The sequence below is a fragment of the Ditibartonella apis genome (genome assembly GCF_001952075.1).
In the GTDB taxonomy this organism is placed as follows: Bacteria; Pseudomonadota; Alphaproteobacteria; order Rhizobiales; family Rhizobiaceae; genus Bartonella; species Bartonella apis.
On the sequence record NZ_LXYU01000001.1, the window covers coordinates 115,344 to 346,029 of the forward strand.

General features: G+C 45.9%; 177 protein-coding genes, 1 tRNA gene, 1 other RNA gene and 5 pseudogenes (2 of these 184 only partly in view). 84 read left to right on the forward strand and 100 right to left on the reverse strand.

The genetic code is table 11. The features are described from left to right. Window positions 1-140, forward strand: partial view of a prephenate dehydratase gene (locus tag PEB0122_RS00520; protein ID WP_075915219.1) — the 3' portion only. Its footprint begins 721 nt before the window's first position; 140 of the gene's 861 nt are visible here — the last part of the coding sequence; its start codon lies beyond the left edge, outside the window; its stop codon occupies window positions 138-140. Between the two features lie 505 nt (window positions 141-645). Here the strand turns inward: PEB0122_RS00520 and nudC are convergent. Both nudC and PEB0122_RS00530 read right to left on the reverse strand, forming a co-directional pair. Then, window positions 646-1,560, reverse strand: a complete 915-nt coding sequence (nudC, locus tag PEB0122_RS00525) for an NAD(+) diphosphatase (RefSeq protein ID WP_075915220.1) — start codon at window positions 1,558-1,560, stop codon at window positions 646-648. Window positions 1,561-1,578: 18 nt separating this feature from the next. Beyond that, on the reverse strand, window positions 1,579-2,004 hold the full coding sequence (locus PEB0122_RS00530) for an HIT domain-containing protein (protein WP_075869752.1): 426 nt from the start codon (window positions 2,002-2,004) through the stop codon (window positions 1,579-1,581). 53 nt (window positions 2,005-2,057) lie between these two features. Here PEB0122_RS00530 and ffs point away from each other — a divergent pair. From ffs to PEB0122_RS00560, 6 genes are all read left to right on the forward strand, one after another. Continuing rightward, window positions 2,058-2,155: signal recognition particle sRNA small type (ffs, locus tag PEB0122_RS00535), an RNA gene on the forward strand. 190 nt (window positions 2,156-2,345) lie between these two features. Next, complete coding sequence (locus PEB0122_RS00540; protein WP_075915221.1) at window positions 2,346-4,325, forward strand: DNA polymerase III subunit gamma/tau; 1,980 nt, start codon at window positions 2,346-2,348, stop codon at window positions 4,323-4,325. A 5-nt stretch (window positions 4,326-4,330) separates the two neighbouring features. After that, window positions 4,331-4,654: a YbaB/EbfC family nucleoid-associated protein gene (locus PEB0122_RS00545; protein ID WP_075913571.1), complete on the forward strand. Its 324-nt coding sequence runs from the start codon at window positions 4,331-4,333 to the stop codon at window positions 4,652-4,654. A gap of 463 nt (window positions 4,655-5,117) precedes the next feature. Further along, the gene (recR, locus tag PEB0122_RS00550; protein ID WP_075915222.1) at window positions 5,118-5,723 is read left to right on the forward strand and encodes a recombination mediator RecR; all 606 of its coding nucleotides are present in this window, start codon (window positions 5,118-5,120) and stop codon (window positions 5,721-5,723) included. A 3-nt stretch (window positions 5,724-5,726) separates the two neighbouring features. Next, window positions 5,727-6,971 carry a lytic murein transglycosylase gene (locus PEB0122_RS00555; protein WP_075915223.1) on the forward strand — a complete coding sequence of 415 codons (1,245 nt, stop codon included), beginning with the start codon at window positions 5,727-5,729 and terminating at the stop codon, window positions 6,969-6,971. Then, on the forward strand, window positions 6,972-7,949 hold the full coding sequence (locus tag PEB0122_RS00560; protein ID WP_075869747.1) for a cation diffusion facilitator family transporter: 978 nt from the start codon (window positions 6,972-6,974) through the stop codon (window positions 7,947-7,949). A gap of 320 nt (window positions 7,950-8,269) precedes the next feature. Here PEB0122_RS00560 and irrA read toward each other — a convergent pair whose 3' ends face one another. Next, window positions 8,270-8,695 carry an iron response transcriptional regulator IrrA gene (gene irrA, locus PEB0122_RS00565; protein ID WP_075913574.1) on the reverse strand — a complete coding sequence of 142 codons (426 nt, stop codon included), beginning with the start codon at window positions 8,693-8,695 and terminating at the stop codon, window positions 8,270-8,272. Between the two features lie 283 nt (window positions 8,696-8,978). Here irrA and fabA point away from each other — a divergent pair, with 283 nt between their 5' ends. From fabA to fabI, 3 genes are all read left to right on the forward strand, one after another. Next, window positions 8,979-9,485, forward strand: coding sequence for a 3-hydroxyacyl-[acyl-carrier-protein] dehydratase FabA (gene fabA, locus PEB0122_RS00570; protein WP_075869745.1), 507 nt, complete (start codon window positions 8,979-8,981; stop codon window positions 9,483-9,485). Between the two features lie 64 nt (window positions 9,486-9,549). Next, complete coding sequence (fabB, locus tag PEB0122_RS00575) at window positions 9,550-10,770, forward strand: beta-ketoacyl-ACP synthase I (RefSeq protein WP_075869744.1); 1,221 nt, start codon at window positions 9,550-9,552, stop codon at window positions 10,768-10,770. 47 nt (window positions 10,771-10,817) lie between these two features. Next, window positions 10,818-11,636, forward strand: a complete 819-nt coding sequence (gene fabI, locus PEB0122_RS00580) for an enoyl-ACP reductase FabI (RefSeq protein ID WP_075869743.1) — start codon at window positions 10,818-10,820, stop codon at window positions 11,634-11,636. A gap of 526 nt (window positions 11,637-12,162) precedes the next feature. Here the strand turns inward: fabI and PEB0122_RS00590 are convergent. The 3 genes and pseudogenes from PEB0122_RS00590 to rpsO form a co-directional block, all read right to left on the reverse strand. Then, entirely contained in the window at window positions 12,163-13,164 is a 1,002-nt protein-coding gene (locus PEB0122_RS00590; RefSeq protein ID WP_075915224.1) for a class I SAM-dependent methyltransferase, read from the reverse strand. A 537-nt stretch (window positions 13,165-13,701) separates the two neighbouring features. Beyond that, window positions 13,702-15,837: pseudogene (pnp, locus tag PEB0122_RS00595) on the reverse strand (polyribonucleotide nucleotidyltransferase); the annotation flags it as partial. Between the two features lie 210 nt (window positions 15,838-16,047). After that, window positions 16,048-16,317, reverse strand: coding sequence for a 30S ribosomal protein S15 (gene rpsO / locus PEB0122_RS00600; protein ID WP_075869739.1), 270 nt, complete (start codon window positions 16,315-16,317; stop codon window positions 16,048-16,050). 526 nt (window positions 16,318-16,843) lie between these two features. Here rpsO and PEB0122_RS00605 point away from each other — a divergent pair. Further along, the gene (locus PEB0122_RS00605) at window positions 16,844-18,475 is read left to right on the forward strand and encodes an MFS transporter (protein WP_075869738.1); all 1,632 of its coding nucleotides are present in this window, start codon (window positions 16,844-16,846) and stop codon (window positions 18,473-18,475) included. Window positions 18,476-19,046: 571 nt separating this feature from the next. On the opposite strand, the gene truB is transcribed toward PEB0122_RS00605, so the two are convergent. The 16 genes and pseudogenes from truB to tsaB form a co-directional block, all read right to left on the reverse strand. Beyond that, window positions 19,047-20,009: a tRNA pseudouridine(55) synthase TruB gene (gene truB, locus PEB0122_RS00610; protein ID WP_075869737.1), complete on the reverse strand. Its 963-nt coding sequence runs from the start codon at window positions 20,007-20,009 to the stop codon at window positions 19,047-19,049. Between the two features lie 6 nt (window positions 20,010-20,015). Beyond that, complete coding sequence (gene rbfA / locus PEB0122_RS00615) at window positions 20,016-20,414, reverse strand: 30S ribosome-binding factor RbfA (RefSeq protein ID WP_075869736.1); 399 nt, start codon at window positions 20,412-20,414, stop codon at window positions 20,016-20,018. A 186-nt stretch (window positions 20,415-20,600) separates the two neighbouring features. Further along, window positions 20,601-23,234, reverse strand: a complete 2,634-nt coding sequence (infB, locus tag PEB0122_RS00620; RefSeq protein ID WP_075869735.1) for a translation initiation factor IF-2 — start codon at window positions 23,232-23,234, stop codon at window positions 20,601-20,603. Continuing rightward, window positions 23,231-23,864, reverse strand: a pseudogene (locus tag PEB0122_RS00625) (RNA-binding protein). The gene infB and the pseudogene PEB0122_RS00625 overlap by 4 nt, the downstream one beginning before the upstream one ends. A gap of 17 nt (window positions 23,865-23,881) precedes the next feature. Then, window positions 23,882-25,534, reverse strand: coding sequence for a transcription termination factor NusA (gene nusA, locus PEB0122_RS00630; protein WP_075913582.1), 1,653 nt, complete (start codon window positions 25,532-25,534; stop codon window positions 23,882-23,884). A gap of 42 nt (window positions 25,535-25,576) precedes the next feature. Then, entirely contained in the window at window positions 25,577-26,269 is a 693-nt protein-coding gene (gene rimP / locus PEB0122_RS00635; RefSeq protein WP_083650190.1) for a ribosome maturation factor RimP, read from the reverse strand. A gap of 196 nt (window positions 26,270-26,465) precedes the next feature. Continuing rightward, the gene (gene trmB, locus PEB0122_RS00640; protein WP_075915225.1) at window positions 26,466-27,185 is read right to left on the reverse strand and encodes a tRNA (guanine(46)-N(7))-methyltransferase TrmB; all 720 of its coding nucleotides are present in this window, start codon (window positions 27,183-27,185) and stop codon (window positions 26,466-26,468) included. Continuing rightward, on the reverse strand, window positions 27,185-28,453 hold the full coding sequence (gene metK / locus PEB0122_RS00645) for a methionine adenosyltransferase (protein WP_075915635.1): 1,269 nt from the start codon (window positions 28,451-28,453) through the stop codon (window positions 27,185-27,187). Before metK ends, trmB begins: the two co-directional genes overlap by 1 nt. A 321-nt stretch (window positions 28,454-28,774) precedes the next feature. Then, window positions 28,775-29,188, reverse strand: a complete 414-nt coding sequence (locus PEB0122_RS00655) for a helix-turn-helix domain-containing protein (RefSeq protein ID WP_075915227.1) — start codon at window positions 29,186-29,188, stop codon at window positions 28,775-28,777. A gap of 133 nt (window positions 29,189-29,321) precedes the next feature. Beyond that, window positions 29,322-30,932 carry an apolipoprotein N-acyltransferase gene (gene lnt / locus PEB0122_RS00660; RefSeq protein WP_075915637.1) on the reverse strand — a complete coding sequence of 537 codons (1,611 nt, stop codon included), beginning with the start codon at window positions 30,930-30,932 and terminating at the stop codon, window positions 29,322-29,324. Between the two features lie 93 nt (window positions 30,933-31,025). Continuing rightward, window positions 31,026-32,036: a hemolysin family protein gene (locus tag PEB0122_RS00665; RefSeq protein WP_075869731.1), complete on the reverse strand. Its 1,011-nt coding sequence runs from the start codon at window positions 32,034-32,036 to the stop codon at window positions 31,026-31,028. A 116-nt stretch (window positions 32,037-32,152) separates the two neighbouring features. After that, complete coding sequence (gene ybeY, locus PEB0122_RS00670) at window positions 32,153-32,626, reverse strand: rRNA maturation RNase YbeY (protein ID WP_075915228.1); 474 nt, start codon at window positions 32,624-32,626, stop codon at window positions 32,153-32,155. Further along, complete coding sequence (locus tag PEB0122_RS00675) at window positions 32,623-33,645, reverse strand: PhoH family protein (protein ID WP_075915640.1); 1,023 nt, start codon at window positions 33,643-33,645, stop codon at window positions 32,623-32,625. The genes ybeY and PEB0122_RS00675 overlap by 4 nt, the downstream gene beginning before the upstream one ends. Before the next feature lie 215 nt (window positions 33,646-33,860). Continuing rightward, window positions 33,861-35,225 (reverse strand): tRNA (N6-isopentenyl adenosine(37)-C2)-methylthiotransferase MiaB, encoded by a 1,365-nt coding sequence (gene miaB, locus PEB0122_RS00680; RefSeq protein ID WP_075915229.1) that lies wholly within the window; start codon window positions 35,223-35,225, stop codon window positions 33,861-33,863. Window positions 35,226-35,256: 31 nt separating this feature from the next. Further along, window positions 35,257-35,748, reverse strand: coding sequence for a ribosomal protein S18-alanine N-acetyltransferase (gene rimI, locus PEB0122_RS00685; protein ID WP_075915230.1), 492 nt, complete (start codon window positions 35,746-35,748; stop codon window positions 35,257-35,259). Further along, complete coding sequence (tsaB, locus tag PEB0122_RS00690) at window positions 35,745-36,413, reverse strand: tRNA (adenosine(37)-N6)-threonylcarbamoyltransferase complex dimerization subunit type 1 TsaB (protein ID WP_075915231.1); 669 nt, start codon at window positions 36,411-36,413, stop codon at window positions 35,745-35,747. The genes rimI and tsaB overlap by 4 nt, the downstream gene beginning before the upstream one ends. Window positions 36,414-37,327: 914 nt before the next feature. On the opposite strand from tsaB, the gene dps reads away from it, so the two are divergent. Next, window positions 37,328-37,816 carry a DNA starvation/stationary phase protection protein Dps gene (gene dps, locus PEB0122_RS00695; RefSeq protein WP_075869726.1) on the forward strand — a complete coding sequence of 163 codons (489 nt, stop codon included), beginning with the start codon at window positions 37,328-37,330 and terminating at the stop codon, window positions 37,814-37,816. Window positions 37,817-39,478: 1,662 nt separating this feature from the next. Here the strand turns inward: dps and cyoD are convergent. The 10 genes from cyoD to acnA all read right to left on the reverse strand — a co-directional run bounded on the left by cyoD (window position 39,479) and on the right by acnA (window position 52,629). Further along, the gene (gene cyoD, locus PEB0122_RS00700) at window positions 39,479-39,913 is read right to left on the reverse strand and encodes a cytochrome o ubiquinol oxidase subunit IV (RefSeq protein WP_083639763.1); all 435 of its coding nucleotides are present in this window, start codon (window positions 39,911-39,913) and stop codon (window positions 39,479-39,481) included. Further along, a complete protein-coding gene (locus PEB0122_RS00705) occupies window positions 39,913-40,602 on the reverse strand; it encodes a cytochrome (ubi)quinol oxidase subunit III (RefSeq protein ID WP_075869725.1) in 690 nt (229 codons plus the stop codon). The genes cyoD and PEB0122_RS00705 overlap by 1 nt, the downstream gene beginning before the upstream one ends. Continuing rightward, complete coding sequence (cyoB, locus tag PEB0122_RS00710) at window positions 40,599-42,617, reverse strand: cytochrome o ubiquinol oxidase subunit I (RefSeq protein ID WP_075915232.1); 2,019 nt, start codon at window positions 42,615-42,617, stop codon at window positions 40,599-40,601. Before cyoB ends, PEB0122_RS00705 begins: the two co-directional genes overlap by 4 nt. A gap of 79 nt (window positions 42,618-42,696) precedes the next feature. After that, complete coding sequence (gene cyoA / locus PEB0122_RS00715) at window positions 42,697-43,677, reverse strand: ubiquinol oxidase subunit II (RefSeq protein WP_075869723.1); 981 nt, start codon at window positions 43,675-43,677, stop codon at window positions 42,697-42,699. 270 nt (window positions 43,678-43,947) lie between these two features. After that, a complete protein-coding gene (gene aroQ, locus PEB0122_RS00720) occupies window positions 43,948-44,385 on the reverse strand; it encodes a type II 3-dehydroquinate dehydratase (RefSeq protein ID WP_075915642.1) in 438 nt (145 codons plus the stop codon). 67 nt (window positions 44,386-44,452) lie between these two features. Further along, window positions 44,453-45,736 carry a DNA replication/repair protein RecF gene (locus tag PEB0122_RS00725; protein WP_075915233.1) on the reverse strand — a complete coding sequence of 428 codons (1,284 nt, stop codon included), beginning with the start codon at window positions 45,734-45,736 and terminating at the stop codon, window positions 44,453-44,455. Between the two features lie 7 nt (window positions 45,737-45,743). Next, a complete protein-coding gene (gene dnaN, locus PEB0122_RS00730; protein WP_075869721.1) occupies window positions 45,744-46,862 on the reverse strand; it encodes a DNA polymerase III subunit beta in 1,119 nt (372 codons plus the stop codon). A gap of 198 nt (window positions 46,863-47,060) precedes the next feature. Then, a complete protein-coding gene (gene dnaA / locus PEB0122_RS00735; RefSeq protein WP_371809434.1) occupies window positions 47,061-48,521 on the reverse strand; it encodes a chromosomal replication initiator protein DnaA in 1,461 nt (486 codons plus the stop codon). Between the two features lie 953 nt (window positions 48,522-49,474). Further along, window positions 49,475-49,741 carry a 30S ribosomal protein S20 gene (gene rpsT, locus PEB0122_RS00740; protein ID WP_075869719.1) on the reverse strand — a complete coding sequence of 89 codons (267 nt, stop codon included), beginning with the start codon at window positions 49,739-49,741 and terminating at the stop codon, window positions 49,475-49,477. Between the two features lie 194 nt (window positions 49,742-49,935). Beyond that, window positions 49,936-52,629, reverse strand: a complete 2,694-nt coding sequence (acnA, locus tag PEB0122_RS00745; RefSeq protein WP_075869718.1) for an aconitate hydratase AcnA — start codon at window positions 52,627-52,629, stop codon at window positions 49,936-49,938. 298 nt (window positions 52,630-52,927) lie between these two features. Here acnA and ccmA point away from each other — a divergent pair, with 298 nt between their 5' ends. The 5 genes from ccmA to PEB0122_RS00770 all read left to right on the forward strand — a co-directional run bounded on the left by ccmA (window position 52,928) and on the right by PEB0122_RS00770 (window position 55,916). Then, a complete protein-coding gene (gene ccmA / locus PEB0122_RS00750) occupies window positions 52,928-53,551 on the forward strand; it encodes a heme ABC exporter ATP-binding protein CcmA (RefSeq protein WP_075913599.1) in 624 nt (207 codons plus the stop codon). Next, on the forward strand, window positions 53,551-54,216 hold the full coding sequence (gene ccmB / locus PEB0122_RS00755; RefSeq protein WP_075869716.1) for a heme exporter protein CcmB: 666 nt from the start codon (window positions 53,551-53,553) through the stop codon (window positions 54,214-54,216). Before ccmA ends, ccmB begins: the two co-directional genes overlap by 1 nt. Window positions 54,217-54,307: 91 nt before the next feature. Next, window positions 54,308-55,078, forward strand: coding sequence for a heme ABC transporter permease (locus PEB0122_RS00760; RefSeq protein ID WP_075869715.1), 771 nt, complete (start codon window positions 54,308-54,310; stop codon window positions 55,076-55,078). Then, window positions 55,075-55,290 (forward strand): heme exporter protein CcmD, encoded by a 216-nt coding sequence (ccmD, locus tag PEB0122_RS00765; protein WP_075869714.1) that lies wholly within the window; start codon window positions 55,075-55,077, stop codon window positions 55,288-55,290. The genes PEB0122_RS00760 and ccmD overlap by 4 nt, the downstream gene beginning before the upstream one ends. Before the next feature lie 5 nt (window positions 55,291-55,295). Next, complete coding sequence (locus PEB0122_RS00770) at window positions 55,296-55,916, forward strand: DsbE family thiol:disulfide interchange protein (protein WP_075915235.1); 621 nt, start codon at window positions 55,296-55,298, stop codon at window positions 55,914-55,916. Between the two features lie 263 nt (window positions 55,917-56,179). Here the strand turns inward: PEB0122_RS00770 and PEB0122_RS00775 are convergent, their stop codons facing one another. After that, window positions 56,180-57,655, reverse strand: coding sequence for a RimK family protein (locus tag PEB0122_RS00775; protein WP_075869712.1), 1,476 nt, complete (start codon window positions 57,653-57,655; stop codon window positions 56,180-56,182). Between the two features lie 6 nt (window positions 57,656-57,661). Continuing rightward, window positions 57,662-58,762 (reverse strand): GNAT family N-acetyltransferase/peptidase C39 family protein, encoded by a 1,101-nt coding sequence (locus tag PEB0122_RS00780; RefSeq protein ID WP_075915236.1) that lies wholly within the window; start codon window positions 58,760-58,762, stop codon window positions 57,662-57,664. Between the two features lie 345 nt (window positions 58,763-59,107). Here PEB0122_RS00780 and PEB0122_RS00785 point away from each other — a divergent pair, with 345 nt between their 5' ends. Continuing rightward, window positions 59,108-59,719 carry a transglutaminase-like cysteine peptidase gene (locus PEB0122_RS00785; RefSeq protein WP_075915237.1) on the forward strand — a complete coding sequence of 204 codons (612 nt, stop codon included), beginning with the start codon at window positions 59,108-59,110 and terminating at the stop codon, window positions 59,717-59,719. Window positions 59,720-60,164: 445 nt separating this feature from the next. Here PEB0122_RS00785 and PEB0122_RS00790 read toward each other — a convergent pair whose 3' ends face one another. Together PEB0122_RS00790 and PEB0122_RS00795 are read right to left on the reverse strand one after the other, a co-directional pair. Next, window positions 60,165-61,271, reverse strand: coding sequence for a PLP-dependent cysteine synthase family protein (locus tag PEB0122_RS00790; protein WP_075915238.1), 1,107 nt, complete (start codon window positions 61,269-61,271; stop codon window positions 60,165-60,167). A 156-nt stretch (window positions 61,272-61,427) separates the two neighbouring features. Further along, entirely contained in the window at window positions 61,428-61,991 is a 564-nt protein-coding gene (locus tag PEB0122_RS00795; protein WP_075913949.1) for a GcrA family cell cycle regulator, read from the reverse strand. 573 nt (window positions 61,992-62,564) lie between these two features. Here PEB0122_RS00795 and PEB0122_RS00805 point away from each other — a divergent pair. The 5 genes from PEB0122_RS00805 (at window position 62,565) to PEB0122_RS00825 (ending at window position 69,812) form a co-directional block, all read left to right on the forward strand. Then, complete coding sequence (locus tag PEB0122_RS00805; protein ID WP_075913604.1) at window positions 62,565-63,764, forward strand: aspartate aminotransferase family protein; 1,200 nt, start codon at window positions 62,565-62,567, stop codon at window positions 63,762-63,764. Window positions 63,765-63,774: 10 nt separating this feature from the next. Continuing rightward, window positions 63,775-64,698, forward strand: coding sequence for an ornithine carbamoyltransferase (gene argF, locus PEB0122_RS00810; RefSeq protein ID WP_075915644.1), 924 nt, complete (start codon window positions 63,775-63,777; stop codon window positions 64,696-64,698). A 199-nt stretch (window positions 64,699-64,897) separates the two neighbouring features. After that, complete coding sequence (locus PEB0122_RS00815) at window positions 64,898-65,923, forward strand: Hsp33 family molecular chaperone (RefSeq protein WP_075915239.1); 1,026 nt, start codon at window positions 64,898-64,900, stop codon at window positions 65,921-65,923. A gap of 744 nt (window positions 65,924-66,667) precedes the next feature. Beyond that, window positions 66,668-68,740, forward strand: coding sequence for a transglycosylase domain-containing protein (locus tag PEB0122_RS00820; RefSeq protein WP_075915240.1), 2,073 nt, complete (start codon window positions 66,668-66,670; stop codon window positions 68,738-68,740). Window positions 68,741-68,846: 106 nt separating this feature from the next. After that, window positions 68,847-69,812 (forward strand): DUF1402 family protein, encoded by a 966-nt coding sequence (locus PEB0122_RS00825; RefSeq protein ID WP_075915241.1) that lies wholly within the window; start codon window positions 68,847-68,849, stop codon window positions 69,810-69,812. A gap of 472 nt (window positions 69,813-70,284) precedes the next feature. Here the strand turns inward: PEB0122_RS00825 and PEB0122_RS00830 are convergent, their stop codons facing one another. Next, window positions 70,285-70,842 (reverse strand): Smr/MutS family protein, encoded by a 558-nt coding sequence (locus PEB0122_RS00830; RefSeq protein WP_075869951.1) that lies wholly within the window; start codon window positions 70,840-70,842, stop codon window positions 70,285-70,287. A gap of 69 nt (window positions 70,843-70,911) precedes the next feature. Further along, the gene (locus tag PEB0122_RS00835) at window positions 70,912-71,601 is read right to left on the reverse strand and encodes a Tim44/TimA family putative adaptor protein (RefSeq protein ID WP_075869703.1); all 690 of its coding nucleotides are present in this window, start codon (window positions 71,599-71,601) and stop codon (window positions 70,912-70,914) included. A 185-nt stretch (window positions 71,602-71,786) separates the two neighbouring features. Between PEB0122_RS00835 and PEB0122_RS00840 the strand changes: the two genes are divergently transcribed. Beyond that, on the forward strand, window positions 71,787-72,308 hold the full coding sequence (locus PEB0122_RS00840) for an FxsA family protein (RefSeq protein WP_075869702.1): 522 nt from the start codon (window positions 71,787-71,789) through the stop codon (window positions 72,306-72,308). Window positions 72,309-72,433: 125 nt separating this feature from the next. Continuing rightward, a complete protein-coding gene (gene secB, locus PEB0122_RS00845) occupies window positions 72,434-72,913 on the forward strand; it encodes a protein-export chaperone SecB (protein WP_075869701.1) in 480 nt (159 codons plus the stop codon). A 671-nt stretch (window positions 72,914-73,584) separates the two neighbouring features. Here the strand turns inward: secB and rpsA are convergent. The 3 genes from rpsA to aroA all read right to left on the reverse strand — a co-directional run bounded on the left by rpsA (window position 73,585) and on the right by aroA (window position 77,407). Next, on the reverse strand, window positions 73,585-75,285 hold the full coding sequence (gene rpsA / locus PEB0122_RS00850) for a 30S ribosomal protein S1 (protein ID WP_075869700.1): 1,701 nt from the start codon (window positions 75,283-75,285) through the stop codon (window positions 73,585-73,587). A 149-nt stretch (window positions 75,286-75,434) separates the two neighbouring features. Continuing rightward, a complete protein-coding gene (gene cmk, locus PEB0122_RS00855) occupies window positions 75,435-76,082 on the reverse strand; it encodes a (d)CMP kinase (RefSeq protein ID WP_075869699.1) in 648 nt (215 codons plus the stop codon). Further along, a complete protein-coding gene (gene aroA, locus PEB0122_RS00860) occupies window positions 76,079-77,407 on the reverse strand; it encodes a 3-phosphoshikimate 1-carboxyvinyltransferase (protein WP_075869698.1) in 1,329 nt (442 codons plus the stop codon). The genes cmk and aroA overlap by 4 nt, the downstream gene beginning before the upstream one ends. 302 nt (window positions 77,408-77,709) lie before the next feature. Here aroA and PEB0122_RS00865 point away from each other — a divergent pair, with 302 nt between their 5' ends. The 6 genes from PEB0122_RS00865 to PEB0122_RS00890 all read left to right on the forward strand — a co-directional run bounded on the left by PEB0122_RS00865 (window position 77,710) and on the right by PEB0122_RS00890 (window position 84,299). Beyond that, entirely contained in the window at window positions 77,710-78,111 is a 402-nt protein-coding gene (locus PEB0122_RS00865; RefSeq protein WP_075869697.1) for a TIGR02300 family protein, read from the forward strand. A 139-nt stretch (window positions 78,112-78,250) separates the two neighbouring features. Beyond that, a tRNA-Ala gene (locus PEB0122_RS00870) sits at window positions 78,251-78,326 on the forward strand. Window positions 78,327-78,782: 456 nt separating this feature from the next. Next, window positions 78,783-79,418 carry a 5,6-dimethylbenzimidazole synthase gene (gene bluB / locus PEB0122_RS00875; protein WP_075915242.1) on the forward strand — a complete coding sequence of 212 codons (636 nt, stop codon included), beginning with the start codon at window positions 78,783-78,785 and terminating at the stop codon, window positions 79,416-79,418. A 143-nt stretch (window positions 79,419-79,561) separates the two neighbouring features. Continuing rightward, entirely contained in the window at window positions 79,562-81,400 is a 1,839-nt protein-coding gene (gene ilvD, locus PEB0122_RS00880) for a dihydroxy-acid dehydratase (protein WP_075915243.1), read from the forward strand. Window positions 81,401-81,549: 149 nt separating this feature from the next. Beyond that, the gene (locus PEB0122_RS00885; protein ID WP_075915244.1) at window positions 81,550-83,124 is read left to right on the forward strand and encodes an AMP-binding protein; all 1,575 of its coding nucleotides are present in this window, start codon (window positions 81,550-81,552) and stop codon (window positions 83,122-83,124) included. Window positions 83,125-83,126: 2 nt separating this feature from the next. Then, window positions 83,127-84,299, forward strand: a complete 1,173-nt coding sequence (locus PEB0122_RS00890; RefSeq protein WP_075915245.1) for a thiolase family protein — start codon at window positions 83,127-83,129, stop codon at window positions 84,297-84,299. A 303-nt stretch (window positions 84,300-84,602) separates the two neighbouring features. Here PEB0122_RS00890 and mutS read toward each other — a convergent pair. Continuing rightward, a pseudogene (mutS, locus tag PEB0122_RS00895) lies at window positions 84,603-87,272 on the reverse strand (DNA mismatch repair protein MutS); the annotation flags it as partial. Window positions 87,273-87,645: 373 nt separating this feature from the next. Here mutS and PEB0122_RS00900 point away from each other — a divergent pair. The 3 genes from PEB0122_RS00900 to pncB all read left to right on the forward strand — a co-directional run bounded on the left by PEB0122_RS00900 (window position 87,646) and on the right by pncB (window position 100,299). Then, window positions 87,646-89,940, forward strand: a complete 2,295-nt coding sequence (locus PEB0122_RS00900; protein ID WP_075915649.1) for an NADP-dependent malic enzyme — start codon at window positions 87,646-87,648, stop codon at window positions 89,938-89,940. A gap of 342 nt (window positions 89,941-90,282) precedes the next feature. Next, window positions 90,283-98,877, forward strand: a complete 8,595-nt coding sequence (locus tag PEB0122_RS00905; RefSeq protein ID WP_075915246.1) for a glycoside hydrolase family 94 protein — start codon at window positions 90,283-90,285, stop codon at window positions 98,875-98,877. Between the two features lie 117 nt (window positions 98,878-98,994). Further along, window positions 98,995-100,299, forward strand: coding sequence for a nicotinate phosphoribosyltransferase (pncB, locus tag PEB0122_RS00910; protein WP_075869693.1), 1,305 nt, complete (start codon window positions 98,995-98,997; stop codon window positions 100,297-100,299). A 1,190-nt stretch (window positions 100,300-101,489) separates the two neighbouring features. Here pncB and gyrB read toward each other — a convergent pair. Together gyrB and PEB0122_RS00925 are read right to left on the reverse strand one after the other, a co-directional pair. Next, entirely contained in the window at window positions 101,490-103,919 is a 2,430-nt protein-coding gene (gene gyrB / locus PEB0122_RS00915) for a DNA topoisomerase (ATP-hydrolyzing) subunit B (protein ID WP_075915247.1), read from the reverse strand. A gap of 657 nt (window positions 103,920-104,576) precedes the next feature. Continuing rightward, entirely contained in the window at window positions 104,577-104,921 is a 345-nt protein-coding gene (locus PEB0122_RS00925; protein WP_075915249.1) for a RidA family protein, read from the reverse strand. 120 nt (window positions 104,922-105,041) lie between these two features. Between PEB0122_RS00925 and hrpB the strand changes: the two genes are divergently transcribed. The 3 genes from hrpB to PEB0122_RS00940 all read left to right on the forward strand — a co-directional run bounded on the left by hrpB (window position 105,042) and on the right by PEB0122_RS00940 (window position 109,589). Then, window positions 105,042-107,537, forward strand: coding sequence for an ATP-dependent helicase HrpB (hrpB, locus tag PEB0122_RS00930; protein WP_075915250.1), 2,496 nt, complete (start codon window positions 105,042-105,044; stop codon window positions 107,535-107,537). Between the two features lie 116 nt (window positions 107,538-107,653). Further along, complete coding sequence (locus PEB0122_RS00935; protein WP_075869946.1) at window positions 107,654-108,955, forward strand: ActS/PrrB/RegB family redox-sensitive histidine kinase; 1,302 nt, start codon at window positions 107,654-107,656, stop codon at window positions 108,953-108,955. A gap of 73 nt (window positions 108,956-109,028) precedes the next feature. Further along, complete coding sequence (locus PEB0122_RS00940; RefSeq protein ID WP_075869687.1) at window positions 109,029-109,589, forward strand: ActR/PrrA/RegA family redox response regulator transcription factor; 561 nt, start codon at window positions 109,029-109,031, stop codon at window positions 109,587-109,589. A gap of 193 nt (window positions 109,590-109,782) precedes the next feature. Here the strand turns inward: PEB0122_RS00940 and PEB0122_RS00945 are convergent, their stop codons facing one another. Together PEB0122_RS00945 and PEB0122_RS00950 are read right to left on the reverse strand one after the other, a co-directional pair. After that, entirely contained in the window at window positions 109,783-110,286 is a 504-nt protein-coding gene (locus PEB0122_RS00945) for an MmcB family DNA repair protein (protein WP_075869686.1), read from the reverse strand. A 204-nt stretch (window positions 110,287-110,490) separates the two neighbouring features. Then, window positions 110,491-111,210, reverse strand: coding sequence for an arylesterase (locus tag PEB0122_RS00950; RefSeq protein ID WP_083650162.1), 720 nt, complete (start codon window positions 111,208-111,210; stop codon window positions 110,491-110,493). Window positions 111,211-111,283: 73 nt separating this feature from the next. On the opposite strand from PEB0122_RS00950, the gene PEB0122_RS00955 reads away from it, so the two are divergent. From PEB0122_RS00955 to PEB0122_RS00965, 3 genes are all read left to right on the forward strand, one after another. Beyond that, complete coding sequence (locus PEB0122_RS00955) at window positions 111,284-111,973, forward strand: ABC transporter ATP-binding protein (RefSeq protein WP_075869685.1); 690 nt, start codon at window positions 111,284-111,286, stop codon at window positions 111,971-111,973. Then, entirely contained in the window at window positions 111,970-114,528 is a 2,559-nt protein-coding gene (locus PEB0122_RS00960; RefSeq protein ID WP_075915251.1) for an ABC transporter permease, read from the forward strand. Before PEB0122_RS00955 ends, PEB0122_RS00960 begins: the two co-directional genes overlap by 4 nt. A 165-nt stretch (window positions 114,529-114,693) precedes the next feature. After that, window positions 114,694-115,464, forward strand: a complete 771-nt coding sequence (locus PEB0122_RS00965) for a Bax inhibitor-1/YccA family protein (RefSeq protein ID WP_075869683.1) — start codon at window positions 114,694-114,696, stop codon at window positions 115,462-115,464. Window positions 115,465-115,645: 181 nt separating this feature from the next. Here the strand turns inward: PEB0122_RS00965 and PEB0122_RS00970 are convergent. Then, a pseudogene (locus tag PEB0122_RS00970) lies at window positions 115,646-115,936 on the reverse strand (DUF2794 domain-containing protein); the annotation flags it as partial. Window positions 115,937-116,229: 293 nt separating this feature from the next. Between PEB0122_RS00970 and PEB0122_RS00975 the strand changes: the two are divergent. Then, a complete protein-coding gene (locus PEB0122_RS00975) occupies window positions 116,230-117,117 on the forward strand; it encodes an endonuclease/exonuclease/phosphatase family protein (RefSeq protein WP_075915252.1) in 888 nt (295 codons plus the stop codon). Window positions 117,118-117,328: 211 nt separating this feature from the next. Here PEB0122_RS00975 and PEB0122_RS00980 read toward each other — a convergent pair whose 3' ends face one another. Continuing rightward, complete coding sequence (locus tag PEB0122_RS00980; RefSeq protein ID WP_075915253.1) at window positions 117,329-118,789, reverse strand: phospholipase D-like domain-containing protein; 1,461 nt, start codon at window positions 118,787-118,789, stop codon at window positions 117,329-117,331. 190 nt (window positions 118,790-118,979) lie between these two features. Here PEB0122_RS00980 and PEB0122_RS00985 point away from each other — a divergent pair, with 190 nt between their 5' ends. Then, window positions 118,980-119,552, forward strand: a complete 573-nt coding sequence (locus PEB0122_RS00985; RefSeq protein WP_178391766.1) for an HdeD family acid-resistance protein — start codon at window positions 118,980-118,982, stop codon at window positions 119,550-119,552. Window positions 119,553-119,603: 51 nt separating this feature from the next. On the opposite strand, the pseudogene PEB0122_RS00990 reads toward PEB0122_RS00985, so the two are convergent. Continuing rightward, window positions 119,604-119,879: pseudogene (locus PEB0122_RS00990) on the reverse strand (septal ring lytic transglycosylase RlpA family protein); the annotation flags it as partial. Window positions 119,880-120,167: 288 nt separating this feature from the next. Here PEB0122_RS00990 and PEB0122_RS00995 point away from each other — a divergent pair. Then, complete coding sequence (locus tag PEB0122_RS00995; protein WP_075869679.1) at window positions 120,168-120,551, forward strand: YbaN family protein; 384 nt, start codon at window positions 120,168-120,170, stop codon at window positions 120,549-120,551. A gap of 264 nt (window positions 120,552-120,815) precedes the next feature. On the opposite strand, the gene PEB0122_RS01000 is transcribed toward PEB0122_RS00995, so the two are convergent. The 6 genes from PEB0122_RS01000 to PEB0122_RS01025 form a co-directional block, all read right to left on the reverse strand. Next, complete coding sequence (locus PEB0122_RS01000; protein ID WP_075869677.1) at window positions 120,816-121,436, reverse strand: L,D-transpeptidase; 621 nt, start codon at window positions 121,434-121,436, stop codon at window positions 120,816-120,818. Between the two features lie 964 nt (window positions 121,437-122,400). Beyond that, window positions 122,401-123,174, reverse strand: a complete 774-nt coding sequence (locus PEB0122_RS01005) for a glycosyltransferase family 25 protein (RefSeq protein ID WP_075915254.1) — start codon at window positions 123,172-123,174, stop codon at window positions 122,401-122,403. A 60-nt stretch (window positions 123,175-123,234) separates the two neighbouring features. Beyond that, on the reverse strand, window positions 123,235-124,143 hold the full coding sequence (locus PEB0122_RS01010) for a metal ABC transporter permease (protein ID WP_075915255.1): 909 nt from the start codon (window positions 124,141-124,143) through the stop codon (window positions 123,235-123,237). Beyond that, the gene (locus PEB0122_RS01015) at window positions 124,140-124,991 is read right to left on the reverse strand and encodes a metal ABC transporter permease (protein WP_075915256.1); all 852 of its coding nucleotides are present in this window, start codon (window positions 124,989-124,991) and stop codon (window positions 124,140-124,142) included. Before PEB0122_RS01015 ends, PEB0122_RS01010 begins: the two co-directional genes overlap by 4 nt. Then, the gene (locus PEB0122_RS01020) at window positions 124,988-125,821 is read right to left on the reverse strand and encodes a manganese/iron ABC transporter ATP-binding protein (protein WP_075869673.1); all 834 of its coding nucleotides are present in this window, start codon (window positions 125,819-125,821) and stop codon (window positions 124,988-124,990) included. The genes PEB0122_RS01015 and PEB0122_RS01020 overlap by 4 nt, the downstream gene beginning before the upstream one ends. Continuing rightward, on the reverse strand, window positions 125,818-126,672 hold the full coding sequence (locus PEB0122_RS01025; protein WP_225867786.1) for a metal ABC transporter substrate-binding protein: 855 nt from the start codon (window positions 126,670-126,672) through the stop codon (window positions 125,818-125,820). The genes PEB0122_RS01020 and PEB0122_RS01025 overlap by 4 nt, the downstream gene beginning before the upstream one ends. A gap of 226 nt (window positions 126,673-126,898) precedes the next feature. Between PEB0122_RS01025 and PEB0122_RS01030 the strand changes: the two genes are divergently transcribed. Beyond that, window positions 126,899-127,405, forward strand: coding sequence for a Fur family transcriptional regulator (locus PEB0122_RS01030; RefSeq protein ID WP_083639759.1), 507 nt, complete (start codon window positions 126,899-126,901; stop codon window positions 127,403-127,405). Here PEB0122_RS01030 and PEB0122_RS01035 read toward each other — a convergent pair whose 3' ends face one another. Beyond that, the gene (locus tag PEB0122_RS01035) at window positions 127,406-127,678 is read right to left on the reverse strand and encodes a PepSY domain-containing protein (RefSeq protein ID WP_075869671.1); all 273 of its coding nucleotides are present in this window, start codon (window positions 127,676-127,678) and stop codon (window positions 127,406-127,408) included. A gap of 646 nt (window positions 127,679-128,324) precedes the next feature. After that, window positions 128,325-128,951 (reverse strand): uracil phosphoribosyltransferase, encoded by a 627-nt coding sequence (gene upp, locus PEB0122_RS01040; RefSeq protein WP_075869670.1) that lies wholly within the window; start codon window positions 128,949-128,951, stop codon window positions 128,325-128,327. Window positions 128,952-129,112: 161 nt separating this feature from the next. Here upp and ubiE point away from each other — a divergent pair, with 161 nt between their 5' ends. Together ubiE and ubiB are read left to right on the forward strand one after the other, a co-directional pair. Further along, window positions 129,113-129,895: a bifunctional demethylmenaquinone methyltransferase/2-methoxy-6-polyprenyl-1,4-benzoquinol methylase UbiE gene (gene ubiE, locus PEB0122_RS01045; RefSeq protein ID WP_075915258.1), complete on the forward strand. Its 783-nt coding sequence runs from the start codon at window positions 129,113-129,115 to the stop codon at window positions 129,893-129,895. Then, window positions 129,896-131,476 carry a 2-polyprenylphenol 6-hydroxylase gene (gene ubiB / locus PEB0122_RS01050; RefSeq protein WP_075869668.1) on the forward strand — a complete coding sequence of 527 codons (1,581 nt, stop codon included), beginning with the start codon at window positions 129,896-129,898 and terminating at the stop codon, window positions 131,474-131,476. A gap of 250 nt (window positions 131,477-131,726) precedes the next feature. Here ubiB and PEB0122_RS01055 read toward each other — a convergent pair whose 3' ends face one another. Next, window positions 131,727-132,980 (reverse strand): trypsin-like peptidase domain-containing protein, encoded by a 1,254-nt coding sequence (locus PEB0122_RS01055; protein WP_075869942.1) that lies wholly within the window; start codon window positions 132,978-132,980, stop codon window positions 131,727-131,729. A gap of 281 nt (window positions 132,981-133,261) precedes the next feature. Between PEB0122_RS01055 and coaBC the strand changes: the two genes are divergently transcribed. Together coaBC and PEB0122_RS01065 are read left to right on the forward strand one after the other, a co-directional pair. Further along, window positions 133,262-134,638 (forward strand): bifunctional phosphopantothenoylcysteine decarboxylase/phosphopantothenate--cysteine ligase CoaBC, encoded by a 1,377-nt coding sequence (gene coaBC, locus PEB0122_RS01060; protein ID WP_075915259.1) that lies wholly within the window; start codon window positions 133,262-133,264, stop codon window positions 134,636-134,638. Window positions 134,639-134,800: 162 nt separating this feature from the next. Beyond that, on the forward strand, window positions 134,801-136,105 hold the full coding sequence (locus PEB0122_RS01065) for a serine hydrolase domain-containing protein (RefSeq protein ID WP_075869666.1): 1,305 nt from the start codon (window positions 134,801-134,803) through the stop codon (window positions 136,103-136,105). A gap of 251 nt (window positions 136,106-136,356) precedes the next feature. On the opposite strand, the gene PEB0122_RS01070 is transcribed toward PEB0122_RS01065, so the two are convergent. Further along, on the reverse strand, window positions 136,357-137,361 hold the full coding sequence (locus PEB0122_RS01070) for an adenosine kinase (RefSeq protein WP_075869665.1): 1,005 nt from the start codon (window positions 137,359-137,361) through the stop codon (window positions 136,357-136,359). 112 nt (window positions 137,362-137,473) lie between these two features. On the opposite strand from PEB0122_RS01070, the gene PEB0122_RS01075 reads away from it, so the two are divergent. The 8 genes from PEB0122_RS01075 (at window position 137,474) to PEB0122_RS01110 (ending at window position 145,114) form a co-directional block, all read left to right on the forward strand. Further along, window positions 137,474-138,187 carry a sulfate transporter family protein gene (locus tag PEB0122_RS01075; protein ID WP_075869664.1) on the forward strand — a complete coding sequence of 238 codons (714 nt, stop codon included), beginning with the start codon at window positions 137,474-137,476 and terminating at the stop codon, window positions 138,185-138,187. 59 nt (window positions 138,188-138,246) lie between these two features. Further along, on the forward strand, window positions 138,247-138,897 hold the full coding sequence (locus PEB0122_RS01080) for a phosphoribosylanthranilate isomerase (protein WP_075913642.1): 651 nt from the start codon (window positions 138,247-138,249) through the stop codon (window positions 138,895-138,897). 64 nt (window positions 138,898-138,961) lie between these two features. Next, window positions 138,962-140,128: a tryptophan synthase subunit beta gene (gene trpB / locus PEB0122_RS01085; RefSeq protein WP_083639792.1), complete on the forward strand. Its 1,167-nt coding sequence runs from the start codon at window positions 138,962-138,964 to the stop codon at window positions 140,126-140,128. 16 nt (window positions 140,129-140,144) lie between these two features. Then, window positions 140,145-140,975: a tryptophan synthase subunit alpha gene (gene trpA / locus PEB0122_RS01090; protein ID WP_075915260.1), complete on the forward strand. Its 831-nt coding sequence runs from the start codon at window positions 140,145-140,147 to the stop codon at window positions 140,973-140,975. Between the two features lie 38 nt (window positions 140,976-141,013). Further along, window positions 141,014-141,910, forward strand: a complete 897-nt coding sequence (gene accD, locus PEB0122_RS01095) for an acetyl-CoA carboxylase, carboxyltransferase subunit beta (RefSeq protein WP_075915261.1) — start codon at window positions 141,014-141,016, stop codon at window positions 141,908-141,910. A 6-nt stretch (window positions 141,911-141,916) separates the two neighbouring features. Continuing rightward, window positions 141,917-143,236, forward strand: coding sequence for a bifunctional folylpolyglutamate synthase/dihydrofolate synthase (locus tag PEB0122_RS01100; RefSeq protein ID WP_075915262.1), 1,320 nt, complete (start codon window positions 141,917-141,919; stop codon window positions 143,234-143,236). 115 nt (window positions 143,237-143,351) lie between these two features. Next, complete coding sequence (locus PEB0122_RS01105; protein ID WP_075915263.1) at window positions 143,352-144,371, forward strand: complex I NDUFA9 subunit family protein; 1,020 nt, start codon at window positions 143,352-143,354, stop codon at window positions 144,369-144,371. Window positions 144,372-144,832: 461 nt separating this feature from the next. Then, a complete protein-coding gene (locus tag PEB0122_RS01110) occupies window positions 144,833-145,114 on the forward strand; it encodes a hypothetical protein (protein WP_075869658.1) in 282 nt (93 codons plus the stop codon). Window positions 145,115-145,219: 105 nt separating this feature from the next. Here the strand turns inward: PEB0122_RS01110 and glpK are convergent, their stop codons facing one another. The 10 genes from glpK to nth all read right to left on the reverse strand — a co-directional run bounded on the left by glpK (window position 145,220) and on the right by nth (window position 157,194). After that, a complete protein-coding gene (glpK, locus tag PEB0122_RS01115) occupies window positions 145,220-146,728 on the reverse strand; it encodes a glycerol kinase GlpK (protein ID WP_075869657.1) in 1,509 nt (502 codons plus the stop codon). Between the two features lie 32 nt (window positions 146,729-146,760). Continuing rightward, window positions 146,761-147,522, reverse strand: coding sequence for an MIP/aquaporin family protein (locus PEB0122_RS01120; protein ID WP_075869656.1), 762 nt, complete (start codon window positions 147,520-147,522; stop codon window positions 146,761-146,763). Window positions 147,523-147,578: 56 nt separating this feature from the next. Next, a complete protein-coding gene (gene glpD / locus PEB0122_RS01125; RefSeq protein ID WP_075869655.1) occupies window positions 147,579-149,081 on the reverse strand; it encodes a glycerol-3-phosphate dehydrogenase in 1,503 nt (500 codons plus the stop codon). Between the two features lie 853 nt (window positions 149,082-149,934). Continuing rightward, on the reverse strand, window positions 149,935-152,349 hold the full coding sequence (gene pheT, locus PEB0122_RS01135; protein ID WP_075915265.1) for a phenylalanine--tRNA ligase subunit beta: 2,415 nt from the start codon (window positions 152,347-152,349) through the stop codon (window positions 149,935-149,937). Window positions 152,350-152,391: 42 nt separating this feature from the next. Beyond that, window positions 152,392-153,477: a phenylalanine--tRNA ligase subunit alpha gene (gene pheS, locus PEB0122_RS01140; RefSeq protein ID WP_075915266.1), complete on the reverse strand. Its 1,086-nt coding sequence runs from the start codon at window positions 153,475-153,477 to the stop codon at window positions 152,392-152,394. A 15-nt stretch (window positions 153,478-153,492) separates the two neighbouring features. Further along, complete coding sequence (locus tag PEB0122_RS01145) at window positions 153,493-154,314, reverse strand: BUD32 family EKC/KEOPS complex subunit (protein WP_083650163.1); 822 nt, start codon at window positions 154,312-154,314, stop codon at window positions 153,493-153,495. 85 nt (window positions 154,315-154,399) lie between these two features. After that, entirely contained in the window at window positions 154,400-154,801 is a 402-nt protein-coding gene (gene rplT, locus PEB0122_RS01150) for a 50S ribosomal protein L20 (protein ID WP_075869652.1), read from the reverse strand. A 26-nt stretch (window positions 154,802-154,827) separates the two neighbouring features. Next, complete coding sequence (rpmI, locus tag PEB0122_RS01155) at window positions 154,828-155,031, reverse strand: 50S ribosomal protein L35 (RefSeq protein WP_075869939.1); 204 nt, start codon at window positions 155,029-155,031, stop codon at window positions 154,828-154,830. Between the two features lie 137 nt (window positions 155,032-155,168). Further along, window positions 155,169-156,221 carry a bifunctional transcriptional activator/DNA repair enzyme AdaA gene (locus tag PEB0122_RS01160; protein WP_075915267.1) on the reverse strand — a complete coding sequence of 351 codons (1,053 nt, stop codon included), beginning with the start codon at window positions 156,219-156,221 and terminating at the stop codon, window positions 155,169-155,171. A gap of 232 nt (window positions 156,222-156,453) precedes the next feature. Beyond that, window positions 156,454-157,194: an endonuclease III gene (gene nth / locus PEB0122_RS01165; RefSeq protein WP_075915268.1), complete on the reverse strand. Its 741-nt coding sequence runs from the start codon at window positions 157,192-157,194 to the stop codon at window positions 156,454-156,456. Between the two features lie 115 nt (window positions 157,195-157,309). Here nth and PEB0122_RS01170 point away from each other — a divergent pair, with 115 nt between their 5' ends. From PEB0122_RS01170 to PEB0122_RS01200, 6 genes are all read left to right on the forward strand, one after another. Then, window positions 157,310-157,738 (forward strand): Hsp20 family protein, encoded by a 429-nt coding sequence (locus tag PEB0122_RS01170; protein WP_075869649.1) that lies wholly within the window; start codon window positions 157,310-157,312, stop codon window positions 157,736-157,738. A 17-nt stretch (window positions 157,739-157,755) separates the two neighbouring features. Then, window positions 157,756-158,004: a BQ00720 family protein gene (locus PEB0122_RS01175; protein ID WP_075869938.1), complete on the forward strand. Its 249-nt coding sequence runs from the start codon at window positions 157,756-157,758 to the stop codon at window positions 158,002-158,004. Between the two features lie 861 nt (window positions 158,005-158,865). Next, a complete protein-coding gene (locus PEB0122_RS01185) occupies window positions 158,866-159,252 on the forward strand; it encodes a hypothetical protein (RefSeq protein WP_075869647.1) in 387 nt (128 codons plus the stop codon). 34 nt (window positions 159,253-159,286) lie between these two features. Beyond that, window positions 159,287-159,772: a hypothetical protein gene (locus PEB0122_RS01190; protein WP_075869646.1), complete on the forward strand. Its 486-nt coding sequence runs from the start codon at window positions 159,287-159,289 to the stop codon at window positions 159,770-159,772. Between the two features lie 248 nt (window positions 159,773-160,020). Further along, on the forward strand, window positions 160,021-161,376 hold the full coding sequence (locus PEB0122_RS01195) for a hypothetical protein (protein ID WP_075915270.1): 1,356 nt from the start codon (window positions 160,021-160,023) through the stop codon (window positions 161,374-161,376). A 329-nt stretch (window positions 161,377-161,705) separates the two neighbouring features. Beyond that, entirely contained in the window at window positions 161,706-163,103 is a 1,398-nt protein-coding gene (locus tag PEB0122_RS01200; protein ID WP_075915271.1) for a hypothetical protein, read from the forward strand. A gap of 16 nt (window positions 163,104-163,119) precedes the next feature. On the opposite strand, the gene PEB0122_RS01205 is transcribed toward PEB0122_RS01200, so the two are convergent. From PEB0122_RS01205 to PEB0122_RS01220, 4 genes are all read right to left on the reverse strand, one after another. Then, window positions 163,120-163,488: a hypothetical protein gene (locus PEB0122_RS01205; protein ID WP_075915272.1), complete on the reverse strand. Its 369-nt coding sequence runs from the start codon at window positions 163,486-163,488 to the stop codon at window positions 163,120-163,122. Window positions 163,489-163,709: 221 nt separating this feature from the next. Further along, the gene (locus PEB0122_RS01210; protein ID WP_075915273.1) at window positions 163,710-164,303 is read right to left on the reverse strand and encodes a DUF992 domain-containing protein; all 594 of its coding nucleotides are present in this window, start codon (window positions 164,301-164,303) and stop codon (window positions 163,710-163,712) included. Between the two features lie 246 nt (window positions 164,304-164,549). Continuing rightward, window positions 164,550-165,134, reverse strand: a complete 585-nt coding sequence (locus PEB0122_RS01215; protein WP_075915274.1) for a hypothetical protein — start codon at window positions 165,132-165,134, stop codon at window positions 164,550-164,552. A 181-nt stretch (window positions 165,135-165,315) separates the two neighbouring features. Beyond that, a complete protein-coding gene (locus PEB0122_RS01220) occupies window positions 165,316-166,236 on the reverse strand; it encodes a DMT family transporter (RefSeq protein ID WP_075915275.1) in 921 nt (306 codons plus the stop codon). Window positions 166,237-166,703: 467 nt separating this feature from the next. Here PEB0122_RS01220 and PEB0122_RS01225 point away from each other — a divergent pair, with 467 nt between their 5' ends. Beyond that, complete coding sequence (locus PEB0122_RS01225; RefSeq protein WP_075915276.1) at window positions 166,704-167,321, forward strand: hypothetical protein; 618 nt, start codon at window positions 166,704-166,706, stop codon at window positions 167,319-167,321. A gap of 125 nt (window positions 167,322-167,446) precedes the next feature. Here PEB0122_RS01225 and PEB0122_RS01230 read toward each other — a convergent pair whose 3' ends face one another. Continuing rightward, window positions 167,447-168,034, reverse strand: a complete 588-nt coding sequence (locus PEB0122_RS01230; RefSeq protein WP_075915277.1) for a transglycosylase SLT domain-containing protein — start codon at window positions 168,032-168,034, stop codon at window positions 167,447-167,449. Window positions 168,035-168,218: 184 nt separating this feature from the next. Here PEB0122_RS01230 and PEB0122_RS01235 point away from each other — a divergent pair, with 184 nt between their 5' ends. After that, a complete protein-coding gene (locus PEB0122_RS01235; RefSeq protein ID WP_075915278.1) occupies window positions 168,219-170,708 on the forward strand; it encodes an autotransporter outer membrane beta-barrel domain-containing protein in 2,490 nt (829 codons plus the stop codon). 226 nt (window positions 170,709-170,934) lie between these two features. Here PEB0122_RS01235 and PEB0122_RS01240 read toward each other — a convergent pair whose 3' ends face one another. Further along, complete coding sequence (locus tag PEB0122_RS01240) at window positions 170,935-172,125, reverse strand: DNA recombination protein RmuC (RefSeq protein WP_075915279.1); 1,191 nt, start codon at window positions 172,123-172,125, stop codon at window positions 170,935-170,937. Window positions 172,126-172,226: 101 nt separating this feature from the next. On the opposite strand from PEB0122_RS01240, the gene def reads away from it, so the two are divergent. The 5 genes from def to PEB0122_RS01270 all read left to right on the forward strand — a co-directional run bounded on the left by def (window position 172,227) and on the right by PEB0122_RS01270 (window position 176,607). Beyond that, on the forward strand, window positions 172,227-172,757 hold the full coding sequence (gene def / locus PEB0122_RS01245; RefSeq protein WP_075869635.1) for a peptide deformylase: 531 nt from the start codon (window positions 172,227-172,229) through the stop codon (window positions 172,755-172,757). Continuing rightward, a complete protein-coding gene (gene fmt / locus PEB0122_RS01250; protein WP_075915280.1) occupies window positions 172,757-173,686 on the forward strand; it encodes a methionyl-tRNA formyltransferase in 930 nt (309 codons plus the stop codon). The genes def and fmt overlap by 1 nt, the downstream gene beginning before the upstream one ends. 1 nt (window position 173,687) lies before the next feature. Next, window positions 173,688-174,431: a tRNA pseudouridine(38-40) synthase TruA gene (truA, locus tag PEB0122_RS01255; protein ID WP_075869633.1), complete on the forward strand. Its 744-nt coding sequence runs from the start codon at window positions 173,688-173,690 to the stop codon at window positions 174,429-174,431. Window positions 174,432-174,726: 295 nt separating this feature from the next. After that, window positions 174,727-175,659 (forward strand): polyphosphate kinase 2, encoded by a 933-nt coding sequence (gene ppk2 / locus PEB0122_RS01265; RefSeq protein WP_075869937.1) that lies wholly within the window; start codon window positions 174,727-174,729, stop codon window positions 175,657-175,659. A gap of 87 nt (window positions 175,660-175,746) precedes the next feature. Next, window positions 175,747-176,607 (forward strand): transporter substrate-binding domain-containing protein, encoded by an 861-nt coding sequence (locus tag PEB0122_RS01270; RefSeq protein ID WP_143238777.1) that lies wholly within the window; start codon window positions 175,747-175,749, stop codon window positions 176,605-176,607. Between the two features lie 44 nt (window positions 176,608-176,651). Here PEB0122_RS01270 and PEB0122_RS01275 read toward each other — a convergent pair whose 3' ends face one another. From PEB0122_RS01275 to PEB0122_RS01305, 7 genes are all read right to left on the reverse strand, one after another. Continuing rightward, complete coding sequence (locus PEB0122_RS01275) at window positions 176,652-177,674, reverse strand: NADP-dependent oxidoreductase (protein ID WP_075915656.1); 1,023 nt, start codon at window positions 177,672-177,674, stop codon at window positions 176,652-176,654. Between the two features lie 99 nt (window positions 177,675-177,773). Further along, a complete protein-coding gene (locus PEB0122_RS01280; protein ID WP_075869631.1) occupies window positions 177,774-178,397 on the reverse strand; it encodes a trimeric intracellular cation channel family protein in 624 nt (207 codons plus the stop codon). 522 nt (window positions 178,398-178,919) lie between these two features. After that, the gene (locus PEB0122_RS01285; protein ID WP_075913666.1) at window positions 178,920-179,198 is read right to left on the reverse strand and encodes an HPr family phosphocarrier protein; all 279 of its coding nucleotides are present in this window, start codon (window positions 179,196-179,198) and stop codon (window positions 178,920-178,922) included. A 21-nt stretch (window positions 179,199-179,219) separates the two neighbouring features. After that, window positions 179,220-179,627, reverse strand: a complete 408-nt coding sequence (locus PEB0122_RS01290; protein WP_075869629.1) for a PTS sugar transporter subunit IIA — start codon at window positions 179,625-179,627, stop codon at window positions 179,220-179,222. Window positions 179,628-179,758: 131 nt separating this feature from the next. Continuing rightward, window positions 179,759-180,250, reverse strand: a complete 492-nt coding sequence (locus PEB0122_RS01295; protein WP_075915283.1) for an HPr kinase/phosphorylase — start codon at window positions 180,248-180,250, stop codon at window positions 179,759-179,761. A 29-nt stretch (window positions 180,251-180,279) separates the two neighbouring features. Next, on the reverse strand, window positions 180,280-182,067 hold the full coding sequence (locus PEB0122_RS01300) for a sensor histidine kinase (protein WP_075915658.1): 1,788 nt from the start codon (window positions 182,065-182,067) through the stop codon (window positions 180,280-180,282). A gap of 160 nt (window positions 182,068-182,227) precedes the next feature. Further along, window positions 182,228-182,950, reverse strand: coding sequence for a response regulator transcription factor (locus PEB0122_RS01305; RefSeq protein WP_075869626.1), 723 nt, complete (start codon window positions 182,948-182,950; stop codon window positions 182,228-182,230). Between the two features lie 370 nt (window positions 182,951-183,320). On the opposite strand from PEB0122_RS01305, the gene PEB0122_RS01310 reads away from it, so the two are divergent. The 4 genes from PEB0122_RS01310 (at window position 183,321) to PEB0122_RS01325 (ending at window position 186,994) form a co-directional block, all read left to right on the forward strand. Further along, on the forward strand, window positions 183,321-184,916 hold the full coding sequence (locus PEB0122_RS01310) for a phosphoenolpyruvate carboxykinase (RefSeq protein ID WP_075915284.1): 1,596 nt from the start codon (window positions 183,321-183,323) through the stop codon (window positions 184,914-184,916). Window positions 184,917-184,996: 80 nt separating this feature from the next. Next, on the forward strand, window positions 184,997-185,434 hold the full coding sequence (arfB, locus tag PEB0122_RS01315) for an alternative ribosome rescue aminoacyl-tRNA hydrolase ArfB (protein ID WP_075915285.1): 438 nt from the start codon (window positions 184,997-184,999) through the stop codon (window positions 185,432-185,434). Window positions 185,435-185,553: 119 nt separating this feature from the next. Continuing rightward, window positions 185,554-186,075, forward strand: coding sequence for a peptidoglycan-binding protein LysM (gene lysM / locus PEB0122_RS01320; protein WP_075915286.1), 522 nt, complete (start codon window positions 185,554-185,556; stop codon window positions 186,073-186,075). A gap of 307 nt (window positions 186,076-186,382) precedes the next feature. Continuing rightward, entirely contained in the window at window positions 186,383-186,994 is a 612-nt protein-coding gene (locus PEB0122_RS01325; protein ID WP_075915287.1) for an alpha-ketoglutarate-dependent dioxygenase AlkB, read from the forward strand. Window positions 186,995-187,207: 213 nt separating this feature from the next. On the opposite strand, the gene PEB0122_RS01330 is transcribed toward PEB0122_RS01325, so the two are convergent. The 3 genes from PEB0122_RS01330 to PEB0122_RS01340 form a co-directional block, all read right to left on the reverse strand. Next, a complete protein-coding gene (locus tag PEB0122_RS01330) occupies window positions 187,208-187,750 on the reverse strand; it encodes a copper chaperone PCu(A)C (protein ID WP_075869621.1) in 543 nt (180 codons plus the stop codon). Between the two features lie 117 nt (window positions 187,751-187,867). Next, entirely contained in the window at window positions 187,868-188,230 is a 363-nt protein-coding gene (locus PEB0122_RS01335; RefSeq protein ID WP_143238778.1) for a hypothetical protein, read from the reverse strand. A gap of 43 nt (window positions 188,231-188,273) precedes the next feature. Continuing rightward, a complete protein-coding gene (locus tag PEB0122_RS01340; protein ID WP_075869935.1) occupies window positions 188,274-188,510 on the reverse strand; it encodes an Lrp/AsnC ligand binding domain-containing protein in 237 nt (78 codons plus the stop codon). 446 nt (window positions 188,511-188,956) lie between these two features. Here PEB0122_RS01340 and PEB0122_RS01345 point away from each other — a divergent pair, with 446 nt between their 5' ends. Further along, the gene (locus PEB0122_RS01345) at window positions 188,957-189,544 is read left to right on the forward strand and encodes a hypothetical protein (protein WP_075869619.1); all 588 of its coding nucleotides are present in this window, start codon (window positions 188,957-188,959) and stop codon (window positions 189,542-189,544) included. Between the two features lie 106 nt (window positions 189,545-189,650). On the opposite strand, the gene PEB0122_RS01350 is transcribed toward PEB0122_RS01345, so the two are convergent. Next, the gene (locus PEB0122_RS01350; RefSeq protein ID WP_075915660.1) at window positions 189,651-190,091 is read right to left on the reverse strand and encodes a tellurite resistance TerB family protein; all 441 of its coding nucleotides are present in this window, start codon (window positions 190,089-190,091) and stop codon (window positions 189,651-189,653) included. Between the two features lie 132 nt (window positions 190,092-190,223). Between PEB0122_RS01350 and PEB0122_RS01355 the strand changes: the two genes are divergently transcribed. Together PEB0122_RS01355 and PEB0122_RS01360 are read left to right on the forward strand one after the other, a co-directional pair. After that, window positions 190,224-191,888 (forward strand): lysine--tRNA ligase, encoded by a 1,665-nt coding sequence (locus tag PEB0122_RS01355; protein ID WP_075915289.1) that lies wholly within the window; start codon window positions 190,224-190,226, stop codon window positions 191,886-191,888. A 246-nt stretch (window positions 191,889-192,134) separates the two neighbouring features. Beyond that, window positions 192,135-193,709, forward strand: a complete 1,575-nt coding sequence (locus PEB0122_RS01360; protein ID WP_075915290.1) for a peptide chain release factor 3 — start codon at window positions 192,135-192,137, stop codon at window positions 193,707-193,709. 217 nt (window positions 193,710-193,926) lie between these two features. On the opposite strand, the gene PEB0122_RS01365 is transcribed toward PEB0122_RS01360, so the two are convergent. The 8 genes from PEB0122_RS01365 to ahcY all read right to left on the reverse strand — a co-directional run bounded on the left by PEB0122_RS01365 (window position 193,927) and on the right by ahcY (window position 208,077). Beyond that, entirely contained in the window at window positions 193,927-194,223 is a 297-nt protein-coding gene (locus tag PEB0122_RS01365; protein ID WP_075913680.1) for a helix-turn-helix domain-containing protein, read from the reverse strand. 667 nt (window positions 194,224-194,890) lie between these two features. After that, a complete protein-coding gene (gene trxA, locus PEB0122_RS01370; RefSeq protein WP_075869615.1) occupies window positions 194,891-195,214 on the reverse strand; it encodes a thioredoxin in 324 nt (107 codons plus the stop codon). Window positions 195,215-195,293: 79 nt separating this feature from the next. Then, window positions 195,294-198,776, reverse strand: a complete 3,483-nt coding sequence (gene addA / locus PEB0122_RS01375; RefSeq protein ID WP_075915292.1) for a double-strand break repair helicase AddA — start codon at window positions 198,774-198,776, stop codon at window positions 195,294-195,296. After that, complete coding sequence (gene addB / locus PEB0122_RS01380; protein ID WP_075915293.1) at window positions 198,773-201,859, reverse strand: double-strand break repair protein AddB; 3,087 nt, start codon at window positions 201,857-201,859, stop codon at window positions 198,773-198,775. Before addB ends, addA begins: the two co-directional genes overlap by 4 nt. Beyond that, window positions 201,856-202,575 (reverse strand): nucleotidyltransferase family protein, encoded by a 720-nt coding sequence (locus tag PEB0122_RS01385; RefSeq protein ID WP_075915294.1) that lies wholly within the window; start codon window positions 202,573-202,575, stop codon window positions 201,856-201,858. The genes addB and PEB0122_RS01385 overlap by 4 nt, the downstream gene beginning before the upstream one ends. A gap of 4 nt (window positions 202,576-202,579) precedes the next feature. Beyond that, window positions 202,580-204,067, reverse strand: a complete 1,488-nt coding sequence (gene tsaE / locus PEB0122_RS01390) for a tRNA (adenosine(37)-N6)-threonylcarbamoyltransferase complex ATPase subunit type 1 TsaE (protein ID WP_075915295.1) — start codon at window positions 204,065-204,067, stop codon at window positions 202,580-202,582. Then, window positions 204,064-206,529, reverse strand: a complete 2,466-nt coding sequence (locus tag PEB0122_RS01395; RefSeq protein WP_075915662.1) for a sensor histidine kinase — start codon at window positions 206,527-206,529, stop codon at window positions 204,064-204,066. The genes tsaE and PEB0122_RS01395 overlap by 4 nt, the downstream gene beginning before the upstream one ends. Before the next feature lie 150 nt (window positions 206,530-206,679). Beyond that, window positions 206,680-208,077: an adenosylhomocysteinase gene (gene ahcY / locus PEB0122_RS01400; RefSeq protein WP_075915296.1), complete on the reverse strand. Its 1,398-nt coding sequence runs from the start codon at window positions 208,075-208,077 to the stop codon at window positions 206,680-206,682. Between the two features lie 314 nt (window positions 208,078-208,391). Between ahcY and rfbA the strand changes: the two genes are divergently transcribed. Genes rfbA through PEB0122_RS01435 form a run of 7 tightly spaced genes read left to right on the forward strand, consistent with a single transcriptional unit; the run spans window position 208,392 to window position 215,249 of the window. Then, window positions 208,392-209,273 (forward strand): glucose-1-phosphate thymidylyltransferase RfbA, encoded by an 882-nt coding sequence (gene rfbA / locus PEB0122_RS01405; RefSeq protein WP_075915297.1) that lies wholly within the window; start codon window positions 208,392-208,394, stop codon window positions 209,271-209,273. Beyond that, window positions 209,266-209,838, forward strand: coding sequence for a dTDP-4-dehydrorhamnose 3,5-epimerase (gene rfbC / locus PEB0122_RS01410; protein WP_075915298.1), 573 nt, complete (start codon window positions 209,266-209,268; stop codon window positions 209,836-209,838). The genes rfbA and rfbC overlap by 8 nt, the downstream gene beginning before the upstream one ends. Continuing rightward, window positions 209,835-210,869 carry a dTDP-glucose 4,6-dehydratase gene (gene rfbB / locus PEB0122_RS01415; protein WP_075915299.1) on the forward strand — a complete coding sequence of 345 codons (1,035 nt, stop codon included), beginning with the start codon at window positions 209,835-209,837 and terminating at the stop codon, window positions 210,867-210,869. The genes rfbC and rfbB overlap by 4 nt, the downstream gene beginning before the upstream one ends. Before the next feature lie 13 nt (window positions 210,870-210,882). After that, window positions 210,883-211,749 carry a dTDP-4-dehydrorhamnose reductase gene (rfbD, locus tag PEB0122_RS01420; RefSeq protein ID WP_075915300.1) on the forward strand — a complete coding sequence of 289 codons (867 nt, stop codon included), beginning with the start codon at window positions 210,883-210,885 and terminating at the stop codon, window positions 211,747-211,749. Window positions 211,750-211,799: 50 nt separating this feature from the next. Next, on the forward strand, window positions 211,800-212,735 hold the full coding sequence (locus PEB0122_RS01425) for an FkbM family methyltransferase (protein WP_075915301.1): 936 nt from the start codon (window positions 211,800-211,802) through the stop codon (window positions 212,733-212,735). Window positions 212,736-212,737: 2 nt separating this feature from the next. Beyond that, complete coding sequence (locus tag PEB0122_RS01430; protein ID WP_075915302.1) at window positions 212,738-214,063, forward strand: glycosyltransferase family protein; 1,326 nt, start codon at window positions 212,738-212,740, stop codon at window positions 214,061-214,063. 16 nt (window positions 214,064-214,079) lie between these two features. Next, window positions 214,080-215,249 carry a glycosyltransferase gene (locus PEB0122_RS01435; RefSeq protein WP_075915303.1) on the forward strand — a complete coding sequence of 390 codons (1,170 nt, stop codon included), beginning with the start codon at window positions 214,080-214,082 and terminating at the stop codon, window positions 215,247-215,249. Between the two features lie 18 nt (window positions 215,250-215,267). Here the strand turns inward: PEB0122_RS01435 and thpR are convergent, their stop codons facing one another. The 3 genes from thpR to PEB0122_RS01450 all read right to left on the reverse strand — a co-directional run bounded on the left by thpR (window position 215,268) and on the right by PEB0122_RS01450 (window position 222,547). After that, window positions 215,268-215,807: an RNA 2',3'-cyclic phosphodiesterase gene (gene thpR / locus PEB0122_RS01440; RefSeq protein WP_075915664.1), complete on the reverse strand. Its 540-nt coding sequence runs from the start codon at window positions 215,805-215,807 to the stop codon at window positions 215,268-215,270. 78 nt (window positions 215,808-215,885) lie between these two features. After that, window positions 215,886-220,580: a translocation/assembly module TamB domain-containing protein gene (locus PEB0122_RS01445; protein WP_075915304.1), complete on the reverse strand. Its 4,695-nt coding sequence runs from the start codon at window positions 220,578-220,580 to the stop codon at window positions 215,886-215,888. Beyond that, the gene (locus PEB0122_RS01450; protein WP_225867774.1) at window positions 220,580-222,547 is read right to left on the reverse strand and encodes an autotransporter assembly complex protein TamA; all 1,968 of its coding nucleotides are present in this window, start codon (window positions 222,545-222,547) and stop codon (window positions 220,580-220,582) included. The genes PEB0122_RS01445 and PEB0122_RS01450 overlap by 1 nt, the downstream gene beginning before the upstream one ends. A 340-nt stretch (window positions 222,548-222,887) precedes the next feature. On the opposite strand from PEB0122_RS01450, the gene PEB0122_RS01455 reads away from it, so the two are divergent. Beyond that, entirely contained in the window at window positions 222,888-224,420 is a 1,533-nt protein-coding gene (locus tag PEB0122_RS01455) for a YifB family Mg chelatase-like AAA ATPase (RefSeq protein ID WP_075915305.1), read from the forward strand. A gap of 654 nt (window positions 224,421-225,074) precedes the next feature. On the opposite strand, the gene PEB0122_RS01465 is transcribed toward PEB0122_RS01455, so the two are convergent. The 3 genes from PEB0122_RS01465 to PEB0122_RS01475 all read right to left on the reverse strand — a co-directional run. Next, window positions 225,075-228,275 carry an error-prone DNA polymerase gene (locus tag PEB0122_RS01465; protein ID WP_075915307.1) on the reverse strand — a complete coding sequence of 1,067 codons (3,201 nt, stop codon included), beginning with the start codon at window positions 228,273-228,275 and terminating at the stop codon, window positions 225,075-225,077. Between the two features lie 156 nt (window positions 228,276-228,431). Then, window positions 228,432-230,030 carry a Y-family DNA polymerase gene (locus PEB0122_RS01470; RefSeq protein WP_143238779.1) on the reverse strand — a complete coding sequence of 533 codons (1,599 nt, stop codon included), beginning with the start codon at window positions 230,028-230,030 and terminating at the stop codon, window positions 228,432-228,434. Further along, window positions 229,918-230,686, reverse strand: partial view of an ImuA family protein gene (locus tag PEB0122_RS01475; protein ID WP_075915308.1) — the 3' portion only. It continues 53 nt past the right edge of the window; 769 of the gene's 822 nt are visible here — the last part of the coding sequence; its start codon lies off the right edge, out of view; it ends in the stop codon at window positions 229,918-229,920. The genes PEB0122_RS01470 and PEB0122_RS01475 overlap by 113 nt, the downstream gene beginning before the upstream one ends.

Consider the following 230,686-nt stretch of genomic DNA (forward strand, 5'->3'; position numbering starts at 1 on the left):
TTTTTGCCGATATTGAAGGCCATCCCGATCAGCCGATGGTGCGCCTTGCTTTGGAAGAACTGGGCTTTTTCTCGACCAAGGTCAGAATAGTCGGTGTCTATCCGGCAAGTCCCGCCCGCGAAACGAAAATATATGGTTGAGGTTTAACGGCTCATCTAAAACCCAATAACAATAACCGGAATTTACGGAAAGCTGTCGAATGCTATATGTGCGCTTCGCGCATGAGTTTTGCGTAAGAGTAATTATGTTATTTTAAAAACCGATAATCGTTTCAACCAATCGGGATAAAAATTCCAGCCGTAATCATTATGGTTATCGGTTATCACGGCTATCAAATGGTCACCCGTGCACGCGATTAACAAGCAAGTTTTCCGTATTTCAGGTTTCACCCGCATTCTTGGCTTGGGCCGAGATCCACTTCTTCTGCAATCGACGATCGATGATGGATAAAAAAAGCTCTATCCCGAATGATATTATGCGTTGATTATCAGAAAAACATTCCATGTCACGCCATTCTTGAACGAAAGAAGCTGACCGGCTTTAAACAAAAAACCATAGGCAGATAGTTTGCTAAGGCCATTCATTAGTCTACAGTCTGGTACGTTTTCACAAATTGGGAAAACGCACCGGCATTAAAACGATATCCTAATCGACAAATTTCTTTTCGAGCCACTGCCTGATCAAAAAATTGGCTATTGCTGCACGAGGAGGCAAATGCAGGCCCTGTTCATGGCGACCGGCCATCATCAGCGCTACTTCCTGACGGCTAAACCAGCGCCCGTCTTCCATCTCGTCATGACCGATCGTAATTTTGTCGTCGAGCGCTTCGGCATGACAACCGAGCATTAATGAATGCGGAAAAGGCCAAGGTTGGGAAGCGATATAAACCACCTTGCCAACCGGTATTCCCATTTCCTCTCGTGTTTCCCGACGCACTGCCATTTCCAATGTCTCGCCCTGTTCTACGAAACCGGCAAGGCAGGAATAACGTCCCTTTTCAAAACTCGGTGTGCGAGCAAGCAGGCATTTATCCTCAAAATGGACGAGCATGATAGCTGCCGGATCTGTTCTCGGAAAATGTTCGGTCCCGCAAGCGGTACAGATGCGCTTTGCTCCACCTGCCGCAATCCGGCTCGGTTTGCCGCAGCGCGAACAAAAGCGGTTATTTTTGTGCCACATGAGCAATGAATAGGCTTGCGCCAGGACGCCCGATTGGGTCTGGCTGAAAAGTGCGCGGCTATAAGCTTCTCTTAGCCCCACCTGATTGAATGGTGAAGGAGGCTGACCGGCAAATTCTTCAACCGGCAAAGCAATAACCGGATTTTCGTCTTCCCAGCCAAGCAGGCAGGCTTCTTCCCATTGCGGCCTGAAGAGTTCCAGCGATTTTTCATCAAGATAGAGATCGGCAATCCCGTTAACATTGCGATAGACGATTGAAAAACCGTTGAGCATAATAAAATGCGCATGATGGTTTTTCTGCTCGGCAACGATGGTATCCGTGCGCTTTTCAAGCTGCCGGTTGATAGGGTTTCCGATAAATGCAATTGCAGAAGATGTCATATTCAATCCAGCTTTAATTCAATCGAGCCTCAGTTGCAGCTTACGAATAAGCTTATGAGCCGCTTCATCGCCATAAGGTACAGGTTCTCCGTATCCCCAGACCGTTTTTGGCCAATTTGCGTCGCCTTCGTTACGCGCAATAATGTGCACATGGAGTTGTCTCACGATATTTCCGATAGCGGCTGTGTTGACTTTATCGCATCCGGTGATGGCTTCAAGTGCTACGGCAACCTCGTTCATTTCGGCAACAAGGACCTGTTCATCATCAACGGAAAGATGATGTATTTCTTCCGCTCCGGCAATGCGAGGCACAACAATGAGCCACGGCCAGCGTGAATCATTCATGAGTCGGACATCGGATAAGGCAAGCTCGACAATGAAAAAACTGTCTTTTTCCAAACGTGGATCAAGTTTGAATGGCTGTTGCAATGTATTTATCTCCATGTTTTTCGTTTCACGACTTGCTTTTTTGTCCTAAATTAGCGATATGAACGCCGGGAGGTTGGTGGTGGACGAGCCACTCGCCAACCGGGTCAGGTCCGGAAGGAAGCAGCCCTAACGAGCTTCGGCACGGGTCACAGTGCCAGCCTCCCACTCATTATACCAATCAAATCTTATTCAGGTCACGTCTTGTTTATTGGAAAATTCGGGCAGTGGTATTTTGAAAAATTGCCTGAACGGTCGAAAATCGCCACCTGAAATCCTATATTTCACACAACCGGTTGACGCAGACGTCGCCAAAGTTCACATTCAGGAAAATTACATTTCGGAAACTGGAAGAACACATGGAAAGCACTGAGGCAGAGACAGGCTATCGCGTCCTCGCCCGAAAATATCGGCCACAAAATTTTTCCGACCTTATCGGTCAGGAGCCGATGGTGCGCACACTCACAAACGCATTCGATAGTGGACGGATACCGCAAGCGTGGATGTTGACGGGCGTTCGTGGCGTAGGAAAAACGACAACGGCCCGCATTCTTGCGCGTGCACTCAATTACAAGACCGATACAATCGATAAACCGACAATCCATATGGACAAACTTGGCGAGCACTGCAAAGCCATTATGGAAGGTCGACACGTCGACGTTATCGAAATGGATGCGGCTTCCCATACCGGTATTGACGACATAAGAGAAATCATCGAACAAGTACGCTATCGTCCGGTTGCCGCACGTTTCAAAGTTTACATTATCGACGAAGTTCACATGCTTTCGACACAGGCTTTCAATGGTCTGCTAAAAACGCTGGAAGAACCACCTCCGCATGTAAAATTTATTTTTGCCACAACAGAAATTCGAAAAGTTCCGGTGACTGTCCTGTCGCGTTGCCAACGTTATAATTTGCGGCGGGTTGATTCGAATGTTCTGGCGGCACATTTAAGAAAAATCTCCGATCTTGAAAAAATTGAAGCGGAAGATAGCGCCCTTGCCATGATAGCTCGCGCCGGAGAAGGTTCGGTTCGCGATGCGCTTTCGATTCTTGATCAGGCCATTGCCCATGGTGGTGGCAAGGTCGATGCCGAATCTGTCCGCACTATGTTGGGGCTTGCCGATCGCACCCGCATTATCGACCTTTTTGAAATGATTATGAAAGGCGATGTTGCCGGCGCTTTGAAAGAATTTCGCGATCAATATGACGGTGGCGCCGACCCGCTTGTCATTTTGAACGAGCTTGCCGATTTCAACCATCTTGTTACGAGACTGCGGTTTACCCCCGAAATTGCCGATGATATTTCTCTTGTCGAAGAAGAGCGGGAACGCGGGCTTGATTTTTCCAAAAAACTATCCGTGCGCGTTCTCTCGAGCACTTGGCAAATGCTTCTCAAAGGCACACAAGAGGTCGATTCGGCTGCAAGCCCGATTGACGCTGCAGAAATGCTTCTGATCAGGCTCACACATGCTGCCGACTTGCCGACGCTTGACGAGGCGCTGAAAACCCTTGGCGAGGGAAAGCCTGCAATTAAACTTCCACAAAGTTCCGATACAGAAAAAGCCGCGGATGATTCAAACGGTCCGAGTGCCAATTCCCGAAAAAACATTGCTGAACAAAAATCTGCGCAAAAAAATGCGTTGACGGATAATCCGGCAAGTAGTGGCAATAGTTTTTCGACGGGAAGTCATGAGACTGCCCGTGCAGAGGTTGACAACAGCACTCGCAACAACGCCTCGGCGGAACATAAGAATTTTCAGACCTCTTCCCCGCAAAAAGCACCAACCATGCAATTGGTGAGCACATCTTCTGCCGCGTTGGAGCCGGACGAACAGGTTTTGCAAGACCCAGCAAAAAATAACGAAACAGCCGAAAAGAACAGCGAACCGGAAGTAAACAGGGTTATCCTTCATTCCTTGCAGGATGTTGTCGATCTTGCCGACAAACATAATGACATGCAATTCAAACTTCTGGTCAAGGAATTTGTGCGTCCGGTTTCATTCCGCCAAGGCCGTATCGAATTTGAACCTGCCGAAGGAATGCCGCGCTTTTTTGCCCATGACATAGCCAAAATGCTCCGCGAATGGACAGGCGAACGCTGGACGGTGACTGTCGTCAACGAAGGCGGCGGATTGACTTTGCGTGAAGAGGACGAAAAGGCCCATCAGGCACTGCTTTCGGATGCCGAAGCCGACCCCGATATTGCCAAGATTTTAAAATATTTTCCCGGTTCAAAAATTGTCGATGTACGTGTCAACAGATCCGACGATGGTCTTGATTTGATGGACAACGGCGATATGACGGGTGAAGACGACGAAAACGATCAAGGAGAATAAACCCCATGCGTGACATGATGGGCATGATGAAAAAAGCCAAAGAAATGCAGGCAAAAATGCAAGCCATGCAGGATGAAATGGCAAATATTCAGGAAACAGGAACGTCAGGTGGTGGCTTGGTCAGCGTAACTTTGACCGGTCAGGGAACCGTTTCTGCAATCAAAATTGACCCTTCACTGGTAAAACCCGATGAAGTTGAAATTCTTGAAGACTTGATTATGGCTGCCCATAACGAAGCCAAAGCGAAAATTGAAAACGCAATGGCTGAAAAAACTAAAGAAATTACTGCCGGTCTACCGATCCCTCCCGGTTTCAAACTGCCATTCTGATATGAATTCCCATCAATTGTTACCCTTAAAAAAGAGGGATAATGGATGAAAAATAAAAGATATTACAAAAGCTTCGCTGTGTGAGGGCACAACGGCTTTTGTTTGTCTTGAATAACAATTACCAATAGCCAGCCTATTGAAGTTAGCGCGAAAGTTCAATTCTTTCTTCAAAACCGGATGTAACTTAAATCTTGCGGCGTGATAGGTGAATGTTTCGATCTTGCCGAAAATGCTTTTTTCTTTTGCAAAAAATAGTTATTGAGGCAGAAAATTACGCTGTCGGAAGATAAAGAAAAACACTGTAAAGAAGAATTGCTTGAAGCAATCAGTTTAATTAAACATTCTTTGTTTTGAATGATCTGCTCCAATCTACCGGTCAGGAATATGCCCCTCTTATCCGCTTCAGTGAACAACTGGCATTTTCCGGAAGTTTACATATATATATTTTTAAAAGAGTTTATCCATGTCAAAGCATCTTGCGGGTCCAGAAATAGAAAAACTTATCCAACTTCTTGCACGTGTTCCCGGCCTTGGGCCACGTTCGGCAAGACGGGCTGCTCTTTTCCTGATCAAGAAAAAAGAAGCTTTATTGAAGCCGCTAGGCCTTGCCATGCAGGATGCTGCCGAAAAAATACGCATCTGTTCGGTCTGCGGTAATGTGGATACATCCGACCCGTGTTCAGTTTGCACCGACCCGAGGCGGGATCAATCCACGATCATTGTTGTCGAAGATGTCTCCGATCTGTGGGCGCTGGAACGGGCGGGCACCATGCAGGTCAAATATCATGTTCTGGGCGGACACCTTTCACCTCTTGATGGCATCGGACCGGATGATCTCAACATAGCAAGCCTTGTCAACCGCGTGGCTGAAGGCAATGTCAAGGAAGTAATTCTCGCGGTCAATGCGACGATTGAAGGCCAGACAACGGCCCATTATCTTACTGACCAACTTCATTCCTATCCTGTAAAAATTACCCGTCTGGCACATGGCGTTCCTGTAGGCGGAGAACTTGATTATCTTGACGACGGCACTTTGGCTGCGGCGTTACGAGCAAGGACGAGTCTTTGAAGAATGTTGAAAACGTTCGGTTTTTTTACAGCATTTATCGTTCTGTTTGCCGCTTTGGTGGCAAATGCCCCGGCTATCGATCGGGACGCGATCAATGGGCAATTTAACAATTGGCTTAACAAGGATTTTTATAACGACGCTCTCAAATCGGGAATTTCGGCAGGAACATTTTCGGAAGCCCTTTCCACAGTCACACCCAATCTCGCATTACCCGACCTTGTGATTCCAGGAGAAAAACCGAAAGCGCAAAAACGCCAGAATCAGGCCGAATTCAGCGCACCGGCCAATTATTTTTCGGCAAAAACACTTGCCCATCTTATTAGCGATGGCAAAACACAATTATCCCAAAACCGCGGAGCCTTAAAAAAAATAGAAAAACAATATGGCGTTCCGGCCTCGATTGCACTTGCCATATGGGGACGGGAAACCAATTATGGTAATGTCAAAATTCCCTATAATGCTTTTGAAGTTCTCGCGACCAAAGCGTTTATGAGCACACGAAAAGACATGTTCAAAACCGAGCTTATTGCTGCATTGTCCATTGTACAGGGCCATTACATGGATGCGGCTTCCATGAAAAGTTCGTGGGCTGGGGCTTTAGGTCAACCGCAATTCATGCCAACGTCCTATTTGAAATATGCTGTCGATTTTGATGGTGATGGCCATCGCAATATCTGGACGTCAACACCGGATACTCTCGCATCTATTGCAAACTACCTCAAGCTTAACGGTTACAAGGCGAATGCCGGCTGGGGCTATGAAGTCAAAGTTCCCGAAACTGTCGGCTGTTTTCTGGAAGGGCCCGATCAAGGCAAAATGTTAAGTGAATGGCAAATGCTTGGCGTGTTACCGCAATCTGATAAAAATGTCCCCGCGCTTGATAAAAGCCGTCCACTTTATCTCCTTATGCCTGAGGGGCGTCTGGGACCAGCCTTTCTTGTAACCGACAATTTCTATGTGTTGAAATCCTATAATATGAGTGACCTTTATGCGCTTTTTATCGCCACGGTCTCGGACGGAATTGAAGGGAAAGATGGCTTTATCGAGCCGTGGCAAAAAATCGACGAGCTTTACCAGTCGGACGTTTTGAACTTGCAAACAAAATTGCAATCCCAAGGATATGATATCGGCAAAGCTGATGGGTTTGCGGGCTTCAAAACCCGCCGTTCCATTGGCTTATGGCAGCAAAAACACGGACAGAAACCGACCTGTTTTCCGAGTCGTTCTTTAATTGTGGACATTCGCTAAATGGCATCACATTCCGGTTCCAAAACAGTCATCTATGCGGCACTCGCAGGTAATCTTCTCATTGCGCTTACCAAATTCGTTGCCGCTTCTTTCACCGGTTCGTCGGCAATGTTGTCAGAAGGTGTGCATTCGATTGTAGACACCGGCAACGAATTATTATTACTGCATGGTTTGAGACGTGCATCCATTCCCCCCGATCGGGTCCATCCATTCGGTCATGGACGGGAGCTTTATTTCTGGAGTTTTATCGTTGCCTTGCTGGTCTTTGCGCTCGGCGCCGGCGTATCGTTTTTTGAAGGAGTTTTACACGTTCTAAACCCTGCGGAAATTCATAATGTGACTGTCAACTACATTGTACTGGGTCTATCAGTATTCTTTGAAGGAACGTCATGGCTTTTGGCTTTGAGACATTTTCGCCGCACTAAAGGTAAACTCGGCTATCTGGCGGCTGTTCACCGTTCCAAAGATCCAACCGTTTTTTCCATTCTTTTCGAGGATAGTGCCGCACTTTTGGGAATTGCGATTGCTTTAAGCGGCATTACCGCCTCGATTCTTACCGGCAATTTTATTTTTGATGGTATCGCTTCGCTCGGAATTTCCGTCATCCTTGCCGTCACTGCAATCTTTCTTGCAAGGGAATGTAAAGGACTACTTCTCGGCGAGGCCGCCCTTCCCGAAGTGCAAAAGGCAATTTTCAACATTGTTTCTGCCGATCCAGATGTGCAGAAAGTCAACGGAATTATCACCCAACAGATGGGTCCCAATCAGGTGGTTGTCAATGTCAGCCTCGAATTCGAGGACAAACTGACAGCCCCGAAGATAGAAGAATGTGTTCTGCGTATTGAAAGAAATCTCGCTGCGGCAAGACCGGAAGTCGTCGGATTTTTCGTAAAACCGCAGACGGCCGGAATCTGGGCAAGACGACGGGAAAAAATTGAAGCAAATCACGAAGACAATAATGATAGTGATGAAGAGTAGAAAATAGTCGGGCAGTTTCTAAAAACTACCGATTTTGCCGTTTTTAATTCAACAAAATAAAATTTTAAAAATATACTGTTATTTCGGTAACATAATAACCTTCATGTCTTCGACATACTCAACTATGAAGCCGAACAAGATACAGGTATTCGGTAAAATAGTGAAAAACGCTGTTTTCCGTTTTTAACAGAACCGGCTATGCTTTATGCTGCAAGTGCTGCATAAATTTGCTTACAGCACAACAAAAGTTCCGGTTCATGCCACCGGAATTCTGTTCATAAATATGGTGTAAAAAGATAGTCCGTATTTTACTGTCGGACTTAATCTTTCGGGCGCAATCTTACGATGAGATCGACGTGCGAAATTTCCATGCCTTCCGGCGGTTCGGGCAAATTGCCGACAATCGGCTTTCCTTCAGGACCAGAAGGGATATCGACAATTTCATTTTCGCCTTCAAGAAAAAAATGATGGTGGTCGGATATATTGGTGTCAAACCAGGTTTTCGAACCTTCGACGGCAATAATCCTCAAAAGTCCGGCATCGGTGAATTGGTGCAAAGTATTATAGACGGTTGCAAGTGAGACTGGTACCGACGCTTTGACCGCTTCGTCATGCAATTCTTCGGCGGCAATATGGCGGTTACCTTTGGAAAACAACAAATCCGCCAAGGCCAAGCGTTGTCGTGTCGGCCGCAAACCCTTTTCACGTAAGCGTTTTTCCAATTCCACAAGCGAATGATAAATCACTATTTTCCCCGTGTTATCTGGTAATGCCCACCATCTTTACCACAGCTTGTATATATTGAAAAGCATTTGCAATCAAGTATACTTGATTGTTATCATCATCTTTAAATAAATGGTTTTTCAACTTATACGCGCGTTTTGTCGCAAATTTCAAAAATAAAATGGATGAAGAAGGTGTTTTGTCATCAAAAACTGTCGAAAAACGGTTCCAACATTGTTGAATATGCTCTAAGAGTATGTCGTAAAAAGCGCTAAGAGTTAAAAAGTGCTGACGGATGGAGTAACAATGGCTGAACAAAAGTCTAGCTACACGTATGAAGAGCTTTTAAGCTGCGCACGCGGCGAAATGTTCGGAAAAGGCAACGCACAATTGCCGGCTCCACCAATGTTGATGTTCAACCGTATTACAAAAATCAGCGAAAATGGCGGTGAACACGACAAAGGTTTGATTCGTGCCGAATTCGATATCAATCCGGATCTATGGTTTTTTGCCTGTCATTTTATTGGCGATCCGGTCATGCCTGGCTGTTTGGGGCTTGATGCCTTGTGGCAACTTACAGGTTTTTTCCTCGGTTGGTTGGGGGAACCCGGTAAGGGACGCGCTATCTCGACGGGGGAAGTAAAATTTTCCGGAATGGTTACCCCGAAAACAAAACTTGTCGAATATGGAATTGATTTCAAGCGTGTCATGCGTGGCCGGCTTGTGCTCGGTATTGCCGATGGTTTTGTCAAAGCCGATGGTGAAATAATTTATAAGGCTGCCGATTTGCGCGTAGCCTTATTCAAGGAATAGCAAGCATTCTTTCAGATAAACAAAGGTTGCAAGCTTTTGTTTACGGAAACCCAAGGAGACACTGATGCGTCGAGTAGTTGTAACCGGTATGGGAATTGTCTCATCAATCGGGAATAACCCTGAAGCAGTCCTTAACAGTTTGCGCGAAGCGAAATCCGGTATCAGTTTTTCGCAGGAATACGCAGATCTGGGGTTCCGCAGTCAGGTTTACGGCATGCCGCATATCGACATTGAAGCATTGGTTGATCGTCGTGCTATGCGTTTTCACGGGCGGGGAACTGCCTGGAACCATATTGCAATGGATCAGGCAATTGCCGATGCAGGCTTGTCATCCGAGGAAGTTTCAAATCCGAAAACCGGTATCATTATGGGCTCTGGCGGGCCTTCAACACGGACAATCGTCGACTCGGCCGATATTGCACGCCAAAAGGGGCCCAAACGCGTTGGTCCCTTCGCAGTGCCGAAAGCTATGAGCTCGACTGCTTCGGCAACATTGGCCACCTTTTTCAAGATAAAAGGCGTCAATTATTCGATTTCCTCCGCCTGTGCGACATCCAATCATTGTATCGGCAATGCTTACGAACTGATCCAGTTCGGCAAGCAGGATCGCGTTTTTGCCGGTGGTTGCGAGGATCTTGATTGGACGCTGTCGGTCCTCTTTGACGCTATGGGCGCCATGTCGAGTAAACGCAATGCAACCCCCGAGAGTGCTTCACGTGCTTATGATGTCGGTCGTGACGGCTTTGTCATCGCCGGAGGTGCCGGCGTTCTGGTGCTTGAAGAGCTGGAAGTTGCCAAAGCACGTGGTGCAAAAATATATGCCGAGATCGTCGGATATGGCGCTACATCCGATGGCTTTGATATGGTAGCTCCATCAGGTGAAGGGGCAGAGCGCTGCATGCGCATGGCTTTATCAACAGTCAAAAATAAAATTGATTATATCAATCCACATGCCACATCGACTCCCGTCGGTGATCCGCCCGAAATAGAAGCCATCCGCAAGGTCTTTGGTTCGGGTGATTCATGTCCGCCAATTTCGGCAACGAAATCGCTGACCGGCCATTCACTCGGAGCTGCCGGCGTGCAGGAAGCAATTTATTCCCTTCTTATGATGAAAAATAATTTCATCTGTGAAAGTGCTCATATTGATGAGCTTGATCCGGCGTTTGCGGATATGCCGATTGTACGCAAACGTCTTGATAACCAAAAACTGAACACAGTCCTGTCAAATACTTTCGGCTTTGGCGGAACCAATGCAACGCTGGTTTTCCAGCGTTACGAATAAACCGGACACTTTCGTTGAGAGAGTGCCACAGGCTTACGGAGAATATGATGGAAGGTTTGATGAAGGGCAAGCGCGGCCTCATAATGGGCGTCGCGAACGACCATTCAATCGCCTGGGGAATAGCATGTCAGCTCGCACAAGCGGGGGCTGAACTGGCTTTTACCTATCAAGGAGATGCATTTGGAAAGCGTGTCCGCCCCTTGGCAGAAAAACTCGGATCCAAGCTTCTGCTTGAATGCGATGTCGAAAATATCGATTCAGTCGATGCTGTTTTCGATCGACTGGAAAAAGAATGGGGTACACTCGACTTTGTCGTCCATGCGATCGGTTTTTCGGACAAATCGCAGCTCAAAGGACGCTATGTCGATGTAACAACACGTGAAAACTTCAGCCGGACAATGGTTATTTCGGCTTTTTCCTTCACTGAAATTGCCCAACGTGCAGGAAGACTGATGCCTAACGGCGGTGCATTGTTGACCTTGACTTATGGTGCGTCACAGCATGTCGTGCCAAATTACAATGTCATGGGCGTTGCAAAAGCTGCACTTGAATCGATGGTGCGTTATCTGGCAGCCGATTTCGGGCCACAGAATATTCGCGTCAATGCAATTTCTGCGGGTCCTGTTCGCACGCTCGCCGGTAATGGTATCGGTGCGGCACGAGCTATCTTCTCCTATCAGAAACGCAATGCACCTTTGCGGCGCACAGTCGATATCGAGGAAATCGGAAAATCGGCTCTTTATCTTCTCTCTGATCTTGCTTCCGGCGTTACCGGTGACATTCATTATGTCGATTGCGGCTATAATATTATGTCTACGCCGATATTGGAAGAACTCAAAGAGAGTGAAGAATCACGCGGCGAGTAATTTTCGCCGCGTTCTATTTTCGGGATTGGTGGCATATGCTTTGAACACGTTTATTGCTCTACTGATGCTCTTCCTTTCAATTCGCCATTCTTAACAGGCTTTCAGCCCCGGCAACTCCGCTTCTAAAAATTATTCCCGTATCGTGAATAAACCGGCCTTCACACCAACCGACGGGCGAGCATTGTCATTGTTATGCCGACATTGATTGCTGCATTTACCCTCGTGCTCAGACATCCGTTTATAAAAGTACAGCCTCGGGCGCTAAAGTCGGTCGGAACGCTATTGGCAATTGTATTTGTTGTCAGAGCAATTGGTGAATTCCGTTTGGTCGGATTTTTCAAATCTCTCACTGTTAGCGAATTGGCGTTTTAAAATTCGTGTTTTATTCACTATTTTGTCTTTTGATCGGTTGGATTTTCTTTTTCCTGACTTGGCGCTAAATAGCCAGTCACGACAACTCCGACGAGCGTTCGGTCAATTAGGGATGTATTTTTTTACTCTTCCCTGCGTGCCTTCCTTTAAAACGTTATTTACGCGCTTCAATCACTTTAAATCCGTTCTGCTCTTCCAGAACCAAAACTTTTCGGAAACATTTTTGCAAAGTCGCTTCATAGGGCAATTGCCGATTGGCCACCATGAGAAAACACCCTCCCGGTTTTAACCGTCGAGCAGCAGTTTCGATGAATTTTTGTCCGAGCGAGACATCTGCCGCGCGTCCGTCATGAAATGGCGGATTTGACAAAATTGTATCATAAATTCTTTCAATCGGCTCGCGTGTAATATCCTGCCACAGATAATCAATCGTTATTCGATTAGAGAGCCTGCCCAGATGCATTTTTGCAGCAGCAAGGGAATTGTAGTCGGCCTCATAAAGATCAAGCTCGCCGAGCTTTTTAGCCTCCTTTATCGCTTCATAGGAAAGATAGCCCCAGCCGGCACCAAAATCGGCCGTCTTGCCGAAGACAACTCTATCCATATATTTGACCAACATTTGCGAACCTTGGTCAATGCGTCCATTCGAAAACATGCCTGCTTGTGTTGTAAAACCGTCATCAAATGACTGTGGACGTTCAATGAGCGTTTCCAGCAATTTTTCATCAAGCTCTTCAGGCACAGTCAACCAGAAAACAATTCCATGCGCTTTTGAAAGCTTTTGTTCTACCGGAACAATGACATTAACCCATTTCATAAAAGATGAAGCGCCGGAAGATTTATCCCCGCTTACCACAATTGTGCCACCGGCTTTCACCACGCGCAAAAGCGTAAGAAAACGGTTCTGGTTAAATTTTTTATGCTTGTTAAGTTCTAGCAAACCACCAGAAAATATCTTCTTTTCATCAGACATTTCGGGCAAACATTTGAAACCGGCTTCCTGAAAATTCAAAAAATCTGCCCGCCAAGGCTGGATAATTTCGATTGATTTGACCCACTCTTTTTCCGGTTTTTCTGTCAAACCGAAAGCACACCAGAAATTATCCGGTTGCGGGAGTCCGATAACACCCTGACGAAAAGGCAAGAAAACCGACATTTCAAGCTCGCTTTTTTAAATTCGCTTTTTAAGAAAGCCACATATTTCTCCTTTATCGTCCTACTGAAAAAGGTGCAATTTTAAAATCGTAACTAGGGTGACTACACACTATCCATTCGAGAAAATGTGCAGGAATTTTCGCTTATCCTTGATAGGCGAATTCTGTCACTCGCATTGCCAGTCGTTTCGTAGTTTTGCACTTTTTAAAAATGCTTTACCTGCAAATTTTACGAAACAGCCTAAAGATTAATCTGTCTCGTGCATTGCGGAAGAGGCTCAATTCAAGAGAGATATGGGGTTAGAATTGTCAAACAAAAAGCCGCTCATAAAAGCGGCTTTCCGATTTTTCAGAATTCTGAATTCCAAAGACTACTCTTTGTCTTTATCAGCATTCTTCTTGCGACGATGTTTCTTTTCGGGCTTATCGGATTTTTCATCCTTTTCGCCTTTATCGTGTTTTTCACTCTTTTCACCATTGTCGTCATGGTGTTTTTCAGTCTTTTCATGCTTTCCATGTTTTTCGGCATGGTCGGCATCTTCAGACTTTGGGGTTTCTTCGCGCGGGATTTCCTGCCCTGTTTCCTGATCGACAACTTTCATCGACAGGCGAACTTTGCCACGATCGTCAAATCCCATGAGTTTGACCCAAACCTTCTGCCCTTCCTTGACAACATCGGTTGTCTTGTTAACGCGTTCGGGAGCCAATTGTGAAATATGAACCAATCCATCACGCGGACCAAAGAAGTTGACGAAAGCACCGAAATCGGCTGTTTTCACAACAGTACCCTGATAGATCTGGCCAACTTCCGGCTCATCGACGATGGAATGGATCCAGCGTTTGGCAGCTTCAATTGTTTTGGCATCGGAAGATGCAATTTTGATTGTGCCGTCATCTTCGATATTGATCTTGGCACCGGTTTGCTCGGTAATCTCGCGGATAACCTTACCGCCGGAACCGATAACATCGCGGATCTTGTCGACCGGAATATTCATCATCTCGATACGCGGAGCATATTCACCCAGTTCGGAACGTGCGCCGGTCAAGGCTTTGGCCATTTCACCAAGAATATGGATACGACCTTCTTTTGCCTGTCCGAGAGCAACTTTCATGATGTCTTCGGTAATGCCGTTGATCTTGATATCCATCTGCAAGGCTGTGACACCATTTTCCGTACCGGCAACCTTGAAATCCATATCGCCAAGGTGGTCTTCATCACCAAGAATATCGGAAAGGATCGCATAACGGTCGCCTTCCTTGATGAGCCCCATAGCAATACCGGCGACAGGATGCTGCAGCGGAACGCCCGCATCCATCAACGCCAAGGATGTACCGCAAACGGTTGCCATGGACGACGAGCCGTTAGATTCGGTAATTTCCGAAACGGCGCGGATTGTGTAGGGGAAACTTTCCTGCGAGGGAAGCATCGGATGGATTGCACGCCATGCAAGCTTTCCATGACCGATTTCACGACGCCCCGGAGAACCGATACGGCCGGTTTCACCAACTGAAAATGGCGGGAAGTTATAATGGAGAAGGAAGGTTTCCTTATACATTCCGGTGAGCGAGTCGATATATTGTTCGTCTTCACCGGTTCCCAATGTTGCAACAACGACTGCCTGTGTTTCACCACGGGTAAACAATGCAGAACCGTGGGTGCGCGGCAAAATGCCGACTTCCGTATAAATCGGACGGACTGTTTTCAAATCACGACCATCAATACGGCTGCCGTTATCAAGAATATTCCAGCGGACAATTTTTGCCTGCAAATGCTTGAAAACTGTTGCGATTTCTTCCGAATTATATTCCGGTTCTTCTTCGCCTTCCGGCATGAATTTCGCGTCAACCTTGGCTTTCACCGCATCAACAGCAGCATAACGTTCCTGCTTGTCGGTAAGTTGATAGGCCTTACGCAGATCCTTTTCGGCGAATTTGAGCATCTTCTTTTCCAGATCACTCAGATCTTCCGGAACAAATTCGCGCGGTTCCTTGGCAGCAACTTCGGCAAGCTTGATAATTGCATCGATAACCGGTTTGAAACCGTTATGACCGAAAATAACAGCACCGAGCATAACATCTTCGCTGAGTTCCTGTGCTTCCGATTCAACCATCAAAACAGCATCGGATGTGCCAGCAACGACGAGATCAAGCTTCGATTCCGGCATTTCGTCGATATTCGGGTTCAGCACATATTTGCCGTTGATATAACCAACGCGTGCCCCACCAATCGGCCCCATGAACGGAACACCCGAAAGGGTCAGGGCAGCCGAAGCTGCGATCATTGACAAAATATCGGGGTTGTTTTCAAGGTCATGTTGCAAAACAGTGATGATGACCTGTGTTTCGTTTTTGTAGCCTTCGGCAAAAAGCGGGCGGATCGGACGGTCGATCAAACGTGAAATCAATGTTTCGCCTTCGCTCGGACGACCTTCGCGTTTGAAATAACCACCCGGTATTTTACCGGCTGCATAAGTCTTTTCCTGATAATTGACTGTGAGCGGGAAAAAATCCTGCCCGGGTTTGGGTTCCTTTTCAGAAACCACCGTGGCGAGAACGATTGTTTCGCCGTAAGTTGCCATAACTGCACCATCAGCCTGACGCGCAATTTTGCCTGTTTCAAGAGTCAGCGGGCGGCCTGCCCAGTCAATCTCTACTTTATGAGTGTTAAAAAACATTTCTTGTCCTTGATTAACCGTAAAAGGTACCTTCACCTTGTTAACGGTTCAGTTCTTTGGTCATGCCATGGGCAAGACAACGAGGCGCATCCGACTTCTTTCCCGATGCGACCGGCAATCCTGCCCCATGACGGTTCCTCTTTTTCGCCAGCTTTTTCAAGTTGTCGAAATTGAAAGGCGGGAAACCACATAATTTCCCGCCTTGATTGTTTAGCGACGCAAGCCGAGCTTGGAAATCAACGACTGGTAACGCTTTTCATCGACACCGTTAAGGTAATCGAGAAGGCGACGGCGTTGGGAAACAAGTTTCAAAAGACCACGGCGGGAATGGTTATCCTTTTTGTGGGATTTGAAATGCTCGGTCAAATTGGCAATACGTTCAGACAAAATAGCAACCTGTACTTCCGGCGAACCTGTATCGCCTTCCTTGGTTGCATATTCTTTGATCAAAGCCTGTTTACGTTCAGCAGTAATCGACATCGGTTCATCCTTTCAAAAAAAGTGGGACATTGAAGACGCCCCGGCCGGGATGTCGTCCAGCTAGGGTCTATGAATCGGCAAATGCAAAAAGCACATGCACGGTGGCTTCATATATAGGAATTATACTTGAATTACTAGTCCTACCTTTTGTTCACTAAAGTTTTCGACTATTTTCGCTTTGCTATTCTCTTTCTCTCGCAAACAATGAGAATTCAGGCAATTAGCAAAAACGTAGACAATGAGCAGAAAAAGCTATTATCTGCCACTCTTCACGAATTCTCTTTGAAATAAAAGCATTTACTTACCGAATTCGGTTTCCAGTTCTTTTTGAATAAAATAATTTCTCTCTCAATATCTCAAAAATATACAAGCATTCTCTTATAGTCGAATAGCGTAATCAGGCATTGTTGATAACAATAAGTGTGCAGATTTTCACAAGCCGATTGGAATGACGTTACTTGACACTTGCGGCTTCAACGGCGCTCACTTAGATTGGGTGCAATAAAAGTCCAATTTCCGGGAACCGATGCAGCAAAAAAGCTCGACACTTGCGCCATTCAAAAGCCAGGCTTTCAGAAGTCTGTGGGCGGCAACGCTTGTTTCAAATCTGGGTGGGCTTATCCAGACAGTCGGGGCCGGCTGGATTATGACATTAATCAGCACGTCCCATTCAATGGTGGGGCTTGTTCAGGGCGCCAACACATTACCGGTTGTGATTTTTTCGCTTCTCGCCGGTGCTCTTGCCGATAATTTCAACCGTCGGCAGATCATGATTACCGCGCAATTGATGATGATGGCTGTTTCAGTTCTCCTTGCCGTTCTCACCTGTTTCGGTCTCTTGACGCCGTGGCTCCTTCTCGCCTTTACATTTCTGATCGGCTGTGGCTCGGCTCTTTATAACCCCCCTTGGCAAGCAACGGTGGGAGATATTGTGCCGCGTGAAGATATTTCTGCGGCGGTCACATTAAATAGTGTCGGCTTCAATTTGATGCGCAGTGTCGGGCCTGCAACCGGCGGTGCAATTGTTGCGGCCTTTGGTGGCGCGGCAGCTTTCGTCGTCAATGCTTTCAGCTATATTCCGCTTCTTGGTGCGCTGTTTTTCTGGAAACCCGATTACGCAAATAACGGTTTGCCGCGCGAAAGACTCGTCGCAGCAATGTCTGACGGCTTACGTTATGTTTTCATGTCACCGCATCTTTTAAACATCATGACGCGGGCCTTCATGTTCGGCCTTGGTGCGATATCGGTTCTTGCACTTCTTCCCATTATTGCCCACGAAAAGCTTGATGGCGGGGCGCTCATTTACGGAACATTGCTTGGTTCTTTCGGCGTGGGAGCTATTGCTGCCGGCATTATCAATTCCTGGGTAAGGCGGCGCTTTCCCTCGGAAGCGATTGTTGCCGGTTCATTCATCGGCTATGCGCTATCTTGTCTGTTGCTCGCTTTGAGTGACTCGTCAATCATTGCCCATATTGTCCTTTTTCCGGCCGGCATGTGTTGGGTTCTGGCACTTTCGCTCTTTAATGTTTCAGTGCAATTATCAACACCTCGCTGGGTTGTTTCACGAGCCTTGGCTCTTTATCAGACATCATCTTTTGGTGGCATGGCCGTCGGAAGCTGGTTATGGGGAAGTCTTGCTGACAATTATTCGCCCGTCATTGCGCTTTATATATGTGCTGCATTCCTTATTGTTGGTGCATTGATGGGATTTAAATTCACCATCTTTGAAATACCGAGCATCAACCTTGACCCGCTTGATCAATTCCGCGAACCGGAATTGCATCTCGACCTTCAGGCCAGAAGCGGCCCGATCATGATTCTGATCGACTACGAAATCAAGGACGAGAACATTCCGGAATTTCTTGAAACAATGTCGTTGAGGCGTCGCATCAGACTGCGTGACGGTGCCAGGCAATGGACGCTATTGCGTGATCTCGAACACCCGAACCGCTGGGTTGAAACCTACCATATGACGACGTGGGTGGATTATTTGAGGCACAATCGCCGCCGCACCAAAGCCGATGCCGACGTAACAGAAAAACTTCGCAAGCTGAGCGAAATTCCGGAAGGCATGCGCGTTCACCGCATGATCGAACGTCACACTGTGCCGGAAGCCAACCAGATACAAGTCAAGCACTCGGCCCATCATCTGCACTGAACCGGTATCTAACGAGAAAATAAATAAGCGTGCTTTTTAAAAACTGGTCGAGCGCCACATAACTTGTTGTCCGCCCCTTCTCCGATTTTGATGATAATCCGGAATCGGTACGTCAAGGAAAACAGCATATTTGCCAATTCCATCCTTGTTTCCAATTCTACCCCTGTCTAAAGCTACATCTACAATATATCTGCAGCGAGCAAACACTGAATTCGGTTTTTTAAATTAATATTTTGAATATGGGGAGGTATGGTCGGCTTAATTGATAATTCTGTTTCTTCTCAATTTACTGTCCCACCCTCTCAACAGATTATTATATCCTTCAAAAGGACAGTTTTTGGTAAGCCGACATATGTGCAAAATATCGATTGTGAAACACAAATTGGGTGTCGAACTATCTGATGTTTTGGCAAAATTATTGGCGAGAGTTGTAACAAGCCGGATAGCCGGTGTTTGCCGGAGCCTGCTCCGACAAAATCAACTATTTCCGCCCCCAAAAAAACACCCATTGACTAAAATTCGTTAAATGGGCCGATGGCGAAACACCTATCTTTTTTAGTTTTTTATGAAATCAGCCGATTGTGAAAACACGCTTGGGCTTGAACTGGCCTTTTTCGATCATACCGATTGCCAGCAATTTTCCCTTATGCGTTGCACAAACCTCATCTTCATCAACAGGTGCGTCACGCCCGCGCAATAAAACGGGGTTTCCCATTCGCACACGATAAGCCTGTTCATCACTTAAGGGATATTGGGGCAGAAATTCGAGTGCTGCACCAGTTTCGATCAAAAGTTCATCCAGAGCCGAGAAATCGCGTGGCGGATAGATGCCATTCTCGTCGGCCTCACCTCTATCCGGCGCTGCAGCCTCCAAATCTTCAAGGCTAACAAAATCATCTTCGACGAAAGGCGAAACTTCGATGCGCCGCAAATTAGCAATATAGCCATAGCACCCGAGTTCTCTTCCCATGTCGCGAGCAAGAGCACGCACATAAGTCCCTTTACCGCATTCCACCTCGAAAATCGCATTGCCTTCCGGTGTCATATCAATGAGTTCGAGGCTGTCGATTTCAACTTCACGTGCTGGAATTTCGATTTTTTCACCTTCACGTGCCAGATCATACGCACGATTGCCATCAATCTTGATGGCAGAAAATTGCGGCGGGGTTTGCAGGATTGTGCCAATATAATGAGGCAAAATCGATATTATTTCCTCTTTGACCGGGCGCTTGGCGGAAGTTTTTGTGATTACACCTTCCATGTCATCGGTATTGTGTTCTTCACCCCAGGAAACTGTAAAGCGGTAAACCTTTGTACCATCAACAACATAGGGAACAGTTTTTGTGGCTTCTCCCAAAGCAATTGGCAACATGCCCGAAGCAAGCGGGTCAAGTGTTCCGGCGTGACCGGCTTTTTCGGCCTGAAACAGCCATTTGATTTTGGAAACGGCCTCGGTCGACCCCATGCCCTCCGGCTTATCGAGAATCACCCAGCCCGAAACCGGACGGCCTTTTTTCTTTCGCTGACGCGCCATAAAATTCTATTCCTTTTCCTCGTCATCGTGATGAAGATCACGGGCCACTTCCGGCGAATGCAACAAGGCATCGATTTTTGCAAAATTGTCAAAACTCGTATCCACCTTGAAACGGAATTCCGGCATATATCTCAATTGCCGCAACTGGGGCCCCAACTCGCCGCGAATAAATCTCGCGTGATGATTAAGCGCTTTTACAACCTCTTCTGCATCAGCATCGGCAAGTGGGGCGACAAAACAGGTTGCAACGCGTAAATCCGGAGACATACTGACTTCGGTTGCACTAAGCACAACACCGTCAAGTACCGGATCCAGAATAACTCCGCGCTGGAAGATGGAAGCAAGAGCATGGCGAACCTGTTCACCGACACGCAATTGCCTTTGGGACGGACCAGCATGTTTCATAGCTACTACCTTTGATTTTTCGGGCGCATATTTTTAAGATCAATCCCCCGAAATCTTGCCGAACGATCAATTCGCATCGAATTAAAGCGGCCAACCACCACTCGAAAACCGGCGCAACTTTCGTTCATCAGACGGGATTTTCCGTTTGGCCATATCTTTCAATAATATGGCCAAACATATGTTGAATTAGAGCGAGCGTTTAACGGTTTCAACGCGGAACGCTTCGATAATATCTCCAACGCGAATATCATCGTAATTCTCGAAGGCCATACCGCATTCCTGACCGGCAGGAACTTCGGCAACCTCATCTTTAAAGCGTTTCAAAGTCTTGAGCTTGCCTTCATGGACAACAACATGATCACGGATAAGGCGGACACCCTCGCCACGCTCCATCTTGCCTTCCGTAACACGGCAACCTGCGACCTTTCCAACTTTGGAAATGTTGAAGACTTCGATAATCTCTGCATTGCCAAGGAAAGTTTCGCGCCGTTCCGGCGTCAACATGCCCGACATTGCTGCCTTCACATCGTCAACAAGATCATAAATGATATTGTAATAACGAATTTCGATGCCTTGGGCTTCGGCTGCATCACGTGCCTGACTATTGGCACGAACGTTAAAGCCGATAATGGCAGCATTGGATGCTGCAGCCAATGATACATCGCTTTCCGTAATACCACCGGGAGCGGCATGGACAATGTGGGCGCGCACTTCGTCATTACCGAGTTTTTCAAGCGCTGAGGTAATGGCTTCGACAGAGCCCTGAACATCCCCTTTGATGACCAGAGGAAATTCTTTCATGCCGCTCGTCTGCATCCGGTTCATCATCTGTTCAAGCGAACCGCGCGAGCCTGCCTGCCGCGCAACTGCCTTCTCACGGGCAAGACGCTGACGATATTCGGCAATCTCGCGTGCCTGTGCTTCATTGGCGACAACTGCAAAACGGTCACCAGCCTGCGGTGTGCCTTGCATACCGAGAACTTCAACCGGCATTGACGGAGTTGCCGCTTTGATATGGGCGCCACGGTCATTGATAAGGGCACGAACACGTCCCCATTCATTGCCGGCAACGATAATGTCGGAAGGATGCAATGTGCCTTTCTGGATCAGAACCGTTGCAACGGCACCGCGACCGCGATCAAGCTGTGCTTCGATAACAACACCTTCGGCCGTACGATCAGGATCGGCTTTCAAGTCGAGAATTTCCGCCTGTAACAAAATTGCTTCAAGAAGCTTGTCGATATTCTTGCCGGTTTTTGCCGAAACTTCCACTTCCAGTGTGTCACCGCCCATGCTTTCGACGAAAACTTCATGCTGCAACAATTCGGTTCTGACCTTTTGCGGATCGGCAGCCGGTTTATCAATCTTGTTGATGGCAACAATAATCGGCACACCGGCAGCTTTTGCATGGTGAATGGATTCAATCGTTTGCGGCATGACACTGTCGTCAGCTGCAACAACCAGAACCGCAATATCGGTCACCTGCGCACCACGGGCACGCATCGCCGTAAAGGCCGCATGTCCCGGTGTATCGATAAAGGTGATCTTCTGTCCCTTCTGTTCGACCTGATAGGCGCCGATATGCTGGGTGATACCACCCGCTTCACCAGCCACAACATTGGCATGACGGATGGCATCAAGAAGCGATGTCTTGCCGTGGTCGACGTGCCCCATAATGGTAACGACAGGTGGGCGCGGTTTGAGCTTTGCCGGATCATCGGGAACATTGAAGAGACCTTCTTCAACATCCGATTCAGCAACGCGTTTTACCGTGTGGCCGAATTCTTCTGCAATCAATTGCGCCATATCCGCATCAATCACATCACCGGGCTTCAACATCTGCCCCTGTTTCATCAGATATTTGATGACGTCGACAGAGCGTTCGGTCATACGTTGGGCGAGTTCCTGAATAGTAATGGTTTCAGGAATTGTCACTTCGCGGGAAATCTTTTCGCGCGGTTCCTGCATCTGCGAGCGTTTGAATTTTTCTTGGCGCCGACGCATAGCAGCCATTGAACGGCCACGTGAATTGCCTTCCTCGTCAAGTGCACTGCTCAATGTCAGTTTGCTGCGGCGGCGCTGTTCGCCACCCTTTACTGCTTTTGGAGCACGTACCTCGGATTTATTGCCACCGCCACGACGCGAGCGACGATCATCCTCGTCATCATCAACAATATTACGTTTTGCGACAGGAGCCGCTGCACGTTGTTTGGTAACGGGTGCAATATCAAGTTCAATCGGTCGGTTGGCCGCCTGCTTGTCGGTTTTAGGACGATAGCCATCCTTGACCTTATGGACTTCATGCTTTTTAACTTCCGGCTTGTGAGCTTCAGTTTTTTCAGCTTCATGAGCCGCACGAGCTTTTGCATCCTCTTCCGCCTGCTTGCGTAAAAGTTCTTCGCGCTCTTTAGCGCGTTTTGCTTCTTCCGCCTGACGACGCTTGGCTTCTTCCTGAGCACGTTTATGCTCTTCTTCCTCGAGCTTATGTTGTTCTTCGGCGTGAAGACGGGCTTCTTCCAGTGCACGCATACGTGCTTCCATTTCAGCCGAGGAAAGATTGCTATGCGGGTGCTGCAAGGAAACTTTGGGAGCCGTTTCTGTACGTGGCTTCGCTGTCTGGGCGACACGCGGTTTGGTCACAACGTGCTTGACTTCGACCTTTTCATCCGGACGGGTAATCTTGCGCCGTTTCGTTTCGACAACGACCGCCTTTGTACGTCCGTGACTGAAATTCTGCTTGACTGTACTGGTTTCAATCCCCGGGAGTTTCAAGGTCAGCGTTTTCTTGGCTGTTTTCTTGTCGTTATTGTTTTCCGTCATTCCGTTTCCTTCACGGCTTCTACCGTCTTCTTTTCCGGCCTAGTGCTTCCCGTCGCGGTAGGCAACAAGTCTTTGCACTGTTTTGATGAATCCTTGTGCAAGCTTCAAATTCAATAATGCAGCATGTACCACAGGATTATCACCAAAAGCCACACCCATTTCATCACTGTTGAATAAAGTTACAACCGGAATGTCTTGCTTATCCGGTCGCTTGACCGAGTAAATTGCTTGTTCAATCTTGCGTTTACCATCAAAAGCGGCTTCTTTCGAATGTAAAACAAGACATGCTTCACCTGAACGTATTGCCTGTTCAACTTTGGTTGCACCGGTGACAACAGCACCCGCCTTTCGAGCCAGAGCAAGACGACCGAGTGCCGCTTTGACCAAAAGTTTGTCCACAAGTTCGACAAGCCCCTGATCCACGATAATATCAGTCTTCAGGCTATGTGTAAAAGCCTTGCGTTTTATTGCTTCTTCAAGAACAGATTTCGAGGCGGAAATCCAGGCTCCCCGCCCCGGCAAATCGGCTTTGATATCAGGCACAAGATGACCGTCAGGTCCGGCAACAAAGCGGATAAGCTCGTGAGCATCACCACTTTTTCTTGTCAGGATACATGTACGGTCATTCATCAATCAGTTCATCTTTCCTATTCAGCCGGCGTTTCTGTTTCGGCAGTTTTTGTAGAATCTTCAGATGTTGCCGCTTGTGTATTTTCCTCAGCCCCATCGTTCTCTTCCGGCTTATGAAGATCTTCTTCTGTCATCCAGCCGGCTTTCAAACGGGCAGCGACAACCATTGCTTCGGCATCGGCGCGACTTATATCGAACGGTGTAAGAACACCGGCAAAATTCTGTGTTTCGCCATCTTTACGTTCGCGCCAACCGGCCAGATCATCAACGGCATAACCGGCAAAGTCCTCAATCGTTTTGACGCCATCCTCACCGACGGCAACCATCATCGCCGTTGTCATTCCCGGCAATTCACGTAATTCGTCGGAAACACCAAGTTTCTTACGTTTCTTGTCGAGTTCGGCTTCCTGTTTATCGATATAGTCTTTCGCACGTTGCTGGATTTCGGAAGCGGTTTCTTCGTCAAACCCTTCAATCGAGCTGATTTCATCCGGATCAACATAGGCAATTTCTTCAATAGAAGCGAAGCCTTCGGAAGCAAGGACCTGTGCAACCATCTCGTCAACATCCAGAGCTTCCATGAACAATTTGCTACGTTTTGCAAACTCTTTCTGCCGATTTTCGGATTCTTCCTGTTCTGTAAGGATATCGATATCCCAGCCTGTCAATTGCGAAGCAAGACGGACATTTTGACCACGCCGTCCGATTGCAAGGCTAAGCTGGTCATCAGGCACAACAACTTCGATACGTTCTGCATCTTCATCAAGAACAACTTTAGCCACTTCTGCCGGTTGCAAAGCGTTAACAATAAATGTTGCTGCATCAGGAGACCACGGGATAATATCAATCTTCTCGCCCTGAAGTTCGTTGACAACAGCCTGAACGCGGCTACCACGCATACCAACGCATGCGCCAACCGGATCAATCGAGCCATCGCGCGAAACGACGGCAATCTTTGCACGTGAACCGGGATCACGGGCAACCGACTTGATTTCGATAATGCCGTCATAAATTTCCGGAACTTCCATAGTGAAAAGCTTGGCCATAAATTGCGGATGGGTACGCGAAAGGAAAATCTGCGGCCCGCGTTGTTCGCGCCGGACATCATAGACATAAGCACGAATACGATCGCCATAACGGAACGACTCACGCGGAATGAGTTCGTCACGACGAACAATTGCCTCACCACGTCCCAGATCGACAATGACATTGCCATATTCTACGCGTTTGACAGTGCCGGAAACAATTTCGCCAACCTTATCCTTATATTCCTCGTATTGGTGATCGCGCTCTGCCTCACGCACTTTCTGGACGATGACCTGCTTGGCCGACTGGGCAGCAATGCGCCCGAATTCCATTGGCGGCAGCGGATCCGACAAGAAATCGCCGATTTCAGCATCAGGTTTGCGTTTTCTTGCGTCTTCCAGAGAAATCTGTGTCGCATAATCGTCAACCGTGTCGACAACTTCCAGCAAACGCTGCAACTTGATTTCGCCGGTTTTGGAATTGATATCGGCACGGATATTGGTTTCCTGACCATAGCGTGACCGCGCAGCTTTCTGGATGGCATCAGCCATTGCAGAAATGACAATTTCACGGTCAATCGACTTTTCGCGGGCAACGGCATCTGCGATTTGCAGAAGTTCAAGCCTATTAGCGCTTACAGCCATTGATTCTCTCCTTCTTTGTGCCGCTTCACGGCATCGACTAAGTTATTTCTTTTCCGGCTTGGACTTTTTTCGACTGTCCCCGCCTTTCAAACTCTTTTGTGTCTTACCCGAATTCTCCGGTTTTTTAGAACCGCTATCGGGCCCAAGATCATCATCCGGAATGAGCTGCTGACGCAACGCTTTGTCTTTTGCCAGTGCATCACGGATAAGATCATCGGTCAAAACAAGATGCGCATCAGCTATCTCGCTGAATGGAACTCGCACAGCCAAAGCTTCGCCATAGGCTGCCTTATCTGTATTGAGAACAAAACCATCCTCGTCGACATCACTGATTGTCCCGCGAAATTTCTTTCGCCCATCTATCATTCCAGTTGTTTCTATTTTTGCAATATGGCCTTGCCAACGCGAAAAATCGGATTTTCTGACGAGTGGACGATCAATTCCGGGCGAAGAAATTTCCAGATGGTATTTTCGCTCAATGATATCTTCAACATCAAGAATAGGAGAAACGACACCACTGACTTCCTCGCAATCCTTGATTGTCATTGTACCATCGCCACGTTCGGCCATAATTTGCAAAGTAAGCCCATTAAGACCGGATAAGCGGACACGAACAATCCGGTAGCCAAGAGGTCTTAACACAGGAGCAACAATTGCAACGACACGTGCTTCAACGCCTTTTTCTTCAAAAAGACGTGGTTCATCCAAATCAATTGCTTGTCCGCTCTCGCTCATACCCAACTTTTCCAAATATAAATCAAACCATTCCGGTAACAAAAAAGAGCGGGCTCGGAAAACCCACTCTTCATCAAATGATCAAGAATTTTCTATAATATACACCTGATGAATTTTGTTTTCAAGTAGAACATTTCGAATGTTTAAGACTGTTCTTCAGGCAATATTTCCGCCCGATAATTTTGAAGAGTTACCTCTATTTTCTGACAAATGTGAGATAAGCGGGTACGCGCCCTTCCCGCAATGCCTTTTCTTCATAGCGCGTTCCCGGCCAGGCTTCAAAAGGCAATTTCCAATCTGCCGACCCATTGGCTGACCAGATAAAATCCGGATGATGTGCACAGTGAAAAAGTGTCCAGTTCACATAAGTATCAATATCGGAAGCAAACCGGAACTTGGCTCCGGATTTCAAAACACGCGCAAAACGATCGAGATTCTTCATATTCACGAAGCGGCGTTTCCAGTGTTTCTTCTTCGGCCAAGGGTCAGGATAGAAAAGATCTATTCCGGCAATTGATGATGGCGGCAACCAGTCGAGCAACCGTGTGGCATCATCATCATAAAGCCGTATATGTTTCAATCTTTCTTGATTATCTTCCAAAGCACCGAGCATTTTGGCCATTCCGTTAATGAATGGCTCGACACCGATAAAACCGGTTTGAGGGAATCTATCCATTTCATGGGCGAGATGTTCGCCACCACCAAAACCGATTTCAATGCGTATATCTTCGTAATTGTTTTTTGCGTCTCCGGAATTATTGAATAGGTCGGCGAGCCTTTCAGGTGCAGGCGTTGACAAATCCAATGCAAGAACGGGAAGCAATGTCTCTTCGCGTTTTATCTGGGCAGCACGCAATGCCTTTCCCCGACGTCGTCCAAAGAAAGCCTCGCTTGCCCGTTCTTTATATCCGTCCATTACGCCGCCTTGATTGCCTCTTTCAGCGCCTTGACGAGATTTGTCCGTTCCCACGAGAACGAGCCGTCCCGCCCCGGCTTGCGGCCGAAATGACCATAAGCAGATGTTTTTGCGTAAATTGCTTTATTGAGTTCAAGATGCTTGCGGATTCCCGATGGAGACAAATCCATAACTTTGCGGATTGCAGCTTCGACAACACCTTCATCAACTTTGCCGGTTCCATGCAGATTGACATAGATCGAAAGAGGTTGTGCGACGCCGATTGCGTAAGAAAGTTGGATTGTGCAACGATCGGCAAGTCCGGCCGCAACGACATTCTTGGCAAGGTAGCGTGCTGCGTAGGCCGCCGAACGGTCAACTTTGGTGGTATCTTTACCGGAGAATGCACCACCGCCATGAGGAGCTGCACCACCATAAGTATCAACAATAATTTTACGCCCGGTAAGACCGGCATCTCCATCCGGACCACCAATAACAAATTTTCCTGTCGGATTGATATACCAATTACAATTGTCTGCAATTTTTATATCGCTCAATGCTTGACGGATATATGGTTCGACGACAGAGCGCACTTTCTTTGAATCCCATGTCGGATCAATATGTTGGGTAGAAAGAACAATGGAGACCACTTCTACCGGTTTGTCGTTTTCATAACGAACAGTTACCTGACTTTTTGCATCCGGTCCAAGCTTGCTTGCTTCGCCTTCGTCAAGATGGCGGGCAATCGACAATGTTTCGAGAATTTTATGGGCATAGTAAATTGGTGCCGGCATCAAATCCGGTGTTTCCCTACATGCATAGCCAAACATGATGCCTTGATCACCTGCACCTTCTTCTCCCTGTCGGTCGGATGCGTTATCGACGCCTTGGGCAATATCTGCAGATTGGGAATGCAACAAAACATCAATCTTCACTGTTTTCCAGTGAAAGCCTTCCTGTTCGTAACCGATTGCGCGAATTGCACGACGAGCAGCCGAACGGAAGCGTGACGGGTTGATAACCGGATCTCCCTTCTTGTCATGGACAAGCTTGCCATTTTTATCTTTTTTCAGAAGTGTATCAGGCACGCGGACTTCGCCGGCGATAATAACCCGATTTGTGGTTGCCAGAGTTTCACAGGCAACACGGACAGACCATGGATCAACACCCGATTTGGATGCTTCCTTATAGATCATATCGACAATTTCATCCGAAATACGGTCACAAACTTTATCGGGATGACCTTCCGATACCGATTCACTGGTAAAAAGATAATTCTGATGAGACACGGGAAACCCCTCTAGAAAGACGACGTTTGCATTCTTTCCGGATACTCCAAAAAGAAAAACGACAATTGCTTTATTTGCCAAGCTTGTCGAATTGCGTCAATGCCGTTTTAGCGTGAACCATGAAATAAATGTGATATTCGCCATTCGGAATAACAATTTTGATATGTAAGCGACCAGTTGATCAGGCCTACTTGAAAAATAATGAAGCGACCTAGGCACAGAAATTTCTTTAAAAAAATCAATAAATTTCAAATTGGATTTAAAATGATCAATCGAAAATACCGTTTGGAATTTTTCCCGCGTTTTCAATAAAGAATGCATCTACAAGGAATTCGATTTTTCGTCTTCAGAAAGTGCTTTTGCCAAATCGATGATTTTGCGCCGGACTTTCGGATCCTTGATATTGGTAAAAGCACGCAGAAGCTGAATTCCCTCATTACTCGAACAAAAATCCATGAAATTATTATCTCTCTCATAAAAACTTTCCGACGTACGGGTGCCCGGCGCTTCCTCGAAAAAATAGGATACCGGCACATCAAGAATTTCGGAGATCGCCTGAAGGCGGCTGGCACCGACACGATTGGTGCCCTTTTCATATTTTTGTATCTGCTGGAAGGTAATGCCGAGCTTCTCCCCCAATTTTTCCTGACTGAGCCCAAGCATATTTCGCCGTAGTCTGATGCGGCTTCCCACATAAACATCAGTCGGGGCGGGTATTTTTTTGGGTGCGGACATGATCTAACTTTCTCGCGTCAATACTTATCCATCTTCATAAGTCTATAAACAAATGCAGATGATCTTGTTATTTAGGGGTTTTAGTATCGGTCCCCCGCTGGAACCAATTTTCATGCGCATAACACCCCATTGATTAGCACTTGTCAATCGAGTGTCCATTTTTTACAAACCCAAACATTAAACTTAATATCAGTATAACAAAAAATATCGTGAAAGGTTGAATAAATTTTGTTTTCGTGTTCCATATCGGAACAATGGAAGAGGGTATTGGCGCATCAATTAAACCGATTTTATCGAGGTCCAAACACCGCACGATTCGCCCATAGGGGTCAACGACTGCCGAAATTCCATTATTGGCTGCACGTATAAGTGGAATTCCCATTTCAACAGCACGTAAACGCGCCTGATCGAAATGCTGGTATGGTCCCGGTGTGACACCAAACCATCCGTCATTGGTAACGTTTAAAATCGCTTGAGGTTTTTCACCTTCATAGTTCATACCATCAGGAAAAATCACCTCATAGCAAATCATCGGTAGAAAGACAAAACCATCCGGCATCTTCACAGTTTTTCGTATCGGTGTGCTACTGTACCCCCCTGCCATTACAGCCAATGCATGAAGACCTATTTTGTCAAAAAAACTCTGGAAGGGCAAATATTCGCCAAACGGGACAAGATGCACCTTGTCCGAAGACGACAGAATATTGCCGTTACCATCAATTGTTTCAATTGTATTGAAATATTTATTGTTTTCGTCATTCGGTGCGCCACTGCTCCGAACTGCCCCGACAATTGCCCATTGATCCGGTTCGAGAATGGAAGCGATGCGCATTTTTGCTTCCGGCACATAGTCCAGTATATAGGGCACTGCGGTTTCCGGCCAAACAATATAGGCAGGTTCATGCGCACCATTTGTGAGCGGTTTTTCGCTCAGTTGCATATGCGCATCGAACATTGCATAGCGAACCTGATTGTCAAGTTTCTCGTCCTGTTTAATGGACGGTTGTATGAGTCTTACCCACGTGTTGGCATTGTCATAGTCATTGATCGGAGGTGCTTCATAAAGCCGGATAGCACCGAACCCCGTATGTGCACCAAAAAGAATAACGCCGATTATTAAGGCAAGCCACCGGTGGTTTTTGTCAAAAAAAGTGGCTGGCATTGAATAAAGAAGCACGGCGAGCGCATTCATTCCGTAAAGACCAACCACTGCGTCGGATTGCATAAAAAGCGGTGTCGGCATAATTGTGTAGCCAATTGCATTCCAGGGAAAGCCGGTAAACAAAGTGGAACGCAAATATTCGGCAATACCGAGAGCGAACGCCAAAGCGAACAGACGGGATAGCCCCTTTTTCCAAAACAGAATAACAAGCCCGCCTGCAAGCCCCCAGTAAAGCGCAAGATAAAACGGAAGCCCGAAAATTGCTAAAGGAATGGCCCAACCAAAGCTTATGGGGTCGACCAGCATGGCACTGGAAAGCCACCAAAGACTGAAAACGAAATAGCCGAAACCAAAGCTGAAGCAAGTCAGAAAGCCGAGCTTGAAGCGCTGCTTCAGACTGGAGGCGACAGCAACCTTATCGAGCAACAAAACCAGAACGGGGAAAGTAACAAAAGCCAGCGGGAAGAAGTACAAAGGCGCAGTTGCAAGAGCTGTTATTCCACCACAGACAAAGCTTACAAAATGCTGTTTCGAGCCTTTAAGCTTTCCGATGTAAGTGGTTAGTCCTGCCAAAATCTGCATGTCCGGTTTCCCCCACTTGCCTTTTACCTCTGGAATTTCAACATCCGACAAGAAGATTGATTGTGACAGGAAAGAAAATACGAAACACCCGTTTTATAAATCGGACGGGGTGTTCTCCTTTTCCTGCTTTGGATGGTTCTGTAAAGGTTGGATTCTGATCCGTTTGATGCGGCGTTTGTCGGCTTCGAGAATACGGAACTGATACCCGGGAACTGCTTCGACAACTTCGCCTTTTGCCGGTATCCGATCCAATGTTGAAACAATAAGTCCGCCGATTGTATCGACGTCTTCTCCATGTTCGCCCACCTTGAAATCCGGTCCCAGCGCTTTTTCCACCTCATCAAGATCGGCACTGGCATCGACAAGCCATCTGTTATCAGGCTCTTTGATAATGGACATGTCGACATCATCGTGCTCGTCTTCGATATCACCGACAACAAGTTCGACAATATCTTCCATTGAAGCAAGGCCATCCGTTCCACCATATTCGTCAATAATCAGCGCCATCTGGGTTCGGGTTGCCTGCATACGTGTCAAAAGCTGCCCTGCCAACATCGAACCGGGAACGAACAGAACACTGCGTATCAAATCGAGATTGCCGACAGGTTGCGACAGATCCACTTTGGAAAAATCAAGGCATCCCTCTTTTTCTCCACTTTGGGCTTTATGCGTAATGTAATTCAAAACATCACGAATATGCAGCATGCCACGCGGATCATCGAGACTTTCCGAATAGACCGGCATACGCGAATGACCGGATTTTTCGAACTCTATCAATGTCTCAGCCAGTGTCGTTGTAATATCAAGCGCTTCGATTTCCGAGCGCGGTATCATCACATCCTCTACACGGGTTTCCCGAAGGCGCAAAATATTGTTCAACATGAGACGCTCTTCCGGCGAAAACAACGAATTTGCATCTCCCTGCCCATCGGAAAGGGCATCTGTCAGATCTTCTCGCAAAGTAGAATTATTGCGGGAACGCATAAAAGAAAAAAGATTGGCAAATAAAGACTTCTTTTCACTGCTTCGCGATCGTGAAGAACTTTGACCGGCCGATGAACGGTTAGACTCGTCTTCAATTGATTTATCTGTTTTTTCTATCATGACTTTTTAAAGTTAGAATATTCAAAAGTAAAATACTTCACATTTTTGCTACCGCATTAAAACATATATAATTCAATATATGTATAAAACGCCAATAGCAAGATTCATCTTGTTACTCAATCATTATAAGGATCGGAAATACCAAGAGAAGCGAGAATTTTTCTCTCGAGAGATTCCATTTGTTCTGCTTCATCATCGTTTTGATGATCATATCCCGTCAAATGAAGAAGCCCGTGGACAATAAGATGGCTCAAATGGTCATCGAAGCTTTTATTTTCCTCCTGCGCTTCGCGTTGAACCGTTTCACGAGCAATAACAATATCACCCAGAATCGGGCCCGGTCGCTGCCCCGGTTGCATAGGAAAAGCGGGAAATGAAAGGACATTTGTTGCCTTGTCTATGTGGCGCCACTTTGCATTTATCGTACGTATATTTGCATCGTCCGTAAAAACCAGACTGAGCTCGCTGTCGACATCGTCGAATTCGAGGCCATGCAATGTGGCTTCAAGCACACGATCAACGAGCATTCTCAAACTGTGTTCGCTTTGCCAGCCATCAGCATTTATTGCAACGTCATAACGCACTGTCATTTTGATAAATTCTTTTTTCCGTTATTGTCTAAAGCGCGGTTTTTTGCATTTGCACGGGCATCCTGATCATAAGCTGTAACGATAGCCGTCACCAACGGATGGCGCACGACATCCTTTTGGCTAAAGTGCACTGTTACAATATTATCAATGGAATCGAGAATGCGCATTGCTTCGGTCAATCCCGACTTTTGCCCAAACGGCAAGTCGATCTGGCTCGGATCCCCGGTTACGATCATTCGCGAACCTTCTCCAAGGCGGGTTAAAAACATTTTCATCTGCATTGACGTTGTATTTTGCGCTTCATCGAGGATAACAGCCGAATGCGCAAGCGTGCGCCCGCGCATAAAGGCGAGTGGTGCTATCTCGATAATATCGGCAGCCATTGCGCGTTCAATCTTTTCTGCCGGCATCATATCATAAAGTGCATCGTAAAGAGGTCGCAGATAGGGATCGACTTTTTCTTTCATGTCGCCGGGTAAAAAGCCCAATCTTTCACCGGCTTCGACTGCCGGACGAGACAGAATAATCCGTTCAACCAGCCCTCGCTCGAGAAGCATCGCTGCATGGGCAACGGCAAGATATGTTTTACCTGTTCCCGCAGGCCCGACACCGAAAACCAGTTCGGTTCGTTGCAGCGCACGCATATAGGTATCCTGTGTAGGCGTGCGGGCATAGATTGTTTTTTTCCGTGTGGAGATATGGGCCGGCGTTACTTTTGGCGGATCCTTTTCAGGGCTTCCCCGATCAGTTCCGGCGTCCGATGTTGCAGCAAGGGCTATTGCTCCGTCAACATCTGGCAATCCCGGTTGCAAGCCGGTTTTAGCAAGTTCATAAAGCTGATCAAGGGCTTGGCGAGCTACCTCTATATCCTGCTTGTTTCCACTGATTGACACTTCATTTCCCTGTGCACGGATATCAAGTCCCAATTTTTGCTCTATGCGAGCCAGATTTTCGTCAAACTGCCCGAAGACAACATTTGCTTGCCGATTATCCTCGAAAACAAGTACAACATGATCCATATCGGATGTAGCTGTTTTAACAGTGGAAGCAACAGTCTTCGCTTTGCCGGATTTTTTTACCTTTCCGGTTCCTTCGATCTTCAATGCTTTCTTTGTTCCGGTTGAATCGTTCAACCCTATCTCCTCAAAAAACCGTTTCTGTCAGCAATATATGGACTAAAAAACAAAAGAAAACCCGCTTTGATGACGAGCGCTCCAATTGAAAAACATTATTGTCAGTTTATCGCATTGCCAAAAAGACTGTTCGGAAGAGCTTCGGTTATATCGACCGGAATAATTTCGCCAATTTTCGCATTTGTTGAAACAACAACAGGTAACAACCATGGCGAACGGCCAACCATTTGCCCGTCATGCCTGCCTGCCTTTTCAACAAGCACTTCAACACGTTCACCGATTTTCGACTTTAAAAACCGGTGCTGCTGATCAAGAATGAGAGTTTGCAAACGTTGCAGGCGCTCGTCTTTGACACTTTCGTCAACATGATTTTTCATCGTTGCTCCCGGTGTTCCCGGACGTGGAGAATATTTGAACGAATAGGCGGAGCTATAGCCGACTTCTTCAACAAGCTTCATTGTGGCTTCGAAATCCTCATCCGTTTCTCCCGGAAAACCGACGATAAAATCACCCGAAAAAGCTATATCCGGACGTGCCTGACGGATACGGTCAATCAGTTTCAAATAATCGGCAGCTTTATGCTGGCGGTTCATAGCTTTGAGGATGCGGTCGGAACCTGATTGTACCGGAAGATGTAGATAAGGCATCAACATTTCAAGATTGCCATGAGCTGCAATAAGGCTGTCGTCCATATCGCGCGGATGACTTGTCGTATAACGTAACCGCTTCAAACCATCAATCTTTGCAAGCTCATAAAGAAGATTGCCCAACCGCCACTGACTGCCATCTTGCGAAACACCATGCCACCCATTGACGTTCTGCCCAAGCAAAGTGATCTCTTTTACGCCTGCATCAACAAGTTCGCGTGCTTCATTGATTATCTGTCCGATAGGCCGCGATACTTCGGAACCACGGGTATAGGGCACAACGCAAAATGTGCAGAATTTATCGCACCCTTCCTGAACAGTCAGAAAAGCCGTAACGCCACGTTTTTTCACAGCCTGACGATTATGATGCGGAAGATGGGCAAATTTATCTTCAACGGCATATTCGGTTTCAACAATCTTTTTGCCCTCGTGCACCTTGCGCAACAGTTCAGGCAGGCGATGATAAGTTTGTGGCCCCACCACCAGATCAACTGTCGGGGCACGCCTTAGAATTTCTTCCCCCTCGGCTTGGGCAACACACCCCGTCACACCTATCGTCAAGGGCTTCGAAGGATCGCGTTCCTCGCGCATAACGCGCAAACGCCCCAGATCGGAATAAAGTTTTTCGGCAGCTTTTTCACGAATATGGCAGGTATTAAGCAATATAAGGTCCGCATCGTCAGGAGATTGCGTAGCAACATAGCCTTCTGCGTCAAGGCTATCACCCATGCGTTCGCTATCATAGACATTCATCTGACAGCCATAGGTTTTGATATAAACCTTGCGGGCATTGCTGTTTTTTTCTTTTGCTTCACTCATAACGCATATCTATCCGGTTTTCTTTGGAATCTCAATCATTTTGCTGAATGGTTCTACGCATGATCAAGGCATCACTATGGCCTTTACCGGTTTGATAATATCCGGGCCTGCGACCGACCTCATTAAAACCGGAACTTTTATAGAGAGCAAGAGCTGCTTTATTCGTCTCGTCAACTTCAAGAAAAAGTTGTTTTGCCCGTTCCTGATAAAGATATCTGAAAACGGCGTCCATAAGTGTCCGTCCTATTCCTTTTGAACGATAACGGGGATGCACAGCAATTGTGATGATTTCTGCTTCATCAATAACCAATCTACAAAGAATAAATCCCAATATTTTTTCAGGTTTACCCATTACACACACAGTAAAACCGAACATTTGTGGATCAGTCAAAAAAGAAGTGAAGGTTTCTTCATCCCATGCATGATAGAATGATTTTCTGTGTATTTCATGTAGAGCCTCACTATCATCGGACGTGATAGGAGCAATAGTAAATCGCGATTTCGAAAAAGGAAAACTTATCATTCCTTTTTCCTGGGAAGAGAAAAACCCATTTGCGGTTTAGCATCCGCTTCGCGCAAATAAAGCGGCTTCGGAGCACCGTCCGACTTTTTCGACTGCGAGAGAATTGCAAAACTTATAACATCCGGTGCAACAATAGAAAAAATCCGATTCTCCGCTATGCCTGCAGAATGAGCGATTGTTTCGGCAAACGGGCCTGCAACGATTGCCTTATTATCAAGGGACGCAACAACGTTTTCGCAAGCCTTCACCTCGGGTGGTATAAGCGGTTCGAGCTTTTCGTCAAAATCCTGCCGGTAGACCATGTCACGACCGGCATCAATGACAGCTATTACATGGTGTTCCGGAAAGCGCTTAAGAGCTTCAAAACCGATTGCCTCAAGCGAGCTCACGCCAACCGCCGGCTTTTTCAAGGCCAAAGCCAGACCTCGTGCTGTTGCCACACCAATACGAACACCGGTAAACGACCCCGGACCGATGTTTACAGCGATGCGATCAACCTTGTCGAGATCAAGCCCTGACGTATTTGTCACCGCAATGATCTGATCAATAAGCTTTTCGGCGTGTCCTTTTCCGATGTTTTCACTCACACGCGCCAGAACACGACCGTCGTTGATTAACGCTACGGCACAATTTGAAGAAGCTGTATCTAATGCTAATGTAATCATTCAATGTCTATTAAATCATTGTTCATTGAAACAAAAGAACAGAGGGATCGAATTTGGCGAATTTTTGAGCCTTTTGCGAACACTGTGTCAATGGCTTTCCTTCACAAATATCTACGCATCCTCAAAAACCTCTGCCTGTTTCGAAACCGAAGCCATGAGCTTCCTCTATGAAAATAGCTAATGCCCCTAACGCCGATTATTTCAATCTATTAATCTTTCCGTTTTTCGTCGCGGCTTTTGCGTCTTAAAAAAATCGGATTGTCTCAATTCGGAGGCTACTTCGTCATCATTCTTCAGATATATTGAAAGAGATTAAAAGGAGAAACATAAACATTATATTCCGGATAAGAAAAGGTTATAAAAATCTTATGCCCGCAACGGGTTTTATCTTAAGGCTAGAGAAACGATTACCACTCTTATCTTTCTTAGAAAGCAGCACTCGATCGCGATCACTTATCAATCTCGTTCACAAAGTGCGTTTGATCCAAAAATACGAATTTTCGCCAACAAAAATATCGCACCTATTGATATTTTTATTTTTGTTTGTTTTTATAATATATATAAATCAAAATAAATATAAAATTTTATCATAGCGTACAGTGATTTATATTTATTTCATATAAAAGATAACATTCTAAAAAAATAAAAATATTTTAGATTAATTCTAAAATTTTCTGAGAAAAATATCCTTTATAAATTCGGTTTATGTGGCTGATAATGGAAATATATCAACCGAAGGAACGCTAATTATTTTATTTTTTTGATTGGAATATTTCCTGAAAGGTGTATTCTATTTTTGCATCACCGCACTGCCTTTGAGAATGCTTGACAAGGGTAGAAATTCCAAGCGGAACTTTTTAGCGTTTGGTGCGTTTAATATTACGCAATTCAAATCAAGCGGAGATTAAGACAATATGATAAAAACTCATAAAACCCGTAATGACATGCCGTCAAACACGAAGACAACTGCAATTGCCTTGTTGAACAAAAACCTGGCAACATTGATTGATCTGGCACTTATCACAAAGCAGGCACACTGGAACTTGAAGGGTTCCAATTTTATCGGTGTTCATGAAATGCTGGATGGCTTTAGAGATGCGATTGATGAACATGTCGACATCATTGCCGAACGTGTTGCGCAACTCGGGGGTACAGCGCTGGGAACCGTTCAAGCTGTTGCCGGTACCTCGAAATTGAAGGCTTATCCGACAGATATTTACAAAGTACACGATCATCTTAATGCACTGATCGAACGTTATGGCGACGCTGCCAATGACATGCGTAAAGCCATTGACGAGGCTGACGAAGCCGGAGATGCTGATACGGCAGATATTTTCACTGCTGCATCGCGTGAGCTCGACAAGAGCCTGTGGTTCCTTGAATCGCATGTTCAGGAAGCCTGATCGAACCGCTTTAACGTGATATAGTAAATCTCTTAAATATAGGAAGCAGCTCCGTTGCTTCCTTTTTATTTGCCAAGTTTTTGCTATAAACGCGGCGATTTGCCGGATCTACGCGGCAATTATCAGAATTCTACAGAGGAACATTTCTGAACAAACTCTGCATAATAAACGCAAAAATTTATTGGATGATTCCAAAAGCAATTTTCATTTAAAATTTAATGCGGCAGGCTTGCGGTGAAACCGGATGATTTTTTCGCCAATGGTCTACCCGTTCCATAGCGTACCTACGCATTGTCTTTTTAACGATGCTTATTGGTAATTTATCAACGCCTTGCCGCAGAATATGGCATCGCTACAAAAATTTGATCGGCTGCATTTTCTCGATTTTCGGAAATGGTGCCTTACAATCAGAAGTGAGCGGGCATTGGTGTGTTCATCGGTAAACTGACGTATTCCGGATCGACAAGCAAGGATTAAATACCCTTTTAGATGTCCTCCTGAAAAAACTTATGACGCATGGTCTATCAGCTATTACACACCAACTATACTCTTCTCGGTCGACACCCTTCAAATTTGAAAATGTGTTATTAAGCCAATCTTCTAAACTCACACTTTGATTTCACCGGTGAAGCGCGCGTCATTGAATTGTGCTCCACCAACTAACGCCTTGCCGAATTAATGCACCTTGGAATTGTCGGGGACGTACCGAATATTTCTACTAAAACAGTCTGCCAGCCACGCCGACCTTTAACGGAGGGGTAAGCATGCGCCTTACTCCTTCGATTATCTTCCGCTTCATGCGGACCGCACAGGTTGGATACCGCTTTAAAAATTCCGGCTCCCCACAGGCTCCCGAGATACAAGCATAATTGAATACTTGTTACCTATTCATTACTGTTTATGACAGCCATCAAAATTGAAAAAGACCATTAGGACCTTACACCACGCATATACATTCTACGAACGCCAGAAATGTGGGCATCGTTATGCGCGAGCCTCGGCGCAACCGGAAACCGTCGGAATCGTGGCCGTTAGAATTGTTGACGTTCGTCATTTGGCTTTCCGGGCTAACGGAGGCGCGTAACATGTGTGCCTTTATGGCCGATTTAGTGCTTTCGAGCTTGTTACATAAAGTTTGGGATCAAATTGGATGGCAGATAGGTTGTTTATAAATGCTATCATTCTACGAGCACCATTTTCCAACATATGACTCCATGTGCCGCTACAACAATCTTGGTGGGAATTGTGCCGGTAAATTACCCCTAAAAGGCGTTGTCACTGGTAAAAGCTTCTATTTCTTTTGCAAGCGACGTGTCGCTTTAAATAGCGTTTATGCCTTCAAGAAGCCATCGTCTATTTTAGGTTTTGATTACTTGTGGTGAGTTTCTTAGAGAAAAACGACGCTTGAAATGGTCAATTTCTCTAAAACCTGCATTTACGACGACTTTATAACGCTGAACAGTCGTCGAAAAATTTTCAAACCGGATAGCAATTGACGACAATATATCAGTCCGAAATCGCCTGAATTTTTGAATATTCACAAACCTCGCATTTTCCTTCCGGCGTTAAATCATTTGCGAGGAATATTATGAATTCTTGATAAAAAAAAGCCCCGCTTAAAAGCGGGGCTTCATATCTCTATTGTTTCAGTGACAATATTGATTATTGAGCAGGTGTAGCTGGTGTTGCAGGTGCAGCTTCTGTCGAAGGTGCAACCGGACTACCACCCGGAACCTGATCGATAACATCAGGCTGAACAATACGGCCCGAACCGCCCATCATATTGTAGTTCAAGTGAGAAATTGCCCACCATGTACCACCGAGGACGATGAATACGCAGAGCGCACCAAACCACATTGAACCGACCATCCACTTCGCATCCGGACCTTCGTTGAGGTGGAGGAAGAAAACAATCTGGACGACTATCTGAATGAGAGCCATACCAATGAGGTAAATAACCTTGGTGCTGACTGCCCAGTTATCAAGCATTCCTTGCATAACAGGAATGAATGAAGCGAGGGTCAATATAACAGCCAGAATGAATCCGACCATGTATTTACCGGTTGTTACACCGTGTGCTTCTTCATGTTCGCTCATTATAGTGCTCCCAAAAGATAGACGGCGGTGAAGACACCAACCCAGATAATGTCAAGGAAGTGCCAGAAGATAGAAAGACAGGACAAACGAGTCTTGTTATCTTTATCCAAACCGTGACGGCCAAGATGTGCAAACATCAATGCCATCCAGATCAAACCGGTCGTAACGTGAATACCGTGTGTGCCAACCAGCATGAAGAATGACGACCAATAAGCCGACAGAACTTCTTTACCGAATACGCGAACACCGGTTTCAGGATCAACTCCAGCATAAGCATTCGGGTCAAAGAAGAAAACGGATTTCAATTCACCGTTTTCCATAACGCCCCAGAGCAGCTTATGGAATTCGTTCAACTCCATTCCGATGAATGCAAGTCCCAGAATGAAAGTAATAGCAAGCCAGGTTTTTACCCCGCCGAGATTACCCTTGTGAACTTGCACCATTGCCATGCCATAGGTGATTGACGAGAACAGCAACAAAGCTGTTTCACAAAGCACATAAGGCAATTCAATGAAGTCTTTGCCTGCAGGGCCGCCGCCGTAAGCGGAGGCGAACACTGCAAATGTGGCGAACAGAGTTGCAAACAGGATCAGGTCGGAAAGGATATAAACCCAGAACCCGAACACCATTGTCGAACTACCGTCGTGATGGTTTTCCGCTTGAGCGGTCGTTACTGCTGTAGCGCTCATGCTTTTACTCCTTGTGCTTTGAGAACAGCGCTGAATTCGTCTTCAGTCTTCTGTACGTCCTCAGCAGAGATGTAATAGCCTGCATGGTTTCCATTAAGCGAATGAAGCAGAATGGTTACAATGAAGCCAACGAACGTAATTACAGCCAGCCACCAGATGTGCCATACGAGAGAGAAACCGAGCACCAACATCAACATGCCGGAAATAAAGCCTGCAATTGTGTTGGAAGGCATATGGATCTTCTCGAAGCCCGAGGTTTTACGATGCTCACCACGTTGTTTCATATCCCAATAAGCATCTTCCGCTTGAACGACAGGGACTGTAGCAAAGTTGTAAGCAGGAGGCGGGCAAGAAATTGACCATTCCAGAGTACGTGCATCGCCCCACGGATCGTTCTGTGTGATCGGCAATTTGCCTTTATGCTTGATGCCATACCAGATGGCGATCAATACCTGCAGAACAAAGCACAGGATACCAAGAAGGATGATGAATGCACCTACGGCTGCTGTGATGAACAAAGGCTGCCAGCTTGGTTCGACATAGTGCTGCAAACGACGTGTTGCACCCATCAAACCAACTGCGTAGATCGGGAAGAATGCTACGTAGAAGCCGATGAACCAGCACCAGAACGAGGCAATACCCAATGCGCGGTTCGGCTTGACACCGAAAGCTTTCGGGAACCAGAACGCCAATGCACCAAGGTAAGCGAACACAACACCACCAAGAATTGTGTGGTGGAAGTGGGCAACCAGGAACAAGGAGTTGTGGAACTGCCAGTCCGAAGGAACGATCGAGAGCAGAACACCGGTAAGACCGCCACCAACAAAGGTGAACATCATACCCATGCACCACAACATCGGGGGTTCGAAGCGGATGCGCCCCTTATACATTGTGAAGAGCCAGTTAAAGACCTTAACACCGGTCGGGATAGCAATAATCATGGTTGCAGTACCGAAGAAGGTGTTAACGGCTTCGCCGCCACCCATTGTGAAGAAGTGGTGTCCCCAAACAATGATCGAAAGGATCAAGATAACAAGGACAGCCCAAACCATCGAGGTGTAACCGAAAAGGCGTTTTGACGAGAATGTCGGAACAATTTCGGAAATGATACCGAATGCAGGAACAACCAGAACGTAAACTTCCGGGTGACCGAAAATCCATACGTAGTTGATCCAGACCATCGGGTTACCACCGGCAGTATTGGTGAAGAAGTTCATATCAAGGTAACGATCGCCGGCAAGAAGTGCATAAGCAACTGTCAGCGGCGGATAAATGATAAGGATAAGAACGTTCGAAACCAATGCGCACCAGCAGAATACCGGCATTTTCCACATTGTCATTCCCGGAGCGCGACACTTGACGATAGTGGCAACAAAGTTGACAGCACCCATCGTCGTCGCGATACCGGATAGCTGCAGCGACCACAAATAGTAGTCGACACCTGTATCCGGGCTATTCAACAATTCCGAGAACGGAGGATACATCAACCAGCCGCCGCGGCCGAAGTTACCGATACCGAGCGAAATGTTGATGAGAATTGCACCGGCACATGTAATCCAGAAGCCAAGGTTGTTGGCAAATGGAAAGGCCACATCGCGAGCACCAAGTTGTAGCGGCAGAACATAGTTCAAAATACCGAACAATAACGGCGTTGCCATGAAGAAAATCATGATAGTGCCGTGTGCCGAGAAAATCTGGTCAAAGTGATCAGGCGGTAGATAACCCGCATTCTCTGATCCAAGCGCGAACGCTTGGTGTGTACGCATCATGATAGCATCTGCAAAGCCACGAACAAGCATGACAATTGCAAGGACGATATACATAATGCCGACGCGCTTGTGATCAACAGATGTGATCCAATTGCGCCACAATATTCCCCACCAGCCGAGCAGCGTAATAGCGGCAAGAATAACGACGGCCAATGCAACTACGACAAGGCAGGTGTAAAGGACGATCGGTTCGGTCGTTAGCGCGTGAAACGCTCCGGCTACAGGGTCTGTAAGTCTTCCAAACATTTTTCAACCCATATTAAATGAATTTCGGTTTGGAGGGGACATTGCCTTTATAAGGCTGAAAGCCCCTTCCTTGATGATTTTATTTCTTCTGAACCACACCGGGATCAAAGACGGAGCAAAGCTCACCCCACAAAGATTTCGCTGCAGCCAATTTCATCTGATCTTCGTTGCAAGTGGTGCCTTCATCAACGCAACGGTTTACGATGCGATAATATAGACCTTTTTCAACTTGCGAGAAATAGCGAATCTCTGCGTCTTTTTGCTTGCCTGCAACATCACCCATTTTCGGGGAATATGAAAGCTGACGGTAGCCGGCGCGATCGAGCGTTTCTTTGCTTTCACGAGCTTTGGCAATCCAGTTGTCAAAATCAGCCTGGGCTACAGAATTCCACTTGAAGTGCATTTCAGAGAAGCCATCGCCACTATAATTAGCGGAAGATCCTTTGAATACGCCCTTGCGATCAGCAATAAGATGCAACTTCGCATTCATTTGCGGCATTGCATACAAAACTGTTCCAAGACGTGGAACCCAGAAAGCGTTAACCGAATTTTCCGAAGTCAACTGCAACAGAACCTGACGGTTTTCCGGTGCATAGATTTCGTTAATCGAAGCAACGCCATATTGCGGATAGATAAACAACCATTTCCAGTCGAGTGCTACAGCATCGATCTGGAGCGGTTCCTGTGTTCCCGCAACAGCTTTATCAAGCGGCTTTGAAGGTTCGAGCTTGAATGTAAAATAAGCTGTCAAACTTCCCAAAATGATAATGACAAGAATCGGAATACCCCACATGAAGGTTTCCACTTTATTGGAGTGCCCCCAATCCGGCAGATATTCTGCTTGGGTATTGGTAGCACGGTATTTAATTGCGAAAGCGACAACAGCGATCATCACAGGAACGACAATACACGCCATTACGATAACGCACGTAGTAATCAAAATTAGCTCATGGCGCGCCACATAGCCCGCCGGGTCTAGAACATCGAATTCACAACCCGACAAGAGCAAAGCGGATGTTAAAACGCCCAGCAGCCCTGTTAGTTTACCAAAGTTCTTCATTCCTACCTGCCTCTTTATATGCATTGCATATTATTGCACGAGGGTATTTCTATTAATTCGTCACGGAAAAGCAGGGTTTTCCACTTCTCCGACATTCCCCGTCAGGCAGAATAATTGTCCCAAAAAGACATAGAAGCCCGACTTGGACTGACGTTGCCACAAGTACAATTGTGGCATCATCTAGGCACGTCTTACTCTTTGGGTGAAAATTCGCAAGGGTTTTGTCCCCCCCTGCGTCAATATTGCGCGGTTTTTGAGACAATTTTCGATTCACAAATCGTGTTTTACGATATATTCCACTGCAAATTGGTAACCGGCACTTCCACAGCCTGCAATGACAGCGTCGGCCCGTTCCGACACAAACGAGTGGTGACGATAGGCTTCTCTTTTGTGGATGTTCGATAAATGAACCTCGACAACCGGCCCCTCAAACATTTTCAATGCATCGAGAATCGCAATCGAGGTATGGCTATAGGCAGCCGGATTAATGATAATGGCAGTACTTTTCCCTATGGCATCCTGAATGAAACTTACCAATTCCCCTTCAAGGTTGCTTTGCAGAAAATCGATATCGAATCCGTGCGCATGGGCGCATTTCCGGGTAAGTGCCTCGATATCTTTCAAAGTTTCATGACCGTAGATCTCCGGCTCGCGTTTGCCTAAAAAATTGAGATTTGGTCCGTTCAAAACAGTAATCTTTTTTGCCATATCCATATTTTCCTCTCCAGCTCAACAAGCTCACTTCAGATCATAGAACATCGTCGTCCAATATTTATTAATTGTTCACAACACTTCCGTTTGATAATTCAAAAAATTGAGCCCTATCTTTCAAATCGGCAAAAAGTTGTTGGTCGGTTCCCGTCATAAAAGTTTGTCCACCGAGCCTTTCAAGACTATCAAACAAAACTTTGCGCCGCCCCAGATCAAGATGGGCTGCCATTTCGTCCAACAGAAGAATCGGTGTCATGCCCGATATAGCCGAAGTCAATTGCGCATGGGAAAGAACAAGGCCCGTCAAAAGTGCTTTTTGTTCGCCGGTTGAACAAAGGCCGGCAGGCATATTTTTCTTGGCGTAATAGACCAGCATATCGCTTCTATGGGGCCCTTCGAGAGTGCGTCCGGCAACACGATCCGACTCACGTTTATCATGGAGACTCTGTCTATACTCCTCTTCGACATCAACTGCCGATTTGCGCGCTAATGCCTTTTCGATTGTTCCCTCTATGTCGAGGACGGGACTGGGGAAAGTCTCTTCACTGTCAAAATTTTCAATATCGGAAATAAGCCGCACAACGTCCATACGGGCAGCGGCAATAGCAATGGCGAGCTCCGCCATCTGGACTTCCAATGCATTGAACCAGCCTTCGTCACGACTGCCATCAGTCAAAAGACGATTTCGCGCACGCATTGCTTTTTCAAAATCCGACACACGACGGGCATGTGCGGGGTCAATTGCCAGAACCATACGATCGAGAAACCGTCTGCGATCGGCTGCCGGCCCTGTAAACAGCCCATCCATAGATGGAACAAGCCAACTGATGCGGCAATAATCGGTGAGCCGGTCAGACGCTACACTTTCTCCGTTTATCCGTATTTTTCGTCCAGTCGAGGCAATATCACTAGCTGTCCCGATGCTGGCATCTCCATAAAGAGCAGAGTGTAATTGGGCAAAAACGACAAACCCGCTGTCTTCTACCTCATTGATTGGTGAATTCAGACCGGCTATTGCAGTTTCGGAGTCGACGGTTTCTTGTTTGCCGGATTTTTCAAAGGTTTCGAGAGACTCATCTTCCCTTTGATTGACAGCATTTCCGTAGGCAGAACCCAATACGGGATTTGAACGAATGACATTATCATAGGCCGCACGGCGTAACCCCCGCCCGGGAGAAAGAAACGACAACGCTTCAAGCAGATTGGTTTTGCCTGCTCCGTTATGACCGGTAAAAACAACAAGCCCGTCGGAAAAGTCGGCAGAAAAGCTTCGATAGTTACGATAATTGGTCAGTCTCAGTTGCCGGACAGAAACTTTTGCAGCCCGCCCGCCAGTTTTTTCCACCATTCGTTTTCTATACACGCATTGGCATCAACACATAAAGTGCGTCTGCATCATCACTATCACGAATAAGAGTCGGCGCCCCCGCATCGGCAAGCATGAAGATCGCATTTTCACCATTAAGTTGAGCCATGATATCAAGAAGATACTTGGAATTAAAACCGATTTCCAACGGCTCTCCCTCATAATCGGCAACGATTTGATCCTCGGCGCTACCTGAATCCGGATTGTTGACCGTAAGCGTCAATTGACCATTTTCGATTGTCAATTTGACGGCTCTCCCACGATCACTGGAAATAGTCGAAACGCGATCGACAGCGGCGGCAAAACTTTGCCGGTTGATGGTCAATTTCTTGTCATTGGCCAATGGTATAACACGCTGATAATCGGGAAATGTACCGTCGATCAATTTCGAGGTCAGCACGACAGAAGCAATACTGAAACGTATTTTCGTTTCCGAAACCTCGATTTTGATTTCACTTTCCGCTTCTTCGCCCAGCAATTTTTGCAACTCGCCGACGGCCTTGCGCGGAATAATAATACCCGGCATACCTTCCGACCCCGAAGGCGCATCTGTTTCAGCTTCTGCCAAACGGTGCCCATCTGTGGCTACAGTGCGTATTTTCAAGCCTTTGTTATCAATAACATGAAAATAGATGCCGTTGAGGTAATAGCGCGTTTCTTCCGTCGAAATAGCAAATTGTGTGCAATCAATGAGTCGTTTCAGGGCTGACGCCGACAATGTGAAACTATGACTGAAATCACCGGCATTAAGCTCTGGAAAATCTTCCTTGGGCAAACATTGCAAACGGAAATTCGAGCGACCCGAAACAACCTGCATAGCGTTGCCATCATCGGAAACCGAAAGCATAATCTCGCCACCTTCGGGAAGTTTTCGAACAATCTCGTAAAGAAGATGGGCAGGAACAGTCGTCGATCCACTCTGTTCGATATTTGCCGTGGTTGTTTCTGTAACTTCCAGATCAAGGTCGGTAGCCTGCAATTCGACACCGGCATTGACCGTATTGATCAGGACGTTGGAGAGAATAGGAATCGTATTGCGCCGTTCGACGACGCGATGGACACGACCGAGAGACTTTAACAGATTGCTACGATCGACTGTGATGCGCATATTGGACACTCTCTTAACTTATTCTGCCAACCAGAGAATTTCTTGTTGTCTAACTTTGTACGGAATGATTCCTTCAAAACAAAGAATCACCTACTAAGAAAAACAAATAAGAACCAGAATGGCAATATTCTTGCCTAAAATGCAAGTTTATTGCCCTTATATCACTTTTGTGGCCCGCGAGACTCAGGAAAAACACAATCAGGCTGACTGTTCATCAATCAGACGCTTGAGCAATTCCAATTCTTTTGCCAATTGCTGATCGGCACCAACCATATCTTCAATCTTGCGCACGGCGTGAAGAACAGTGGTGTGATCGCGTCCGCCAAAGCGACGCCCGATTTCCGGCAACGACCGTGGTGTCATCATCTTTGCAAGATACATGGCAACCTGCCGTGGTTTGACAATTGTACGGGTTCTCCGATTCGACAACAGATCCTGCTTGGAAACATTGTAATGGCGTGCAACGACCCGCTGGATTTCCTCAATGCGGATTCGCTTCGGCTCGCCCGAGCGAGTGAGATGATCAAGCAATTCATCAATACGATTCAACGACAAGTCGGGCTCGAATGACTGGCGGAACAGGAGCTGGTTGAATGCACCTTCGAGATCGCGTCCGGAACCGGAAACGATTCTTGCAATATGAGCCAGAACTTCATCAGGAATGGAAATCGAGGGATCATCATGCTGGGCGGTTTTCAAGCGCTTACGCAACATTTCAAGACGCATATCGAAATCGGGAGACTCAATTTCCAACGAAACCCCGCCTTGTAAACGTGAACGGACACGTACATCAAGCGACTCGAGCTCGGCAGGGGCGCGATCGGCAGCAACAACAACCTGTTTTGCACTATCAAGCAGCATGTTGAGCAGATGGCAAAATTCATGCTGGATCGACTTGCCCTGCAAAAACTGCATATCGTCAATAATAAGCAAATCAATGTCACGCAATTGCTCTTTGAATGATAATGCATTGTTGTCGCGAATGGCCGTTGCAAAACGCCACATAAAATATTCAGCCGTCAGATAAATCACCCGAACCGGTGTGGGGCGTTGCAAAGCAGCAGCCGCAATAGCCTGTAAAAGATGGGTTTTTCCCAAACCGACAGCGGCATGAATAAACAAAGGATTAAAACGCAAAGCGCTTTTATGGCTTTCCGCAATGGAACGGGCGGCGGCAAGAGCAACGCGATTGGATGGACCTTCTACAAATGTGTCGAACGTATAACGCGAGTCGAGCGGTGAACCGAAAACACTTTGCTGCGCCTCGCCCGAAAAACGTTCGGGCCGGTTATGCATAGAAGAAGCTGTTGTATTTTCTTGTTGGACATGAACATGGGCATCTTCGTCTTTATGCGTAACGGTGTGTTTTACCACCCGATTCATACCGCGCACGACAATATCGACTCGCAATAGTGTTGGACATTCCTGACGCCAGAGTTCGGTAAGGATAGTGGCATAATGATTGGTAATCCATGAGCGCAAAAACGCCGTAGGCACCGATAAACGAACTTGACTGCGACTGAATTCGTCAAGCTGCAAACGCCCGAACCAGCTAGAATATGCCTCGTTACCGACGTGAACTTTGAGCTGCGCCATAACACGTGCAAAAAGTTCATCCCCTTCGTCTTGTGCTACCAGATGATGAAGACTTTCTTTCATCCCTGTTTCACCTGACACTATCCCGTTCAAATTTGACATTTTACGCAACATTCTCTCTGACGACAACCGAAGCAAGACTGGTCATAACCATTACCCTCACATCCGCCAACGGTTCTCGCCTTTAACACCAAAATTAAAGCAATTCGTACAAAACAGATTTCCGCGTAAACTCAGTTTCGTTAAACCGGTACACATCCGTTTTATCCTACAAATTCGAATAAACCCCTACAAAACTGCCATTCTCACGATCAGACAACCGGCATGTGTTCCAAACGTATTATCCACTACGCGTTCGATATACCGGTAACCCTGTCCCGACGATAACTCATCAGACATTTCACAGGCCAAGCACAAATGACATTTTGTCTTTCAAGCAATTGCAAGGTTGCTTTTATTGCGCCCCCCTTGCCCGGACAAAAATCAAAATGGCTTTACCCTTTCAACTGCACCAACGAACCTTTGACCCTACTTGGCCGAAGACTCATGAAACATGTGGAAAAGCTATCATTTCCGAAGATGACCATACAAAAACGCTTCCCATAAATGCAAGGGGTGAATGGAAGCCGAAAATGGCTTTAACAGCCGACTCTTCCAATCCGTAAGCCGGATAGAAAAGCGTAATTGCTTTGATTCAATAAGCTTTTTTCAATTATCTACACCGACTTTTGTCCGCCGATTTTTTTTAAAAAAATTTTTAAAAAAAATACTTGACAAAAACCGAACGTAACAGGCTTTCCTGAAGCTTGTGGATAATAAGTCTAATTATTTGTTTTTAAACGATTTTTATACCATTTTTTGAAACAGTATTTCATTCTAAAAATATTAATTTTTACGGTTAATTTTTCTCTTCTTGACATAGATCAAAACATAAAAAAACCGGTACCAAAAGATACCGGTTGGAATCACTATTTATGAATAAAAACACACACTCGAGCGAGCGGTTTTTTAAAATGTCAGGCCGAGATAGCTTTCAATTTCTTAGCCAAACGAGAAACTTTGCGCGACGCTGCATTTTTATGCAGAACACCTTTTGTGACAGCACGCATCAATTCGGGCTCGACAGCTTTGAAAGCAACTTCAGCTGCGGCTTTATTACCGCCGGCAACAGCATCATCAAACTTGCGTACGAATGTACGAATACGTGTACGACGTGATTTGTTAACTTCTGTGCGCGTTGCAATCTTACGCACTGCTTTTCTGGACGAAGGTGTATTCGCCATAAGTCTATCTCTCTCTTCTTATTGAACGGCCATAAAAGCCTAGAAACACAAACTGCGGCCAAGAGCCGCTTAATCTTGGTGGGCTTATAGCTTAATTCAGCCGCTCGCGTCAATGAGATTCTCTCAAATTGTCATTTAAAAATAAACGGGGTGCGATTTCCCACCCCGTTTATCAATTTTTTTAAAGCTGCCAATCAGCCTTCTTTTGCCAAATTACGCAGAACATACTGCAAAATGCCGCCATTATGGAGGTAATCAAGTTCATCGACAGTATCGACCCGGCAAAGAAGCGGAACTTCCTTGACAGTGCCGTCACTGAATTTGACCTTGGCAACAGTTTTTTGCCGTGGCTTCAGATCGTTGATACCATCAATAGTGATGACTTCATCGCCTTTCAGGCCCAATGAACGCCAGCTCTGTCCATCTTCGAAGACAAACGGAACAATGCCCATACCAACGAGATTGGAACGGTGAATACGCTCGAAAGATTGAGCAATCACCGCACGTACGCCCAAAAGATTGGTTCCTTTGGCCGCCCAGTCGCGGGATGAGCCGTTGCCATATTCGATGCCTGCGAAGACAACGAGTGGCACATGCTCGCTCTTATACTGCATAGCAGCATCATAGATCGATTCTTCTTCCTTGGATGGATAGTGAATGGTGTAGCCACCTTCGCGTCCGTTTTCGCCAAGCATAAAGTTACGGATACGGATATTGGCAAAAGTGCCACGCATCATCACTTCATGGTTGCCGCGACGGGTACCATACTGGTTGAAATCGGCTGGTTTTACACCATGTTCGATCAAATATTTACCAGCCGGAGAATCAACCTTGATAGAACCGGCAGGAGAAATATGGTCTGTCGTAATCTTGTCCCCGAAAAGTCCGAGGATACGAGCTCCGTCAATATTTTTGAGCGGTGCAGGTACTTTCGGCATATTTTCAAAATAGGGAGGATTGCGAACATAGGTCGAGTCTTTGTCCCAAGCATAGGTTTCTCCCGCTGGAACCTTGACTTTCTGCCAGTTTTCATCGCCCTTGAAGACATCCGCATATTTTGATTCAAAAATCTTGCGGGTAACATTCTTTTCGATGAATTCCTGAACTTCCTGTGAAGTTGGCCAGATATCCTTCAGATAAACCGGCTTGCCATCCTTGCCGGTTCCAAGAGGTTCTTTTGTGAGATCCTTGGTGATAGTTCCGGCCAAAGCATGGGCAACAACGAGCGGCGGTGAAGCAAGGTAGTTTGCCTGAACATCCGGTGAAACACGTCCCTCGAAGTTACGGTTTCCGGAAAGAACCGCTGCAACGATCAATCCCTTGTCATTGATGGTTTTCGAAATTGCCGGCGGCAGAGGACCCGAGTTACCGATACAGGTTGTGCAACCGAAACCGACCAGATTGAAGCCCAAAGCATCAAGATCTTTTTGCAATCCGGAATTGACCAGATAGGCTTCAACCACCTGCGAGCCCGGAGCCAGTGAAGTTTTAACCCACGGCTTGGATTTCAAGCCTTTGGCAACCGCGTTTCGAGCAAGTAGACCGGCCGCAATCAGAACGCTCGGATTGGATGTATTGGTGCAAGAAGTGATCGCTGCAATAGCGACATCTCCGTGGCCAATGTCAAAATCCTCGCCTTCAACCTGATAGCGTGTTTTTTCACCGGTTGTTTTCTTATATTCATTGTGAAGAGCTGTGGCAAAACTTTTACCGACCTCTTCAAGCGGCAAACGCCCTTCCGGACGTTTCGGACCGGCCATGGACGGCACAACCGTTCCCATATCAAGTTCGATTGTATCGGTAAATACCGGATCAGGCGTATGGGAATCATGCCACATGCCCTGAGCTTTTGTATAAGCTTCGACAAGTGCAATCCGCTCTTCTTTACGGCCTGTCATATTGAGGTAACGGATAGTTTCCTGATCAATCGGGAAAAAGCCGCATGTCGCGCCATATTCGGGGCTCATATTGCCAATTGTCGCACGATCGGCCAACGTCATATGTTCAAGACCCGGGCCGAAGAATTCGACGAATTTGCCGACCACGCCTTTTTTACGCAACATCTGTGTTACGGTCAAAACAAGATCGGTAGCTGTTATACCTTCCTTGAGTTTGCCGGTCAGACGGAAGCCTATAACCTCAGGCAACAGCATGGAAACCGGTTGTCCAAGCATTGCCGCTTCAGCTTCAATACCGCCAACGCCCCAGCCAAGAACACCCAGACCATTGACCATAGTGGTGTGGGAATCGGTACCAACGCAGGTATCCGGATAGGCTATCGTGTGGCCGTTTTCTTCTCTCGTCCAAACACATTGGGCAAGGTATTCAAGATTGACCTGATGGCAAATGCCGGTCCCCGGGGGAACAACGCGGAAATTCCGGAAGGCCTGTTGCCCCCATTTCAAAAACCGATAGCGTTCGCCATTACGTTTATATTCGAGTTCTTTATTGTGCTGGAAAGCCAGCGGATTGCCAAAATCGTCAACGATCACCGAGTGATCAATAACGAGGTCGACCGGAACCAACGGATTGATTTTTTCCGGATTTTCACCAAGTTTCACCATTGCGTCACGCATGGCTGCAAGATCGACAACAGCGGGAACGCCGGTAAAATCCTGCATTAAAACGCGTGAGGGGCGATAGGCAATTTCAGCGCCTGCTTTTCCCTTGTCGTCCAGCCATTTGGCGATATTTAAAATGTCGTCTTTCTTGACCGTGCGACCGTCTTCAAACCGCAACAGGTTCTCGAGCAGAACCTTCATTGAAAATGGCAAGCGGGAAATGTCGGGCAAACCGTTCTTTTCGGCTTCCGTCAGACTGTAATAAATATAGTCTTTGCCATTTACATGGAGTGTTTTGCGGCACTTAAAACTATCTATTTGAGACACGACTGTTCGTCCTTATATCTGTGCGAGCCTTAAGCTCCAGGAACGAACGCCACAAACTGCGGGTCAAGATCGCAGCTACGGTGCGGGTGCAGTCATTTCCGCTGTCCGTTCCTCAACCGCCAGAACAAGCAGATTTGGAGACCGGCCCAAAAATTGTCCACACCGACCGCTGGTATGGTAACCTTGGTATAGTTCCTTTTCTGGAACTGTTCCAGACGTAATCCATTAAAAAAAATGTGTTTACTTGTTAAAAGGCTCCGGCCATCTTAAGAAAGGTTAAATAAAATCCGGTGGTTACATGGAAATAACAGCAGTTGATCTGAGTGCAAAACGTGGTGAAGAGGTGTTGTTCCAACACTTGAACTTTACAATCCACGATAGAGAATTGCTCACAATTACCGGTCCGAATGGCATCGGCAAGTCGACTTTGCTGCGAATCATTGCCGGTTTTCTGCAAGCAAATGAAGGAACTATAGAAGCAACGGAAGGCGGGCAGATTTTTCCTGTTGCTCTTGTCAGCCATTATCTTGGCAGTCAAAATGCCATGAAAACGCATTTGACCGTTTTGCAAAACCTCGAATTCTGGTCGGATTTCGATTCTTCACGACTTTTGTCGCCAATGGAAGCACTTGATCAGGTTGAACTTTCCGGAATTGAACATCTTCCCTTCGGTGTTCTTTCAACCGGACAAAAAAGACGCGTCGCCATTGCACGGCTCTTATTATCCCACCAACCTTTATGGCTCTTGGACGAGCCGACATCAGGGCTTGATAAACATGCAAGTGCGATTTTTGCAAAAATTATGGAAGAGCACAGAAATCGTTCGGGCATGATTATTGCAGCAACCCATTTACCACTTGGCATAGAAGAAAATCGTCATATTCTACTTGACGATTACCTTCCCGATTTCGAGGACAGCTGATGAAAGCCCTTTTCTTGCGCGATTTGCGTATTGCTTTTGGTCCGGGAAGTTCTTTATTAACGGGACTTCTGTTTTTTGCAGCAATTATCGTTATAACCCCGTTTGCTGTCGGCCCCGATCAGGAAATTTTGTCCCGCATCGGACCAGGAATGCTCTGGATCGGAGCGCTTCTTTCAATCCTTCTAGGACTGGACCGCATGTTCCAGACTGACCGTGATGACGGCAGCCTTGACCAACTCATATTGTCCCGACACAGAAAAAGCTTGAGTCTCGTTGTTTTTACCAAATGTTCTGCTCATTGGTGTGGAACTATTCTGCCACTTATTCTTTTTACTCCGGTGCTAGGTTTGATGCTCGGTCTTGGTGGAACAGCAATAGGCGGTCTCATGCTCACACTTTTATGCGGTACACCTGCGATTACCCTGATTGGTGCAGTTGGTGCGGCGCTTGCAACCTCGCTACCGCGTGGCGGCGTATTGATATCGGTTATTGTTTTGCCGCTTGCCGTACCGGTTATGATCTTTGGCGTGTCGGCAGCCTATGCAACCACCGCTCCGGGGATTTCGTTCATAAACCCGTTACTGTTTTTGATCGCTCTGTCACTGTTCTTCTCGATTCTCGGCCCATTGGCTGCGGCTTTGACACTTGCTTCATTATCGGACTAGACATCACATCTTCGTCAGATTGGTGTCATATGTTGGTCTGAATAAAGAAAGATAATTGCGACAAAAACAAAACCCGACCATAAGGGATATCATGGAATTGATACAAAAGAAGACAAACCGGTTGCAATCGTTGGCTAACCCGACGCGTTTCATGGGGCTAAGCGGTAAAGTTCTGCCGTGGCTTAGCCTTGTTGCTGTTATTGTTCTCGCCTGTGGCCTTTTCATGGTCATGCGCTCGCCCGACGATTATCAGCAAGGCATGACAGTACGCATCATGTATCTTCATGTGCCTTTTGCATGGCTTTCCATGTGCTGCTACACGCTGATGAGTGTTTCGGCACTGGGAACTTTGGTCTGGCGTCATCCGCTTGCCGACGTATCGCTTAAAAGTGCTGCTCCGATTGGTGCCACTTTTACTGCTCTTGCCCTTATAACCGGCTCTCTCTGGGGGCGGCCAACATGGGGCACATGGTGGGAATGGGATGCCCGACTTACTTCCGTGCTCGTGTTGTTTTTGATTTATCTTGCGATCATCGCGCTTTCACGGGCCTTTGACGACGCAACAAAAGGCGCAAAAGCTGCGGCTATCCTGACGCTTGTCGGTTTCATCAATATACCGATTATCAAATTCTCGGTTGAATGGTGGAATACACTTCATCAACCCGCCTCAATTCTTCGCAAAGGCGGCTCGGCTATTGATAGCGCCATGTTATGGCCGCTCTTTACCATGGCTATCGGTTTCACATTGGCATTTTTTGCTCTTTATCTTGCAACTATGCGTACTGAAATTACCCGTCGGCGAGTTGAAACAATGCAAAGAATGGCTGCGCGGCGCCTGCGTCAGAAGGAAAACGTAAAATGACCACTGAAAATGCAATTGGCATTTCCGACCGTATCGACATATTTCTGGGCCATTTCGACCATAGCCAGATTGTCACCTTGAGCTATGTTGTCTCGGCCGTTGTCCTGTTATTGCTCGTTTTATACATTGTCCTTAATGGCCGTCATCAAAAAGCCCGTCTTCAAAAACTTGAACAGTCAAATGCCATCCGTGCCAACAAAGTAAAACAGTGAAGATCATGGACGCGCCCAAGAAAAAAATGAGTGTTCCGGTGATGATCGCCCTTTTTGGGCCGTTCATCCTGTTTGTTGTTCTGGTTGTTATCATGTTTAGCCATATGGAAACAACCAATCCCGACACGGCCAATCTTGTTCCCAATGCACTTGCCGGCAAGCCTGCACCTGCAACAGTTTTGCCCCTTCTGGGTCAAGCCGGCTCCTTCAACCCTGACGATTTCAAGGGGCGCGTTACGCTTGTCAATTTCTGGGGGTCATGGTGTCCGCCATGCCGTGACGAACATCCCGTTCTTATTGAAATTTCAAAAGACAAACGCTTTGACCTTGTCGGCATCAATTACAAAGATAGAGAAGAAAACGCGATACGCTTCCTTGATAATTTCGGAAGCCCTTTCAAGCTTGTCGGCTTTGACCCGAGCGGCCGCGCAGCCATTGATTGGGGGGTTTACGGTCCACCGGAAACTTTTCTTTTAAACCGCGAAGGCATTATTGTTTATAAACATATCGGGCCGTTAACGCCACAAATCTATAAAGATGAAACATTGCCACAAATCGAAAAGGCCTTGAGCAGCAACAATTCGTCGAGCAAGAATACTTCGTCGTCCGATAATTCTGCATACTGATGTTACCCTTACGGTGAAAAAAGCTTCATCAACAGCAAAACATCAATGCGATCATATTGACCCTTGCGTTTGCAAATTGGTCTTTTTTTTAAGCCAATAAATATTCCCGAAACCAGCGCAAATTATTTTCGAAAAAACGCGTATCCTTTTTCACGAAGTTGATTGACGCGCATTTACGCTCGCTAACAAAATAAAAACAATCCCGTTGAAATACAAAAAAACCGGCAACACATTGCCGGTTTTGCCTCGTCAGGTTTTTCAAATCAACGTTCGAGACGCTCGATAAACCAGCGTGTCAGATTGATCCAGACATCGTCTTTTTCGGCCAGATCCTCGACCCCGTGTTCGATATTGGGGTTGTCGTTGACTTCAATAACCACAATACCTTCATCGGTTTCTTTAATATCAACACCGTAGAGGCCATCGCCAATGCAACGCGCCGCTTTCAAACCGATCTCGACAACTGCCGGCGGTGCATCGGGAATAGCATAGGTTTTAAAACCACCTTCCAGCGGTTCACCACCATTCGGATCATGTTTGATGATTTGCCAATGATGGGGCGCCATTTCATACTGGCAGACAAAAAGCGGTTTGCCACCCAAGACACCGACACGCCAATCGAACTTGGTCGGCAAATATTTTTGCGCCAGCAAAAGATCACTGTCTTTGAGCCACTCATGGGCAAGACGGCGCAATTCTTCCATTGAGCCAACGCGTTTCACCCCGCGTGAAAATGATGAATCCGGAATTTTCAACACCATCGGGAAACCGAGAGTATCTGCCGCTCTTACCAGATCATCATTGCCGCCTATCATCACCGTAGGGGGAACCGGTACACCATTCGCGCGCATCAACTCGTCAAGATAGACTTTGTTCGTACACCGGATCATCGACATCGGGTCGTCGATAACCGGCATATTTTCCTGTTCCGCGCGACGTGCAAAACGATAGGTGTGGTTAGATATATTGGTTGTTTCACGAATAAACAGCGCATCGAAATTGGCAAGACGCGCAAGATCTCTTGCCCCGATTGGTTCGACTTCCACACCAAGGCGAGCCGCAATTTTTGCCCAATGCTTCAAATCTTCGACATTGGTTGGTGGCAATTCTTCTTCCGGATTGCATAAAACTGCAAATGTCCAGCGTGGCGGCACTTTGTGACGGGCTTCTTTCCAGGCTCGTGTCGTATAAGTTTCCATAGCCTCATAGAAAGCGTCGCGACTTTCACCTTCAAGCTTTTGCCAATTGGCGAAACCTATTTTGTGAATACGCGCCCATTCGCCCGGAATAACATGGACTTCCAATGCCGGAGCCCGATACCAGTCAAACAAAAGGTGACCGAATTTTTCAAAGCGGTCACCTTTTATATCATTCGAGCTATCGGTAATTCCAAAAAATACCCTGATAATTTCCGGTGCGCGTGTACCGTCTCCTTTCAGGGCTTTGTTGAGACAATCTTCAAGCTCGGGAATAGATTTTTTATAAAGTCGGCGTTCCGACAGATCAATCATGGTTTCCACCGAAGGTAACACACGATGCCCGCGGGCTTCGGCAAGAAGCGAACAGTAATAGGCGCGGCTTTGATAACGGTAGGAACGTGACAGGTTGATAATACGAGGACGCTGACCGGCAAATAATGCAGGATTAGCCAAATAGTCGCGATGTGTCATGACCTTGTGCGTGGTCGCACCATTATCTACGTCAGACACTCGTCCAGCAAGGATTACACAAATAGTCATAGGTAACTAGCTTTTCTCCAATATGACGGCCGCGCGCAGACCGTCTTTTCCAAAGCGCGCAATATGATCGAACACTTTATAATTCAAAGGCAAGTTTGCAGAATCGGCAATTGTCTCGCCTTCATCTTCCTCCACCCATGGATCGTGGATAAGGATATGGCTTCCGTCATCTCCGTGAACCAGTACCCAATGGGGAATTTTTTCACCAAACATATGGTAAAAACTGATAAGCACAAGAACCAGAGCACCGCGCGCGAGGGCTGCGCGAATGTCATCCAGCGTAAAAGCGGCAATTCGCACCGGAATATGGGCAGCATCAGCCTGCTCGCGAAAATCGGTCTGGGCAATTTCCATAATTTCGCGTTTCTTGGGATCACGTACCGAATTGATAAATAGAAATTCATAGCTTGTGACGATGATTTCGGCTTTCAAGCCATAATTATGGGCAAGAACCGCAAGGCCGAACGGTTCGCATCCGCCAGGTCCCGAAAGCATGAAGACAGTGGTGGCGCCGCGCCACAGTCTAAGTTCGAACACAGGATCAAGGCGGGATTGAGGATTGAAATATTTGAGTGCCATCATCAGGCAGGCGGCACCACAGGTAAATTCCGAAGTCTGCTGGTAATAGGGCACAGACGTTTCAACAGGCGTGTCTCCACGCAAAGTTTTTTCATAACGCAATGCCGGTGTATGATCGGCATAATAATCAAGGTAACGACCGATCGGGCGGTAACGGAAGCGTTCGTAAAGTTTGATTGCCCGTTCATTGTCTTCGCGAACTTCAAGGCGCATATAAACGCGCCCTTCATCAAAAGCCGCCTGCTCTGCTGCTTCCAATAACCCGGAGCCGACACCTTTTATTTTACCACCGGGTTTGACAGCAAGCGAGTAGAGCCGCGCAAGAGCAGTGCCTTTACGAAACAAAATCATTGCATAGCCGATAATTGTGCCATCAAGCTCGGCAACAATTGTTCGGGCTGTCGGCCGGTCTATCAATGTGCGAAAGGAGCGACGGGAAATCCTGTCACTGTCAAAGCAAGCCTCTTCAATCGCAACCAATGAATCTATGTCATCAATTGTCGCTTGCCGTTTTATCAAATTACCCATTCACCTGCTCTCAATTTTTGAACGCCTTTCAACATTTCAGACGTAATACAGTCCATATAAGGGTTTTTTTACGCATGAATAGGCCATATTTCAGCTTTTTCAAGAAATCAGTCAAAGCTATCCCATGCTTTTTATAAATGGATAGCAAAACATCTTTATCTTCTCTTGAAATCACACCGTTAACCATATAAAAACCTTAAATATATGAAAACACTATGTTTTCAATTTTAACCATAATTCAAATCTTAACGCGGTGTTGCATTCCTGTCATTGACTAGGAACCAAAGTTGGACTTTAACCTTTTGTTAACGATCTTTATCGTGACAGGTTAAATCGAGTACAAAAATGGTGTTTGCGTTCAGAATATTGGGAGTGGCGATTTTAGCTGTTGTCGGCATGACAACGGCAGCTAAAGCGGCAAGCGAATTTATGACCGTCAACGGCCAAACATCCCAGCCTATCGGACATTATGAATTTTGTGAACGCCTGCCCCATGAATGCAAAATCCGCAACAGTGTACTTCAGCCTGTCAAATTGACACAAAGCGTCTGGGATATGATGCTTGATGTCAACCACAGTGTTAATGCACGCATTACTCCCGCGACAGACATGGAACTTTACGGTAAGGAAGAGTATTGGACCTATCCGGTAAATGCCGGTGACTGCGAAGACTATGTTCTGGAAAAGCAGAAAGAATTGCGCGACAAAGGCATTCCGCTTGCAAGTTTGCTGATTACAGTTGTCCGCAAGCCCGATGGCGAAGGTCATGCGGTTTTAACTGTCCGCACTGATCGTGGCGACTTTATACTTGATAATTTGCGCGACGAAGTGTTCAACTGGAAAGATACGGAATATACATATCTTAAACGTCAATCGACGCAATCTCCCGGAAAATGGGTAAGTATCGAACAACGTGACGATATTGTCGTGAGCTCGGTTAACAATTCTGGAAACTGAAAAACGTGTTACGTCCGCTTCAAATATTGATAGTTGAACTTACTTTTGTTTGAGAAGCTGTCTTCATCAGCTTTTGTAGCTGAAATACGGCTATAATTGATTAACTCGCTTCTGCTATATTTCTTCGCACCCGCCACGATATCACAATCATGTCCGGTTCTATGTCACATAGTTTGCCGGATAAGAAAGAACGCCCGGCACGTTAAAACTTTTACCTCATAGAAAAATCAATATCCGTTTTTGACTGGAATAATATTTCATTGCCATCAATTGACCGCAAACATTGGTCCGTTGGTGTAAAGTTTACGGCAACACTGATTTTCTCGGCAAATTTTATAAGCAGCTGATCAAGGCTCGTTAAGCCCCGCTCGGCCGGTTTAAAGCGCGTCTGGCAGACTTTAGCCAGTTTGTCCTCTTAAAACCGGCTGAAGACAAAAGCCAACAATCAGAAAGGTTTCCCTTCTATAAAGAGTTGTTCCAGACGTTTCATATCACCGGAAATATCAAAACCTTTTTTAGCAAGCCATTGGTCGTCAAGATAGGTCGAACGGTAACGTTCACCACTATCGCAAATCAACGTTACAAGTGATCCATGTTGATGATTTTTAATCATATTGGAAATGAGCTCTGCAGCTGCAAAGACATTGGTACCGGTTGATCCGCCACAGCTGCGTCCGATAAGGCGGCTTATAACACGCATAGCTGCAAGACTTGCCTGATCGGGGACCGAAATCATGCGGTCTATCACATCCGGCATAAAAGACGGTTCGACACGTGCACGCCCAATCCCCTCAATAACCGAGCGACAACAATCTATTTCCTTTATTGAACGATCAGCATAATGGAGATGAAAGACCGAAGCCTCCGGATCGGACACACAAAGTCTGGTAGAATATTTACGATATCTGATATATCGCCCCAATGTTGCCGATGTTCCACCGGTTCCTGCACTTGCAATAATCCAGTTTGGCACAGGATACGGTTCTTTAGCCATCTGGCAGAAAATTGAATCAGCAATATTGTTGTTGCCCCGCCAATCGGTTGCCCGTTCGGCAAAAGTAAACTGATCAATATAATAGCCCCCCAATTCATCCGCGAGGTTTTCAGCTGTTACATAAACCGATTTCGGATCGTCAATAAAATGGACGCTGCCTCCATAGGCTTCAATAGCTGCGACTTTTTGTGGTGAGGTTGTCCGTGGAATAACTGTCACAAAAGGGACACCGATCAATTTGGCAAAATAGGCTTCCGAAACTGCAGTCGAACCGCTCGACGCCTCGACAATCGTTGTCTTGGGTCCAATTTTCCCATTGCAAAGAGAATAGAGGAAAAGTGAACGCGCCAGCCGGTGTTTCAGGCTGCCAGTCGGATGGCACGATTCATCTTTCAAATACAGCGTTATTCCGCATGGTTCCGGCAAATCGTAACGGATGAGATGCGTGTCTGCCGAGCGGTTTATTTCCGCTTCTATGATTTCGATTGCTTTTTTTAACCATTCGTGGCTGCAAGAATGCGGCGCGTCATAGCTTACGGATAAATCAACTTTATTCACTTCAAATCTTCCTCCTGGAAAGACCTGAAATTATAAAATAGTTTATTAAATTTGAAGAAAATACAGTTTATATTTTCTAATAAATAAAAAAACCTTGGAATAAACATTCCAAGGTTTTGACGTTTACTAGAATATTATACTCTTCTACATCAACGATCAGGCTCTTACGCGACGCCGTTCCGAAACCGGTTGAAAAGCAAGTTTTGCGTGAAAAGCACAATAGGGACCAGAGTCACCGGCGTCGGCACCACAAAAGTAGAAGTCATCCGACAACGGGTCACCAATTGGCCATTTGCAAGTGTTCTCGCTTAACTGCAACAGGCTCAAATGCCGTGACATCGGAACAACAACATCGGTTGACGGCTGTTCTTCCGCTTCTGAAACAGCATCGGCAACAAAATCCAGTTTCAAAGCTGTAGCACCAATGCTTGAAGGCTGCGGTTTTGCTGCAGCTGCGACAGCGGCGGCAACCGGCTGAACCGGCGTTGTACGCGTTGCGCGCGGTGCTTGCGGAGTAGGATTAACAACGGTTTCTGCAGGTTTTTTCGTGCGCGGCGTCGTCTTTGTTGTTTTACCACGCCCTGACAGTTTCAATCGATGAACCTTGCCGATGACGGCATTACGGCTAACTCCGCCAAGCTGGGCAGCAATCTGGCTGGCACTCAACCCGTCACTCCAAAGCTTTTTCAAAAGTTCAACACGTTCATCTGTCCAGTTCATACCGGCACTCCGTTCCTTAATTTCCATCATTGCCTCATATCAGATAAGTGGCATGACAATTAACTTTATCATCTCTTTTATTGCCGGAATCCATCCCTGCGCTAAGAAGCGCAAAGCAGTCATACTTGTTATGATAATTATCCGGCAGAACCAAAAATGTTCCAGTTTTACGCTAAGTACTACTATACGCTTTGACTCTATGACAAGGGTCTACATGACCTTATATAGGTGTTTTGAGACGTTTTCCCCAACTTGCGAATCACTTTTTTCGGAAAATTCGAAAATTGCTCGTGAAAAATGTGATTTTTGCAAGATATTTTTTAAATATGGTCTTTCAAAGGCATCAATTGACTTTTTCCCTGACAGGCAGGATATTGAAAATGGATAGATTTTAGCAGCGTCGTGGCAAAATACGGCGCTGTTGATATTTTATCTCTGATAAAAACTGTTTTTCAAAAAACCTAACGTTTCATTCAGAAAAACAGCGATATTATTGTACCTGCGATGACAGAGAGCCGGACTATCCGGCTTTTGTCACACAGGAAAATTGACGATGGAGTAGGAGACCAGGCAATGACCCAAAACAATGCGCAACCACTTTATGATACTTTTGCACGTATCGGTTTGCGCTTCACGCGAGGAAATGGGGCCTGGCTGATCTCCGATAATGGTGAACGCTACCTTGATTTTACCTCCGGTATTGCGGTCAATGCACTTGGCCATAATCACCCGAAGCTTGTCAAAGCCGTTGAAGAACAGGCCAACAAGCTCTGGCACGTATCAAACCTTTTTCAGTCTCCCGAACAGGAAAAAGTAGCAGAGAGACTTTGTGCAAACAGTTTTGCCGACAAGGTGTTTTTCTGTAATTCTGGCGCCGAAGCAATCGAGTGCGCGATCAAGACAGCCAGACGTTACCAATATGTCAGTGGACACCCCGAACGTTATGAAATCATAACTTTTGAAGGTGCTTTCCATGGCCGCACACTGGCCACTCTTGCAGCCGGCGGCCAACAAAAATATCTTGAAGGCTTCGGCCCGAAAGCTCAAGGTTTCGTACAGGTTCCTTTCGACGATGAAAAGGCATTGCGTGCTGCAATTGGCGAAAAGACTGCCGCTCTTCTTATCGAACCTATTCAAGGTGAAAGCGGGTTACGTCCGGTTCCGACCGAATTCATGCAATTATTACGTCGCATCTGTGATGAAAACGGCCTGCTCTTTATCGTTGACGAGGTGCAAACCGGTATGGGGCGCACAGGCAAACTTTTTGCCTATCAATGGTCGAATATCGAACCGGATATCATGGCGCTTGCCAAAGGCCTTGGTGGCGGTTTTCCGATTGGCGCCTGTCTTGCAACCAAAGAGGCAGCAAAAGGCATGACACCCGGCACCCATGGTTCGACATTCGGCGGGAATCTTCTTGCAATGGCTGCTGCCAATGCAGTGCTTGACGTCATGTTGTCCGATGGCTTCCTTGATCATGTCAATGCCATGGCCAATCTTTTCAAACAGGGATTGGCTTCTATCATCGACAGGTTTCCCGATGTTGTTCAATCCATTCGCGGTATCGGGCTTTTAACAGGGCTTAAATGCGTTGTCCCGAACGTCGAACTTATCGCTGCTATGCGGGATGAAAAACTTTTAACCGTTGGCGCAGGAAATAATGTTATCCGCCTCTTGCCACCTCTCATCGTGACCGAGGATGAAATCCGCGACGGCCTTCACCGCATTGAAAAAGCTGTCCAATACGTTTCTAATGCCCACAAACAAAAATAGGCTTGTTATTATGACGAAGAATATTCGCCACTTCACTGATCTTTCAATTCTTTCACCCGAAACTGCGCGCAAAATCATCGAGCATGCCAAAAAGGTCAAAGCTCTTCTTAAAAAAGGGCAGTCGGAAAAACCGTTTATTGGCAAAACACTTGCCATGATTTTCGAAAAACCGTCAACACGCACACGCGTTTCGTTCGATGTCGGGATGCATCAATTGGGCGGCGAGGCCATTATGCTTACCGGCTCGGAAATGCAGCTTGGACACAGCGAAACGATTGCAGATACAGCGCGTGTATTGTCGCGCTTTGTCGACATCATTATGATCCGTACAACGGCTCATACCAGAATGCTGGAACTCGCCGAATATGCGGATGTTCCCGTAATCAATGCTTTGACAGACGACACCCACCCCTGTCAGATTCTAGCCGATATCATGACTTATGAAGAACATCGCGGACCAGTTGCCGGTAAAACTTTCGCGTGGATGGGTGACGGGAACAATGTTCTGCATTCCCTGATCGAAGCTTCGGCATTGTTCAAATTCAAGTTGAGAATTGCAACACCTAAAGGTAGCGAACCACAACAAAAATACATTGATTGGGCGCGTCAGCATGGTGCCGATATCGTTCTTACCAACGATGCTGAAGAAGCCGCCAAAAATGCCGATTGCATTGTTACCGATACATGGGTTTCTATGGGGCAGGAATTCCGTGCCCGTGGCCGCAATGTATTCCAGCCCTACCAAGTCAATGAAGCATTGATGAATTTGGCAAAGCCAGATGCATTGTTTATGCATTGTCTTCCCGCCCACCGCGGTGAAGAAGTTGTTGATGCTGTCATCGACGGCCCGCATTCTGTTGTCTTTGACGAAGCCGAAAACCGTTTGCACGCCCAAAAGGCTGTTCTTGAGTGGTGCTTGCAGGCGTTAAAATAATACCTATCTATAAGGCTACTTGCAAAAGGTTCTACTGTATTTACCGGCTTCAGGCATTATGAAGTATTCATCTGGACAATATGTCCAGAGACTTCATTGTGCCAGAGCATCTTTATTTTTTATAAAGTAAAATCGGTTGCAACCATTTTTGCAATAATACTCTGGCAGTCTTTAAGGAAATGCGGTTTTGACAAAAGAAATGAATGTAAACGACCAATCGGCTCAATACAAAAAGAGCCCTTCCCTTGGTGATTTCAATTTTGCTGGCGATGATGCAGTTGTGCCTTTCGAGGTGGAAGAGCTCGACGCACGTGGCCGCGCTGTACAATTGGGAACCGCGGTCAACAGCATTTTGTCGCGCCACCACTATCCAGAACCGGTAGCGCGGTTGCTGGCTGAAGCGATGGTTTTGACTGTTTTACTCGGCACATCATTGAAATTTGATGGTAAATTCATTTTGCAGACCAGCTCCGACGGGCCGGTCAATCTTCTGGTGTGCGATTTTAAAACCCCGTCCAGTTTGCGTGCTTATGCAAGATTTAATGAAAAGAAACTCGAAGAGGCTGTTGCTTCCGGTCATGATGCCCCTGAAGAACTTCTTGGCAAAGGAACTTTGGCACTCACAATCGATCAGGGCGAACATATGCAACGCTATCAGGGGATTGTTGCACTTGACGGTTCGAGTCTTGAAGAAATAGCGCGTAACTATTTCAAACAATCGGAACAGATTCCAACCGAAGTCAAGCTTGGCGTTGCGACACTTTTCGACCGTGATGAAAATGGCCATTCAAGAGAAAGCTGGCGGGCTGGCGGTGTGCTTGTCCAACATCTTCCAAAGTCTTCCATCGGAAGCAAAACGACCAAGAAAATTGATAAGAAGACCGATCTCGACCATTGGACCGAAGTCAAGGCACTTGTCGACACAATCGAAAGTTCGGAAATGACTGATCCGCAAGTGGGAGCAGAAAGACTATTGTTCAGATTATTCCACGAACATGGTGTTAGAGTTTTCAATGCAAGAACTATTCTTGATCAATGTTCATGCTCGCGTGAAAAAATAGAAAATGTCTTGAATACCTTCACCGCGGACGAGATAAACTCCAGCATTGAAAATGGCAGAATTACTGTAAAATGTGAATTCTGTTCGACGGTATATAATTTCAATCCGGAAGAATTCCGGAAAACTCAAGACAATGTAGCCGATCTGAAGGCCAAGCAAAATTGATAAGTGCAATGCAGCCGATTGGCTGCGTTGCAACATTTTGTATTTGTGTAATTCCTATAACGTAAACTGATAATGTAAACTGTTGGGCGCTTTTCTATCTAATCGTGTCGGTTTACGGGGTTTTTGTTTTCTTGAAAATTTAAACAGGTCAAAGAATATCATCAGAAAGCAATCATGATTAACCTTGTCACTTGCAAGTTCTCCTGTCCGGCTCCATTTCTCGCTGTCTTGTTGATTGGTGTTTCACCTTGTCGCCCGCACAAATAATTATCGAAGCAGCTTTAACAAACTGATTATAGTTTCAGTTGATACCTTTCGACATTCATTGGTTCTAAACAAGGTCAAATAAAGTTTTTTAAGGAATTTTATCAATCTTTTCTCAAAACGGTTTTCAAATCGGGAAAAGTACAGATGATGAAAAGCAAAAAACGGGACTGGTGCTTCCTCTATTTTTGCTCGTTAATTTTTTTTGGCTTCACCATTAGAGACAAGTGTCCTTTCGCTCCTCAAATCAGGTTATTTCATAAATAGTAGTGAGGAAGTGCTTGCAGGGCTTAAAATGATTGGATAGTGCAATCGAACCCTCTTAAAATTGCCGGAATCATTCTGCTATTCTAATGATAGAGCGGAGTGAACAATCCGGTTTCCGATTTAACGCGTGAGTTTTTAACATTTTTCAAAGTCTTCCCATGTTGGCCACATTCCATAAAAATATTTGTTCAGAAAAATCGGAGCTTTGAGCCAATGCGCTTGACTGATGATGACCGCGCATTGCCGCCGCAAAGAGGTTCCCGTTCCAAAGGGAACAAAACACGGGGAACCGGAAGCAGGCACGGGTTCATTTTCCGGCTGGTCAAATGGTGTTTTGTATTAGCAATATGGGGCGCTATCGCAATTGCCGGCTATGTCGGTTATGTTGCGCTCAGAATGCCGCAAGCCTCGACCTGGGACATTCCCCAACGCCCGCCGAATGTGCGTATTATCGATCGTAACGGATTTCTTATTGCCAATCGCGGAACCACCGGTGGTGAAGCCCTTTCATTAAAAGAAATGAGCCCGTGGATACCAAAGGCCGTAGTGGCAATTGAAGACCGCCGTTTTTACGACCATTATGGTGTTGATCCGATTGGAATTGCGCGCGCGATGGTAACCAATATTATCCATAGTCGCAGCAAACAGGGCGGTTCGACACTGACCCAACAATTGGCCAAAAATCTGTTTCTTTCTCCCGATAGAACATTGGAAAGAAAGGTACAGGAAGCGCTACTTGCGCTCTGGCTCGAGCATAAATACACCAAGGATCAGATCCTGGAAATGTATTTGAACCGCGTTTATCTTGGTTCGGGTGCTTATGGTGTCGAGGCAGCCTCAAGACGATATTTCGGAAAATCGGCAAAAGATGTTGATCTGATGGAAGCCGCAACTCTGGCGGGATTGCTAAAAGCGCCCTCGCGCCTTTCTCCTGCACGTGATCCGAAAGCTGCCAATGACCGCGCCAAACTCGTTCTTGCTGCCATGAAAGAAGAAGGTATGGTGAATGACGCCGAGGTAGCGATGGCAGAAGCCGAACCGATGGCGAAGGCTGAATCTTATTGGACAGGTTCGGAAAACTATGTCGCCGATCAGGTTGTTCAACAATTACCATTTCTGATTGGTGAGACCGATAAGGATATTGTTGTCGAGACCACACTTGATATGACACTTGAAAGGGCTGCCGAAGAGGCAATCCGCACACAAATTTCCGAAAACGGGGAAAAACGCGACGTTAGTCAGGGTGCACTTGTATCCATTGATAAAAGCGGGGCAATCCGCGCCATGGTGGGCGGAGTAGACTATGCGCAAAGCCAGTTCAACCGCGCAACCGATGCAAAAAGACAACCCGGTTCGACGTTCAAACCTTTTGTCTATCTTGCTGCGCTTGAAGCCGGCCGTACCCCCAATACAATTCGCAATGATGCACCGGTCAGAATTGGCAATTGGACGCCGAGAAATTATGGCGGCAAATATATGGGTGAAGTTACATTGACCACTGCCCTATCCCATTCGCTAAACTCTGTTGCCGCCCAATTGATTATGGAGGTCGGTACCGACAAGGTCATCGAAGTGGCTCACCGTCTTGGCATCCATTCGGCTCTTTCGGACAATGCCTCGATTGCACTCGGCACGTCGGAAGTGAGCTTGCTTGAATTGACCGGTGCATTTGTGCCTTTTGCCAATGGCGGTTATAAGCCGCAACTGCGTCTGATCTCGAAAGTGGAAGATACGAACGGTAAAACCATATATGATTTTGGTGAAATTACTGCCAATCGCGTTGTCGAACCGGATATTGTCGGCATGATGAACGCAATGCTTGAACAAACTGTCGAGAATGGCACAGCACGAAAAGCTGCAATCGACCGGCCGTCAGCCGGAAAAACCGGCACGAGTCAGGATTTTCGTGACGCATGGTTTATCGGCTATACAACTGATTATGTAACGGGCATATGGTTTGGCAATGACGATGGCCACCCGATGAAAACAATCTCTGGCGGTTCGCTTCCCGTACGCGCGTGGAAATCCTATATGACGGTTGCTGAAAAATCGTTACCGGTTTCGCCACTTCCGGGCAATTATAATCTGCAAAATGCAGTTCCCGGAGGCAACGATATTTTGCCTGAAAGTGAACAACCGTCGACAACGCCTTATCCGGCTCCGCCGCCTGAACCGGGAAGCAGTGACGATTATTGGGCTCCCCGTCCACAAGCCGACGTGAATGGTGGGGCTCAGCCGGTACAAACCAAAAAACGGTCATTCTTCGACTTTTTACGTGGCCGATGACAAGGAATGCGCTAAAAATAGCTAATGTCGCTGGCAATTTGCCGTGAACACGATAAAAGTATTTTTTACGGGCTAAATATTTTCAATTTCCAGATAGGGTAAGCACATGCCAACAATCGTCAAGAAGCTGTGTTTTATCATACCGTTAATTCTATCGTTCATCGGTGAGGCCGAAGCTTTAACCGTTGTTCCTGCGGGTAACCGTAACGCGGTGCAACCGCCTGTTCCCGGTGCATCGGCAAAGCGCACGCGCGAACTTTCGACAAGCTATGCTGCAAAATATGCCAAAATTTACAATCTATTGAAGAATGATAGCAAACTCAGAGCGCGAATCGTTGCAACGGCCAAGGATTACGGGATCAATCCTATCCACATCGCGGGTGCAATAATTGGCGAACACACCTATAATGTTGATGTCTATGACCGTTTACAGACCTATTATGTGAAAGGCATGTCCTATCTTAATCAAGGTGTACAATTTGCCTATAACGGGGAAGATGTAACCGATTTTGTCAAACGCAAGCAGTTTTCCCCGTGTAACGGAATTTCCGACAGCTATAGATTATGGACATGTCGCGAAAATATCTGGGATAAGGATTTTCGAGGTAAAACAGTCGACGGGAAAAAATATCCCGATAACCGTTTCAGTGCGGTATTTTTCCAACCTTTTTTTGCCGGCCAGACTTTCGGATTAGGACAGGTCAATCCGCTTACAGCCTTGATGATGTCGGACAGAGTTAACCGGATTTCCGGTTTGCCCAAACTTTCTGCGGAAAATGGCGGACAAGTCTATAAAACCATTATGGATCCCGATCAGACCATTCCCTATATTGCAGCAACAATCCGCCAATCCATTGATGCTTATCGCCAGATTGCCGACTTTGATATTTCGGAAAACCCCGGTTTGACTGCCACACTCTATAATACCGGAGGGGCAGAAGCACGTGCGCGGGCATTGGCCGAAGAAAATAAGCGGGCAGTTGCACGTGGTGAAAAACCGAAATTGCCGCAAGAAAATTATTACGGCTGGTTCGTAAACAGCAAAATCGACGATCTTAAAAAACTGTTTTAAAAACATGGTATTTCCGCTTTGGCGGTTTTAACGCAATTCTATTGATCTTACCGATAGATTTTTACCGTCAGCTCATAGGATTGCTTGATGCGCTTTTTAAGCCATATCCATTATTTGATTTAAGATGTCACTGAGACAGTAATAAAATCCTGCTCACCCCTTCCGATATTTTAACAGAGCATATGCTGGCCTCTTTGCCAACATGCAGATCAACTTGCACCCAAACAACGGGAAGGATGGAAAATCGATAGGCCGCTATGAATGGTTAACACAAACTATCTAAAAAGGGTAGCTTATATGAAACAGGTAGCCGGCGCAGATTGAACTTGGCTAAAGATTTTGTTTTCCATGCTTCATTTTTAAAAGCTAGCAAAATGATCAACTTATGATCTATCAGGAATTTTTTAGAACAAGCTTGTTGAAATTAATACGTCGCCTATTCCGCTTGTCGCATAATCAGATTTTCGCACAATCAGATTTTCGCTTGCCGCCGCAACCGGACATAAAGTGCACCTTTTCCACCATGATTTCTCGGTGCATCGTCAAATGAAGATACAATCTGGCGGAATGGTGCGGTCTCAAGCCAATGGGGAACGGCCTGCCGCAAAACACCTTCACTGCCGACAGACAAACCTTTTCCGGTAATGACAAGAACGTGACGCAAGCCGCGATGGCGTGCAGACTGTAAAAAGTTAAGGAGTAAAGAGTAAGCTTCATCGCGATAAAGGCCGTGAAGGTCGACGCGTCCCTCGATCTCGACACGTCCTCGCGATATCTTCCGATACGTCGGCTTATCGAATGGAAAAAGCTGCGGCGGAGCCTTTATTCCATTACTATTGTCATCAATTATATTTTCAAGCCTCGCTTTTTTAGCGATTTCCATCGAAAAAAGAGCAGGCATATCCTTGATCTCGACACTGAGCTGCTCGGATTTTGCCAAGGGAATTGCGGTACTTCTTACCTTATCCCATAAAATACGGTCTTCAAGTTTCAGCCGATAGAACTGTTCCCGATTATCGTCACGAGCCATCTTCATCCAACCTTCAAGTTATACGCCCGATGTAATCGGCTGAAGCTCTCCTAGCACTTTTGCAGAAAACTATTCACCGTCTTCGGTGCCGATAATTTTCCAGTTCGGATCGCGCGATTTGACATTCCGTGCGAACGTCCAGATATCTTTGATTTCAGCTATTGTTTGTGGGTCACCATCAATAAGTTTCTGACTATCATCGTAAGTAGCCGAGATGATCTCGCTCTCGACCCTGACCGTCAGTTGTGCAATATCCGCCTCAAACGAAGCGTCGACAATTTCTATTTTATCAATGCCGACAAACGTGAATTTGACATTTTCACCTTTTTTATCACGCTCATCAATTGCTGCAGAAAATCCCGCATAAACTTCGTCGGATAAAAGCGTTTTCAGTGTTTTCTTATCCCCCTTGGCAAAAGCAGTTACGACCATTTCATAAGCCACTCTCGCACCATCAAGAAATGAATTGGGTGAAAATGTCGGGTCTTCTTTGCGGATAGCGCGCAATCCTTTGTTAAGGTCGCTGTCCTCAGGGGCAATTTTATCAATATCGGAAAAATCATCGGCTGCTTTGACTTCCGGCTTTGGTAATGCAACGACGGTATCGGTTTCCTTGTCTTCCGCTTTTTCCGCTTGACGTGAATAGGGATCGAAGGGCGGCCTTTCAAAACCTGTGCGTTTTCCCAACACACTGCGTAGCTGCAGAAAAACCACCACAGCAATAACCAGAGCAATAACCAGTACAATGTCGAAATCCATCTGCGCGGCCGATCTCCAAAACTCGAAAAATGGGTATCACTACAACAATGCGGTGATAAGCTTTGATTTAAATATATAGAACAGCAAAAGCCATCATTCAAATATGGCTTTTTAATCCCTATTTAAAGAAGGAATTATATTTCTGCGATCATTATGCCTTAAAAAATCTGGAAAGGACAACATTGGTGAGAAATATCTACCGTAATACCCCCAATATTGCCGGCGTATTTTTGCTTGCCGCAATTTTTATCGAGATTGCCGGTTTCATCATTGTTGGAAAAGAGATAGGCGTCCTTGCAACATTAGGCCTTATCATTCTGTCTATGATCGTCGGATTTATCCTTCTGCGTATTCAGGGAATTACACTTCTTGCAAAAATGCAGCACGAACTTGCTGCCGGCCATATACCTGACCGCGAACTTGCCCACGGTGCATTGCTTATCATGGCTGCTATCCTGCTGATCATTCCGGGTTTTGTTACCGATATTATCGGCCTTTTGCTTTTTATCCCGCAAATACGTGATCTCTTATGGAAATGGGTATCGAAAAGAATGATCGTCCGCACCAATTTTTCATCCGGTTTTAGAGAAAACAGCTACGAAAGCAGTCATTCGCAAACGATTGATCTTGATGCGGAAGATTATCATTCATCCGATCCCGAACATTCACCATGGCGTAAAGATGACGATAACAAGCGTCTGAATTGATAATAAAGCGAAAAATAGTGAACGGCGGGGTCCCTTTTATTGCAACAATGCCTGCGACATGCTAGCCCGTAGTATCTCCAACCCCTCATGGCGCATTTTGGCGCTAATCATGGAAGGTTTTCATTATGGCCGAAGGCGAAGCAAATAAAAATGGCGAAGCTCCCGTATTCACGGTTCTAACGCAGTATCTCAAGGATTTTTCATTTGAAAGCCCGAATGCTCCACAGGCATTGAGACCACGCGAGAAAGCACCCGAAATCAATATCGGTATCAACGTTAATGCCAATCCCATGGAAGATGACAATTATGACGTTGTCCTTTCGCTCACTGCCAAAGCTGGCGAAGGCAAGGATATGCTGTTCAACGTCGAATTGGTCTATGGCGGTGTTTTTCGTGTAAAAAACATTCCTCAGGAACATGTTATGCCGCTGGTTTTCATTGAATGCCCGCGCTTGCTCTTTCCTTTCGCACGCCAGATTGTTGCCGATGCAACAAGAAATGGCGGCTTCCCGCCTTTGATGATCGACCCGATCGATTTTGCCGGTTTGTTCCAGAAGCGCGTTGCCGAAGAACAGGCAAAAGCACAAAAGTCCAATCCTTCGTAAGAATTTAAAAATTCTTCGATCAATCCAACATTCCCGCGAAATTCGCGGGAATTTTTTTGTCTCGTTCCGATTTCCTTGCCCAACATTGACAAAATAATAACGTGGCTCGCCCAAGATAGGCAAATAGCGATTGTAGCCATCCGTCTTTTGTCGTTTAATGTTCAAAACAAAATATTTTGAAAAGCGGACCGAAGCGCATTCCACTCAATCACTTGCAAACGGAACTTGATTGATTTTTCAAAGCATAAAAATCCGTTTCGCCTTGCTTTTATAAAACAGACAGGATAACCACCGCCGGCTTATCAAACCGATTACATGGTTCCAGTGATGAGTGATATGAGGTGATTATTGGCAAGAAGTACCTGCCCGATTTTTTTCAAAAGCGGAAGAAACCTCCCCATTCTAATCACTACAAAATAAGCCGATAGCTGCTTTAACCAACACGGTTTTTCTAATCCTGCTATTTTGAAAATACTTATTGAATGTGCGTTGCGTGTCGCGCAGATGCAGTTTTTGGTAACACCACTTTCCCGCTTTATAATGAAAACCGGCAATTCAATTACAAAACATCAAAAACGTCATCGTTTATAAAAAAACCCGCCTTTCAAGGCGGGTTTTTCTGATTTGTTTAAAAGCCATCGCAGTCAACTGCGACGCCAGAACCGAAAGGATTATTCCTGTTCCTGCTTCTTCAACGCGGCTCCCAGAATGTCGCCGAGTGAAGCACCGGCATCCGACGAACCATATTGTGCAACAGCTTCTTTTTCTTCGGCAATTTCCAAAGCCTTGATTGAAACTGTAATCTTGCGGGTCTTTTTGTCGAATGCGGTAACGCGTGCATCAACCTTCTGGCCGACAGTGAAGCGTTCCGGACGTTGTTCATCACGATCAAGCGACAGATCCGAACGACGGATTGTTGTTTCGAGATCATGATCGACCAATTTTACATCAATGCCATTGTCGTGGATTGCTGTAACTTCGCAGGTAACAACAGCACCTTTGCGCAATTCACCGGAAGCAACAGCTTCACCGACCTTGTCACCGGAAAGCTGCTTGATGCCGAGTGAAATACGTTCTTTGTCGACATCAACATCAAGAACAACAGCCTTGACGACGTCACCCTTGTTGTATTCTTCGATAACCTGCTCGCCAGGACGGTTCCAGTCGAGATCGGAGAGGTGAACCATGCCGTCAACATCGCCTTCAAGGCCGATAAAGAGGCCGAATTCGGTTTTGTTCTTGACTTCACCTTCAACAACAGAACCAACAGGGAATTTGTTGGCAAAAGCTGTCCACGGATTTTCGAATGTCTGCTTGAGGCCAAGAGAAATACGGCGTTTTGCCGGATCCACTTCCAGAACAACGACTTCGACTTCCTGAGAGGTCGAAAGAATCTTTCCGGGGTGAACGTTCTTCTTGGTCCAGCTCATTTCTGAAACGTGGATAAGACCTTCAATACCCGGTTCGATTTCAACAAAAGCACCATAATCGGTAATGTTGGTAACGGTGCCCTTGATTTTCTTGCCAACAGGATATTTCTCGGTAATGCCTTCCCACGGATCGCTCTCAAGCTGTTTCATGCCCAGAGAAATACGATGTGTTTCCTGATTGATACGGATGATCTGTACTTTTACAGTCTGGCCGATCGAGAGGATTTCAGACGGGTGGTTGACACGGCGCCATGCCATATCGGTAACGTGCAAGAGGCCATCAATACCGCCGAGGTCAACGAATGCACCGTAATCGGTGATGTTCTTGACAACACCTTCGACAACCTGACCTTCTTCAAGGTTTTGTACGATTTCAGAACGCTGTTCGGCACGGCTTTCTTCAAGAACTGTACGGCGTGAAACAACAATATTGCCACGACGACGGTCCATTTTCAAAATTTCAAAAGGCTGAGGGGTATGCATCAACGGCGTTACGTCGCGAATCGGACGAATGTCGACCTGGCTGCGCGGCAAGAAAGCAACGGCACCATCAAGATCAACTGTGAAACCGCCTTTGACCTGACTGAAGATAACGCCTTCAACGCGTTCACCGGCATTGAATTTTTCTTCCAGACGAACCCAGCTCTCTTCACGGCGAGCTTTTTCGCGTGAAAGAACAGCTTCACCCATCGCGTTTTCGATGCGTTCGACATAAACCTCGACTTCATCGCCAGGTTTAAGCGAGCCGTCTTTACCCTTGGCACCGAATTCCTTTAACGGAACGCGGCCTTCTACTTTAAGACCGGCATCAATGATTGCCATATCTTTTTCAATTGCAATGATGCGGCCTTTAACAACCGAACCCTCGACGAGATCATTGGTCTGGAGGGATTCAGCCAAAAGGGCTTCGAAATCCGCTTTTGTGGGATTGTATTGTGACATAGAAACTCCTGAAGAAGTGCCTTTTGATAGGATTATGAAATAAGGCACGAGCGCCGGGTTAGTGTTAAAACGATGTTATTTTCCTGCCGCCCGCTCTTTGGCGGGGTAGTTTGGCGCATGGCCGGAAATAACATTTCTCTTAAACTCTTCTACCGTTTTTCTATAATTGGATCAATAATAGCACAAGCGGCAGCAAACGCGCCTTCTATACTCAATTTTGTTGTATCAAGCAAGTGCGCATCTTTTGCAGGTTTCAACGGGCTTTCGGTGCGCTTCATATCGCGTTCGTCGCGCCGTTTAAGATCGGCAAGAATAGCATTATAATCGGCTTTCTCGCCCTTGCCCACCATTTCATTATAGCGCCGTTCTGCCCGAACTTCGGGGGCTGCAACAATATAGAGCTTGACGTTTGCATCGGGACAGACAACTGTTCCGATATCGCGCCCGTCAAGAACCGCCCCTTTACTTTGTTTTGCAAAAGCTTTTTGCATGTCGACCAATGTTTTACGCAAACGACCCATCACTGCCACTTTCGATGCTGCTTCACCGATTTCATGTTCGGATAAATGCGCCCGCTCAAGCGAACCAAAATCGATTAATGAGGCCGTTTTTAAAGCAATATCCTCGTCATTGAGTGGCAAATGACGTTTTAGAAGCTCATCGGCAACTGCACGATAGGTCAAACCTGTATCAAGATAGGAAAACCCGTAATGGGAGGCAAGTTTACGCGCCAATGTGCCCTTTCCCGAAGCAGCCGGCCCATCAATTGCAATAATAAACGGCTTGTTCGGGGTCATTCGATATGCGCTCCCAATTTCGCCATCAGACCCATAAATTCCGGAAAACTTGTTGCAATCATACGCTTGTCGTCAATTGTTACAGGTTTTCCGGCTCCAAGGCCAAGCACCAGAAAGCTCATGGCGATACGGTGATCAAGATGTGTTGTGACTGTTCCGCCACCAATATTTTTCGCCGAAGGGTCGCCAGTCACGATCAGGAAATCTTTTCCTTCTTCACAGTCAACGCCATTTTTTTTCAAACCGTTGGCGACGGCTGAAAGCCGGTCTGATTCCTTGACTCTGAGTTCTGCAAGCCCTTCCATAATTGTTTTTCCCTCGGCAAAAGCGGCAGCAACTGCAAGAACCGGATATTCGTCAATCATTGACGGCGCACGCTCTTTTGGCACTTTTACCCCCTTTAATTGCGAGGAACGCACGCGAATGTCGGCCACCTCTTCCCCGCCGGTCTGGCGTTTGTTTTCAAAACTGATGTCGGCTCCCATTTCCAAAAGTGTGATGATTAATCCGGTACGGGTGGGATTTAACAACACATTCTCTATCGTTATATCCGAACCTTCGGTAATCAAGGCTGCTACAATCGGAAATGCTGCTGATGACGGATCTCCGGGAACCGTTATAACCTGCCCGTGCAGTTCCCCCTGCCCCTCTAAGTGGATATAGCGCACGCCCTCACTATCTGTCTCGACTTCAAGATCGGCACCGAAGCCCACAAGCATCTTTTCGGTGTGGTCACGTGTCATGACCGGCTCGATGACAGTGGTAATACCGGGGGTGTTAAGACCGGCAAGCAAAACGGCCGATTTTACCTGTGCCGACGCCATAGGAACACGATAGGTGATCGGGTTGGGAGTTACTGCCCCCCACAATGTCAACGGCAATCTGTCACCTTCCGAAGCTTCAACTTGCACTCCCATCAACCTCAGGGGATCAAGAATGCGCCCCATCGGCCGTTTTGACAAAGATGCGTCACCTATAAAACGTGTCTTCATTGCATAGGTACCGACAAGCCCCATAGTCAATCTTGCTCCGGTTCCGGCATTGCCGAAATCAAGCGGCTGTTCCGGTTCCAAGAGACAACCGTTTCCTGTTCCATGGATAACATAAACATCATTATTCTTCGTGATTGTTGCACCCATGGCCCGCATGGCATTGGCTGTGTGAATAACATCGTCCCCTTCCAAAAGACCGGAAATGCGGGTTTCTCCACTTGCCAGAGCGCCGAACATCAATGAACGGTGGGAAATGGACTTATCGCCCGGTATCCGGATATGTCCGGAAAGATCGGCAGATTTTTTCGAGGTAGCAGGAAGCGGTTCAGACATGGCAAACGTATTTCTTCTTTATATATAGGAAAAGCATGCTTCTAACATAACGAGTTTCATACGTCATGAAAAAATACATCGCTTGAAGGAAATTGAACATGGTTCTTATTGTTTATCTTTGACAAAAGCATATTTTTGCGCTTAAGCACCGTGATCGGATTTTTTGATTAATCTCAACGGCATTTTAATGGACGCGTAAATGCTCGTGTCCGGTTAAATTGCTTTCCAACAAAGGAACGTGCTTATTTCTATAAGCTTCATGCAGATAGAAATGTCACGCCCAACCAAAAGAGGCTCGGTCCATGGCAAAACCTGAACTTGGAACCAAACGAATAGACCCGGAAACGGGGAAGAAATTCTATGATCTCAATCGTGACCCGATTATTTCACCTTATACTGGGATCTCCTACCCAAGATCCTATTTCGACGCCACAGCCGACGCTAAGGGCGAGGATGAGGAAGAGGAGACAGAGACGGAGGACCTTGACACGGCATTAGAGAAGCCCGAATTCATCTCGCTTGAAGATGCCGATGATGAAACAAAGGGTGGTGAAGAAATTCCTGACATTGGTGACGATGAGGATGTCGACCTTGGTGACGATGATGATGACGCATTCTTGCCGGATGATGAAGACGACGAGGATGACGACGTTAGCGGCATTATCACCGGCGGCAATAAAGTTCATAAAGACGACGACATTTAACGAGATCAAGAAGGGGAAGTCGCTTTCTTTATAAAGATTGCAATTTCCCTCTTGATCTTTGGCGCCACTCAATTTAAGAAGCCGCCAGACAGTTTGTCTTGATCCCGGAAGGTCACGTCGTGACCTTTTCATCTTGAATGGGGCTATAGCTCAGCTGGGAGAGCGCTTGCATGGCATGCAAGAGGTCAGCGGTTCGATCCCGCTTAGCTCCACCAATCTTGAAAAACCTTCCAGATTCAAAAACTTCCTTATCGCAATTTTATAATTTTTGTTGTTGGACTTCTTTGACTTAAGGTCCATTTTTTTCAACGCTGTTTTTATCTTTTCGTTTTCAATCGGCTGTCGTTATTGTTTTTTCTATTCCGCCTGCTTTCCGTTTTTTCTCCAACCTCACGATTTTTAGCCTCCCTTGAGAAGCCGCCTGAAACATCAGCAAGAAATCCGGATATCTCGGAATCTTGACCGCTTCAATCATAACCGAAACATGTTCGATTATTTTTGTGTTTCCGAATTCATTGACGAGAGCAGTGATAAACTTGATCGCTTAACATTATCAATTATAAGATATTTGTTGGAAGACCAAAGAATTTTGAAAAGCATTCTTATGTAGCCAATACGACAATTTTCATTTAGCTATCTACAAAATCGGCAAGGAGTTCGGCACAGAATTTATGTTGGAAGATATCTACAAAGTCATCCATGAACGGCGCGATGTGCGCGATGAATTTTTACCCCGACCGCTTGATGATTCTGTTATAAAGAAACTCCTTGAAGCCGCCCATTCAGCACCTTCCGTGGGCTTCCAGCAACCATGGAATTTCCTTCTCATTCGCGACAAAAAACGAAAAAACCAAGTCAAAGAAATTTTTGCCAGAGCACAGGCCGAAGAAGCAAAAATTTTTACCGACGAAAGGCGCAAGCTTTATAACCGACTGAAATTACAAGGAATCGTCAAAGCCCCTCTTAATCTTGTTGTCACATGTGACCGCTCGCGCGATGGCCGCACCGGTCTTGGCCGTTTTCATAATCCGCAAATGTCGGCTTATAGTTGCGTTTGTGCTGTGGAAAATTTATGGCTTGCGGCACGGGCTGCAAACATCGGTGTCGGCTGGGTTTCAATCTATCATGATGATGAATTGAAGGCGTTGTTAAAAATTCCGGCTGAAATAGAAATCATTGCTTATTTGTGTATCGGTTATGTCAGCCACTTTTATGACAGTCCGGAACTCGAGCAAAAAGGCTGGCGCAAACGCGTACCGCTCGAAAGCCTTATTTATCATGAAGAATGGCCAAAGGGTGCGCAATAATATTGCGTTTAAATTTAAAATTGTTTTTGATTCTAATCTAAATGTGATTGAGCATTGATCAAAAAAGCGTTTAAAATCCTTGCGTTTATATAATCTGTGCGGCAAAACCGTTACTACATTGGAATTATTCAAGGAAATTCGAAATGCCTCCCTATCGCTCAAGAACTTCTACTCATGGCCGGAATATGGCCGGTGCCCGTGGCTTATGGCGTGCCACAGGAATGAAAGACGGAGATTTTGGTAAGCCGATTATTGCGATTGCCAATTCATTTACACAATTTGTTCCTGGCCACGTCCATCTTAAAGATATGGGACAACTCGTTGCCCGCGAAGTGGAAAAAGCTGGCGGCGTTGCCAAAGAGTTCAACACAATTGCTGTCGATGACGGTATCGCAATGGGGCATGATGGCATGCTTTATTCTCTTCCCTCCCGTGAGATCATTGCCGACTCGGTTGAATATATGGTCAATGCGCATTGTGCAGATGCTTTGGTATGCATTTCCAACTGCGATAAAATTACTCCGGGAATGTTGATGGCAGCCTTGCGGCTTAATATTCCGACGATTTTTGTTTCCGGAGGACCGATGGAAGCAGGAAAAATCAAATGGAAAGGCAAAGAGCTCGCCGTTGACCTGATTGATGCGATGGTTGCGGCAGCCGATGACCATAATAGCGATTCGGAAGTTGCCAATATGGAACGGGCTGCTTGCCCGACATGCGGTTCTTGCTCGGGAATGTTTACTGCAAACTCGATGAATTGCCTGACCGAAGCTCTGGGGCTTTCGCTTCCCGGCAATGGTTCAATGCTTGCAACACATGCCGACCGCAAACATCTTTTCGAGAAAGCCGGCCACCGGATTGTCGAACTGGCCAAACGTTATTATGAACAGGATGATGACAGTGTTCTTCCCCGTTCGATTGCGACATTCAAATCTTTTGAAAATGCAATGACACTTGATATTTCAATGGGCGGTTCAACCAATACAGTTCTTCATCTTTTAGCCGCCGCACAAGAAGGCGAAGTTGATTTTACCATGTCGGATATAGACCGGCTTTCACGCCACGTTCCGGTTATTTGTAAAGTCGCACCGGCTGTTGCCAATGTGCATATGGAAGATGTCCACCGTGCCGGTGGGGTAATGGCAATTCTGGGCGAGCTTGACCGCGCAGGTCTTATCCACAGCGAAGTTGCAACGGTTTATGAACCGACATTGAAGGATGCTTTGCGCAAATGGGATGTCAAACAGACAAATAATCCGGAAGTCCATGAATTTTATCGTGCAGCTCCGGGTGGCATTCCGACACAAACACCATTCAGCCAGTCACGGCGTTATGAAACAGTCGACCTTGACCGCGAAAAAGGTGTCATTCGCGATGTCGACCATGCCTATTCCAAGGATGGCGGCCTTGCCGTTCTTTACGGTAATCTTGCCAAGGATGGATGTATTGTCAAAACCGCCGGTGTTGACGACTCGATTTTGAAATTCAAAGGTCCGGCACGGATTTTTGAAAGTCAGGATTCGGCCGTGGTTGCTATTTTGAACGGCAAAATCAAACCGGGAGATATTGTGCTTATCCGTTACGAAGGTCCGCGCGGTGGCCCCGGAATGCAGGAAATGCTTTATCCGACAAGCTATCTGAAATCGAAAGGCTTGGGAAAAGCTTGTGCCCTCATTACCGATGGCCGTTTTTCCGGTGGTTCGTCAGGGCTTTCCATCGGCCATGTTTCACCGGAAGCTGCTGAAGGTGGCACAATCGGTCTTGTTGAAGAAGGCGATACAATCGAAATCGACATACCAAATCGCAAAATCCATCTTGCTGTCGACGATGCTACACTGGCCAATCGTCGCAAGGAAATGGAACAGAAAGGTGACAAAGCCTGGAAGCCGGAAGAGGTTCGTAAACGCAAAGTTTCCAAGGCATTACGCGCTTACGCAGCCATGACAACATCGGCAGCCAAAGGCGCTGTTCGCCAAATCTGATTTTAAAATTTTCTCTCCCGTTATGATTGGTACATTATAGCGGGAGAGTTTTATTGTAATTTTTTAGAATATATTGTTATTTTTAAATATGCCGTAACATTCAAACGCGAAGTCGGCCTCAAATTATTCCCGAACCGTTAGGGGTGCGAATGCCAGTTATTGATGCGTTGGCTAAACATGCCACTTTGACACCCGACAGAATTGCGATTTCAATCGCCGGAAATGAAATCACCTATAAAACGCTCTACCAACGCGCCGAAGCTTTCAGACGCAATCTTTTCAATCTGGAAAAAAGCCACCCTGATCGTTTCGGTTTACCGGATGATGGCCGGCTGGTGTTGCTCGCACTTCCAAACCATTTCCGCTTTGGCGAAATTTTTGCCGGTGGTTCGGCAAGTCCGCATTGTGTTGCTGTTCTTTCTGTTGCCACGCCACCAAACCAGATTGAAGAAATTATGCGTCGGCTTAATCCCGACCTTGTCATTTGCGAGAACAAAGGCTGCGTTATAGCAGAAATTGCCCGAGCCCTTGATTTGCCAGCGCTTTATGTTGAAAAAGATGTCGACACCCAATCAACTTATGAGCGTTTTCTGGCAACTTATGACCGTTTTCTGGAAGGAACTGTTTCCGACCAACCGATAGCCGATCTACCGCTTGGTCCATTTTTTATCGGTTTTACGTCCGGCACAACAGGGCTTCCCAAAGCTTTTATAAGAAATCGCCAAAGTTGGCGAAACTCGCTAGTCCCCGGACGTGAGTTCTTCGGCCTCGACAAATTACATAAATCGGTTGCTCCGGGGCCCATGGCGCACGGCGTAAGCCTTTACGCTCTTATCGAAACGCTGGATAGCGGACAGACTTTTGAAAGTGTCAAAAAATTCAATGTCGATGAAGTATTGGAGCTTCTTAAAACTGCCGACCGTTTTGTCGGCGTGCCAACCATGCTTAACGAATTAAAACGACGGGCAGATGAGCGTAAATTGGTTTTTCAGCAAGTGAAGCAACTTGTTACCGGAGCCTCGAAATTTGATCGGCAACATTATGCCGATGCACGTGCACTTTTTCCGAATGCAGAAATTTTACAATATTATGGTGCATCGGAATTAAGTTTTGTTGCTGTCAACAAAATGACCCCCCGAACGCTTTCACATGAAAATTCCATGTCGCCGGTAGGAAAACCGTTTCCCGGTGTTAAAATTACAATTCGTGATGAAAATTTGTTACCGCTCACGCCCGATAAAATCGGCACGATTTTTGTCGAAAGTGATTTGATCTCGGATGGATATTTATGGGGTGACAATGGCAAGGCATTTGTCCGTAACCGGTATGGGGCAACTGTTGGCGACCTTGGCATGATCGACAAAAATGGCGAACTTTATGTAATGGGTCGTGCCGGCGGCATGATTATTTCGGGCGGCAACAATATTTATCTTGCCGAAATAGAAACGGCATTGAAAACTATCCCAAATATCAGTGAAGCAATTGCTTTCGGAATTGCCGATGACATTTATGGAGAACGTCTTGTCAGCGTCATTTCATTCAAAGATGCCCCGTTAACGGCAGATGAACTGCGCGAGTTTTGCCGCCCGTTAATGGAAAAATTCAAAATCCCGAAAGATTTTTATATGATCAACCATTGGCCAATGACGTGGAGCGGAAAAATTGCGCGTGTCATAGTCAACAGAATGGTTGAAGAGGGTGCCCCTGAAGTTACAAGGCTTTAAAAATGGATGAAAGCAGAACACCTGTTATTATTGCGGCGTTGAGAACGCCGATAGCGCGCGCATATGGTGCGCTTTCATCTGTTGACGCGGAATATCTTCTAAGCCCGCTCGTTCAGGCACTGGTCGAACGCACAAACATCAAAAAAACGGATATTGACGATGTTATGATCGGTAATGCTGCGGGCGGAGGAGGTAATCTCGCACGCCTTGCTGCTTTAACCGCCGGACTGCCGGTTGAAATTCCGGGTGTAACAATAGATCGGCAATGCGGGTCAGGTCTTGAAGCGGTGGTTATGGCGTGCCGACTTGTTGAGGCGGGAGCGGGTGAAATTTATCTTGCCGGTGGTGCAGAAAGTGTATCGACTGCGCCTTGGCGCATAAAACGCCCCAAAACACCGCGCGAATTGCCACAATTTTTCTCCCGTGCACGGTTTTCACCGGATAGCGTCGGTGACCCTGATATGGGAAACATGGCTGAAAATATTGCCAGACATTTTGGTATATCGAGACAAAGACAGGATCGTTTTGCGCTTCAAAGCCATCAACGTGCCTTGAACGCTCAAGCAGACCGTCGTTTTGATGATGAAATCATAGCACTTCAAACAGCAAAAGGCCTATTTTCCTCTGACGATTGCCCGAGAGCAGGTTTAAAACTCGAAACTTTAGCCCATTTGCGACCGGTATTTGAAAAAAACGGAACGGTAACAGCCGGTAATTCCTGCCCTTTGAATGACGGAGCGGCACTCGTTCTGGTGACATCGCTTGAAAAAGCCAAACAGTTGGGCATTCAATACGGAATCATTTTTATTGATAGTGCTGTAAGTGGTGTTGATCCCAATCTTGCCGGCGTGGGACCGGTCCCCTCGACAAAAAAACTGCTACAAAGAATGAAGCTCGACAATTGTTCACATTTTGACGTCATTGAATTCAATGAAGCCTTTGCAACGCAAGTGCTTGCCGCCATTGACGCGTTGGATATATCGGAAGAACAAATCAACCGTGATGGTGGCGCAATTGCGCTTGGACATCCTTTTGGTGCATCGGGCGCTATTTTGACAACACGGCTTTTTTCCCAGATGAAAAACCTGTCAGATGATACACTTGGCCTTGCGACAATGGGAATTGGCGGCGGGATGGGAATAAGTGCGGCTTTCCGACCATTTCACAAAGCTTAAAATCAATTCGCATGGGTGAAAGCCGAGGTGTCATATTTTTTCGTCCTGAAGTCAGCGTTTTCGGCAATAATCGGTTTTCTGCCTCACTCATCAACGTGAGATAAAAGACCGCGATCAGCGATTACATTATATAGTGTGCTTAAAAAATATCCGTTTTGTTTTCGAATATCATTCCGCCTTGCATCATACCGCTGTCGTTAAAGCTTTTAAAAAGCCGGGGTGCACACGATCTTGAAATATTCGAAAAACCATCACGCGCGGCAATTGTTTATTGCTTGCGACAGCATTCGTTAAACTCTGCCGTTATTTTCCAGCCATTGCCAGCTGTTTCAAACGATAGAGTTCTTCCAAGGCTTGCTTAGGCGAAAGTTCATCAGGATTGATTTCCTTCAATGCCTCTTCAATTTTAGAAGCTTTTTTATTGTTCTCTGTTTCCCGCGACAGTGCTACAGAAAAAAGCGGGAGGTCATCAATCAGCTTGGCAGCTTTACCCGCAACTTCACCTTTTTCCAACTGATGGAGAACATCTTTTGCCCGCGACAAAACAGCGGCCGGAAGGCCTGCAAGTTTTGCCACCTGCACACCATAAGAACGGTCTGCCGCACCATTTCCCACCTCGTGAAGAAAAACGACATCGCCATTCCATTCTTTGACTTTCATCGTCACATTATGAAGGCGATCAAGTTTTTCGGTGAGTGCTGTCATTTCATGAAAATGGGTGGCAAAAATTGCCCGACAATGATTGACTTCATGAAGATATTCGATGGCTGCCCAGGCAATAGAAAGTCCGTCAAATGTCGACGTTCCGCGGCCGATTTCATCAAGAATAACCAATGAACGCTCGGCGGCCTGATTGAGGATTGTTGCCGTTTCCACCATTTCAACCATAAAGGTTGACCGGCCATGGGCAAGATCATCGGCAGCTCCAACGCGGCTGAAAAGCCTGTCGACAACACCGATATGGGCTGAACCGGCGGGAACGAACGACCCCATCTGCGCCATAATGGCAATCAAGGCATTCTGACGCAAAAACGTTGATTTTCCGCCCATATTAGGGCCGGTGAGCAACCAAATCGCACCGTATTTCGCGCCATTTTTGGGAGAAAGATCACAATTATTGGCAACAAACGGTTCTTTGGCCTGTTTTCTCAATGCTTGTTCAACCACCGGATGGCGTCCAGCGACAATCTCGAAATCGAGCGATTGGTCTACAATCGGGCGACAATAGCCTTGTTCCTCGGCGAGAGAAGCATTGGAGGCGGAAACATCAAAAACAGAAAGAGCCATGGCCGCTTGCCGGATAAAATCGGCTTGATCTGCAATTTCTTCAACAAGCTTGTCAAACAATTCAAGTTCGATTGTCAAAGCGCGATCGGCTGCATTGGCAATGCGGCTTTCGAGATCGGCAAGTTCGGTTGTCGTAAAACGCATGGCATTTGCCATTGTCTGGCGATGGATAAAACGGCTTTTCGCTTCAGTCGTTTCTGTCAATGCCGGCGCCTGAAGGGCAGTGACTTCGATATAATAACCGAGAATATTGTTATGGCGGATTTTAAGCGCTTTAACGCCCGTTTCTTCAGCATAACGGCCTTGCAATTCGGCAATGAACCGACGCGATTCGTCACGCAGGGTTCTCAGTTCATCAAGTTCCTGATTATAATTTTTGCGAACAAATCCCCCATCCCGTTTCAACAACGGCAAATCATCGGCAAGAATACGATCAAGATGGCTGTGCAGATCAACCGGCAATTTTTCAAGGGTTGCTAAAGCATCGCTTAATTCTTGCGGCAGAAGTTTGCCCGCAAACAGGTTTCTCACATCACAAATAACAGCAAATCCGCGCTGGATTGCTGCCATATCACGCGGGCCGCCGCGGCCAAGGACAAGGCGTGAAAGTGCCCGTGGCATATCCGGCGCGCTCTTCAAAATAGCCTGCAAATTTTCGGCAAACCGCATATCATTAAGAAAATATGCAACCGAATCGAGCCTCTCGTTGATTGCAACCGGTGCAATCAATGGCGCCATCAAACGTTCGCTCAAAAGCCTCGCACCGCCTCCTGTAACTGTACGGTCGATTGCTTTCATCAAGCTGCCATCACGCTGTCCTGAAAGTGTGCGTGTCAATTCCAGACTGTTGCGAGTTGCCGGATCAATAAACAGGGAGGCATTTTCATCTTCCCTTAAGGGGCGCATGAGAGGTGGACGCTCGTTGATCTGTGTTTTTTCAACATAACCGATAGCAGCCGAAATTGCCGAAAGTTCTGCACGATTGTAGTGCCCGAGCCCTTCCAGTGTCGCCAGTTTGAAATAATCGCAAATGTTGCGTTCAGCCATATTGCTATCAAAAAGGCTTGCTGCTTGTGGTGTGACGATGCGGCCGAGCTGGTTGAATAGCGGCTTTAATGTCTCGTCATGGAAAACATTATCGGCCACAATCAGTTCTTGCGGGTCGATGCGCATGATATCGGCAAGCAGACGATCGGCATGAGCACGGCTTACTTTAAAAATTCCCGTTGAAATATCGATCCATGCAATTGCAAATTCCTGATCTTTACCCGATCCGGTGCGCGAAAGCGCCATAAGATAATTGGCACGCGCCGGATCAAGCAACTTGTCTTCTGTCAAAGTTCCCGGTGTGACGAGACGGATAACATTGCGCCGCACAACCGATTTTCCGCCGCGCTTTCTGGCTTCGGCCGGATCTTCCATCTGCTCGCAAACGGCCACGCGATAACCGCAGGCTATAAGTTTTTGCAAATAATCATCTGCAGCATGAACAGGAACGCCACACATTGGCACATCTTCGCCCAAATGCTTGCCACGTTTGGTAAGCGCAATTCCCAATGCTTTGGAAGCTTCAACGGCGTCATCAAAAAAAAGCTCGTAAAAATCACCCATACGATAAAACAACAAATAATCGCTATTTGCCGCTTTTATCTCGATATATTGCTCCATCATCGGGGTGATACGCTCGTCGGAGCGGTTATGCTTTTTCCCCGGCTTTTCTGCCGCCATTTCGTCGTTAACTTCTTCTGCCATGCCTTTTTAACCTTTGCTTTCGGCTTGTCACCAAAGAGCTTTCTTTAAACCGCAATGCTTTATCGGAATATTTCAAGCTATAGCATCCAAACTATGTGTCATGCCATTCAATATGTGTTTTAATACCCAACTCTTGTCGATTGAAATGTCGTCAGAATTTGTTTCCCGAAACGTCCGGACACTATATGCAGGAGTGAGAAAAAATTGGACTTCTTTTTATAGATAATCCATAATTTCGGGTTATTGTCGTATTTTGACCGGCTCAAATGGAGCGAACACATTCGCTACACCAGAAAATGATAGAAAAATGAAAAAAAAAGATCAAAAAAACTCCGATAAAACAAAATCTTACAGCACGATGGAACAGGAAGCGCTGGATTTTCACAGCCGCGGGCGTCCGGGAAAGCTCGAAATTGTCCCGACAAAGCCGATGGCAACGCAACATGATTTGGCTTTGGCCTATTCGCCGGGTGTTGCAGTGCCTGTAAAAGCGATAGCCAAAGAACCGGCACTTGCCTATGATTATACAGCCAAAGGCAATCTTGTCGCAGTTATTTCCAATGGCACGGCCATTTTGGGGCTCGGTCATCTCGGTGCTCTTGCCTCCAAACCGGTCATGGAAGGCAAAGCCGTTTTGTTCAAACGTTTTGCCGATGTCGATTCCATCGACCTTGAAGTCGATACAACCGATGTTGAAGCTTTTATCAATTCGGTACGTTATCTCGGCCCCTCTTTCGGCGGAATAAATCTGGAAGATATAAAGGCTCCGGACTGTTTCATTATTGAAAGCCGTTTGCGCGAATTGATGAACATTCCGGTTTTCCATGACGATCAGCATGGGACAGCTATTATTGCAACAGCAGGCCTTATCAATGCGCTTTACCTCACCGGACGGGATATGAAACATACCCGCCTCGTCTGCAACGGCGCCGGTTCTGCCGGTATTGCCTGCATTGAACTCATCAAAGCCATGGGGTTCAAGTCGGAAAATGTCATATTGTGCGACACCAAGGGCGTCGTCTATGAAGGCCGTCAGGAAAATATGAACCAGTGGAAAGCCGCCCACGCAGTCAAGACCGACAAGCGTACACTTGCCGAGGCACTTGAGGGGGCAGATGTTTTCTTCGGCGTTTCGGCCAAAGGTGCTCTGACACCCGAAATGGTAAAATCCATGGCGCCAAAGCCGATCATTTTTGCCATGGCCAATCCTGACCCTGAAATCACTCCGGAAGAAGTGGCCAAAGTACGTGATGATGCCATTATGGCAACAGGGCGCTCGGATTATCCGAACCAGATCAATAATGTTCTGTGCTTCCCTTACATTTTCCGCGGAGCGCTTGATGTACGTGCGAGCACGATCAATGAAACAATGAAAATCGCTGCTGCCAAAGCAATAGCCCAACTTGCCCGCGAAGAAGTGCCTGACGATGTAGCGGAAGCCTATCGTGGCAGCAGGCTTAAATTCGGGCCGCATTATATTATACCGGTGCCGTTTGATTCACGCTTGTTGTCGGCCATTCCAACAGCAGTTGCCAAAGCGGCAATGGAAAGTGGCGTCGCCGGCAAGCCGATTGCCGATCTTGAAGCTTATGCGCGGGATTTGCGTGCTCGCCGTGACCCGATTGCTGCAACTATGCGCGGCGTTTACAATCGCGTACGCCAGAATCCGAAACGGGTTGTCTTTGCCGAAGGCGAGGAAGAACAGGTGATGCGTGCAGCTGTTTCTTACATCAACCAGAACCTCGGTAGTGCCATTCTGGTCGGACATGAAGACGTTATTCAACAAAGAGCGCAATCAGCAGGCATCGACCTTAACAGATCCGGCATAAAAATTGTTAATGCACGCCTTTCGGAACGCAACAATGCTTATGCCGATTATCTTTATAGCAAAATGCAGCGCAAAGGCTGGCTGTTGAGAGACTGTCACCGCTATATCAATAATGACCGCAACCATTTTGCTGCTTGCATGTTGGCATTGGGCGACGCTGATGCGATGATTACCGGTGTTACGCGAAATTATGAAACCGGACTTGCAGATGTCCGCCGCGTTATCGACGTGAAAGCCGGCGAACAGGTCGTCGGAATTTCTATGGCTATTTGCCGTGGCCGCACGGTCTTTATAGCCGACACAGCTATTTCCGAACATCCTTGTTCGGAAGAAATGGCCAACATTGCCGAACAAGCAGCAAAATTTGCTCAGGATATGGGGTATAAACCCCGCGTTGCACTTCTCGCATTCTCGACTTTCGGTCATATGAAGGGCGAAGGGGCCCAACGTATTCAGGAAGCAGTCAAATTGTTGAGAGCGCGCAATGTCAATTTTGAAGTTGATGGCGAAATGAGTGCCGATGTCGCGCTTAACCCGAAAATGATGGAGCAATATCCTTTTATGGGATTGAGTGAACCGGCAAACGTTCTGGTTATGCCGGGCTACCATTCCGCTTCGATCTCCAGCAAAATGTTGCAGGAACTCGGTGGTGCAACCCTGATTGGCCCCATTCTCGTCGGTCTTGAAAAATCGGCACAGATTGTACCTTTAGGTGCGCGTGATTCCGATATTGTTACAATGGCAGCTTTGGCTGCCTATAACACGACAAAATAATATCTTAACTTTTAAAGAGCCTCGCTTTTGGAAAAAAGCGGGGCTTTTGTTAACGGGTTAAATGTTAACCATTTATTTTTTTAAAGCCTATTCAAATGCTGGCAGGCTTTCATCGCCAAACTATGCTAATATATCAAGGCCGGGGCTGAATTTCCTTTTATAATGTGCTCGGCTTAATGCAATTTTTCCGACTGCGTCATATCTTTACCAACATGTAATATAAAGTGTTTTACGTTTACCAAAAAAACTGAAAACCGGGTTTAATAAAAAAGATATAGTTTACCGTTAAAAGAACAGGCTAAATTCTGTCGAACAGGCTTTCTAGGGCAAGGATTAAATAAAATGGCGGAAACGGCATCATCAATCAAATGGCTTCTTTCTCAGCAAACGGAAGTACGCTATCTTCCTGATACAGCTTTTCCAATCCGTTCGACTTTCAAATCGGAAGAGGAATTGCAGCAGCTCGCCCACGAGATGGCCGAAGGTAAAAAAATTGTTTTGCCGGAATATACTCCGTTCGATTTCAGGGAACGGCTCACCGAAAATTCCAAGCTCATCCTTCATACTTTCCGTTCAACCGACGCTGCTGCCCGCAACAACGAAACCATCACACCGGCAGCACAATGGCTGCTCGACAATCATTACACAATTGACAAGACCATCCAGCAAGCACGTCGTGATTTTCCGCGCGCATTTGTCAAACAGCTTCCCCCTTATAAAGGCGAAAATGAACTGCCGAGAATTTTTGCACTGGCATGGCTCTATGTAGCTCATACCGATAGCAGCTTTTCGTTAAAAACATTGACAGCCATGGTCAACGGCTACCAACAGGTTGCAGACTTCCAGATCGGTGAATTATGGGCTTTGCCTTCAGCCGTCCGTATGGTTCTCATCGAAAATGCACGGCGGCTTTCCATGCGCATCGAAAAAGCCCGCCTGATGCGGCAATTTGCAAATCAGGCAGCCGACAAAATGGCACTGGCCGAAAGTGACGATGCGCTTCAAGGCATTTTTTCAACTTACGAGGCTCTCGTTGCCGACCCAACATTTGCCGCCCATCTTCTTTATCGTTTACGTGGCGCATCAGTCGATTCAACGACTGCTTTGAATTGGCTTGAAGAGCAGTTGCATCGTCACGGGAGTGATCCGGAAACGGCAACAGCCGAAGAACATTCACGCCAATCAACCGGTGGCGTAACCATGGGGAACGTCATTCGTGCCTTGAAAGCTATTGATGACGTTGACTGGACATACTGGTTTGAAACGGTCAGCCATGTTGATTTTCTGTTGCGTGAAAACAGTGATTTCGGCGAAATCGATTTTCCGTCGCGCAATACCTATCGCGTCATTATTGAAAAAATTGCACGCCGCTCACCTTTAAGCGAACTCGAGGTGACGAAAAAAGCAATCGAAATGGTCGAGAATGCAAAGAAAGACGGTATAAAAACCGGCGCTTCTGTTGCATGGTACCTCGTCGGACCGGGACGAGAAGCTTTTGAACAGGCTTGCAATTATGATCGCCCTTTCTCGACGCGCTTCATGCGTTCGTTCCGCGCAATGAAAATTTTCAGCATTGCCATTCCGGTTTCTGTCATAACAATTCTGATCCTGCTTGCAGTATACGCATTGCTGAGGGAAGCCGGCCTAAGCCATGCATTGACGTTAACTTTTACAGCTCTTGCGCTTTTCCCGACAATGGATACCGCTTTTGCGCTATTCAATACTCTCGTTGCCTGGACTGTCGAACCGCGGCGACTGATCGGTTATGAATATAAAGATGGCATTCCCGAAGAGGCCAAAACGCTGGTTGTTGTTCCGACAATGATAACCTCGCGCGATTCTATCGACGAACAGATAAGAAATCTCGAGGTTCACTACCTCTCGAACCCGCAAGGTGCCATCTATTTTGCATTGGTAACCGACTGGGCCGACTCTAACAAAGAAGAAACGGCAGACGATCGGGATCTCCTCGAATATGCACAAAAAGGCATTGCCGATCTCAACCGGCATTATCGCGGAGACGGGCAGCCATTATTCTTTATTTTGCATCGCCACCGTCTCTTCAATGCAAGTGAAGGTTGCTATATGGGCTGGGAGCGTAAACGCGGCAAGCTTCATGAATTGAATCTGCTTTTGCGTGGTGATCGCGATACCAGTTTCTTCCCGACCGATCCACGTTTGCCAATGGATTGCCGGTTTGTCATGACACTTGATTCCGACACACGGCTCACCCCCGAGGCGGTTACACGTCTTGTCGGAAAACTCAATCATCCGTTAAACCGTCCGGTCATTGACCAGAAAACACATACGGTTAAAAGTGGTTATGGCATTCTTCAACCCCGCGTGACACCATCGCTCACCACCGGTGATGATGCGTCATTCCTGCAACGAGTCTTTTCCGTCAATCGCGGCATAGACCCTTATGTTTTTGCCGTTTCCGATACCTATCAGGATCTTTTGGGTGAAGGCACCTATACCGGCAAAGGCCTTTATGACATTGACGCATTCGAAATAGCACTTGCTGATAAGGTACGTGAAAACAGCGTCTTGAGCCATGATCTTCTTGAAGGCGGTTATGCGCGCGTTGGTTTTGTCAGTGATGTCGAAGTGGTTGAAGATTATCCGACAGCCTATAATGTCGATGTTGCGCGCCATCATCGCTGGATCCGTGGTGATTGGCAATTATTGCCTTATCTCTTCACCCGTCACAATATCAACCTCATCACACGCTGGAAAATGCAGGATAATCTGCGGCGTTCGCTCACACCGCTTATGTGGATTATCGCTTCATTGGCAGGCTGGTGTGTTTTGCCCCTTCATACAGCGGTTTTCTGGCAATTATTTCTGCTCCTTGGTATGTTTACCGCACCCACACTTGGTGTTTTGCGCAACATTATGCCGACGAGCATGGATAATTCCTTGCGCGGCCACTTCCAATCTGTGTTGACAAATATTGCCACAAGCACGGCAGATGTTGCACTGCGTACAACATTCCTTGCCTATTCGGCATTCTATATGGTTGATGCGATTATCCGTACACTCTATCGCATGTTTGTATCGCATCAGCATCTACTTGAATGGAAAACCTCGGCAGCAACACGCTCTTCGCCAAACACGCTTTCCTATTACGTCACAACCATGTGGCCGGCTGCATTGATCGGAGTGGCTTCGATTGCACTGCCGGCAGCACTTCATAATTCGGCAGTTTTTGTGGCCCTACCCTTCGGGCTTGCGTGGTTTTTTTCACCGCTTATCGCGTGGATTGTAAGCCGCTCGGCTGTTTTTCAGGATTCTCTTGAAATTCGCCCGTCCGACAAAAATGAATTGCGCCGCATTGCCCGCCGCACCTGGCATTATTACGAAACTTTCGCCAATGCCGATAACCATTTTCTTCCCCCCGACAATTTTCAGGAAGATCCGGTACCGGTTCTGGCTCGCAGAACCTCGCCAACCAATATCGGCGTCTATTTGCTCTCAACGGTTGCCGCACGTGATTTCGGCTGGGTCAGTTTTGATGACGCCATCCAGCGTATCGAACGCACACTCGATACAATGGATAAGATGGAAAGGTTCCGCGGGCATTTCTTCAACTGGTATGAAACCGACACTTTGCGGCCTCTGGTACCGAGTTATGTTTCGACTGTCGACTCGGGCAATCTTGCCGGTCATCTTGTAACATTGGCTGCGGCTTTAAAAGAATGGTCAGAAGCACCATCAGTATTCTTACAAGGCGATCTTGCCGGCCTTCTCGACGTTAACGACATTTTGCAGGAAACGCTGAACCTCATCCCTGATGACCGTCGCATCCTGCGCCCGCTTCGCAGAAGAATTGAAGAACGCATTGCCAATTTCCGCAGGGCTGTCCGCTCGATTATGGACGAACCGGAAACGGCAACATTCCGCACTGCAAATCTTACAACTGCTGCAAATGACATAGGGCGTCTCACAAGCGAGCTAGATGGTGAAATCGGCAGCGATGAATCGCGTCATGCCGTTTCATGGGCCGAATGCCTGATCGAGACATGCGAAGCCCACACACATGACGCAACAGCCGATCATGATACAGAGGCTTTACGCAAGAGTTTGAGTGATCTTTCAGCAAGAGCACGTCAGTTTGCTTTTGATATGAAGTTCGATTTCCTTGAACGTCCGGAACGCCGTCTGATGTCTATTGGTTACCGTGTTCAGGAAAACGAGCTTGATGAAAGCTGTTATGACCTGCTTGCTTCGGAAGCTCGCCTTTCGAGCCTGTTTGCCATTGCCAAAGGTGATGTCAAGGTCGAGCATTGGTTCCGTCTTGGTCGTATGCTGGTACCGGTCGGCTGGAAGGGGGCTTTGCTTTCCTGGTCCGGTTCGATGTTTGAATATCTGATGCCACCACTTGTTATGCGCGAGCCTTTGGGGTCACTTCTTGACCAGACAAACCGGCTTGTGGTTCGTAGACAAATTCAATACGCCAATGAACGTGGATTGCCATGGGGCATATCGGAAGCAGCGTTTAATGCGCGCGACCAACAGATGAACTACCAATATTCCAATTTTGGTGTTCCCAGTCTCGGACTACAACGTGGGCTTTCGCGCAATGCGGTTATCGCCCCTTATGCAAGCATTCTTGCTGCCCAATATATGCCGACAGAAGCGGTTGCCAATCTCGCACGTTTGCGCAAACTTGGCGCGCTTGGCGAATATGGGTACCACGATTCAGTTGATTTCACCCCGGCACGCCTGCGTGAAGGTGAAAAATGTGCAGTGGTTAAAAATTACTATGCCCACCACCATGGCATGTCCATTCTGGCAATTGATAATGTCATTTTCGATGGCCGCATGAGAGACCGTTTCCATAGCGATCCGGTGATTGAAGCGGCACAATTGCTGTTGCAGGAAAAAGCGCCCCGCGAAATTCCCATGGTGCATGCAAAAACAGCAAATCCGATGCGTAGTGATGCCGGAGGTTTTGAAGATGCGCCCGTGCGTGTCATCAAAGCCCCGCTTACCAAACCACGCTCGACCCTGCTTTTATCCAACGGGAATTATTCGGTCATGTTGACCGGCAAAGGTTCCGGCTATAGTCGCTGGAACAATATTGCTGTCACCCGTTTCATGCCTGATGCAGCTGAAGATCAGCAAGGCACTTTCATCTTTTTGCGTGATCCTGCCTCCGGCCGCTGGTGGTCTGCAACCGGCGAGCCGACACGCGTTGCCGATGAAGAAGCCTCAACCGTTTTCACCGATGAAAAGGCCGAATACACAAAAACAGTCGATGGTATAAAATCGACCGTCGAATGTATCGTTGCATCGGAAGGTGACGGAGAAGGACGGCGTATCGAACTTGTCAATACCACCGCGAAAGATCGTATTCTTGAAATCACGTCTTATGGTGAACTGGTACTGACAACTCCCGAGACGGATTCGGCACATACCGTTTTTTCACGTATGTTCGTAGAGACAGAAATTGCCGATCATGGTGGCACAATTTATGCGCGCCGCCGTAAACGCGATCCGAATGATCCGGAAATCCATGTTGCCCATTTTGTCACCGATACTTCGGGTGCTGTCCGTGATGCGGAAGCTGAAACCGATCGTCGCGTCTTTATTGGTCGCGGACGCTCTATCCGCCGTCCTGCGGCCTTTGACCGTGGTGCAACATTGACCGGAAGTCAGGGATGTGTGCTTGATCCTATCGCAGCAATAAGATGTCGTGTGCGTGTTCCGGCACGCAAAAAAGCCGCGCTTATCTTCTGGACATTTGCAGCAAATTCAAAAGAAAAACTTGCCTCGCAAGTCGAATATTACCGTCAGCCGAACGTATTCCAGCGCGAATTTTCGCTTGCTTGGACACGTTCGCAAGTCTCCCTTTACCAGCTTGGTATCAAACCGAAAGAATCGGTCGTTTACCAGAAATATGCGACATCGCTTATTTATCCGGATCGCACCTGGCGCTTGCCGTCGGAAGCACTGGCTGAAAATCTCGGTAAACAATCGGATTTGTGGCCAATGTCGATATCCGGCGACTTTCCGATCTTCCTTCTCAGACTTGATAATGAAGCAGATATCGAAGTCTTGCGTGGACTATTGAAAGCGCATGAATATTGGCGGATGCGGGGGTTGACTGTCGATATCGTCATTCTGAACGAACGGGCATTTTCTTACGCTCAGGATACCCAGAGAGCGATCGAATGGATCTGCGAAGGCTATCGTAACCGTACGGCCGAAGCCGACGGGCGCCAGCATATTTTCACTGTCCGTCGTGACCAGATGAACGAACAGAGTTTCAAAACCCTGCTTGCCAGTGCCCGCATCGTATTGCAGGCACAGAACGGTTCGCTTGCCGAACAGATGCAGCGGATGGAAAATATCGATTCCGACCTCTCCAACCGTAACAAAGCTGACACGACCCAATCGACAAGCAAGTCACACACAAATGGCAAAGTCACCCAGCGTAAAAGCGGCAAACAGGAAGAAGTTGTTATGCCGCTCGAACAAGGGCAATTTACTTCTATCGGCATTATCGGCGACCAGCATAAATCCTGCCCGCTCCCCGATGGGAAAAACCTTGCCTACTGGAATGGTTATGGTGGTTTTGACAAAGATAACAGCTATGTTATCCGCCTTTCAGGGCGAAACGCGACACCAAATCCATGGATCAACGTCATTGCCAACGAACATTTCGGTTTTCATGTTTCTGCGGAAGGTTCAAGCTTTACCTGGGCGGGAAACAGTCGCGATTATCAATTGACGCCTTGGGCCAATGACCCTGTTGTCAACCGTCCGGGCGAAGCTCTCTACATTGTAGACCGCCGTTCGTTAAAGCGTTTCTCTCCGGTTTCGGTCGTTGAATGCGATGACGGCGCGCTCTATGAAGCACGCCACGGCCTCGGCTATTCGACATTCACATCAAAACATGGTGCAATAAGCCTTGAATTGACCCACACGGTCGACAATAAACGTCCAATAAGACTATCGCGGCTTGTCATCAAAAACGAAGACAAGACCTCGAGAAGCCTGAGACTCTATGATTATGTCGAATGGGTATTGGGCACAGTCAGAGCTAAAAATGCTCCCTTTATCATACCCGACTACGACAAAAAACGCGGTGCGCTTTTTGTTCGCAACCCATATCACACAGAAAAATCCGATGATGTAAGCTTCATTGCAGCGTCGAATGCTCCTTCAAGCTTTACGTCCGACCGAACAGAATTTATCGGTGCAATCGGAACGGTTAAACATCCGCAAGCAATCCGGCAAGGAGAGCCCCTTTCCAATACGGTCGAGGCCGGACGTGATCCATGTTCTGCTCTTGCTTTCGATATCGAGCTTAAAGCCGGTGAAAAGAAAGAAATTATCTTCTATCTCGGCAATGCTAAAAACCGGGTTGAAGCCGAAAAGCTCCTTGATAGCGTCCGTAAAGAAACATTTAGCTCTATTCTTGAAAAAGAGAAAAAAGAATGGACCGATTTTGTTTCCGGCCTACAGGTCAAGACGAAAGACCGTTCATTCGATCTGATGGTCAACAACTGGCTCCCCTATCAAACCTATGCCTGCCGTATCATGGCAAGGGCTGCATTCTATCAGGCAAGTGGAGCCTTCGGTTTCCGTGACCAGTTGCAGGATACATTGTCACTCTTGCTGCTCAAGCCGGAACTTGCCCGTGAACAGGTCATCAATGCCGCATCGCGCCAGTTTCCTGAAGGCGATGTACAACACTGGTGGCTCCCCGACAGCGGTGCAGGCGTCAGAACAATGATTTCCGATGACGTGGCCTGGCTCGGCTATGGTGCTGCTCTTTATGTCAATACCACAGGCGATCATGAATTTCTTGATACAGATATTGCCTTTATTGAAGGCGACAAACTCAAGGAAGGCCAACACGACAGCTACTTCCAGCCGGCCATGTCGCCAAAAACCGCAACACTTTACGAGCATTGCGCGCTTGCCCTTGATCTTGCGGTTAAACGGACGGGCAAACACGGTTTACCGTTAATGCTCGGAGGCGACTGGAACGACGGGATGAACCTCGTCGGTATCGGCGGCAAAGGTGAAAGCATCTGGCTCGGCTGGTTCCTTGGAACAGCTCTCAAGGCTTTCATTCCGATTGCCGAAGAACGCAAGGATGAAAAACGCGTCAAAAAATGGACACATCATCTGGAGAAGCTCACCAAAGCGCTGGAAACCAGTGGATGGGACGGAGAATGGTACCGTCGGGGCTATTTCGATAATGGCGAACCTTTGGGTTCACACACCAATGACGAATGCCAAATTGATACGATTGCCCAGTCGTGGAGTGTTATTTCGGGTATGGGAACGAAAGAACATCAAATAAAGGCCATGCAATCCATGCTTGAGCACTTGCTCGACGAAAAGGGTGAACTCATCCGTCTGTTCTGGCCACCCTTTGACAAAACCGAACTTGAACCGGGTTATATCAAGGGTTATCCGGCTGGCATTCGTGAAAATGGTGGTCAATATACCCATGGTGCAATCTGGAGCATTCTGGCACTTGCCAAACTCGACGATAACGACAAGGCTTATCAGGTCTTTTCAATGATCAACCCGATTTCACACGGAAAAAATCCGCATGTCTATCGCGTCGAACCTTACGTGATTTCTGCCGATATATATTCGGTCGAGCCACGGCGTGGCCAGGGTGGCTGGACATGGTATACGGGTTCGGCCGGTTGGTTCTATCGTGCTGCTACAGAATCTATTCTGGGCATCAATCGTAAAGGCTCCAAGCTTTATATCACGCCTTGTCTTCCAAAAGACTGGCCGGGTTACGAAGCGACCGTCAAATTCGATAATTCAACTTATGTGATCAAAGTTACCCGCGGTAAAAATCCTGCTTTGACAGTTGATGACAAGAAAGTTGAAAAGCCTGAAAACGGCATCGGATTGAAAAAAACAGGACATCATGAAGTCAATCTGACGATAACTAAATGACTTCAAGGAGTTTAAAAACTCCTTGAAGTTCCTCGCGAAGGCTTTACTTTCCTTTGTCCTTTTATCAATGTAACGTTCTTCCCATAGGGTAGAGACAATAAACAGATTGAAAGTGCTATGGCGCGAACTGATATTGCTGAACGTGTATATAATCACACATGGAAGCTTGATCCGATTATAAGATCACTTCTTGATACCGATTTCTACAAGTTCCTGATGTTGCAAATGATTTGGGGACTTTATTCCGACGTCGATGTCACTTTTTCGTTGATCAACCGTACCAAGACGGTCCGGCTTGCCGATGAAATCGATGAAGCGGAATTGCGGGCACAACTCGACCATGCCCGTACTTTGAAATTCACCAAAAAGGAAATGATCTGGCTTGCGGGTAACACATTTTATGGTCGCAAGCAGATTTTTACCCCCGATTTTCTTCATTGGCTTCAAGGCTTCCAATTGCCCGATTACGAGCTGACGCGTAAAGACGGGCAATATATTTTGAATTTCGAGGGGCCGTGGACCCATACTACAATGTGGGAAATACCCGCACTCTCGATCATCAATGAATTGCGTTCGCGTGCGGCTATGCGCAATCTTGGACGATTTGCACTCGACATTCTCTATGCACGGGCAAAAGCCAAAATGTGGAGCAAAGTCGAGCGGCTAAAAAAATATCCCGATATCCGTATCTCCGATTTCGGTACACGCCGGCGCCATTCATTTTTGTGGCAGCAATGGTGCGTAGAAGCGTTGAAAGAAGGTATCGGTAACTCGTTTACCGGCACTTCCAATGTGCTTCTCGCTATGAACAACGATCTGGAAGCAATCGGCACCAATGCCCATGAATTGCCAATGGTTGTTGCAGCCCTTGCCAATAATGACGAGGAATTGCTCACGGCCCCTTATCGTGTCATGCAGGACTGGAACCGTTATTATGGCGGTAATCTTTTAATTGCACTGCCTGATGCTTTCGGTACGGCTGCGTTCTTGCGCAATGCGCCCCAATGGGTTGCCGACTGGACCGGCTTTCGTCCGGATAGTGCCCCGCCGATTGAAGGCGGCGAGCGGATCATCAAATGGTGGAAAGACCACGGCAAAGATCCGCGCGAAAAACTCATTGTTTTTTCTGACGCATTGGATGTCGATACGATTGAAGAAACTTACAAGCATTTTCAAGGTCGCGTTCGCATGAGCTTTGGCTGGGGAACCAATCTGACCAATGATTTTGTCGGTTGTGCTCCGAATGACATCAAAGAACTGGATGCGATTTCGCTTGTTTGCAAAGTTACCCATGCCAATGGCAGACCGGCAGTTAAACTTTCGGATAATCCTGAAAAAGCAATTGGCGAGCCGAATGAAATTCGCCGTTACCTGCAGTTCTTCGGCAATGAAGAACGTGTGTCGAAGCCGGTAAGGGTTTAAAAAACTTTATTCGGACAATTTTTCATAATGCGAATTTTATCACTCCCGTCACGTTCAAGTGGCGGGAATTTTTTGTGCACCCATGTAAGCGACGACGAAGGTGGAAAGGGAACGTCACAGAGGGTGTGCTGACATGACATCCGATTTTTGTTTTTTGTCAGTTGTAACTTTTGTTTTCCGTTTCACATAGAGCTTACAAGGAGCGCGGAAGCAAAAAGCCTGAACCAACTTTTGATGAAAAAACGTTTTCTCCGGCTAAGATTTTATTAATAACCAATTGATTTTCTCGAGCCTTTTTCTTTTCACTTTCAGGCTTTCCAAATTGTCAAACATCCCTTACACATTTTAAGCAGAGGTGTCGAGGCTTTCTGCTCACTTGCTAAGAATGATTTAGCAATGGCATTTATCATTAATGTAGGAAAGCTTTGAGCACTCTCCCCCTTTCTTTAGCCTCCTGCCCACTGTTCCCCGCCTGCTGGCATGTTCCGTCATATTGCGATTGTCACGCATTTTGTCTTTTGTCGTGCTATTGCCTATTGGCCAAAAAATCACATTTGGGAAAACGATGGCGGACAGGAGTTAATTTGCGAACCTATTTCTTTCTACTTCGCACTTTGAATAGATTAAAAATTCCGGCAAAGCTGAAACCACACGGGACATTCCCATCAAAATGATTGAAATGTTTGTTCCCCTCATTCAGTCAGCGACATCGGTTATTTCATTGATCCGAAACGATAGACTTTAGAAAGCTCGTTCGTATGGAGGACAAATTTTCGTATCTATGAAATCAATTGTTAAAAACGCGATTGCTTCATAGTCAGTGGTGCGAACACCATAAAAAATGACTTCCAATTTTTTAAATCCAAGTCGTACGTCGCAATTTTATAAATTGCACTCGGTAGGCGGTTGAAAAATCTCATTCAAAAATTATCGACTGACTGCCACGTCATTTTTAAGCCCGATGAGTTACAACAATTTTTCCATTTTAAAAGCCCCTTCTCCTACGCATGACTTTTCGCGTTTTAAGGCAATAAAAAACCGGCCACGAAAAGGCCGGCTTTTGAAAACAGTCCCTTGAAAAAGAACGCGATTTATCCCGATTTAAAATATTTCCGTTTTGGTGCCGGAGCCTTCGATCAAGTGCCGTTTATTACCGGCGTGCTAAACATTTCCCGCCTGTTTCACGCCGATCAAACATCAAGGTTCGAGACATTAAGAGCGTTTTCCTGTATGAATTCGCGGCGGGGCTCCACTTCATCACCCATCAATTTTGCAAAAACTCCATCAGCATCCTGCGCATCGCCGATTTTAACTTGCAAAAGCGAACGTGCATTGGGATCAAGTGTGGTTTCCCAAAGCTGTTCGGCGTTCATTTCGCCCAAGCCTTTATAGCGTTGCATTGTAAGTCCCTTCTTACCATTTGCAAAAATGGTATTGAGAAGAGATATCGGACCGGAAATTGTTTCTGTCGTATCTTTACGCCGCAAAACCGGAAGTTTTCCGTAAATTTCGTCAAGATGATGGGACATATTGTCGATCCGTTTTGCATCTGTCGAAGCAATCAATCCCATGTCAAGGACGACAACATCTTTGACGCCGCGTAAAACCCGCTCGAAACGCAAGCCACCATCGTCATTCACATGCCCTGTCCAGCCACGTTCCATATCTTCGGCAATCATATCAAGGCGAGCTGCCACGTGATCGGCTGTTTCCTGAGCTTTTTCCTTCGTCGAAAGAGCTTCCGGATTGAGTGCACCGGCGATTGCTGCCTGTTCGACAACAGTCCGGTTATATCTCGTATGCAAGCCATGAAGCATGGATCTTATCATACGCGCATCTTCTACCAATTGGTGTAAATCGGCACCGGCGCGCATTTCGCCATTGGCAAGTTCCAGTACGCTGCCTTCAAGGCCCGCATCAATCAGCGATTCTTCGAAAGCTGTTTCGTTCTTGATATATTGGGAAGATTTGCCACGCGTTACTTTGTAAAGCGGTGGCTGGGCAATATAGACATAGCCCCGTTCGATCAATTCCGGCATTTGACGGAAAAAGAACGTTAACAACAATGTGCGAATATGGGCTCCATCAACATCGGCATCGGTCATGATAATGATTTTGTGGTAACGCAATTTATCGGGATTGAATTCGTCCTTGCCGATTGATGTACCCAGTGCGGTAATCAGAGTACCAATCATATCTGACGACAGCATACGGTCGAAACGGGCGCGTTCAACATTCAAAATCTTGCCACGCAAAGGCAAAATAGCCTGATTTTGACGGGCACGGCCACTTTTTGCCGACCCACCGGCGGAATCACCCTCGACGATGAAAATTTCCGATTTTTCCGGATCGCGTTCCTGACAATCGGCTAGTTTACCTGGAAGTGATGATATATCCAGAGCACCTTTACGACGGGTCAATTCACGAGCCTTACGCGCGGCTTCACGGGCTGCGGCGGCTTCTACAACCTTGCCGATCAGAATTTTTGCCTCGGCCGGATGTTCTTCAAGCCAGTTGGAAAGCCCTTCATTGACAAGGTTTTCAACCACCGGCCGTACTTCGGACGAAACAAGTTTATCTTTGGTTTGAGATGAAAATTTAGGATCCGGTACTTTTACCGACAAAATTGCTGTCAAACCTTCACGACAATCATCTCCTGTCAGAGTGACTTTTTCTTTTTTGGCAATGCCGGATGTTTCTGCATAACCATTGACCTGACGCGTCAATGCACCACGGAAACCGGCCAAATGTGTACCGCCATCGCGTTGGGGAATGTTATTGGTAAAGCACAAAACCTTTTCATGATAGGAATCATTCCACCACATGGCCACTTCGACAGTCATACCGTCTTTCTGGCCGTTAATGTAGATAGGTTCGGGAATAAGCGGCTTTTTGGACTGGTCGATATATTTGACAAATTCGACAAGCCCGCCTTCATAATGCAATGTTTCTTCACGAACATCGGCGTGTCTGCGATCTGTCAAACGAATACGGACACCCGAATTCAAAAAAGCCAGCTCGCGAAGACGCCGTTCCAACGTATCGAAATCGAACTCGACCATCGTGAATGTTTCGGTACTGGGAAGAAATGTAACTTCGGTACCGGTTTCATCGCCACATTCGCCAACAACTTTCAGCGGAGCATCCGGTTCGCCATGAGTGAAACTCATTTCATGAATTTTGCCCTTGCGTTTGATACGCAATTTCAACCAAACGGACAATGCGTTGACAACCGAGACACCAACACCGTGAAGACCGCCAGAAACTTTATAGGAATTCTGGTCAAATTTACCGCCCGCGTGAAGCTGTGTCATAATGACTTCAGCAGCCGAGACACCCTCTGTCGGGTGAATTTCTGTCGGAATTCCACGCCCGTTATCAGTAACCGTGCAAGAGCCATCGGCATTAAGCGTCACTGTAATGAGAGTTGCATAGCCGGCCAACGCCTCGTCAATAGCGTTATCGACAACTTCATAGACCATATGGTGCAAACCCGAGCCATCATCGGTATCGCCAATATACATCCCCGGACGCTTGCGCACGGCATCAAGGCCTTTAAGTACCTTAATGGATCCGGCATCATATTCGCCTTCTTGATGCTGTGTTGTTTGATCACTCATAAGTCAGTCCATTTCTGCTTTGAAAACATTGTGTTAAACCGCCTTACGAATCAAGGCGGGCAAGCCTTTTATTTATACGCCATGGCCCCCGATTTACCAAGTTTTTTAAGCGTTTTTCCCGTGGATAGACGGTGTGTGCAGCCTGTTTCAGGGACTTTATATTGAAATCGACCGTATTTTTAGAAAAAGCCCGAAAGGCGATTAAAAATTGTCCTTTTATGATTTATCCAGAGTATGAACTAATCGGACAAATATAAATTCTTAAACATCCCCCTCTTCACATTGCATTCGTCTCAATGCAAAACCTCTTCTCCCAACAAAACGATCGCCATAATTGTTTTTCAATAAAATATTTAAGCGCAGTTTAATCACATATGCCGTTATGTTTTATTGTTTTGTCAAAGCTTGAAAAGCTTGTTTTCCAATGGCGTTCTTTCAAGCTTTGCAAAAGCGCCCTTATCAAGGCATTCCAAAAGAAGCATATTGTTGCTTCAAACAAGCAAAACAGGCCATTGCGGATAAAAAGCAAAGCGAAAATGCTATGATTTCTTTCATCAACCGGCGTTGGAAACAAGCATTGACTTTTTATATTCCGCGCATCCGCTTCCGTGCAAAAAAACAATTCAAACTTTGACAAGAAGCCAAAGAATAAAGGTTTTACAATGCGGCCGTCACAATTATTTCTATCCGATAGAGAGGAGAGGCAAGTTGCGCTTCACATGTTGCACGAGCAGACGCCGCGCCTTCTTCCAACCATGCTTCCCAAACCTCGTTCATAATGTCGAAATCCACCATATTGGCAAGCCAGATTGTTGCCGATAACAATCGGGATTTGTTGGTTCCGGCCTTTGCTAACAAGTGATCAATTGCCGAGAGCGCTTCGACTGTTTGTTCTTTGGTAGTTTTCCCGGGACTTCCGACCTGTCCTGAAAGAAAAACCATACCATTATAGATCACGGCTTCGCTCATCCGCTTATTCGCATCAATACGTTTTATCGTCATCCATTTTCCCTCAATGAATATTATTTCGCGTCAAATGCTTTATTTATTGGCATATCAAGAGCAAAAGTCTATTTTCTCATTTATCTTCATGACCACGCTTCCAATATTATCAAAGTTTATATGAATCAAAGTCAACCAACCCTTCCGGTAACCGAAGCACTTCCCGAACTCGACAAAGCTCTCGGCTTAACAGGAAAAGCTATTCTCGTTGCCCCGCCGGGTGCTGGCAAAACCACACTTGTGCCCCTTCATCTTTTAAAACAGGATTGGTGCAAAAATAAAAAAATCATACTGCTTGAGCCAAGGCGTCTGGCAGCGCGCGCTGCTGCACGACAAATGGCATCCCGCCTTGGTGAAAAAGTCGGTGAAACTGTCGGCTATCTCATGCGCTTTGATAAAAAAATCTCCAAAAACACGCGCATTCTTGTGGTAACCGAGGGCGTATATTCACGCATGGTTCTCGACGATCCCGAACTATCATCAGCAGCAGCCGTTTTGTTTGACGAATTTCATGAACGTAGCCTTGATGCCGATTTCGGTTTGGCATTGACGCTTGATATAATGGAGGGATTGCGCCCTGATTTAAAAATTCTTGTCATGTCGGCAACACTTGATGGAGCAAGAATTGAAAAAGTCCTTCAGGGAGCGCCTCTGATTGAATCAAAAGGACGAAGCTTTCCCGTTAATATTGTCTATCAACCACGAAAGGTAACCGATACTATCGAAGAAGCTATGGCAAAAGCCATCCGTCATTGGCTGTCATCACAGCCTGCAAGTATTCTCGCCTTTCTTCCCGGACAAAGGGAAATAAAAAAAACGGCGCAATTGCTTGCCGACAAGGTAGATAAAAATACCATTATTGCGCCTCTTTACGGAGCCATGGACATTAAAGAACAGGATATAGCAATCAAACCTGCCGATCAGGGCTTTCGTAAAGTGGTTCTTGCAACCTCTATTGCCGAAACGTCTCTCACAATTGATGGTATCGGCGTTGTTATTGATAGCGGACTTTCCCGTGTGCCGGTTTTTGAACCTTCAACGGGGGTCACAAGACTTGAAACAGTGAGAGCTTCGCGCGCTTCGGTCAACCAGCGCGCCGGTCGTGCAGGAAGAACAGCACGTGGTATTGCTGTGCGCCTTTGGCACGAAGGACAAACCTCATCACTGCAAGATTTTCAGACCCCCGAAATATTTTCAGCCGATCTTTCCAACCTTGTGCTTGATAGTGCTGCATTCGGAATTACCGATTTATCAAAACTTGTCTTTCTTGACCCGCCGCCAAAACCGCAAATCGTTGAAGCACGCGAATTGTTAAAAAAACTTGATGCGATTGATGAAACCGGCCGCATCACACCCATTGGCAAGAAAATGCGTGAAACGGCTTTGCCGGTGCGACTCTCTGCCATGTTTATCAAAACAAAGACCATAGAAGAGACCCGTTTGGCAAGCGAGATTGCCGTGATATTGACAGAACGGGGACTTGGCGGAAACGACGACGATATCGGGCACAGAATTGAAAAATTCCGCACTGATCAATCCGACCGGGCAAAAAAAGCGCGCTTGCTCGTTCAACGTCTTGTCAAAGGACAATGGCTCGATAGTCGGCCTGACAGCAAAATCGGGTTTGAAAATTCGGCCGCACTTTCTGTCGATCAAGCAGGGCGGCTCCTACTTTTTGCCTGGCCTGACCGCGTTGCAAAAGCAAGGGGCAATAGGGGACGTTTTTTGCTTGCCAATGGAAGAGGTGTTGCAGTTGATGAATTTTCATACCTTTTCAAAGCGGATTATCTGGTGGTTGCCGATATGATGGGAAAAGCCGAAGAGGCGCGTGTTCTTGCCGCTGCAAAAATCGACGAAGAAACAATCTGCAACGTACTAGCCGATAAAATAGAAGGCCACACAGACCTTTCTTTCGATGTGCAATCGCGTTCTTTCCGTGCACGAGAAATTCAAAAACTTGGAGCAATCAATTTAAGCGAAAAACCGCTACCTCTCCCCTCTGGTGAAGAAGCCGACCATGCCGTTATCGAGGCTATAAGGCGTTACGGCCTCGATATTCTCCCATGGACCAAAGAAACCATCGCGTTAAGATGCCGTCTTCAATGGTTACACCGTGGTTTGGGCGAACCATGGCCTGATATGTCGGATGAAGAACTTTTAAAAAAGCTCGACGACTGGCTATTGCCCTTTCTTCACGGAGAAGCACGGATTGATACAATAAGCGGGAAAATGATTTATAATGGTCTTCTATCGCTTGTACCTTATCAGCTTCAAAACGAAATAGACAAAAAAGCCCCCACCCATTTTACTGTACCGACGGGATCTCACATTCCGATCAACTATGAAGGGGAAGCGCCACTCATTTCTGTCCGCGTTCAGGAATTATTCGGGCTCAGTCAACATCCTTCCATTGCCGATGGACATATACCACTTGTTCTCGAACTTCTTTCCCCTTCCCACCGGCCAATCCAGATCACGCGTGATCTGCCGGGCTTCTGGCGCGGTTCATGGGCCGATGTAAGAGCTGAAATGCGCGGGCGCTACCCGAAACACCCGTGGCCGGAAGACCCGCTCTCCGCACTCCCGACGCGGCGCACAAAGCCGCGCGGCAGTTGAAATGAAGCCGAATATCAGCTTTAAACATGATGAAACGACATTGTTTCGTTTAACCGATTTTCCGAATAAATAGACGAGCTCACTTCGCAAAGGCAAAATTGGCAAAGGCAAAATTGATGGAAAAGGAATTTTTTCAACGCACATCCACCTATTCGCGCCGCTTGCGTTCGACAACGCTCATCCGCATACGCTGGCTTGCTATTTTCAGCCAGACGATAACAATTGCTTTTGTTTCGGTCTATCTGGGCTTCAAGTTCCCGATTGTCCCGTGCGCAATATTGATTGCTGCATCCATTTGGCTCAATATTTTTCTGACATTCTTTTATTCGATCAATGACCGCTTATCTTCGAATGTCGCTACTGCCATTCTGGGTATCGATATTTTACAGTATGCCGCTTTGCTTTATCTGACAGGCGGCCTGCAAAATCCTTTCTCGGTTTTACTGATTGCTCCGGCGGTAATATCTGCAACTTCACTGCCAAGAAAACACATCATCTTTCTCAATTTGCTGGTCATCATTCTGGCAAGTTTCCTCTCCACCTATTCCGAACCTTTGCCTTGGTATTCCGGTCATACTATTGAAATGCCAAGGCTTCTTGTTGACGGCATCTGGACGGCAATTGTTTCCTCGCTCATATTTACGACGACCTATGGCTATAGGGTTGCGGAGGAAACCCGAAGCCTTGCCGACGCATTAAGTGCTACCGAACTTATTATGCAACACGAAAAACATTTATCCGAACTGGATGGCCTTGCAGCAGCTGCGGCCCACGAACTTGGCACCCCGCTTGCAACAATCCAGCTTGTCGTCAAGGAAATGTATAACGGATTAAAGGATGATCCGGACATTGGCGACGATTTGCGCCTTCTGTTAAGCCAGACCGAGCGATGCCGGAACATATTGAAACGTTTGACAACACTTTCCAGTGAAGGTGAAGAACATCTTTCCCATCTGAGCCTTCTGGAACTTCTAGAAGAGGTTTCGGAACCGCTTCGCGAATTCGGTATCGATATTGTTTTCGAAAAAGGTGAAACAACCGGTAAAGAACCGGTTTTCCCTCGGAATCCCGGCATCCTCTACGGTCTTGGCAATCTATTGGAAAATGCCGTCGATTTTGCACGCAGCAAGGTTATCATCCAATATAAATGGAATGAAAAATATGTAGCACTCACGATTATCGACGACGGTCATGGCTACGATCCTTCCATTCTCGATCGTATTGGCGAACCTTATACCACAAGCCGCCATACCGATAGTCAGGGAGGCGGATTGGGACTTGGACTATTCATTGCAAAAACACTGCTCGAACGATCGGGAGCGCTTTTACGCTTCCGGAATAGTCCCAAAAAAGAGTTCGGTGCAGAAGTCTATCTGGCATGGAGTAGAAAGGGGTTGACCAAGTCCAACACGATTTGACAATTTGTCGCAGTCAAGGCTAATGTTGACAATCAAGCGGTAGATTTTACCCCTAGCCGATAAAGGACGATGAATGACTGACACTGCACATGATCAGAATGCAATTGGGGCCGATACTTCTTTGCTTCTGGTTGACGACGACAAGCCGTTTCTTCACCGTTTGGCGCGTGCCATGGAAACACGTGGTTTCAATGTGACTATGGCCGAATCAGTGCAAGATGGCATCGCCAATGTGCGCCATAGCCCACCAGCATATGCGGTGGTTGATCTGAAATTGGGGGATGGTAACGGGCTTGATGTCATTGAAGAAATTCGTAAAATCCGCCCTGACACCCATATGATTGTATTGACCGGCTATGGCAATATCGCTTCGGCTGTCAATGCTGTAAAACTTGGCGCAATCGACTATCTCTCGAAACCTGCCGATGCCGACGACATATTCGGAGCTTTAACCCGCCACGCCGGTGAAAAAGCTCCGGTACCGGAAAATCCTATGTCGGCGGATCGGGTACGTTGGGAACACATCCAACGCGTTTACGAAATGTGCGACCGTAATGTTTCTGAAACCGCCCGCAAGCTCAACATGCACCGGCGTACTTTACAACGTATTCTGGCAAAACGCGCACCGCGATGAAATGAAAATGACGGCTGAAAACCGATATGCTGCTTGGCAACCTCTGTCGCGGTTCCGGTATGATGAATATCGATTATTGTCGCATACGCCCCATTTTTTTAAAAACTTGTCACCAGAAATATATGGAATTGCCCAAGATTGTCTGGATTCTCTGTGAAGCCTAGAAGGCTGGCATTACCGGTTACCAAATAAATCAGTCGGCTTTCTCTTCATTGTCGTCGGCAAGGTCGAATCCTTCGAGTTCAGCGCGCGTAAGTCTCCGCGCTGCAACCCTCGAAAAGCGCAACATAACGGCTTTGCGTGTTGCTGCCGACATACGGTGTTCTGGCGCCTCCCGCATAATATAGCCGTCAAAACCATCTGCCAGAATAAACCCGCAATCTTCAGGAAAAAGTTCCATCGGAACTTCGTTGTGACTGGCAAAATAGAGGCGGTCGCAATGTATCCGGTAATCCGGCCATTTGTGATCGGCTCTCAAATCTCCTACAGAAGATTTGATCTCGACAATAATCACTTCACCCTTGCGTGTAATTCCCACAAGGTCAGCCCGCCTTCCGTCGGCAAGCGGCAACTCGCTTAAAACAGGAATACCAAGTCGCAAAAAAAGTCTTTGAACGCCGTGGCGAACCATCAGAGCTTTTTCCGATTGACGCCCGTCGTCCAATGGATGTTCTTTATGAAGATTGATAATCGGCATAACGAGAAAGTTTACTTGTTCCTTTTGAATTCATATCCGGCAGTTTTTCCATTCCTCATGACTGTTGATCGACACGAGCCTTGAAACAACACTTCGCAAACACGTTTATCGGTAATTCTTTAATCTCAATCGGTTTTAGCGATCGAATTTACGAATGTTGGTTCACTCATGCCTGTTCATTGGCGCAAAATTACCAGTGCTACATTATTGGTGATGAACGCCCAATTCATTCAATGTTTTTTCGATCATTGGCAGCATTTTTTCAACAATGACAGCAACGCCTTTTTCATTGGGATGTTTGCCATCGTCCAACTGCAGATCCTGATGACCTGCTACACCCTCCAGAAAGAAAGGATAGAAGGCTACATGATATTTGTCGGCAAGACGTTGATAGATCGACTCGAATTGCTGCGCTTTTTCTTTACCATAGTTGGGAGCGCTTTTCATGCCGACAAGTATGACCGGTATTTTGCGCTCTTTCAAGCGTGACAACATGAAATCAAGATTATCTTCCGTAACTTTCGGGTCTATGCCGCGCAACATGTCGTTGGCACCGAGTTCCAGAATGACAAGCCCTGTTTGTTCGGGTACCGACCAGTCAAGACGTTCGCGTCCGCCTGTCGTTGTATCACCCGAAACTCCCGCATTGATAACTGATATATTATAATTTTTTGCCTGCAAGGCGGCTTCAAGGGCGGCGGTAAAGGATTTATCGACGGGGAGCCTGTAACCGGCCATAAGGCTATCGCCAAATCCGACAATCTGGAATGGACGTGGCGGCGTCAAATCATCATCAAGAACTGTTGTTTCACTATCTTCCCGTGCCGGTTCCTGTGTTTGCCCGGTTTCTTCAGCAAATAGAGGTAAACTCGAAATGCAGCCAAAAGAAAGGCCGATAAATGCGCAAATGAATGATCGCAACATTATTTCTCAATCCCTTTACGAGAAGTATAATTATATTTTAAATCAGCTTATGGCATAAGAACAGGAGTTATTTGTGGCAAGTTCACTGGTTAAACTGAAAAATATTGATCTTACTCTTGGTGAAGGAAGCTCTCGCGTTCACGTTTTAAAGGAATTGTCACTTACGGTAAATCAAGGTGAAACCGTGGGCATAGTGGGCCCCTCCGGCTCCGGCAAATCGACATTGCTTATGGTGCTTGCCGGACTTGAAAAAATCGATAGTGGTGAAATAACCATTGCGGGTACGCGCATCGACAAGATGAATGAAGATGAAGCAGCGATTTTTCGCGGGCAGAATATCGGCATTGTTTTCCAATCCTTCCAACTTATTCCCAATATGACGGCTTGGGAAAATGCGGCAGTTCCTCTTGAACTTGCGGGGAACAAGGATGCTTTTGATATTGCCAAAAAAGAACTAGAAAGCGTCGGGCTTGGCGGACGACTTCATCATTATCCTGCAACATTATCAGGTGGTGAGCAACAGCGCGTTGCAATTGCCCGCGCACTCGCCCCCAATCCCCGTATATTGGTTGCTGACGAACCGACAGGCAATCTTGATGCCGACACGGGTAAAACAATTGCCGACCTCATATTCAAACGTGCCAGAGAACATGGATTGACGACTGTGCTTGTTACCCATGACCTTGGCCTTGCTGCACGTTGTGAACGCCAAATCCACGTGAAAAACGGTTGCATCGAAAATGAAAGCGTGATGCAGGCATGAAAAGATTTCAAGAACTTTGTCTGGCATGGCGTTTCTGTTTGAGAGAAATGCGTAGCGGCCTCAAAGGATTTTATATTTTCCTTTGCCTTATTGCATTGGGGGTTGCAGCAATTGGCGGGGTGGATGGTGTTTCAAAAAATATTAGCAATGAAATCAAAAATCAGGGGCAGGTAATTCTTGCCGCAGACATACGTTTTAGCCATACACAGCGCGAGGCAAATGAAAAAGAATTGGCATTTTTCAAAGCCAATGGAAAAGTTTCCGAAAATATTCTTATGCGCTCGATGGCACGACGAGTCGATACAAATGACGGCACATTGGTCGAAATAAAGGCTGTCGACAGCTCATACCCGCTTTATGGCGAGTTAAAAACCGTTCCCCAAGCCACAAACAACGAATTGTTCGGAAAAGATGGGAAAGGTTCTGGTGGTTTTGGTGTCGCAATCCAGAAACTTTTGCTTGACCGGCTTCAGCTTCACATTGGTGACAAAATTAGAATTGGAGATCGCGACTTTACAATTCGCGCAGTTGTCGAGGAAGAACCTGACCTCTTGTCGGAAGGCTTTCAGCTTGGGCCCCGACTTTTTATGTCAATTGATGCTTTACGTGAAACGGGTCTTATCGTTCCCGGAAGTTTGCACAATTTTGTTTATCGGATCAAACTTGATAATCCGTCGGATAGCACCTTGCAAAACCTTAGGAATAACCATGAAAAAGAGTTTTCGGAAAATGGTTGGGCGATCCGCGCCCACGTCGATGCTGCTCCTGTTTTGCAAAAAAACATCGAACGTTTTACCAGTTTTCTTACTCTTATCGGGCTTACAGCGCTTGTTGTCGGAGGCGTTGGCATTGCCAATTCTGTCAGTGCCTATATGGACAAAAAACGCAAGGTAATAGCCATATTCAAAGCACTTGGTGCGCGTTCGCGTTTCATTGAAGAAATTTATTTTTCACAAATCATGTTCATCGCACTCATTGGAATTGTGATAGGTCTTGTTTTCGCGGCAATCATTCCCTTTGTGGCAAGTTTTGTCATCAGCCATTATTTACCATTTTTCGAGCACACACATTTTTCACCAGCCAGTCTCATCCTTGCAGTCATTTTTGCATTATTGACAGTTGCTGCCTTTGCAATACTGCCTTTATCCAGGGCCCGCTTTATTTCGGTAACGACGCTTCTTCGTCCTTTCGACGTTTCGACAATCAAAAAGTCGGATAAATCTGCGCAGCTCTCTTCAGCAATATTACTTCTCATAACTGCAATTCTTGCGATTTCGACCGCATCGGACAAAAGACTTGCTTTCATATTTATCATCGCAGTCATTATTGTCTTCCTGGTTTTAAGAGCGGTTTCCTCGACAATTATTTTTCTCGCGCGCAAATGCGCCCATGTCCATTCAACCATTTTGCGCGTTGCAATAGCCAATATTTATCGGCCACAATCCATTACCCCTTCGGTTGTTCTGGCACTCGGGCTGGGTCTGACACTGCTTGTTACGCTTTCCACAATCGACAGCAATTTGAGATCCGAGCTATCCGGTTCGGTTCCCGAAAAGGCTCCTGATTTCTTCTTTATGGATATTCTGAAAAGTGATGCAGACGATTTTTCCAGCTTTCTGCATAAGCAAGATCCGTCGGGAAGCTTCAAGATCATGCCGACATTGCGCGCCCGTATCACAAAAATAAACGGTGAACCGGTAAAGAACAGACATGTAAAAGAAGACAGTGAATGGGTGTTGCGGGGTGACCGGAATATTACCTATTCGGCAGCTATGCCGGAAAACACTGTGCTTTCCGAAGGCAAATGGTGGAAAAATGACAGAAGTGATGCAATCGAGGTTTCTGTTTCCAAAAGGGAAGCAATGGGACTGTTTTTGAAACTTGACGATACCATTACTGTCAATGTGTCGGGGCGGGAAATAACCGCGCGCATCACCAGTCTTCGAGATGTCGATTGGGATTCATTCAATATGAACTTCGTAATGATTTTTTCGCCACAAGCCTTACAAGCTGCACCACATGTTTATCTTGCAACTTTCAAAGCGGGCAATAACCATGCCCTCAATGAAGCGGCATTGATGCGTGACATTGCAAATCGTTTCCCTTCGATTACGGTTGTACCTGTTCGTCAGGTTCTTTATGACGCGAGAAAAATCGTTGATGAAATTGGTACTGCAATCCGTGCTTCATCTGCGATCGCAATTCTTGCTGCAATTCTTGTCCTCGTCGGCACACTTTCTTCGACCAACCGTTCGCGTATTCATGATGCAGTAATCTTGAAAACCTTGGGTGCAACCCGCAAAATGCTCCTCAAGGCCTATCTTGCCGAATATACAATTCTCGGACTTGCAACGGCGATTTTTGCATTTATTGCCGGAACGATAGCCGGTTCAACGATCGGCCATTATAAAATGGAGATAACCAATACCCATTTTTTCTTCGGCTCGGGTGTCATGGTTGTCCTTGTCGCTCTTATCCTGACAATCGGTTTCGGTCTTATCGGAACCTGGCACATTTTGAGTGAAAAACCATCGCGTTTTCTTAAAGAATTGTAATGTGTTGAAAACAATGAAAGACTTGTAATTTATCAAATTAATGCCCATAATATCGGTTAGGCATGCTGGGGTTCCGCCAGCGGCGCCCGGATTTCAAGTGGGGGAAAACAGCTTTTCCAGCCATTTACCGACACCGTCCGGAACACAAGCTAAAGGATTATTTATATGGCTGATTTCAGAAACTTTCGCCCGACGACAGTCACTCAGGCCGATGCTTCCATTGACCAAGGACTGCGCAGTTATATGCTAGGCGTCTACAACGCGATGGCAATCGGGCTTGTTATAACAGGTATCGCAGCGTTTGCTATTGCTTCACTTGCAACAACGAGCGATCCGACACCTTATATGTTACCCAATGGCGTCCATCTGACATCATTCGGTGTTACCTTTTATACGTCACCGTTTGCGTATGTTGTGATGTTTGCCCCGCTCATTGCAGTTTTCTTTCTAAGCTTCAAAATCGAGTCGTTGAGCACAAGTTCGGCGCGCGCATTGTTTTTTGTCTATGCAGCACTTGTCGGTTTGTCGCTTTCGTCAATCATTTTGCGCTACACACCTGCAAGCATTACGCAGACATTCTTTATCACTGCGGCTTCTTTCGGTGCCCTTTCACTCTATGGTTACACAACAAGACGCGATCTGACAGGCATGGGGTCTTTCCTCTTTATGGGGTTGATTGGTCTTCTGCTTGCCATGGTTGTCAATTTGTTCCTTGGCTCGAATGCGCTGCAATTTGCAATCTCGATTATTGGTGTTCTTATTTTTGCCGGTCTTACCGCTTATGACACACAGACAATCAAGGTTATGTATTATGAAGGCGATGCTGAAGAAACACGTGGCCGCAAGGTTGTGATGGGTGCTTTGACACTCTATCTCGACTTCATCAATATGTTCGTTTTCTTGTTGCAATTCCTCGGTCAGAATCGCAACTCCTAAAAATTCGAATATAAAACGATTTTTAAACCCCGCCTTTTTTGAAGACGGGGTTTTTTAGGCCATTTTTAAAGGTGTTGGAATTTGCTTACCCGATTATGTGCACGGTTTTCCGATAGAATTTAACCGATAAATGCAACAGCTTTCCGCTGCTTTTTCAAAGAAGCAAATCCAATGGATAGGATCAAACAATCTTGAATAGTTTTTTATCAAACACTTTCAGAACATTGCGAAGTTCTTTACCACGTTTCAAGATCAACCCGCTTGCAGCAATGACGCTATAAGCACCCTGGCGGCTCGCCAATTTCGGATTTTTTTCGACACGGTAAAGCGGTATTTCCGCAGTGCGGCGAAATATGGAAAACACGGCTCTGTCATCAAGATGGTCAATCGCATAATCACGCCATTCGCCGGCAGCGACCATTTGTCCATAAACCCGCAAAATCGCGTTCAGTTCAATCCGGTTAAAGGCAACAGGCCCTATATGTTTCCTGGAACCGTTTTGTGAAAAAGCTTCGATTATTATTGCTTCATCGTCGCTCATATCAGCCATGGTGCTAATCTTCCAACATTTACGGATATTATTGTCCCATTTTAAATGGTGTAGACAATTTTTCTTGCAATAATTAAATCTTTTATCATATTCCAGTGAAAAAATAGATGGTAATAGTTTTCAATTTAGAGCGACAAATCTTGTAGTTTTAAAGCTGGCACTTCATATTATGGTTAAAGCTTTCGAGCGGGGCAACTCTGCTTTCAGAAAAAATCATGGACATCCTCAAAAATAAAAAATTCCATTGGCCAAGCCAATTAAGTCAAAAAGCCCTTCAGACAAGGTTGTTGCAAGCTGTCCGGAACCGTCATGGACACCGTCCGAAAGATGCCGATTGCGACACTTATGATATGGTCGTCGGCTCTTACAATATTCATAAATGTGTTGGTGTCGACAATGTTTTCGATCCCGCACGAATTGTACATGTCGTTGCGGAACTTGATCCCGATATTATGGCATTTCAGGAAGCCGACAAGCGTTTTGGCGAAAGAATAGGCTTGCTTGATCCGGAACTTTTGAAATCGGAAACCGGATTGGAACGCGTTCCGATCAATACCATGTCTCCACGTGGACTTGGCTGGCATGGCAATGCACTTTTCATCCGTAATGGCAAAGTCAAAGATATCGTTCAGCTCAATCTGCCCGGTGTTGAACCGCGCGGTGCACTCATTGTCGAGCTGGATATGCCGCTCGGGCTTATCCGCATTGTTGCAGCCCATTTCGGACTGTTGCATCATTCGAGGATTCAGCAGGCAAAACTTATTCTGTCTATTCTGGAAAAACGTGAAATCATGCCGACAATTATGATCGGTGATCTGAATGAATGGCGACTTGGCAGGACATCCTCCCTTAAAAGTCTTTCTCCGTTCTTTGATTTAAGACTCGGCACATTGCCAAGTTTTCCCTCCCGTTTCCCTGTTCTGGCACTAGACCGTGTTTTTGCCTATCCGCACGAGCTTGTTTCCAACATAGAAATTCATAACTCACCACTTGCACGGCTTGCTTCCGATCATCTGCCTATCAAGGCGGAGATCGACCTTGAAGGCGCTACCAAATTGCTGAAAGAACGCACAAAAACCGGAGCGATCAACCGCTTGAAATAAGCTGATTGATAAGATTCGATAAACCGTGTCGCGCGTGAAATAAAGGGTGATCGACCAACGCTGAAGGATTTGAAAACACGAAAGAAATCCGGTTTTCAAATTTATACTTCGGATTGCTGTTTAGATGGAAGAAGCTGGTAACTCCAGCCGGTTATACATCGTATTTGCACGCAAAAAATCTTACCAATTTTTTCGAAGACGATGAAACGCTTCAAAGATAGGGCGAACCCAACCAGATCATTTTGTCGATCAAACGCGAAAGAAACGGTCGTTTTAAAAGATCTTCCATTCTGACCTCATGCGCATTTTCCCGTTCGTGACTGATTTTTTGTGAAAGATAACAGGCAAGCGACTCGTCGAATATTTCCATATCAATTTCGAAATTCAGTCTTAACGAGCGCGAGTCGAGATTTGACGAGCCGATATAACTCCAGCGATCATCAATCTCCATGAGTTTGGAATGGTTGAATGGTCCTTCTGCACGCCATATGCGGCATCCGTCACGCAACAATTGGTCAAATTGCGCGCGCATGGCACAATCGACAAGTTTCAGATTGTTATTTCCCGGTACAACAATATCAACTTCGACACCCCGACGGGCCGCTGTAACCAGCGCACTTATCAACTCCCGATCAGGCAAGAGATAAGGTGTCATGATGCGGATATGTCGTTCGGCAAGCGAGAATGCCCCGATCAACATATGCTGGTTTGTTTCAATCAACCGATCCGGACCGGTTGGTACCACACGTATACACACCCCTTCATCGGAATTGTCCGTGATTGCAGGAATAGACCAGATTTTTGTATCGAGATTTTCGCCCTTCGCAAAAGCCCAGTCATTGGCTGCTACCGAAAAAATATCGGCCACAGCAGGCCCCTCGACTCGAAAATGTGTGTCATCCGCGGTTTTTTCACCGCTGAATGTTTGGGAAAAACCGGCACGTATATTCATCCCTCCGGTAAAAGCAACACTCCCGTCAACAACAAGAATTTTTCTGTGGGTGCGCAAATTGGCGTAAGGCAGCCGCAAACCGATTATGATATTGCCGTTAAAAACAGCTACAGGAACGTTCTCGCGCCGCAAATCACGCACGATAGACGGTATCGAATAGCGGGCACCTACCGCATCAATCAGGACACGCACCTCGACACCGCGACGCACCGCGTCCGCTAAAGCAGCAACAAAAAGTTCTCCCATACTATCGCGGTCAAAAATATAGCATTCAAGAATTAACGAACGCTTCGCCGTACCGATTGCCTTTAACATCGCACTGTAAGCTTCGTCGCCATTATCAAGCACCGTCAGGTGATTGCCATGTGTCATGCGGCCGAGACTCACATTATCGCCGAGTTTTTTCATCGGCAGGGCAAGACGGCCAAATCTTTCCAGAATATAGCTATCCGAACAATCATAATTTTCGGCACGCGCACGCCCTTTTCCACCGGCATGACGATGACGTTTATAGACAACGTTGTCATGCATCCGGTTGATACCGAAAATACCATAGATTAAGGCTCCGATAATGGGCGAGAGCATAATAACACCAACCCATCCTATAGCGGTACGAACCTCCTGTTTTGTCATGGTGGCGTGGATTGCTGCCCCAAGCCCCAGAAAAAACGATAATACGGCTAGGATATGCGGCCAATAATTTTCAATAAACACATCCATTGGTTACTTTGCTTTCGTTGGTCTTCACAGACGTTGATAACCGCTACAATGATTAACCTTCTTTATTTCTATGTTACTTCTTTCTTATATTCTATGATAAAGGTGGCGCGAAAATGGTATTGCCGGCATGAAAAAGCAATGCCATAAAACGTAATGTTCTGGAACAGTCATTTTGAAAAGGAAAACCGTCGTGAGTTCAAATAATTGGAATCCGTTGGAAGGTGCACACGAGCTATCGGCGAAATGGGGCTGGTTTTTGGTTCTTGGAATCATCCTTCTTGTTGTCGGTATTATTGCCGCTTTCACATTACCTTTTGCAACGGAAGCCGTTGCTATTTATATCGGCATTATGATGCTTGTGGGTGGTATCGTGCAGATCATCCACGCTTTCGGCGTTAAAAGTTGGGGCCGTTTTTTCTACTGGTTGTTAGCCGGTATTCTTTATACATTCGGTGGCATTGTCTGCCTTGTTCAACCGGTTCTGGCAGCGGCTGTCTTCACTTTCCTGCTCGGATTTTTGCTGGTCGTTGCCGGCGTTATCCGTGTGGTTATCGGTTTTCAGAGCCGCGAACTTAAAGGTCATGGATGGATTATTGCTGCAGGTATCATTACCGCTATTGCCGGCCTTATTATTACGACCGGCTGGCCTGCCAATACGCTATGGGTTTTGGGATTGTTCCTGTCGATTGATCTGATCTTTCAAGGATGGGGATGGATCGGTTTTGCAATCGGGTTACATTCGCTTAAAAATTCGGGCCTATAAAGTTTGAATAAAAAAGGGGAAGAATATTCTTCCCCTTTTTTAACTTTTATCTCAGCTTAACCGTTCATAACAAACATTTGTTAGTCCGTGTTGCACGAAGCCAAGCTCGGCGGCTGCACCTTTGGACAAATCGAGTATACGACCGGCAATAAACGGCCCGCGATCATTAATACGTACGATAATCGATTTTCCATTGAATTTATTGGTCACGCGAATTTTGCTTCCAAGCGGTAATGTCTTATGCGCTGCTGTCATACCGAAAGGATTCATCTTTTCACCAGAGGCCGTTTTCGAGTGCAATGCATACCATGATGCACCGCCGCACTGGTTACCATGACTGACATTGCCATGGTGTACACTGGCTTGACCAAGATTGATAAAACTGACAACAAAGATTGCTGCCAAGAACGGTAGAAGTCTTATTTTATCGGCTAAAAAACACATATCCTGCTAACTGGTTGGAGTTTCGGGGATTAAGCGAAATGAGGATATAACCTATGGTTGTGTCGTTCACATGGCCGTGAAAAGGCATTTTTGCAATTATTATCAATTAGTTGACCTATTTTGGGTCAATTTTCTATGCAACCCTGCGTTTTTAATAAGCATGGACGAAAGATGAAAGAATCCAACACACCGACGCCGTTACGCATTATCTATCTGGTGATCGGTTGTCTTATGATTGTTTTGGGGATTGTTGGCGCCGTTCTACCTATTATGCCGACAGTGCCATTTTTGCTTGTTGCGTCGTGGTGTTTCGCAAGGTCATCTCCGCGTTTTCATAATTGGCTTCATAACCACAAGGTTTTCGGCCCCCCGATCAAACAATGGGAAGAACAAGGGGTCATATCACCTTTTATCAAATTCCTTGCTGTTGGCGGAATGGCTGTCGGTTTTTGTTCGTTCTTGCTCATTGCCCAACCGGTTTTATGGTTGGCATTGATAACAATTGCCGTATTAATTTTAATTTCTATCTATATTTTGACGCGACCGTCCCGCTAACGTTTTGGCCGCTTACGGTTTCAGGACATGAATCTTGTCACCGGTCTTGAGAACCGGAATGACGGCTCTACAATGAAAATAATTTTCATTCGTTCCGCTTTTGTCAAAGAAAATTCGAGCTTCTTTCGTGAACTTCCCAATGAGCCTTATTTTCCGATTTTTCATAAAAACAACTATCAAATCAACAAATAAAAAAGCGCGGAAGAACCCGCGCTTTAAACAGAGATAACATTCGACGCCAATTATTTTACAACCGGCTTCGGGCTATTTTACAATCACCTTTGCACCAATTTCCGTGCGGTTATAGAGGTCTATAATATCTTGATTGATAAGACGGATGCAGCCGGATGAAACATTGGTGCCAATTGACCACCATTCAGGTGTGCCATGCAGCCTGAACATACTGTCTTTACCATCTTTATAGAGATAGAGTGCCCGAGCACCAAGCGGATTTTGCAAGCCCGGTTTCATTCCACCGGCAAACTCTTTCAATTCAGGTTGACGTACCAACATACGCTGTGGCGGTACCCAGTTAGGCCATTCTGCCTTGCGCCCGATTGTAGCGTTACCCGTCCAGCGGAAACCATCACGCCCTACGCCGATGCCATAACGCATGGCCTTGCCATCCGGCATGATATAATAAAGATATTTGGCTCCGGTATCGATGATAATTGTGCCGGGTTTCTCATCACTGGGATAGCCGACAATCTGGCGGCGAAACTCCGGCTTGATCTCGTTTGCTTTGATTGCGGGTATAACAAAACCACCATCATTGACCTGAGAATAGGCCGCAAGCGTTGATGACGAGCCTCCTGTTGTTGTACAACCGGCAAGCGTTGCGCTGGCGAGCAGTCCGGCAGCTAACAAAACAAATTTTACGCGCATATTCCCCTCTTTAATCAATAGGCCAAATCAGCAGACACGAATCGTATTCGTGTCACTCAATTAAATCCGCGATTGTTAATAGGCTATTAACCTTATACAGTTTGCGTAATTTTGATAGAAAAAACTGTTTGGTTGAAAAATTTTACCCCGTTTTTTCTTCAAACGCGACCAAAACAGACTGGTCTTTCGAGTTGTCTAGAAAAGATGAACGAGAAACTTCGAAGTTGCAAAAGCAACGAAGGTCATTCATGAAATATTTTTCGGATGAATATTTTTTTCGAAAAATAAAGGAATTTACTTGGGATAGATTTAAAAATTCAATTACACGTTGATAATTTCATTACTAATTTTCATAAATACAATAATATTGCGATAGAGAGAAAACGCATAAAATATAATATTGTTATGATGATCTCGATTTTGTGATTTTCAAACCGTATTTTTTACTTTGTCGCAACACCGAAGTAAATTAACATTCTTAACAGATAGAGGAAGAATGAGCCTTAACAGATAGAGGAAGAATGAGCCTTTTTAATGCCGGAAAACGAAAGGTTCTTTGCTTGAACATCTTCAAGCCACCTGATTTTGAAATGCTCGACGGAGCAAAATAATTTCAGGTTGATCAGGTAATTTGGCGATTATTTTATCGGATATGATTTGATGAATGGATAAGGTTGATCGGGATAGACAATCAAAACTACTAAAATCAAGGGCAAAACAAATAAAACCAAGTCCAAAACAAATAAAAATACCGGAAAAGAAAAAGGCCGCGCGGGAGGAGATGCGCAGCCTTTGATTCCGAATGCAGCTATGGGAGGAGGAGGTGCTGCATTCAACTTGCTGGATTTGGGAGGAGGAGTAATCCAGCAAGAGGTAAAATATTGCATCAGCCGCCGAACAACAACCCACAATTATGCATAGCTGTTATGCATATAGAAAGCCGTTTGTTTTCAAACGGTTACGGTTAGCGAAAGGGCACAACGCCCCAATAATAGTGGAAAAATGTCTTTAAAAACCAAGGTTTCAGATAACGTTTTTTAAAACGATTTAGTTCGCGACATACTTTTTGTAGAAATTGACGATCCGGTTTGATAGTTTTGGCTTTTTTTCGTTCCAAAAGAATGGTGCTGGTAAGTCCGATCTGGACGACAATCGCCGGAAAAATTTGTTCGATATTAAGTGACCCGAAAACTCCGCATTCCGGATTGTACATAATTTCATCAATCGGTGCAGTAACAAGTTTGACTTCATCATATAGTCGTCTGGCACAAGCTTTGGATATAATGTAGCCGCCGGAACAATAATGTTTGGTCACCAGCCGTCCAAGTTTATAATTGTCAGCAAGTTCAGTATCGAATTTTTTTAAAACACAAACGATTTGGGCAGTATCCAGCTTAACGATATCACACCCTTCAGGCACCCAATCCGCATTTTTCAAAAACTGATGAGCATGGGTGGAAAGTTTTATATCGTCTTCGAATACCGCCCCATAGGGTTCATCGCCTTCAGCAATCAACCGCCAGCATTCAAGATGACTGAGAAAACAGCCAACTTCGGCTCTCGTGATTTTTTTAGGCCACTTGCGAATACGCGTCAGCTTGTCGAATTGCTCTTCAGACAAAGAATGTCCGTCAACGGCTTTGACCCGGGTAAAACCGAGACCTTGTTTGGTAAATATGCTTTTTATATGAATTAACCTCTCTTCGGAGCGATCAAGATTAATCACATAACGTTTCATGGAGCTTAAGCCTCAGTGACAAATTAGGCTTAAGCTTCTAACATTAAACGGGGACAATACTCAAGCTGCCGATGAGCGAATGCGCGCTGTAATTGATATAAAAAGAAACGTAACGATAAAGAGAAGGGTCATGATCAGCACAATTGTCGACGCAGCATCGGAACCGAGAAACGCACTTGCATAAACGCCGAAAAGGCTGCTGAAAACCGCAATTACAACAGCTATCGAAATCATGAACGAAAAACGCTTTGTTACGAGATAGGCAATGGCACCGGGCGCGATAAGCAAAGAAATAGCCAAAATTATCCCCACAGCTTTCAATGCTGCAACGATTGTCAGGGAAATCATTGTAAGCAAGGCATAATGCAAAAAACGGACATTAAGACCCACAGCTTTAGCCTGAATGGGATCAAACGTGAAAAGCAGGAAATCACGCCATTTTGCACCAAGGGTAACGGCTACCAAAAACGAGATGATGAAAGTCTCGGAAATATCAAGCCAATTTACACCTAACAAATGGCCGAACAGAATGTGATTGAGATGAAGCTCGCTTTCAATGCTGGTTGCCATAACCAATCCCAAACCGAACATTGAAGAAAACACCACTCCCATCACTGTGTCTTGCTTGATACGGCTGTTTGCCCACAAAAAGCCGGTGAGAACCGCACAAACCATGCCAGCAAGAAATGCACCGAAGGCCATCATTGCCATGGTAACATCGGACCGATTGATGGCTTCCGCACTAATAAAAGGTATAAGTCCCAGAACAAACATCGTGAGCGGTGTCATCATATAGCCCGCAACGACACCCGGAAAAACAGCGTGGGAAATAGCATCCCCTAAAAGGGACCATCCTTTCAAAACCAGAAAGCAGGACAGCATTGCCATCGGCACTGCAACGGTCATCGTAATCAGCATTCCCCTGATCATGAAAGGAAATTGGAAGGGAAATAGAAGCGTATCCATCATGATTGAACTTTCTTCGCGCGCAGGCGGGCCGCGATAAAACCGTGTTTGGGGGCAAAGAAAAAACTCAAAGCAAATAGCAGTGCTTGCAGCAATACAATGACGCCCCCGGTTTGAGCATGAATAAGGTAACTTGAATAAACGCCGACAATGCTCGTGAGAATGCCGATCACAACCGAAAGAACAATCAAACGTTGAAAACGGTCGGTTATCAAATAAGCGGTCGCTCCCGGAGTAACAACAAGACTGATGACCAGAAAGGCTCCTACCGTTTGCATGGCTGCAACTGTTGAAGCCGCAAGCAGGGCAAAAAACAGGATTTTCAATCCTTTGGTGTTTATACCAATTGAACGGGCATGATTTTCGTCAAAGAAAGTCACCATCATATCTTTCCATTTGATGAAGAGTATAACGAGTGAAATGATGCCGATCATTGCGAGCTGGAAGATATCTGTCGGGCTTACCGCCAGAATATTGCCGAGCACAATTGTATCAATGCTCACAGCCATCGGCTTTAAAGATTTCATAAACAACCCGAGTGCGAAAAATGACGAAAAAATGAGGCCTATGATGGTGTCTTCTTTCAATTTCGTTCGCTCGTTGAAAAATAGTATGGCAGTGGCCGCAAGCCCTCCCGAAAAAAAAGCGCCCAACGAAAACGGTAAGCCCAACATATAGGCACCGGCAACACCGGGCACAATCGAATGGGAAAGTGCATCGCCAATCAACGACCAGCCTTTAAGCATCAAAAATGCCGAAAGAAATGCGCAAACACAACCAACCAATGCGGAAACCCACATCGCGTTTATCATAAAATCATAAGAAAAAGGTTCCAGAAGCTGGTCTATCATTGTGGCAACGTCTTTTGCTGATAAGGAGAAAGCACAAGCGGGTCTTCATCATCGCTGACGACGTCAACTCCGGTTAATGTTTGTTGAGGGCTAACCACCTGATGTCTTAATGCACCACCAAAGGTTTTTGTGAGGTTTTCTTCGGTGAAAATTTCGGACGTCGGGCCATAACCCAAAACCGTGCCCTTTATTAAAACCGTGCGGTCGCAAAATTCGGGCACCGAGCCAAGATTATGCGTGGAAACCAGCATAACGGCACCGCTTTTGCGCATTTCTTTAAGCAAGGCAATGATTTGGTCTTCTGTTTTGATGTCAACGCCGGTAAAAGGTTCATCAAGTAAAATGACCTTTGCTTCCTGCGCTATAGCGCGGGCCAGAAAAACGCGTTTTTTTTGCCCGCCGGACAACTCACCAATCTGACGCTTGCGAAAGGGAAGCATATTTACCCGCTGCAAAGCATCTGTCACGGCTGCATAATCGACATCTTTTGGCTGGCGCAGAAAATTCATGTGGCCATAACGACCCATCATGACAACATCTTCAACCAGTACCGGAAAATTCCAATCGACATCTTCAGATTGAGGAACATAAGCGACAAGATTTTTCTTCAATGCATTGCGCACCGGCATACCAAAAACAGTGATGGAACCGCGCGACAGACGTACAAATCCCATGATAGCTTTGAATAAGGTCGACTTGCCGGAACCGTTAATTCCAACCAATGCAGTAATAGAACCTGTCGGTGTTTCAAAACTTGAATCGCGCAGTGCCGTATGTCCATTACGGTAGGTCACTGTGATATGTGATGCAGAAATTCCTTCAGTCTTCATTGGGCTAGTCCCTTGGCAATAGTGGAACTTGTTACTTTCAGAAGATCAATATATGTGGGAACAATGCCGTCAGCCTCGGACAGCGAATCGACATAGAGCACACCGCCATATTTGGCGCCGGTTTCACGAGCAACCTGTTTGGCTGGTGCATCCGAAATTGTACTTTCCGAAAAAACCACAGGAATGTTGTATTTTCTCACGGCATCAATGACATGTTTAACTTGTTGGGGTGTGCCTTGCTGGTCTGCATTGATCGGCCAAAGATAAAGTTCTTTCAAATTAAAATCGCGGGCAAGATAGCTGAACGCACCTTCACTCGTAACCAACCAGCGGCGATCTTCCGGCAAGCCTGAAAGTTCTGCCTTGATCGGATCAATCGTTGCTCTGATCTTGGCTTTGTAAATTTCTGCATTTTGCTTGTAAGTTTCAGCGTTTTCCGGATCATATTTCACAAACGCATCGCGGATATTGTCGACATAGATCAAAGCAGATGTGGGCGACATCCATGCATGGGGATTGGGTTTGCCATTATATGGCCCCTCGTTGATGCTCATAGGATCAACGCCGGTTGAAACGACAACCCCCGGCACATCATGAATATTGTCAAAAAATTTCTCGAACCATAATTCCAGATTCAACCCGTTCCACAAAATAAGATTGGCACCTTGGGCCCGCATCAAGTCCTGCGGTGTCGGTTGATATTCATGAATTTCTGCACCCGGTTTGGTTATTGACTGGACTTCGGCTGCATCTCCCGCAACATTTTGTGCCATATCGGCGATAACAGTAAATGTTGTTACAGCCTTGAATTTCTGAGCAGCAAAACTGTTTGCAGCTGAAAAAAGACTCATCAAAACAACTATAACTGCAGATACAAATGTTTTGAGACCGACCTGTTGTAAAAAAGCAGGTTTCATATTCAAAAATCCTCTCACTTAATTTTCTTATTGCAAATGATTTGCAATTTCTATATTGCGTAACAAATCATATCGTTAATTGCAACTGCAAACTATTTGCAATAATTAAACAGCGATTTTTAGATATTTGCTTATAACCAGTGACTGACAAGGAGCGTTTATGTTGGATTTTACGGGACACATCCGTCCGGTCGTCAAGAGCACAAAAACCGTAACCCCGATCCATGATATATTGGAAAATTGCGGGCTTCGCGTCACACGTCAAAGATTGATTGTTGCAAAATATATCTTTGGTAGGGAAAAATGCCTGATAGATGCAAACCGCCTTTATGAAGATATCGCTTCTTCCGGTGAGGATATTTCCCTTGCGACAATCTATAACACCCTGCATCATTTTACCAAAGCAGGATTGGTCAGGCCGGTTGCATCTTCCGGACAAAAATCATTCTTTATTGCCAATTGCCGTAATAGCAGTTTTTTCCACTACGAGAGCGGAAAAGTCATTGCCCTTTATGGTCATGAACCGGATGTACAAAAGCTCCCTCTTCCCCCTGAAGGCTTCGAAATAAGCCATATTGATGTTGCTATTCATCTTGTCAAAAAAACCGGCATCCCGAATGTTTCGGGAAAACCGGTTATGAAATCGGACGCCGTTCACGCCCGATAATCAATCATCGACTTTTTGGCGAGTTATATTGCCCTGACGATCGATGTAGAGCTTGAGGCGTTGATTGTTTTTGTCAATTACTTCGGCTTTCCAGCCTTCGTGCTTTTCATCAAGCTCGCGAATTTTAAAACCGCTTTGTTCCAGTTTTGTGGTCAAAGCCGACCAGCTGATACGTGCATTTTCTGCCGCAAAAGACGAGCTTGAAAAACCGGCTAAACCAATAGTTGCAGTGGCAGCAGCAAGTGCAATCATGCGAATTTTGTTCATTATCATATCTTAATCCTCCATTCGTATTGTTGACCCGTTGTACCACCAGAAATTGCAGATAACTTTTGGTACCCGTTTATCGCATATGGTTTTTATTCCACCCGATACAAGAGCAAAATCTCGTCATAATCTATTTGTCAATCTTCCGATTACCGGTCAAAAAAACGCAAAAAACGTTTAATCAATAAGAGCTTTTGTATTCAAATGATGCTGCCGGAAACAATTTTCCCGATTAATAATCCTTGAATAATCATCGCAGCATTTAAAAACAAAAGAAAATCCGATATTTAAGCCGGCATATCACCACTCGAATCGTGACAACCGGATCTAACAATCAAGACTTGTTGTTTTTTATCTATGTGCGTCAAAAGCCGTTTTCATACACGTTAAAGGTTTTTTCTGTGTGATCAAACTTGCCGGAAATTCAAACAAAATGTAAGCTTTAACTCGAATTTTTACAGCAAAAACGGTTTCATCGTTTTGATATAAAATGAATACACTGCCTCACAGATTGTCAGAAAAGAGGTTCGCTCCTGAAAACCGCATATTACAGAACATAAACCAAACATTTATTGTGCTCTTTTTATGTTCTGCACGTGAGATACCCCACACGGCCGGGCTTTTGTGGTACTTGTTCTTTCATTAAGCGGCACTATTTTGTGCCGAACATACGGTCGCCTGCATCGCCCAAACCGGGAAGAATGTAGGACGCGGGATTAAGTGCCCGATCAACCGATGCAGTGAAAATATCGACATCGGGATGAGCCTTTTGCAACTGTTTGATTCCCTGTTCAACACTTAATATGCACACAAACCGTATTTCTTTAGCGCCATGTTTTTTCAATTGTTCAATGGCTTTGACAGCCGAATTTCCGGTTGCAAGCATAGGATCGACCACAATAACCAATCGCTCTGAAATATCTTCAGGTGCTTTGAAATAATATTCGACCGCTTCAAGTGTATTATGGTCACGGTAAAGGCCTATATGACAAACGCGTGCAGACGGCAAAAGATCAAGCATGCCGAAAAGCAGCCCCTCACCTGCTCTCAAAATCGAGGCAAGAACGAGCTTTTTGCCCTTGAGCATGGGAGCTTCCATTTCTTCCATCGGTGTTTCGATGTGAACGGTTTCAAGCTCCAGATCGCGGGTGACTTCATAACCAAGCAAGAATGCTGTTTCCCGCACAAGCTGGCGAAATTCGGCAGTCGATGTTTCTTTGCGGCGCATCATTGTCAATTTGTGTTGGACAAGAGGGTGGGAAACAATTGTTAAACCCATGGGCTTTTCTCCTCATTACAGCATTCTATATGTCGTATAAAACCATTGAAGTGGAATGAAAAGGGCGAAGCTCGACTGGTCCTACTTTTTCATCAGAACCCATTCCCTAAACGGATAAGTTAGGCTAGAAAAAGACGGGATAAATTTGAAAGGTCACAAATATGACTGCTGAGACAGAGCGCGTCGGCGCAAAAGGCGGGATGGAAGAAACATTCGGTTTCAAGAAGGTCGACGAATCGGAAAAACAGTCGATGGTCAACGGAGTTTTCCATTCTGTGGCCAAAAAATACGATATCATGAATGATGTCATGTCGGTAGGCATGCACCGCCTGTGGAAAGATGCATTTGTTGCATGGCTTCACCCCTCGCATCTTGACGGTTATAAAGTTCTTGATGTGGCCGGCGGCACAGGTGACATTGCTTTCCGTATTGTTGAAGCTTCCGGTCGCCATGCCCATGCAACGGTTCTTGACATCAACAGTTCCATGCTGGAAGTCGGGCGCGAACGGGCAAAGAAAAACGGCCTCATGCCCTATCTTGATTTTGTCGAGGCCAACGCCGAAAAACTTCCCTTTGAAGACAATACATACGATGCCTACACAATTGCATTCGGCATACGCAATGTTCCCCACATTGCCAAAGCATTGTCGGAAGCCTATCGCGTTTTGAAGCCGGGGGGACGGTTTATGTGTCTGGAATTTTCGGAAGTCCAGATGCCGATTCTTGATAAACTCTACGACATATGGTCATTTCAGGGCATACCGCGCGTCGGCCAGATGATCGCCGGTGATAAAGAGTCTTACCGCTATCTTATCGAATCTATCCGCAAATTTCCCAAGCAGGAAGATTTTGCTGCAATGATACGGACAGCCGGTTTTTCTCATGTGAGCTACCGTAATCTGACCGGTGGCATTGCTGCCATACATTCCAGCTGGAAAATCTGAATGTCAAAACTTACCGCATCCTTCCGTCTTATGCGTGTCGGCTTCATTCTGGCACGAGAAGGTGTGTTAAGCGCACTCCCAAGCGATGGATTACCCGCTTCGCTCGCATTTTTCCATCGTTTCGCCGGCTGGTTTGCCAGAAAAAGAAGTAAAAAAACCAACCGGTCGGAAAATATGTCACGGGCAATGAACAAGCTTGGTCCATCCTATATCAAGCTTGGACAATTTCTTGCAACCCGTCCCGATATTGTCGGATCGGAAGTAGCAAAAGACTTGTCGAGCCTCCAGGACCACGTCGATACTTTTCCTCATGAACAGGCTATTGCGCAAATCGAAGGTTCGCTCGGCCGCAAAATAGATGATCTTTTTGTCGAATTCGGTCCGGCAATTGCCGCCGCTTCGATGGCACAAGTTCACCCCGCAACCGTGCGGAACCCTGACGGGAGTCTTCGTAAAGTCGCCGTCAAAGTTATTCGCCCCGGAGTAAGGCGGCGTTTTGCCAAAGATCTTGAGGGATTTTACCTTGCTGCAGAAATGCAGGAACGCTATGTGCCGGCAGCACGGCGATTGAAGCCGGTCAGCGTTGTCGACACGCTTGCACAGACGACGAAAATCGAGATGGATTTGCGTCTGGAAGCTGCGGCGCTTTCCGAAATTGCCGAAAATACAAGAAATGACAAAGGTTTTCGTGTTCCCGCAGTCGATTGGGAGCGCACAGGACGTGATGTTCTGACGATGGAATGGATCGACGGCATCAAAATGTCGGATATCGAGGGGCTTAAATCCGCCGGTTTCGATCTCAATGCACTTGCTGTCACCCTTATGCAATCCTTCCTGAAACACACATTGCGCGACGGTTTTTTCCACGCGGATATGCATCCGGGCAATCTTTTTGTTGATAAAGATGGATGTATCGTTGCAGTCGATTTGGGCATTACCGGAAGGCTCGGCAAACAGGAAAAACGTTTTCTCGCTGAAATTTTATATGGCTTTATTACCCGCGATTACCGGCGTGTAGCAAACGTCCACTTTGAAGCCGGTTATGTGCCGCCCCATCAAAATATGGAAAGCTTTGCACAGGCCAACCGTGCCATAGGCGAACCGATCCACGGTCAATCGGCTGAAACAATTTCGATGGCCAAATTGTTGACCCTGCTTTTTGAAGTGACCGAACTTTTCGACATGCAAACACGGCCGGAACTATTGCTGTTACAAAAAACCATGGTCGTTGTGGAGGGCGTTTCCCGTTCGCTTAATCCCCATTTCAATATGTGGAAAGCAGCCGAACCGGTTGTAAAAGAGTGGATCACAAAAAATTTAGGGCCCATCGGCATGGCAAAAGATTTGACCGAAGGTGCGCAATCGCTCCTTACTTTTGCCCGCAGAACGCCGGAACTTGTCCGAAGCGTCGAACGCATCCAGAAGGGTGCCGATAAAATGGCGCAGGAAGGCCTTCATCTTGATGATGATACGCTGAAAAGATTTGCCCTAATGCAGGGAAAACAAAACCGGTTTGGCCGATATGCTGTCATTCTAATCGCTGTTTGCATGGTGATTATCACTTATAAACTTGTTGTTTAACGCAAAGTCGGAACGACAACGAACGCTTCATTTTTTGCAAAAACTTTGGCGGCGTGTTGTTTCACGCCGCTCAAAATATCACCAAAACGCTATAACCGACGTTCTGCATTTCTTAATCAATAAACGCTCGTCTTCAGGTTTGATTGCGTTTCAAACCGGTAAAATTACGCGATATTTTTATAACACCTTATGACTAGCGTCCCGGCCGATATTCCAGTATCAAGCTAAATACAGAACCATTTGGAAACTGTTATTTAACGCCGAGTTCAACACCTTTTTTGGCTCTTGGTGTTCCCATATGATCTTTAAGCCAACATTGCTTTTTCCTAGGGATAAATGAAAAAGCTATACACCGCTGATCTCCAATACATCCTATAAAACAGGAAAAATAATCCGTATTTTCGATATAAGTGTAATCACCACCCGTGATATCCTTATTACTCAAAGCCATAAAATCGGTTATTTTTACGCTATTCCTTTTGCTTGAGATAAAGGCTGCAGCGGCGTCTTTATTGCGAATAAGGGCAACAACATCATATTTCAGCATACAAGCATGGAGGCGTTTGTGGTAGGTCAGTGCCTGACAACGCCCGTCATTTTCGCACATTTCTAAGCAATTATCGAAACTCACATGTTTTGCAGACCGGTAATCAAACCCGATGGCATCGTAATTATTTTGATTAATGAACGTTACGGTAGGCTGATTAACGGGTGGTACGTTGACGTTGCCCTGCACGCCGGCAGACGAATTTGATTGAGGCAATGGCTGGTTTACGGTCTGATTGGCCTCATTGGTTGGCGTCGGGGCGTAACACAATATCTTATAAACCGAAGGCGTTGCTTTTTCGGTAATATCCGCAGTTGAAGGAACAGGTGCACCCTTATCATCATTGGCGTAAGAGACTGTTAAACCTTGCGCTTCTATGAATAGTGCCGCAACGCCTGCTCTCAGCGCAAAGTTGACATTTTGTGCAATAAATCCGGTTTGATCGGCAAAATTTTTTGATAATCCGGCAGTGGTTATACCGATAACGTGACCATGCCTGTCAATGACTGGTCCGCCCGAATTACCGGGCTGAATAGGTGTTGATATCTGTAAATAACGCGCATCATTTTCGACACCTGAAAGGGCATTGACATTGCCGGTCGTCATTTTGATCGAATCCGATAAAAGACCGTCCAGTGGAAAACCGAGTGCAATAATATCTTCGCCCAGGCGGATGACATCACGCCTTAAAAACAATGCCTGCGTTTTTACTCCTGCCGCTGCCTTTATCAAGGCAAGATCATCATGGGAATCCATGCGAAGATCTACAGCATCCCCCGTATTGCCGATTTCCACACGTTGGCACCCTCTAACAACGTGTGCATTGGTCAATATCCAGCCATCATCAGTAACGGCAAAACCACTACCCGTAGAAGATGGCGTTTCAGCCCATGTTGCTTCATTCAATGTGGTCAATATCAATAAAAATGAAAGCAACTCTGGAATAAAATAACGCATATATTCTCTCCACATGATGAATTCTTCAATTACATCATTATATGAGACAAAATAGTCTGAAAATTTAAATATCAAATAAACGGTTTCATCCCAAAATTTAAAAATCATTTTTACATTATAATGAACGATACATAATGAATTCAAAAATAGTTGCGCATGAAGAACGGTTAAAGAATAAGATAAATCCGGTTGATGCACTTGCCGTGATTGTTTGAATAGGCTAAACCGGATGATATTTTGATTTCATTGATTGCATATTTTGATTGCTTGAGAGGTTTTCCATGGCCAGTATTACAATTCGCAATTTACCTGATGAAGCAAAGGAAAAACTTCGCCTTAACGCTGCGAAAAACAAGCGCTCTATGGAAGAAGAAGCACGACTTTTATTGATGTCAGGCTACAATGGAGAAATATTTCCGCAAAAAGCCAGTGTCAAAGAAATGCAATCATTGAAATCAAAGTCGATACTTTTGATTATAAGTGGCGGAGTTGCCGCTTATAAAGCGCTTGATCTCATCCGCCGCCTCAAGGAAAGAGGCGCCAAGGTTACTGTTGTAATGACCAAAGCGGCAACAGAATTTGTAACGCCGCTTGCCGCGGGCAGCCTTTCAGGCGGCCATGTTTTTACCGATCTCTTTCAACGCCATGAGGAACACGATATTGGCCATATCAGGCTCGCCCGGTCTGCCGATTTGATTATTGTAGCACCTGCAACAGCCGACCGGATTGCAAAAATGGCAAATGGCATTGCCGATGATCTTGCGGGAGCAATTCTCCTTGCAGCCAATTGCCCGCTTCTTATTGCGCCGGCAATGAATCCGGCAATGTGGAAGCATCCGGCTACACAACGCAATATCCGCACTCTTATAGCCGATGATATCAGAATGATCGGCCCGGAAAGCGGCGAAATGGCCGAAAGCGGAGAAGCCGGTCGAGGTCGTATGAGCGAACCGCTCGCAATTGTTGCTGCGGCCGAATCCATGCTTGATTGTGGGGGGACCCCCCTCTCTGGCAAGCATATTGTTGTTACGTCGGGACCGACCCATGAACCGATAGATCCTGTGCGCTATCTTGCCAACCGCTCTTCAGGCAAACAAGGGCATGCAATTGCCGCCGCACTGCATCATCTTGGTGCACAAGTCACACTCGTTTCCGGTCCTGTCAGCATTCCCGATCCGGATGGCATTGAAACCATTCACGTTGAAACGGCAATAGAGATGCTCGATGCGGTAAAACACGCCTTGCCTGCCGACGCCGCTATATTTGTTGCAGCTGTCGCTGATTGGCGCAGTGCTGAAAGTGCCGCACAAAAAATCAAGAAACAAGCAGGCCAATCTGCCCCGACATTGGAAATGGTCGAAAATCCCGATATTCTTGCCACTATCGGGCACGCCCGGAACCGGCCGAAGCTCGTTATCGGTTTTGCCGCAGAGACAAATGATCTCATCGAAAATGCGAAAAAGAAGCTTGATAAAAAAGGTGCCGATTTCATTCTGGCCAATGATGTTTCTGTCGATAAAGAGGGAAAAAGCGTTATGGGAGGAGATTATAACAGGATTTCATGTGTGAGCCGTAACGCTGTCGAAACGTGGCCGGAAATGAACAAAGAAGACGTTGCTAAAAAACTTGGCAAAAAAATAGCAACATTTTTTTCGTGAACGGATAACCTTTTTGGTAATAAGTCCATCCCGATAAATTTACATTTTGTAATATCTATCAAAATTATCTTTTCACAATGCGTTGATAATTGGAAGCGTACTAGTAATACGCAATTGAAAACTTACATATTTTTAAAGCTGTTAAAAAGGACATTGGCAGGAATGAAAACGAAATTATTTGGATTAAGCATTCTATTGATGGGGCTTGGTGCATTTCCAAATGCTTATGCGAACTCGCAATGCGGAGTGCCAGAACTTACAGCATGCCCCACACCGGTCGATGAAAAATTGCCCGATGTCAAAAATATGTTGAAATGGAACATGGAAGACAGGATGATCGGCTTTCGCAACGATTATCGCGCCTATCCCGGTGACGTCTTCAAGCACTCAACACCTCGTCCATTGATGCGACAAATTCATGATATGTCGAGTGTTTCCTATACCGTCGACGGCCATTCTTATAACCTTCAGGAATATGTAGCACGCAACAAGATCGCCGGATTAATGGTGATAAAAAATGGTGTTGTAGTGTTGGAATTTTATGGCCGCGGTAATACACCCCAAACTTTGTGGACATCCCGATCTGTCGGTAAATCCGTCGTTTCAACCCTTGTTGGTGTGGCTCTCAAGGAAGGGAAAATCAAATCTCTTGATGATAAAGTCGTTCGCTATAATCCTGACGTCAAAGGTACCGTCTGGGCAAATATCACGATAAGGGAATTGTTACAGCACACATCAGGGGTCAAATGGGATGAAAATTACGAAGACGATAATTCCGATTTTGCCAAACTTACCCAGTGTGAAGCTTTGGACAATGCCTATACTTGTGTCCATGACCTTGTAATCAACAAAAAACGCGTAAAACAGGCAGAGCCGGGGAAAGTTTGGGCATATTCATCAGGTGGTGCATGGCTTTTGGGCGACACTTTGGAAAAAGCTGTGAAGATGCCACTTGCCCAATATTTGCAGGAGAAAATCTGGAAACCTTACGGTATGGTCAGTGACGGTGTATGGCATAGCTATCAAAAAGGTAAGCACGATACCGGTGCTCACGGCTTTAATGCAACATTAGAAGACTGGGGAAAATTCGGACAATTTGTTCTTTATAACGGTTTCCTTCCCGACGGCAAAACGATTCTGCCTGATCATTGGGTCGTTGATGCGCGCACATGGAACAAAGCAACAAATTCGGTTAATAAAAATCACCCGGAAGGAAGTTACGGGTTTGAATGGTGGAACAATGCCGTACCTCAATCTGCGGAAAACGTTTCACCCAAGCTTGGACTGAGCAGTTCGGAAACAATGTGGGGCTTGGGAATTTACGGGCAGATGCTGGTTGTCAACCAGCAGGAGAATATGGTGATTGTCCAGTGGTCGACATGGGAAAAAGCCGAACCATCTTTTTCTGCCGAACCACTTGAAGCTTCATTGATGTTCAATGCAATTTCCAACAGTCTTAATCAATAAACGGTCATAAAAAACCGCCAAACGCGGATAACTTTGATTTGTCTCTGTGCCGGAATCGCAACTTTACATTTGTGATCTAAAATTCGAAAGGGCTCCTATCAATGGATAGGAGCCCGTTTTCTTTCGGGCAAGTTTTTCACGTACCCCATTATTGCCGGCGATTTTTCGACGGCTAAAACTTAAGGCCTAAAGGTATTGTTCGCTGCAGCAGATAGGGTGAAACCTCATCGTTTAAATAAGTGTAATTCAACTTATCCGGCTTGGATCAGGCCTGCTTGCGTTGCAAAATCTCTCAATGAAAACTGCGCACGAGGGCCGGTTTGCTGGATGATGGCGCTGGCACAAAGTGCACCAAGACGCGCACTATCAATAAACGACATCCCGTTGGTATAACCATAAAGAAAACCGGCAGCATAAACATCACCGGCACCGGTCTGGTCGACCACATGTTCAACCGGATAAATGCCGGCTGTGAATGTTTCTTCTCTCGACGTGACAATAGACCCATTGGCATTGCGCGTTACGCAGGCAAAGCCGCGAACATCGTTTCGTATGGCTGTAATGGCCATATCGAATGAAGATGTTTCATAAAGTGAAAGAAGTTCCGATTCGTTTGAAAAGACGATATCGACCGTACCGGTGCGGATAAGTTCCAGAAATTCATCCCGATAACGGTCAACACAGAAGGAATCAGAAAGAGTAATGGCCATCCGGTTTCCATTTTCATGAGCGATTTTTGCAGCAAGCCGCATAGCCTGTTTTGCCCGCGGCGGATCCCACAAATAACCTTCAAAATAGATAACTTTCGAGTCAGCAACTTTTGTTGCCTCGACGTCTTCCGGTCCGAATTCGACACACGCTCCGAGATAGGTATTCATCGAGCGTTCGCCATCGGGCGTGTTGAAAATCATACAACGGGCGGTCGGAGCACCGCCTTGCAAAGGACGTGTGTCATAAACAACACCTTGTCCACGAAGATCATGGGCAAAAACCTGTCCCAAATGATCGGCTGCAACTTTTCCCATAAAAGCGGCTTTGCCGCCAAGATTGGCAAGTGCGGCGGCTGTATTGCTTGCACTGCCGCCCGATGTTTCGACTGCCTGCCCCATGCGCGAATAGAGAAGTTCGGCACGTTTAGCATCAATCAGATTCATCGCACCTTTAATGATGCCGTTATTGACCAAAAAATCTTCATCAGTACGAGCAATTACATCGACAATAGCATTGCCGATTGCCAAAACATCATAATGTGCCATCTCGCTCTCTCCGTATTTTATTCTCCCTCGCTCATTACTCGTTCAGAACACAAAAGACCAGAGAGCTAAAGCCCCTCTTGTTTCTTTTTGCCTGCTTTCTATCTATATCCCCATGATTTTTGACGCAGCCTATCGCGCTTTTTCGCGCCTTTTCACCCCGCCATACCGTTCAATGCTATGGAAAGCATTGGGCGTAACACTGCTTTTGTTGGCGATTTTGTGGTTCAGCTTGCGCGAATTATTCCTGTATTATATTTGGCCATATTTACAACAATATATGCCTGATTTTCCCGATTGGGCGGGTTGGCTCGGATTTGTTGCCGTCATTGTCTTTTCAGTAGGGCTTGCATTGCTTATGGCACTTTTGATCGCACCGATCACATCACTCATAGGCGGTTATTTTATGGATGATGCAGCCGAAATTATCGAAAAAACAGATTATCCCGACGATCCGGTAGGCGTTGCAATGCCGCTCGGCCGTTCGCTTGTCATCTCGCTGAAATTTCTGGTTTTGAGCCTTGTCGGTAACATTATTGCCCTGATCCTCTATTTCTTCCCCGGCGTCAATCTCGTCGCTTTTTATGCAATCAATGGCTATCTTTTCGGGCGGGAATATTTCGAATTTGCGGCCTGTCGCCATCGCACCGAGCTTGAAGCCCACCAATTCTATAAACAGAATGCTCTTTATGTATTTTGTGGCGGTCTCATCATTGCCCTTTTCGTTTCTGTACCGGTACTCAACTTGTTGACGCCGCTTTTTGCCGCCGCAATGATGACTTATCTTCACAAAAGCCTGTCACGAAAAAAACAGGCATTGTCGAGATAGATTACGGACAATTTCAACATCTTCTCGACTTTATCCTACTTTTGTGACAACAAGAGATTATGAAGCCTCTTATAAAAATATGCGGGTTGAAAACACCTGAAGCAATAAACGCTGCCATCGACAACGGTGCGCATTACATCGGCTTTATCTTTTTTCCCAAAAGCCCCCGCAATCTTTCGATTGAAGAAGCAAAACAATTGCGCCCGCTCATCAAAAAGCCGGTGAAACTCGTTGCTGTCACGGTCGATGCCGATGATGAAATGCTTTCGAAAATCGTCGCGAATGTCCATCCCGATATTCTCCAGCTTCATGGCCATGAATCACCCGAACGCGTGAAACAGCTTGCAACCACTTATGGTTTGCCGATTATCAAAGCCTTCTCTATTCGTGAACAATCGGATTTTAATGAGGTCGCTGCCTATCGTGGTTTGGTGGATATATTTTTATTTGACGCCAAAGCTCCCGAAGGCTCACAATTACCTGGCGGGAACGGAATTTCTTTCGACTGGTCGCTTTTAAAGACGCTTGACGAAGACTGTCAAACCGTGCTTTCGGGTGGGTTGAACGCGCAAAATGTTAGAGAAGCCATCAGAATAGCTTCCCCTGACATTCTTGATATTTCAAGTGGCGTTGAACGTGCTCCCGGTGTTAAGGACATAAAATTGATTGAAGGTTTTTTTGATTCTGTCAAAAAAGCCGTTGAAAATTAAGGAGACTGACGTGGAAAAGTCGGCTGAAATCAATTCCTTTAAAACAGGCCCAGATGAAGCGGGCATGTTCGGCATTTATGGTGGGCGTTTTGTTGCCGAAACTCTGATGCCGCTTATTCTGGAATTGGAGAAAGCGTATAACGAGGCCAAAGATGACCCCGCCTTCAATATCGAACTGAAAAATCTTTCCACCAATTATGCAGGCCGTCCGTCGAAACTTTATTACGCCGAACGTTTGACCAAGCATCTCGGTGGAGCAAAAATCTATTTGAAGCGGGAAGATCTGAACCACACCGGTAGCCATAAAATCAATAATTGTCTGGGGCAAATTCTGCTTGCGCGGCGCATGGGCAAAACCCGTATCATTGCCGAAACCGGCGCCGGACAACATGGTGTCGCTGCGGCTACAGTTTGCGCGCGCTTTGGCCTGCCTTGCGTAGTCTATATGGGCTCGACCGATGTCGAGCGGCAAAAGCCCAATGTGTTCCGCATGGAACTTTTAGGTGCCAAGGTCAACGCTGTTAAAGCGGGTAACGGCACATTGAAAGACGCAATGAATGAAGCTTTGCGCGATTGGGTAAGCAATGTACGCGATACCTATTATCTTATCGGCACTGCTGCAGGCCCGCACCCCTATCCGGAAATGGTTCGCGATTTCCAGTCTGTCATTGGTAAAGAAGCAAGGGAACAAATCCTCGAGCGCGAAGGGCGCCTTCCCGATCTGCTAATTGCTGCTGTTGGTGGCGGGTCGAATTCGATTGGCCTCTTCTACCCCTTCCTTGACGATAAAACAGTACGGATTATCGGCGTTGAAGCAGGTGGCCGTGGTCTGAAAGGCAACGAGCACTGCGCTTCTATGACGGCCGGAAGCCCGGGAGTTTTACACGGCAATCGTACTTATCTTATCCAGAATGACGATGGCCAGATTCTCGAAGGCCATTCGATTTCGGCAGGCCTTGATTATCCCGGTGTCGGGCCGGAACATTCGTGGCTCAAAGACAAAGGGCGCGTTGAATATGTGCCAATTCTTGACACAGAAGCATTGGAAGCCTTCCAGCTTTTGACACGCCTTGAAGGCATCATACCGGCACTCGAATCCTCGCATGCGGTTGCACAAGCCATCAAGGAAGCACCTAAGATGGATAAAGAGCAAATTATCATTGTCAATCTTTCCGGTCGTGGCGACAAGGATGTCCACACGGTTGGAACACTTCTTGGCATGAATATGTGAGTTTGAGAGAGCGGCTATGACAACACGTATCAAAGAAACATTTGAAAAAGCCAAGAATAACAATCGTCCGGCTCTTGTAACCTATATGATGGCCGGGGACCCGGATTTTGACACCGCGCTAGAAATTATGAAAGCACTCCCGAAAGCTGGTAGCGATGTTATAGAACTCGGAATGCCATTTTCCGACCCGATGGCGGATGGCCCGACCATTCAGGCTGCAGGTCTGCGCGCGCTTAAAGCCGGACAGACGCTCAACAAGACTCTGAAACTCGTTAGTGAATTCCGCAAAACCGACCAGACCACGCCGATTGTGTTGATGGGATATTATAATCCGATCTATGTCCATGGCGTCGACCAATTTTTGATTAATGCCAAAAAGGCTGATATCGACGGTCTGATTGTCGTTGATTTGCCGCCGGAAATGGATAACGAACTTTGCTTGCCCGCAGTCAAAGCGGATATCAATTTCATTCGTCTGGCGACACCGACAACCGACGACCAACGCTTGCCGAAAGTACTGGAAAATACTTCCGGCTTTGTTTATTATGTTTCGATGACGGGCATCACCGGTCAAGCCTTGCCTGATACCGATATTGTTGCCAAAGCCGTGAAAAATATTAAAAAACACACGTCTTTGCCGATTGCTGTCGGTTTTGGCATCAAGACCAGAGAACAAGCTGCAAAAATCGGTCGTGCTGCCGATGGTGTTGTGGTTGGAAGCGCAATTGTTAATGCAATTGCTTCAACTCTTGATAAGAATGGACACCCGAAAGGTGATGCTGCAAAAGCGGCTAGCGACCTTGTAAAACAATTGAGCGCAGGTGTATCAGAAGCCAGACAAGGCTGAATTGAAGCTTAGCCAACAAACAGGATAAGGTGACATAGATGAACTGGATTACCAATTATGTTCGTCCGAAGATCAACTCGATGTTTGGTCGTCGTGAGATGCCAGAAAATTTGTGGGTCAAAGACCCCGCCAGTGGTGAAATGGTTTTTCATAAAGATCTGGAAAATAACCAGTATGTTGTTCCGACATCGGGTTACCACATGCGCATACCGGCAAAAGCCCGTCTTGCAAATTTTTTTGACGATGGTGCTTATGAACTTCTGGAAAATCCGAAAGTTGTTATCGACCCGCTGAAATTCCGTGATGAAAAGCGCTATATCGATCGTCTGAAAGACTACCGCTCTAAACTCGGCGTCGATGACGATATTATGAATGCACGCGGCACAATCGAAGGAATTCCTATCATTGCAACTGTGCAGGATTTTGCCTTTATGGGTGGCTCTCTCGGCATGGCCGCAGGGGAGGCCATTATCAAGGCTTTCGAAACTGCCATTCAGGAAAAACGTCCTTTGGTACTCTTCGTAGCCTCGGGTGGCGCCCGTATGCAGGAAGGCACACTTTCGCTTATGCAAATGCCACGTACGACTGTTGCTGTCGAAATGATGAAGGACGCAAAACTTCCCTATATCGTGGTTTTGACCAATCCGACGACAGGCGGTGTTACAGCTTCCTATGCTATGCTTGGTGATGTTCATATAGCAGAACCCGGTGCAATGATCGGTTTTGCCGGCCCTCGCGTGATTGAACAAACCATACGCGAAAAGCTGCCGGAAGGTTTCCAGAGCGCGGAATATCTTCTCAAACATGGTATGGTTGATATGGTGGTCTCGCGACTTGAATTGAAATCGACCATTGCAAAACTTCTGCGTCTGATGATGAAATTGCCTGCACCTGAACATCATTCGGGCAAACATCATAGTAGTAAAGCCGCCTGAATAGAGATGACCGAAAATCGGGTAGACACGCTTATCAATAGCCTTCTCAAGCGCTATCCGAAGGGCTTCGACCTTTCGCTCGACCGTATCTCGCGGCTTTTGGAAAATCTTGGCAATCCGCATTTGAAATTGCCGCCGATTATCCATATTGCGGGCACCAACGGAAAAGGGTCAGCGGCGGCAACTTGTCGTGCGCTTCTTGAAAGCGCGGGATATAGTGTTCATGTCCATACGTCACCCCATCTTGTTCATTGGAACGAGCGCTATCGGTTGGGTAAAAAAGGTGGTGGCAAATTTGTTGATGATGACACTCTCGCCGATGCAATAGAACGGGTAACGAAAGCCAATCAGAATGAGCCGATTACCGTTTTCGAACTGTTGACGGCTGTTGCCTTTGTTCTTTTTTCCGAACATCCGGCCGATGCTGTCATACTTGAAGTCGGATTAGGTGGACGTTTCGACGCAACCAACGTCATCAAGAAACCGGCAGTTTCGCTTATTATGCCGATATCGCTCGATCATGTTGCTCTACTCGGCAATACAGTTGAAAAAATCGCTTTCGAAAAGGGGGGTATTATCAAGGAAGGTGCTCCCCTTGTTATCGGCAAGCAGGAAAGCGATGGTGCTATCGATGTTCTGACAACCATCGCGCAAAAACGCCATGCGCCTTTCGTCCTTTATGGTCAGGATTTTCAGGCCTATAACGATCATGGGCAAATGGTTTTTCAAAACGAAGCCGGACTTAAAGAACTTCCACTTCCTTCGCTCCGTGGCGACCATCAAATCAGTAATGCAGCGAGCGCAATTGAAGCTGTTCTCCATGCCGGTTTCAAATTGACCGATCAGAATATTGCCAAAGCCATGCAAACTATTGTCTGGCCTGCGCGAATGCAGCGCATCAAAGCCGGCAAGCTCATTAATTCTTTGCCAAAAACGATGACCGTTTTTCTCGACGGCGGGCATAATCCGGCAGGCGCGAAAGTCATTGCGCAAGAAATTAGGCATTGGAAAGAAAAAAGAATGGGACCGGTAACCATGGTTGCCGGTATGATCAACACAAAGGATTCCTTCCACTATTTCAAAGAGCTCGAAGGTCTTGTCGATAAGGTCTACACCGTACCGGTCTTATCAAGTGATAGCGGTGTAGCGCCTCAAGAATTGGCAAAAGTTGTCGGTTCGGCCGGTTTGGAGGCGGAAACAACGACATCTATTGAAGACGCTTTCCAAAAAATTTCAGCACTTGCGCCTCAAAGAACCATTCTTGTTGCAGGTTCCCTTTATATGGCCGGTGACTTTTTGAAGAAAAATGGGACACCACCGGAATAAAACGATTGCCAATCTCTTCAACATTTAATGAGAATAGTTCAAAAGACTTGCGTTCGGGCCAAAACAAGCTAAACCTTATAACAATAAAGGTGACGATTTTTAAGGAGTGCATCCCATGACGCTCAGTACCGAACTTTATCAATACCCGAAGCTTATTACCGTTTTCGGCGGCTCGGGGTTCGTCGGCCGCCATGTCGTCGAAACATTGACCAAACGCGGCTATCGGGTTCGTATTGCTGTGCGCCGTCCGGAAATTGCCTATTATATGCTGCAAATTGGCGAAGTTGGCCAAACCCAGATGGTCAAAACCAATGTGCGCAATCGTGAATCGGTTGCACGTGCTTTAATTGATGCCGATGCAGCCGTGTTTTTGCCAGGTCTCCTTTATTCACAAGGCAAAAATAATTACAACAACGTGCAGGTTGAAGGCGCTAAAAATGTTGCCGAACTTGCACAAAGTGCAGGCATTCCTCTCATTCACATGTCAGCTTTGAATGCCGATATCAATTCCAGCCTTCCCTATCTGAAAACCAAAGCATTGGGCGAACAAGCCGTTCAGAAAGCCCATAAAGATGCCATTATCATGCGCCCATCGGTTATTTTCGGTCAGGAAGATTCTTTCTTCAATAAACTTGCCGATATGTCGCGCTTTACCTGGATGCTGCCGATGTTTGGTGGCGGCGAGACAAAGCTTCAGCCGGTCTACGTTGGTGATATTGCCAAATTCATCGTTGCCACAATTGAAGGGCATATTCCAACAGGCAAGGTTTATGAGCTCGGCGGTAAAGAGGTGATAACCTATCGGCATACTGTCGAAGAAATGCTCAAAGTTATCATGCGGAAAAAAGCGCTGGTTTCTGTACCTTTTGCACTCGGCAGTTTCATTGGCGGTATTTTCGGTTTACTCGGAAAAATTCCGATGATCCCGACCGTTACAACGTCCGAGCAGATTAAAATGCTCAAAAAAGACTGCATTGTTTCTGAAGAAGCAAAGCTCGAAGGGCGTACATTGGATGGCGTCGGCATTACACCAAGAGCAATGGAAGCTGTTTTGCCTTCCTATCTATGGCGCTTCCGCCCTCACGGCCAATTTGCAAAAAACACGAAAAATTACAGAAAAGATGTAAAAATCTGAAGACAGACTTTTTCTGTTTGGAATTTGCTAATAAAACGGGCGCCAGTCAAAGTAGCGCCCGTTATTTTGCATTATCTATTCGCTTAGAATTTGAAAATTTTTTTAAATGATAGGCTTTCTATCGTTTCAATAATACTTGTTCCGTTATTTCAATAATACCAGTTCTGTCGTTTCAATAAGCTACTCTTCTTAATGGATATTTTGACGCCATTCGTTGAACTGCCCTGCTTTTTGACCTTGCACCATTTTATAAAATTCCGCACAAGGGAAGTTTTTATTGTTCTAGTTGAAAAAATTGTTCGCCAGTTTTTGTCTTTTTCTTCCTAACTTGCTCCTATTCGCCCATCTGTTGCATATCTGCAAAATCTTTGACGATTTTTAACACACTATTAACTATTTTTAGAGCGGCGCGATTTAGACTGTGCTATATAGACACACATTGAGGGTTCTGGAGTTAGACCATGAAAAAATTGTGTTCATTATTTATCGTTTTGATGTTCGCATTCTCGACAGTTGCTTGTACGCAGAATGAAAAAACAGTTGCCAAGTGGGGTGCCGGTGGTGCTGCTCTTGGTGCTTTGGGTGGCGCTGCATTCGGTCACGGTGGCAAAGCTGTTGCCGCCGGTGCTGCTGTCGGTGCCGTTGCTGGTGGCCTGATCGGTTATTCACGCACCAAGAATCACGTCCGTTACTGCCATTATCGCGATCGTAACGGCAAAGTATTCGAAGCACGTTGCAAATAAATTTGATTTTGTTTGATTTTGAAAGGCGCGTAAAAATTTTACGTGCCTTTCTTTTTATAAAGTTTTCCGGTCTTTTAAGCAGCTTTGTCAGTGAACCGATCTGTTTTATTCAAGCACTGAATCCCAGGAACATGCGCGTTCGACAGCTTTTCGCCAACCGGCATAGCGTTTTTCCTGTTTTGCCACATCTTTGGAAGGCTTGAAGACACGTTCAACTGTTGCGACCTTTCGCAATTCATCCAAACTCGACCAATAGCCCACGGCAAGTCCGGCAAGATAAGCCGAACCATATGCTGTCACCTCCAATATTTGCGGGCGCTCAACCGGCTTTTGCAAAATATCGGATTGGAACTGCATAAGAAAATTATTGGCAACAGCGCCGCCATCAACACGCAATGTCTTAAGATCTGTCTGTGCATCTGCCAACATGGCGGTGAGGACATCCTTGGTTTGATAGGCAATCGATTCCAGCGTTGCACGGGTAATATGGTTGCGGTTGACGCCCCTTGTCAATCCCAAAATGGCCCCACGGGCAAAGGGATCCCAATAAGGCGCGCCAAGGCCGGTAAACGCCGGCACGACATAAACGCCATTCGAAGTTCCTACTTTTTCGGCAAAATATTCCGAATCTTCGGAATCGGTAAAAAACTTCAGTTCATCACGAAGCCACTGGATAGCAGCGCCCGCCACAAAGATCGATCCTTCCAAAGCATAAGCAGGTTTGCCTTTTGCATCACAGCAAAGCGTTGTCACCAGGCCATGGGTCGATTTTACGGCTTTTTTGCCGGTATTCATCAACATAAAACAACCGGTTCCATAAGTGTTTTTGGCCTGCCCCTCTTCAACGCAGATATGACCGAACAAGGCTGCCTGCTGGTCGCCGGCTGCCCCTGCAATGGGGATACGTGTACCACCGCGCCCACCAATATTGGTTTGTCCATAAATCTCGGAAGATGCTTTAACCTCCGGCAACATGGAGCGGGGAATGTTCAATGCTTTGAGCATCGTTTCATCCCAGTCCAGTTTATGAATATTGAAGAGCATAGTACGCGACGCATTGGTATATTCGGTAACGTGAACGCGCCCCTGCGTCATATTCCAGATGAGCCATGTATCAATCGTGCCGAAGAGCAATTCGCCATTATCGGCTTTTTGCCGTGCACCTTCCACATTTTCGAGTATCCATGCAATTTTTGTTCCCGAGAAATAAGGGTCGATGACAAGGCCGGTATTTTCCCGGATATAATCCTCGAGCCCTTCTTTTTTCAGTCTTGCACAAATGTCTGTGGTACGCCGACACTGCCAGACAATCGCATTATAAACCGGTTTTCCGGTTGCTTTTTCCCAAACAACGGTCGTTTCACGCTGATTGGTAATTCCGATTGCTGCAATTTCATCCGAGCTGATGCCGGCTTTGGCCAAAGCTTCTGTCAAGGTCGAGCTTTGTGTCGCCCATATCTCGCGAGCGTCATGTTCGACCCAACCGGGGCGAGGATATATCTGGGTAAATTCACGTTGGGCAACACTGACGATATTTGCGTCGTGATCAAGCACCAGAGTGCGCGAACTTGTTGTGCCCTGATCGAATGCGACAATGTATTTCTTTTCGGCCATAAAAGCCTCCTATTTTCTGGGAATATGACCAATTATTTCAATTGTCTGCGGGCAAGAGGCTCGCCGATCAGTTTCGTATAGAAGGCAGCACCGACACATCCCCCGATGACCGGAGCGATAAGCGGAATGAGAAAATACGGAATATCCCTATTTCCCGTCATGACGCTATTCCCCCAACCGGCGAAATAAGCAAAAAGGCGAGGCCCGAAATCACGTGCCGCATTCATTGCAAATCCCGTCAGCGGGCCAAAAGCACCACCAAGCACAGCAACCAGTATACCGACAAGAAATGCGACCAAGGCACCACGCGGCAAACCATTGCCATCATCACTCAATCCTAAGATCACCGCCACCAGAACAGCTGTGATAAAAAATTCTGTCATAAATGCTTGTGAGAGAGTGATGTGGGGATTTGGAAAAGTTGTAAAAACACCGGCTGTATCAAGTGTTTTTGCCGAGAAGAGATTATAATACAGTCCATAGACAACGGCGGCTGCGACAAACGCACCCAGGAATTGTGAAATGATGTAAGGTAATATTTTTTGTTTTGGAAAATTTCCAAAGAAAGCCAATGCAAAAGTGACCGAAGGATTGAGGTGAGCCCCAGAGACGCCTCCGGTCAGATAGGCTGCAAGTGCAACAGCCAACCCCCAGATAATGCTTATTTCCCATTGTCCGTAAGCGGCGCCGGCCAATTTCAATCCTGCAACGCACCCCATACCGAGGGCCAGAAATAAAAATGTACCGGCGAATTCCGCAACGCATTCATCACGTAAAGTATTCACATCAGACATGTTTCCTCCAGTGGTTTGCTGCCTGACCCGCTTTACTTCAGTAGACGGCGAACCCTTTAGACGGTTTTATGTTTTTCAAGGTATTGTCTTAAAGCTTCTTTTTCTTCGTCATTGAAATAGAGGCCAAGTTTCGAGCGACGCCACAAGACATCGTCGACATCCTTTGCCCATTCTTCACGCATCATCCATTGAACCTCGGCCTCATAAAGGCCGTGGCCAAAATGTTGCCCCTTGTCCTTTTTGCCATTATCAAAAATTTCCAGGGCTTCTGTGCCATAATTTCTTGCCAGACGGCGATGGGTTTTTGCATCGAGATCCGGCAAAATGCTGGCAACTCTTGCTTCCATGACAGAAAGCGAATCGTGCGGAAAATCGCCACCTGGCAGGCTGACACTGGCAGTCCATGCAGGTTTGCGCTTACCCAAAGCTTTTTCGATGAAGACGAGGGCGTCTTCCGACAATTTACGGAAAGTGGTAATTTTGCCGCCAAATGCATTCAGCATTATCGGACCATCATTTTCCCGCATTTCTTTCAAAACATAATCGCGCGTTGCTTCCTGCGCTTTTGAAGCACCATCGTCATAAAGTGGGCGAACACCCGAATAAGCCCAAACGATGGATTCACGCAAAACAGGCTTGGTGAAATATTCACTTGCTGCCGAACAGATATAATCAATCTCTTCGTCGCTGATATGAACCTTCGCCGGATCGCCTTTGTAATCGCAATCGGTTGTTCCAATCAGCGTGAAATCTTCCTGATAAGGAATAGCAAAAACAATCCGGCCATCCTTGTTCTGGAAAATAAAAGCTCGGTCATGTTGATAAAGTTTTGGTACAACGATGTGCGATCCTTTAACCAGACGAACCGGCGGATGCCCTTTAAAGCCCAAAGCATCCTGCAAGACGTGATTAATCCATGGACCCGCCATATTTGCCAGATAATCGGCAGTAACTGTCCACTCTTCACCATTCAATTTGTTTTTAAGGCCGATTTTCCATTTCTTGCCATCGGCTTTGAGCGAAACAACTTCGGTGCGCACCATAATATCCGCACCAAGTCTTGCCGCATGGCGGGCATTGGCAACAACTAAACGTGCATCATCCACGCGGGCATCGGAATATTCGAAACCTTTGACAAAACCCGGCTTCAGGGATTCGCTATACTCTTTGGTAAGATCAAGAACCTTGGTGCGCCACAATTCCTGATGACGGCTTCCAAGATGATCGTAAATGAATAACCCCAAACGCAGCATCCATGCAGGGCGCAATCCTTTATTATAAGGCAATATAAAGCGCAAAGGACGAACAAGATGAGGTGCCATGTGCCAGATCACCTCGCGTTCCATCAATGCTTCTCTCACAAGACGGAAGGCATATTGCTCAAGATAGCGCAAGCCACCATGAATGAGTTTGGTAGAAGCACTGGAGGTGCCCGACGCAAGGTCATTCATTTCTGCCAGACCGACGGAATAGCCACGGCCAACAGCATCGCGGGCGACACCACAACCGTTGACGCCACCACCTATAACAAAAAGATCATAGTGTTTTTCGTTTTTCATTTAACCGACTTTCGACAAGGATGGTTTTCGTTATTCTAAGGATAGAATATGGAAGAAAACAAATGTCAACCGTAAAGCAAAAAAAATCACCAAATCTCCGTGTCTCAAAGAAATTGATTTCTGATTGAAATCAAAAAACGAAAATATAATGCCGTATACGCGTTATTTTTCAACTATTGGTTTAACTCAAGATGATGTGTTTTAAAACAGAACAATTTAAAATTGTACAATAAATTACTTTCGCTTGTCGTTGAGACTCGAAAGCCGACAAAGTTTATAAAAACATGCCTTGATGCCTCGAAATTTTTCGGTGTCGAACGTTTTGTCCCCCCTTAAATGGCACGCACGCAAAACTAATCTTGAAGTGGAATTTTTATTCCCTTTTCGGTTTTTCAAAAATTCGAAAACACTTCCACGTTTTTCAAAAATAGCCCAGACCTCCGACGAGCTTACCCGATATCAAAAGATAGAGACGACAATTATCGTGCCACCGTATTATCTACCAATGTTGCTGACATTCCTGTATTCGATTAGCAGAAGTGAACAACCACAAGAACCCGTTCAATTCTTTTTTGTCGGACAACTGCGCAAGTGGGTGCGACGCTTCGTGTTTTTCGTAATGCATTCAAAACTTTTTTGCTAAAACAGAAATATCCGGTGTCTGATTGTTTTTGAATAAAGCCGAATGGCCGGCAATTTTTCATAATCGGAAAATTGGTCGCTCAAGGCCGAAAATATCGGATTTAAATTGTCGCCGCGTTTTGACAATGGTTTTAAAAAATAAAGGGGCAAATCAGCTTCGCCCCTTAATCATTTTCTAAACTCTTCTCTCGACACTCGAGATCAGGAAAGACTATTGGCGCAATGTTGCTCCGGTCGATTTTGCAACATTATCGATAATTTTTTTCGCCAGAGCTTCGATATCTTCGTCAGTCAAAGTGCGTTCATGGGGCTGGATTGCTACTTCGATCGCAATCGATTTCTTATCTTCTCCAAGACTTGCACCCTCGAAGACATCGAATATCTCGACAGACTGGATAAGCTTTTTATCGGCTCCGCTTGCCGCACGAATGACCGTGGCAGCATTGACAGATTTATCCATGACAAAAGCAAAATCGCGCCGTATCATCTGGTATGGCGACAGAACCAAAGGCGGGCGTGTTTTGGTTGCCTTCTTGCGTGGTTCGGGAATACGGTCGATATAGACTTCAAAACCGCACAATGGTCCTGTTACATCAAGTTCCTCGAGAACATCGGGGTGGAATTCACCAAAGGTACCAAGAATAATTTTCGGCCCCAATTTGATAACGCCCGAACGTCCCGGATGATACCACTCTGGAGCGCCAGTTTCTATCTGCACCTTTGAAGCGTCAAGCCCGCAAGCATCGAGCACGCAAAGTGCATCGGCCTTGGCATCAAAAACATCGACAGGTTTGGCAGAACCGGCCCAAAAACGCCCCGAACCATCAAGCTTGTAAGTACCACGGCGGATACCGCCGGCGACACGTCTTTGTGTCTCGGGTGTATTACCTTCGAATGTTGCCGAAATTTCAAATAGGCCGAGATCGGGAAAGCCACGATCGGCATTGCGTTGGGCAGCCGCAATCAATCCCGGAAGCAGTGAAGGACGCATATCCGACATATCGGCAGCAATCGGGTTCAAAAGTTTGAGTTCGGGCCTGCCGCCGCCAAATGCCTTGGCCTGTTTTTCCGAAATGAAAGACCATGTGATTGCTTCCATCAAGCCACGACAAGCCAGAGCACGACGTGCAGAGCGCTGCCTGATCTGTATTGTGGTAAGAATTTGGCCGCTCACAGAAGATGGCCGTTCCAAAGGTTCCGGCTTGATATTGTTCAAACCATGGATACGCATAACCTCTTCGACGAGATCGGCCTTACCATCAATATCAGGACGCCATGTTGGTACTTTCACCGTGACAACATCGCCTTTGCCTTCAACAACAAAGCCTAAATGTTGCAATATGATTGTTGCCGCTTCACGGCTTAATTCCAGACCGGTCAAACGCTTGATTTCGGCAAACGGGAAGCGGATCACCTTTTGTTCGACACTCTTCGTCCCGATTGTATGGGCTTTTGAAGGCTTGCCACCACAAAGTTTCATTGCCATTTCGGTGGCAAAGGCCAGTCCCGGTTCCATAAATTCCGGATCGACACCGCGTTCAAAACGATAACGTGCATCCGAAACAATACTGAGCGAGCGCCCCGTTGCTGCGACATTGCGTGGATCCCACAATGCCGATTCAATGATAACATTTTTCGTGTTTTCATCGCATCCTGTTGCTTCCCCACCCATTATGCCACCAATGGACTGGACACCATTATCATCGGAAATGACGCAATTATCCGGTCCCAATTCATATTCCTTGCCGTTAAGGGCAAGAAGTTTATCACCCTTGCGCCCACGACGGACGGTGAGTTTTCCTTTTACCTTATCGGCATCGAAAACATGGAGCGGACGCCCGAGATCAACCGTAATATAATTGGTCATGTCGACAAGTGCATTGATTGGACGCAAGCCGATTGCATTAAGGCGGCGTTGTATCCATTTCGGCGACTGGACATTGTTGATATCACGAATTTCACGCCATGAAAAGCCGAGACATAAAGGCGCCGTATCACCAAAATCAAGCGACACGGTTACCGACGGCTCTCCTTCGCCGGAAATAGAAGGAACTTCAAGCGGCTTCAACTTTCCAATGCCGCTTGCTGCAAGATCACGGGCAATGCCATAGACACCCGTACAATCAGGACGGTTCGGCGTGAGGCCGACATCAATGAGCGGATCATTAAGACCACAATAGGCAGCAAACGCTTTGCCTACGGGTGCATCGGAGCCAAGTTCGATAATGCCGTTATGTTCATTTGAAAGTTCAAGCTCGCGTTCGGAGCACATCATGCCGAAACTTTCGACACCACGGATTTTACCGACTGACAAAGTAACATCAAGCCCCGGAATATAAGCGCCCGGAGGGGCAAAAACCCCGATCAATCCGGCCTTCGCATTAGGAGCACCACAAACCACCTGAATGGGTTTATCCCCGCCGGTATCAACAGTCAAAATCTGTAAATGATCCGAATCGGGATGTTTTTTGGCTGTCAAAACTTTGGCAATTACAAAAACATCAAAGCTTTTGCGGTCATCGACGCTATCAACCTCGAGGCCTATATCGGTAAGCCGATCACAAATCTCGCCGAGCGATGCGTCTGTCTCCAGATGATCCTTCAACCAGGACAAAGTAAATTTCATTGTTCAAAACCTCTTTTCAAAACGCAAGACGCGGGTGTGAGTTTATGAATTGCTGAGACCGCCAAAAAGCGTTGGCACATCAAGCGGACGGAAACCATAATGTTCGATCCAGCGTATGTCGGCATCAAAAAATGCACGCAAATCGGGCATGCCGTATTTCAACATCGCGATACGATCGATCCCCATGCCCCAAGCAAAACCCTGATATTCATCCGGATCAAAACCGACGTTTTTCAACACATTCGGGTGCACCATGCCGCAGCCCAATATTTCGAGCCAGTCATTGCCCTCGCCGAATTTTACTTCTGTACCGGAGCGATCACACTGGATATCCACTTCCATCGACGGTTCGGTAAACGGAAAGAACGAAGGGCGAAAACGCATCTTCAATGAAGGAACTTCAAAAAATGCCTTACAGAATTCTTCATGTACCCACATAATATTGGCAATGGTCGATTTTTTATCGACAACCAGTCCTTCTACCTGATGGAACATCGGTGAATGGGTGGCATCCGAATCCATACGATAGGTTTTTCCCGGAATGATAATGCGGATTGGCGGTTTTTGCTTTTCCATCGTACGAACCTGAACGGGCGATGTATGCGTGCGCAAAAGTCGCCTTTCGCCTTTCTCGTCCGGATTAAAAAAGAACGTATCATGCATCTCGCGGGCGGGGTGGCCTTCAGGAAAGTTGAGGGCGGTAAAGTTATAATAATCGGTTTCGATATCCGGCCCTTCGGCAATGGAAAAGCCCATATCAGCATAAATTGCGGTGATCTCGTCAATCACTTGTGCAATCGGATGGATGCGCCCGCGGGCTTCCGGAGATGGACGCACAGGCAATGTAACGTCAACTGTTTCATTTTTAAGACGCGCTTCAGTCGCCGCACGCTTCAGTGCCTTGCGTTTTTCGCCCAAAAGCTCCAGAACCCGATTTTTCAAACCGTTTATCACCGGTCCGGCTTTTTGGCGCTCTTCAGCGCTCATGCCACCGAGGCTTTTGAGCTTTTCCGAAACACTGCCCTTTTTTCCAAGGGCGCTGACACGCACTGCTTCCAGTGCCTGCTCGTCTTGTGCAGCTTCAATTGCCACACAGATTTCTTTTTCCAGACTGTCAATATCGTTCATGTCTTTGCCTGTTCTTTAAATTGGATGCCTGTTTTTCAAATTGGAAGAAAGAAACTCCATAGCGCTTAACATACGTTTGCCATCACCACCAAGGTAAATAAACCGTGCCAATTTTAACGGAGTGATAAAAATAGAAAAAAACCGGACAATTTTTTCAAGCTGTTTCAAGGTCTCCGGTGAAACTTGCTTTTTCCATGCATCAAAAGCGGCATTATCGGTTTTGTTTTTTTCAAGTGATTGCGCCGACACTTGAAAAAATAATAACCACGCATCACGCGCCTGGGCTGTGGGAATTGGCATCACTGCTTCCGGCTCTTCCTCGAAATCGAAAAAACCGAGCTCGTTTCCTGCCATAAACATATCACGGGGATGAGGCCTGCCGTGGACAAGTCCGGCGTGATGCACTTTTCCTAAAGCTTCACCGCATTGAACCAGTAACTTTTCATGTTCGTGAACATCTGTCTTTTTTAAAAAATCAAGGCGTTTTTGTACAGTTTGACCAACATCGGAAATCATCAAAGCCGGTCCATCGACGGCAAGAATTTCGGGAACTGCTATACCTGCTTTGCTGAATTTTTCGATTTTACGTATTTCCTGCTCGTTCATGGCAAGGGGATCACGCAATGGCGAAGATTTCATAAATGCAGCCGGTAATAAAAAAGATAAACGGTCATGAAGCCGCTTGCCCCATGGGCGCTTTTCAATTCCCTGCCGCTTGATCCAGACCTTTTTGCCCTCGCGCATGACGCTGGCAATGCGCTTCCCTTCACAAGAATGAAAAAGCTTCTTGTCAGAATCGCTCAATGGCTCGGATATGAAAGAATTTATCTCGCTCATAACGCCTCAAAACAAAAACCCGCAACCGGCTTCAACCAGTGCGGGTTCCGAAAGAATGTTCTGTTTTTAAAGGAACGCGACCGGCTTACTTGACGGCGCCTTCAAAAGCATTCGGTGTGGTTTTCTTCAAATATTCCAACGCCTTTTTTGCCGAAGCAACAAGCTTGGAGAATGTTGCAGGCTCATGAATAGCAATATCTGAAAGAACCTTGCGGTCAATCTCGATTCCTGCCTTGGCAAGACCATCGATGAAACGACCATAAGTCAAGCCCTCAAGACGGACAGCAGCATTGATACGCTGGATCCACAATGCGCGGAAACTGCGCTTGCGATTTTTGCGATCGCGATAGGCATATTGCCGTGAACGGTCGACAGCAGCTTTGGCTGTACGGATTGTATTTTTACGACGTCCGTAAAAACCTTCAGCAAGTTTGATAACTTTTTTGTGTTTGGCGTGTGCAGTTACGCCGCGTTTTACGCGTGCCATGTCATAATCTCCTTAAGAGCTAACTTTTAAAGGCCGTTCGGCAAATAGTTTTTGATGATTTTCTTGGCGTCAGGTGCACCAAGAACCATGGTGCCACGTGCATCACGCAAAAACTGGTTGGAACGTTTGATCATGCCATGCTGCTTGCCTGCGGCAGCTGCCTTGATTTTGCCTGTAGCGGTAATTTTGAACCGCTTTTTGGCAGCCGATTTGGTCTTCATTTTGGGCATTTTGCTTCTCCATTGTTGTGATTGATGTTCGTACTGACCAAAGCACGAACAAGCATAAAAGTCGTCACGGCATGCCCTGCCGGACGGCTTGAACTGGGTTCTCATAAAACAGAGCCTCACAAATAGCAAGCAGACTTTTATGCAAAATACTTTTTTTCATGGCGCAAAAGCCAGTCTTTACGCCATAAACCGCCACCATAACCGGTAAGCGAACCATCCGCACCAATCACCCGATGACAGGGAATGATGATTGCAATCTGGTTTTGCCCGTTTGCACGTGCCACCGCCCGCATAGCTGTAGGTCTATCCAATCTCCGCGCCAATTCACTGTAAGAGCGTGTCTCCCCTGCCGGTATTTGGCGCAAAGCCTCCCAGACAAGGGGGGCAAAGCCACCAGCAACTTTGGCAAGCGGTGTTTCAAAATGGCAGCTTTTCCCTTGATAATAATCGGCCAACTCGGCTTCTACCTTGTCAATTACCGCTGTTCTTTCAAAACTGATGGAAGAGCGGGTCGCGGATTGCAATTTCTTGAGTTCTGTCAACAGCCCCTTGCGGTCGAAAAACTCCAAAAGATGCAAGACATGTTGGTCACTGACGGCAAGCATTTCACCTATCGGTGCTTCAATCCACGCCGCTTTTAGAAGATTGCGATTTTTTATTGCTTTCGGTGGGTGACCGATGAGCTTAAGAATTGCTTCACGAAAGCCGCTGCCCGAATCGTAGCCGGCGGAAAGTTGTGCTTCGATTACCGGTTGTCCGTGAGAAAGCAGCACAGCCCCCCGGCTTGCTCTTTTCAAGCGCGCCAATTCGAGAAACGTCATGCCTATTTGGCGTTTAAAAACGCGCCGCACTGTGGAAGGGTCAAACCCCATCCGTACAATATCGTCTTCCGACCATATATGATCGGGTTTTTCATCCAGTCTCGCCATTAAATTACGAAAAAGCGGATCAACGTGGCCACCTGCTTCCAGCGGATGGCATTTCTGGCAAGGCCGATAGCCCTGTTCGAGACATGCCGCAGCACTGTCACAGAAAAATACGTTTTCCCGCTTGGGTTTTCGCGCCGGACACGATAGCCGACAAAAAATGCCCGTCGTTGTCACGCAAACAAAGACATGCCCGTCATAGGAGCGATCCCGATTGATCAGAGCTTCATAAAGCTGGTCTGTATTATTGGTTAGAAGTGTCATGAAAGTTTATATAAGCCAAAAAAAAGCAATTGTGCGCCGGAAATCGGGCACACATTTTTATAAAATTTAGCCCCCAAAACCGGCCAAGCCTGTCTGTTATTTCACCGGGCAGTTCCAACGATTCCGCTCCGACTAATCCGATAATGTATAATTTTTGTCTTTAATGTCATTGGCTATCCGGAAATGTCATTGGCTATCCGGATTGCCGCAAACAGGATTAATCTTTTGACTGTTAAACCGGAACCGGCGCACCATTGCCTTTCACTTCGACAAGAGGTGCGGGAATAGAACTTGTTTTAATAGCTGCCTTGCAAATATCGGCAATAATACAATGCACACAATCCGGTTTACGGGCTTTACAGATGTAACGACCATGTAAAATCAACCAGTGATGGGCGTGAGCCATATATTTTTCGGGTATTATTTTGACAAGTTTCTTTTCAACCTCTTCAGGCGTTTTTCCCGGTGCCAGTTCTATCCGGTTACAAAACCGGAAAATATGGGTGTCAACCGCCATAGTCGGCTGGTTGAAAGCAACATTAAGCACAACATTTGCAGTTTTGCGCCCGACACCTGGAAGTGCCATCAGAGCTTCTCTGGTATCAGGCACTTTACCGGCATATTTTTCGTTCAATATTTTGGAAAGCGCATAGACATTTTTGGCTTTTGCCCGCCACAGGCCAATCGTACGGATATAACCTGCAATGCCTTCTTCTCCGAGAGCGGCCATCTTCGCGGGCGTATCGGCAACAGCAAAAAGCGGTTTTGTTGCTTTGTTCACGCTTGCGTCGGTCGCTTGTGCCGACAAAACCACTGCCACAAGCAAAGTGAATGGACTTTCGTAAACAAGATCGCTTCTCGGATTTGGTCGCTGAACCGAAAAACGACGAAAAATTTCTTCGATTTCGTCAGCTGTATAGGCAGTTCCCGCTATTTTCCCGACTTTCGACCTTTTGGCCTTCACATCCGTCATTACCTTTTAAAAACCTGTCTTGAACTTCAATCTTGAAATTTCCATATAACAGCTAAAAGCAGAAAATGCCAAAACGGGTTTTCTGTTCAATAGTCGCTTCGAAGAGGACTACCTTATGACACGCATGACACCTTTTTCCAACCCGTTGCTGTTAGGCTTCGAAACAATGGAAAAAACGCTCGACCGTTTGAATAAATCGGGCGATGGTTATCCTCCTTATAACATTGTGCGTTTGTCTGGTGAGGAACCAAATGAACGACTGCGAATTACATTGGCAGTCGCCGGTTTCACGCCGGAAGACCTTGATGTTACGGTTGAGGATAATCAGCTTATTATTCGCGGTCGGCAAGCTGACGATGAGGAATTCGAATATCTGCATAGGGGTATTGCCTCACGCCAATTCCAGCGGGCTTTTGTGCTGGCAGATGGAATAAAGGTAGGGGCTGCAGAGCTTAAGAACGGCTTGCTTTCGATAGATCTTGAAAGACCGGCTCCCGAGAAGCGCGTCAAACGCATTACGATCAGTGCCATAGACGACGAGTAATGCGACAGGAGAAGAAAATGAAAAACGAAAAATCTTTGTCCATGCAGGAATTTGCTTTGCTCGGTGAGGGCGAACTCGCCTATCTGCGCAAAATTCGTACCGATGAATTAAGTAAAAAATTTCCGAATATGCCACCAATGACACCCGGCATCTCTTTATGGGCTTTGTTCGGGGCTGGCGGTGAGCCGATTATCCTTTCCGATGTTCGCGCCAAGGCTCTGGAAGGAGCAAACGATCAGGAATTGAAAACGGTTACCTTGCAATAAAACGTTCGTTGAAAAACGTTTATTTTTTTCAAGCTAAATGATCGGAATCGGGACTATTCTGAAGTTTTGTCAACATTTGTATGTTGCCATAAATTTTGAAAGAATTGTGCCCGATTTTTTCGTTGTTTGTTCAGGAGCAGATAGAAAATCGTCTCCCAGTTCAATGAGATTTGCCTATCGTATTTATGAGGTTTCATGACTTCTATTGCAATCGTTGCAGGTCTTAATCTGGTTGTTTAACGCTACCCTCCCCTTAAATTACACGTTTAAGATGAAGCAAAAGACATCTTGATAAAGCCTTTAAAAGGGGAAATCGTATCTCCAATAGGTAATATATATTTATCTATAAACTTTTTTTAATTTCAGAGTTACATTTTAAATGTAACAATAATTATAATTAATATAATTTATTTATTTGTTAATATTATTATAATTGTTATATATATTTTTAAATTTATTGTATAAATATAAACAATATTATATTGTTTTATAATAATTAACCTCGATATATCCTCATATATTATAAAAAATATTCTCTTTTCTACCGTTTTTAAAACCCGCTCATCAAAATGTTTTTCTACTTGGCAAGGAGGATTTTTCTCTTTTAATATTTGCGTTAAGCGGTTAATATTGAGGAAGTTTCTAGCGCTTTTCACTTAATGTAGTAAAAATTTTTCTACCTTATAGAAGAACAGCTATCATGAAAAACGTTAAAAATACGATTTATCTGCTTATAGCAAGGTGTAAAATTCTTCCTATAAGCAAGATCGTGACGAGGGGGTCGTTTTGCGAAAACAGGCAGTTATAGCTTTTCTTATTTTTACTGTGGTCGGGGGTTTCGGATTATGCGTTTGTCGTTGCATGACAAACTATTTTTTATATTCACGTTTTTTCAATGACCGTTTCATTCTCGATATGATGGAAAATTTCAGTAGTATCGCGGCTATATTATTCTATCTTGCGGAAAATCTGCTGGAAGCTGCCATTTTTTCGATTTTTCCTACAGTCTACCTTTATCAGTTAAAAAGATTACCAATAGTATTTGTGATGTCCTATTCGGGGGCTATTTATCTGATGGGGGCAATCGGAGTTGCTTTCTATCTTAATCTTGCGCGTGTTACATTACCGCTCAATTCAATTCTCGTTTACGTGCTACTGACGCCATTTCTTTATATCATTGTACCAATCTGGCTTGCCTATATGGTCTATTATATTTATTGGCTTGCACACGCGGAAATGAAAACTTAAAAGTCATCTAACAACTCGATGACTTGTGAGCATTATGACAGACCATAATAAATCAACTCTTTATAGCTACCCGATGCGTGGCTTTGGCGTTATTACAATTTTTCTGTTGCTTGGGCCAGCCGTCCAGACGATTGTCGGAGTATACCTCCTTCATCATTGGGTAGGCGGCACAAATCTGCTCGTAGAGATTTTTGATGTTTTCGGTAACGAAGTGCGTCCAAGATTTTTATCCGGTTATTCCTATTACATGCCTTCGGTGTTTTTAAGCGGTGTATTTTGTTCTCTTCCCCCCTCACGTGGACTGGGGCTTTCACTTTCAACATCTATCTGGCGCACAATTCTTGTCAGTCTATGTGTAGAAATATTCTATCTCATCATGTCACGCCCCTATATGGAACATATGACAAGTGAAAATATTCTTCGCGGCCTTTCCTACGGCTTCATCCAATGGATCTTTGTAGGATGGGTTTGCTGGATTCTTGCAACCGGTTTCAGACTTGATAAACCGGTCAATGATTGATGTCCGGCGGTCGGAGCAAAATACTTCTCGAAACAGATCGATACCTATCTTTTAAAACCTGAAAAACCTGTATGTTTTAAAAAACTGTAAAGCAAGCGCGAGCGAAACATTATTAAAATAATATTCTAAAGGTCTGAAGGTCCGGAAAAACCGCGCTTTCGTTTATTAAGCAAAAAACGTGATTGGCTCCACGTTAAAACTATGCTGTGACAGCTATCTATATTCGAGAATAAAGGATATTTTTTCTCATGAGTAAAAATGCCGACATAACAGTACGCCCCGTCGGTTTTTTGCTAGCGCGCTTTCTCCAAGCTGTGCTTGTCTTTGTTGCCGGGATTATCATTCTGCCTACAGCATGGTCTTTCTTTTTTCTCCTGTTCGGCGGATGGTTTAAAACATTCGGCTTTTCATTGACCATTGCTTTCTTCCGACCTTTTCAGATCTATCTGCCAAGTTTTATAACCGCCTGTCTTATCGCTTTTATATTAGCGGCGAGAAGCGCGAGCTGGGGAAGTATTTCCCTGCGATTTACGTTGATAACCTCGGTCTTGATGGCACTTTTGTTCGACGGTTCCATTCGTGCTTTCAAATTTCTGTTTCCTACACTTTTTGCCAGTGTGGGCATCCAGAATGAAGCATTCCTTTATTGGACGATTGCATGGATTTTTGCCGGTTTCTTATTCTTTATCATTCTGAACTTGAGCGGCCTTACATTGCGTTACAAGGAAATGGAAAGGCCTCGGCTTGTTGATGGCATGAAATTTGCAATCGTCTACGCAATTTACGGTCCGGTACTTTATATCATCATCACATTATGGATCATGGTGGGTGATAGTTTGAGCTATCTTGGAGCGCGCGGTACAATCTCCGGAGAAATAAACACCGCCGGCCTCATGCTTGTGAGCCTTACCGTTTTCTGTGGCGTGCGCAGGCTGCGCCTTCAAGGTTCCCTCTCCTGGCGCTGGCTTTTTAGCATAACAATCGCCATCTCTCTGGTTTTCTGGATTGTTGATAGTATTTTTGTATCGAAATCGGATTGGCAGCTCACCGGACTTTATGTTCTGGCTGTTTATCTTTTGACCGCTATCAGCCTTTCTCTAATTGCCGGCGGGCTACTATATTTGCTGGGGGTGCCATTTAACGGGAAACGTTTTCAAAAAATTATTCGGCCATCGCCTCGTTTCCACCATGGAAGCCGGTTCTTTTTTGCACTTTTTCTGTTCATTATCTTTTTTATTTCTGCACCCCCCCTATGGCAATCGGGAACGATCCTATGGCGGGCATTGCTCTTTTCCTTTCCGCCTGCTTCGTTTTTTACCGCCAGTCTTTCGCTTGCCTATCTTAATGCAGGCCTTATTTTCGGCGGTTTTGTTGCAATTGTTGCGTTCCTGAAACGCCAGATAGACTTCGTTTCTATCTTTCTTGCGGCATTTATTTGTGCCCTTTGCAGCCTATTTCTGCCAATAAGCTATCTGGGCGTCAACTTCGGCCTCGTTTTCAATTCAATCGGCTGGTCAATGCTGCTTCTTGCCCCTTGTGCAGCATTCGGATTCTACATTGCAAGTCTTTGCAAACAAGTTATTGTGAATTCAGGGAAAACTTGAAAATTTACGTAATTGTATCGAAGGCACCGGAGACTTGAAGAGGCCTGATATTGTATTCCCTCTATCTATATTTCCATTCTGTTCGGCTGTCAGCCTAATTTTTGTAAGTTAAAAGCTCACAATATTTGGTATCGGTCTTCAGGCTCGTCACATAGTTGACCGGTTAAGACACAAAAACGGAAGACAAATCCATATTTGAAATCATATTTTTCGATAAATTCAATAATCCGATTGAAAGCACTTCGCTCATCTTTGGCGAACATTGCAGAAGATTGGGACCAGTGATACAAATTAACAGATTATTAATATTCTCAGGCGGAGTGGTGTTTATGAAACCTGTTGTGGCTGCGTTCATTATGTGTCTTACCCTGTGCTCTTTCGCCTTCGCTCAGGAAGGCCAGAATAATGACAAGACATCAACAGCCCCTGCGCAAGCAACAGCGACAGCACCAACGGAATCAGCAACAACGACAGCACCCGCAGTAGCAACAAAAACGACAGCGTCTGTTGATGCAACCAAGGTCGAAGGCAACCAACAGCCCGAAAATCCTTCTCCGGCACAGAATACACCGACAGAACCATCGGGAAAGCCTATGACTTTTGCTCTCCACACAAGCAATCAAGGCCAATGTCCCACATGTCGCTGGATCAGTGCGGAGGGCAACATCGTTCCTGATACGCCCGCTTCGTTCAATCGCTTTCTTGAAGAAAACAAGCTTGCCGACACGCTTTCAACCCCCGATGGCTTGTTGATATCTTTTCACTCCAACGGAGGGGATATCCTTGCGGCAATTGCATTGGGCAGAGAGATCAGGAAACATAATTTCGATACAACTGTCGGCAACACAATCGTTAAACCCCTGGAAAGTGAAAAACTGGCAAATCAGAATGATGACAAATCTGCCGATAAAGCAGATAGCAAAGCCGACGACAAAGACAAAACCGAAAATAACTCTGCTTCAGAAACACAAGAAGTTAAAACCGTTTCGGAACGGATCGACGGAATATGCCGGGAAGCTTGCATATGGGCATTTCTGGGCGGTAGAGCTCGCAATGTTAATAACGGTAAACTGGAATTACGCACCTACCGTCCGCCACTTGACGGAGCTGGTACCACCTCTGGTCAGGAAGTCAGCGTGCGCCAACAACAACTTGCCGACATTGCTTATATAGCAGATTACTCGGAAGAAATGGGGTTTAATCCCGTCATAGCTTTCTTAAATTGGGATAATGCGGATTCACATATATTTTCAAGTGATGAAATACGGAACTATTCGATCGATTTTTCACCTGATGTGATTGGACAATGGCAATTGGCGCCAATTAACGAAACACTTGTCGCAATAGCTTCAAGCAATGACAAAAAGACTTCGGCACGTCTTTATTGTGATAGTCATAAAACAATGTTTCTCGAGATAAGTGGACCAACACGCTATAGCGCAGAGAACTATCAGAATTATCAGCAAACCGTCCAAACGTTACAAATCTGGGGAATGAGCGTAGGGATAAACCAGGTGCAGACCAACTTGTCTGAAGGGCGGGTCGTCTACACAATCGAGCTTCCGAAAAGTCCGTTACAGGATTGGCATGTCGACGCGCCCTTTCTCAAAGGAGATAACGTAGCTGAACCGTTAAAGGGAATTTTCAATATTGAATTTTCCGATATGCCGGGTCTGAAGCAAGCAGCACGCTTCGTTATGAACAACTGTCCTTCAACATCACGCTAACAAGCATCATCCACCTTCATTTTTCCAACTTGAAAAAGATTTCCAGAATGGCGAAAGGCATAAAAACGCCCAATAGAAAAAACACAATCGAGACGGGCAATTGATCCAATATTTCGCTCACCCAACCTGTCTCGTTCACAGGTGTCTGCGTTAGCATGAACATTTCGGACATTGTCGTCAGGTGAAAAACACCGGCTTTAAGATAGACAATCAGATCCGACAAACCATAGAGCCCTGAAATAATAAAAAGCGGAACGCAAAAGATGAGTGCTGTCAAACACACGAAGTTTTCCTTTTTTTCCCGCTTTTGATCGGACACATCCCCGTCATCATAGATAACGGGGTTGCCGAAATTATCATTCTCGTAGAGATCCAGTTTGACCATTTTCAATAATTACCTCGCAACGTTGATGACGCTTCTTTTAAACGTCCAAACTTGCGCGAGGATGGCGCAAATAAAAAGCGGCCGGTTAAATCGACCGACCGCTTTTAAAACTTGAAATTAATTTTCGAACATTAACTGATAAACGTATTTCAAAGAATTGCGGTCAAGCTTTTATGGTTCTGAGCCTAAACTATCGCAACCCCGTAATAAATCAAACTATATCAGTGCTTCTTGTGATGAGAGGCAACGCGTTTATGATGCACATTGGCTTTCTTGTGATGAACAACGGCTTTCTTATGGTGATAAACCGCATGTTGTTCAGCATAAGCAGGAGCCAACGACATTTTCGATACACCAAGAGCAAGGTTCAAGCCTTCATGGGCGTCAACACTCAAAGGCTGCAATGTGAGACCATTGGCTGGACCGAAGCCAAGGAGTTGACTACCGGCACCGGCTGCAAGGCTGATGCTTGATCCAACACCACCGTAATTACCTGCAAGCGAGCCATTGGAATGGGCATTAGGCGAAGTTGCAAGAACCCACCATGTCATTTTGGTGCGGCCTGTTACGCCGAGGTCAAGACCGTAATTTTCGATACGGCCGACATAATGGTCGTTGATCGAATGACCGTTAATCGGGATAAATTCGCAATCAAGCGCTTTTGAAGAGCTTACAAATTGTCCAATACCGCCCTTGCTGTCGCAGGTAAGCGTACCCGATACCAAGCCCGTTGCACCAGCTTGTGTTTGCATGGATAAAAGCGCAGTAGCAGCAAATGCCAAGGATGCAAAAAGTGTTTTCTGATGTTTCATCATTTACGTTCCTTCCTAAACGCTAAACTCGTTCAACAACGAAAGTTCCAAAACGTAGTTTCGACTGGAATATAAGCTCTCGAACGCCGAAACACTAATGATTTAATAAATTATTACAAATGTGTGATTTTAAATAGACCTTTTTTAAAAAAGGCAAGACAAGAAAACTGAAAACCCCGGCCTTGCGACCGGGGTTTGGAACTCTTCATTTAATATGATTGAAAGTATTAAGCCTATGAAAGCTATCCGTTATGGATGGGGTTCTGCAGGAGGTTCCGGCGCATCGGGCCCTTTAAGACCTTCAGGGCCATCTTTCGGACCCGGATGCGGCAAAGCATAACGTTCCAGTTTTGCTAACTGGTCAGCGTCCAGAACTTTACGCAGTTCACTTGCAGCTTCTTTGAACTTTTTAGCTTTTTCAGCATGATCAAGAGCCCGATCGGCAATCGGTTCACCGAAAATAGGTTTTACCGCATCGGGTGCCGGTTTTGCATCCGGAGCTGGTGGCGGCGGCGGGGTAAGGTCAACCAGATCAACAAGGCTTGAAGTATATTTACGCCATGCATCAAGCTGGTTTGAACGAATACCGACAGCCGTTTCCATCGCCGAAAGCTTTTCAGCCATATGCATTCCGGCATGAGGCCCTCTGAAATGTTCATGTCCTTTTTCCGGCCCTTTCGGACCTTTATCCTCTGGCCCGTTATGATGATGAGGCGGCTTTGGATGATGTTCACCATGTGCAGGCGGCGGTGTTGGCTCTGCCAAAGCAGAAGAAACGAAAGCCGGAGCAAGCAATGATGAAGCAAACACTGACGCAAGCAGTAATTTTTTCATTTTTATACTCCCTTTTTGAGAACAGTTAATGGAATTACTGTTTTTAAATTTATTTCTTAACTAATAATCTGGACGCACAAAAAGGCGAAATTGCGGTAAAAATCGAGCATTTATGGGGCCCTAGATTAATTCTTGGCAATGTTTGGCTAATCCCGTTTCATCACCTGCCGACGAAAATCGCTTACTGTTTGATACGGGCAATATCCTCTTCCGGAATTTTATGATCAACCACCCGTTTGCGGTGGAAAATGAAAAGTCCTGCAAAGATGATAATTGCCGCTCCGATAATGATGTAACGATCCGGATAATTGTTGAAAAATATTATTCCGAAAATAATGCCCCATAACAGCAGCGTATATTGCAAAGGAGCAAGCACCGAAGCCGGTGCAAGCTTTAATGAACGGGCAATCAAAAGGTGCCCGCAGCACGATACGACACCAAGAAGTGCCATTGCCCCCCATTGTAACATTGTTGGCTCTGTCCAATGATTAATTGTCAAAACCAATCCAACAAGAAGTGCACCGATTGTTTGCCAGGTAACGAGAACAGTATCCGTAACATCTTTTAAAACACGGCTCAAAACGATAACCATCGAAAAGCCGAAACTGCCAAGAAGGGCAAAAATTGATGGCCATGAAAGCATAGCCGATGAAGGACGAAGCGCAATGATAACGCCGATAAAGCCCACAAAGATTGCAAGCCAACGGCGCCAACCAATACGCTCATTCAGGAAAAAGTGCGATACTGCTGCCACATAGATCGGCCCTGCCATATAAAATGTAACGACATCTGCGAGAGGCAAATAAGCGACAGCTGCATAAAACAGCCCCGTATCCATTGTGGCGAAAACCACCCGCAGCAAAATAAGAAACGGTTTTTTGGGCTTAAACAAATTTTGTGGCGTGACGGTAGTAAGCATCGGCCCCAAAATCAGAAACGCACCAATCGAACGCAGCATTAAAACCTGTCCGACAGAAAATGTCGCTACCAGCCACTTGCCCATGGCATCATTGGCTGCAAACATGAAGTCGCCGAGAAGCATCAACAACATGCCCATAAGCACGATGTGATCGGACATTTTTACCGCTTTAAACCAATTCATAAAACCAGTCTCACGAAACCAAATTATTTAAAGAATCGCAGTTCAGAAACGAGAATTGACAGATAAGTCAAATTTTGTCCATTGTATTTTCTTTCACTATAAAAAGCAGTCAAACCGTTAATCGGATAAGACAGCCACGTCTTTAAAAAACGTTGCAAAGCGGGATAGGCACCTTGGCTTACACTGATTACGTTATGTTTCGTTAATACGTTTTGGAATGGGAAAAACGTAAAAACACTTTCAAGCTTTATATAGTGATACCATCCTTGATTGTTACGACTTATCTCCGGTTTCAATAAAAATGACGATGACATTTTACAATTCCACCCGTGCACATAACAAAATCATAGTAAATAAAGAGAGACCGCTTTATAACGACTTTATGACTTTCCGAAAATATAGCTAACGCGTCGGTTCAAAATCGAAAATTAGGCGCAAGTTTTGGCTTTTAAAATTGGGAGAAAAAATTGGCCGATAAAAAACTCGAAGAAACCCACCTTATCAGCGATGTCAAACTTCCGAATGATGATAAAAGCCTCAAAGCTATAATCAACGAGGCGAATGGCCGAATTACAGTTTGGGAAGGTGGGGTATTTATTCCGCTTGCCTTTCTGGTGTTGGGAATTGCGCTCATTGGCACTGCCTATCAGAATTTTCAAATAGGAAAGATGATGACAATGGTCATTCTTGGTGCCTTGGCGTTGTTATTATTTGTTATTCTGATCCGTACGATGATACGTCGCCGTATCCCCTATATGGTACTTTCCCCGGAAGGATTGGAAACCACAGTGTTCAAAACGCCTGTGCCATGGCGCGGAATAACAGATTTCCAGATCAATTCGTCAAAAAGCAATTCGATGAACATCGCTGTCGGAATGGAATTTGTTATTGACGACAAATTTTTACCTGAAGAAAACGCAAAATGCCGTGGTGGCTCCTATTATGACAAGGCAAAAAAGAAATTGATGATTTCCGGTTTCAATTTCCGTCTTGAAACCAATCGGGATAAATTAATCAACGAGCTTGATACATATCGCAATGCAGCTCTCGCCCGCCATAAACTTGAAATGAAAAAATATAAATAATTCCGGCAGGCTTTTTCCCTTTTATCAAGCTTCACCAAAAAGGCGCATGATCCTATCTGCTCATGCGCCTGATCTTTATCTTCAAATTGGGCTAAAACCGGCCTTTTCCGATAATAGAATTTTATCTAACGACGTCCGCAACGGCGCAATTGCTGGTCATAACGGCGTGCCATCTGATCGGTTCTTTCGGCTGCTGACAGGATTGCACTGCTTGCCCGCCCGCCGGAACGCGCATAAGCACTATGTCCCATATAATAATTGAGATAGAGCGCATAAGCATTATTAGGATTGATACCGTTAAGTTTTACACTTTGGCTGTGATACCAGCCGATAAAATCGGCCGCATCTGCAAAATTGGTGCGTTTTGCGCCGCGATTACCGGTAGCACGGATATAATGTTCCCATGTTCCGTCGAGAGCCTGAGAATAACCATAGGCTGAAGACCGACGCTTCCACGGAATAAAACCGAAGAGCTTTTTGCGCGGCGGACGGGCATTATGTTTATAGCCGGATTCGGTATTCATTGTTGCCATGATAATCGGCATCGGTATACCGTAACGGCTTTCTGCCTTTTTGGCTGATTTCTCCCAATTATTGAAAAAACCATCCTTTTGGTCAAAGACGGCGCAAACATTGTTTGTATGTGTGGGGGCTCTTGATGCACAACCACCCAGCACCGCTACAAGCGCCACGAGAAACACTATGCGCTTCATGATCAATACCTCTGTTTTAACTAACGAGGATATAGTGGTCGTCTTAACAGATTGTTAAGATGTTTGTTAACCATGTTTCCAGCTTTTACCCTGTTAGCGTGTTAGCCGGTTCAGATTTCAACTATTTGTTTAGAGTTGAAAAAGAGAATTGTCCGCAATGATATTCATTCTAAGGACATTTCTCATGAAGTGCTTACGTCTAAAACTTCACTCGAACTGGTTGGGAGCCACGGCACTCGCAGGAACCTTGGGAATTGGCATTTTTTCCCTGACAGCTATTCAACCGGTTACGGCACAATCGATTTTTCTTTCCGGCGGTGGTGGCGGCGGCGGGTCGCTAACCGGAAATGGTGGTTATGGTGCAGGTGCTCTTATTAGCGCGGAAAAGCCTGATATTCGCGGTCATGGTGGTCAAGGTTCGGGGGAAAACGGAGGTGCTGGTGGCGCTGGTGGCACTGGTGCCTCGGATTCGTATACAGGCAAAAACACGTTGACTGACGATCAGAAAAATGCGCTGGATGGCATTAACTTTGGCGATATATCGTCAGGTAACGAATTCATACACAATCAAGGCGGCTCAGGAGCAGATGTTGGTGCCACTATAGAGAAGGATATCACTATAGAAAATATTATTCTTGAGGCCGGCGATGGAGGAAATCCTGCCTTATTACCAGACGGCCAGTCAGGAGCTGTAGGAGCTGGTGGACCAGGAGGGAACGTCCGTTTAAAGGGTTCCGACAAAAAAATCACAGTTACGAAAAGTATAAGTATTACAAGTGGAAAAACAGGCGGCAACGATCCAAACAAAAATAATGCCGGCGGTATTGAATTCTTGGCGGGATCTGTAATTGTCGGCGGTAAGGATGTCTCTATCAACCTCACACGCCAAGACGGCGAGTTAAAATTTAAAACCAATCAACTAGACGCGAGCAACGGTGATCTCACACTTAATCTTGACAACACCCAATCCTGGTCCCCACACACTAACACGGGTGTGACTTTCGGCGATCTAACAATCGGTATGGGACGCAAATTAACGGTCATCGGAAATGGCGAATATTCTATTTCGTCACTGACAATCGGAAATAAAGTAGAAAGCCCAAACACCGAAGGTAGAGACGAGAGCGCTGTTATTCAACCTGCGAAATTTTCGCTTACCAAAGATCTGATTTTAGATTCAAATTCGAAATTAATTTTCTATCTCCCTGAAAATATTCAAAATGGCGATTCCTTATTGAAGATGACAGGTGATGGCAAAGTTTCAATCAATAATGCCGCAGTCGCGCTCAGACTTGCCGGCAACGATTTACGCCATTTGAGCCCGGGTGATCAGATCAGATTGATTGATGGTGACGTTATTGGAAATTCGTCAACGACAAACCAGACAGTTTCAAATGGTGCAAAAAATTGGAACTTTGATATTGCCACACAGAGAGAGAATCTGGTTGCCTCGCTTAAAGGGCCGACACCTCCTTCAAATACCGATGATGAAACGGGTAAGGGGAATAATTCGGGAATAAATGATCAATCCGGAAGCAATAACGATTCGGGCAAAGATAATAATTCCGGAAAAGGTAATGATACCGATAGCGGTTCCAGCGACAACAGTTCGAATAACCAAAATACCAATTCCGATAACAATAATCAGAATAATGCCAAAGGAGATAATGGAACCCAACCGAATCTTATCGGAAAAGATGATGGCAAGGGTAATATTTATACCGATAACTATGGTGCGGTAACAATTAATCGCGCCAAAGCCAATGCCTATTTCCAGAGCAACGCGGCAGCACTCAATGCTCTTAACTACGGTGCTGACCAGATTGCTTCGATCGACGATTATGTTCTGCCGATGGAAGTCAAAAAATTCGGTCAAACTGTTGAAGGCGTTGTTTTCCTACAAGGCAGTGGTTTCCGGCAAAAAGTCGAAACGGGAAGCCATATCAAGAATGACGGCTACCATTTGATGGGCGGCGGTGGCATCCGTTATCATGAAGACCAGGGCAATCTTCTTGCCACCGTCTTTATCGAGCACGGCGATGGTGATTTTGATACCTACCATCAGAGTATTCATGGAAAAGGCGACTTCAGCTATACCGGCGGTGGCCTTTATACCAAACAGACATGGGATAATGGTTGGTTTATCGACAGTTCGGGACGCGCCGGACGGGTTAAACGCGACTTCAAGAGTGGCGACATCGAAAATGGTGGCTTTGATGATAAAAGCTCCAACTATTACGGCTTCCATATCGGCGGCGGTAAGGAACTCGAAGTTTCGCCCGACAACAAACTTACTTTGAATGGTCGTTTGTTATGGACAAAAATCGAGGATTTCTCGATATTGTCAAAGGCTCAAGAACATTTGGGCTTTGATAGTGCCCGCTCTGTTCGCACGCATTTGGGTGCCCGCCTTGACCATAAGGTTACGCAAGAGGCAAAACTTTATGCAGGTGCCGCATGGGAACAGGAACTTGATGGCGAGATCGAGGGAAAACTCGACAGTTATCGCGTCGATAAGCCTGATTTTAGCGGTGCAAGTGCCGTCTTTGAAGTGGGCGGTAAATACGAGCAAAATCAGGGAATGCAAGGCTGGGTTGCCAATGCAGGCGTCAAAGGCGTTGCCGGCAAACGTGATGAAATTGCAGGTAAAGTCGGCGTCGGCTACCGCTGGTAATCGTGACACCACTTATTCCTGAATTGATAATGAAGGTTGCGGCGCAAATTTGTTTTATGATGCGTCGCAACTTTTTTATTGTCTTTGATAGATGAATTCGCCGTCGATTTTCGGTGTAAAGACCAGACTAAGAGTCGAATCCTTTTTACTTACAGATTGCTTCTACAAATTTACTTACAGGTTGCTTCGCCAAATTGCATTTGTAACTACACGTTTTAACTTCAAACTATTTTTGAATATCCAACCCCAGTTGCTGGGCGGACTTGGTTGGTGGCGTATCGGTTTTTGCAGGCTCCTTCAAATCGAGTTGTTCGATCCTGTCTCCACGATTTTTGATTTTTCCGGTCGTCGTAAGGATATCCTCGACATCTTTGGACGTGCTTTGAAAATGACTATGCAGTTTCTTCACCCGATCATCAAGGCGCACAACTTCTTCCATCAGGCGCCCGACTTCGGTTTGTATCAAATGCGCTTGTTCCCGCATACGGGCATCTTTCATAATGGCTTGCACTACCTGAATCGATAACATCAGAAGAGATGGTGAAACAATGATGACACGCGCGCGATTGGCTTTTTGAACGATTCCTTCAAAATCTTCATGAATTGTAGCGAAGATTGACTCCGAAGGCACAAACATGAAGGCCGTATCCTGCGTTTCTCCGGGGATTATATATTTTCCCGAAATGGCCTTGATATGTGTATCCATATCGGTCTGGAACTGGCGTTCGGCAGCCTGTTTTTCCTGAGGTGTCGGCGCTTCACGCATATTATTCCACGCTTCCAGCGGGAATTTTGCGTCGATAACCAATGACGGGGCATGATTTGGCATAAAGACCAAACAATCAGGCCGCGTTCCATTGGAAAGCGTTGCTTGAAAAGCATAGGCATTGGGCGGCAAGCCATCGGAAATAATGGCTTCCATTCTGCCCTGCCCGAATGCCCCGCGGGTTTGTTTGTTGCTCAAAATCGCCTGCAACTGCACAACTTGGCCGGCAAGCGACTGGATGTTGTTTTGTGCTGTGTCAATAACGGCCAACCTTTCCTGTAATTTGGCAAGATTTTCATGCGTCGATTTTGTCTGCGCATTAATTGTCTGACCAAGATTGTTGCTCATGCCGGTCAATTGTTCGCGGATCGATTGATTGAGTTCGGCTTGCCTGCGGCCGAATATTTCAGCCATTGTTTGCATGCGGCCTTGCATTTCGGCTTGCGTTTTCAGAAGTTCGTTCATATGGATTTCGGCATCTCTCGCCCGTTCTGCAACCTGTGTATCAAGGACAGAGCGGCGCCGGTTGCCAATGATGATAACAATAATCATGACAACAAGCATGGCCGCAAGGATCATGAGCAGCCAGTCCATCATAGTGAAAGAAAAGCCGGCAACGGGAATGAGAGGATGAGACGACGAATCAAACATTTTTCAAGATTAGCGGTTTTCCCGTCACAAAGCGATCAAAAGGCTGAGAAAATCAACAATATCGCATTGACGTACGAAATGTGATTGATTACCTCTTCTTTATGTCGATAAAACCTTTAGTTATTCTCCCTGATCCTATTTTGCGCAAAGTTTCGAAACCGATCGAGCGCGTTGATAAGCCATTGCAAAAATTGGCTGATGATATGTTGGAAACAATGTATGAAGCTCCCGGGATCGGACTGGCAGCAATACAGATCGGCGAGCCTTTACGTCTTTTGGTGATTGATGTTGCCGGTAAAGACGAACCCAAAGCCCCGCAAGTTTTCATCAATCCGGAAATTTTATGGCAATCGGATGAACCCAACGTCTACGAAGAAGGCTGCCTTTCCATTCCCGACTATTATGCGGAAGTGGAGCGCCCGAAACGTGTACGTGTGAGCTATCTTGATCGCGAGGGTAAAGAGAATGAAATCGAGGCCGATGGTTTGTTGGCAACCTGTTTGCAGCATGAAATCGACCATCTCAACGGCGTTCTGTTTATCGACCATATATCCAGATTGAAACGTGATATGGTCATCCGCAAATTTAAAAAATTGGCCAAAGAAAAAGCGCAAAGCGGAGCACGGTTATAATGTCTTTGCGGCTTGCCTTTATGGGAACGCCGGAATTTTCGGTTCCCGTTCTTGAAGCACTTCATCAGGCAGGCCACGAGATTGTGGCTGTCTATAGCCAGCCGCCGCGTCCGGCTGGCCGGCGCGGATTGGAGCTTACCCCCACACCTGTTGCCTCTGCTGCCGAAAAACTCGGCATTGAAGTTCTTACTCCCAAAAGCTTGAAAGACCGGCAAGAACAGGAACGTTTTTCGTCATTCAAGCTTGATGCGGCGATTGTTGTGGCTTACGGGCTTTTATTGCCAAAAGCCATTCTTGGTGCACCGCGTTTTGGCTGTTTTAATGGTCATGCTTCGCTTTTGCCGCGTTGGCGTGGCGCTGCCCCCATTCAGCGGGCAATTATGGCTGGCGATAAAAAAACCGGTATGATGATTATGAAAATGGATGAAGGACTTGATACCGGCCCTATCGCACTTTCAAAATCAATCGACATTGCCCCTGATATGACCGCAGGCGAACTTTACGACGAGTTGGAAAAAATTGCCGCCCCTCTCATGGTAAAAGCCATGGAAAAGCTGGAACAAGGTGATCTGACACTGACCCCTCAGAAATCGGAGGGGGAAACTTATGCCAAAAAAATCACCAAGGATGAAACCCGTATTGACTGGTCGAAACCGGCAAAAGAGTTGCAAAAACGTATATGTGGGCTTTCGCCTTTTCCTGGGAGCTGGTGCGAGATGGAAATTTCCGGTAAACGGGAACGGGTCAAGTTACTGAAAGCAACGCTTGTTGCAGGTTCTTCCCTTGGCGCAGGCCATATCGACCCTGAAACCTTGACAATCCATTGTGGCAAAGGGTGTTTACAAATTACGCGGCTGCAAAAAGCCGGTGGCAAGGCTATGGATGCGGAAACTTTTTTGCATGGTTTTCATGTAACCAAAGTCTATTGATATGGCACGCTTCAAATTAACAATTGAATATGACGGGACGAATTATTGCGGGTGGCAACGACAGGATGGCTTAAGAACCGTTCAGGCGGCGATTGAAGAAGCCATCTTTGCTTTTACAGGCGAAAAAGTGACAATTTTTGGTGCCGGTCGTACCGACGCCGGTGTGCATGCGACAGGACAAGTTGCACATGTCGATCTTCAAAGAGATATGCGTGCCGACAAAGTACGAGATGCTATCAATGCACATCTGACCCTTAACAAAGAAAATGTTGCAATTTTGAAATCGGAAGAAGCCACCGCTGATTTCGACGCACGTTTCTCCGCCCGAAAACGCCATTATCATTTTGTCATCTTGAACAGACGCGCACCGGCGGTTCTTGAAGCAAACCGTGTTTGGTGGGTACCTAAAAAACTTGATGCGGAAAAAATGGATGAAGCGGCGAAGCGGCTTCTGGGGCTTCATGACTTTACCACTTTTCGCTCGAGTGAATGTCAGGCAAAGAGCCCGGTAAAAACCCTTGACCAGCTTGATGTCAAACGTATCGGCGAAGAGATACATATTTATGCAAGTGCCCGTTCATTTCTTCATAACCAGATCCGGTCTTTTGCCGGCAGCTTGATGGAAGTCGGCATCGGTCGATGGAGTGCGGATGATCTTGAAGCTGCGCTTGATGCCAAAGACCGTCGCCGTTGCGGTATGGTTGCTCCCCCGTCGGGACTTTATCTCACACAAGTGGATTATTAATTTTAACGGGTGGCGAAGCGGAATTCGAAATTCCGATAAAATATTATTATTCCCGATTTCCGAAAGAGTTCGGTTATTTTAAACAAAGTGCTGATATTTTTAGGCAAAAGAACCGAAAAGCCATTTTCTTTTTTGAAGATGAAGTTTTATAGTCATTTTATCGGGTGGTATTTTTGTGCCCTGCACAACGCGCTCAGAGGGTTTTTATTTTGGACAAAGCTTCCAGCCGCTTTCAATATCCGGTTTTTTAAAATCCGGTGTTTGAAAATGGTTGTTTATTGATAAGGGATTTATTGTGGCTCAAAAATCAAAAAAAACAAATCAGTCAAAACATGAAAAAGAAGATGTCGGCATCAAATTGACAGTCGCGGGGAAAAAGCGCGTTTTTGATATTAACGAACCGAAACTTCCCGAATGGATCCAGAAAAATGCTTTGACATCGGGAAACTATCCTTACGACAAAAAAATGCCCCGTAAGGAATATGAAGAGACATTGCAGGATCTGCAAATTGAGTTGGTCAAATTGCAATCCTGGCTTCTTGAAACGGGCGAACGGGTTGTTGCTTTGTTCGAAGGGCGAGATGCTGCCGGTAAAGGCGGGACGATTTTTACACTTCGCCAATATATGAATCCGCGTACTGCGCGCAACGTTGCTTTGCCGAAGCCCGACGAAACAGAAAGTGGCCAATGGTACTTCCAGCGCTATGTGCGCCATTTTCCTACCCATGGAGAATTCGTCACATTCGACCGCTCATGGTACAACCGCGCAGGCGTTGAAGCGGTTATGAAATTTGCAACCCCTGCACAAGTTGAAACATTTCTTGCAGAAGCGCCAACATTTGAAAAATTGATCGTTTCCGATGGTATCAGATTTTTCAAAATCTGGCTTGATATCGGGCAGGAAATGCAATTGAAGCGTTTTCATGAACGCCGTCATAGTCCGTTGAAACACTGGAAATTTTCCAAAATGGATGAAGCGGGAATTACCCTGTGGGATGATTACGGCAAAGCTGCCGATCGCATGATCGAGCGCACCCACTCGGCTATGGCTCCTTGGACAATTGTCAAATCCAATGACAAAAGGCGTGCACGGCTTGCGGTAATCCGTCGTGTGCTTCTTTCTATTCCCTATGCCGACCGCAATATTTCGGCAATCGGTCCCGAAGACGAAAAAATTATCGGCGCAGGACCGGACTTCTTACGTAATGCCAGCGAGAACCTGATCTGAATAAAGCGGGATAGGTATTTACAAAACGATACCTATCCTTTTTACTGATATCGATACACAAATATTTATGCTATGCGGATAACCGTCATGCTGCATCACAAATTGTCTTTATCCGCGTTGGTTGCTTTTTCCTTTATCTCTCTTTATCCGACAACAAGTGAGGCTGTTGATCCATCAACATCGGGATTGCCGCATTTTTTTGATTCTCAGGAACGATTGAACCATCCCAATCTCGGAACCCTTCAGAGATTGCGATTTTTAACCACTGTCGATTTCCCGCCTTTCAATTTTATTGATAAAACAGGACGACTTTCCGGATATAATATTGACCTGTTACGTGCCATTTGCATGGAATTAAAACTGGAACAGGTTTGTGAAGTGGAGGCTGTTCCCTGGAATGAACTGATCTCCCACATGAATGAACATGGCGGAGAGGCCATCATTGCCGGTATGAATGAAACACCGGAGACTGCCAAAAGCCTGATTTTCACACAAAGCTACCTGAGGTTTCCGGCTCGCTTTGTAAGCTCGGGAAATATTGCGCTTACCGAACCTGTCGAAAAAGACTTGAAGAAATACAAAATAGGCATTGTAAGCAAAAGTGCTCATGAAGCACTTTTTGCCGCCTATTTTCCGGAAGCGAAATGGCAGCCATTTGAAAATGATGAAAGTTTGCGGGCGGCGCTGAAAGCCAAAAATATTGATCTCGCATTCGGCGACGGAATGGCGTTTTCCCAATGGTTGAATGATCGTCAATCGGAAAATTGTTGCCAATTTGTGGGTGGAGCATATATTGCCCCGCAATTTTTACAAAGCGGCCTTAGAATTGCCGTCTCAAAAGATAATCCCCAACTGGTTGAAGCATTGAACTATGCATTGAAATCACTGGAACGCAAAGGAAAGCTCACCGAGCTTTATCTGCGATATTTTCCCATCAGCTTTTACTGAGAGCTCGCCAAAACAATTTTCCGACGAGCCCCCTATAGTTACAATCACTGTAAACGGATAATGACTTTACCGAAATTTTTACCCTGAAGAAGGCCGATAAAAGCTTCCGGCGCATTTTCCAGACCTTCGATAATATCCTCACGATATTTGAGATGTCCCTGACGCAACCACTCTTGTGCCTGGACAATGAACTCGGGTCTTTGCTGTTCGAATTCCCGTTCAATAAAACCGCGAACGAGCATACTTTTTATCAAAATCGCATTCATCAATTCCGGCAAACGGTCAACATCGTGTTTTACATTGTTAGAGCCGTTATATTGTGCAATCAAACCGCAAACAGGTATACGGGCAAAAGGATTTAAAAGGGGAAATACTGCATCCCACACCTTGCCGCCGACATTTTCATAATAAACGTCAATACCTTCCGGACAGGCCTTGGCAAGACGTTCGGCAAAATCGGTGCTCCTGTGGTCGAGCATGACATCAAATCCCAGCACATCGCGACCAAAAGCACATTTTTCCGGACCCCCGGCAATGCCGACCGCCTTGGCACCTGCGATTTTTGCAAGTTGCCCAACCATCGCACCGACAGTTCCCGTTGCTGCTGCGACAACCACTGTCTCGCCCTTTTTCGGTTTACCGATGTTGCGCATTCCGGCATAGGCAGTAAAACCCGGCATACCAAGAATGCCTAAAGCGGTTGATAATGGTGCGTCAAAATTATCCAGTTTTTTTAAGTTTTCACCTTTTTCAATGCTGTAACTTTTCCAGCCACTTGCCGAGAGAACCTTGTCGCCTTTCTTGAAATCTTTGTGGTTCGAGCTGACAACTTCCCCGACAGTTCCACCGATCATGACATCACCGATTGCTACCGGCTTATCATAGGATGGCGCGTCCGACATACGTTGACGCATATAGGGATCCAATGAAAGATAAATGATCTTTATCAACACTTCGCCATTCTTCGGTTCCGGCAATTTGACTGTTTCGAACGCAAAATTTTCTTTAACAGGCACTCCATGCGGGCGGGACGCGAGCACAACTTGTGTTGAACGGATTTCTTCCATTACTGTTTTTCCTTTCATATTTTCCAATCAAAAGATGGACTGAAGAAAAGCAGCTGTCAACAAACGTAAAGTTGGAATTTCCCTAAGCCTTCACAAGACTTATTTCGGACGATTTGGCGTTTTCAATGTGATGGGAGGAAGATTGATCTGATAATGGATAGAAATAATGCGGATAAAAGTGCAAACCGCAATTGCGCTCCATATTGCGATTGTCGGAGATATGAGACGGGCAGACCCCAAAAGAACGATAGCGGAGCCGACGATAGATGCACTCGCATAAATTTCTTTGCTGAAGATTATCGGCGTGCGACCGGTCAGAATATCTCTTACGCATCCACCGCCAACAGCACTCGCACATCCCAGGATGATTGAAATCTGGATATTGCCTGTCATTTGATAAGCTTTATCCGAACCGAAAGCCGCAAAAAAGCCGAGCCCCAAAGCATCAAGCCAGAGAGTCGGTTTTTCCATCCGCATAATCAATTCCTGACAAAAAATGCCGAGCAACACCGCTCCGATAATCGCTATCATATATTCGATATCGGTAAGTCCGACAGGCGGCGTTGCCCCCAAACACAAATCGCGCATGATACCGCCACCACAGGCAGTCGCTAATGCAACAACAAAAACACCGAAAAAATCGAAACCACGCCGGATACCCGCACTGGCACCGCTTAAAGCAAAAACAAAAGTTCCAATCACATCAATCGAATGAAGAAGCATTCGCGTTCCTTTAAAATTTCCAACTACGTCTGCGATAATTTTCTAACTATTTCTATTTAATGCAAGGCCGCTTGATGTCAGAGAAGAGAATCTTCGAAACCGGATAACATCGCAAAAAGAAAACTCTAAATCTTACCTTCGCCGTCTTTCAATTTTTCGATTGACTTTTGTCGTACCCAGATAGCTTCGCTGTCATGATGATTATTTTTGTTCAGCAAATTCGCTTACTTGCATCTTCTAATTTTTGTTTGTTCGAAGATTGGAAGATAATGAAGAAAAAACCGAATTTTCGATAAGATATAATAGGGATAAAGTCAGATAGAAAACCGGCAAGCCCGTAAAACCCTATGCCGATTGTTATACGGGAAAATTTTTTTTGAACTGCCAGTGATATGAAAAATATTGTATATCTTTCGTTTCAATATAGCGGTTGATTATTGGGTGTCGATTGGCTGGATACCGAATAAATAGCCGAATTATCAGCGCCTTCAATTCCTCATAGAAAACCGGATTTTTAACATCCTAGCTTTCTTCGTCGAATTTATTGTTCACAAGTTTTTCGAGGGCGTCAAGCACTTCGCTTGCTTCCTTACCTTGCGCAGCAACATCAATATGGCTTCCTTGGGAAGCTGCCAACATCATCAATCCCATGATCGAGTTGCCGCCAACTGTCTGTCCATCTTTTTCCACTTCGACGACAGCATCGAAACTTTCGACAGTTTGCACAAATTTTGCCGATGCCCGTGCATGAAGGCCTCTCTTGTTTGAAATAATCAGTTGCCGTTTTAAAAGACTATCCATTTTTTCTTAAATAGAATTTTTCTATTCATCCGATAACAGCATGCTTGGAACATTGATGTATTTACGCCCCGCATCCTGCGCGGCTTTCAAGGCATCGACCAGTCCGATATCATTTGATTGTCGCACGGATGTAAGCTTGATAAGCATCGGCAAATTGACGCCGGCGATCACTTCTGTTTTGCCTTCCTGCATGATTGAAATAGCAAGATTGGAAGGTGTACCGCCAAACATGTCGGTAAGAATGATAACACCCTGTCCATCTTCGACCGAATTGACGGCTGCAACAATATCCTTACGACGTTGATCCATATCATCTTCAGGGCCAATACACACTGTGGCAAATTTTTCCTGAGGACCCACAACATGCTCGACCGCATGTAAAAACTCTTCAGCCAATCTGCCGTGCGTTACAAGCACGAGTCCGATCATTCAACAATGCTCCTGTCACCAGCGCCCCGGCCGTCTTGTTTCATGAAAATCAACAGTGAGTTTTGTATTCTGGCAGGTGAATTCATCTGTGCCAAGAAAAATCTTTGCCGGATATATAAAAATATTGTTTTTCAACATGATTTGAATTGGAAATTGCTTTCTTTCCAAGGTGTTTTTAGTGCCAATGCTTCAATTGCCTGACAAATTGTCAGGCTGTCAGCAGTATTCAAATCAGGAAGAATATAAAGCGGCAGTTCAATGCCACAATAAGTTATTTTATCATCCTCGGGATAACGTTTTGCCTCTTTCGATAGGCTAACAACAAAGTTGATTGCAACTTCGGGCTCGAACGCCATCCGATATAGCCCCGCCCCCCTGATCTCGATGCCGCCGGAGAGTGTCTTCGGCACCCGCCCATAGAGCTTTCCCTGCTTTACGAATAATTCTGTATAGTCATCACTGACAAGACAACCACGCTTGCCGCACCACGATGCACGTTCAACAAGTGCCAGAGTAAGCGCCGATTTACCGGAAGCCGATGCACCGGTGAGCAAAACGCCCTTATTCCCGAGGATAAAACAATTTGCGTGAAGTGTGAGAGGGTATTCAGCGCTTTCAGACACAGCTTCTTCCTTGTTTTAAAAGCAAATTGCTATTTTTCGAGTGGCAGAACAATAATGAAACGGGCACCCAGTTTTTTATCCGGTTCCTTGTCGGAATAGATATTTTCTGCCGTCAAAGTACCATTATGGGCTTCAATAATCTGCCGGCTGATCGAAAGTCCGAGACCGGAATTTTTCCCGAACGATTCAGCACCTGGCCGATCGGTATAAAAACGTTCGAAAATCCGGTCTATCTTTTCGGCACGAATTCCCGGGCCGTTATCTTCCACTGTCAGGATAAGCTTGGAACCTTCCGCATGCATGGCTAATTTTATCTTGCCGTTTTCATGCGGAATGAAAGAACGGGCATTTTCAATCAGATTGGAGACGACTTGTCCGAGCCTCAAATCATGACCGGCAACAATATATTTTTTACCACCGCTGCGCGGTTTTATTTCGAGTTCGATTGTTGCCGAAACCTTGTTGCGACGAACCTCTCGCGAGGCTCTTACAATACTTTCAAGCATGGCAACCATGTCAACCTTGTCGGATGTCTCGCGCGCAAGTTCTGCGTCAAGGCGTGATGCATCGGAAATATCGGTAATGAGACGATCAAGACGGCGCACATCCTGCTGTATAATATCAAAGAGCCGTTCGCGCGCTTCATGCGTTTTGGCAAGAGGCAATGTTTCAACGGCACTTCTGAGCGAAGTTAGCGGATTTTTCAATTCATGGCTGACGTCGGCTGCAAATTGTTCAATCGCCTCGATACGAGTGTAGAGCGCATCGGTCATATCGCGGATTGATGTTGACAAATGCCCCACTTCATCTTGCCTATCCGAAAAATCAGGAATTTCGACACGCTTGTTGGTGCCATGACGGACACGGTCAGCCGCTGCCGACAATTTTCGCAAGGGATTAGCAATCGTATAAGCAAGAAACAGCGAGAGAACCAAAAGAACAGCCGCAACAACTGCGAAAACTTTGAAAATTGCAAGCCGTTCTGCTGTTACAATATTGTCGATATCGGATCCGGCTGTCGACAATAACAAAACACCGACCACAGAATGGTAACGCTGCACCGGAACAGCAACAGAAACAACCAGTTCGCCTTGCGAATTACGCCTTTGTGCTGTTGCCAGAATTCCGTTCATGGCTTTGACAACTTCCGGATAGACCGCCCCGTTTCCACCCAACTGGTCTTTGTCAACAGCAATATCATTGCCGTAAATCGTGTTGGTGAGCCAGTTTCTGAACCGTTCGATAAGACCGGGCTTATCTTCGGCAATAGGAGGAAGATTGTAACTTAAAACCTGACCACTCGAATAGAGCACCATTGAATCAAGAAGCAGGTTGGCATCCCGGTCATAAATGCGGGCACGCGTTGTCTCCGGTGAAATGACATTGCGCAATAGCGGCGCAACACGTTCCGGATTAATCGGAAAATCCCAATTATCTGTCGATTCCGCTTTCGGCGTGATGCTTTCACCAGCCTGCAACTCCATAAGTTTTTCGGGATCAATCAAGATCGAATTGGTGTCAACCGTTGCCGAAGCGGCAATTGCACCGGCAATAATCTTGCCTTGTGTGCGTAACGATTCAATCTTGGCGTCAATCAAACCATCCCGAAACTGGTTGAGATACATAATACCGGCAACAAGCACACAAAGAGCTGCAAGGTTGAGAATAACGATACGGCGTGTCAGGCTTGAGAAAAGAAGCTGCTCGAACAGATAATGTCCGCGCCTGCGCAAACGCCCGAAACGGGTCGTCTTGCGGGAATGCTGCCCTTTTTCCGTTTTTCCCTCTGTGCCCGCTGTTGCTTCCTCGGAAACCATCCGGTCGCCCGCACCTTTCAGAGCCAAAGCATATGCCAGGACATACGCTTTGGCTAACTGTTAAAACCTGAACTATCCCGCTACCGACCAAATAAGCCGGCTTTGACGAGCGGGATAATCGTTACTACACTTTATACCGGCTTTATACTTCATACCGGCTTTATACTTCGCGAAACCGATAGCCAACTCCGTAAAGAGTTTCAATCATTTCAAAATCGTTATCAACCTGCTTGAACTTTTTACGCAGCCTTTTGATATGGCTGTCAATGGTACGATCATCAACATAAACCTGATCGTCATAAGCAGCATCCATCAGTGAATCACGACTCTTGACAACGCCGGGGCGTTGGGCAAGCGCTTGCAAAATAAGAAACTCGGTAACCGTCAAAATGACCGGTTCGCCTTTCCATGTGCAAGTATGACGCTCCTGATCCATAACAAGATCGCCGCGTTCAATCGAAGTTGCAGCCTGCGCATTGGCTTTAACAGGCTCCCCGCGGGCTGCAGCGCGCCTTAGAACCGCCTTGACACGTTCAACCAGAAGACGTTGGGAGAACGGCTTGGTAATAAAATCGTCCGCCCCCATTTTCAAACCGAAAAGCTCGTCGATCTCATCATCCTTCGAGGTCAGAAAGATTACCGGCAAATCCGATTTCTGGCGCAAGCGCCGCAACAATTCCATGCCATCCATGCGGGGCATCTTGATATCGAAGATAGCAAGATTGGGTGGGCGCGCCATCAAGCCTTCAAGGGCCGAAGCGCCATCCGTATAGGTCTCGACACGGTAGCCTTCCGATTCCAGGGCTATCGACACTGATGTCAGAATGTTGCGATCGTCATCGACAAGTGCAATTGTCTGTGTCGTGGTTGCAATATCTTTCATAGTTTTCCGACTCTTTCTCGCGGTTTTTATTTTTGGAACGTTTCTTCAGAAGCCGAAGAAACATCCATATTGGTTATGAAGCATACATTTCCTTTATATGGGTGTTGCAAACGCTTTTGCAAAACAAATGTGGTACAAATTGTGGCGAAGCTCACGAAAGTCTTTGATTTACTAACGAAAAACACCTCTTCCGGCTTTAAAATTATAAACGTCAATAGGCCTTTGAAGTTTCATTAACTGATTTTTTAAAAAAAATTAAATTTTTTAAATCGATTAAATATTTGATATTTAATATTTTTTCTGATTTTAGGAGGGGACACTCACAATCACGTGGGGCATTTTTGCTTTGAAAGGCAATAGCGGAGGTACTATGAAAGAGACTGGCATATTCAATCCAAAGGCTTCACTCAAAAGCTTCGGTTTTAAAGATCTGGGCAATGTTTACTATAATTTCAAACCGCCTTTTCTTTATGAAGAAGCTATCCGTCGCAATGAAGCGAAATTGACAGCCGAGGGAGCGCTTGTTGCCTATACAGGCCAATTTACAGGCCGTTCAGCAAAAGACAAGTTCATCGTTCGCACAAAAGAAACCGAACCCAATATCTGGTGGGACAACAACAAGCCGATGAGTCAGGAACATTTCGACCAGTTGTTTGCCGATTTTGTCGAACATGCAAAAGGCCGCGACCTATTTGTCGAAGATCTTATTGGCGGCGCGGATCATGAAAACTCTATCAGGGCACGTGTTGCATCCGAATATGCATGGCATGCCATTTTCATCCGCAACCTTCTTATCCGTCCGGAAGAAAAAGCACTGGAATCATACGTTCCGCAGATGACCATTATCAATCTGCCGTCTTTCCGCGCCGACCCGAAGCGTCATGGAACACGCTCCGAGACAGTCATTGCTTGCGATCTTACACGGCTTATCGTTCTGATCGGTGGCACATCTTATGCCGGTGAAATGAAAAAATCGGTTTTCACCGCGTTGAACTATATTTTGCCTGAAAAAGGCGTTATGCCGATGCACTCTTCAGCCAATGAAGGGCCAAAAGGTGATACTGCTGTGTTCTTCGGGCTTTCTGGAACCGGCAAGACAACACTTTCGGCAGATGCAAGCCGCACATTGATCGGCGATGACGAACATGGCTGGGGCAATGACGGGGTCTTCAACTTTGAAGGCGGTTGCTATGCCAAGGTCATACGGCTCTCTGCCGAAGCGGAACCGGTTATCTATTCCACAACCCAGCGTTTCGGTACCATTCTTGAAAACGTCGTCCTCGACAAAGACCGCGAGCCCGATTTCAATGACGGTTCGTTGACTGAAAATACACGTGCCGCCTATCCGATCTATTTCGTTGATAATGCAAGCAAAACCGGCAAGGGCGGACAGCCGAAAAACATCATCATGCTGACTGCCGATGCTTTTGGTGTTATCCCGCCGATTGCCAAACTCACACCGGCACAAGCCATGTACCACTTCCTGTCCGGCTATACAGCCAAGGTTGCAGGGACCGAAAAAGGTGTAACAGAACCGGAAGCAACGTTCTCGACATGCTTTGGTGCGCCATTCATGCCGCGTCATCCTTCCGTTTACGGCAATCTTTTACGCAAGAAAATTGCCGAACACCATGTCGATTGCTGGCTCATCAATACCGGTTGGACCGGCGGTCCTTACGGAGTTGGCAGCCGTATGCCGATCAAGGCAACGCGCGCATTGCTGAACGCTGCATTGGACGGTTCACTCAAAAATGTCGAATTCCGCAAAGACGAAAATTTCGGCTTTATGGTACCGAAGGCAGTTGCCGGAGTGGATTCGAAAATTCTTGACCCGCGTACGACCTGGAAAGACACAGCTGCCTATGACGAACAGGTCAAGAAGCTTGCAGGCATGTTCATCAAAAACTTCGAGAAATTCATTCCGCATGTTGATGATGAAGTGAAAAACGCCGCCCCTAAGGCCTGAGTTCAAAAAATAAATTAAATGCAAGCCCGGTTCTTGTAACCGGGCTTTTTTATTGGCGTATCGACGTTATAATTGCACAAATGAAAAGCGAAAAAGGCGAACTTTTTATCAGTGCGAAAATCCGCATACGCGAAAGCGATATAGCGGAAAGTTTCATTCGTGCTTCGGGACCTGGAGGGCAGAATGTCAACAAGGTTGCCACGGCTGTACAATTACGCTTTTTCGCCTATCGGGCAGGTCTTCCCCACGATATATTTACCCGCCTCATAAAACTGGCCGGACAAAAAGCAACAAAAGAGGGCGAAATTCTCATTGAAGCATCGCGTTTTCGTTTGCAGGAAAAAAACCGGCAAAATGCGCGTGAAAGACTTGTTTCACTTATAAAAAAAGCGGCTGAACCACCGCCACCAAAACGGCGTAAAACCAAACCGACCAAAGGGTCGATCGAACGAAGATTGAAAACCAAAAACATTCGTTCGGAAGTAAAAAAGGCTCGTTCAAAAGTAACTCCTGATTGAAATTTAAATTCCTGCTCTATGTCTTTTGAGTGAAAGCCGGAACACGGGTTTGGGCTCTAACGATGTGTCGTTCCCCCTTCAAAAGGGCAAGACGCGCATTTTCTTGAAAGGAGAATGCAATGGGACTTTTTAATTTCGTAAAATCGGTTGGTGAAAAACTTGGACTCGGGGAACAAGCCCCTGACGCACAAAGCATTAAAACAGCTTTGGATGGCCTTAATCTCGGAACAGAAAACGTCAAAGTTGCGGTCGAAAACGGCAAAGCAATTCTGACCGGCGCTGTCAAAGATCAGGCTACACTTGAAAAAGCTATTCTTGCCGTTGGCAACCTTCACAGCATTGAATCGGTCAATACCGATAATCTCAAGGTTGAGAATGGCCAAAAATCGGCAAGCAACCAAACGGCACAATCGGGCACTTCGCAGGCATCTTCAAACCCTGCAGCCGCACAATCGTCAGAACCGCATTTTTACGAAGTGAAAAAGGGTGACACTTTGTGGAAGATTGCTGAAGAAGTTTATGGCAAAGGTCATGGCGACAAAAACAAGATTATTTTCGAGGCAAACAAGCCTATGTTGAAATCGCCTGAAAAAATCTTCCCCGGTCAAAAGCTTCGCATTCCCGACCTTAATCAGGCTTGATTATTTTTTCTTATTTTTACACGACGCACCCCACGCATCCCGAAAAGTGTGAAACGGTTTTCGGATAAGATGCGTGGGTATTTTTCTCTTTCCCAACAAGTGTGTAAATCTTGTTACACAGGAAAACGGGAGGCTCCACGGAAAAGCATGAAGCAATTTTCGAAAAAGCTATCGGGAAATGAAACAGCTCCGAAAAATTGACAAATGCAGGCTTTTAAAAACAGGAACCGATTCGTCTTGAAGATAGGGCAAGGCGAATGATGCTCGGCATCTTGAAGAGCCGTCACAGTCTGTTTATTTTCAAAGGATGGATTTTTACGGCTTTGATTATTTTCCGAACTATTTCAATCGCACCGATCAGGAAAAACTGGTTGATGAGGTGAGAGACATTGTCCGGCAAGCGCCATTATTTGTTCCCAGAATGCCGAAAACCGGAAAGCCGATGAGTGTCCGGCAAACCAATTGCGGGAAACTCGGTTGGGTCACCGATAAAGATCACGGCTATCGCTATCAGGAAACGCATCCTCAAACGCAAAAACCTTGGCCGGAAATTCCCCGACGACTCCAGGAGTTATGGCAAAAATTATCCGGATTTTCCGCTCCGCCGGAAGCCTGCCTCATCAACTTTTATTCGCCGGATGCACGCATGGGAATGCATCAGGACAAGGATGAAGGTGAACTTGCCGCACCTGTCATTTCAGTATCCTTGGGCGACACGTGTCTCTTTCGTGTCGGAACGCCTGTTAAAGGCGGAAAAACCCATTCCTTACGGTTAAATAGCGGCGATGTCATCATATTCGGCGGCGATATGCGTCTTGCATTTCATGGTGTTGACCGGATTTATCCCGAAACTTCTACACTTTTGAAAGTTCCCGGCCGTATCAATCTGACTTTGCGACGTATTACGCCTGTCGGGTGAATTGGAAATATTGCCCGCAAAGCTTGCTTCCTGAAAGCAGTCATTTGCTTATCATGAAATAGCGTTTCACGTGAAAACTTCTCTTGGTGACGGATTTAAATTGGCAATTGCTTTTAAAAACTTGAATGAAAATCTTGATCAACAAAAATGCGTGACAGAAATCCGCCACGCATTTTATTTTTTCATGAAAACTTTAATTCGAAAAACGGTCTTTTAATGATGCTGATGTTCTTCATGATTGGCAGGCATTGAATCGGGTGCTTGTGCACCGATGCCCGAAACAGTAAAGACCACATCGACAGTGCCGGCTTTTTCAAAAACCATTTTTGCCTTGAATTCGTCACCCTTGTTCAAGGTTTTGTCGAGATCCATAAACATGACGTGGAAGCTACCCGGTTTGAATTCGACTGTTCCACCGGCCGGAATGACCACGCCATCGGCCTGATGACGCATTTTCATGACACCGTCAGCCATTTCCATTGAATGGATTTGCGCTTTGTCAGATAATTCCGATGATAGAGACACCAGCCTGTCAGCATCTTTACCATGATTGACAATGGTAAAGAAACCACCGGCAACTTTTGCCCCGTTCGGTGTTGCGCGTGCCCAAACATTGGTAATTTCGATATCACCAATTTTATAATCATTCGCAAAAGCACTACCGAGCGAAAAGGTTAGAAACAAACAGGCAAAAGCTGCCATCACAGCAAAGCTTGTCTTGATCAAAGCCGAACATTTTTGAAAAGCGTAAGACATATATAACTCCTGATATTTAAAATATAAATTCGTGTTGAAGATGTTTATGACCATTTGCCGAAGATCTTTGCTTAATCGGACGAACCGAATTGAAAATTGACAAATAGATCAACCAACTCAGGAAATTATGTAGGGCGGAGAACGTGCATCATAAACAAATGATGGCCGCTCGCAGGGTAGCAACAAAACCCGAATGACAGCCATTGCCTCGCTTGAACACTTGGATGTTTCAAGAACAACATTAACCGGTCCGGATATTTGAAGGGCCGCAGAAAGAATACACCCGCCAATGCAACAAGCGGGGACAGGGAAATGACCTTGGGCTGAACGATCTTTTCCGGCGGCCGTGCAAATAATGCTGCCGTAAGCATCGCGAACAGCGTATTCACCAAGCACACCGGCTTTTGCCATGACAAGTGATTGAATTGTCATCACGGCAACGAGCACAAATATAAAAAATTGATGCTTTACCGACTGCATCAGCTGACCCGGTGTTTTCTCGCCATTTTCATGGTTAAGAAGTCTAGAATGCAGTAAAAGTGAGCGTTGTCAAAGACCGCGTGATACCGGGTATATCAAGAATATTGTCATTGATGAATTTACCGATATCCTTGCCTTCTTCGATGTAGATTTTTGCCAGAAGCTCGAATTCACCGCTTGTGGAATAGAGTTCCGAAACGATCTCGCGCTCATAAAGTATGTCGGCAACATCGTAAGCTGTACCCGGTGCACACTGCAACTGGATAAATATTGGCTTCATATTCATTCTCCTTTAGCCAAACAAACACATGAAATCGAGAAGAAATCAACATAGTTTCTTCATTCAAGTGATGAAAACATGTTCATCAAGCGTCTCCTGCTCTAAAATTCGTTTGTGTTGGCTTCAATTTGCGAAAGGATAATTTATTAAACGATTTCGTCCGGCTTTTATTGGGTTAGACGGAAGAGAAAATAAATATTTTTACCTTTAAAGATTAACGCAAATTCCGATATTCAATTTAAAGTTTAAAATTTTATTTTAATAGTGAGATCAAGACCAATGAATTAAAAAATTACAATGAAACATATTTTATATAAATATTATAATGTTAAGCGATTTTGAGTTCCCTATTCATAATTTCTATTGAATATCAATCTTTAAAATCAATTGCACCTATTCCCACAATCGTTTATTCTTCGGCTTTCAATGCCGGATAGGGAATTGCCATGATACCACCCATTCCTGTGCAACTTTATGTCACGGTAGCGGCTGCTACAGAGCTGACCAACCGCCGTGCAAAAAATCTTGATGGTGATTCAAGTTCCGACAATCTTGCAGAAACATTCAATGCCGTAACACCGAGCACCTCTTCACAGGCAGAAAATGGTGCACGTCAAGTTGCCAGTCGCTTCAAACCTCTAGATAACCGGAAAAGTGCCGAAGAAATCGAGGATGAAGAAGAAAAACTTCTCTATGTGCTTTCGGAAAAATTCGGTCTCGAAAAACCGCATGGTTTGCCAATTCAGGAAGCCGCAGCCTATTTGAAAGAAATTCTCTATTCTCCCCGAAATAGTTATGATCTTCGGGCCGTTGAAAAAGACCTTGGATTTGACCTTATCGGTATTTCACTCAAAGATTTTCTTGATGCTATGATTGATAGCGACAGCGATGCAGCCGCACGTGTAAGCACTGCTCTTAAAGCCTTTCTTGACTCGCAAGAAAAAGAGTTCAAGCAAACGCGTTTAAGTGATGACCTCACCGTCAATCCGGAAGACGATCAGGATCCGGGGATATATTCACCATTCAGGAAATAACGTTCGGTAATTGACTGAAATAAATAAATCGAAAAGCCTATTTCGGGATTTCGGATTAAAATTAGGCCACTCTTAGCCGGAATGAATTTTATTGAATTCTTGGAGTTCAATTCTCTTTTTTCTCGTCTATGTTTCTTCCGGCTTTTCTAAAACGGATTCTCGCTGAACGTTCAATTGCCGCAACAGTCAAATCCTCAAGCTCGAATTGCTCGCGTAAAATTTGTAAAAACATCAATTCTTCTTGCCTGACGTCAAGATCGCTTGCCGCAACTTCGACGGCGAGAGCATAAGCAGTATCGCGAAGCTTTGGAGAAAGTGCCTTGCCGGTCACTTCAAGTATTTGTTCAATTCCATCTTCATGGGCGAGATAAGAACAACATTTTGCAGCCAATTGATCAAGCCGCGTCCGGTCGAACCCTCTAAAAACCGGTAAACGCGCAACAATTTCGCTAATCAATTCCAGTTCATCGTCACTCACTGCCGCGTCAACGGCAGAAGTTGTGACCATGATATATATCAATGCTTCTTGTGCTGTCAGTTTTTCCATCAGTTCCTCCCTGAAAGTCATCCTTTGCCGTTTTTTCCGTTTTTTCTTACAATGTTTTTCTTACAATGATTGACGAAAAGCTGTTTGAGCCATAGAGCTTTCTTAAACGATTCAAATTCAGGATAAAACCCCATGGCAACAGACAATTTCGTGGCAGAAAATCTTACTCAGGATGTCATTGATGCGGCAGCCCAATCCAGAGCATGGCCATTTGAGGAAGCACGCAAAATTGTCAAACGTTACGAAAAAAAGGGCTACCCTGATACAGTTATGTTCGAGACGGGCTACGGTCCCTCCGGTTTACCGCATATCGGTACCTTCGGTGAAGTTGCGCGCACAACAATGGTGCGCCACGCTTTTCATGTGTTGACGGAAAACAAAGTCAAAACCAAACTATTATGTTTTTCCGACGACATGGATGGATTACGCAAAGTACCCGAAAATGTCCCCAACCGTGCATTGATGGAAACCTATCTTGGTAAACCTTTAACGCGGGTGCCCGACCCGTTTACGAAAGATTATCCTTCTTTTGGCGCCGCCAATAATGCGCGGCTTCGCGCTTTTCTTGACCGTTTCGGCTTCAATTACGAATTTGCCAGTGCAACCGATTATTATACTTCGGGACGTTTCGACGAAACGCTCCTTAAAATGCTTGCCAATTACGATAAGATCATGGCTGTCATTGTTCCCACATTGGGTGAAGAACGGCGCGCGACCTATTCGCCATTCTTGCCGATTTCTCCTGTCTCGGGAAAAGTTTTGCAAGTTGCAATGATTGCGCATGATGCCAAAAAGGGCACTGTTACCTATATCGAACCGGAAACCGGTGAAAAAATTGAAACCGAAGTCACCGGTGGCAAGGTCAAATGCCAATGGAAAGCCGATTGGGCTATGCGCTGGACAGCGCTGGGCATTGACTATGAAATGGCAGGCAAAGATTTGATTGATTCTGTGGCTCTGTCTTCAAAAATTTGTCGTATCCTTGGTGGAACACCGCCCGAAGGCTTCAATTACGAGCTGTTTCTGGATGACAAAGGACAAAAGATTTCAAAATCGAAAGGTAATGGCCTGACAATTGACGAGTGGCTCACCTATGCGCCCACGTCAAGCCTTGGCCTTTACATGTATCAGAAACCGAAAACTGCCAAGCGGCTTTATTTCGATGTGATACCGAAGGCTGTTGACGAATATTACAGTTTTCTTTCAGCCTATCCGAAGCAAAGCTGGAAAGACCGGCTCAACAATCCGGTCTGGCACATGCATAATGGCAATCCGCCGAAAGTGGATTTGCCGGTGCCTTTTGCCATGTTGCTCAACCTCGTAAGTGCATCCAATGCCGAAAATGCCGATGTCTTATGGGGCTTTATTTCGCGCTATGCGAAGGGTGCTACACCGGAAAACCAGCCCGAACTTGACAGCCTTGTCAGTTTTGCAATCCGCTATTTCAATGATTTCGTCAAACCGACCAAAAAATTCCGTGCACCAGATGCTGTCGAGCGTGAAACTTTGGAAAAAATCGACCAAACGCTGGCAAACTTGCCGGCAGATGCCGATGCCCACACCATCCAGAACGCACTTCTCGACATTGGCCGCGTGACAGAGCGCTATCAGGATCACAATAAGAAGAGCCCTGACGGGGGGCCCGGTGTTTCTGTTTCATTTTTCCAAATGCTTTATGAAGTTCTGATCGGTCAGGAACGAGGACCGCGCTTCGGCTCTTTCATTGCTCTTTATGGCATTGATGAAACGCGGGGCTTGATTGCTAAAGCCTTGGCTGGAAAACTTGTCAACGAATGAGAGAACCCGACATTCATCTTGAAAAAGGGGCTTTTCACCCCTTTCACGATGATTTTGAAACAATCCGGTACAATTCTTGAAGACGAGCTTCAAGCTTGCCGCCAATTTATTGAAAATTTTTAGATAAAGGACACAAATTCCTCACTCTTTTTTTAAAAAAGAGGTAAAAGAAGCGGAATTTTATTATCGACCGGCCGGTTATCAAAACAAACGGATCGCGCGGGTAAAAAGCAACAGGAGTGAGTTATGAACAAGGCACAAGAGGTCGCGCGGCGCCGCACATTTGCTATTATCGCGCACCCTGATGCCGGTAAAACAACCTTGACCGAAAAATTGTTATTGTTCGGCGGTGCTATCCAGCTTGCAGGTGAAGTCAAGGCCAAGAAAGACCGAATCCAGACCCGTTCCGACTGGATGAAAATCGAACGCGAGCGCGGTATTTCGGTTGTCACCTCGGTTATGACATTCGAATATGAAGATCATATATTTAATTTGCTTGATACACCCGGCCACGAAGACTTTGCCGATGATACCTACCGCACACTGACGGCTGTCGATAGCGCTGTCATGGTTCTTGACGGAGCGCGCGGCATCGAGCCCAGAACCTTAAAACTATTCGAAGTCTGTCGCATGCGCGACATTCCGATTGTGACATTCGTCAACAAAATGGATCGGGAAGCACTCGACCCATTAGAGATACTGGACGAGATAGAAGACAAGCTTGCGCTTGATACTGCCCCTGTTACATGGCCTATCGGCTCGGGCAAAAATTTTGCCGGCAGTTTTGACCTTCATCACAATCTTGTTCGCCAGAAAGACGAAGAAAAAACCCCGCGCCCTGTCAAAGGGCCTGAAGAAGCAGCCCTATTATTGCCGGAACATGACCGTGCCGCTTTTGTCGAAGGCGTTGTTCTTGCGCGTGACGCATGTAAAAAATTTGATCTGAAATCGTTCCGTGAAGGCCAAATGACACCAGTCTATTTCGGTTCGGCGTTGAAGAATTATGGCGTGCGTGATCTTATCGACGCTCTTGTTGCCTATGGGCCAAGTCCGCGTGCGCAGGTTGCAGATACGCGTATTGTCGAGGCGACAGAACCGAAAATGACCGGTTTTGTTTTCAAAATACAAGCCAATATGGATCCCAACCATCGCGATCGCATCGCGTTTTTACGTGTTTGTTCGGGAATTCTATCCCGCGGCATGAAAGCAAAACTCGTGCGCACCGGAAAACCCCTGACATTGTCGACGCCGCAATTTTTCTTTGCCCGCTCACGCCAGATTGCCGACGAAGCCTATGCCGGTGACGTTGTGGGAATTCCAAACCACGGAACATTACGTATTGGCGATACGCTGACAGATGGCGAAGACATTCTTTTCAAAGGTGTTCCGAATTTTGCTCCGGAAATTTTGCGTCGTGTTCGTCTTGGCGACCCAATGAAGGCAAAGAAGCTTAAAGAAGCTTTGCAACAAATGGCCGAAGAAGGTGTTGTGCAACTCTTTATGCCTGACGATGGTTCGCCGTCAATTGTCGGTGTGATCGGTGCTTTGCAAATTGATGTGCTGACGGAACGGCTGAAAGTGGAATATTCTCTTCCTGTCGGTTTTGAACCGGCGCGCTTTACTGTATGCCGCTGGATTTCGGCTGATAACAAAGAAGATCTCGAGAAATTTATTGCTACACACCGTGATGCTATCGCATCCGATCTCGACGGCGATCCGGTATTTCTCGCAGAAAACAATTTTTCGCTCAATTACGAAGCGGAGCGGTCACCGAAAATCAAATTCGCAACAATTAAAGACTACCAGATACGCAGCAAATAAATCTTTATAAATGCGAAGTTCTTTATAGCGTAAATGATCGCAGGCGATTTTATTTGATACAGGTAAATTGTGTTATTGAAATATAAATGGGGCAGCGAGATTTCTGTTCTCATGCCATTGGGAGTTTCGCTTACCCGTTAGTGAACGCCCCTTCCGCAAAAATCGAATAATGTCAATCGAACGGAATGATTGGCATTGCCAATCCTCTTTTAACAAATCAGCGCCGATTGCAGTTTTTCATCGCTCTTATAAATTCTTCAAAATTAATATCCAGAAAGTCCAGAAGTGTCATCAGCCTCGAAACGGCAATGCGATCTGCTCCTTTTTCATATTTTTGAATCTGCTGTGGTGTGATACCCGCGACGGCTGCCAATTCTGTTTGAGTTACGCCGTTTTTTTTACGAAATTGGCGTAACAACCCGCCTATTTTCTGGTCACTTTGGGTTTCATTAAATTTCAATGTTCGAATATTTTCTGAGGAAATGTTACCGCCATTTTCCATATGATTCACCATCAACTCATCCCAATAAAAATTTTCTTTCAATTTCCTGTTTCGGGCAATCACGCGCAAGTTCTATAAAAAGCATTGCCGAAACGATATCTTTTTGGAAAAGCTCCCCCGAACGATCAACTCCTGATATTGATCACCATTTTCTATGTCCCACTGGGCCAAGCCCGCTTTTTACCCGCGCAACGCTGTTGGTCGTGGCAGACTAAACCGGACTTAGCCAATACCACATATTCTAAAATTGAGAAATAATATATTCATTTTAAAATTATATAAATCAAATATGTTTGATCCGATCATTTAATCTGCACTATTCGAAATAAAGGAAAACCGGACAAATTATCCCGATATTGATGAGTTAAGAAAGAAGGGAATGTTAAAACATCTTTCATCCCATCCGGTGCTGTGAAAATGAACAACATCAAAACGAATTCGGACAAAACCGTTTTCTACCGGTCCCGATATGAAGCGTTTCCGGTTCCGGCACTAATCGTTTTTGACTCGTTTTATTGTCAATCCCGATAATTTTTGATGGAAAGCAAGCTCGACTTTGCTTGATAAAAATGAATAAACTACAGGCAATTGCGCGTCGAATAACGTGTTTTTTTGAAGATATAAAAAAACGGCACCAACTGAATTGGATGCCGTTTTCAATAAAATAAATTTTACAGAGTTATTTTACGCCGTCCTTGATCCAGTCTGACAAGCGGCTTTTCGGAGCAGCACCGACCATATTGGAGACAATTTCCCCATTATTGAACAACAACAATGTCGGAATTGAACGGACGCCGAATTGCGTTGCAAGTTCGGGATTTTCGTCAATATTGATTTTGGCGACCTTGACCTTACCCTGTAATTCGGTAGCAATTTCTTCGAGCGAGGGCGCTATCATTTTACACGGACCGCACCATTCAGCCCAGAAGTCTACAACAACAGGTTCTGCCGACTTTAGCACGTCATTTTCAAAATTGCTTGTATCGACCTTTACAGTGCTCATTGATCTTTCCTTTGTGATTCCAATTTGCCTAAATTTGGCGTGCTTGGCCGGTTCCGTCAAGAGCAAGCTTTTTCACCCTTTATTGTTCCGGTGAATTAGTTTTTTCTTTATTGATCAGGAAATCGAGTTTTTTGCCGTCCAGTTCAAAAACTTTTGGCCCATCACTATAGATCAATAACGTTCTGACGGTCTTATCCGGATGAATGCTCATCAATAGCGTCCGGTAAAGTGCCATTTGCAACATGTAGCTGTCTGGAATTTGCTGTTCACGTTTGGGAGCACGGCCGGTTTTAAAATCTCCCAGAACAATTATGTTATCACCATCATTGAGACGGTCTATTTGTCCCGAAACCACATATTTTTTCCCCTTTATTGTGACAGTACCCATCAAAGTCACTTCGGCACGCGCTTCTTTGGTAAACAAGGGGCGCAGTGTTTCATCATCCATAACCTTGAAGGTCTGGGTGAAAGCATCCGCTCTTTGTTCCTCGCTCCATTCAGGTGCGGCTTTTTCAAGATAGGCACGGGCAAGCCTTTGCCGGTCTTCCTCCCGAACTTGCGGCAAATATTGCAAAAGCCGGTGAATGAGTGTCCCCCGTTCGATAGCAAATGACGAATTTGCCGGTTTTTCTCCCAGAACCGGAGAAATGGTGACGATATTTTTTGTTGCCGGTGCGTTCTCGTCAATATCGAGTGAAGCACCTGAAGGGGTAAGGGGCTTAGGTAAATCTGTTTCCGGCTCCATACGTTTATGGAAATAGGAAGGAAGCGGAAAAGCCGGAACGATTGCTTCATCTTCCGCAGTTTTTGTTTCGACACTTGCGCGGTTGTCATCCACGCAATAACGCCATGCCTTGATGTCGGGCGAAGGGCCTGCAATTTCTTCAGAAACCGGCTTCAATGCTTCACCAACAAGCTCACTCCATGTCCCGTCAACAGCATTCTTTCCCTGATAGCCACAAACAATAAGACGATCTTCTGCCCGTGTCATACCGACGTAAAGAAGGCGCCTATATTCTTCCTCGGCCTTCAATTTTAACGTATTGATATAAGTGTCACCGAATGATGTTTTGAACTCTTTTGCGGGCTGCCACAAAAAGCTCGTCTTGCCATGATCATCAATTTCGATGAATTTCGGTTCATGCTGCGCATTCCAAATACGCGAACCGGAATCGACCAGAAAGACAATAGCGCTTTCAAGCCCTTTTGCCGCATGAACAGTCATAATACGGACTTCTTCACGGTTCTGGTCGAGTTCACGTTTGATTTCCGGATCGGAAAGCTTGATTGTTTCCAGAAAAGCCTGCAACCCCGGCAAACCGGTTTTCTGGATAGATAAGGTATAATCCATGAACGCATCAAGGACATCACTTGCTTCCGAACCCAATCGGGCGAGAATTTTTGCCCGCCCCTCATCCTCGCTCAATATATGACTATAAAATTCATAGACAGGGGTTTTATCGGCAAGGTTTCTATATTTTTTGAGTAAAGCAAGAACAGTTGCAAATTCCGGCTTCACTTCACTATGGGCTTCAAGGCTATTAAACAGGCTTCCTTCGCGGTTTACAGCAATGCGATAAAGATCATCTTCATCAAGTCCAAAGAGCGGGCTTTTCAAAACAGATGCAAGAGAAAGGTCATCCTGCGGCTGCAGAACAAATCGTGCAAGCGCCGTTAAATCACGCACGGCGATATGGCTTGCAAGACGCAAGCGGTCGGCACCTGCAACCGGAACATTTCGGTTTTTCAACGCGCGCGCCAAAGCCGGAACAAACTGGTCACGTTTTCTCACCAGCACCATAATATCACTGGCTTTGACTTCTCTTCCCTGACCTTTAAGCATTTCGTGATGATGAAGCCAGTGGCTGATTGTGGTTGCTATCTCTTCGGCAAGGCGAACAGCCGGTGCATGAAGCTGGTCGACAGGTTTGCGCCAGTCTTCCGGTTCTTCCACATCGGTCGGCGCAATATTGTCCCAGATTACAACTTCACCGGGGTCATTGCGGCGAACCGGCTCATGCACGGTTTTGATATTTTCGGCTGAAAGACCTTTATAATTTTCAGGCTTTTCAAATACCCGATCAACACTTTTTAAAACATCGGCTGTCGAACGGAAGGAATAATTCAAACGTATGTGGCCGAAAGATTTGCCAACGGCTTCGGCTTTTCTTTCGATAATGCGACCATTCGTTGCAAAATCTTCCGGCACTGCCCCTTGGAAGGAATAAATCGACTGTTTTTCATCACCAACGGCAAAAACAGTGCGGTTGACCTCTCTTTGTCCTTCCCCGACAAAAAACTCCTGTGCAAGAAGCTGGATTATCTGCCACTGGGCAGGGCTTGTATCCTGTGCTTCGTCAACCAGAATATGGTCAATGCCCCTATCCAGTTTATATTGCACCCATTGGCCCGCACTATCGCGTTTTAACAGATTAAGCGCCCGCTCGATCAAATCATCAAAATCAAGCAAACCTTCTGCTTTCTTCAAACTTTCATAACGCGCCAAAAGCCGGTAACAGAGCTTGAAGGCAGCCAAATTGAGCGGTACCAGCCGTACACGTCGTAACTTGTCGAGATAGAGAACGAGCTTTTCCTGACGCTTTAACAAATCGTCTGCAAGCCAAGGCAAAGTTGCAAGAAGTTTTTTTGATGCCAGATTGCTTATTTTGCGCGGATTTCCACTGGTAAAATAGGCAAGTTCGATGAATTTTATGCTCTCGCTATTATCCGTATTTTCTACAAGCTCCAATTTTTCAACGAAATTTTGGCTGTAAGAGTGGCCGAGACTTTTGAATGCCTCAATAGTCTCCTTGGAATGAAGCGCCGTTTTACGGATTTCATACGTGAGATTTTCTTCCGTATCATCCGGAGATATTTGTAACGCTTTTTCCAGAATATGCTTGCCGTCCGGGCCACTCACACGCGTGAGAAACGGAGTTAAAGCCTGCCGTTTTTCAATTGCTTCGTCTAACAGCGTAAAAAGTCCATTTTCTCCTACTGTTTTTAAAACCAGCATCAAAGCGTCATGAAGAGAACTATTTTTTTGCAAATAAGCTTTCTCGAGCAGGTCACGACGCGCATTTTTTAAAAACTCGTCACGCTTGAGATCGTCCATCATCTCGAAATGGCCGGCAATATTGGCTTCTAAAGGAAATTGATGAAGAAGACCTTCACAAAAAGCATGGATCGTCTGGATTTTTAACCCGCCCGGTGTTTCAAGAGCACGGGCAAAAAGTCTACGCGCTTCGTCAAGCCTTTTTGTATCGGGCTTTTTGCCCTCAAGCGCGACCAACACTTCTGTCAATTTGTCATCGTCAAGCTCTGTCCAACCCGAAAGAGTCTGGAAAATGCGCGTTTGCATGACAGCAGCGGCTGCTTTGGTATAAGTGAGGCACAAAATCCGCGCCGGTTCGGTGCCATTCAATAAAAGTCTGATAACCCGAAACGTCAAAACATGGGTTTTACCGGAGCCGGCATTGGCAGACACCCAAGCACTGCTTTGCGGATTTGAAGCGGCCGTCTGATTTTTAATGGCATCCTCAGGAATTTCGCGTTTGCTCATTCGTCACCTGTCGTATCAGAACCAGCTGACCATTCAAGAACCCGCGCCAAATGGTCATAATCGCCTTCATAAGTGGTCAAAGGCGGCATTGCTCGCGACAAATAGCCATGGGCAGGATTTTGATAATATTCAACAAGTTCGCCCAATCTTGTCCATGCTTCTTCGGAAAGTTCGATTGCAGTTTTTTTGGCAGTGAGAGAAACGCCCTCTTCTTTTACTTCTCCGTGGGCATTCAAACGGATATAGGCAAGTTCTGTCGGTTTGATATTTTTAAGCGGAACAAAAGCATTGCGCGACAAAAGAGCTGCTTCCAACGCCAATTGCGGTGCCATGAGTGTTGCAGCCTGCTTCACCGAAGGAGTCGAGCCGGTTTTGAAATCAAGAATTTCGGCGAAATGTCCATTCATCACATCTATGCGGTCGGCACGCCCTGAAAGGGTTGCTCCTTCCGGCACAATATGAACCGGACGGGCTGAAATTTCGACATATCTCGCCCGTGGCGAAAGTCCTTTTTCCCACTCGATAATTGATGGCGCAAGAATTTCAAAACGCGGCCACCATATAGCTTCAACATCAAGTGGAAGCTGCATCCGGTCAAATTCGGCACGCGCAATTTCAAGAAATTTTTGCAATGCATCCGGTTTTTCCGGATCAATTTTCAGCAGTGAAAAGCCCGCAACAATTGCATGATAAAGCGTGCCACGCTCGGCAACTGACGGATCGTGGATAAGGTCATCAAGCGGCTTCAGGCGCAAAACTTTTTTGGCATAGATTGCATAAGGGTCGCGGCGTAATGTCTCGATTTCGGTAACAGAAAAATGTTTCGGACGTTGTTTCAACGGCGGTGTGGGGCAAGGGCGCGCAATAAAATCGACATTTTCGCGACGATCAAGTTCACGCGCCCAGCGGACAAAAACTCCGCCATGAGCGCGCATGTCGGCACTCGCTTTGGCCCCCACAACTGTTTCCAGCCTTTGCAACCAGCGCGACGGCACAGAAGGAGCATTATCAACTCTCAACGCCCTGCTCATAATAACTTTATCCATGCCCATAGCCATCTGGAAATCATGGGCAGCCAAACCGATCCGTCGTTCCGGAGGGTCAAGTGTCAATGTCATCTTCATCGGCCGCGACATGAATGGGTCATTGCGTGCTGTTGCAGGCCACGACCCTTCATTCAAGCCACCGATGACCATTGTATCAACTGTTTGCAAACGTGATTCCAGAGCACCCCAGATAAAAAGACGGGGATGACCACCGGCAGAGGGGCTCACCGAGCGTGCGGCCATCAAAGCTTCAAGAATAGCTGGCCATTCGGAAATATCGAACGTAAGGCCGGATTGATCGGCAACAAGATCACGCAACAAAGATATAATGGCTTTTCCCGCTTCACCGGCATAAAGCGCGTGAAACGAGCCCTGCTCGTTTGCCCCAAAATTTTCCAGAACTTCAGTCGTGGCACGGGCTACCTCGTTCACTGACCGTGGTTCGCTTTTTGCCATCAAGGTCACCAATGGCTGAACAGCGCTTACAAGTGAAGAAGCAAGTTTTCTTGCTTCCTCGATCATATCGGTATCGATATCGCTCGTTTCGTTTTCATCTGTTGTGAGAGCAAGAAGCCGCTCTTCAACAAACTGTTCACACGTTGCAATATTGATTCGTCCGGTTCCTCCCCTTAATGCAAAGAGCTCGAAACGTTCGGCAATTTTTCGTAAAGCTCCGCGTTCATATCCAAGCGATGTCAATGGGTGTTTCAAGAGAGACAGGAAAGCCACCGGATCGCCGGGTTGAAACAGGCTTTGCAAAATGAGCCGCAACAAAGTTGCCGGTAACACTTCGCTTAAAGGAACACCGCCGGAATCATTGGCCTCAATGCCGAAACGTTTGAGTTCGGCAACAACACGGCGGGCAAGATTTCTATCCCCTGTCACAAGTGCGGCCGTTTTCTTTTTGTCTTCAATCGCTTGTCTTAGCGCAACTGCGATTGCCAAAGCCTCTTCACGCTCATTGGCGGCCTCGATCAAAGAGACATCGGCAAAAATTTCATCGAAACCATCACGTTTCAATTGTGACCATGTGTCGGTAGTGACAGCCGGTCGCAATGCTTCAGATAATATTGCTGCGCGTTTTTTCTTATTTTCAGAAGGCGCCCCAATCTCGTCAACGACATTTCTTGCAAGTTTCATGCGATCGAACAATTTTTTGAAGCTATATTGCGGATGGCCGAAAATGGAGGGGTCATCATGGGTTTCATCAAGCGCCACCCACTGGGCATCATCCATTGCAAGGTCGAGGCCGGGCAAGACAACCGCACCATTTTCCAATCCGCTTACCACTTTCAGCAAATCGGCAATGGCCGGAATCGAACCATTGGAACCGGCCACAATAACAGGATCACGCGGCTTGTTACGCAAAAGCCTTTCAGTTTCCGCCCGAATGGCCTGATTGCGCCATTCTGCCGGATTTATTTTTTGCCGCTCGGCAAGAATATCAGGCCAGGTTTTTGTTACAATTTCCAGAAAATCAAGTGTCACCTGCCACCATTCGGCGACCATATCGGGTGCAATATCTTGAAGTTTTGCCCAGTCGGCGGACTCTGTCTCAACCTCGTCCATCAGACGGGCAAGATCTTCGGCAAGCCAGATCGCATCGGCTGTATTGGCCGGTATGATAATATCTTCGCTACCGAATAACGAGCGCACATGGGCAGGCAAATTCTCGCGCCACGGACGGATGAGACGCGCCAACAACAAGAGCCGCTCGACATCGCCAATTTTCGGATTGAGCGACAAAGCTGCCGCTCCATTATCAAGGAAGAAAGCCGTATCTTCATCAACATCGCCTAAGGGTCGAATTGTCGGAAGGAAGCTTGAATGTGTCTTGCTCATTTCCACAAAGCAGGAGCGCAGTGTACGCGCGGCGCGACGAGTGGGAACATAGATAAGAGTATCTGCCAAAGCTTTCTGGATATTGCCGCCTTTGCCGAAATCTTTAATCAGGCGTCCTGAAAGAAGTGCATCAACAAAAGTTGGCAAAAATGGCGCACCGCTCGAAATCGAAAAAAGCTTCGGCTTGTCTTTCACGCTATTTCCCCCCTCTGGCGCATCAGCTCATCAACCCTGCCGATCATTGCAATTGTCCCGACAGTATACCAATTGCCATCCAAAGGAAAACCATAAAGGCGACCACGAGCAATTGCTTCGTCAAAATAGAGGTTGAGCGATTGCGGTTCGATTTTTGCAAATGCAAATATTTTCGGATTTACAATAAGTGCACCACCATAAATAACCGCTTCCGGTGCATTTGCAGGTGCGCGCACAAGTTTTTGACCTTCACCAATCAGGAAATCGCCTTTTTCCGGCCCTGCCGCCTGCACGCGTTTAACCGTCATAAGCAACATATCCATTCTATCGGGGTCAAAACGATTTGCCATTGCTTCAAGCGTTGGCGTGCCATGATCGACCCAGAAAGTATCGGCATTAAGAACAAAAAACGGATTTTCCCCCAAAAGCGGCAAAGCTTTCACGACGCCTCCGGCAGAATCGAGAAGTTTCGCACGCTCATCCGAAATGGTTACATGAGGTTTTTTACGGCTTACGACATGGCTTTCGATAGAATCGGCAAGATAATGGACATTGACCACCGCTTCCTCGACACCGGCTTTTTCAAGGGCGTCAAGAGCACGATCCAAAAGACTTCGACCGGCAATTTTTACCAGTGGTTTCGGTGTTTTGAAAGTCAATGGCCGCATGCGGGTGCCAAGCCCCGCAGCAAGCACCATAGCATGTGTTATTTTCATTTTTTCACTCTTCAACCAGTTTCGAGGCAATATAGAATTGACGCAATGATGAAAGAGCCGGATGTTCAAGGTTGCGCTTCAAATAATCGCGGCAGTGCGGCAAGTGTTTCAAATAAGCGGGCTTGCCATCACGCTTATCAAGACGAACAAAAATACCGAGAATTTTGGAAACGCGTTGTGCACCTGCAATAGCATAGACCAGTTTGAATTCTTCTTCATCAAAGATACGCGCACCCTTTTTGCGTTCATCACAATAAGCCTTGATGATACGCTCCTCAAGCGGACGGTTAATAGCAACACGTGCATCCTGGGCGAGTGATACAACATCATAGGCTGTCGGGCCAATTTGCCCGTCCTGAAAATCAATGAGGCCTATTTTTTTCAAACCCTGTTCGTTCTCCCGCCAGATAATATTGGGCGAATGATAATCGCGCATAACAAAGCTTCGTTCTGCCTGTTCAAAAATTTCAAAAAACGGCTCCCATTGCCAATAGAATTCTTCCTTTAGGGACTTACTCACCTCTGTTCCGTTAGAGTAAGGGAAATACCAGTCAAGAAGAAGAGAAACTTCAGCCTGCAAGACACCCCGATCATAAGCCGGTATATCAAGTGTCAGATCATCGAATTTTTTATGTTTTGGCCACTCTTTCTGGTGAAATGAAGAAAGCAATTTTCCCGATTCGATATAGCGGTTTTCAATTGGCTTCCTCTCTTCATCAAGCACGCCGTCCCGCCCAAGATCGTCGGTAATGAGCAAACCGTTTTTTAAATCTTGCGCTAAAATTTTTGGCGCTACGAAACCATTTTTCAAAATTAGCCGGTCAATGCCGACAAATTGGCTGACAGACGTCGCAAGATGGGCAATTTTTCCATAAGACTGGCCATTTTGTTCGGGCATTTCCATTGCCGGCGCATTCATCAAAATTTCATGACCATCCTTGCCATAAATAATCTCGTAGGAACGCGCCGAAGCATCACCGGTGAAATAACGGCGCTTGAAATTGCCACGGTGATTGGATTTTAAAAATTCTCTTATTTCAAGCGAACGTTTAAGCCGTTCGGCAGCACGGCCTTCCGCTTCAATCGTTATTTTTCGACCATTTCCTTGATGCTCAAGAAAAATGGCAAAATCTGCCTTTCCCAATTCTCCTTCGGCTTTTTCCGGCCATTCGACAAGAACAACTCCGCCCTCTCGCGCCTCTTCAAAGCCAAGCTCATCAATTTCTTCCGGTTCGTTAATACGATAAAGATCGGCATGGATGAGGCTAAATTTTGGCAAATCATAGACTTGAACAAGTGTGAAGGTTGGACTTGGAACATCCATCCCGTCATCATCTGCAAGGGTGCGAACAATAGAACGGGAAAGCGATGTTTTTCCTGTTCCGAGATCCCCTTCGAGCGTAACGAGATTACCCTTTTCAAGAGCTAGCGCAAAATCCTCGCCGAAGCGTTCGGTTGCTTTTTCATCGTCAAGAAATAAACTGAAAATCATTCTGTTTCCTCTGATTGAAGCAACGTTACTGGTGAAGGGCGTTCAGCCAGAAATCGGCAAAAAACGGTTGTTCCTTTTGCATTCCCCGTTTCTATTGTGACGCTGCCGCCATGAAGCTCGACAAAGCTTTTGACAATCGAAAGACCAAGCCCTGCTCCGGCACGTGAACCATGATGGGCATGGGACGAAAACCGCTTGAAAACAGTATCGAGAATTTCTTCAGGGATTCCCGCTCCGTCATCATGGACAGAAAAGACAATGTCGTTTCCGTCCTTTTTGGCAGAAAAGGTAATGACACTATTGTCAGGCGCAAAATTGGCGGCATTGCTCAATACATTGACAAAAATCTGCCGTAGCCTAGCCTGATCTGCCGGAATCGTCGTGAGGCCGTCTTCAATTTTTTCTTCAATTTTTACCGGACGGGTACCGAGACGCTCTTTCGTACGTTCTGTTGCAAAAGCCATTGAAGCGGCAATATCGACATCTTTAATATCAAGTTCCATAATGCCCGCATCAAGTTTAGCAAGGTCAAGAATATCATTGACGATATCAAGAAGTGCACCCGATTCAGAGGCGATGTGCTTGAGATATTCCTGCTGTCGGGAATTGAGAGTGCCGAAAAGTCCGCTCTGCAAAATATCGGAAAAGCCGATAATATTGGTAAGAGGTGTGCGCAATTCATAAGACACATGGCGAACAAATTCGCTGCGCAATGCGTCGGCACTGCGCAATGCATCGTTCTTTTCTTGCAATGCACGGGTGATATTGACTGTATCCGTCACATTGACAAAGGTCATCATGGTCTGTGCATTTGGCAGAGGCACCAAGGCATAATCAAGAATAACACCATTTGTTAAATCCATACGCCCCGAAATGGCATCCCGATTTTCGCTAAACCCGGTTATAAATGCTCCGAATGTATCCCATGCGTTGCTCGTTGTTTTTTGCGCGCATTCAGCCTGAAGTTTTGAAATATGCGTTCCTTCAACTGTGAGCTCGGTGGGTAAAGACCATAATTTGGCAAGCGCCGGATTGGTAAGACGCACACGCCCGTCCGGACCAAACAAGGCAACACCTTCTGAGAGATGATCCAGCGTTTCACCTTGCATTTCAATGAGGCTGTTATAACGCCGTTCGAGATCAATTTTTTCAGTGAGATTTTCAAAAAGCCATGTCACGCCACCCTGCGGGTGCGGGCTTGCAAGTACCCTGAGCGTGCGACCATCCGGCAAATTCCAGATTTGTTGGCTCGGTTCCCCCGAACGATAGGCAGAAAAAAGTTCTTCCTTCCACCCCCTCCAGTCCGGCTTTTCAGCAATAATGCCTTCTTCCCGCAAACGATCAAGAAGCAGGGTATGACTGGGTTCACTCTCAAGAAAAACCGTATCCAACGGCCAGAGCGTTGCAAAAGCCTGATTGGCAAATTTCAGTTTTTGATCGGGACCAAAAATGGCTACTGCTGTTGAAATCTGGTCAAGTGTTTCGGAATGTCCGCGCGCCATGCGCTTCATCTCTTCCGACATTTCTTCCATGGCGCTGATATCATGAGCAAATGTTGCGACACCGTCTTCGGAAGTCACTTGTGTGACTTCAAGGAGCCTCCGATCGCCTTCAACAATGGCATAGGCCGGTCCTTTGAAAAGCGGTTTACTTTCCAGAAGTTTCTGTCGCGTCGTTTCATTGAACAATGAAACATCCTGTGCTTTCTCGGGGTCATAACCGCTGGCTTTCCGAAACGCACGATTTGCATAAATAATTCTATTATCTTTATTGATAAGCCATACAGGCTCATCAAGTGCCTCGAGAAGAACATTGCGCATTGCAAGCATCGTCTTTGTGAAAGCTGCTTCCTTCTCGATCTGTGCAAGCTGTTCCTGTCGGTCGGAAAGATCCTGAAAACGCAAAACTGCGGCAGTTCCGGCAATAAGACCGGTTGCTTCAACCAATGTTTTTTGTTTCGTCTTAAGATAAAGAGTAAACGTTTGTGCATCCTGTCGCAAATGGGTCAACGCATCGTCAAGAACGCGCAATTCATTCTCATCAAGCCATTGTCCAAACCTTAATATGTCCTGAGAATTTATGCCCGCTTTATCAAGTGCAACCATGTGGCCGATTATTTCGGGGAGAGCAACCGGCGTTTTCCAGATAACCGCACATTGCCCGCTATGTGTCAGCAAAAGCTCGTAATTATCAATTTTTTGCAAATAGTCGATTTGATTGTTGTTCTCTTCAATCAGCTTCTTTGACGAAAAACGATTGAAAATGCCCAGACAAACAATAAATGCCGCAACAATAACGCCACCAAAAACAACTATTTGAAGGCTTGAGCTGTCAAAATCGGAAAGCGCGTGAAGACCGGCAGCGTGACTTGTAATAGACGTTACAGAAAAACAGAATAAAGCAACCAGGCCCGAGAAAATCCCCGACAATAATTTGCTTTTATATCCACCTTTTGCCTGCAAAGTTGATTTCTCGATTATATCTAGCCGAATCAGTTTTAACCATACATGTCTATGCTTTTCAGGTGAAGTATCTTCAAAAAACAAAGGCCGGGCATTTTTACCCGACCTTTAATAATAAATATAGTTTGGTTTCTTTCAGCGATACCGGTTTTAGTAGCGATAACGATCAGGCTTGAACGGGCCATCAACCGACACACCAATATAGGCGGCCTGCTCTTCCGACAGCGTTGTCAGTTTGACGCCAAGACGATCAAGATGCAGACGAGCAACTTTTTCATCAAGATGTTTCGGCAGAACATAGACCTGATTTTTATAATTCTCGCCACGTGTGAACAATTCGATCTGGGCCAATGTCTGGTTGGTGAAAGAGGCCGACATAACGAAAGAAGGATGCCCTGTTGCATTGCCAAGATTAAGCAACCGCCCTTCTGAAAGAAGGATAATGCGTTTTCCGTCCGGAAATGTAATCATGTCGACTTGCGGCTTGATATTTGTCCATTTCAGGTTTTTCAGCGAAGCAACCTGAATCTCGTTATCAAAATGCCCGATATTGCCGATAATGCACATATCCTTGACGGCCCGCATATGTTCAAGACGAACAATGTCACGGTTTCCCGTTGCAGTGATGATAATGTCGGCGGTCGGAGCGGCATCCTCGAGTGTTACAACCTCATAGCCATCCATAGCTGCCTGCAAGGCGCAAATCGGGTCAACTTCGGTAACCTTGACACGAGCACCGGCTCCAGAAAGCGATGCAGCACAGCCTTTACCAACATCGCCATAGCCGCAAACAATAGCAACTTTACCGGCCATCATCACATCGGTACCACGACGGATACCGTCAACCAGCGATTCTTTACAGCCATAACGGTTGTCGAATTTGGATTTTGTTACACTGTCATTGACGTTGATTGCCGGGAACGGAAGCAGCCCTTGTTCCTGTAAATGATAGAGACGGTGAACACCTGTTGTTGTCTCTTCCGTGACACCTTTGATGGCATCACGTTGACGGGTAAAGAAGCCGGGTGTTTCTTTCATGCGTTTTTTGATTTGAGCAAAAAAGATTGCCTCTTCTTCGGATTCCGGCTTTGAAAGAACATCTTCTCCATCTTCGGCGCGGGCACCGGTCAGGATATAAGCTGTTGCATCACCGCCATCATCAAGAATCATGTTGGAAGGCTTGCCATCCGGCCATTGGAAAATAGCATCAGTATAGCTCCAATATTGTTCAAGTGTTTCGCCCTTGACCGCAAAAACAGGCGTACCACCTGCGGCAATTGCTGCGGCAGCATGGTCCTGCGTTGAAAAAATATTACATGAAGCCCAGCGCAAATCTGCACCGATCATTTTTAACGTTTCGATAAGAACGGCTGTCTGGATTGTCATGTGCAGCGAACCGGAAATGCGGGCGCCACGCAACGGTTGAGAGGAGCCGAATTCCTCACGGCAGGCCATCAGACCCGGCATTTCGGTTTCGGCAATATCGAGTTCTCTGCGACCATAGTCGGCAAGGCCGATATCCTTGATAATATATTCTTTGGCAGCCATTATGCACTCCTTGAAGATTTTAGCTTTCGGTGATTTAACAGATGTCGCACAATGGCGCAACAGGGATATAAAGAGATCTTTATGCCAAATGTAATTTTGACAGCCAAATAAAAAACAGTCATAAGCGGCCAAAATTACGCCTATGTTTTGGTTATATAGATGCGCCTTTGTCGGTTTTATGATAAACACTATTATAATAGATATCGGAATTTGTGACTCGAATTTTTCTCGAATTCTTTGTGGATATATCACGTGAAACACTTAAATAACATTTTACTTGTTTTCAAAAAAGCTATTCAGGTGAGGTTAAGCGTATGAAGGGGATTATTCTTGCTGGTGGAAGCGGAACAAGACTTTATCCGGCAACTTTGGGAATTTCGAAACAACTTTTGCCAATTTATGATAAACCGATGATTTATTATCCGCTGGGTGTTCTTATGTTGGCAGGAATCCGTGATATTCTTATTATATCAACGCCGCGTGATCTCCCGCTGTTTCATCATTTACTCGGCGATGGCAGCGCTTACGGAATTAATTTTTCTTATGCCGAACAAGCCCATCCGAATGGCCTTGCCGAAGCTTTTAAAATTGGCAAAGAATTCATTGGTGATGACCATGTGTCGCTTGTACTTGGCGATAATATTTTTTTCGGTCACGGCCTTGCGAACCAGCTTGAAAAAGCGAAATCACTCAAAAATGGCGCAACCGTATTTGCCTATCGTGTCGATGATCCCGAGCGTTATGGCGTTGTAAGTTTCGATAAGCAAACAGGCATGGCAGAATCACTTGTTGAAAAGCCGGAAAAACCACTTTCCAATTGGGCTGTTACCGGACTTTATTTTTATGACAATGATGTTGTTTCATTTGCACGAGATTTAAAACCTTCTGCTCGTGGAGAACTTGAGATAACCGATATTAATAGCTTATATCTTGCCGAAAAACGTTTACAGGTTGTCCGACTTGGACGCGGATACGCATGGCTTGACACGGGCACTCATGATAGTCTTCAGGATGCATCGTCTTACGTTAGAGCGATTGAGAAACGACAAGGCATCAAGGTGATGTGTCCAGAAGAAATCGCTTATAATAACGGCTATCTGACAGCAGATCAGGTTTTAAAACGGGCTGATCAGCTAGGAAAAACCGGTTATGCAGAGTATTTGAAACGTCTTGTTACGGAGATCGGTAATGATTGAAGTCAATAAAACGCCTATTCCCGATGTTTTTATAATTCAGCCTAAAAAATTCGGAGATAATCGCGGTTTTTTTTCTGAAACTTATAATGCCAAAGATTTTTCGGCTCACGGTATCAACGACATTTTTGTTCAAGACAACCAATCTTATTCTGCTAAAGCCGGTACTTTAAGAGGATTGCATTACCAACTTACCCCGCACGCACAAACAAAACTCGTTCGTGTAACGCGGGGACGTGTATTTGACGTTGCCGTTGATATAAGACGCGGTTCACCAACTTTTCTCAAATGGACAAGTGTTGAACTTTCACCTGATAAATGGAACGAGTTCTATATTCCAGCGGGGTTTGCTCATGGTTTTCTAACTCTTGAGGACAATTGTGAATTTGTCTACAAAGTCACAGACTATTATGCTCCCGAATGCGATCGCTCTATACGTTTTGACGATCCTGACATAGCGATCAAATGGCCGATCGACCTTGCCCATGTCGAGCTTTCAGAAAAAGACAAAAATGCACCATTTTTAAAAGATGCCGAGCTCTTCAATTTTGCGGAGATGACAAAGTGAAAATTCTTGTGACTGGCGGTGCAGGCTTTATCGGGTCGGCATTGTGCCGACATCTTGTTAATAAAGGATATGATGTTTTTAATGTTGATAAGCTGACCTATGCAGGAAATCTTCAATCTTTAAAAACATTGGTTGGTAAACAAAACTACCATTTCTATCGCTTGGATATCTGTGACAGTGATGCTGTTTTTGAAATTTTGGAAAACGAACAAATCGACGCCATTATGCATCTTGCCGCCGAAAGTCATGTAGATCGATCGATTCTCGGGCCATCAGCGTTTATTGAGACAAATATTGTAGGTACTTTTCGTTTATTGGAAGCAGCGCGCCGTTATTTTGAGAAATTGGATCCTGCCAAACAAAAGACATTCCGCTTTCACCATATTTCTACCGATGAAGTTTTCGGAGATCTGCCATTTGATAGTGGTATTTTTACCGAACAAACACCGTATAACCCGTCTTCTCCTTATTCTGCCTCGAAAGCCTCATCGGATCATCTGGTGCGCGCTTGGCATCATACCTATGGGTTGCCAACTGTTATTTCCAATTGTTCAAATAATTATGGTCCATACCATTTTCCCGAGAAACTTATTCCACTTGTTATTCTCTCTGCGCTTGATGAAAAGCCACTGCCTATTTATGGTGAAGGAAAGAATATTCGCGATTGGCTTTATGTCGAGGACCACGCACGGGCTTTGGAAACAATTGTCTGCCATGGCAAAATAGGCGAGAGCTATAATGTTGGCGGACATAACGAACGAACCAATCTTCAGGTCGTCGAATCTATCTGTGACATTCTTGATGGATTAAAGCCCCGTGCCAATGGAAAATCCTATCGGGAACTCATTACATTTGTTAAAGACCGGGCCGGACACGACAGGCGTTATGCGATTGATCCAACGAAAATCATGACAGAACTTCATTGGAAACCGCAGGAAACTTTTGATACAGGTTTGAAGAAAACCGTCCAGTGGTATCTTGACAATAAATGGTGGTGGCAGCCGCTAAAAGACCGCGCAAAAATCGCTTGAAAAGGGAACAACTGTGAAAATTCTGGTCACCGGCAAAAATGGTCAAGTTGCGCAATCTATGCTGCATTCGACACAAGATGGCGTTGAAATTGTTGCACTTGGTCGACCCGAACTTGATATCACCGATAAAACTTCAATCGCAAAGGCTGTTCAGTTTTATAAGCCTGATATTGTTGTCAACGCCGCTGCCTATACTGCTGTCGATAAGGCCGAAACCGAGATTCAGAAAGCATTTGCTGTCAACAGAGACGGTGCCGGAAACGTTGCCGAAGTCGCGCAAGAAAATGGTTTGCCGATCATTCATATTTCGACAGACTATGTCTTTAACGGACAGAACGAAAACGGCTATAAGGAAGATGATGCTCCAGGGCCACTGAACGTTTATGGCCTTTCCAAACTCGAAGGCGAATGGGCTGTAATAGAAGCCAATCCAAACCACATCATTTTGCGCACCGCCTGGGTTTATAGCCGATTTGGAAATAATTTTGTTAAAACGATGATCCGGCTGGCGCAAACGCATGATGAAATAAACGTCGTGTGCGACCAGTGGGGGACTCCAACAAGTGCCGATTTTATTGCTGACAATATCATCGCTATCAGCAAGCAAGTAACAGGTAAAATTCCACCACAAAATTGGCGTGGTATTTTTCATCTTGTTCCTGACGGAAAAACCAATTGGGCTGATTTTGCTCGCAAAATATTCAACTCGACAATAACAGCCAATAAAAGAAATTTTGTTGTTCATTCTATCCCGTCCAAAGAGTATAAAACGGCATGCGTCAGGCCGGCCAATTCTCTGCTCAACAACGTCAAGATCAAAACATGTTTTTCTCTGACATTCAAAACCTGGGATATTTATTTTAACGAAAAAATACGTTAGACCATTGCGAAGAAAACACTTTTATTTTTTACGGACGAATATAGATTATAATGAAAAAAATAGACACCTATTACGGGGAAATGGTTGCCGACCTTCCTGAAAATGATCTCATTTATCGCTGTCTGTCTGAATATGGTGAGTGGGGATTGCTAGAATGTTATTTTTCCTCTACTATTCTTAAGCCAGGATATGTAGCAGTGGATATCGGTGCATTTATAGGCACTTTCTCACTCGGTTTATCAAAGTTCGGAGCCAAAAAAATTATTTCCGTGGAACCGAATCCCGTAGTACTTCCATCACTAAAACAAAATTTGGATAAAAATAGTCATGTTCCTTTTACCGTGGTTGAAGCGGCCGTTGGAAAGCTGGATGATCGACGTTATACATTATCTGTGGAACATGAAAATCTCGGCGGAACACATCTTGTCGAAGCGCACGGCACGAGTGACAAAACGGTAAAAGTTGTACCTCTTTCGAAAATTCGAAAACAATATGGTGACTATGACTTCTTGAAGATAGATGCTGAAGGTCATGAAACCGATATTATTGAGAGTGATAAAGATTATATAAAAAAGAGAGCTAAAATCATATTTTTTGAAGAAAACAGCGATAGCTCTCATCAAACTGCAATCAAGTTTTTATTGGAAAACGATTTTTACTTATATCTATGTGCGTTTCCTGCGTTCAACAGAAACAATTATAATTCTTCCAATAAACATTTACTTAATATAGCACGCGAATCCAATGTTCTCGCTTCGCGCTTTCCCGTAGCAATGTGTGACGAATTGAAAGCACTTGGATGCTTCATGTGGGAGTTCAAATCAACTAAAGAGTTCAGTCATCTACGTTCTTATATTCCCAGATGGGGAGAGATAGAATGGGAGAACTTGAATAAATTCGAGTTATTAGCTTTGTTGAGTAAAGCCGTTATTCAATTAAGAACTTCTGATGCCGATAGCGGTCAATTAGCTGAGGTAAAAGTTTAATTATGTCGAATCCCCCTCTACATAATCAAGAAAAAAAGGCTATTGAAGATATTATATTTAATTCGAAAACTATATCCGAAAAAGAAAATAGGTTAGCGTTCCATCTTCATTCAAAGAATGAACTGCTTGATTGTGAAACACTTAAGAATATATTTGAAGAATCAATCAGCAATTATGATAAATTAATTATTTCATTTAGCCACGACAATTATCTTGAAAATAATGGTGGCATTCAAAAGTGTATAAAAACCGAAGAAGAAGCTGTCCATCTTGAAGGAATAAGTTATCTTCACATTTTTCCAAAGATAGCAAGAACTTGGTTAGTCAATGACAACCTCGCAGCCGATTTACCTTTAGGAATAAATCTTAACGGTAGAAACATAGGCACTACAATCGCAGATAATCTGATATGCTCTTTAAAGACTTTGCCTGTAAACGAAGCGGATAGCATTATACATTCACCATTAGGACTAAATCTACGCTCAATCATTGACATTGGAACTTCATTACAATGCCAGGTGAAGTGGTATTTTTGGATACATGATTACACAACCTTATGCCCGAATTTTAATCTGTTACGGAACAACGTGATTTTTTGCGGTGCACCTGTTTCTAATTCTAAACAATGCGAAAATTGTAATGCAGGATATGATCGCATTAACCAAGCTAAAGAATTCAAAGATTTTTTTGATGAAATCAAACCTGTTGTTATTTCGCCTTCAGAGTTTGCTAAAGAATTTTGGTTGGATAAATCAAAATTACCATATCATTCTATCCGTGTTATTCCGCATTATAGGTTGGGTGAAGAACATAAATGCCGGATTGACAAAACCAATCAAAATTTAAAAATCGCTTTTGTGGGCACACCTGTATATCACAAAGGTTGGAACGATTTTATCAACCTTATTTCCGCCTTCAACGAAAAACCCTCCCCCTTTTCATTTTACGTTTTCGCTAGCTATGCTCCACGTTCGAAGCAATATGACTTTGTAAAAGTTGTTACAAACGCTGAAGAAACTGCCCAGATGCGTGATCAACTCATAAAACATGATATTGACATCGCATTCATTGGTTCGCTTTGGCCGGAAACTTTTTGTTTAACCGCTTATGAAGCAATCGCTGCTGACACATTTGTCGTAACAAATTATTTGTCGGGAAACGCTGCTAAAGTTGTCAGAGAACAGTCCCACGGCTATGTCTATCGCGGTATACCCGATCTCGTAGAATATTTAAAAGATTCTGAAAATTACCGATCAATTATAGACCGTCGTTTAAACAAAAAATACCGTTCGCTTATTTTAAGTAAGATGACATACACAAACACTTAAAATTGGATTAGTCATTATGAATTTGATATTTACAAGCTGCACATTCGGTTACCTGGCAAAAGCACGCGTATTAGCGCAATCCTTTAAAAAGTATAATTCAGATTATGAATTTGCTCTAGTTATGATAGATAAAGAGCCTGACGGTTTTATTTTTAATCTTGCGGAAGAGCCATTTGATACTGTCTATTATATTGAAGACATGGGACTTGAGAACTACGAATCATGGATGTTCGGTCATGATGTTGTTGAACTTTGTACTGCCGTAAAAGGACCTTTTCTAAAAAAGTTCACAGACATGGGGTACGATAAAATTGTTTATCTGGACCCTGATATTGCCGTTTATAACAGCTTGTCGCCTATCATAGATTTGTTGGATTCGCATTCTATTATTGTCACACCTCACCAAGTAACACCTGAAGATGAGAAAATTGCTATTATTGATAACGAAATTGCTGCGCTCAATTACGGCGTATTCAATTTAGGGTTTCTTGCGATTCGCAATGATGTAAACGGTAAGCGACTTGCTAATTGGTGGAATGACAGATTGCTCGAATATTGTCACGATGATCTTCCCAGAGGACTATTTGTAGATCAGAAATGGTTTGATTTAGTTCCAGCAATGTTCGACGGCGTTTATATTTTACGTGATCCAGGATATAATGTTGCCAGCTGGAATTTAAGTCACAGAAAAATCTCTATTACCAATAAATGCATTTACGTGAACGGTATTTTTCCATTACGTTTTTACCACTATACAAAACTTGGACCGGTTGGTCGCACAATGACAAAACGTTACGCAAAAGAGAATCACGAAGTTTTCGAGCTCTGGGACAAGTATGAACATATGGTAGAAGAAAATACGCCATTAAATCTCCCTAGCAAATGGTGGTACTACGGTATGTATCGGGATGGAACACCAATTGAAAAAGCGGAGCGTGTACGATACCGTAGTATCCCGGATTTAAAGAAAGTTTTTCCTCATCCATTTTCCCAAAAAGATAGTATCCGGAATGAAAGTGGATTCAGCAAAGAGAACGGCCATGTTTTAATCGAAAATAATGCAGTTGCGAGTATATCAAAACATAGAAAACGAAAAACTATTGGCATTTTTATCGAAAAGAATACCCGCTCTCTACGACGTTTTTTTGAAAAAAACACACGTAGTATCAGACGGCTGTTCAAATAAAAGGATCCGATTTTCCATTTATTGTCTTGATAAGTCCCAATGCTCTTCAACGATATAAGGCCCGCCGCCAATTGACTCGTGCGATGACATCATCACAAAGCGGTTGACCGGAAAATACCCCGTTTCAAAATGGCCATGTGAAGAAAGATAGGGCAATAAATCGTCAAGCCTCACCTGTTTCAGGCGAGCAACTGTCACATGAGGAATATATTTTCCTTTATCCGATTTGAGGCCAAGTCTCTTGGCAATACGATCAATGTCGCTTTGTAAAAGCAGCAGCTCCTCACATGGTTCTACGCTTGCATAAATCGAATGCGGCGTTTTCGAACCGAAGACACCAATTCCTTTCAGACGAAGGTTAAATGGCTTTCTTCCAATATGATCAAGTGCGTGAACGAGTTCATCAGCAATTTCATTGCTCATGTCACCGAAGAAGCGCAATGTGATATGATAATCCTCCACTTCGATGAAACGTGCACCAGGTAAACCGCCTCGCAACAGTGACAAGGACAATGCGGCATCATGCGGCACTTCCAATGCGGCAAAAAGTCGGGGCATCATTATTCCTTACGCGTTGTGGGTGACGATGAAATGAACGCCGGAAGGTGATTTCCGGCAAAAGCAATATTCATCGTTTTAATAATCTTTTTCATAGAAAACACCAACACTTGAATCACCTTGTGCGCCAAGTGCGCCTTTGGCTTTCAAGTTTTTGGAAATATCCAGATTGACTGTTCCCTTTGTATTGCCACCGGAGCCAGCTTCGACACCGAGATAGATATTATCGCGAATATAGCGACCCGCTTTAACACCGGTATTTCCCTGTTTATCTGTCACAACATCAAGATCATCAAGACCTGTGGTCGAGCGTAATGAACCGAGAAGCGACGTATTGGTAACACCGGCAAGTTCGGCAGCAGCCGACGCAAGTTGGGCAATCTGGAAGGGCGACAGTTCGCTGATAGAGCGATTGAAAATCAAACGGGCGAGAACTTCGTCCTGAGGCAAGACAGGAACCGAAGTAAATGAAACACTCAATGCATTGATTGTACCGCTAACGGTTACCGTTACTGTAATATCGCTTCCTTGCGTGGTTGCAACAAAATTGACTTCAGGATTGAGATTACCGACAAGTGTTACCGTTCCTTCGGTGAAGGTAAGGCGTTGAGAAAGAATTTCAAACCGTCCCCGCAACATCTGGAAACCGCCGACAGGATGAATTTCATTCACCGGCCCGAACAAACCGATTTCGCCACCCAATTCGACATCAAGCCCCATGCCACGAACAAAAATCTGATTCGGTGCACGGATATGCAGTTTTAGCTGAACAACGGAAGGTTTTGCGGGTGCCGTTGCAACTTTGTTTTTGCCGGTATCGATTTTTGCGCGTTCAAGCGTTGTTTCGATATCTTTTGTAAGATTCTTATGTTTGACATCAATAAGAGCAGCCCCTCCGAAACGATCCGGAACGGTAATTTCTGCCTTCTCGATTGTTAAATCACCGCCAATCACCGGATTATTCAACAGCCCACCTGTGACTGTTAAAGTGCCATCAACCGTCGCAACAACCATCTCTCCATCGCTATAACGTGTATGATTGAGGCGAACAGTCATATCGGCGGGCATGCCAGCAGCAAAATCTGTCGAGATAGAACCATTTGCAGAAATTGTTCCTCCAGCAGATGATGAAGCGTTAGCACGATTAAGCACAATGCGCTCGCCACTCAAACCGGCATCAACCACAATATTGTTCAGCCGCAAATTGCTTTGCGGGTCAATGAATGTGCCATTTGAAAGAGCTAAATGACCATTAAGCTCCGGCTTTATGAAGGAACCTCTAACGGTTGCATCAACATTTGCCGAGCCGGAAACTTGCGCTCCACGTTCAGCGAGGAACTGGTTGGCAATCCCCATAGGTGCCGAGCCTTTGACGTGAAGATCGATACCGTCGCCTTTGACCGGAATGCGACCATTCGCCGACATATTAAGTCCTTGCGGCCCGTTGGCGTTGAATTGTTCAAGATTAAGAACATTATTTTCATAATGCGCCTCAGCATTCAAACTGATTGGCGTAAGGCCATTTTTTGCCAACAAATCGGCTCTCAAGCTCTGGCCTGAAAGATTGAGTGTTGCCGTCGGTGCTTTCAATTGTCCGCCAATATGAGCGTGACCGGAGACCGTTCCTCCAAGATTCTGATTGGACACAAAACCATTTGCGAGAGCAACGGGCAAATTTTTCAAATCAATGTCAAGATCAAGATTTCCTGCATCCAGCGGTACTTTGCCACTGGCTTCAACATCAAGGCCGGAACCGGAAATTCTGGTATCAATATTGACCAATTTGCCATTGGTTCTGCCCTTTGCATCAAGTGCAAATGGTGCGATCTTTTTGTCTTTCAAAAGGCCAATCGACAGACCTTCGCCTTTAACATCAAAGGCGACATCAGGTGTGTCCGGCGTTCCTTTTATATCGGCTTGACCGGTTAAAGTGCCGGTTGCACGAAGATCCGGTTTTATCAGATTGGCAAGTGAAACGGGCAAATGATCCATTTGCAACTCTAAATCGAGTTTTGACCCGCCATCGCCTTTTAGAGAAAATTTCCCGCCATTCACATCCAATATCAAAGGTGAAATGTGATAGCTGTTATCAAACAAAATCACAGAAGCCGGATTTAATAGTTTCGCATGAACCGTATCCTGCGTGACGTTCAAAGAATCAAATTCGACCGTCAGCCGCCGGTTATCCCCTTGTCCGTTTTGCCCGTCGTCCCCGTTTACTGCAGGATAGATCAAGAGACCGGCTAGGTCGGCCTTGATAGTATTCTGGACATCTGCCGAAACCTGGAAAGCGGTTTTTCCATCCATATCTTTTGCTGTCGCTTTTATGGTATTGGCGACAAAATTGGCAACACGAATATCCGAAGCATTGACAAAGCCATTGACACGGAAAGCACCTTTCGGGTCATCGAGCGTCAAATTCATATCAAGGCTTTGAACATGATTTTCGCCAAAAACCAGTTTGTCGACGTGGGCTTTCAGACGACCGCTTTGTTTTCCTTCACTTTCGCTTAAATTAAAGTCACCCGTCATAGCGCCATGGCCGTCAGTGAGCAAAAGCGCACTCAATGTTGAAATATCGCGTGCATCAATATGGATATTTCCGTCAATCAGCCCTTCCAGATTTTGCTTCAGATTGCCGTTCACATGGGTTTCGCCAACGAGAATGTCCAGATTGTTCAGACTTTTGAACTGGTCATTATCGAAAAAACTTCCGCTTAGTTTCAGTTTTTCACCGCCAAAAAGGCCGGTACCGTCTACCGAACCGCTCAAATAGGTGGCGACAGGAGAGGTGTTATCAAGAACAGCATTGGCAAAAATTGCCGTATCCTGCATTTTCTGACCCGACAAAATTGCTTCTTTTATCTTCGCTCCGAGACTTAAGGCAACAAGACGGTTATGGCCGCGAGCGGCGCCCCGCAATTGAACGGCCCCATGCATACGGGAGTTGACGAGATTAAGGTCGGAAAGCGCAAGCTGATAGTCCATATCGGCTTCATCACTCGAGAAACTGCCATTGGCTTCAAGCTTGATATGATCGTTACCGATCAACAGGTCACGAGTTGTGATCCCGTGTTCGTCGCGTTTTATTCCGCCTGATAATTTTACATCGCCCGCCAGCAAACGATCCAAAGTCTCATTGCCGGTTTTCAAAGCGACAGTTTTTCCGGAAAGATCAAGATCGAAAGAACCACCGACAAGGCCGATGATACCATTTGCCTCAATATCGGCCGCACCCGAGAGCGGTTTTCCGCTCAACATTGCCAAAGGTTCCAATGTATCGGCTTGAATGCCGAGATTTCCCTTGAATTCAAGCTTTTCGACTTGCCCCTTCAGCCACAAAGCAAGGCCGTTAGCGGAAAGATTGACAGTGCGTATAGTAACCGGTTGACGGGCAAGAATATCGGCATCGACTTTCAAATTGACCGATTTTCCCAAGGCCTCCGAAATCTTGCTCTTCGGCGTTGCCATACCGTTGATTGCGCCGGTAATCTGCAACCCGACATGACGATTATTGACGTCATCAAGATTTTCCTCGTCCCCGCCCATATCGACGGTTATATCGTGGGCAACGAAATTTTCGTTTGCAAAATTGTTGACGATAAATTGGCCACTCCACATCGGGCTATCATTGCGTCCATAATCGATATTAAGCGCGATATCGTCAGCACGCGTATTACCGCCTGCAACCGGCAAAATAAGCGAACCACCTGTTTGCGCTTTGACCGATGCTTTTACCGCCAAACGGCGTAAAAAACCGTCTGACAATGTTTCTGCATTTGCAGCTATATGAACGCCTTCACCATTGATCGAAAATTTGTCAAGACGAAAGCCGCCGCCGTGTTTGAGTAACGCATCAAGCTCAAGCTCCGTTCTTGCCCCGAAAAACGCCCGATATTCGTCCGGCATCAAAAGAACAATCGGCCCTGACAGATTAACATTTATCGATTTTCCGCTTTCTGTGCCCTGAAGCTTGAATTTACCATTCAGTACCGGATCGGCACCAGCTTTCATCGCAAGACCGAGCTCGAAATTATCAAGTGGTCCTTCGCCTTTTGCAATCAAAGCGAGCGAAGGACGATTTTTTATTTTTAACAGATTGGCAACAATGCCGTTTTCCGGCTCCGAGACTTCGATATCAATTTTTGCCTTATTGGTGCTGTTCGAGATATCGGCCAATACATCAAAATCACCGGATTTATCCAACCGTTTCATGACAAGTCGCGCTGCAAGATCGCCATCGGCAAGAGTTATGCCGCCATTCAACGACACTTCGGAAGGAAGGCCGAAAAGCGCCTCTCCAAACGCAACTTTCTTTGCATCAAGTGATTTGATGCTTATTGCAACTGGCAAGTCCGGTATAGAAAAGCCTTTCGACTGTGGGCTTGGCGCAGAAGAATCAGGCAAAGGTTTCCTGAAAATATCAATCTTCTCGGCTGACAATTCATTAATGGACACTTGTCCGCGTAATAGTGCCAAACGATTCCAGTCAAGCTTGGCATTGGTGATTTTGAGCCAGATGCCTTGTCGATCGGCAACCGTAATCGAGCCGATCGTGGCGTTCGACGATAAAGCTCCTTCAATACCGGTAAAACGGATTTGCCGGTTAGGTGAGGAAATCTTGCTTTCGATGAATGACAAAACCCATGATTTTTCAGCCGCAGCCGTATCATGACCGGAGGGCAAAGAAGTCTCGGCGAAACCCGCCGTCAAGCCTGCAAAGATCAGGAACAACGCGGTCATCAAAGCTGAAAGTGAAAAATTTTTCATCATCAGAACGCCTGCCCTATGCCGATATAAAAACCTAAATCAGGGTCGCCCACTGCACCATCAAGAGGTGCTGCCACATCAAACCGCAATGGTCCAAGCCCTGTCATGTAACGAAGACCGATACCGGCACCCACTTTGGTGTTTTCCGAAAAATCGGGTGTGGAATCAGCGCCGACAACACCGGCATCGACAAAACCGACGAGACCGATTGTATCGGTAACCATTGTGCGCAATTCTGCCGAACCCTCGACGAGCGAACGACCACCAATTGTATCACCGGTATCGGTTCTGATACCGATATTTCGATAGCCATAGCCACGCACCGAACCACCGCCACCAGCAAAGAATAGCATATCGGAGGGGATTTCGCGCGCTTCCGGACCGGTAATCGAACCGATCTTTGCCCGCGTTGCAATGACATAGCGATCTTTTGCATCAAGCGAAAAATAGGAACGACCTTCCAATGTCATCTTGCCGATAAAGTTTCCATAATGAATTTCGTAGATCGGCTCCAGAACAGCTTCACCATAAAGTCCGTGTTTCGGATCGGATTTATTGTCGCGGCTATCATATAATAATCCACCCAAAAACCCGACCGGCGTAAAATCACGGTTGCCAAAATAATCATCTTCCGACTTTGTCTGGGCAGCATTGAAATAAATCCGCCCTGAGAGCTCATCGGTAAATATATGTGTTAAACCCAGCTGTCCGGTAATGCCTGTCGTGGTATAATTATCCAGAACCTCACGTTGCCCTTTGAGACTTGCAACAAAATCGGTGTCGGGCGTAATGACACCCGGGCGAGTGAAAGTGGTTCCCAAAAGATAGCCGAAGTTTTTCGGGTTATAAGAGTCATCCTGACTGCCGCCAATACCGGTAATCTTTGCGTCAAATCGCAAGCGTTCCGCATGACCGAAAAGGTCGCGGTGCATCCAGTAAGCTTCAAGCCCCGCGCCATCAAGTGTCGAATAGCTACCGCCAACACCAAAACGATGGAGCGGCCGTTCCTGAACTGTGAGATTAAGCGGTAAACTGCCGTCCGCCTTGATCTTGTCGGCTTCCCTCACATTGGCAGCACGAAATACATCAAGTCGTGCCAACCTTTTATTGGCTTTGGCAATATCGTCGGGGTCATATTCCTGCCCTTCTTTCAATCCGGTCATCCATGCGACATAGGCTGAATCCATCCTTGGTTTGTCGCTGACATTTTTGACTGTCAACGGACCATAACTGGCTTTCTGACCCGGTTGAACCTCGATATTGGAATCGATTGTATTTGTTTGGTGATCGGCTATAACTTCACGGTTTTTTACGCTTGCCTTGGCATAACCTTGTTGACGCCACCCCTCGATGGCAAGCTGTTCTGCCTTGAAGACAGAGCTGGATTTGGCAACATCACCAGTTGCATAGCCTGAATCGGCAGGAAGAGGAACCTTGTCCTTCTTGTCATCGGTTTTTGGCGCCAGGTCATGAACACTGGCAATGCCGAAATGGTATTGCGGACCGGTATCGATTGTAATGACAATATCGGATTGATCGGGCAATTCCGCATCGGGTCGAATATTGGCTGCCTCCGCACCATTGACTTGAATACTGATCGTACCGCCGTAATAGCCTTCGGCATAAAGAGCGGCTAAAATTTTCCTGTAATCACCACGCGCTTTGGCGAGAAGACCCGCAGAGCCAGAGGCGGGCTTATCATCGTCTTCAACAAGCGAAGAAGCTGCTTTGACAATTTTTACGCCTGCTTGCGGAGCACCCTCGGCGGCGACAACTTTGACCTTATAATGTTTTGGAACACCAATAACATCGGCGTTTTTATCATTCTGATCTTTTTTACCCCATAAATGGATACCAAAGAGATCAAAAGCACTTGCTTCCTGTGGATAAGAAAAAGCGAACGCAAAACAGGCTATGATAGCGACAAGAGCGCTTCCTGCTTTCAACGTCGATTTTTTACCCGATATCACCAAAACACTTAACTCTTGACCGTCAGACTCTTGAATTTACCCGTTTAATCAATTCGAATATAGCGCCCTTGAAAGCCGAACCCACAGTTTATCTCATCAGATTAAACAAAAGGCACTGTTCTAAAAACTTCTCTCCCCCATGCGTTAGCATAGGCTACTTCTTATTCATACACCGACAACCATGATTTTGCTTCATTTTCGTCAAGGAAGTGTTAAGCGATAATTTTTGTCATATCATGACAACATACATATTTTTAACGGATGTTCTTGAAATGTTCTTGATTTCCACCCGAAAAAATGATTGTTTCATTTTGACACAACGCAGGTGAGAACAAGACAAATGGTTGCACGTATTACGACTGTTGCCTTTTCCGGCATCGAGGCTTTACCCGTCGATGTACAGGTTATGATTGCCAATGGTAAAATGGGAATGTCCATTGTCGGCCTTGCCGACAAGGCAGTTGCCGAAAGCCGCGAACGTGTGCAAGCAGCACTTCATGCCTGTGGATTATCCATGCCGGTCAAACGGATTACCGTCAATCTTGCTCCCGCTGATTTACCCAAGGAAGGTTCCCATTATGATTTGCCGATTACTGTCGGGCTCATGGTCGCAATGGGGCTTCTTCCGACAGAAGTCGAACAGGAATATGTTGTTCTCGGCGAATTGGCACTTGATGGTTCAATCGCACCTGTAAGTGGCGTCTTGCCCGCAGCTATGACTGCTGTTGCTTCCGGCAAAGGACTGATTTGTCCGGAAAAATGCGGACCGGAAGCTGCCTGGGCAGGTTCAGACATAAAAATTTTGGCTCCTTCAAGTTTGCTTGCACTGGTCAATCATTTCAAAGGTTCCCAATTTTTATCGTCTCCGCAACCCCGCCAATATATTATTCAGGATAATCTGCCCGACCTTGCCGACATCAAGGGACAAAGTGCAGCCAAACGTGCGCTAGAGGTTGCCGCAGCCGGACGCCATAATCTTCTGTTTGTAGGTCCGCCCGGAGCCGGAAAATCCATGCTGGCCGAACGTTTGCCATCCATATTGCCACCTCTTGATGCACGCGAACTTCTCGACGTTTCGCTCATTGCTTCGATTGCCGGTGAAACAACGAATGGTTCTGTTTCCATTCATCGACCTTTCCGCGCGCCCCACCATTCGGCATCTATGGCTGCCATGGTCGGTGGCGGTATCAAGGCACATCCGGGAGAAGTTTCGCTTGCTCATAATGGCGTTTTATTTCTTGATGAATTTCCGGAATTTTCGCCGCAAGTTCTCGATTCCCTGCGTCAACCGCTTGAAAGCGGGGAATGTGTTGTTGCGCGCGCCAACCGGCATGTCAGCTATCCGGCACGCATCCAGCTTGTTGCTGCCATGAACCCTTGTCGTTGTGGTATGGCGGGCGAACCGGGGCATGTTTGCGCCAAAGGCCCGAAATGTCAGCTTGATTATCAGGCACGTATTTCCGGCCCGCTGCTTGATCGCATAGATTTACGAATTGATGTCCCGGCTCTGTCAGCACTTGATCTCATCAAACCGGCAGAAGCCGAACCGAGCCGCGTTGTCGCCGAACGCGTCAGAAAAGCACGGGATATACAGGCTAAAAGATATGCAGAACTGGGAATGCCCCGAATCCGCACCAATGGCGATTGTCCTGCAAATCTGATCGAAAAAGTTGCTCTTCTTGATGATGCGGCAACAACGTTGTTGCAAATAATAAGTGAAAAAATGCGCCTTTCAGCACGCGCTTACCATCGTGTCCTGAAAGTTGCACGCACAATTGCCGATCTTGATGGTGCGCCACAGTTGACGAAACATCATCTTGCCGAAGCAATTTCCTATCGTTTAGGCAATGAGCGGCTAAAAGCTGTTGCTTGAATACTGTTGCTCGAAGCATGAAAATGACGTTCTATGCGCATTTTTTGCACTGTTCGAAATTTCCACAACTAGGCTCGCATAATTCATAGTTACATAATCCAGAATTACACTGTGAAAATGAAATATGGAGCTTTTTGTCGAAACAAAATGAACTTCCGAATGGTCTTCAAGCTTTTTCAAAAACCGGTTGATCGAACATGATGCGGTTCTAACAGCATCGACGCCTTTACCTGCGGGTGAATGATATGAAAATCAGGGTTCCGGATTTTGTTGCCGCTGTTTATTTTTAAGCAGCAACCGGCGATCAATGCATTCAAATATTTTTTAAAAACGCGAATATTTTGCAAAATTTCCGATTTGACTAAAATGACAAGAGCAAATGGATTCATAACGTTCAGATCACCTGAATACAGGTGCGCGCCCGGGCTTTCCGGCGCATTTTTTGCTTGATCAGTCGTTTATTGTCTTATTCATTTTTGACGGTTTTTTATCTTCCCTAAAAGATTGAAACAAAAGTTTTAAAAGTGCTGGACAGGTGCCGATCAAGTGATGAAATTTTCATAGGCTCCTCATTTTCCAGCTTGTCATCAAACGGATTGAAAGGCGCAAAATAAAAAGCTGAAAAACTTAGAAGTCTTCATTCATAAAAATATTTTAGTGAAAATCGCGGGATTTTGGCAAAGCACGGAACTGACGGGGATGACGGGCCACAGGTTCACTTTCAATCGCTGCAAAATGTTCGGGAATTTCGCTCAGATTGATAATGTCCATACTTCTATCTTCGATATAAGAGGCAACAAGATGGGTAACACCGGAAGAATCCCGTTGTATTTTACCTGTTATCAATAGGAGCTTTCCCCCCATGACCTCGCGGCGAAAGCGCGCCATTATTTTTGGCCAGACAACAATATTGGCAATGCCGCTTTCATCTTCCATTGTCAAAAAGACCACACCCTTGGCACTGCCGGGCTTTTGCCGGACCGTAACAATACCGGCAATTGTTGCCATAGAGCCTCCTGCAATTTCCATTGCTTCATGACAGGTAAGCACACCCTTTTTCACAAGGTCGTTTCGCAAAAAACTCAACGGATGGGCTTTGAGCGACAAACGCGTTGTCTCATAATCGGTAATGACATGCTCGCTCAATTTCATTGGCGTAAAAATAAGCGGGTCTTCTTCACCAAGATCGGATTGTTGTGCTGCTGCAAACAATGGCAAGTTTCCATGATCGGGCAAACGGCGCACCGCCCACAAAGCCAAACGTCGCTCTTTATTGATACTTAAGAAACAATCGGCATCGGCAAGAAGCTCGAAGGCGCGTTTTGGTAACATCACCCGACGATGCAATTCTTCAATCGACGAAAACGGCTCTTCGGCTTGTTGAAGCTCGATTCTTTTTCCCCATTCAATCGCAAAACCGTTGATTTGACGAAATCCCAATCGCAAAGAAAAACCGTTGCCGTTTTTTTCCAGACAATGGTCATAATGGCTATGATTGACATCGACCGGCAAAACCTCGACACCATGATTGCGGGCATCCCGAATAATCTGGGCGGGGGCATAAAAACCCATAGGTTGGGAATTAAGAAGAGCGGTCGCAAAAATTTCCGGATGATGACATTTGAGCCAAGCTGAAACATAAACAAGATGGGCAAAGCTTGCAGCATGGCTTTCAGGAAAACCATATTCGCCGAAGCCTTCAATCTGCTTGAAACAATTTTCGGCAAAATCGCGCTTGTAACCTCGTTTCACCATTCCCTCGACCATTTTTGCCCGCATGGTATGAATGGTTCCAACCCGCCGGAACGTTGCCATGGCACGACGCAAAAGATTGGCTTCATCGGGCGTAAATTTGGCAGCTTCTATGGCAATGCGCATTGCCTGTTCCTGAAAAAGCGGAACACCCAAAGTTTTTCCCAGAACACGTTGCAATTCGTCAGGTGGGCCGAATTGTGGTGAAGGTGAAGGATAAACCACTTTTTCCATATGGTTGCGACGGCGCAAATACGGGTGCACCATATCGCCTTGTATCGGGCCTGGACGGACAATAGCCACTTCAATAACCAGATCATAGAATTGTTTCGGTTTCAATCGCGGCAACATGTTCATTTGTGCCCGGCTTTCAACCTGAAAAACTCCGATCGAATCGCCTTTCGACAACATTTTATAGACGCTTTCATCTTCCCGCGGCACATCATGCAAGCCATGGCTGATATTTTTATGACGTTTCAAAAGATCAAAAGCTTTGCGGATCAAAGTCAACATCCCCAAAGACAAAATATCGACCTTCATCAATTTGACAGTGTCGATATCATCTTTATCCCACTCGATGAAGCTGCGGTCTTTCATGGCAGCAGGGCCGATCGGCACGGTTTCATCAAGCCTTTGCTCGGTCAAAACAAAACCGCCGACATGCTGTGACAAATGCCTTGGAAAGCCGACCAATTCATGAGCAAGACGTAGTGTCAAACCAATCATCCGGTTTGTCGGGTCGAGTCCTCTTTGAGCAATCTCCTCATCGCTCACTTTCTTGCCAGATGTGCCCCAGACAGTCGAGGCAATCGCACCTATAATATCTTCGCTCAAGCCCAAAGCTTTGCCGACATCGCGAATGGCACTGCGACTGCGATAACAGATGACCGTTGCAACAATTGCAGCTCTATGACGACCATAACGACGATAGATATATTGCATCACTTCTTCGCGCCGCTCATGCTCGAAATCGACATCAATATCGGGTGGCTCGTTACGCTCTTCGGAAATAAACCGCTCGAACAACAGATCAATCTGTTGCGGATTGACATTGGTGATGCCCAAACAAAAACATACTGCCGAATTTGCGGCCGAACCGCGCCCCTGACAAAGAATGCCTTGCGATTTTGCAAAACTGACAATGTCATAAACAGTCAGAAAATAGGGAGCATAGCGAAGCTTTTTGATAAGCTTCAATTCTTTTTCCAGAAGCGGTCTTACACTGCCATAAGCTGTTTTCGGGAACCTTTCAGCCATGCCTTTCCAGGTCAATTCTTCCAGATAGGATTGTGGTGTTTTACCGGCAGGAACCGGCTCGTCCGGATAGGAATAGGAAAGGTCATCAAGTGAAAAGGAAATGGGGGCTACAAAATCCTGTTGCGCTTTGATTGCAACGGAAAAATTCCGATAAAGCCGTTCTATTTCTTTCACCGGTTTCAGATATTTCTCGCTATTGGCTTGAAGAGCAAATCCGGCTTCGTCAATTGTTTTATGAAGGCGGATTGCTGTCAGAATATCTTGTAAAATGCGCCTTTCTTCACTGTGATAGAGAATATCGGCAGCAGCAATAAGGCCAACGTTAAAATTTTTGGCCATTCTTGCCAGATATTCGCCATAACGGGCATCTTTGCCGGTAAAATTCATCGGCAAACCAAGAAAGACTTGACCCTTTGCCACCTGTTGCAAGTTTTTCAACGTGTCTTCCAGTCTTTCGCCATCTGTGACAATGATCTGGAAACCGCGCGCACGAAACAAAAAATCTTCAAACTTTAATTGGCAGGCTCCTTTTTCGCCGGATTTTGCTTTTCCTTCGCTTAGCATCCGGCACAACATGCCGTAAGCTTTTCTGTCTCGTGGATAGACAACAAGATCCGGTGTTCCATCCGAAAACACCAACCGACAACCGACAAGATAGCGGAAAGAAGGGTCTAGTTTTAAAACTTCCCGTGCCATGGCAAAGCCGCGAACCACACCGGCCAATGTGTTTTCATCGGCAATACCGATACCGGCATAGTGAAGGCGCGCAGCCTCGCCCACCAGCTCTTCGGGATGGGAAGCCCCTTTTAAAAACGAAAAATTGCTTCTTACAGACAATGCAAACATGCTGCCGCCTTATTTTGTCTGGTCGCTTTCTTGGCGAAAAGATTTTTTTGCCCGACGTAAAGACATGTTTTTTAAAAAACCGGACTTTCTGGTAGAGAACAAAAACCCTGCATAATGCATAAACTTGCCTTTAAAATTTCTGGAAGCTGATAGATTTCAGGCAAATAAACCATGCAGAAACCATTTTGTTTGCGGATATTCGCCATAACGGAATAGCCAGAAACGTTCGCCATTTTCATCTTCCACGCGATAATAATCACGATCGGGACTCGAATGTTTCCACCATTCGGCACTGATACGTTCAGGCCCTTCGGCAAGGCGGATTTTATGGACAACCCGTCGCCAGCGAAAAGAAGCTGGCGGGTCATCCGGCAAAGCGGCAATGACATCAATGGGCTGTGGCGGGCAAAAAAGCCTGATAGGGCGTTCTGGCGGATTGGGACGAAGCGGGAAAAATCCTTGTGCTTTCAATTGCGCATCCAAAGCTTTCAAAGCTTCGGTGTGCGGTTTATGACGCTGTGCTATCCCCCAAAACGCTGCATATTCGGGAATATGACTTTCTTTTGTACCAGCCACCAGAACATGATCTGCCCCCAAACGGGTTGAAAGCCGATCAACCAGTTGCCCGATTTCTGCCGGTTCCAGATCGTCGTTGACAAGTCCGGTCTGAACGGGGCGAAGGGGAGCGGAACGACTTGCCGAAAGAGCCAATGTGTCATAACCGTATCCCGCATCAAGCGGTGTTTTCAAGCTTTTCAACCGTTCCTCAAGAAGCGACAGAAATTGTGTGGGGTCGCTCAAAGGGCGACCGGTCTCAATGCCTATCCGGTCAATATGCCCATCAACCCGATAAAGAATGATGTTTACCATCAGACATCCAAGACCGAGCTTCGTTAAACGCTTGAAAAATTCTTTTGCCAGAACAAAAAACTGTTTTTCAACCATTGTTACATCAATCAATGGTTCTTCCAAACGTAATGACAAATAAAGGGACGGGGGTGGGCTTATGAATGAAAGCGGTTCCTGTTTTTTTCCATAAAGCGCATCAAGGCGGGCAGGCAAAACCTCGCCAAAGCGCGCAGCCAGTGCTTTTGGTGAAACCGCCTGAATATCTTTGAGACAATGAAAGCCGGCACGGCGAAGTGCCAGTTGGACATCCGGCTTTGCTTCAAGTGCCGGTAATTTCAGCCGATCCAGTGTTAAAACAAAATCTTCTTTTGTGACAAAACGGTTGACGCCAAAACGGGCAAAAGCCCGTGCGGCTGCGGGTGTTATTGTCAGTGCCGAGAGTGTCTCAAGCCCAAGTCCCTTATAATAAGCGGTCACTTTTTCGAGCATTTTTTGTGGCCCCCCGAAAAGATGATCGCAGCCTGTTACATCAAGTATCAAACCAAAGGGAAGGCTATAGGCAACAAGCGGGGTAAACCGTCCGGCATTACGGGCGAGATATTGAAGATAGTCCTTGTCGGCTTCTTCTGCTTCATTAATCGTTTCTATTCGTTCACAAAGGCTGCGTGCATGAACCAGAGAAAGCCCCGGATAAAGGCCGACATGTGTCGCCGCCTCATTAACATGAACGAGCCTAAGTCCGTGTACAGAACGGCCGACCACAACAAAAGGTTTTGTGAAATCCGGCGTTTTTTCAGGCGGCAAAACCGTCTTCAGACGGTCTATCGGCAGGCGAGGAAAAGCGAGTGCCAGATAGAGCCGGTCGTGTATGCCGTATTTCTTGGGGTTTTGTAAAAATCTGGTCATGGATGTTCCATTGCATCAGCCAATGTCCGGTATATCCGGTTCTATTTCGCAAAAGTGTGATATCATAATTTGTTAATCCCGGTGCTTTTGCACCCGAACTTTCAGAAGGTGCTGCTTTGATTTGCCAACGTGTGGCAGCGTTGCTGTTTTTCAATGCTTCTTTGCCAAGCACCAGAACAACCGGCGAATGTGCTTTTTCTGCTGCCAGATGCAAACGTCGGGTGGCTGTAAAATCAAGTGCCCGACAGGCCCCCGAAAGGCTCAACAACAAACCGCCGACACGAGACGTTGCCAATGCATCATCAGCCGCTTTCAAAACATCTTCAGCCTTTGGACAACGCACCAGAATAAATCGCGCGGGATCAAGCCCGAAAGCAGAAATACCGACAGGATAAGGAATGCCATATTCTATTTCTGTGCTTTCTTCTTCCAGCCAGATAAAAGGGCAGTTTGCCTTTTCATTGCGTTTGAGAAGGCCGAGAGAAAAACCGGTTGCACTATTCATGGCAGCAGGCCCGGAAATAACTTCATGCAAAGCATAAGAAGGAAATGGACCGGCCTCGAAATCGGCAATTTCATGCCCGAGATAAAAATAGCCTTCAGGAAGAGCGTGTTTTCCCTTGCCCTTTCTATTGTCATCCATAGAAAAAGCGACA

Excerpts from the sequence above, each read along its gene's own strand:
- nudC (WP_075915220.1), bottom strand. The coding sequence starts at position 1,560 with ATGACATCTTCTGCAATTGCATTTATCGGAAACCCTATCAACCGGCAG.
- PEB0122_RS00530 (WP_075869752.1), bottom strand. The coding sequence starts at position 2,004 with ATGGAGATAAATACATTGCAACAGCCATTCAAACTTGATCCACGTTTG.
- PEB0122_RS00540 (WP_075915221.1), top strand. The coding sequence starts at position 2,346 with ATGGAAAGCACTGAGGCAGAGACAGGCTATCGCGTCCTCGCCCGAAAA.
- PEB0122_RS00545 (WP_075913571.1), top strand. The coding sequence starts at position 4,331 with ATGCGTGACATGATGGGCATGATGAAAAAAGCCAAAGAAATGCAGGCA.
- recR (WP_075915222.1), top strand. The coding sequence starts at position 5,118 with ATGTCAAAGCATCTTGCGGGTCCAGAAATAGAAAAACTTATCCAACTT.
- PEB0122_RS00555 (WP_075915223.1), top strand. The coding sequence starts at position 5,727 with ATGTTGAAAACGTTCGGTTTTTTTACAGCATTTATCGTTCTGTTTGCC.
- PEB0122_RS00560 (WP_075869747.1), top strand. The coding sequence starts at position 6,972 with ATGGCATCACATTCCGGTTCCAAAACAGTCATCTATGCGGCACTCGCA.
- fabA (WP_075869745.1), top strand. The coding sequence starts at position 8,979 with ATGGCTGAACAAAAGTCTAGCTACACGTATGAAGAGCTTTTAAGCTGC.
- fabB (WP_075869744.1), top strand. The coding sequence starts at position 9,550 with ATGCGTCGAGTAGTTGTAACCGGTATGGGAATTGTCTCATCAATCGGG.
- fabI (WP_075869743.1), top strand. The coding sequence starts at position 10,818 with ATGGAAGGTTTGATGAAGGGCAAGCGCGGCCTCATAATGGGCGTCGCG.
- PEB0122_RS00590 (WP_075915224.1), bottom strand. The coding sequence starts at position 13,164 with ATGTCGGTTTTCTTGCCTTTTCGTCAGGGTGTTATCGGACTCCCGCAA.
- rpsO (WP_075869739.1), bottom strand. The coding sequence starts at position 16,317 with ATGTCGATTACTGCTGAACGTAAACAGGCTTTGATCAAAGAATATGCA.
- PEB0122_RS00605 (WP_075869738.1), top strand. The coding sequence starts at position 16,844 with ATGCAGCAAAAAAGCTCGACACTTGCGCCATTCAAAAGCCAGGCTTTC.
- truB (WP_075869737.1), bottom strand. The coding sequence starts at position 20,009 with ATGGCGCGTCAGCGAAAGAAAAAAGGCCGTCCGGTTTCGGGCTGGGTG.
- rbfA (WP_075869736.1), bottom strand. The coding sequence starts at position 20,414 with ATGAAACATGCTGGTCCGTCCCAAAGGCAATTGCGTGTCGGTGAACAG.
- infB (WP_075869735.1), bottom strand. The coding sequence starts at position 23,234 with ATGACGGAAAACAATAACGACAAGAAAACAGCCAAGAAAACGCTGACC.
- nusA (WP_075913582.1), bottom strand. The coding sequence starts at position 25,534 with ATGGCTGTAAGCGCTAATAGGCTTGAACTTCTGCAAATCGCAGATGCC.
- rimP (WP_083650190.1), bottom strand. The coding sequence starts at position 26,269 with ATGAGCGAGAGCGGACAAGCAATTGATTTGGATGAACCACGTCTTTTT.
- trmB (WP_075915225.1), bottom strand. The coding sequence starts at position 27,185 with ATGGACGGATATAAAGAACGGGCAAGCGAGGCTTTCTTTGGACGACGT.
- PEB0122_RS00655 (WP_075915227.1), bottom strand. The coding sequence starts at position 29,188 with ATGTCCGCACCCAAAAAAATACCCGCCCCGACTGATGTTTATGTGGGA.
- lnt (WP_075915637.1), bottom strand. The coding sequence starts at position 30,932 with ATGCAGATTTTGGCAGGACTAACCACTTACATCGGAAAGCTTAAAGGC.
- PEB0122_RS00665 (WP_075869731.1), bottom strand. The coding sequence starts at position 32,036 with ATGATAGAAAAAACAGATAAATCAATTGAAGACGAGTCTAACCGTTCA.
- ybeY (WP_075915228.1), bottom strand. The coding sequence starts at position 32,626 with ATGACAGTGCGTTATGACGTTGCAATAAATGCTGATGGCTGGCAAAGC.
- PEB0122_RS00675 (WP_075915640.1), bottom strand. The coding sequence starts at position 33,645 with ATGGATCATGTTGTACTTGTTTTCGAGGATAATCGGCAAGCAAATGTT.
- miaB (WP_075915229.1), bottom strand. The coding sequence starts at position 35,225 with ATGAGTGAAGCAAAAGAAAAAAACAGCAATGCCCGCAAGGTTTATATC.
- rimI (WP_075915230.1), bottom strand. The coding sequence starts at position 35,748 with ATGATAAGTTTTCCTTTTTCGAAATCGCGATTTACTATTGCTCCTATC.
- tsaB (WP_075915231.1), bottom strand. The coding sequence starts at position 36,413 with ATGATTACATTAGCATTAGATACAGCTTCTTCAAATTGTGCCGTAGCG.
- dps (WP_075869726.1), top strand. The coding sequence starts at position 37,328 with ATGATAAAAACTCATAAAACCCGTAATGACATGCCGTCAAACACGAAG.
- cyoD (WP_083639763.1), bottom strand. The coding sequence starts at position 39,913 with ATGAGCGAACATGAAGAAGCACACGGTGTAACAACCGGTAAATACATG.
- PEB0122_RS00705 (WP_075869725.1), bottom strand. The coding sequence starts at position 40,602 with ATGAGCGCTACAGCAGTAACGACCGCTCAAGCGGAAAACCATCACGAC.
- cyoB (WP_075915232.1), bottom strand. The coding sequence starts at position 42,617 with ATGTTTGGAAGACTTACAGACCCTGTAGCCGGAGCGTTTCACGCGCTA.
- cyoA (WP_075869723.1), bottom strand. The coding sequence starts at position 43,677 with ATGAAGAACTTTGGTAAACTAACAGGGCTGCTGGGCGTTTTAACATCC.
- aroQ (WP_075915642.1), bottom strand. The coding sequence starts at position 44,385 with ATGGCAAAAAAGATTACTGTTTTGAACGGACCAAATCTCAATTTTTTA.
- PEB0122_RS00725 (WP_075915233.1), bottom strand. The coding sequence starts at position 45,736 with ATGGTGGAAAAAACTGGCGGGCGGGCTGCAAAAGTTTCTGTCCGGCAA.
- dnaN (WP_075869721.1), bottom strand. The coding sequence starts at position 46,862 with ATGCGCATCACAGTCGATCGTAGCAATCTGTTAAAGTCTCTCGGTCGT.
- dnaA (WP_371809434.1), bottom strand. The coding sequence starts at position 48,521 with ATGAAAGAAAGTCTTCATCATCTGGTAGCACAAGACGAAGGGGATGAA.
- rpsT (WP_075869719.1), bottom strand. The coding sequence starts at position 49,741 with ATGGCGAATACACCTTCGTCCAGAAAAGCAGTGCGTAAGATTGCAACG.
- ccmA (WP_075913599.1), top strand. The coding sequence starts at position 52,928 with ATGGAAATAACAGCAGTTGATCTGAGTGCAAAACGTGGTGAAGAGGTG.
- ccmB (WP_075869716.1), top strand. The coding sequence starts at position 53,551 with ATGAAAGCCCTTTTCTTGCGCGATTTGCGTATTGCTTTTGGTCCGGGA.
- PEB0122_RS00760 (WP_075869715.1), top strand. The coding sequence starts at position 54,308 with ATGGAATTGATACAAAAGAAGACAAACCGGTTGCAATCGTTGGCTAAC.
- ccmD (WP_075869714.1), top strand. The coding sequence starts at position 55,075 with ATGACCACTGAAAATGCAATTGGCATTTCCGACCGTATCGACATATTT.
- PEB0122_RS00770 (WP_075915235.1), top strand. The coding sequence starts at position 55,296 with ATGGACGCGCCCAAGAAAAAAATGAGTGTTCCGGTGATGATCGCCCTT.
- PEB0122_RS00775 (WP_075869712.1), bottom strand. The coding sequence starts at position 57,655 with ATGACTATTTGTGTAATCCTTGCTGGACGAGTGTCTGACGTAGATAAT.
- PEB0122_RS00780 (WP_075915236.1), bottom strand. The coding sequence starts at position 58,762 with ATGGGTAATTTGATAAAACGGCAAGCGACAATTGATGACATAGATTCA.
- PEB0122_RS00785 (WP_075915237.1), top strand. The coding sequence starts at position 59,108 with ATGGTGTTTGCGTTCAGAATATTGGGAGTGGCGATTTTAGCTGTTGTC.
- PEB0122_RS00795 (WP_075913949.1), bottom strand. The coding sequence starts at position 61,991 with ATGAACTGGACAGATGAACGTGTTGAACTTTTGAAAAAGCTTTGGAGT.
- PEB0122_RS00805 (WP_075913604.1), top strand. The coding sequence starts at position 62,565 with ATGACCCAAAACAATGCGCAACCACTTTATGATACTTTTGCACGTATC.
- argF (WP_075915644.1), top strand. The coding sequence starts at position 63,775 with ATGACGAAGAATATTCGCCACTTCACTGATCTTTCAATTCTTTCACCC.
- PEB0122_RS00815 (WP_075915239.1), top strand. The coding sequence starts at position 64,898 with ATGAATGTAAACGACCAATCGGCTCAATACAAAAAGAGCCCTTCCCTT.
- PEB0122_RS00820 (WP_075915240.1), top strand. The coding sequence starts at position 66,668 with ATGCGCTTGACTGATGATGACCGCGCATTGCCGCCGCAAAGAGGTTCC.
- PEB0122_RS00825 (WP_075915241.1), top strand. The coding sequence starts at position 68,847 with ATGCCAACAATCGTCAAGAAGCTGTGTTTTATCATACCGTTAATTCTA.
- PEB0122_RS00830 (WP_075869951.1), bottom strand. The coding sequence starts at position 70,842 with ATGGCTCGTGACGATAATCGGGAACAGTTCTATCGGCTGAAACTTGAA.
- PEB0122_RS00835 (WP_075869703.1), bottom strand. The coding sequence starts at position 71,601 with ATGGATTTCGACATTGTACTGGTTATTGCTCTGGTTATTGCTGTGGTG.
- secB (WP_075869701.1), top strand. The coding sequence starts at position 72,434 with ATGGCCGAAGGCGAAGCAAATAAAAATGGCGAAGCTCCCGTATTCACG.
- rpsA (WP_075869700.1), bottom strand. The coding sequence starts at position 75,285 with ATGTCACAATACAATCCCACAAAAGCGGATTTCGAAGCCCTTTTGGCT.
- cmk (WP_075869699.1), bottom strand. The coding sequence starts at position 76,082 with ATGACCCCGAACAAGCCGTTTATTATTGCAATTGATGGGCCGGCTGCT.
- aroA (WP_075869698.1), bottom strand. The coding sequence starts at position 77,407 with ATGTCTGAACCGCTTCCTGCTACCTCGAAAAAATCTGCCGATCTTTCC.
- PEB0122_RS00865 (WP_075869697.1), top strand. The coding sequence starts at position 77,710 with ATGGCAAAACCTGAACTTGGAACCAAACGAATAGACCCGGAAACGGGG.
- bluB (WP_075915242.1), top strand. The coding sequence starts at position 78,783 with ATGTTGGAAGATATCTACAAAGTCATCCATGAACGGCGCGATGTGCGC.
- ilvD (WP_075915243.1), top strand. The coding sequence starts at position 79,562 with ATGCCTCCCTATCGCTCAAGAACTTCTACTCATGGCCGGAATATGGCC.
- PEB0122_RS00885 (WP_075915244.1), top strand. The coding sequence starts at position 81,550 with ATGCCAGTTATTGATGCGTTGGCTAAACATGCCACTTTGACACCCGAC.
- PEB0122_RS00890 (WP_075915245.1), top strand. The coding sequence starts at position 83,127 with ATGGATGAAAGCAGAACACCTGTTATTATTGCGGCGTTGAGAACGCCG.
- PEB0122_RS00900 (WP_075915649.1), top strand. The coding sequence starts at position 87,646 with ATGAAAAAAAAAGATCAAAAAAACTCCGATAAAACAAAATCTTACAGC.
- PEB0122_RS00905 (WP_075915246.1), top strand. The coding sequence starts at position 90,283 with ATGGCGGAAACGGCATCATCAATCAAATGGCTTCTTTCTCAGCAAACG.
- pncB (WP_075869693.1), top strand. The coding sequence starts at position 98,995 with ATGGCGCGAACTGATATTGCTGAACGTGTATATAATCACACATGGAAG.
- gyrB (WP_075915247.1), bottom strand. The coding sequence starts at position 103,919 with ATGAGTGATCAAACAACACAGCATCAAGAAGGCGAATATGATGCCGGA.
- PEB0122_RS00925 (WP_075915249.1), bottom strand. The coding sequence starts at position 104,921 with ATGACGATAAAACGTATTGATGCGAATAAGCGGATGAGCGAAGCCGTG.
- hrpB (WP_075915250.1), top strand. The coding sequence starts at position 105,042 with ATGAATCAAAGTCAACCAACCCTTCCGGTAACCGAAGCACTTCCCGAA.
- PEB0122_RS00935 (WP_075869946.1), top strand. The coding sequence starts at position 107,654 with ATGGAAAAGGAATTTTTTCAACGCACATCCACCTATTCGCGCCGCTTG.
- PEB0122_RS00940 (WP_075869687.1), top strand. The coding sequence starts at position 109,029 with ATGACTGACACTGCACATGATCAGAATGCAATTGGGGCCGATACTTCT.
- PEB0122_RS00945 (WP_075869686.1), bottom strand. The coding sequence starts at position 110,286 with ATGCCGATTATCAATCTTCATAAAGAACATCCATTGGACGACGGGCGT.
- PEB0122_RS00950 (WP_083650162.1), bottom strand. The coding sequence starts at position 111,210 with ATGTTGCGATCATTCATTTGCGCATTTATCGGCCTTTCTTTTGGCTGC.
- PEB0122_RS00960 (WP_075915251.1), top strand. The coding sequence starts at position 111,970 with ATGAAAAGATTTCAAGAACTTTGTCTGGCATGGCGTTTCTGTTTGAGA.
- PEB0122_RS00965 (WP_075869683.1), top strand. The coding sequence starts at position 114,694 with ATGGCTGATTTCAGAAACTTTCGCCCGACGACAGTCACTCAGGCCGAT.
- PEB0122_RS00975 (WP_075915252.1), top strand. The coding sequence starts at position 116,230 with ATGGACATCCTCAAAAATAAAAAATTCCATTGGCCAAGCCAATTAAGT.
- PEB0122_RS00980 (WP_075915253.1), bottom strand. The coding sequence starts at position 118,789 with ATGGATGTGTTTATTGAAAATTATTGGCCGCATATCCTAGCCGTATTA.
- PEB0122_RS00995 (WP_075869679.1), top strand. The coding sequence starts at position 120,168 with ATGAAAGAATCCAACACACCGACGCCGTTACGCATTATCTATCTGGTG.
- PEB0122_RS01000 (WP_075869677.1), bottom strand. The coding sequence starts at position 121,436 with ATGCGCGTAAAATTTGTTTTGTTAGCTGCCGGACTGCTCGCCAGCGCA.
- PEB0122_RS01005 (WP_075915254.1), bottom strand. The coding sequence starts at position 123,174 with ATGAAACGTTATGTGATTAATCTTGATCGCTCCGAAGAGAGGTTAATT.
- PEB0122_RS01010 (WP_075915255.1), bottom strand. The coding sequence starts at position 124,143 with ATGATGGATACGCTTCTATTTCCCTTCCAATTTCCTTTCATGATCAGG.
- PEB0122_RS01015 (WP_075915256.1), bottom strand. The coding sequence starts at position 124,991 with ATGATAGACCAGCTTCTGGAACCTTTTTCTTATGATTTTATGATAAAC.
- PEB0122_RS01020 (WP_075869673.1), bottom strand. The coding sequence starts at position 125,821 with ATGAAGACTGAAGGAATTTCTGCATCACATATCACAGTGACCTACCGT.
- PEB0122_RS01025 (WP_225867786.1), bottom strand. The coding sequence starts at position 126,672 with ATGAGTCTTTTTTCAGCTGCAAACAGTTTTGCTGCTCAGAAATTCAAG.
- PEB0122_RS01030 (WP_083639759.1), top strand. The coding sequence starts at position 126,899 with ATGTTGGATTTTACGGGACACATCCGTCCGGTCGTCAAGAGCACAAAA.
- PEB0122_RS01035 (WP_075869671.1), bottom strand. The coding sequence starts at position 127,678 with ATGATAATGAACAAAATTCGCATGATTGCACTTGCTGCTGCCACTGCA.
- upp (WP_075869670.1), bottom strand. The coding sequence starts at position 128,951 with ATGGGTTTAACAATTGTTTCCCACCCTCTTGTCCAACACAAATTGACA.
- ubiE (WP_075915258.1), top strand. The coding sequence starts at position 129,113 with ATGACTGCTGAGACAGAGCGCGTCGGCGCAAAAGGCGGGATGGAAGAA.
- ubiB (WP_075869668.1), top strand. The coding sequence starts at position 129,896 with ATGTCAAAACTTACCGCATCCTTCCGTCTTATGCGTGTCGGCTTCATT.
- PEB0122_RS01055 (WP_075869942.1), bottom strand. The coding sequence starts at position 132,980 with ATGCGTTATTTTATTCCAGAGTTGCTTTCATTTTTATTGATATTGACC.
- coaBC (WP_075915259.1), top strand. The coding sequence starts at position 133,262 with ATGGCCAGTATTACAATTCGCAATTTACCTGATGAAGCAAAGGAAAAA.
- PEB0122_RS01065 (WP_075869666.1), top strand. The coding sequence starts at position 134,801 with ATGAAAACGAAATTATTTGGATTAAGCATTCTATTGATGGGGCTTGGT.
- PEB0122_RS01070 (WP_075869665.1), bottom strand. The coding sequence starts at position 137,361 with ATGGCACATTATGATGTTTTGGCAATCGGCAATGCTATTGTCGATGTA.
- PEB0122_RS01075 (WP_075869664.1), top strand. The coding sequence starts at position 137,474 with ATGATTTTTGACGCAGCCTATCGCGCTTTTTCGCGCCTTTTCACCCCG.
- PEB0122_RS01080 (WP_075913642.1), top strand. The coding sequence starts at position 138,247 with ATGAAGCCTCTTATAAAAATATGCGGGTTGAAAACACCTGAAGCAATA.
- trpB (WP_083639792.1), top strand. The coding sequence starts at position 138,962 with ATGTTCGGCATTTATGGTGGGCGTTTTGTTGCCGAAACTCTGATGCCG.
- trpA (WP_075915260.1), top strand. The coding sequence starts at position 140,145 with ATGACAACACGTATCAAAGAAACATTTGAAAAAGCCAAGAATAACAAT.
- accD (WP_075915261.1), top strand. The coding sequence starts at position 141,014 with ATGAACTGGATTACCAATTATGTTCGTCCGAAGATCAACTCGATGTTT.
- PEB0122_RS01100 (WP_075915262.1), top strand. The coding sequence starts at position 141,917 with ATGACCGAAAATCGGGTAGACACGCTTATCAATAGCCTTCTCAAGCGC.
- PEB0122_RS01105 (WP_075915263.1), top strand. The coding sequence starts at position 143,352 with ATGACGCTCAGTACCGAACTTTATCAATACCCGAAGCTTATTACCGTT.
- PEB0122_RS01110 (WP_075869658.1), top strand. The coding sequence starts at position 144,833 with ATGAAAAAATTGTGTTCATTATTTATCGTTTTGATGTTCGCATTCTCG.
- glpK (WP_075869657.1), bottom strand. The coding sequence starts at position 146,728 with ATGGCCGAAAAGAAATACATTGTCGCATTCGATCAGGGCACAACAAGT.
- PEB0122_RS01120 (WP_075869656.1), bottom strand. The coding sequence starts at position 147,522 with ATGTCTGATGTGAATACTTTACGTGATGAATGCGTTGCGGAATTCGCC.
- glpD (WP_075869655.1), bottom strand. The coding sequence starts at position 149,081 with ATGAAAAACGAAAAACACTATGATCTTTTTGTTATAGGTGGTGGCGTC.
- pheT (WP_075915265.1), bottom strand. The coding sequence starts at position 152,349 with ATGAAATTTACTTTGTCCTGGTTGAAGGATCATCTGGAGACAGACGCA.
- pheS (WP_075915266.1), bottom strand. The coding sequence starts at position 153,477 with ATGAACGATATTGACAGTCTGGAAAAAGAAATCTGTGTGGCAATTGAA.
- PEB0122_RS01145 (WP_083650163.1), bottom strand. The coding sequence starts at position 154,314 with ATGAGCGAGATAAATTCTTTCATATCCGAGCCATTGAGCGATTCTGAC.
- rplT (WP_075869652.1), bottom strand. The coding sequence starts at position 154,801 with ATGGCACGCGTAAAACGCGGCGTAACTGCACACGCCAAACACAAAAAA.
- rpmI (WP_075869939.1), bottom strand. The coding sequence starts at position 155,031 with ATGCCCAAAATGAAGACCAAATCGGCTGCCAAAAAGCGGTTCAAAATT.
- PEB0122_RS01160 (WP_075915267.1), bottom strand. The coding sequence starts at position 156,221 with ATGACACTTCTAACCAATAATACAGACCAGCTTTATGAAGCTCTGATC.
- nth (WP_075915268.1), bottom strand. The coding sequence starts at position 157,194 with ATGACGGATGTGAAGGCCAAAAGGTCGAAAGTCGGGAAAATAGCGGGA.
- PEB0122_RS01170 (WP_075869649.1), top strand. The coding sequence starts at position 157,310 with ATGACACGCATGACACCTTTTTCCAACCCGTTGCTGTTAGGCTTCGAA.
- PEB0122_RS01175 (WP_075869938.1), top strand. The coding sequence starts at position 157,756 with ATGAAAAACGAAAAATCTTTGTCCATGCAGGAATTTGCTTTGCTCGGT.
- PEB0122_RS01185 (WP_075869647.1), top strand. The coding sequence starts at position 158,866 with ATGACAAACTATTTTTTATATTCACGTTTTTTCAATGACCGTTTCATT.
- PEB0122_RS01190 (WP_075869646.1), top strand. The coding sequence starts at position 159,287 with ATGACAGACCATAATAAATCAACTCTTTATAGCTACCCGATGCGTGGC.
- PEB0122_RS01195 (WP_075915270.1), top strand. The coding sequence starts at position 160,021 with ATGAGTAAAAATGCCGACATAACAGTACGCCCCGTCGGTTTTTTGCTA.
- PEB0122_RS01200 (WP_075915271.1), top strand. The coding sequence starts at position 161,706 with ATGAAACCTGTTGTGGCTGCGTTCATTATGTGTCTTACCCTGTGCTCT.
- PEB0122_RS01205 (WP_075915272.1), bottom strand. The coding sequence starts at position 163,488 with ATGGTCAAACTGGATCTCTACGAGAATGATAATTTCGGCAACCCCGTT.
- PEB0122_RS01210 (WP_075915273.1), bottom strand. The coding sequence starts at position 164,303 with ATGATGAAACATCAGAAAACACTTTTTGCATCCTTGGCATTTGCTGCT.
- PEB0122_RS01215 (WP_075915274.1), bottom strand. The coding sequence starts at position 165,134 with ATGAAAAAATTACTGCTTGCGTCAGTGTTTGCTTCATCATTGCTTGCT.
- PEB0122_RS01220 (WP_075915275.1), bottom strand. The coding sequence starts at position 166,236 with ATGAATTGGTTTAAAGCGGTAAAAATGTCCGATCACATCGTGCTTATG.
- PEB0122_RS01230 (WP_075915277.1), bottom strand. The coding sequence starts at position 168,034 with ATGAAGCGCATAGTGTTTCTCGTGGCGCTTGTAGCGGTGCTGGGTGGT.
- PEB0122_RS01235 (WP_075915278.1), top strand. The coding sequence starts at position 168,219 with ATGAAGTGCTTACGTCTAAAACTTCACTCGAACTGGTTGGGAGCCACG.
- PEB0122_RS01240 (WP_075915279.1), bottom strand. The coding sequence starts at position 172,125 with ATGTTTGATTCGTCGTCTCATCCTCTCATTCCCGTTGCCGGCTTTTCT.
- def (WP_075869635.1), top strand. The coding sequence starts at position 172,227 with ATGTCGATAAAACCTTTAGTTATTCTCCCTGATCCTATTTTGCGCAAA.
- fmt (WP_075915280.1), top strand. The coding sequence starts at position 172,757 with ATGTCTTTGCGGCTTGCCTTTATGGGAACGCCGGAATTTTCGGTTCCC.
- truA (WP_075869633.1), top strand. The coding sequence starts at position 173,688 with ATGGCACGCTTCAAATTAACAATTGAATATGACGGGACGAATTATTGC.
- PEB0122_RS01270 (WP_143238777.1), top strand. The coding sequence starts at position 175,747 with ATGCTGCATCACAAATTGTCTTTATCCGCGTTGGTTGCTTTTTCCTTT.
- PEB0122_RS01275 (WP_075915656.1), bottom strand. The coding sequence starts at position 177,674 with ATGGAAGAAATCCGTTCAACACAAGTTGTGCTCGCGTCCCGCCCGCAT.
- PEB0122_RS01280 (WP_075869631.1), bottom strand. The coding sequence starts at position 178,397 with ATGCTTCTTCATTCGATTGATGTGATTGGAACTTTTGTTTTTGCTTTA.
- PEB0122_RS01285 (WP_075913666.1), bottom strand. The coding sequence starts at position 179,198 with ATGGATAGTCTTTTAAAACGGCAACTGATTATTTCAAACAAGAGAGGC.
- PEB0122_RS01290 (WP_075869629.1), bottom strand. The coding sequence starts at position 179,627 with ATGATCGGACTCGTGCTTGTAACGCACGGCAGATTGGCTGAAGAGTTT.
- PEB0122_RS01300 (WP_075915658.1), bottom strand. The coding sequence starts at position 182,067 with ATGGTTTCCGAGGAAGCAACAGCGGGCACAGAGGGAAAAACGGAAAAA.
- PEB0122_RS01305 (WP_075869626.1), bottom strand. The coding sequence starts at position 182,950 with ATGAAAGATATTGCAACCACGACACAGACAATTGCACTTGTCGATGAC.
- PEB0122_RS01310 (WP_075915284.1), top strand. The coding sequence starts at position 183,321 with ATGAAAGAGACTGGCATATTCAATCCAAAGGCTTCACTCAAAAGCTTC.
- arfB (WP_075915285.1), top strand. The coding sequence starts at position 184,997 with ATGAAAAGCGAAAAAGGCGAACTTTTTATCAGTGCGAAAATCCGCATA.
- lysM (WP_075915286.1), top strand. The coding sequence starts at position 185,554 with ATGGGACTTTTTAATTTCGTAAAATCGGTTGGTGAAAAACTTGGACTC.
- PEB0122_RS01325 (WP_075915287.1), top strand. The coding sequence starts at position 186,383 with ATGGATTTTTACGGCTTTGATTATTTTCCGAACTATTTCAATCGCACC.
- PEB0122_RS01330 (WP_075869621.1), bottom strand. The coding sequence starts at position 187,750 with ATGTCTTACGCTTTTCAAAAATGTTCGGCTTTGATCAAGACAAGCTTT.
- PEB0122_RS01335 (WP_143238778.1), bottom strand. The coding sequence starts at position 188,230 with ATGCAGTCGGTAAAGCATCAATTTTTTATATTTGTGCTCGTTGCCGTG.
- PEB0122_RS01340 (WP_075869935.1), bottom strand. The coding sequence starts at position 188,510 with ATGAAGCCAATATTTATCCAGTTGCAGTGTGCACCGGGTACAGCTTAC.
- PEB0122_RS01345 (WP_075869619.1), top strand. The coding sequence starts at position 188,957 with ATGATACCACCCATTCCTGTGCAACTTTATGTCACGGTAGCGGCTGCT.
- PEB0122_RS01350 (WP_075915660.1), bottom strand. The coding sequence starts at position 190,091 with ATGGAAAAACTGACAGCACAAGAAGCATTGATATATATCATGGTCACA.
- PEB0122_RS01355 (WP_075915289.1), top strand. The coding sequence starts at position 190,224 with ATGGCAACAGACAATTTCGTGGCAGAAAATCTTACTCAGGATGTCATT.
- PEB0122_RS01360 (WP_075915290.1), top strand. The coding sequence starts at position 192,135 with ATGAACAAGGCACAAGAGGTCGCGCGGCGCCGCACATTTGCTATTATC.
- PEB0122_RS01365 (WP_075913680.1), bottom strand. The coding sequence starts at position 194,223 with ATGGTGAATCATATGGAAAATGGCGGTAACATTTCCTCAGAAAATATT.
- trxA (WP_075869615.1), bottom strand. The coding sequence starts at position 195,214 with ATGAGCACTGTAAAGGTCGATACAAGCAATTTTGAAAATGACGTGCTA.
- addA (WP_075915292.1), bottom strand. The coding sequence starts at position 198,776 with ATGAGCAAACGCGAAATTCCTGAGGATGCCATTAAAAATCAGACGGCC.
- PEB0122_RS01385 (WP_075915294.1), bottom strand. The coding sequence starts at position 202,575 with ATGAAAATAACACATGCTATGGTGCTTGCTGCGGGGCTTGGCACCCGC.
- tsaE (WP_075915295.1), bottom strand. The coding sequence starts at position 204,067 with ATGATTTTCAGTTTATTTCTTGACGATGAAAAAGCAACCGAACGCTTC.
- ahcY (WP_075915296.1), bottom strand. The coding sequence starts at position 208,077 with ATGGCTGCCAAAGAATATATTATCAAGGATATCGGCCTTGCCGACTAT.
- rfbA (WP_075915297.1), top strand. The coding sequence starts at position 208,392 with ATGAAGGGGATTATTCTTGCTGGTGGAAGCGGAACAAGACTTTATCCG.
- rfbC (WP_075915298.1), top strand. The coding sequence starts at position 209,266 with ATGATTGAAGTCAATAAAACGCCTATTCCCGATGTTTTTATAATTCAG.
- PEB0122_RS01425 (WP_075915301.1), top strand. The coding sequence starts at position 211,800 with ATGAAAAAAATAGACACCTATTACGGGGAAATGGTTGCCGACCTTCCT.
- PEB0122_RS01430 (WP_075915302.1), top strand. The coding sequence starts at position 212,738 with ATGTCGAATCCCCCTCTACATAATCAAGAAAAAAAGGCTATTGAAGAT.
- PEB0122_RS01435 (WP_075915303.1), top strand. The coding sequence starts at position 214,080 with ATGAATTTGATATTTACAAGCTGCACATTCGGTTACCTGGCAAAAGCA.
- thpR (WP_075915664.1), bottom strand. The coding sequence starts at position 215,807 with ATGCCCCGACTTTTTGCCGCATTGGAAGTGCCGCATGATGCCGCATTG.
- PEB0122_RS01445 (WP_075915304.1), bottom strand. The coding sequence starts at position 220,580 with ATGATGAAAAATTTTTCACTTTCAGCTTTGATGACCGCGTTGTTCCTG.
- PEB0122_RS01455 (WP_075915305.1), top strand. The coding sequence starts at position 222,888 with ATGGTTGCACGTATTACGACTGTTGCCTTTTCCGGCATCGAGGCTTTA.
- PEB0122_RS01465 (WP_075915307.1), bottom strand. The coding sequence starts at position 228,275 with ATGTTTGCATTGTCTGTAAGAAGCAATTTTTCGTTTTTAAAAGGGGCT.
- PEB0122_RS01470 (WP_143238779.1), bottom strand. The coding sequence starts at position 230,030 with ATGACCAGATTTTTACAAAACCCCAAGAAATACGGCATACACGACCGG.